This is a genomic window from Pantoea stewartii (assembly GCF_011044475.1).
Taxonomy (GTDB): domain Bacteria; phylum Pseudomonadota; class Gammaproteobacteria; order Enterobacterales; family Enterobacteriaceae; genus Pantoea; species Pantoea stewartii.
Genome location: NZ_CP049115.1, coordinates 288358 through 519043, shown reverse-complemented (window position 1 = coordinate 519043; position 230686 = coordinate 288358). Strand labels below are relative to the sequence as shown.

Sequence of the window (230686 nt, the reverse complement as noted above, 5' to 3'; positions counted from 1 at the left end):
GCATGGCGCAGCTGCGTGAGCTGCCTGCGGACGCCTTCTGGCCGCTGGACAGCTCGCTGGGCCTCGGTCCGGTGGCCATTGCCGGTGATACGGTGCTGCCCGAGCCGGTCCTGAAAACATTGATGGCGGGAAAACAGCACCGCCTGCCGCTGATGGCGGGCAGTAACAGCGATGAAGCGAGCGTACTGGTCTGGTTTGGCGTGGAGGCTGCCGCCGTGGTGGGACAGCTACGGCGTAATAACCATTTTCATTATCGGTTACTGCGCTGGATTTACCGTACCGGGGATGATGCGCTGCTGGGGCGGGCTGTCGCGCGGGATATGACGTTTAGCATTGTGCCCTGGCTGATCATGCGTGCGCAGGAGAAAGCGGGCATGCCGGGCTGGCGCTACTGGTTCGACTACGTTTCAGAACGATCGCACGATCTCTACCCGCACGGCACCTGGCATGGTAATGAAATCCCTTACGTGATGAATACGCTGGCGATGATGCCGCCTGCCGACGACGACCGCACCTTTACCGCCGCAGACCATGCTTTTTCTCAACAGGTTTGCGATTACTGGTTTCGCTTCGCACGTGATGTAACCCCGCACACGACGATGATTGAAGGCAAACAACGCTGGCCCGCCTGGCGCAAAAAGCATGACGTGACGATGTCACTGGGATGGCAGGGTCAAGCGGCTCTCAAACTGTTACCGGGTTTTATGCGCCGCCGCCTCGCTTTGTTCCGTTTGATGATGTCCCGCCTGGTGCGACTGTAAAGGGTGAACCAGCGCGGTGCGCGCCAAACGTACGCCGGCCTGCACATTTCCACCCGCACATTATCTGTGCGGGTGGATGAAAAAAAATAACAAGACCGTTACATTTTCCCGCGAGCTGCCGATAAATCTCCTGTGTCCGGTTTTACGGATTAACGTTCAAGGGATTTCTGTATGGGTATGCTTAAAAATTTCACTATTCGCACGGTTATGTTGACCATTCTGGGACTGTTTAGTCTGTTGTGGAGCGGCATTGGGCTGTTCAGCATTCATTCGCTTAACTCCCTCAGTGATGGCAATGATGTGGATCGCCATATCGTTGAGCAGATGACTGCGTTAAGTCAGGGTAACGACCAGTATTTTCGTATGATTACGCGTTTGTCGCGTGTGATGGAGAAAAAGGCCGCCGGTGTCGCCCAGGATGACACCGCCTTTGCTCCGGTACAGCAGGCGTTAGATAACATGCGTCATCAACTGGCGCTGTTTAAACAGCTGTCACCCGGACCTATGGACGCGGCCGTGACGAATGAGGTCATTGATAAATGGCAGCAACTGCTGGATCAGGGCGTCACCGTGCAGTTGCAGCGTGCCCGTCAGGATTCGCTGGATGCCTATCGTCAACAGGCGAATGACGTCACACCTGCGCTCAGCCGCGCCTTCGGTGCCAGCACCGAAGCGTTTAACAACGTGGCCAACAAGAAACTGGGACAAACCCGTGTCGAAGTGGATCGCCTGACCGCCGTGACTAAAACGATGATTTCAGCCACCGTGGTGATTGGTCTGCTGATTCTGCTGTTTACCGATCGTTATCTGGTCACAATGCTGGTCAAACCGCTGGAGAAAATTCGCGAGCATTTTGCCGTAATCGCCAAAGGGGATCTCAGTAAACCCGTTCAGGATATGGGCCGTAACTGCGTCGGTAAACTGGTTCCGCTGCTCAGTGCGATGCAGGACAGCCTGCGTGATGCGGTCAGTGCCATTCGCAGCGGCACAGAGAATATTTCGCGCGGTGCCGCCGAAATCTCTATTGGTAATAACGATCTGTCCTCCCGTACGGAAGAGCAGGCTGCCGCGCTGGAGCAAACCGCCGCCAGTATGGAACAGCTGACCGCGACCGTGAAATTTAACGCGGAAAATGCCCGTCAGGCCAGTGCACTGACCGAAGCGGCAACGCTGACGGCGAAGCAGGGCGGCAACCTGGTGGATGAAGTTGTGACCACCATGAACGGCATTTCCGACAGCTCGAAGAAAATCGCTGAGATCACCAACGTCATTAACGGTATTGCGTTTCAGACCAACATTCTGGCACTGAATGCGGCCGTAGAAGCCGCGCGTGCCGGTGAGCAAGGGCGAGGCTTTGCCGTCGTCGCCAGTGAAGTGCGCAATCTGGCACAGCGCAGCGCCGGTGCGGCGAAAGAAATCGCCGGGCTGATTGCCGATTCTGTGCAGCGCGTGGAAAAGGGCGCGGAACTGGTGGGTACCACCGGCGGCACGATGAGCGGCATTTTAAAATCCGTCCAGGATGTGGATGCAATTATGAAGCAGATCGCCGCCGCCTCGGAAGAGCAGAGCAAGGGCATTTCTCAGGTTGGTACGGCCGTAACGGAAATGGACAGTGTGACGCAGCAAAACGCGGCTCTGGTTGAAGAGGTTTCTGCCGCCGCCAGCGCGCTGGCGCTGCAGACGGAAGCGCTTCAGGCTTCTGTTGCACAGTTCCGGTTATCGAGCGATGCGCCGGTAGCGCTGACACAGGACAGAAGGCCGCCAGCGGCGTCTGCAGGCGTACTGCGTCCAAAAGCCGCCACGGCGGACAACGGCGACTGGGTCACCTTCTAATCAATATGATCACCGCCTTCATCATGAAGGCGGTGATGTTTCAACTGCCTGTCTTTGCCGTACTCCCCGATTGCGCCGCCAGATAACACAGTTTCTCCGCGACCTGATACGACTTAACGAACGACTTCACCGGCAGGAATTCGAAACGTGAATGGAAATTGTGCGCGCCTGTGAAAAAGTTAGGGGTGAAAATACCGCGGGCAGATAAGGCCGCGCCATCGGTACCGCCGCGCATGGGAATCACTTTGGGTGTAATGTCCAGATCGCGCATGGCAGCAAAAATCAGATCCAGCGCCCGGCGGTCGTCGCCCATGGCATTGCTGATATTGCTGTAAATATCGTGAATCGTTATCTCGACCTGTCCGGTGGGATAGCGTTCAGCAATCAGGCTGGCAACATGCTGCAATTGTTCTTTGCGCGCGGCAAAGCTCGCCAGATCGAAATCGCGAATTGATGCTTTCAGCGTCGCAACACTGGCATTGGCCTGCATTTCATTGAACCAGATATAGCCTTCACGGCCTTCCGTGTGTTCGGGCGTCGCCTGCCTGTCGAAGTGACTGATAAAGTCATGGGCCATCAGCAGCGGGTTGACCAGCACACCTTTACCGGACATCGGATGGGCGGGAACCCCGGTGAAACGCAGCTCTGCCGCCGCGCCATTGAAGTTTTCATAGACCACTTCACCCAGTTCACAACAGTCGATGGTCCAGGCAAAGTCCACATTAAAGCGGGTATTAAGATCCAGCGCTTTGGCACCGCGCAGGCCAATCTCTTCATCGGGGACAAACGCGACGACTACATCACCGTGCTGACCCTGCAGGTTTTCCGTTAACGTCATAACAACGCTAACCGCCGCTTTGTTATCGGCGCCCAGCACGCTGGTCCCGTCGCTGAAAATAATGTCCTGGCCCATATAAGGGGCAATTTCAGGATGCGCATCCCGGCGCAGCCAGATGTTCTGTTCGGGATTAAGGCACAGATCTTCGCCCTGCCAGGTCAGGATCTGCGGGTGAATATCAGGTGACAGACCGACGTCAACCGTATCAATGTGCGTAATAAACCCAATGCGTGGCGCGTCAGGGCAGTTGCCCGGTTTAACTGCCGTTACCGTCGCCTGTTCATCAACGACGACCTGTTCAAGCCCCAGTTCGCGCAATTCATCCGCCAGCAGCGCCGCCATCGCATGTTGATTCGGGGTGCTCGGTAAGGTGCTGGACTTTGCATCACTCTGACTGCTCACCGCCAGATAACGGAAAAAACGCGTGATCAACTGCGTCTGAAGTTTGTCGGTCATCACTAATCCTTATTAGTTGACTACATGCGGGGTTCGCTATGGTGAAGATTCATGCTATCAATCCACTGTTTGCACCGTTTATTTAGAGAGTCTGATATATAGAAGTCAACATAAAGCGAGGATAATAATGAGAAACAGGTTTACAACCCTGGGATTGCTGACGGCCGGTATCGCATTGGCAGGAAGTGTTAACGCGACGACGCTGGTCTACTGCTCAGAAGGCTCACCGGAGAACTTTAATCCGCAACTTTACACCTCGGGAACCAGCGTGGATGCCAGTGCCGTGCCGGTGTTTAACCGCCTGGTTGATTTTAAAACCGGCACCACAGAATTAATCCCAGGCCTTGCAGAACGCTGGGAGATCAGTCCCGACGGCAAAGTCTATACGTTCCATCTGCGGCATAACGTTAAATTTCAGAGCAATAAGCTGTTTACGCCCAGTCGTGATTTTAATGCGGATGACGTCATCTTCTCTTTTATGCGCCAGATGGACAGCAACCATCCCTATCACAACGTCTCGGGTGGGCACTATTCCAACTTCGACAGTCTTGAACTGGCCACGTTAATCACCCACATTGACCGCGTTGACGATCACACCGTGCGCTTTACGCTGGCGCACCCGGAAGCGCCATTTCTGGCCGATCTGGCCTGGTATTTCGCCTCCATTCACTCGGCTGAATATGCAGACAAGATGCTGAAAGCCGGCACACCGGAAAAAGTGGATAGCGATCCCATCGGAACAGGGCCTTTCCAGTTGGTTCAGTATCAAAAAGACTCACGCATTCTGTATAAGGCGTTTCCGGACTACTGGCAGGGCAAGGCCAGACTGGATAGGCTGATTTTCAGCATCACGCCAGACGCGGCCGTGCGCTACGCCAAACTGGAAAAAAATGAATGCCAGGTTATGCCGTTCCCGAATCCTGCCGATCTCGAAAAAATGAAACAAAATCCGGACATCACGCTGAAACAGGCCGCGGGACTGAATACCGGCTTCCTGGCCTTTAACACCACCAAAGCCCCGACCGATAATGTGCAGGTTCGCCAGGCGCTGGCCATGGCGATCAACAAGCCTGCTATTATCGAGGCGATTTTTAAAGGCACTGGCGTGGTGGCGAAAAACATTCTGCCCCCCGGCGTCTGGAGTGCCGACAAAGACCTGAAGGATTACGATTACGATCCGGAAAAAGCGAAAGCGTTATTGCAACAGGCAGGCGTGAAACCAGGGACGGAAATTGCGCTCTGGGCGATGCCGGTACAGCGTCCCTATAATCCCAACGCACGCAGAATGGCGGAGATGATCCAGGCAGACTGGGCAAAAGTGGGCATCAAAGCCAATATTGTCAGTTACGAATGGGGCGAATACCTGAAACGTGTGCGCAGCGGTGAACATCAGGCGGCCCTGATGGGCTGGACGACGGCAACCGGGGATCCGGATAACTTCTTTGGTCCGCTTTACAGTTGCACGTCGGCGAAAGGGGGATCGAACTCATCAAAATGGTGCTATCAGCCCTTTGAAAAGCTGATTACCGCCGCCCGTGCCGAACCCGATCAAGCCAAACGCACGGTCATGTATCTGCAGGCGCAGCAAATCATGCACGACCAGATGCCGGCCGTAATGATTGCCCATTCCACCATTTTCGAACCGATCCGCAAATCGGTGACCGGTTACGAAGTGGATCCCTTCGGCAAACATATCTTTTATCAGGTCGATATTAAGCCGTAATGTCCGTCACCGGCTTCACAGGGAGGTGAGTCGGTTTGCCTGCAAAATCCCTGATATGTTGTACAGTTAACCTGTATAGGTAATGAAGTGGAGCACAAAAATGGCAAACGGCTGGGCAGCAGAAGGGGCAGTACAGGAGCAAATCGACAGCACCGTTAATGACGGTATCGAACGTGTGCGTCAGTCACTGGGACAGGGGGAAAGTGCCACAGAATGCGAACTGTGCGGCGAGCCGATTCCCGAAGCCCGCCGTCAGGCACTCAAGGGCGTGCGTTATTGCGTTTCCTGTCAGGAAAAGATCGATAAGCAGAAAAAAGAGAGCAGTCTCTACAACCGGCGTGGGAGTAAAGACAGCCAGCTACGCTGATCTCAGGAGCCAGGCATCGCCAGGCCGCTGCCGATGAACCAGGCGAGAAAGCCAATACCTGCCACGATGATAGCGATGGGGAACAGCAGACCAATTCTCATAATTATCCTGTGAGGTTACGCCACGTCAGGCCAGCCGCAAGGCGGCACGGTTGTTCTTCAGCAAAGTAAATAATTCAAACTGCGTGGCGTCCGTGATCTGACGCTGCACTTCACCTTGCGTATACAGCAGCAGATGAATATGCCCCAGTTGACGCCAGACGATGATCGCCGAGGCAATCAAGGCGCAGGTCGTTTCTGCCTGCACGCATTCTACTGTAGCGTAGCGAACGTCGTCTAAATCATTCGTGAAAATTTTCACCGCCTCAGCAGGTAAGATGGCATGGAGATCCTGCAACATCACCCGGCTGACGCTACGCGACAGGTACAGCGTTAACCACTTTCTCGTCATGAACGTTGATCCTTTTTCGAGGTTAACAGATGTAATGGATGAGTCAGGTAGAAGGGCATCCTCTGACAATATAAGCGGTTATCCGGTGTGTTTAGCACCTCTGACGCGCTGCACCTTCGGACGCCGGAACAGGTCGTCTGGCCGTTCAGTGCCGCAGTGCATGATAGCAGACGAAGACGCATCGGCAGGCTTCTGCGAGGCGCAGAAGCCTGCTTCAGTTAACCATTAGAGCGTAACTGTGGGTAGCGCCGGAAAATATACACGCACCATAGCAGCGCGACCAGGCCGATCATCGCCCCCACGTTACCGACGTCAGACAGGCTCATATATACGCTCACCTGACTGCCCAGTAACGCGCCCGCACCGATGCCGATGTTGTAAATGCCGGACATCAGCGACATCGCCACGTCGGTGGCATCGGGGGCCAGTGACAGGACACGGATTTGCATCGCCAGGCCAATCATCATCATCGCCATTCCCCAGACGACGCAGAGGGTGATAATAGCGCCAGGACGCACGGCGGCAAAAATTAACAGCCCCATGCATAAGGTGACCAGGGCGATGGCGCTGATCAGCAACGCTGAGGGAAAGCGTTTACCCAGCGAACTGAACAGCAGACTGCCAATAATGCCGGCAGAACCAAACAGTAACAGCAGCAGGGTGGTAAAACTTTCGCTGGCATTCGCCACCAGTTGCATAAAGGGTTCAATATAGCTGTAAGCCGTATAGTGCGCGGTCACAATGAGTGTAACCAGCAGGTACATGCCTGCCAGGGCCGGGCGGCGGAACAACAGCGGTACGCTGCTCAATGAACCGGTGTGTTCACTGGGCAGACGCGGCAAGACGCGCGCCAGCATAATCATCAGGATCAACGCTGACAGCCCGATCACGCCAAAGGTGGTGCGCCAACCCAGCGCCTGCCCCACAACGCGACCAATGGGCACCCCCAGCACCATGGCCAGTGCCGTACCGGTTGCCAGCATACTGAGCGCCTGCGTTTTTTTACCGGCAGGCGCCACACGAATGGCCAGTGAGGCGGTAATGGACCAGAACACCGCATGTGACAGCGCAATGCCAATGCGGGAAACGATTAACGAACTGAAGCTCCAGGCGAATGTCGAAAGAATATGGCTGGCTACAAAGAGGCTAAACAGTACCGTAAGCAGTAACCGCCGTTCAACATTACGCGTCAGCAGCATTAACGGCAGGGACAGCAGCGCCACCACCCAGGCATAAATTGTCAGCATAATGCCCACTTCAGCGGTTTTCATCGAAAACCCGGCAGCAATATCCGACAGTAAACCCACCGGTACGAACTCAGTGGTATTGAAAACAAAAGCGGCGATGGCCAGCAGCACCACGCGTAGCCAGGCCGTTTTACGGGAAACAGTTGTTAAAGGCATGAGAAGTTAAATCTGTCTGTGCGTCAAAAGAGGATGACAACGATCATCCCACGAAAGTGACCTGCGTCACAATTTAGTGGCTATTGTGTAGGAATCAAGCGCCGGGTGGAACCACCTGGCGCAGATTATGGTGATTTTTTTAGCCCGATGTGCAGCGTCATGGAATCAGGGCTGGCGCGTCCCGCGTCCCGGCATCATACGCAGCAGCGTATTGTCCTTCAGCGCATAGTGATGGAACAGGGCTGCAGCGACATGTAAGCCGATGAGCCAGTAGCCCAGTGGCGCCAGGGTTTCATGCCAGTCGACGAGCGTATCAGAGAGATCGAAATCAGGTTCCGCAGCGACCGGCATGGGAATGCCGAATAATAACCACTCACGGCCCTTCAGGTAACGTGAGGCGATACCCAGCACCGGCAGGCTGATAAATAAGGCATAAATCAACGTGTGCGTCAGGTGTGCCAGGCCCGTTTGCCAGCGCGGTACGGGGGGCGTAATCGCGGGGCTGCGATGGCGAATTTTCAGCAGTAACCGTGACAGCATCACCACCAGAATGGTTGCGCCCGCGCTAAAGTGTGTCACGGTCATCACAAAGCGCTGCCAGGAGCCCCGTTCCACATAACCGCGCAGCTCCATCGTGGCATAGACAATAATCAGCAGCAGCACGGTCAGCCAGTGAAGGGCAATTTGAGACGCCGCATATTTATCACGCATGTTAAATCCCTGTATGAAGAGTAAGGCCTCTAAGATAACGGAAAAAAGGCAAAATGCTTAACGAATTGGCGACTTAAAGCGGGACGGCTACAGGGGCAGGTCGGCAGCAACTGAACGGCGGGCTGGCAGGGCAGATGGCGGCGATATTCCGCCATCCTCGGGAAAAACGCGGCTGAATGGGATCGCAAAGGCATGCGCTGTGATCAGAAATCGATACCGTGCTTCAGTCCAACGCTGTCATGCAGGGGTGGGGTTTGAGCAGACATAACCGGGCAACAGTCGTCGCAGCCTAATGCGCTGGCATAATATTTTCGGGCCTGCTGTATAGCCGCTGTTGCAGAGTAAAACGTGCCCAGAAACAGTCGGTCTTCCAGACCCGGAAGGTAGCGACAGCCTTTGGCGTGTACCACGTGGTTATCGTTGTAACCGGATTGTTTATTGACGTAATAGTAATGCGCCATGAGGTCTCCCCTAACAGTGAATTCAAAGATGGCATTAATCTTTGGGATTAAACCGATTATAGCGGGGAAACACCGGTAGTTAGCAATGATACTGATAATACGGACAATTCTTGTACAGCGGATTTTCCGGGCCGCATTGTGCCCGGAAAATTTGTTAAGTTTTGCTAGAGTTTGCGTTGATGCAGCCGCCACGCGACCGCCAGAGCCAGCAGCAGCAGGGTAGAGATAAACACGGTTATGCCCGGCCAGCCAAACTGATGCCAGAAAAAGCCCCCTGCCGTACCCGCCACGCTGGACCCCACATAATAACTGAACAGATACAGTGAAGACGCCTGGCCTTTTGCGCGACGCGCGCGTGGCCCAATCCAGCCGCTGGCCACGGAGTGTGCGGCGAAAAAGCCAGCACTGAACAGCATCATCCCAATAAAGATCAGAACCAAGGCATGAAAGGCGGTCAGGAGCAGGCCCGTCAGCATGATAAGCGTTGCGCCCAGCATCACCGGCCCCCGGCCATATCGACTGGTTAACGCGCCGGCTTTGGGCGAACTCCACGAACCGGTCAGGTAAACCACGGACAGCAGTCCCACCACGGCCTGGCTTAAATGCCACGGCGCACCCAGCAGCCGATAGCCGATATAGTTAAACAGGGTGACGAACGCCCCCATAAGCAGTAAGCCTTCCGCGAACAGCAAGGGCAGGCCCGCGTCGCGCCAGTGCAGGCGAAAGTTAATGGCCAGATGGCGGGGGCGCAGGGATGTCGGGTGAAAATGCCGCGAGGCGGGCAAAATTTTCCAGAACATCAGGGCGGCCGCCAGGGCAAAACAGCCAATGGCGGCAATGGCGACGCGCCAGGAGAAAAAGTCGGTTAATACGCCGCTGATCAGGCGACCGCTCATCCCGCCAATCGAATTTCCGCTGATATACAGCCCCATCGAAAAGGCGACTACGCTGGGATGGATTTCTTCACTGAGATAAGTCATCCCGACGGCCGCTACACCGCTGAGCGACAGGCCAATAAGCGCCCGCATCAGCAGAATGCCGTGCCAGCTTGTCATGGTGGCCGAAATCAGCGTGCAGACGGAAGCCAGCATCAGCGCGGTGACCATGACAGATTTGCGACCGACAGCATCGGACAAGGGGCCGGTAATCAGTAAGCCCAGCGCCAGTGTCGCGGTGGAGACTGAAAGGGAAATACTGCTGGCGGCCGGTGACACGCCAAACTGTGCAGAGAGGACCGGCAGCAGCGGCTGCACACAATACAGCAGGGCAAAGGTGGCCAGCCCGGCCGAAAACAGCGCCAGTGTCACGCGCATAAAGGGCGGAGTGCCGCGCACGATCCACGCCTGAGAAGGTGATGCAGGCTGCTGCGCCACATTTCTGTCCAGGGCGACAGCCGATGAAGAGCGATTCACAGTAATCCTTATGAGTAAAAACAACGAATAACGTAAGGCTAGGAAAAGCGGATTAGGTTGTCTAATATATTAATAATCTCAAATAATATTTTTAACCTATGAATATCGAGCTGCGTCACCTGCGTTATTTTATTGCCGTTGCAGAAGAGCTGCATTTTGGCCGCGCGGCGCAACTGCTGCATATTTCTCAGCCGCCGCTCAGTCAGCAAATCATGCACCTTGAGGCAGAAACCGGGGCGCAGCTGTTTAACCGCACCAACCGCAGCGTGCAGCTCACGCCGGCCGGGCAACAATTTTTGCAGGATGCGCGCGCCATCCTGTTGCAGGTTGAGCAGGCGACCCAGCGGGCGGCACGACTACATCGGGGAGAAGAAGGGGAACTGCGCATCGGCTTTACCTCCTCTGCCGCTTTTATTGGTGTCGTCTCGGATGCGCTCTACCTGTTTCGCCAGCGCTGGCCTGATGTTCATGTTCAGATGCAGGAAATCAATACCCGGCAGCAGCTGACACCGCTCCATGAAGGGAAACTCGATTTGGGTGTGATGCGCAACACGCCGCTGCCTGCCGATCTGCATCATCAGCTCCTGTTACAGGAGCCGCTATGCGCGGTGGTGCACAAAGCCCATCCGCTGGCGTCCGCCGGGAAGATTTCTTTACAGGCGCTGGCCAGTGAGCCTTTTGTCTTTTTCGATCCGCAGGTGGGAACGGCGCTTTACAGCGAAATACTCGATTTACTGCAACGCTATCAGATCAAACCCTATATCACTCAGGAAGTGGGCGAGGCGATGACAATTCTCGGTCTGGTCGCGACCGGTTTAGGCGTGTCTATTTTACCGGCATCGTTCAGCCATGCCCGCCTGACGAATGTCGTCTGGCTGCCGCTTGAGGAACCGGATGCACTTTCGGAAATGTGGCTGGTCTGGTCTGCGCAACGGGAAATGAGCGCGCAGATGGCCCATATGATGGCGCTGTTGCGGCGGGAAAACGAACGCTCTCGCTAAAGGCGGAAAAATTATGTGTGATAAATCACATATCTAAGCAAATATTTGCCGCAAAAGGTGAATCTGCCGCACCATAGCGGATATTTATTTAGAAGCGCGAAAATAACCGGAGCAGGGTGTGAGTTCGGACAGCCAACCTGGCCATATTGACCAAATTAAACAAATCAATGCTGGCGTCGTTTACCGATTAATTGATCAGCATGGCCCCGTCTCGCGCATTGAATTGTCCAGGCGCGCCCAGTTAGCCCCAGCCAGTATTACCAAAATTGTCCGGGAAATGCTGGATGCCCATCTGGTTCAGGAAACCGAATTCCAGGATCCGGGCGCGCGTGGTCGTCCCGCTATCGGGTTAATTCTGGACACGGAGGCCTGGCACTACCTGGCCCTTCGCCTGCACCGTGGCACATTAACCCTGACGCTTCGCGATTTGAGCAGCAGGGCGCTGGTTGAAGACCATTTGCCCCTCCCGGATGATCCCACCCAATCCTTACTGACCACACTGACCGACCATGTTGATGCGTTTTTTATCCGCCATCAAAAGCGGCTGGAAAGGCTGACCGCCATTGCTATCACGTTGCCGGGGCTGATCAACGTCGCATCAGGCGTGGTGCACCGGTTACCCGGTTATACCTGCCATGATATGCCACTGGGCAGCACCCTGGCGGCCCGAACCGGCCTGCCGGTGTTTATCCAGCATGATATCTCGGCCTGGACATTGGCAGAATCCCTGTTTGGCGCATCGCGCGGTGCGCAGGATGTCATTCAGATTGTCATTGATGAAACCGTGGGGGCGGGCGTGATCACGGACGGACAGTTACTGCACAAAAGCGGACGTGCGCTGGTCGAAGTGGGCCATACGCAGGTCGATCCCTATGGTCAGCAATGTTACTGCGGGAATCATGGCTGCCTGGAAACGGTGGCCAGTACCGGCAGTCTGCTGGCCCTTGTTGCTCAGCGTCTGCCGGGACAGCCCGACAGCCTGTTACATCATCAAACCTTAACGCTGGAGGCGGTCTGTGAGGCGGCCCGGGCGGGTGACAGGCTGGCCCGCGATGCCATCGCCACGGTAGGGCATCATGTGGGCAGGCTGCTTGGTATGATGGTAAACATCTTCAATCCTCAACATATTCTTATCGGTTCACCGCTAAATCAGGCGGCGGACATCCTGTTCCCGGCGGTACAAAACACCATTCATCAGCAGTCGTTACCGGCTTACAGCGCAGGCATTCAGCTTGCACCTACTGAGTTTACTGAGCCTGGCACACTCGGTGCGGCGGCGCTCATTAAAGATTCGCTCTATAGCGGTTACCTGTTAGTGAAGTTACTACAAGGTTAAGCAACACTAACCTTGCGCTAACGCAATCTGCCCGTGCTTTTCCTTCCTTAGAATGTCTGTTCGCACGAAAGACTCATCGCCGATGAGTCGAAACCGCTGGTGAAGGAGACGTCGAGTGAAAACGCTATTTATTGCGGGAACAGATACCGAAGTGGGAAAAACCGTTGTGTCGCGCGCCCTGTTACAGAGTTTTATTCAGGCCGGTTTCAGTGCCGCAGGCTACAAGCCTGTTGCCCGTTGTGGTGTCAAAACGGAAGAGGGCCTGAGAAATAAAGATGCGTTGTTTTTACAAAGCGCCTCGTCCATGACGTTGCCTTATCAGGCTGTGAATCCCGTTATTTTCGAAAAAGAAGAAATCGGGGGTTATCCGCCTTGTGAGGTTAACTATGCGCGAATCAGTCAGGGGTTAAAGAACCTGCATCAACTGGCCGATCGCGTCGTGGTTGAGGGCACAGGAGGCTGGCGCAGCCTGATGAATGATGCCCAGCCGTTATCGGCCTGGGTGGTGGAACAACAGTTGCCGGTGATCCTGGTCGTGGGGATTAAAACGGGCTGCATCAGCCATGCGTTGCTGACGGCTGAGGCTATTCTGGGTGATGGCTTAACGCTGGCAGGCTGGGTGGCAAACCGGATCAATCCGGGGCTGGCGCACTATGCGGAGATCATTTCAGTCCTGCGTGACAAGCTTCCTGCGCCGCTGTTGGGTGAGTTGCCCTATTTGCCGCGTGTTGAGCAGCGTGATGTGTCCCGCTACCTGGATATCTCCCTGCTCGATGCCGACAAGCTGCCGGTTGCAAAGGCGAAAATAGCCTGACGCCCTTCATCTGAAAACACACGCTAATAAGAAAGACAGTGACACAGGATGCGAAACACGAAACCCGCTCGATGGAAAAGGGCCGCAACCGGGGTGCGGCCCTGATTTTTCAGGGATTCAGACGGCGACGCGTACGGCCGGAACTGAGGTAGTCCGCGATATAATCCTGCGAAATTTCCCCGCTGTAACGGCCTTCTTCATCCACAATCGGCATCCACACCGTGTTGTGTTCATACAGCTTTGACAGCACCACGCGCAGGTTCTCCTCGGCTTTGCCGGTTACCCGGAAGGTGTGCAGGATATCCTCACAGCGACCGCTGGCGCTACGCGCCTCGCGACGTTTAACAAACCCGAGCGGTTTACCATCGTCGTCCACGACGGTAATGGAACGCATATCGTTATCGTCCATAGTGCTGAACGCATCCATCAGTGGCGTCGAACGTTTCACCGTGATGGTCGGTTGCTGATCGGTCACATCACCCGCCTGCACCAGCAGCAGACGTTTCAGAGTGCGGTCCTGACCGACAAACGACCCGACAAAATCATTCGCTGGCGTCGCCAGTAATTCGTCCGGGCTGGCGCACTGCACGATTTTGCCCTGGCCAAATACGGCGATGCGATCGCCAAGTTTCAGCGCCTCGTCAATATCGTGGCTGACCAGCATGACCGTTTTCTTTAACTGACGCTGCATATCCAGGAACTCATTCTGGATGACTGCACGGTTAATCGGGTCCACCGCACCAAAAGGTTCATCCATCAGCAAAACCGGCGGATCCGCCGCCAGCGCGCGAATAACGCCAATACGCTGCTGTTGCCCGCCCGACATTTCGCGCGGATAGCGATGCAGAAATTTCGTGGGATCCAGTGCCACCATGCTCATTAATTCGGTGGCCCGCTCGCGGCACTGTTTTTTGTCCCAGCCCAGCATGCGCGGCACGACGGTAATGTTTTCCTCAATCGTCATGTTAGGAAACAAACCAATTTGCTGAATAACGTAGCCAATATTGCGGCGCAGCGTGGTCGTGTCCTGGGTGCTGGTGTCCTCACCGTTGATGAGAATACGTCCGCTGGTGGCCGGAATCAGGCGGTTAATCATTTTCAGTGTGGTCGTTTTCCCACAGCCGGAAGGGCCCAGCAGTACGCACATTTCGCCCGCCGGCACCTCAAGACTTACATTGTCCACCGCTTTCATCAGCGTGCCATTTTTCTGGCTGAAGGTTTTCGTCAGGTTTTCAAGTTTTATCATTATCGAATTCCCTTAGGAGTCAGCGCCAGCTGCAAACGGTGCAGCAGCCAGTCAAGAACAATTGCCAGCAGGCAAATCATCAGTGCGCCGGCAATCAGCATGCGCACGTCACTTCCGCTGATGCCATCAAGCAGGAGCAGGCCAAGTCCGCCCGCACCGATCACCGCCGCGATGGCCATAACGCCGACATTCATCACGACGGCGGTGCGGATACCGCCAAAAATGACGGGCAGGGCCATAGGGATCTCAACCCAGCGCAGACGCTGCCAGAACGTCATCCCAATGCCCCGACCGGCCTCACGCAAGCCATCCGGCAGGTTTTCCAGCGCGGTATGGGTATTACGTACAATCGGCAGCAGGGAATACAGGAACACCGCCGTGATGGCAGGCACCGCACCGATTCCCTGACCGATCAGCGAAAACAGCGGGATCATCAGACCAAACAGGGCGATGGTCGGAATGGTCAACACGATGGTGGCGATGCCCAGTACCGGCGTGGCCAGCCATTTAATGCGGACAATTAAAATGCCCAGCGGCACGCCGGCCAGAATGGCGCAGCCCACAGCGACCAGCACCAGCCAGGTATGCTGCCAGGTCAGCGTGAGCAGGTTATTCCAGTTATCAATGATGTAATGAAGGGTATCCACGATGCCTCCTTACAGCATGTTTTTGGATTGAAGGAAATCGCGCGCCACCTGTTCCGGTGACTGATGATCGATATCCACGCGCTTGTTCATCTCGGTGATGGCCTCATCCGTAATCAGCGGTGAAAGCTGATTCAGCGCCGCCTCAAGGCCGGGATGGCTCTCCAGCACATCTTTGCGTACGACCGGCGTCACGTTGTAGCTGGGGAAGAAGTGCTTATCATCTTGCAGCACCTTGAGATCGAATCCTTTTACGCGCCCATCCGTGGTGTAAATCAAGCCCGCATCAACAAAACCGTCGCGGATCGCGTTGTACACCAGACCCGGGTCCATCTGACGAATTTGCGGTCTGTCCAGCGTGAGGTTGTAGGTCTTCTGCAGCGGCTTCATCCCATCCGAACGGCCATAGAACTCCAGATCCAGCCCCAGTCGCCAGTTATGTTTCGGGTCGGTTTTGCGCACCTGATCAATTTTGGCCACCAGTTGCGACAGGGTAGAAATACCTTCTTTATCCGCCCGCGCCCGCTGCATGGCAAAAGCATAGGTGTTGTTCATCGGGGCTGGATTAAGCCAGATCAGCCCCAGCCTGCCATCCAGATTTTTAACGGTCTGGTAAGCTTCCTGTGAGGACATGGGCTTGTTGATATGGTTGAAAATAATCAGTGAGGTACCGGTATATTCCCACGTCATGTCGATTTGCTTGTTAATCATGGCATTTCGACTGATTGTCGTGGCAATGTTGCGTTTTGGGATAACCTGAAACCCTTTCTTTTGCAGCCACATCACGGTCATGGCAGAAAGGATGTGTTGTTCCGTAAAACTTTTCGTCGCCAGCACCAGCGGGGCGGCAGCCTGAACGCTCTGGCTGAGCGCCAGCGTCGCCGTCAGGGCCAGCGTACAGTGCTTAATCCAACGCGTAAGCATCATCAACTCCTGTTTTATGCCGCAGCGTGCGGACTCAGATAACGGCCTAACGTCGCCAGCAACATATCCAGTATCAGGGCCACTAACGCCGTTGCCACCGCGCCCAGAATCAGGACCGGGAAGTCATTGAGGTAAATCCCCGGAAAAATCAGCTCGCCAAAGCTGCTGGCACCAATCAGGAAGGCAAGCGGGGCGGTGCCAACGTTAATGGCTGTCGCAATGCGCACCCCTGCCAGAATGACCGGCAGCGCATTCGGCAGCTCAACCTGACGCAGGCGTTGCCATTTTGTCATGCCGATACCGTTAGCGGCTTCAATCAGTGAGGGCGGAACGGCGCTCAGTCCGGCATAGGTGTTGCGGACAATGGGGAGCAGCGAGGCCAGGAACAGGGCAAACAGCGCCGGCTTATCGCCAATGCCGATCACCACCATGGCCAGCGCCAGTACGGCCAGCGGCGGCAACGTATTGCCCACGTTAAAGATTTGCATGACATATTCTGCCCAGCGACGGGCAAAGGGACGGCTTAGCAGGATCCCACTGGGAATACCGACCAGCAGGGCAAACAGCATTGACCAGAACACTAAAAACAGGTGCTGTTGGCCAAGATAGATGAGATCAACGCGGCGGGCGACCAGTGTATCCCAGCCCAGCCCCCAAACCAGTGCGCCCAACACTGCTATCACAGCAAGCAGCGCCAGACCGGCACGTTTGGCCAGCGAAGCGTTATGCATACGGATTCTCCCTGTAGACCATTCTGTTGTTATCAAACCCTGAACCGACATGACAGACGCCACAAAAAGGGCCGCCGCGTCCAAAACCATGCCGATTGTTAAACGTGTAAAACGTTTGCGAATTTCTGCGTAATTTCGTTAATCACAGTCAACGCAGTTTTAAACCTATAGCAACGTCAAGCGAAGCGCGCCAGCTTTTATCGGTAAAATCATGGAGATAGCATGGGGGCAAAATCGCCGCAGCCCTTACTACAACTGGTTTAACAGCGAAACTACCTGATTCGTCCCAATTTAGGTGACAACGTCACAAAAGCACTGAATTGATTCCTGGACGCGCAGATTTGCGCTAGCCTTAGGGAACGCAAAAAGGGAGCATCATGATCAACAGCACTTCCGCGCCGCTGCGCCGCAACTGGATTCTTTTCGCCTGCATGCTCGCCATGTTTATGGCCGCCATCGAAGTCACTATTGTGGCCACCGCGATGCCAACAATTGTCGCCGAGCTGGGGGGCTTTGCGCAGTTTGGCTGGGTATTTTCGGTTTACCTGCTGACGCAGGCCATAAGCGTACCGCTTTATGGGCGCCTAGCGGATCTGTGGGGCAGAAAGAGGATGCTGTTTCTGGGCATCACGCTTTTTTTGGCAGGGTCGGTGTTATGCGGCTTTGCGCACAGCATGTTTTGGCTCATCGTGTTCCGCGCCTTTCAGGGCCTGGGCGCGGGGGCCATCATGCCGCTGACGTCCACGATTGTGGCCGATATCTATTCCCCCCGTGAGCGGGCCAGCGTGCAGGGCTGGCTGTCCAGCGTCTGGGGCGTGGCGGCGATTGTCGGGCCGCTCTCGGGCGCGTGGCTGGTCCAGCACTTCAACTGGTCGGTGATTTTCTGGGTCAATGTCCCGATTGGCATCATCAGTATGCTGTTGCTGGCCATCCTGCTGCCAACACATCCACAGAAACAGCCGGCCCCGTCACTGAATCTGATTGGCAGTGGCTGGCTGACGCTGTGCATCAGCGCCGTACTGATTGCCCTGTTACAGGCAGAACAACTGGGCTACTGGCTCCTGTTGTTTTTACTCGTGGGCGGGCTGGCCGGCTGGCAGTTAACCCGCCATGAACAGCAGGCACAGGCGCCCCTGTTTCCGATGCGTCTCTGGCAGAGTAAGCTGATTATTGCCGGCAATATAGGCAACCTGGTGATTGGGGCGACCATGATGGGCGTCAGCGCGTTTTTACCGACATGGATACAGGGCGTCACGGGCGGTTCGCCACTTCAGGCCGGCACCGCGCTGGCGATGATGTCCATCGGCTGGCCGCTGGCCAGTACGGTCAGTGGCCGCCTGATGCTGTTCACTTCCTATCGTTTTACCGCCCAGCTGGGCGCAATATTGTTAATTGCAGGCAGCGCCTTACTGCTGCTGTTACACAGAGAAAGTTCGCTACTGCAGGCGGGCTTCACCTCATTCCTCATCGGCACCGGCATGGGGATGACCAGCACGACGTTTCTGGTGTCTGTGCAGAATCATGCCGAATATGGCATTCGCGGTATTTGCACGGCGTCGGTAATGTTCAGCCGTATGATTGGCTCCGCGCTGGGAACGGCGGTGATGGGCGCCGTGCTAAACCTCAACCTGCAGTGGCGGTTGCCACATGCAGATGATCCGGTGCAGCAAATTATGTCGCAGACAACCCGCGACCAGTTGGCCCCGGATGAGCTGCAGCACCTGTTACAGGCGATTGCTGCCTCACTGCACTGGGTGTTTATCGTGGCGTTGGTTATCGCGTTATCGGCGATGTGGGTCGCCGGAAAAATGCCGCGTCAGCAGCCGCAACAGGCCGACTGATACCGGGCCGTTTAGTCGTCAGAGTGCGATTCGGACGGCAACAGGAGAGAAAACGAAAAAAAGAGAAGGGCGACAATGCCGCCCTGAACGTTACTGCGTTGAGGTGTCCTGCGAGCTACCCGCGCTGTCAGGGACCGCCGCCCCGTCATCGCGACCCAGCTTTTTATAAACGATTTTCTGTGTGTCGTTATCGCAATGACCGACAACCTGTCCGCCCGCCTGGTCGGCCTGATCGTTGGGCACCACATCCAGACTAAAGCCTGATTCGGGCACACCGTTCTGGATAATTTTCTGGCTGATATCCGCTTTTACGGATTCACAGGAGGCCTGCGCCAGCAGCGGGAACGCCAAAAACGTCACTGTCAGTAATGCATGCTTCATCTTCATAACCTTTTCCTTTTGTCATGCGTCAGTCATTACTATAGCTGAAAATTACGGCAGTACCGGACGACCGGTGCGGCGATCCAAACAGCGCAACGTGTTGGGTTCCCAGTAGGCATTCAGGTTAGCGCTCTGCTCACACTTGTCGCGGGTATCAAACGCGCGGTCCGCTTTATCAAACTCTTTTTCCACCCGGCGGTTCACTTTATTGCGCAGCATGTGCGTGTCATTCCACTGCTCTTTACTCTGACGGGCCGCTTCATTATTCAGCGCGCTACTGCCATTTTCAATTATCAGGCGATCGGTGTTTGCACTCACGCCAAATGCCGTGACAGAAAGCAGGGCCACCATCAGAACCGGAAGCAATTTTTTCATCGTAATATCCTTCAGTTAACACGGGCTTACCTGTGGGTAAACTTTTGCAGCCTGTGCGCAATAGTATACCATTGCCGCTCAGATGCTCACCAGCAGTGTGCATGTCGTTTACCTGCCTGAGAGATTAACGTGCTGATCAAGACTGCATTACTGTTTTTTATTACCGCCCTGGCAGAGATCACAGGCTGTTTTTTGCCCTGGCTGTGGCTGAAAAAGGGCGCGTCGGCCTGGCTGTTAGTGCCTGCCGCACTGAGTCTCACGCTGTTTGTCTGGCTGCTGACGCTCCATCCTGCGGCAAGTGGGCGCGTATACGCGGCTTACGGCGGCGTTTATGTTCTCACGGCGCTGGTCTGGTTGCGCATCGTAGACGGGGTGAAGCTGAGTATCTGGGACTGGAGTGGTGCGCTGATTGCGTTCAGCGGCATGTTGATTATCGTGCTGGGCTGGGGCAAAGCGTAAAAAGCCAGCCCGAGGGCTGGCCTCTTAATCAGGGTTTATGCACTTTAAGGCCTGCCAGCGTCTGGCTGACGGGCATCATTTCCAGGGTGTTGATGTTGACGTGTTTAGGCAAGGTTGCCACCCAGTAAACCGCTTCAGTCACATCTTCCGGCGTCAGTGCCGTCGCGCCCTCATAAACCTTATCAGCCTTGTCATCGTCGCCTTTAAAGCGCACGTTAGAGAATTCGGTGCCGCCAACCAGGCCTGGCTCAATATCCGTTACGCGCAGGGCGGTGCCGTGCAAATCGGTGCGCAGGTTCAGGCTGAACTGACGGACAAAGGCTTTGGTGGCCCCATACACATTACCGCCCGCATAGGGCCAGCTTCCGGCAATCGACCCGATATTAATGATATGACCGACGTTACGCTCAACCATCGCAGGCAAGACGGCGCGCGTCATATACACCAGCCCCTTCGTGTTGGTGTCGATCATATTTTCCCAGTCATTCACATCTGCCCGGTGCGCCGGTTCAATGCCTAATGCCAGACCCGCGTTATTGACCAGTACATCAATGTCGCGCCATTCTGCAGGGAGGTGTGCAATTGCCTCTTCAATGGCGGCCCGGTTACGCACATCCAGTTGCACCGTATACAGGTTGTCGCCCAACGCGTCTTTCAGCGCTTTCAGACGTTCTGCGCGACGGCCGCTTGCGATCACTTTGTGTCCTGTTTCGATGAACCGGCGGGTAATGCTTTGACCAAACCCTGCCGTTGCCCCCGTAACAAAAATAATCATCGTGTTTCCCTTATTCCGTTTCATGGTGTTCCTTTCACCTTAACACGGCATTTTTGGCGATGTCCGCTGAATTTTACGTGCACGGTCGCCCACGGTCTGCGCTATTTTCGTGCAGTCCGCCCCGTTATTGTGCAAACGCGTCAGGCCGGCAGGGCGCATTTTGGCCATCATTATCCAGGCAACCGATTGCGAAAGAATGGCAACCGTTTGCGTCGTGTGTAAAGACGTTTTTTCGTTGCGCAACGAATAATTTTTATTAAGTTACTGATATATAAGTTTTAATTTTATAAACAAGGCTGGCATGACTCTTGCAAAATGTTTAAACAGAGACCAGGGTTAAGGCACAGGGCGACATTTACCCCGCCCGGCAGAGGAAACATTATGCTGACATATACGGACGCGGCGATTCGCGCCAGCTTCTTCGATTTTGCCGCAGTGGCACACGATCCCGAATCGATACTGGCGCAGGCACGCTATCTGGACGATGGCGTGCTGACGCTGCGTGAAGGGCGTGTTGTCGATCTGCGCCCCTGGCAGGAGAGCACAGACAGCCTGAATGCAGGCGGCATGATTGACCTGCGCGGTAAGCTGATCATCCCGGGCTTTGTCGATTGCCATATTCATTATCCGCAAACGGAAATGATCGGTGCCTTTGGCGAGCAACTGCTGGAGTGGCTGAATCAGTACACTTTTCCCGTGGAAGCGCAGTATCACTGCCCGGATCATGCCGCGCAGATGTCGGCATTTTTCCTGCAGCAGTTACTGGCGAACGGCACGACCAGCGCGTTGATTTTCGGCACGGTGCACCCGCAGTCGGTAGATGCGCTGTTCAGCGCAGCCGAGGCGCTCAATATGCGTATTATCGCAGGCAAAGTGATGATGGATCGCAATGCCCCGGACTACCTGACAGAAACGCCAGAAGAGAGCTATGCCCAGACGGAGGCGCTGATTGCGCGCTGGCACGAGCGCGGCCGCCTTAATTATGCGCTGACGCCGCGTTTCGCTCCGACCTCTTCTCCGGCGCTGCTGGAGAAAGTTCAGGCGCTTCGCCAGCGTCACCCGGATGTCTGGGTTCATACGCACCTTAGCGAAAACCCCCACGAAGTGGCCTGGGTGAAGCAGCTTTTTCCTGACCATAACGGTTATCTGGATGTGTATCATCAGTATCAGCTGACCGGGCGCCGCAGCGTATTCGCGCACTGTCTGCATCTGGAAACACAGGAGTGGCAGTGCCTGCATGATACGAACTCCGCCATAGCATTTTGCCCCACCTCAAATCTGTTTCTGGGCAGCGGCCTGTTCAATATCCAGCGGAGCTGGCAGCAGGGCGTTAACGTGGGCATCGGCACCGATGTAGGCGCCGGCACCACCTTCAATATGCTGCAAACGCTGGGAGAAGCCTACAAAGTGGGGCAACTGCAGCAGTACAAACTGAGCGCCGCAGAAGCGTTTTATCACGCCACACTGGGCGGCGCTCATGCGCTGGATCTCGATAAACACATCGGTAACTTCGCCCCGGGCAAAGAAGCGGACTTTGTGGTGCTGGATCCCGCCGTGTCCGCCTTGCAGAGGTTACGCATGGCAAACAGTAAAGATATCTGGGAAAAACTGTTTGTGCTGATGACGCTCGGCGATGACAGAAATATCGTACAAACCTGGGTTAACGGTCGCCCGGTCTGGCAATCCGCTGCAAAGGAGAACGCCGCATGATTCAGTTCCTGCTTAATGACCGTCCGGTGACAGAAGAGCAGCTCGATCCCAATCTGACGGTCCTGTCGTATTTGCGTACGCATCAGCGTCGCTGCGGCACCAAAGAGGGCTGTGCCTCCGGCGACTGCGGCGCGTGTAGCGTCACGCTGGGCAGTGTCGTAGACGGGAAGCTCACCTACCAGACCGTGAACAGCTGCCTGATGCTGGTCAGTGGGTTACAGGGTAAGCAACTCATTACGGTAGAGGATCTACGCCAGGGAAAAAGCCTGCATCCGGTACAGCAGGCAATGGTGGACTGCCATGGCTCGCAGTGTGGATTCTGTACGCCGGGTTTTGTCATGTCGCTGTTTAGTCTGCAAAAAAACCAGCCTGAGTGGAATCGTCAGCAGGCCGAACATGCGCTGGCGGGTAACCTGTGCCGCTGTACCGGTTACCGTTCCATCATGGCGGCTGCCGAGCAAAGCCTGAGCGATGTTCAGCCCGACAGCTTTGATCGTCAGGCACAGCAGGTGACTGAACAGCTGATGAACCTGACACACGAGGCTATCCAGACGCTGGAAAAGAACGGTCGCACCTGTTTTATCCCGAAAACCGTGCAGCAGCTTGCCGAATGCTGTATCGCCCATCCTGATGCCGCATTGCTGGCGGGCGGCACCGATCTCAGCCTGCTGATTACCCAGCGTGACCAGCATCTCCCCAAAATGATTGCCCTGGGGCAGGTTGACGCACTGAAAGCCTGCGGCGAGGACGATAAACACTATCAACTGGGTGCCGCTGCGTCGCTGGAGCACATTGCCGATTTTATGGCGACGCGCATTCCGGGTTTTGCCGGAATGCTGACGCGCTTTGCCTCGCTACAAATTCGTCAACTCGGCACGCTGGGCGGCAACCTTGCGAACGCTTCGCCGATTGGTGATGCCTCGCCTACGCTGCTGGCGCTTAATGCATCGCTACTGCTGCAGCACGGCGACACGCAACGCACCGTGCCGCTCGATCGCTTTTTCACGGGCTACCGACAGACAGTGCTAAGGCCGGGGGAGTTTATTCACACCATTCTGATTCCTAAAGTGACGGTGTCACCGGATTTCGTGGCCTGGAAAGTCTCAAAACGACTGGATGACGACATTTCAGCGGTGTTTGCCGCCTTTAATATTCATACCGATAACGGCATCGTCACGCGTGCGCATATTGCATTCGGCGGTATGGCGGCAACGCCGCTTCGTGCGGTCGCCTGTGAACAGGCGCTGTGTGGTGCCGCCTTATCGCCGGAAACGCTGGCGAGAGCCTGTCAGGCGCTGGAAGCGACGTTTCAGCCGCTGAGCGATTTCCGGGCCAGCGCAGATTACCGTCTGCAGGTCGCCTGTAACCTGTTGCGTCGTTATGTTTACCGTTCAAACGGACTCGCCATCACAGAGGTAAGCCGCTATGTCTCATAATCGTCCGGCATTGCCTGAATCTGCGTTACCCGTCCTGTTCGCCAGCGATATGACCACGGGCGTAGGACGCAGTCAAAAACACGAAAGCGCGGAAAAACACGTCTCCGGTGAAGCGCAATATATTGACGATAAAGCAGAACAGCCGGGCTTACTGCACCTTTGTCCGCGTCTGAGCGACCACGCGCATGCGCGTATTACACGCGTCGATCTGCAACCCTGTTACGCGGTTCCGGGCGTAGTACGCGTACTGACCTGGCAGGATGTGCCCGGCGTCAATGATATCGGGCCCCTACAGCCAGGCGATCCGCTTCTGGCACAGGATATCGTCCACTATGTGGGCCAGATTGTGATTGCCGTACTGGCCGAAACGCCCGAAGCGGCGCGTCAGGGCGCTAACGCGGCGATGATTGAGTACGCCAGTCTTCCGGCGCTGCTGGATGTCGAAGACGCGCTGAAGCAGGGCAGCTTCGTGCAGGAACCCCATATTCATCAGCGCGGTGACGTTGAGGCGGCACTGGCGCGCGCGCCGCATCGGGTTCAGGGGGCGTTCCACATTGGCGGACAAGAGCATTTCTATCTGGAAACGCAAACCGCCCTGGTGATTCCCGGCGAAGACGACGCATTGCAGGTCTTTTGTTCGACGCAGAACCCCACTGAAATTCAAAAGCTGGTGGCCGAGGTCATGGGCATCACCATGAACAAGGTCACGATTGATATGCGGCGTATGGGCGGCGGATTTGGCGGCAAGGAAACCCAGGCCGCCGGTGTTGCCTGCCTGTGTGCTGTCGCCGCCAGGCTGACCGGGCGCGCCGTGAAAATGCGCCTCGCGCGGCGTGATGACATGCGTATTACCGGCAAACGGCATCCGTTTTTTGTGCGCTACGACGTGGGGGTTGAGGATGACGGCCGCTTGTGTGGCGTGAAAATCGATCTGGCAGGTAACTGTGGTTACTCACTGGATCTCAGCGGATCGATTGTGGATCGGGCAATGTTTCATGCCGATAACGCGTACTACCTCGGCGATGCGCGGATTACCGGTTACCGCTGCCGCACCAATACCGCGTCCAATACTGCGTTTCGCGGGTTTGGCGGCCCGCAGGGCATGGTGGCGATAGAGCAGATTATGGACCATATCGCCCGCGAGCGTGGAATCGATCCGCTGACGCTGCGTAAACGGAACTACTACGGTAAACACGAGCGCAATATCACGCATTACCACCAGCAGGTGAAAGATAATCTGCTGGATGAGATCACGGAACAGCTGGAAATCAGCAGTGATTACCACGCGCGGCGGGAAGCCATCGCGGCCTTTAACGCCAGCAGTCCGCTGCTAAAACGCGGTCTTGCGCTGACGCCGGTGAAGTTTGGGATTTCTTTCACCTCAAGTTTTCTCAACCAGGCCGGTGCGCTGATTCTGATCTACACCGATGGCACAGTACAACTCAACCACGGCGGAACGGAAATGGGCCAGGGGCTCAATACCAAAGTGGCGCAGATTGTCGCGCAGGTGCTGCAAATCGATATCGATAAGATCCAGATCACCGCCACAGACACCGGCAAAGTGCCCAATACATCGCCGACCGCGGCTTCCAGTGGTACGGATCTGAACGGCAAAGCGGCGCAAAATGCGGCGGAAATCCTGCGTGAACGCATGCGCACTATGCTGTGTTCGCTGCATAACTGTCTCCCCGAGGCGGTAAGTTTCAACAACGGCGTGGTGCGCGCAGGCGATCACTATTACACGTTCGCTCAGGTCGCCCAGCTTGCCTGGCTGAATCAGGTGCCGCTCTCCGCGACGGGATATTATCGCGTGCCTGGCATCCACTACGATCGTCAGGCTGGTCGGGGCGAACCCTTTTACTATTTCGCTTACGGGGCCGCCTGTTGCGAAGTGATTGTGGATACGCTGACGGGCGAATACCGGTTATTACGGGCGGATATTCTGCATGATGTCGGGGCCTCACTGAATCCAGCCATTGACATCGGTCAGGTCGAGGGCGGCTTCGTGCAGGGGTTGGGCTGGCTGACCTGTGAGGAACTGGTCTGGAATGACAAAGGCCAGTTGATGACGAACGGTCCGGCCAGCTACAAAATTCCGGCAATCAGCGATGTGCCCGCCGATATGCGCGTCACACTGGTCGAAAACCGTAAGAATCCGCAGGATACGGTATTCCATTCCAAGGCAGTGGGCGAGCCGCCTTTCATGCTGGGGATCGCCGCCTGGTGCGCATTACAGGATGCGGTCGCCAGTCTCGCGGACTATCGCCAACATCCGGGGCTGGACGCGCCTGCTACGCCGGAGCGGGTATTCTGGGGCGCACAGCGTATGGCCGGGAGGCGTGGATGATTTTCCATGACTGGATAAGCATCCTGCACCATCTCCGTGAAACGCGCCAGCCTTGCGTACTGGTCACTGTGCTGCGCGATCGTGGCTCGGTGCCCCGGGACGGCGGCGCTAAAATGGTGGTGACGGCGAAGGAAACCTTTTTAACAATTGGCGGCGGACATCTGGAATTTCAGTGTATCGCGCAGGCCCGCGCACTGCTGGAAAGCGGGCAGGCCAGCCCGCACACAGAGGATTTCAGTCTGGGGGCACGGCTGGGCCAGTGCTGCGGCGGCATGACCACCATGTTATTCGAACCCCTGTTACAGGCACAGCCGGAAATCCTGGTATTTGGCGCGGGCCATGTGGGTCAGGCGCTGGTGAATGTGCTGGCAACGTTACCCTGTCACATTAACTGGATTGACAGCCGGGAAAATATTTTTTTATCCGTGCCGCCCGGGGTGCGCATCCAGCAGCCTGACGATCCGCTGGACGCAGTGGCTGAGGCGCCCGCTGGCAGCTATTATATCGTGATGACGCACCACCATCCGTTGGATCTGGCGCTCTGTGAAGCCATTCTTAAGCGGGGAGATTTCCACTACGCGGGCGTCATTGGCTCGCAGACAAAAAGCCAGCGCTTTCGCTATCGTCTGGCCGGCAAAGGCATCGACGACGTCCGGCTGGCGCGCCTGCGCTGCCCGGTGGGCTTACCCGATGTAAAAGGGAAACTGCCCGCCGAAATCGCCGTGGCGATTGCGGGTGAGATTATTGCGGTGTACCAGCAACAACGCGGATAGGTTGTTCTACCCGAGGCGACCTGCCACTATGAAACACTGTGTAGACTATCAGGAGCGCCTATGAACGCCCGTCAAAACCCTTTCTTTAGCGTCAGCAGTCTGCCTTATCACACGCCACCGTTTGACCAGATTCAGGAAACGGACTTTTTGCCCGCGCTGCAGGCCGGTATCGAAGAGAAACGTCAGGAAGTCCTGGCCATTGCGACATCCGCTGATGCCCCGACGTTCCAGAATACCTGTGAAGCGCTGGAGAAAAGTGGCCAGCTGCTTACCCGGGTAAGCCTGGTGTTTAATGCCATGACCTCGGCGAATACCAGCCCCTATTTACAACAGATCGATGAAGAGATTACGCCGCAACTGACCGCGCTTAATGATGAGATCATGCTGAATCGTCCGCTGTTTTCACGCATCGATCAGGTCTATGTGCAACGAAATCAGCTGGATGCCGAATCCAGACGTCTGGTAGAAATTCTCTGGCAGCGCTTTCAGCTTGCCGGTGCCAATCTGCCCGAAGCGCAGAAACAGCAACTGAAAACCCTGAATCAGGAGGCGGCGCGGCTCAGTACCCAGTTCACGAATAAGCTGCTGGCGGCCACGAAGGCCGGCGGTCTGGTCGTCGAGGATGTGCAACAGTTAGCCGGTCTGAGCGCGTCCGATCTGGCCGTCGCCAGGGCCGCCGCGAAGGCGCGCGGTCTGGAAAACGCGTGGCTGTTGGTGCTGCAAAACACGACGCAACAGCCCGCGCTGCAATCGCTGAAGGTGCGCGCAACGCGCCAGGCCCTGTTTCATGCGGCCCTGACGCGCAGTGAGAAAAACGATGATAACGATACCCGACAGTTAGTGCTTCGGCTGTCACAGGTGCGTGCCGAACAGGCGAGGCTGTTAGGATTCGCCAGTTTTGCGACCTGGCAACTGCAGGATCAGATGGCCAAAACGCCCGAGGCCGCTCTGGCGTTTATGCGTAATATTGTGCCTGCCGCCCGGGCAAGGGCCGAACGCGAAGCCGCGGCGATTCAGCAAACGATCGACCAGCAGCAGGGGGATTTTACCCTCAGCGCCTGGGACTGGAATTTCTACGCCGAGCAGGTCAGGCGAGCGCAGTACGATTTAGATGAGAATCAGATCAAGCCCTATTTTGAGCTCAACACGGTACTGGAACAGGGCGTTTTCTGGGCGGCCACGCAGCTTTATGGTATTACGTTCGCGCAACGTCACGATCTGCCGGTTTACCATCCGGATGTACAGGTGTACGAAATTTTCGATGCTGACGGGAGTGGGCTTGCGCTGTTTTACACGGACTTCTTCAAACGCGACAGTAAAGGCGGTGGCGCCTGGATGAGCAACTTTGTTAATCAGTCCACGCTCCTCGACAGCAAACCCGTGATTTACAACGTCTGCAACTACACGCAACCCGCGGAGGGGGAACCCGCGCTCCTGAGCTGGGATGAGGTGATAACCCTGTTTCATGAGTTCGGGCATACGTTGCACGGCCTGTTTGCCAGCCAGCGTTATCCCAGCCTGTCCGGCACAGCTACGCCACGTGATTTTGTTGAATTCCCTTCACAAATCAACGAGCACTGGGCCAGCGAGCCACAGGTGTTTCGTCATTATGCCCGCCATTACCAGACGGGTGAGCCGATGCCCGCCGAGCTGCATGAAAAAATCATCAGGGCGGGCAAGTTTAATAAAGGCTACGAGATGAGCGAGCTGCTGGCCGCCGCGTTGCTGGACCTACACTGGCACAGCCTGGATGGCGGTCAGCCGGTACAGTCCGTTGACGGATTCGAGCAACAGGCGCTGCGCAGTGATGATCTTGATATGGCGGCCGTCCCGCCGCGCTATCGCTCCAGCTATTTCCAGCACATCTGGGGCGGTGGCTATGCCGCGGGTTATTACGCTTATATCTGGACGCAGATGCTGGCGGATGACGGCTACCAGTGGTTCGTCGAAAACGGCGGGCTGACGCGCAAAAATGGCGATATTTTCCGCCAGCAAATCCTGTCTCGCGGCAACAGCAGTGATCTCAAAGCGTTATATGAAGCCTGGCGCGGGGGCGAACCGAAGCTTGAGCCGATGTTAAAAAATCGCGGCCTGGCCGACTGAGCAACAAAGGGCGGAGAATCCGCCCTTTGTTTTTTTACCCCAGCGGACCGCCTTCAATGGTCTCGCACAAGCCCGCCAGTACGCGCTCACCGGTTTCATTTCTTAATGACTGATACCACTCCGACGTCATCACCGGATCTTTTGCATGCGTGATATCACAACGCTTGCGCGCTTTCAGAACCAGGTCTTTGACACGGTCAACGCGGCGCGCCTGATAACGCAGCAGCGCATCTTCGATGCCAAGCGAATGCGCAGCCAGGGCTGAAGCCAGTACAATGGCATCTTCCATCGCGGCACAGCCGCCCTGACCAATATCCGGCGTGGTGCTGTGCGCGGCATCGCCAAGCAGCACCACCCGGCCTTTCACGAAGCGCTGAAACGGCTCGATATCGTGAATTTCAACCCGGTTGGTGGTGTCCACATCAATGGCCGCAATCAGTTTTTGTACCGGGGCTGCCCAGCCGCTGAAATAGCGGCGCAAATCGTCACGCGCGGTAGTGCGGTCCTGTTCCAGCCCCGCAGGCAGCGGGACATCAAAGAAAAAGTAAAAGCGGTTTCCGCTTACCGGCATTAACGATACGCGCTTGCCATCCCCCACAAAGGTTGTCCACTGGTCCGCAGGCGCGATGGATTCATCAATGTTCACCAGACCGTTCCAGTTCACATAGCCCGCGTAACGGCGGGGCAGCTTTTCCCCCAGCACATAGTCCCGCACAACAGAGTGCGTGCCGTCTGCCGCGACCAGAAAATCGCCTTCAGCCTGGCTGCTGTCTTCGAAGGTGGCGACAACGCCCGTGGCGTGCTGTTCCACCTGCACGATACGTTTACCAAAATGCACTCTGTCGCGGCCGTAGGCATCCAGTAGCATGGCCTGCAACTCGGCGCGGGCAATCGGATAGGGGAATTCACCTACCTGCTGCACCAGCGGCGATAAACTGAACCGTGTCAGGGTTTCACCCGACAATGCATCCTTATAGGCCATAAAGGCCATATTACCCCCCAGCGCGCGGACTTTGTCTTTCAGGCCCAGCGAATTCAGGCATTTCACGCCATTTGGCCAGACCGAAATCGCAGCGCCGACGGGCCGAATGGTTTTTACCGCCTCATAGACTTCCGTCTGGAAACCCTGTTGCTCCAGCGCGAGGGCCGCCGTCATGCCGCCCATTCCGCCACCGATAACGATCGCTTTCATATGTTCTCTCCTTTGCATTGCGTCATATCTTGCAATTTTTGTTCCAGGCGATGAAAAGGCGGCAACCCGCATGAACAAGGCGCAACTCGCTGATATTGAGGAATAATCTTTCCAGCCTGCACGCAAACCGTGCAAAAGGCCGCACCGCGCCAGTGCAGGAATATTCTGTAAACCACATAAACCACGCGCTTTTAAGATGTTGCCTATGAAACATGCAATTCAGAGCGTGATATAGATCACGCCCTACGACAACGACTTCGGAATCTTTCATGAAAATTGGCATCAGCAATACGCACTATCCGGAGCAGCGCAATATCCTGGTGAATCCGGACAATCACTACATCAACCTGAAAAAGCGCAATCTGTTTTATTTCCTCAATCCGCTGCGTACACGTTTACTCAAGAAGAATAAACGCTTTGTGTTTGTCCCCGTGCCCTTCGCAATAGGGGAGAAGCCCGATATCCTGCATCTGTTTAATGAAGTCGCCATCACGCCCATGAACTGGGTCGCCACCTTCGAGACTGAGCTGCCGCGCGTCCTGCCGGTAGCGGGCGTCGCCAAGCAGGATAATCCTGAACTCAAACAACTGATTCCGTATTTGCTCAAGGATAACTGTTTTGGCCTGATCGCCATTTCCGATGCCACCTTACATATTCAGATGAAGCTGTTTAAACCCGATGTCGCCGCGAAAATTCGCGCAAAAACGTTGGTGATGCATCCACCGCAAACCCTGTTTACGCAACAGAAGCGCCCACGGCAAAGCGATAAACTCCGCCTGGTGTTCGTTGGCAACGAGTTTTACCGTAAAGGCGGCGCAGAAGTCGTGCTGGCCATCAGCGAGCTAATTGAAACGGGACAGATTGATGCTGGCCAACTCGACGTTCAGTTGATTGGTGAGCTGACGAAACGTCATAATGTTGCCCATCGCGCTTTCCAGGATAACGACGCGTTTTATCGGGACATTGAAGATCGCATCACGCGCCATGCCTGCTTCACGCACCATTCCCGCAAGGATAATCGTGAACTGATGCAGTTGTTCCAGCAAAGCGATGTGGGGTTGCTGCCGACCTGGCAGGAAACCTACGGGTTTTCCGTACTGGAAATGCAGGCCAGCGGCTGTCCGGTATTGACCAGTAACGTTCGTGCGTTGCCTGAAATTAATCCGCCTACCGCCGGTTGGCTGATTGATGGCGAACTCAACGATGACCGCGAATATCAGGTCAACAGTGAAGCCGAGAAACACCTGCTACGTCGGGCATTAATAGACGGCATTAAGACAACACTGCTGGACATTCTTGCGCAGCCACAGCAGTTAACGGAAAAAGGCGAGGGCGCGATTCTGCGCATCAAGCAGCAGCACGATCCGCGTCAGTATTGCGCCAGACTGAACGATATTTATCGCCGTGGCGTGGTCCAGGCCGTGGAACATCCGCCCGCGCTCTCAATTTAGCAAGATTTACCAGACGTTATGCGTCAGAGTCATCATACTTGTCTGACGCATATCTCTGGAGATCGGTTATGAAAAACTTGTATGCTCTGCTGCTGACCTGCTTCATGGGCAGCAGCGCCCTGGCGCAGCCCGCTCACACGTTTCCCCCTCGCACACCGTTGCCGCAACTCACGCCCGTCGCGGCGAAATGTGATCTCTCCAGCTGTCAGACTCGCTGTTATGTTGAGCAATCTCATTGTAATACGCGAAACTCAAGTGACTGCAGTACTCAGGCACAGCTCTGTGTGCAATCCTGTGCGGCACAGTGTCAATAACCTGTCACCTGAATGAGTACTGATGAAATCTTTTCTCACTGCATTACTGATTGCGTTTACCGCCAGCGCCCAGGCGGCTGACTTGTCGTCTCAGACCATCGCCGAACGGGTAAAAAGCGTGATTGATCCGCTGATGGCGCAGCAGGGCATTCCCGGCATGTCGGTCGGCGTGCTGTATAAAGGTCGCCCTCAGTACATTAACTTTGGTGTGGCCGATACCGCGAGCGAACGCCGGGTGACAGAAAATACGCTGTTCGAACTGGGGTCCGTCAGTAAGACATTCACGGGCGTGCTGGCGGGCGTGCTGATTCGTAACGGTGCGCTGCGACTGAACGATCCGGTCTCCCGCTACTGGCCCGCGTTAAACGGCCCGCAGTGGCAAAGCCGACGGATGGTCCATCTTGCCACCTACAGCGCAGGCAGACTGCCGTTACATCTGCCCGATGAGGTAACCAGTCAGGATGAACTACTGGCTTACGCGCAGCAGTGGCAACCGGACGCCGCGCCGGGTACACAGCGCCACTATTCTCATGTCAGTATTGGTCTGCTGGGCTATTTGATGGTGAAGGGGGAATTTGAGGAGGCGATGCAAAAGGACGTTATCACGCCGTTGCGGCTGACACGCACCTTTTATACGGTGCCCCTGTCGATGATGTTTGATTACGCCTGGGGTTATCAGGACGGTAAACCGGTACGCGTATCGCCGGGTATGCTGTCAGCAGAGACCAGCGGCGTGAAGTCCACCGCGCGCGACATGATGGCTTTTATGCAGGCCAATGTGAATCCCAATGGATTGTCGTCCGGGAATACGGCATTGCGAAACGGCATTCTGACCGCGCAGTCTCGTTACCTGCGCGCAGGTGAACTGTATCAGGGGCTGGGGTGGGAAATTTACCCCTGGCCCATTGACAGCCAGACGATCGTTACCGCCAGTGACACTCAGGCCGCGCTGTCCACACAGCCCGCGACCATTCTGAGCCCGGCTCAACCCATGGATCGCGCCAGTTGGGTGCATAAAACCGGCTCCACAAAGGGCTTTGGTGCCTATATCGCGTTCGTCCCGCAACAAAACAGCGGGGTAATCCTGCTGGCCAATAAAAACTATCCCAATCCGGAGCGTATCAAAGCGGCGGTTGCCATCATGGCTATGCTGGCGTCGGACTGAACTAAAAATGGCCGCACAGGGCGGCCATCATATCGACGGAGATCGATGCGTTACACTGTGCCTGTACCGCCGTCTGAACACCACACCTGACCGGAGGCGAAACTGCACTCATCGGAAGCCAGAGTGACATAGAGCGGTGCGATTTCAACCGGTTGACCGGGACGGCCCAGCGGCGCATCAGCACCAAACTGTTCCACTTTTTCCTGCGGCTGGCCGCCACTGGGCTGCAGCGGTGTCCAGTACGGACCTGGCGCAACGGCATTCACGCGGATGCCTTCCGGCCCCAGCTGTTTTGCCAGCGCTTTGGTAAAGGCTACATTACAGGCTTTGGTCTGCGCATAATCCAGCAGGATATCGCTGGGTTTAAACGCCTGCACAGATGAGGTATTAATAATCGCTGCACCGCGCGGCAGGTGAGCCAGCGCCGCTTTTGTTAACCAGAAGGGCGCGTAAACATTCGTTTTAAAGGTGGCATCGAAATCTTCGGTGCTCAGCGTACGAATGGATTCATTAAACTGCTGGCGTCCGGCATTATTGACCAGAATATCCAGTCCGCCCAGTTTGTCGGCGGCTTCATTCACCAGTTTCTGGCAAAAGGCTTCTGAGCGCAGATCGCCGGGAATGGCGACGGCTTTACGGCCTTCGGCTTCAATCAGTTTAATCACTTCAGCCGCATCGGACTCTTCTTCTGGCAAATAGTTAATTGCCACATCGGCACCTTCACGTGCATAGGCGATGGCCACAGCGCGACCGATACCGGAATCTCCCCCTGTGATCAGGGCTTTACGGCCAGTCAGACGACCGTGACCACGATAGCTGGTTTCACCGTGGTCGGGTGGCGGGTCCATTTCGCTCGCCAGGCCGGGTGCCTGCTGCGGCTGCTGTCTGAACGGCGGCTTCGGGAAACGATCGGGATCGAGAATAGCCTTATTTGACGTTGTCATGCGTAAGCTCCTTAAACAGTCGTGTCAGAGAACTTAAGCCTGGCACAGATGTGATTTTTGTCACATTCAAATGCTTATTATTTGCGCTCAGGCAGTTAAAAAACGGCAAAAAGACGTTTTTAATCCCCTGAATTTACCGATAAGCGCAGCGGAAACAGTGGAATATAGGGAAATCGGGGCTGCATTCAGGGGCACAGACCAGTCTGGCAGGAAAGAAAGAGGGCGTGCACGAAAGGGGAATAGCGCCTAAGTGGCTGAGAAACTAGCAGTTATTACGGGAGAAAATAAGAGATTGTATTAACAGTCATTAAGGGGGAGAATTGCTGCAGATTGAGTAACCGTGAATGTTTGTACAAATGTTTCAAAGATGTTAATATGAGTGTCCCGGCCAGCATCACTTTATATTTTGTGACGTCTGGCCGGACGTTTTCCCTGGTGTTGGCTGTTTTAGCGACCTGGCCGTACAGGTCAGGTTTTTTTTTACCGCTAAACAACTGAAGCCATTGTAACCTCTGAATGATTCATTGTAAGTTACTCTTAAGTATCATCTTACCTGTACTATAGTGCAGGTTAAGTCCACGTTAAGTAAAAGAAGCAGCATGGAGCCTGAATGTTTTCTTTTTTCCTTGAAAATCAAACAATAACGGATACGCTTCAGACTTACATACAGAGAAAGTTATCTCCGCTGGGTAGTCCGGATTACGCTTACACTGTTGTGAGCAAAAAAAATCCTTCAAATGTTCTGATTATTTCCAGTTATCCTGACGAATGGATTAGGTTATACCGCGCTAACAACTTTCAGCTGACCGATCCGGTTATTCTCACGGCCTTTAAACGCACCTCACCGTTTGCCTGGGATGAGAATATTACGCTGATGTCCGACCTGCGGTTCACCAAAATTTTCTCTTTATCCAAGCAATACAACATCGTTAACGGCTTTACCTATGTCCTGCACGACCACATGAACAACCTTGCTCTGTTGTCCGTGATCATTAAAGGCAACGATCAGGCTGCGCTGGAGCAACGCCTTGCTGCCGAACAGGGCACGATGCAGATGCTGCTGATTGATTTTAACGAGCAGATGTACCGCCTGGCCGGTACCGAAGGCGAGCGAGCCCCGGCGTTAAATCAGAGCGCGGACAAAACGATATTTTCCTCGCGTGAAAATGAGGTGTTGTACTGGGCGAGTATGGGCAAAACCTATGCTGAGATAGCCGCTATTACGGGCATTTCTGTGAGTACCGTGAAGTTTCACATCAAGAATGTGGTTGTGAAACTGGGCGTCAGTAACGCCCGACAGGCTATCAGACTGGGTGTAGAACTGGATCTTATCAGACCGGCAGCGTCAGCGGCCAGGTAGTGACTGCGACGGGCGGACAGCCCGTACGTGACACCACATCACCACCGAGTTGCTGCTTGTCATCCTGACCTGCTGGCAGCGTCAGCAAATAGATACGTTCCTTTTCGGTCAGGAAAGCCTCTTTAATGACTTTGATTTGCCAGCCAGAGCGAGTGAGAATTTTCAACATCGCGCGGCTGACAATCGTATAGATATTGCCGTAGGCATTATTTTGCGCCCAGTTCACCATCGCTAAAAACAGGACCTGGCTGATAGGGTAGTGCTCACCTAACAGCGCACGTGCGCGGGCTTTGTCGACAAAAAAACGGCTGGATTCGGTACCATAGGCGGGCAGGGTGACATCACTGAAGCAGTGCTGAAAAGTGTGCGTGATCATGTTGGGACGATCGAGGCTGGTAAAACGTACGCTGCACACTAATTGTCCTTCGCAGATTCCCAGAATATAACGTGTACCGGGCCCATCAAATTCATCGGACTCCATTCCCTGACTGCAAATGACTTCCCATCCCAGACGATCGCTAAATGTTTTCTTGCGAAGTTTATAAAGTTCTTCTGAACGGGTGGTTTGCAGTTCTTCGTAACTGACGTCAAACAGTTCAAGCATTCCATTTCCTCTTAAAAGTTACTGCGGCCCTCGCGGTTATCCTGCACTGATTTTACAAGCTTTTCACTATGACGTTCAGTTAATTAACCATTATTCGAGCGAATGGCGTCGTTTTCTGTCTGTCAATGGGCAGGATAAAGCGTCTCAAGCGGTAAAACTGTCCCTGAAGGGATATTATTTGTCATAACGCGGCAGAACACAATACAAATAGTAACTAAACAATACTATTTCAAAAATGCATATTTTCCCAGTCGGTTTGTGCTAAAGGGGCATTTAACAGATTAATGCCAGATGCACATCGCTATTTTTCATCCCCGGTTCGCGTAAAATTTTATATTAGAGAGTAATCAATATGTCCTGTATCACAAACCACAGAAAAAACAAAAAATCATAATTTGGCTGTTAATTTCGGTAATTGTTGACCTGGCGCAGTTTACTAATACTTGAGCCGGGCCTGCCTGCGCGTGGGCCAGGGATAGCTGATTAAGACAGGTAATTACCGAATTATAAGGCGAATTATAATGACTATATCCTCTGAGCTTAAAACGAAAGAAAAACTGGGTTACGGCATCGGTGATGCCGCCAGTTCGATGGTATGGCAAACCGCCACCTTATTTCTGGCCTATTTTTACACGGATGTGTTCGGCTTACCGGCCGCGATTATGGGCACCATGTTTTTAGTGGTGCGCCTGGCCGATGCGTTTGTCGATCCCTGTATTGGGGCACTGGTCGATCGTACCCGAACCCGTCATGGCCGTTTTCGCCCGTGGCTCATGTGGTTCGCGATTCCGTTCGGCGTCAGTTGCCTGATCACCTTTTACGTGCCGGATGCAGGCCCGACCGCCAAAATTGTCTATGCCTGCGTCACCTATGCAATTCTCAGTTTTATTTATTCTGCTGTCAATGTGCCTTACTGCGCGATGCCCGGAGCCTTAACCCTGGATCCGCGCGAGCGCCATTCGCTGCAATCCTGGCGGTTTGCCTGTGCGTTTATCGGCGGACTGGTGGTCACGGTGATCGGCCTGCCGCTGGTCGAATGGCTGGGGCAGGGAGACAAGGCAAAGGGTTACCTTTACGCCATGGGCCTGATGGGATTTCTGGGCGTGGTGTTAATCTACTGCTGCTTCTTTATGACGCGTGAGCGTTATTTACCCCACAACGATACAGCGGGGTCAATGTGGTCGGATCTCAAGCTGCTCGCTAAAAACAATCAGTGGCGCATCATTATTATTTTTAACATCCTGCTCCTGACCGCCGTCGTGACGCGCGGCTCATCGACCCTGTATTACATGAATTATGTCTTACGGCGACCTGACCTGGTCTTTACTTTTATTGTGACGGGCATGATAGCCGCATTATGCGGTGCATTTTTATCAGAACGTATATTAGGAAAATTCGACCGCATTCGTGCTTATCAGGTCTGTCTTGTCAGTTTTGTTTTCTTTCTGACGGTCATTTATTTAATTCCACCGTCCCAGGTCTGGTTAATCATTGGGTTAAATATTGTTTTTGGCTTTGTTCAGAATCTGACCACGCCTGTTCAATGGAATATGTTTTCTGACGTCGTGGATTATGAAGAACATCGCAGCGGCAGACGTCTCGACGGCCTGGTTTTCTCGACCGCCTTATTTGCCATCAAATTTGGCCTGGCCATGGGCGGTGCCGTCGTGGGCTGGATCCTCGGTCTGGTGCACTACCAACCCGGCGTCGCTGCACAGTCACCCCAGGTCATTACCACCATCAACCTGATGCATAACATCATCCCCGGCGTGCTGTTTATCGCCATGCTGCTTCTGCTTTTTTTCTATCAACTTAACAGCCCGCGAGTCAATGCGATTGCCGAAGCGCTGGCGGCAAAACGCGCCGCAGAAGCCCGACACGATGCTGAAAACACAATTTGATCTCAGCGAAAGGAGAGAAACATGACCGAGATGTATAAGGATCCTCATCAGCCCATTGACGTACGCGTAGACGATCTGTTGTCGCGCATGACGGCCGAAGAGAAGTTCGCCCAGATGCACGCCTACTGGCTCATCCTGGATGAACAGGGCAATCATCAGCCGCGAAGCGATTTGAGCGATGACTTCACGGGCGTCAGCGAACACACCATCCTGAAGGCGCAGTTAACGCACGGCGTCGGTCAGATTACCCGTCCTTTGGGCACGCACATTGTTGATGCCGTCACTGGCGTGCGTGCCGCGAACCGTTTACAACGCGACCTGGTTGAAGGCTCGCGCCTTGGCATCCCGGCCCTGTTTCATGAGGAGTGCCTCGTGGGTTTACTCTGCAAAGGCGCTACGCTCTTTCCGTCCTCGCTTAACTACGGTTCTACCTGGGATGCCGGGCTGGTGAAACGGGCGGCACAGCATATCGGTGCCGAAGCGCGGTCCGTTGGCTGTAAGCAGGGGCTGGCTCCGGTACTGGATGTGTCACGGGATGTCCGCTGGGGCAGAACGGAAGAAACCTTTGGAGAAGATCCCTGGCTGGTGGGCGTGATGGCAACGGCCTATGTCGAAGGTTTACAGGGCGAGCGGCGCGATCTGCTGGCTACGCTCAAACACTATGCAGGCCATTCATTTAGCGAAGGTGCGCGCAATCATGCGCCTGTCCATCTCGGTTTTTGCGAACTGAACGACACGTTCCTGCTGCCGTTCGAAATGGCCGTAAAGCTGGCTAATGCCGGCTCGGTCATGCCCGCTTACCATGACATCGATAATCAACCCAGCCACAGCGATCGTTTTTTACTGACCGACGTGCTTCGGGAGCAGTGGGGATTCGATGGCCTTATCGTGGCGGACTATGGCGGCGTCAGTTTGCTACATCAGCATCACGGCATTTCGCAGGATGCGGCGGAGTCGGCGGCACTGGCGTTTAATGCCGGTCTGGATGTCGAACTGCCTAAGGATGACTGCGCGCGTCATCTGGCCGAGGCGGTATCCCGTCAACTGCTGTCGATGGAAACGATTGACCGTATTGTCAGCCGTATCCTGACAGAAAAATTTCGCCTGGGGTTATTCGACGATCCGTACATCCGTGAAGCGGACATTTGTCTTCAGCACGAGGAAACCCGTCAGGTTGCGCGTACGGTCGCCACACAGTCAATTACACTGCTGGAAAATAACGGGATTCTGCCGCTGAAAACCGGCGCGCGCGTGGCGGTAGTCGGGCCCTGTGCTGACGATCCGCTGGCTTTGCTGAGCGGCTACAGTTTTCCGGTTCACCTGATCATCAGCGATATGCTGGAAGAAACATCACAGGTCACCACGCCGCTGGCCGCACTGCAACACTATCTGGGTGAGCAGCAGGTCCGCTATGCCAAAGGGTGCCATATCATTGAAACCCGCACCGCCGGTGCGCCGGTTTTCCCGGGTGACAGCGGGGCGAAACCAATGCAGCAGTCGCCGGTGTCTCAGGATACCGGGTTGATTGACGAGGCGGTTGAGGTTGCCCGACAAAGCGATGTCGTGATTGCCTGCGTGGGGGATCTGGCGGGGCTGTTTCAAAGCGGCACCGTAGGCGAAGGATCGGATACCGACAGCCTGACTCTGCCCGGCGTTCAGCAGCCGCTGCTGGAGGCGCTGGCCGCCACAGGTAAGCCCCTGATTGTGGTGATGACGGGTGGGCGACCTTACAACCTGCAAGGACTGGAGGAGCGCGTCGCGGCCTTTATGCTCGCCTGGGCGCCGGGCCAGGAAGGCGGCTGGGCGATTGCCGATGTGCTGACGGGGCGGGCAGAACCGCAGGGGCGACTGGTGGTCAGTATCCCGAAAAACGTCGGCGCGATGCCGTTCTATTACAACCACAAACTGAAAAGCGGTGGAACGCCCATCGCGTTTCATTTTGGCGCACGCTATCCGTTTGGCTTCGGTCTGGGCTGGACGACGTTCGACTGGGGCGCGCCTCAGCCTGAACAGGATCAGGTCGCGATCGATGGCGAGATCCGCCTGCGGATCACCGTGACCAATCGGGGGGAACGGCAGGGCAGTGAAGTGGTCCAGCTCTATGTTCGTGACCGAATCGCCAGCCGGGTACGCCCGCTTCAGGAACTGAAAGCGTTTCAGCGCGTCACGCTGGCGCCAGGCGCGTCAGCCGAACTGTGCTTTACGCTTCCTGTCGATATGCTCAACTTTACCCGTGGCGATGGTAAACGTATTGTCGAACCGGGAGAGTTCGAGTTGCAGACAGGTTCCTCGTGCCGTGATATTCATGGCGTCAGCACCGTAACGGTAACGGGAGAAACGCGTGTGCTGCCGACACACTGGCGGATGTTAAGCACCTGCTCGGTCAACGTTGCCGACTGAGGCCTTCGCCTGCCCATTAAGCGGATGGGCAGGCGCGTTTAGGTGTGCTCTCACAACGTTTTCGTCAGGTAATGACGCTGCATACCGGCTTCGGGAAAATCCGGCAGCGACATTTTCAGGACATAGCCCTGTTTCTGGTAAAAGGGCAGGGCCTGAAAGCTAAAGGTATCCACTTGTGCGCTCTGGCAGCCTCTGGCCACAGCCGCCTGTTCCGCAGCACGAATCAGCTCACCGCCCAGGCCCGCACCACGTTGGGCTTCACTGACCCACAGGTAATCAATACACAGCCAGCGGCCTTTAATGCTGCCAGCCAGCCCGCCTTGTAACGGCCCCTGATCGTGACGACACATGACCGACAGCGGTCCCCATAACGCCGTGTCAATAAACTGATGATTCCAGGCACGCAGCCCGGTAAAGAGATCCTGCTTGTCCTGCTCACTCAGCGTGTGAGTCACGGTCAGCGAAAAAGTGGTGTTAACGGGCCTGCTCATTTTTTGTCCTTATATCCCCTGTAAGGGATAATATTGCCGTTATCAAAAGGGGCATCTACGCTATAAATATCCCCTCCAAGGGATAAATTCTGATGAATGATGGAGCGCGCAAGATGATTTACAGTCCCCGGCAGTTAGCTAATCAGCTGAAACGCCTGCGTCAGCAGCAGGGCTGGACCCAAACCGACCTGGCCAAACGCGTGGGCCTGAAACAGGCAACGCTGTCTCATTTTGAAAATTATCCTGAGTCTACCTCACTGGAAACGCTGTTTAAAATTTTGCAGGCGCTGGATATTGCTCTGGCGCTGCAGATCAAAACGCCCCCGACCACGCCAGCGGAGGATGCCTGGTAATGGCAAAACTCATCGCCTGGATGAACGGTGAGCGGGTCGGAACGTTAATGCAGCATCATGACGGGACGCTGAGCTTCCAGTACGCTGCCAGCTGGCTTCAGCATCCGCTCACCCGGCCTCTCTCACTGTCACTGCCGCTGCAACGTGCCGCCCACCACTCAGTCAGGGTGAGCTATTTCTTCGAAAACCTGCTAAGCCCTATCCCATTGACAGAAAAGGAAAAGAACCAGGCTTTCCAGACAAAATCCTGTGGGGTTTTCGCCGTATTGCAAAAAGTGGGATACCGGTTACCGGGTGCACTTATCATGCTGCCGGTAAACCAGCAGCCCGTTGAGCTGGATGACGAATCCATAATGTCCGATATGGCCAGCGCACATGCCGACAGCGACAACGCCTTTCTGTGTCTTGCGCTGGCGCGTGAACTGGGTCTGCCTGTACCGGATGCCAGGCTGCTTCGCCAGGAAGGCGGGGGCAGGCAATTGTGCATCACGCGTGACGACCGTCGCTGGAATGCGGACCGGACGCAGTGCTACCGCCTTCCCACCGAAAACCTGTGCCAGGCGCTGGGATTCCCGCCCGCGTGCAGTCATGAACAATCGGGCGGTCCTGGCCTTGAGGCACTGATGGGATTACTGATGGGATCGCGCAGCGCGCTTACCGATCGCGAAGCGATAATGCGTTGCCTGGTATTTCAGTGGTTAACAGGCATCACCAGTCTGGATGCCCGACATATCAGATTGTTCATCGAGCGCGAGGGGAGTTTTCGGCTGGCACCGTTTCGGTGTCTGGTCTCCGCCTGGCCCGCGCGCTCTCAGCGCAAAATGGACCGCGATGACATCCAGTTACCCCTTGGTGTCACAGGCCCGGCGGGCAAGCTGCATCGCATCACGCAGATCGCGCCCTCACACTTTCTGGCCAGTGCCCGCAGCGTGCGGTTCAGTGAGGAGCAGATGCACGCTATCCTGAATGGCTTTGTATCTGCTTTACCGGCTGCGATGATCAGGGTACGTGACAGCCTGCCAGAAGAGGTTTCTCTGGTGGTGGCCGATGCGATTTTCAGCCATTCATTGCTGATGCTCGAACAGGTCCGTTCGCTGACCTGAAGGGATCATGACGTTTCCGGCTGGTAAATCAGATGTCCCGCCACGCCGCCTTTGCCCCCATCTTTGGGATGGTTCATGCCATCCGTCACGGGAACGGAGGCGAAATCAAAAGGGGAAACGCCTGTCAGGCACGCCGCGTTAACCCCGAACTGTTCGGGATTAGAGCGGCTCTGGTGGAAGGTGTAAATACCACAAACCGAGCAGAAATAATGCACCGCCTGTCCGGAATTAAAGCGGTATTCACTCAGCGCCGCTTTCCCTTTGTGGATCGTCAGCCCCGAAGCAGGGGCAAACACCACCACGGCACCGCGCATCCGGCAAAATGAACAGTTACAGCGTCGGGCCGTATTCAGTCCATCCAGCAGTTCAACAGTAAACGCAACCGCACCACAGTGGCACTGTCCTGAAGTGATTTCTGACATCGCTTGCTCCTTTTTCATCCTGTCACGTTTCGCAGCGTGACAGAGGTGAGGGGTTAATGGCATAAAGACGAAAGGGAATTCAGCCAGGATATTGTGAATGCTTAACGTAAAAGACACCAGCATGACGCCGGAAGAGTGCAGACATTTTCTCACGCAGCACATGTTTGGAACGCTGGTGAGCAGCGATCTGCAAATCAGCCATATTCCGTTTTGCTTCAACGGTGAAAACGTTCTTGAAACACATCTGGCACGCAATAATCCGCAACGGGTTGCGCTGGCGCAGCAGCCGTGCCTGCTGAGCGTTCTGGGTCCGCATGCCTTTATCAGTACGGATTACTATCTGGCGTCACCTGCCGTTCCAACCTGGAACTATGCCGCCGTCAGCGTGAAAGGCATCAGCAGGCTGATGACGCAGGCGGAACTGGGCCAGTCGCTGGACAGAATGTTAGCCGCGTTTCAACCGGGCCTGAGGCAGGATAAACAACGGCTTCCCGATGATTATCAACAAAAACTGATGCAGGGCATCACCGGTGTCAGGATAGAGATTAGCCACATCAGCGGCACGCTGAAGCTTGGGCAGCATCGCCGTCCACCCGAACAGCTTAATGTTTTCCAGCAACTGGCAGCCCAGGGCGGTGCGTATGCGGATTATGCGCGCTTTGCTCAGGACTGGCTGAGCCGCTTCCGGCCAGACGTACTGACCCGTCACCACGGCGCGTAAAGGCTGAGGAGGGAATAAACCGTGCAGCGTCACATGAAGACGCTGCACGGGTACGTCAATCAAAACTCTTTTTGCCCACCCAGCTCAATGACGCGGTTTGGCGGGATCATAAACTGTTCATGGGCACGTAACGCATTGCGCTGGAAGAAATGGAAGATGGCACCACGGGCATGTGCCAGACCGCGTCGTTTCTTCATCACCAGCGTGTCGTGAGAGGTGAAAAACGACGCCTCATTTAACGTACAGCCAAATCCTTCCAGCCCGCACAGGTGCAACACATCTTTCATGGAAGGCCGTTCATGCCAGCCGTATTCGGCCGTCACCTGCCAGAAGGACGGCGAAAGCTGACGTAGCGCGATGCGCTTCTGGTTATGAACACGCGGCAGGTCAACCGTTTTGATATGCAGAAGAACCGTCCGCTCATGCAGCACCCGGTTGTGTTTCAGGTTATGCAGCAGCGCCTGCGGAATTTCATACTCTTTGCGGGTCAGAAAAATTGCCGTACCGCCAACCCGCATCGGGGGCGAAGCCTCCAGCGAGCTAATCAGGGCTTTTAACCTGACGGGATCGTCAGTCAGACGACGAATGAGCCTTGAACGCTCTCCGCTCCAAATCAGCATCAGCATCAGCATCGTCATCGCCAGCAACACGGGAACCCAGCCGCCCGACAGCAGTTTCATCAGGTTGGAAATAAACAACGGAACGTCGATCGCCAACATACAGAGCAGGAAAACCAGCGCCACGGGCAGCGGCCATTTCCAGTTTTTAAAGGCGACGATACCGGCCAGGCAGGCTGTCAGAACCATGGTGCCGGTCACCACGATGCCGTACGCCGAAGAGAGGGCCGCGGACTGACGGAAGGCCAGGATGACGACGGTCACCGCACCGAAAAGTAACCAGTTCACTACCGGAATGTAGATTTGTCCCGATTCGGTTGCCGAGGTGAAAATGACGCGCATCGGCGGCAAAAAGCCCTGACGAATTGCCTGATGTGTCAGGGTATAAACCCCACTAATGATCGCCTGAGCCGCAATAACGGTGGCCAGCGTCGACAGGATGATTAACGGAATCTGCGCCCAGACCGGGGCCAGGATATAAAACGGGTTTTGTATCGCGGCAGGACTGGCCAGCACCAGCGCCCCCTGACCGAAATAGTTCAGCACCAGAGCAGGCAGGGCAATGATCAGCCACGCCAGCCTGATGGGGGTTTTCCCCAAATGTCCCATGTCAGCATACAGGGCCTCCGCACCGGTCACCGCCAGCACCACCATGCCCAAAGCTGCGAAAGACAGGGCTTCATGATTCAGCAGAAATTTCAGCGCAAATGCCGGGTTGAGCGCATGAAGAACATGGGGATTCATCAGAATTCCGTGCACGCCCAGTATCGCCAGGGTGATAAACCACACCAGCATAATCGGCCCAAAGACGCGGCTGACCCGTTCAGTGCCGTGTTTTTGAATCACAAATAACAGAGTCAGAATCACCACAGCCAGCGGCACGATATAGCGATCCAGCGCGGGTGCAACAACCTCGATCCCCTCAACGGCAGACAGCACTGAGATGGCCGGCGTGATAATGCCGTCGCCGTAAAAAAAGGCGCCGCCCGTCAAACCGGCAAGCACAATGACGCGGCTGAGCGTGGCGCCAACATTTTGCCGGGCCAGCGACATTAAGGTCAGTATTCCCCCTTCGCCATCGTGATCGGCGCGCATGATGAACATGACATATTTTACCGTCACAATCAGCATCAGTCCCCAGAAGATCAGCGACAGAAAGCCCATGACGGCTTCTTCGGTGACCGCGCCAGAAGGAAGGATAGAAAGACACTCTTTTAAGGTATAAAGCGGGCTGGTACCGATATCACCAAATACGATCCCTGCTGCTGCCAGCATACCGGCTGGAAGGGATTGCTTTTCAGACTGGGCCATTTAATGTCCTGTTGTATTTCACGTCATCATAAGCCTCAAACCGACAGTTACACCGGTTGACGCTGAGCATGACATTACGCGTTTTGCTGTGAATTAGGGAGTAGCTGGTGATGTTATGTACTGCATTTTTACAGCTTTGCGCTTTATTTTTACGGCATTTTTATACAACTGTCGATTTATCCGGCAGTGAGGCCTGACGCTGACCCTTTACCGCTACCGTTTCCCCCTGACGCGTGATTCGCCTGCCAGGTCAACACACGCGGATAAGGTCTCATCTCAACGCTGCCTCCCTCGTAACAGCATGCGGACGCGTCCGTGCACGCTCAGAACAGTTCCTCAAAGTGTAATCAGCCCGTACAGGAAACACCACGCAGCCTCTGCCGTTTTAAAAAAAATATTTTTTAATAGTCCTTATTTATGATTAATGCGGCAGGCGATTTTTTAAGGCTAATTAATTTCAAAAAATAAAAGACAAATACGGTGTCGTGGGCAGGGAGTGAAGACGATTTTGCGCTGTCTTTAGCCAACTTTTACTGATTAATGTCGTGCGTCGTTTTAAATAAGGTTGGATAAACGATGGCTGAAAATAAATTTCGTTTATTTTTAATCATTATCACTTCTTCTTTTTAATTTTCCTTTCTGCCTTTAATAGTCAAACTCTCATTCAGCGGGCTAATCTGTTTTTATGAAAATAAACGTTTTGTCCTGATATCTTTGCGACACAGCACCATCTGACATTAATGCTAATGCCTGAAGCGTCGATATATTTATTGCTGGCGTTATTCAGCATTACTTACAGAATTACCGTCTTAATATTCGGGGTTTTAATATGACTATTACACAGCGACTTTTCCTGACGTTTTCTCTACTCTCCGCCGCCATGGTCGCGATGGTAGTGATCGTCATCATGGTGTTAGCAGGCTTTCAGTCGCGTTTTCAGTACGTGCAAGACAACACGCTACCTTCAATTGTAGACCTTGATAAAATGGTCAACGGCAGTAATCGGGTTAACGTATCGCTTTATCGCCACCAGAGTGCCAAAGATTCGGCTAAGCAGGTTGAGTTCGAAAAAGAAATCGCTGCGAAGATGGATACGCTGAAAGGCCTGACCCTGTTCTATTTAAAAAATGAAATTACCAACGATCAGGATAAGCAGTTAAGTGAACATGCGCTGGCACTGATTAAACAGATCCAGACGCGCTTACCTGCCTTCCTTGAATACTCGCGTTCGCATGATGACGCTCATTCTCTTTCCGCGTTGCAAGGCCCGGACGGTGTGGGGCAGTCTATCCGTGATCTCATTGAGAGTTATCAGAACCAACTGCAGTTTAATGTGCAGGTGGGCGCGGCTTTTCAAAAAGAGAATAACCGCGTTTATCATCAAACCTTATGGGCCTTAATCGCCGGTTCCAGCGTCATTATCCTGATATTGGGCGCGTTATCTGTTCGTACTATATTAAGCATTCGTCGCCATCTGAATGGTATGCGCACAACCATGGAGCACGCCAGCGAGCGGCTTGATTTAACGCTGCGTGCCGATGACGCACGTAAAGATGAAATCGGGTTAACGGCAAAAGCATTTAATGCTTTGGTGGAGAATGTGGCGCAGTCTTTGTCTGCCGTCGAACGGTCCGCCCACTCGGTCAGCACGGCCTCGTCGCAAATTTCAGCCGGTAACGAAGATCTCTCCTCACGAACCGAACAGCAGGCCGCGTCGCTTGAGGAAACGGCGGCCAGCATGTCTGAACTGAGCGAAACGGTTCGTCAGACGGCTGAAAATACCCGTCTTGCCAGCCAGTTGTCTAAAAACGCGCGTGAGATATCCAGTGACAGCTCTGACAAAGTGCACACCATGTTAGGCACCATGACCGATATTAAACAGAGTTCGGAGAAAATCACCGCCATCATCGCGCTGATTGAAGGTGTGGCGTTTCAGACCAATATCCTGGCACTCAATGCCGCCGTTGAGGCCGCCCGTGCCGGCGAGCAGGGGCGTGGCTTTGCCGTGGTGGCCGGTGAAGTGCGTAATCTTGCCCAACGCTCGTCGGCCTCCGCACGGGAGATTAAAGATCTGATCGAATCGTCGATGCGTTATGTGGAAACGGGCGTCAGCCAGGCAGAGCAGGTCGGGGAAAATATGGGGCGCATGAATGATGCAATTCGCCAGGTCACCGATCTGGTTGATGAGATTGCCATTGCGTCTCAGGAGCAGTCGCTGGGCATCAGTCAGGTCCATCAGGCTGTGCATCAGATGGATGACGTTACGCAACAGAACGCCGCGCTGGTGCAGGAAGCGTCATCAGCATCGCGCTCGCTGATGGATCAGGCAGGCGCCCTGAATGATCTTGTTGCCGCCTTCGTACTGACCGAGGCTCCTGCTGTACAGGCGCGCACGGTGGCGCCGCTCAAACCCGCCTTCGCGATGGCGACCGCATCGGCGGCAAATCAGGACGCAAACTGGCAACATTTCTGATATGTCGGTGACACGCAGTGACAGGACTGCCACTGCGTGTCGGGCCTATATTTTACCACTGTAGAGTACGGGCCCGGTGGGTTGCCCGGTCGGTGAGCCGCCCCGCGGCTCCCGGCTGATGGCGACCACCGCGTTTTTCAGGGAATCTTGCCGTTTCAGTGCCAGTTGGGTGGCTTGTTCAGCGTTAAGTAACCCCAGCGAAATGGGACGACTGCCTGTTGGAATCAGCCATAACTGCAGGCTGGTGTGGCTGTCAGCCGTTACCGGCTGCAATGGCGTCACCCGTAGCTGGGTTAAATCGTGGTCGGCGCTGACCACCCATTGGCTGTGTTGCTGAGCGTCACTCATGACGGTAAGCGGGGTAAACTCTGGCACGTAAAACATGCGCCAGGAAAAAAGGGCAAGGACCGCAATGGCCGCCGCTACCATCCAGCCCAGTGCGGCGCGGCGGGCAGGGCGGGCAGAGGGTTTTGCGGGCAGATTCAGGACAATTTTCTTCCAGACCCGATCCGGCGGGATTTCGGTTATCAGTTGACTGTCCAGCCCAGCGAGTAACGTTTGCCATTTGGCAACCTGTTCGGCCAGCTCTGGCTCGGTCAGCAGGCGCGTCTGAAAGCGTAACCGGGCGGGGCCACGCAGCGTACCAATGGCGTACTCGGCAGAGAGTGCATCGTCACGTTGTTGTCTGTTCATAGTCCGACACATTCCCGAAGGTGGGCCATGGCACGGCGGATCCAGCTTTTCACCGAACCTACCGGCTGCTGTAGCCAGTGAGCAATATCGCTGTGTGACATGCCCTGATAATAGGCCAGCGTAACGCTCTGCCGTTGCTCGCTGCTAAGGTTTTCCATACAGCGACGCAGGCGCGCAGCCTGGGCATCATCGGGCCTGCTGTCCGGTTCGTCGGTATCGACGACCAGCAGGGCATCATCATGCGGTTCTTCTGTACTGGCCATGCGCGCCTGTCCGCTACGTAACCAGTCAATACAACGATGACGAACGATCTGCGTCATCCAGGTCATCGGCGCGCTCAGCGCTGGATCATAGGTCTCCGCTTTGCTCCAGATGGTGAGAAAGCAGTCATGCAGCACTTCTTCCGCCCAGGGGCGATGGCGTAACATCCGTAAGGCAATGGCAAAAAGGTGCGGCGAGGTTTGCCGATACAGTTTTTCGAACGCCAGGCGATCGCCTTTCACGATCGCCTGCATCAGGGTTACCTGCTCCACTGCCCGCACCTTGTCCATAATCATCCTGAATGATGTGATTTTCCGTTTGAGTATAGAGAATTACTTCGGCATTAATACGGTATCAATCACATCTATCACGCCGTTTTTCTGGTTGACGTCATACGTACTGATATTGGCCACGTTACCCTGGGCATCTTTCAACTGAATATTGTGTGGGCCATTATTCATAATCCACAACGGCTGGCCGTTAACGGTTTTCAGTTCAGCATGACCGCCGCCTTGCTTAATCTTGTTCTCCAGCGCTTTCATGTCGTATTTGCCTGCCACAACATGGTAGGTCAGGACGCTGGTCAACTGCGCTTTGTTTTCCGGCTTAAGCAGATTATCGACGGTACCGGCGGGCAGTTTCGCGAACGCGGCATTGGTTGGGGCAAAGACGGTAAACGGCCCTTTACCCTGCAGTGTGTCAACCAGACCGGCCGCCTTCACCGCCGCCACCAGCGTGGTGTGATCTTTCGAATTCACCGCATTCTCAACGATATTTTTCTGAGGGTACATCGCAGCGCCACCGACCATCACGGAGCCCGACTCCATTGCGGCAAATGAGGCGGCAGTAAACAGGAATGCGCTTGAAACTACGGCAACAGCGAAGAACTTTTTCATCGTAAATCCTCATAAGAGAGAGTGGGTAAGTGTCTTGCAAAGAGAGATACGAGAGCAGGGTCGTCACTGGATGCAGAAAAAAATAATTTTTTTACGAAGATTTATCCGCTGGAGGCGGGCGCACGGGTACGGTCAAGCACGCCTGGCCGTTTAAGCACAATTTTCACGGGCTGTCCGGCCAGGCGATACCGTCACTAACACAAAGCGATTCAAGCACACTCAACCCGTTTCCTGTGTGCTTCAGACCTCATGCCGTTCGCAACAGCTGGCGTGAGCGGCTGATTAGCCTTATGGACCGCGAAGCACATCTGTCCCCCCAACAAGACCTGTGGCTTACTGTTCGTTCTGCATCCACGGCGGCGCGCTAAAGGTGGTTTTCAGTAACGTAATAAAGCCCTGAGTACGGGGCAGGCGTTTGATTTCTGGCATGCTGGTCAGCGCGGCAATGTCGGCGGGCGGCAGCATAAATTCAGGCAGGAGTGGGACCAGTCGCCCCTGTTTAATTTCACTGCTGATGTCCCAGATTGAGCGCACCATAATCCCTTTGCCTTGCAGCGCCCAGCGTTTAATCACCCGACCATCGTTACTTGCCAGACGGGGCGTAATTTTGACGGTGACCGGGTCATGCTGATGCGCAAACACCCAACGAGTCACGTCCTCAGCATTTTCACGGATAACCAGACAGTGGTGCTGCGTGAGTTCAGCGGGATGCGTGGGCACACCGTGGCGCTGCAGATAATCCGGCGAAGCGCACAGCACGCGGCGGTTAGGTGCAATTCGGGTGCTGTACAACGACGAGTCCCGCAGGTTGCCAATATAGATCGCCACGTCCCATTTATCGGCCTGCATCCAGTTCGGGTTATCTGACAGCATCAGATCCACGCTGAGATCGGGATGCTGGTCAACATAATCGGAGAGCAAGGGCGCGATATATTCCGAGCCAAATCCCAGCGGAGCCAGTACCCGCAACGTGCCGCTTATCCGGTTTCGGGTCTGGTCAATCACATCCTGTAGCTGGTCCAGCTCATGCAAAATCAGCCGCGCGCGTGCTAATAACGCTTCACCTTCGTCGGTCAGAATGATCCGTTTTGCCGGACGCAAAATAAGCTTGATGCCCATTTTTTGTTCAATGTGCTGCAGCCGCTGGGTCACGGACGGTGGTGTGATATCCAGATAGCGGGCGGCGGCGGCCAGGGTCGCGCTGGCGGAGATCACCTGAAAAAACCGCAGATCGTCACTGTTGATCATTAGGTTCAAACCTAATCATTAATTGGGTGTGTCTGCATTTTAAACTAAATGCATTGATGAGAGCATCCAGTAAACCCCTCAGGACAGACAATGATGCTTAACGATCCCTCACTGACAACGCCGTATCTGCTGCTGGACAAAGTGAAGTTCAGGCGGAATATCCGCAGGCTCTACGATCATATTGATAGCCTGCACTGTCAGATTCGCCCCCATTTGAAAACGCTACGCACGGTACAGTCGGCCCCCTGGCTACTGCGTGACCGGGCTTCACCGGCCACGGTGTCCACACTGGCTGAAGCCGAGGCGTTTGCTGCCGCAGGTTACCGCAATATCCTTTATGCCGTGGGGATTGCGCCGGACAAGCTGCCGCGCATCGCGGCCTGTCTGCGTCCAGGTGCCCAGGTGCATCTTCTGCTCGACAGTCTGACACAGGCGCAGGCCATATCTGCATACGGGCAGCAGCATCAGGTGGCCTTTAGCGTGTTTATCGAGATTGACTGCGACGGTCATCGGGGCGGCATAAAACCGGACGACAGCGCCCTGACCGACATTGGCGCGTATTTGCAGCAGAACGGAATGCATGTCGAAGGGGTGTTAACTCACGCAGGGGAATCGTATCACTGCCGTACGCAGGACGAGATTGCACAGGCGGCACGGGCGGAGTGCCAGGCCGCCATAAAAGCGGCTAAGCGCCTTCGCGCGGCTGGCGTGACCTGTCCGGTGGTGAGCGTGGGATCGACGCCCACGGCCCATGCCGTAAGGGATTTAGACGGGGTAACGGAAGTGCGCGCCGGGGTGTTTTCCACTTTCGATCTGTTTATGACCAACCTCGGCGTCTGCACCGCCGACGATATCGCGCTTTCTGTTGTCACCACGGTAATTGGCCACAATGCTGAGAAAGGCTGGCTGTTTGTCGATGCAGGCTGGATGGCGATGTCGCGCGACCGTGGCACCGCCTCGCAAAAAACCGACTATGCCTACGGTCTGGTATGTGACAGCGAAGGGCGATCCACCGGACTCCTGCTGTCGTCCACCAATCAGGAACACGGCATTATCGCCATTCCGCCCGACAGCGGTCACCAGGTCACGGATTTCTCGCTCGGGACCCGGCTGCGGATTTTGCCCAATCACGCCTGCGCCACTGCCGGAATGCACACCCGGTATCAGGTAATGGACAGCCAGAGCGGGGAACACGAAGTCTGGCATCGCGTCACCGGCTGGTGATGTCCCGCTCCTTTCTTTTTTCAAGAGGCACGTATGACTGATTTCAATCCCGATGACGTTCACCTGTCCAGCGGACACTTTATCGACGGACAATTTGTATCCGCCAGCGGTCAGGCTATGGGCATTAAACGGCCTTCTGACGGTCAGCATTATGCAGAGATCCATGAGGCGGATGCCCGTACCGTCGACGATGCCGTGACCGTGGCCGAAGCACGGCGCATCAGCAGCGGCTGGTCGGGTTGTTCGCCACGAGAACGGGGTGCAGCCCTCTCGCGCTGGGCAGACTTAATCGAAAAAGACAGTGAATACCTGGCGCAGCTGGAAGCCGTCGGATCGACCCGACCCGTCACCGATGCACGCAATATCGAAGTGCCCTTTACCGCGGCGGCCCTGCGTTTTTATGCCGAATGCGCGGACAAATACAGCGGTGACGTGTTTCCAACGCAGCACAGTAGCCTGGGCATGCTGGTGCCTGAGCCCTATGGGGTGATCGGCGCAATCACGCCGTGGAATTTTCCCCTGTCGATGGCTTCCTGGAAATGCGGCCCGGCTCTGGCGGCAGGCAACGCGGTGGTGCTGAAGCCGTCTGAACTGACGCCGTTTTCAACGGCCCGTCTGGCCGAACTGGCGGTGCAGGCGGGGATCCCATCCGGTGTGCTGAATGTGATCCAGGGCAGCGGCAAGGTCACCGGTAATGCGCTGGTAACGCATCCGCTGGTGCGCAAGGTCTCCTTTACCGGCTCCACTGCCACCGGTGCGGCGATTATGAGCCAGGCGGCCCTGCACGGCACTAAACCGGTCACGCTGGAGCTGGGCGGCAAAAGCCCGCAGCTGGTCTTTGATGACGCCGGCGACGCCGACGAGATTGCCGAGCGCCTCTTTCTGGGATTCACAGTGAATGCCGGTCAGGCCTGCGTGTCCGGAACACGTTTAATTATTCAGAAAGGCATTGCTGAACGTGTTACAGAAAAGCTGATTGCACGCTGTCAGAAACCCGTGCCCGGCATGACCTGGCACGCGTCAACACGGTATTGTCCGCTGATTGACGCACGCCAGGGTGAAAAAGTGGCCACGATTATTGCGCAGTCCGTCGCTCAGGGGGCGCGGGTGCTGGTGGGTGGAAAACGCTACGACAATACGAAAGAAGGCTGGTTCTGGCAGCCCACACTGCTGGAGAACGTCGGCCCGGATAACGTGGCGCTGTACGAAGAGATTTTTGGACCGGTGCTGACCATTCAGACCTTTACCGATGAGGAAGAAGCCCTGGCGCTGGCGCAGCATGCGGTCTTTGGTCTGTGCGCGGGCGTCCACACCTTGAACATGCCACGGGCGATGCGCTTAATGCGCGCGCTGGACAGCGGCACGGTGTGGGTTAACCGCTATCGCCGCACCTGGGATTTCATTATCCCTACCGGCGGTTTTCAGGGATCCGGCTTTGGTAAAGATCTGGGCCGCCAGGCCTTTGAAGCCTGTCAGCGCTATAAAAGTGTATTAATCGATTTTTAACCTTTCGCTGGAGAGCAGATATTATGCCCGCACCGCTCAGGCTGGTTCAGGACAGTACGCATTTTCCCGACTCGGTGGATGTAGTGATTATTGGGGCAGGCATTGTCGGCGCGGCAACCTGCTGGGCGCTCACCCAAAAAGGCTATCGGGTGGCGGTGATCGAAAAGGGCCTGGTCGGGGCTGAACAGTCAAGCCGTAACTGGGGCTGGTGCCGCCAGCTTAACCGGGATGAACGGGAGATCCCGCTGATCCTGCATGCGCTGCAACGCTGGCATGAACTGAGCAAGGAAATCGGCATGGACGTAGGATTCCGCGCCACCGGGCTGGTCTATGCAACGTGCACGGAAAAGGACATCCGCAACTGGGATAACTGGGGGAAAATGGCGAAGCAGTACGGCATTCGTAGCCAGATTCTCAATGCCGCAGAGGCAAAAGCCATGACGCCCGGTAGCCGCACAGCGTGGAAAGGCGGCGTGCATTCACCCGATGACGGTTATGCCGATCCCGCACTCGCCGCGCCAGGCCTGATGGAGGCGGCGGTGAAAAAGGGCGCCTTTCTGTTTCAGCGCTGTGCGGTGCGCGGGCTGGATATTTCGGCAGGTCAGGTGAGCGGGGTGATCACGGAAAGAGGTCTGATTAAAACCTCGCGCGTGGTCTGCGCCGCAGGTGCCTGGACATCGCTGTTTTGTCGCCGGCACGGCATCGATTTACCTGCGGGTAATGTCATCGGCAGTGCGTTTCGTACTTATCCCGTCGAACAGGTGATTACCCGGCCTTTCTATACGGATGCGTTTGCCTGTCGGCCACGATCGGACGGCGGTTATACCATCGCACTGTCCGGCACGGGTCGTCTTGAGCCCGGCATTCAGGGGCTGAAATATGCCCGTCAGTTCTTCCCGTTATACAAAGCACGTCGGCTCAATCTGGAAACCAAAATCCGCCTGACCTCCTTTTTACAGGGACCGGAGTCGCTGGCGCGCTGGTCAATGGAGCGCCCGTCTCCCTTTGAAAAAATCCGCATTCTGGACCCGACGGTGTCGGACGGCGTGGTGGAAAAGGGGCTGATGGCCATCGGCCGTGAGTATCCTGCGCTGGCCGGGCTGCGAGTCACGCAGGCCTGGGGCGGCGTCATCGACTGTATGCCTGACGATATACCGGTCATCTCCACCGTGCCACAGCTTCCCGGTCTGGTTCTGTCGGCGGGCTACAGTGGGCATGGCTTTGGCATCGGGCCCGGTGCCGGCCGCCTGACGGCCGATCTGGTGACCGGTGATGATCCCATCGTGGACCCCACGGCGTTCCGTTACAGTCGTTTCCGCGATGGCAGCGCCCTGAAACAACCCGGTATGATGTAAGGAGAAAATATGCTTCAGCGATTGCAGGCGCGTGATATCAATGATCAGCCGCATCCCGGTCATTACTCCCACTATTGTCTGGGGGCAGGAATGATGTTTATTTCGGGTCTGTTACCGGCCACGCCCGCAGGGGAGATGCTCAGCGCCGCGCCCTTTGCCGATCAGGTCCTGCAGGTCTTTGCCAGTCTGGATACCTGCCTGCGCCAGGAGAACCTTACCCGATCGCAACTGGTGATGGTCAGAGTCTATCTGGCTGACATCGCATTATGGGATGATTTTAATGCGCTTTACGCGCAGTGGCTGGGGAGCTGGAAACCCGCCCGCGCTGTGGTGCCGGTTTCCGGACTGCATTATGGTGTCCTGTTAGAGATTGAAGCGACGGCGGTGCAGACGCGTTGAACGGCGCGCTTTGCCCGCGGCGCGTCGCCCTAAGGGATGGTAAAATGCGCATATGCTCGTCAGGAGAAGGCCGCCAGGCATGAAGCTCACCGCTGAATTCTTCAGGATACCGGTTTCGCGATCTGGGTGGCGTCAGGCACAGGCATGCCGCTGGCCAACGCGATTATGGATTACACGAACATTTTTATTCGTCTGGGGTGCGGGCGGCGGTTCGATCATAAGCTTCCCGCCTGGTCAGACTATATTCGCGGCCTGCGGCACAACCCCGATAAAGATGCTGAGTATACGCTGGCTGTCTGGCAATCCCGGCCGCCTGTTGCCCCACCCGATGTGGTGGGTCGTTCGGGCTGTTTCTCATTCAGTCTGGAAACGGATCGGTCCGCACGCATTCATTTTGACCGCACTGACGGAACGGTTTCGCCCCTGTGTGACAGCGAGGTCGCCGCGCGTCAGCGCGAATTGTGCGGTTTACTAGCGCAGATAGTGACTCTCACGCCCGCGGTAAAAACCCTTCGTGGGCTGTCGTGGCTCTACCATCATCACCGCTATCGTCGGCTGTTTCCGCCCGCGTACCTGCGTTCGGCCATGCCGGTCACGGACCGCTACCGTAATATGCCGCTCTGGGGACAGTTTTTGCGCTGGGACGGTAGCCTCAGAGCAGAACTTGCGTCGCACTTGTATCAGCATATTCAGGGCGAGTTTCATCCTTCCCGCCTGGCGACCGGTTTTCCGCTTCAGCCGCTGGCGGTCAGCGCACCGGTGACTGTTTTTCAAGCGTTTTACGCGCGTCGGTAAAGAGGCTGAGTCAGCATGTCCGACATGACGCGTTCAGCGCTGAAGAGGGAACCGGTGACGGGCTAGTGTGACAGAAGGAGAAGACGTCGCTTTTTACGTGACAGTGTCACCTTTATAAGCGATTAGCGCCGTGCCATAAAATCCGGAAAGGCCGGAACAGGCAGCACAGATAACACTTTCAGCCGCTGCAACGTGCGAACCTGCGCGCGCTCCAGATGATCCTTCATGCAGGCGGCCGCCAGTTCCCAGTTCCGTTTCAGCAAAAATTCATAGACCAGGCAGTGTTCATCCAGCATGGCACTGTCGACAGGGATACGCAGCAGGTCATAGAAAATGCGCGTGACGATGAAGGGCGACTGGTGTTGTCGCAGTATCTGCATCATCAGCTTGTTACCGGCAGGCTCCAGGCAGCGAATGTGCAGATCTTCTTCCAGGGTTTCCAGTTCAATGGCCGTTAACTGCTTACCCTGCGATTTTTTCGCGTTATCCAGCCGCGACTTCAGCCAGTCGACGTCCAGCCGTTCGCCTGCTTTACGCAGCGCTGCGGGTTCAAGATTGGCCCGGATTTCAAAATGGTCGCCCAGCTCGCGCGCCGTTAACGGACCGGTAAGCCACTGGGAATAGGGTTCTTTTTCCACCAGGCCTTTATCACGCAGGCGCATTAAGCTCTCACGAATCACGCCCCGGCTGGTGGTGTAATAGTGTGCCGCGTCCTGCTCATCCACCTGATAGCAACCAAAGATCATCGCGGTCGACAGCACACCCTGGAGGTGCTCCAGCACTTTTTCACCCGTACTGCGGGTGTCGACCAGTTCCTCATGATGCGCCAGCCCCAACAGTTCGCGCGTCAGGGCAATGCGCACGGGTTCGACGTCTTCGTCGTCGCGGGCCACGATAAAGCCCCGGCCTTCAAAGCGGGCAATCCAGCCTTCTTCATGCAGCATACTTAATGCCCGCCTGACCGGCACGCGGCTGGTGCCGAACAGCTGTGCTAACGGACCTTCCAGCAACACCAGGCCTTTAGGAACAGCGTTTTGCTGCAGCACGTTAAGCAGCACCTGGCGGATGATTTCATAACGCGCAGAACCGGCGTCATCCATGTCTGCTCCATTCATTATGTTTCGCATTGTCTTTTTCCGCTCCCATCCTGCCCGCCAGATTATCACATCTGAGGAAATTACGACGGCTGCCCGTGCACAGCACTGCGTTAGTGCACAGTGCTCTAAAATGGATCATAAATAAATTAGTACATTTAATACGAAGGCAGGATTTTACTCCGCCTGCACAAATGTCCGTCACCACCCCCAATTTAAGCTTTTGTTATTACTGATTTAAATTATTTAATGATCGATAAGATCACAAATATGTAACTTAACAGTCCTTTTCCTGGCATTGTTATTGCTATCTTCAAATGTACATTAAATTGCAATATACATTTAAAGGTAAGCGTGTGCAGCCAGATACCGTCCGTCAGCTATACATTCAGGGTCAGATCGATGCGCTGGGAATCAGTGCGCTTTATGCACAGCACCGCCTTTCACCCCTGGCGTTTACTGAGGCCTGCCTGACCGCCGCAGAAAATGTACCTTCGGTGTTTATTTCGCTCACCCCGGCGCGCGCCCGTGAAGAGGCCGAAGCCTCTATGCAGCGCTGGCGGCAGGGCCAGCCGTTGAGTCCACTGGATGGAATTCCGGTGGCCTGGAAAGACCTGTTCGACCTTCAGGACTGCCAGACCACCGCCGGTTCGGCCACCCGGCAACACGTTTCGCCCGCCCGACAGGATGCACCCGTCGTTGCCCGGTGCGCGGCGGCGGGCATGGTCACGATCGGCAAAACCAATCTCAGCGAATTTGCGTTTTCCGGACTCGGCCTGAATCCCGCGTTTGGTACACCGGTTATCCGGTCATCAGCGGGCAGCCTGCACGCGCCGGGCGGATCGTCCAGCGGGGCAGGCAGGGCAGTCGCGGAAGGCCTGGCCTGTATCGCGTTTGGCACCGATACCGGCGGATCCATTCGTATTCCGGCCGCATTCAGCGGCATTACGGGCTACCGCGCCAGCTGTGGCCGTTATGCCATGGACGCCGTTTTTCCGCTGGCCCGCTCGCTGGATACCCTCGGCCCGTTATGCCGCAGCGTCCGGGATGCTATCGCTCTTGATGACATCCTGTGCGGTCCGGATACCACCGCCTTTCCTGAACCCCGTTTCCGGGTTGACGACGCGCTCCTCATGACATGCCAGCCCGCCGTTCGCGATAACGGCCTGAGAATGCTGGATCGCCTCGACGCGGCCGGCTTTGCCATTGACCGCCAGCCGCTTACCGCGTTTACGCAGGCGCTTGACTGGATCGCTGAAAAAGGCTGGCCGGGTGGGCGCGAAGCCTGGTTGCTGCATCGCCTCTTATTAGCCTCACCTGACGCAGAACGCATGGATGCCAGAGTGCGCGAACGTCTGCTTGCCGCCAGCGAGCAGGACCCGGCCGTGCTCGATACCTTTCTGACCCAACGTCAGCAGTGGCAACAGGCCCTGGCGGCGGAGCTGGCGGGCGCAATACTGATCACCCCCACGGTGGCCCATACCGCACCGGAACTCGGTCCGCTGATGCAGGACAGCGCGCTGTTCGCCCAGACCAACGTGGCCACGCTGCGCCTGACCATGCCGGGCAGCCTGCTGGATATGCCGGGCATCGCCCTGCCGAGCGGTACCGATGACCATGGGTTGCATACCAGTCTGCTTTTCTCTCTACCGGCTGGCGAAGATCGCCGGCTTCTTCACGCTGCCAGCCGACTGGCAGGTCTTTTTACCGCAGACGATTCGGTCTGCGCTTAACGCTCCAGAGGAAGAAAAGATGGCGAAAGAAATCTTATGTGCATTTGGTGTGGATGTGGATGCTGTTGCCGGCTGGCTCGGCTCTTACGGCGGGGAAGATTCCCCGGACGATATCTCTCGCGGGCTGTTCGCCGGAGAAGTGGGCGCACCGCGTTTGCTGAAAATGTTTGCTGAACATAATCTGCGCACCACCTGGTTTATTCCCGGCCACTCAATCGAAACCTTCCCGGCGCAGATGAAAGCGGTGGTTGACGCCGGCCACGAGATTGGCGTGCATGGCTACAGCCATGAAAACCCGATTGCCATGACGCCCGCGCAGGAAGAGGCGGTGCTGGATCGCAGTATTGAACTGGTGACGCAGCTTGCAGGTAAACGTCCAACCGGTTACGTCGCGCCCTGGTGGGAATTCAGCAATGTGACCAATGAGCTGCTGCTGAAAAAAGGCATCAAATACGATCACAGCCTGATGCACAACGACTTTCATCCTTACTACGTTCGCGTAGGCGACAGCTGGACCAAAATTGACTACAGCCAGCATCCGGACACCTGGATGAAGCCGCTGATGCGCGGCGAAGAGACCGACCTGGTAGAGATCCCCGCTAACTGGTATCTGGATGATCTGCCACCCATGATGTTTATCAAGAAGTCACCGAACAGCCACGGTTTTGTCAATCCGCGCCATCTGGAGGAGATCTGGCGCGATCAGTTCGACTGGGTATATCGCGAAAACGACTATGCCGTCTTTACCATGACGATTCATCCCGACGTATCAGGCCGTCCGCAGGTGCTGCTGATGCTGGAGCGCCTGATTAAGTACATCCAGAGTCACCAGGGCGTGCGTTTCGTCACTTTCGACGAAATTGCCGACGACTTCTTAGCGCGCCAACCGCGTTAAGCCTTTTTCTCTTGCAGAGTGATCACGACATGAGCATCTACAAAAAAAAATCCGTTAACGGCTGGCAGCCCCAGCAGTTAACCACCAGGGATGTCAAATTCGCTACATGGATCGCCTTCTTCGCCTGGATCTTCGCCGTCTATGACTTCATCCTTTTCGGCACCTTGCTGCCGGAGATCGGCGGTCATTTTGACTGGAGCGAAGTCGAACAGTCTGAAATTGCTACCTGGGTCGCGTTTGGTGGGGCAGTGATCGCTCTGGCCATTGGCCCGCTGGTGGATCGCCTGGGGCGGCGCATGGGCATCGTTATTACCGTGGGAGGCGCGGCCCTGTGTTCGCTGCTGACCGCAATAGGGGGATTATGGGGTAAGGGCGCATTGACCGCCATTCGCTCCGTTGCCGGTCTGGGTTATGCAGAGCAAACGGTTAACGCCACCTATTTATCAGAACTCTATACTGCGCTGGACGATCCCAAACTCAACAAACGGAAGGGATTTGTCTACAGCCTGGTGCAGGGCGGATGGCCGGTCGGTGCGCTGGTGGCCTCGGCGCTGACCGCGATTCTGCTGCCGATTATCGGCTGGCAGGGCAGCTTTATCTTCGCAGCCTTTCCGTCGCTGGTGATCGCGCTACTGGCGCTGAAGCTGAAAGAAACGCCTCAGTTTGAAGTGCAGAAGAAAATCAAAACGCTGCGGGAGCAGGGTAAAGAAAATTGGACGGCTTGACGCGGTCGTCGCCAATGCGGGCATTCTGCGTCGGGCAGAGATTGAGGAGATGAGCGACGCACGCTGGGATGAGATGCTCAATGTCGATCTGACCGGCGTGATGCGCCTGTTCCGTGCCGCTGCCGCCCACCTTCAGTCGGGGGCCAGCCTGGTTGCGGTGTCGTCGATTGCGGGCGGTGTATATGGCTGGCAGGCGCATGCGCACTATGCCGCCGCGAAGGCGGCGGTGCCCGGCATTTGCCGCTCCCTGGCCGTCGAACTCGCGCCGCGCGGGGTGCGATGTAATGCCATCATCCCCGGGCTGATTGAAACGCCGCAGTCACTGGATAAGGATAATTCGCTTGGCCCGGAAGGGCTGGCGAAGGCGGCGAAGGCGATTCCGCTGGGCCGCGTCGGACGCGCCGAGGAAGTGGCGAAAGTCATCGCGTTTCTCACCAGCGACGAGAGTAGTTACCTCACCGGACAGAGTCTGATTGTCGACGGTGGACTCACCGTTCGCTGGCCGGATTAAGGAGAACCCATGCAACTCAGGATGAAACGTTGTGTAATCAGCGGCGCGGCCAGCGGCATCGGGGCGGCCATCGCGATGCTGTTCGCCCGCGAAGGTGCCCATCTGATACTCACTGACCGCGACAGTACAAAGCTCAAGACTGTGGTTGATCACTGTCGCCAGTCTGGCGTGCCGTGTTTTGGCATTGTGGCCGATGTCGGCGAGGTGGAAGGTGCCACGGCGGGCGTGGATGCCTGCCTGGCGCAGTTCGACGGAATCGATATTCTGGTGAATAACGCCGGAATGCTGACCCAGGCGCGCTGTACCGATATCACGCTACCCATGTGGGAAGAGATGATGGCTGTGGATTTACGTAGTGTCTTCCTGGCGACGCAACGGGCGTTGCCGTCCATGCTGGCACAGCGCTGGGGCAGGGTGATCAACATCGCGTCGCAGCTCGGTATCAAAGGTGGTGCCGAACTCAGCCATTATGCGGCGGCCAAAGCCGGCGTATTAGGCTTTACCCGCTCGCTGGGGCTGGAGGTGTCCGCAGATAATGTGCTGGTGAACGCCATCGCGCCCGGTCCGATTGAAACGCCGCTTATCGATGGCATCAATCAGGCATGGAAAACGGCCAAGGCAGCCGAACTGCCGCTGGGACGTTTTGGCCGGGCGGAAGAGGTCGCGCCGGTAGCGTTACTGCTGGCAAGTGAGCCCGGCGGTAACCTGTTTGTTGGCCAGACGCTTGGCCCTAATTCCGGCGATGTCATGCCCTGAGGAGAAGCAGATATGTGCGGCGTTTGTGGTTTACTGGACAGCGGTCCGCAATGGAGCGATGCGCTACAAAACGATCTGCCCCAGCGCCAGTTGCGGTTAAAGCAGCTGGCGCTGCTCAACCGAACGCTTAAACCCTGGCGGCTCACGCTGACTGAGTTTCATGCCAGTTGGGTGCTCTCCAGCCCAACCGGTCAGCAGGTGATGGTGAATTCACTGGACCTGTTGTGGAAAGAGGTCGAGAAGATCACCAAACGCCCGCTTGATCCACTGGATGAAGCCTGGCTGGCGGCGCTGTAAGGCATACAAGAGGAGCGGCTATGCTGCACGATAAAAAACTGCCGCTGCATATCCTTAGCGGTTTCCTGGGAAGCGGCAAAACCACGCTGCTGAAAGGCTGGCTGGCGCAGCAAGATCTGAACGACGTTGCATTGCTGGTTAATGAATTTGGTGAGGTGGGCATCGACCATCATCTGCTGAATGAAGTCGCGCCCGATACGGTGCTGCTGCCCAGCGGCTGCGTCTGTTGCCAGATTCGCGGCGAACTGAAAACGGCGTTACTGGATCTCTATGAACGGCGCGTGCGCGGCATGCTGCCGCCGTTCAGCCAGGTCATTCTGGAAACCACCGGCCTTGCCGATCCTGCGCCCATCCTGTCAACATTGCTGCACGATCCCCAGCTTAAACATCACTTCAGTCAGGGCACGCTGGTGACGCTGGTCGATGCCGAGCATGCCCGGCAGCAGTCGATGCATCAACCGGAATGGATAGCCCAGGTCAGCGCGGCGGATAAGCTGTTGCTCAGCAAATGCGACCGTATCGGACAGACCGAACGCGTGGCGCTTGAGGCCTGGATTGCCGGGCTGAACCCTATGGCGGAACTGAGTAACACCGTGCAGGCGCTGGCCGATCCGGACCCCTTATTTGGCCTGCGCCTGGCAAAAGGCAGCGGGCAACAGCGGTTTCGCTGGCTTGGCGCAGCCGGTGCGTCCGGTTATCGTCTTGCACCCCATGACGAGAATCCGCATCCGCTTACGCAAACCTGCGTGATCACCTTAGAGAACGCCCTGAACTGGCCCGCGTTTGCTATCTGGTTGTCAATGCTGTTACATAGCCATGGTCAGTCTGTATTGAGAATGAAAGGCATCTTACGTTTCAGCGGCAGCAGCTCACCCGTGGTGATTCATGGCGTACAGCATACGTTACATCCGCCCGTTCACCTGAATGACTGGCCCGGCGATGTCGATACCTCAAAACTGGTGTTTATTCTGCGCGGACTGGATCCCGAGCGACTGAAACAGGGATTCAGCCGTTTTCAGCAGGCGGTAAAGGATAAGTAAAACAATGAACGCTGCGGCGAAAGTTAACGATCAACTGACATTGCGCGTACTGGGCACCTCGGTCACGCTGCTTGAAATGTTGCGTGTCCGTGCGGAAAGCGATCTGGGCATTCGCATCGAGTATCTGCTGCACAGCGTGGAAGATGCCCAGCGCATTGCGGTCATGCATCCGGAAAGTTATGACCTTTACGATCAGTGGTTTCACAATATCGATTTTGTCTGGCCTGCCCGGGCAATCCAGCCGCTGGAAATCAAGCGACTGACATACTGGGACGAGATTACGCCGCTGGCCAAAACCGGCAGGCTAGGTCCCGATCTGCCGTTAACCGATGGCAGTGTACCTTCGGAGCGACTGTATGTTCAGCGCGATATGCATTTAGGTAGCCACGCGAGTGACCATATCAGCATGTTGCCGCTTACCCATAACGTGGACAGTTTTGCCTATCATGCCGACCGGCTGCCTGCGGTGCTGCAACAGCAGGAAGAGAGCTGGGGCTGGCTGGTACATCCTTCGCTGACGGGGCAGGTGGCGCTACAGGAAGATGCGGCCATGGGCGGTATTGATGCGGCGCTGGCCATGCAGGGGGCCGGGCTGGCACGCTTTACGAATATCGGTAATCTGACGCTTGATGAGATCGACCTGTTAACACAGCAGCTGGCGCGTCTTCACCGTAACGGCCATTTTGCGGCCTTCTGGGCATCGCAGGATGAGGCATGCGATCTGATTGCTAATCAGCAGGTTGAAGTACAAAGTCTCTGGGCACCCATCTATTTTCGCCATCATTTCCATCAGCGCGGCTATAAAATGGCGCGACCACGTGAAGGCTACCGTGCGTGGTACGGCGGCATGTCGCTTTCACGCTGTGCGACCGGCAAAATCAAAGAGGCGGCCTACGACTACCTTAACTGGTGGCAGTCTGGCTGGCCCGGTGCGGTCATGGCGCGGCAGGGTTATTACATTTCTAACGCGGAACGCAGCCGGACGCATCTGTCGGCAGCGGAATGGGATTTCTGGTACGGTGGTCAACCCGCACGCGAAATGCTGCTGGATGCCTGGGGCGCACCGCTGATTCCCCAGGGGGAAGTGCGCGATGGCGGAAGTTACGAGCAACGGATGAGCCACATTGCCGTCTGGAACGCCGTGATGGATGAACATAACTATCTGACGCGCCGCTGGCAGGATTTTTTGCGGCCCCGTTGAGAAATCTTTATCCGTGAGCACGCCACCAATAAAAGGAAGAGAATATGCGCACGCGTCGCTCGGCCCGGTTACTGATCCTGAATGCTTCCCATGAGGTGTTGCTGTTTCGTTTTGTGCATTCGCAGGATGCGCTGGCCGGCAGCGCATACTGGGCAACGCCCGGCGGCGGCGTAGAGCAGGGCGAATCTTTTGAGCAGGCGGCGGTCAGGGAACTGTATGAAGAAACCGGCATTCACCGTGCCGATGTGGGGCCGTCTGTCGGTGAGCGATGCTTTGCCATGACGCTGCCTTCGGGCGAGATCGTGCAGGCACATGAGCGGTTCTTTATTGTTACTGCCGCAGGGAACGAAATTAACACACTGGGCTGGAGTGAAAATGAGAAATCAGTCATTGCCAGTTCGCGCTGGTGGACCGTCAAAGCACTCAGTGAAACAACCGAAACGGTTTATCCCGCAATATTATGAGCCTGTTGCCTCTGCAATATACCTGAATGCATTCTGACCGGCTCTGATTAAATCGCCCCGTAGGATTTATGTTAAATAGCAGGCTATTATGTGCGCGTGCTTTTGCATCACGGCATAATCTGTTTAATGCTGGTTCTCTTTACGCCTGACCAAAGAGGTGAAAGTGAACTTACTCAAGATCGACCACGTCCATATTTATGTGCATGACCTGAAGAAAGCAGAACACTGGTATAAACGGGTGCTGGGTTTTTCACGCGATGAATCGTTGCTGTTTTGGTTTACGCAGGGCGGTCCACTGGTGCTGAAAAATAATGCTGCCGTAATATCGCTGTTTTTAAGAGCCCATCAGCCGCCGGGTAACACCGTGGCATTTAGCCTGGATGCCACGTGTTTCTGTCAGTTATTACGCATCCTGGTCGCGCAATCCATACCTTATACAGTCAGCGATCATCAGGTGTCGATGTCCGTTTATTTTTGCGATCCTGACGGAAATCAGATTGAACTGACGTCTTATCAGTACGCGGAAGCGAAGGAAAACCTGGCGATATTTGAGGACAGCGTGCATCGGCCATAAACAGGCACTTGCCTTGTCCGGTAACGTTAATTGAGACTGACCATCACTCTCTATGCTCATTAAACGCAGAATAAAAAAGAAAAAGGCGGTCTTTTTTCGAGGCACGCCATATTTTGATAACGCGCGTTGTGATTACACCGCGGCATCGTTATTTTTTTCAAGAAACGTCTTTAGAAGCCGATATTAGTTAATTCACATCAGCTATTGCGTTAAGGAGAACCTAAAATGACGTATTTGCATATTAAACAGCCATCAGACGACGAAGGATGTGGTATCGCGGTTATGGCCCGATTACATCAAAAAAGTTATGATGAGATGTTGTCAATTGCTATGGAAAATGGCTTCTGCGACAAGAAGAAACGTGTCAATCTCGCGCAAATGAAAAGATTTCTGGGTTATAAGGGATTAGAGAACGTATCGTATAAAAGACACAACGGGGCCAGCGTACCGACGGATTGTGGTATCTTTCATGGTCGCTGGAATAACGTTAAAACCGGGACACGTCACTGGATTGCTTACCACGATGGTCTGTTTTTTGATCCGCTTTTGCCGCAACCCGTCTCGCAATTATCCGCGCAGTTTTATGTGACGCAAATTTTCAAACATCCTTAAATATTCATTGCCTAGAAGGCCAATGGAGATGTTAATAGTCAACGTGAGCACCTTGCAAACTGCTAAATTCGGGGCCAGGCCCTGGGTTGGCTTTTAATATCCTTCATCAGGCATCATAGATCTGTGGGTACCGATATCAGACAGCGTTTCGTATTAATCGATATGGGTGAATGTTGTGGGGATTTCGGTACCTCAGTACGCTAATTTTTACGTAGCCGCGTCAGTTCAGGTTGCAGACGTCAGTTCGTGGCTGATCAGCCTCAGCGATGGAACCAGGCAAAACATCACGTCGCCGCTTTTCGGTATTCACTGCCTGTAAGATGTTTTCTCAACATCAGGTGAGTTGTCATCAAGAACGGCTGATGCGCGTTTCGGGTGATAGACATGAGTTGCAGGGGTGACTCGGTTATCACTGGTAACGCGCACGGCATCAGATTTTGATGTGGCCTGAAGACGAGATATGAGAGCACATAATCAGGCGAAGCGAAGACAAAGCGAAAAAGCAGAGAAAATGGTGCAAAACCGGAAAAAACGCGGAACACCCCATATCGGAGCCTGATGTATAAAAGTACGCATAATGTATATTATGTTAAATAAGATGTCCGGTTACGCACTCAGTCAGCCCGTTTACGCCTTTCCTGCCTCACCGCTTCTTTTTGTCCGCTTCTGTACCCACAAATCACAACAACGCTACGTAAAAAACTGGCGCTTATCCCTGTGCTGGATTGGCAGATTTCACGTAGCGTTGCCTGGCATAATTCACGTTTAGCTGGCTCTGTTCAGAGTTACCTGCGCCCCGTATTCTCGCGTCAGACGACGCGCCTGGTAATAAACCGATTTCCAGTATGGGTTGTTCAGTGATGAGCGAATCACGCCCTTGCTGGCCGACGCGTGAATAAACTGATTATCCGTATCGTAGAAGCCAACGTGCATGCCGCCACCAATGCGGAAAAACACCAGATCGCCTGGTTGCAGATGTTCCGGTGTGACACGAACGCCCATATGCAGCAGATCGGCTGTGGTGACGCGGTCCATTGGCAGATTGAAACGATCGTGCAAGGTTCGCCAGACGTAGCCCGAGCAATCCACGCCAGACAGCTGTGTGCCGCCCCATTGGTACGGCGTATCATGCCAGGTGTGCATTTGGTCATGCAACGCCGCGACGATAGGAATCAAATCCGGGTTTTGCGATGCGTCAGCGGCGGTGGTGTCCTTGGGTTCATCTGAATGATGATGACTGCAACCAGAAAGCAGGAGCATAAGGCCGGAAAGAAAAAAGAATGAGGTTTTACGCTTCATCGAATAATCCGCACAGTAAAGATAACAAGGTGAGCAACGCTAAGGGCTTTTATAACCCATTCAATCGCTTATAGAAATATCTACGCTCTGCTTTACTTAACCTTACACTCAAACGGCAGGCTCTCTTTATATAGCGTAAAAAAGCGCACCTGGAAACGGATTTTCGCGAATAAATAACAACGCTACGCGAAATCTGACGCATAACTCCCCTGCTCTTTTATCAGAATTCACGTAGCGGCGCCTGTTTTTTGTGCTATCCGTTTTCGCTCGCATCCAGACCGCATACCTGCCAGCGCACCGAACTGACCCCTTTCTCCAGGCTAATGCGGCTTACCAGACTTTCCAGCTGTCCGGTCATGCTGGGTTGGCCCATCACTTCGGCATTCACTTCCATGCGATGTGGCGGATCCAAATCTTCACTGTGGAGCGATTGCAGGCGCAGGCCGCTGTTGCCCAGGCTATGCAGCATCAAACTGCGCACCTGAACTTCATCCTGCGCCAGACAAACGATCTGCACTTTGTAATGTTGTACTGCCTCGTCGGCCGACACGATGGACTGGCGATTAATGCCCAGCGCCAGTTCACGCAACAGAATGTTGGCACAGAGAATCACCATGCAACCTATCGCGGCTTCGAGTAACAACCCCATGCTGCACAGGACGCCGACGGCCGCGGTACACCACAAGGTGGCGGCGGTATTCAGGCCGCGAACGTTTAATCCGTCGCGCATAATCACACCGCCACCCAGGAAGCCGATACCGGAAACCACATAGGCGGCAACGCGAGTGGCGTCGGTGGCAATGCCGGGAACACACTGCGTCATCAGAACGAACAGACAGGCGCCGGTGCTGACCAGCGCGTTAGTACGTAAACCGGTCATGCGTTGACGCAGCTGACGTTCGCTGCCGATGAGCGCACCCAGAATCAGCGCGGCCGATACGCGCAGTAAAAAGATTTTCCAGTCCATGATAAACCTCTCTCCGCCGCGCGGCAGGCGCAGTACGGAAAAACAAAGATGAATAAAATGGATTACAGCGGGCGTTGATGCAAAGCGCATCACGTCAGGGAAGGATGTTGATACAGCCGCCGTCTTAACGTGCAGTTAAGACAGCCAAAACTATCTTACTGCAGAAGCCTGGTGTAATCGTTCGGGACTTGTGTCCAATGTAGGTTGCCTCTTGCGTAAAATTCGCGGCGATTGTATAGCCATCTGAGGGCGGATTTCCACTCAGATGGCGCTTCGTTCAGGATTGGTTTAGCTGGACGGACGTTTAACGGCGCGTTGCGGACGCCTCAACCGGCACGTCGGCGCGGGCCAGCTCCATCCTCACCGGTGTGCTTTTATAGGAGGGAATACCGCTTTTTGTGTCGTAACTGTCTAAGGGAATTAACACGTTAGCTTCAGGATAATAGGCCGCTACCGATCCTTCGGCCATATCATGCACTGCGATAGTCAGATTATCGAGACGGCGATGAGTAGGATTGCCGTCCGGGTCCAGCGCAATGATGTTAACCTGATCGCCCATGCGAACCCCCTTTTTCTCCGCCTCGTTTTCACTGATAAACAGAATGTCGCGGCGGCCTGAAACGCCGCGATAGCGGTCATCCAGCCCGTAGAGCGTGGTGTTGTACTGATCGTGACTGCGCAGTGTCGTCAGAACGAGATCATGACATTTCAACGAGCGCGGATCTTCATTGATGCCCTCCATCACCAGGAATTGTGCTTTGCCCGATGGCGTATGCCAGACACGTTCAGACGCGCCATTCGGTAAACGGAACCCGCCCGGCTGCTGAATACGTTCGTTGAAGTTGTCAAAACCCGGAATCACCGCTTCGATGGCGTCACGAATCAGGCTGTAGTCGCCTGTCAACGTGTCCCAGTCCACGACCGTGTCCGGCAACGTGGCTTTGGCCAGGCCCGCGATGAGCGCGGGTTCGGATTTCAGATGAGGCGACGCCGGATCGAGCGTGCCGCGTGAGGCGTGCACCATCGACATGGAATCTTCAACCGTCACGCTCTGTGCACCAGACTGTTGCTGGTCAATCTCGGTGCGGCCAAGCACCGGGAACAGATAGCTGTGTTTTGCCAGCAACAAATGCGAGCGGTTCAGTTTGGTGGCCATGTGCACCACCATATCCAGCTTGTGCATCGCAGCAAAGGTTTGCTGTGGATCCGACATGGCTTCGGCCAGATTACCGCCCAGGCAGAGTAGCGCGTTTATCTCACCATCGCGAATGGCCTGAACGGCCTTAACGGCACTGTGTCCGTGTTTTGTCGGTGGCGTGAAACCAAAGACCGCTTCGATGCGCTTCAGCAGGCTTTCGGAGGGAACTTCGGTGATGCCAACGGTACGATCGCCCTGCACATTCGAGTGACCGCGTAACGGACAAATGCCCGCGCCCTTCTTGCCCATATTGCCGCGTAACAGCAGCAGATTCGCAATTTGTTGCACGTTCTGCGTGCCGTACTGATGCTGAGTAATTCCCATGCCATAGCAAATGATCGTGCGTTCAGCATTAGCGTAAAGCTGGGCGATATGCTCAATCTGTTCGCGTGACATACCCGAAACGTTAAGAATATGCGCCCAGTCCGTCGCCTCAAGGTCGGCTTTTAAGGCGTCCAGGCCCTGCGTATGTTCAGCGATAAACGCGGCGTCAAACACGCCAGGATTGCCGCGGGTTTTGGCCTCTTCATCCATCGCCATCAGGCACTTCATCACGCCTTTAAGCATGGCCGCATCACCGCCGACCCGGATTTTGTAATAGGTTGACGCCAGTTCCGTTGAGCTCAGCGTCACCATCTGTACCGGATTTTGCGGGGCGGTAAAACGCTCAAGTCCCCGTTCGCGCAACGGATTGATCGCGACGATTTTCGCACCGCGTTTCGACACCTCCTGCAACGTGGCCAGCATGCGCGGATGGTTTGTACCAGGGTTATGACCGATACAGATCACCAGATCGCAATGGTCAAAATCATCCAGCTCTACCGTGCCTTTGCCGATGCCAATCGATTCAGGTAAGCCGACGCTGGTTGGCTCGTGGCACATATTGGAACAGTCGGGGAAGTTATTGGTGCCAAATTCGCGGGCAAACAGCTGCCACAGAAAGGCGGCCTCGTTGGAAGCACGTCCTGAGGTATAAAATTCCACGCTGTCGGGATTGTGATAACTGCGCAGCCGCTCACCAATTTCATTGAAGGCGGTTTGCCACTCGATGGGCTGATAGGTATCCGTTACCGGATCGTATTTCATTGGATGCGTCAGCCTGCCTTCGCCTTCAAGCTCGTAAGCGCTGCGCTGCCACAATTCGCTGACCGGATGGGCCGCGAAAAACTCAGGTGTTGTGCGTTTACTGGTGGCTTCCCATGACACCGCTTTCGCGCCGTTTTCACAGAACTCAAAGGAGGACGTGTGTTTGGGATCGGGCCAGGCACAGCCGGGACAGTCAAAGCCTTCAGGCTGGTTAACTTTAAATAAGGCAATCACATCCTGTTTCACGGCCATTTGACCACGAATCGCCCCTGCTACCGCTTTCAGGGCACCCCAGCCGCCCGCTGCGCCATCATAGGGTTTCACACCTTCCGTCCTGTTTTGCTCTTTCATTGCTGCTCCAGACTGACTGTTTTTGTTTTTATTAAGCCTGGTACAGTAATCGCAACGGCGCGTGAGAACAGTCGTGTAAAATTCAGGTTAACTTTTGCTAAATGTTTCACCGAGGCGGCAAAGCCAGGCGGCGCGCGAAAATGTTATGCTCCGTCAGCGGTATTTCGACGCTGTCGCCTGCAACGTTCAGAGCAGTACAGTACCTGATCCCAGCATTTTGCCCACTTTTTACGCCAGGTCATGGGTTTATGGCACTGCCTGCAGTAGCGCACCGGTAGCGCCTGTTTATTTCCTTTAAAAGTGTGCATCGTCTGCCCCCTGTCATCAGGTGATAAGTATAGACAGGCCGGGTTGATTGACTTTACGCCAAATAGGATCAGAATACTGTTCCAGTTAAGGACTACGCGACACGGAGTTTATCATCGCCACTTTTCGCGACGTTTATCGCGCCCGTACGGGACGCCGAGCCGGCCTGTTCGCCGCCTCGGCTTTGTTATTAGCCAGCTGTTCGTCGGAACCGCCAAAATCGCTGGTCACGCCCTTTCCGACCGTCAGTAAACCGCCGGTAACCAGCCAACCGGTGCGGGAGAATGTGCCTGTACGCGGCGTCTGGCTGACGACGGTTTCCCGTCTCGACTGGCCACCGATCGCCTCGGTGAATATCCGCGATGAGGCGCTGCGCGTCAGTCAGCAAAAGCGTGCGCTGACCGATAAACTCGACAAGCTGAAAAGCCTGGGAATCAATACGGTGTTCTTTCAGGTCAAACCGGATGGCACCGCACTGTGGGCATCGAAGATCCTGCCCTGGTCAGACATGATGACAGGCGAAACAGGTCAGAACCCAGGCTTTGATCCGCTGCAGTTTATGCTGGATGAAGCCCATAAGCGCGGTATGCGCGTGCATGCCTGGTTTAATCCCTACCGCGTTTCCGTGAATACCAAACCCTCAACGGTCGCCGAGCTGAACCGCACCCTGTCACAGCAGCCTGCCAGCGTCTTTGTTCTGCATCGTGACTGGATTCGCACGTCGGGGGATCGTTACGTGCTCGATCCCGGCATTCCGGATGTGCGTGACTGGATAACCAGCATCGTGGCTGAAGTTGTAAAACATTACGATATCGATGGCGTGCAGTTTGATGATTACTTCTACGCCGAGTCGCCCGGCTCGCCCCTGAACGACAGTCAGACGTTTATTCGATACGGTCAGGGCTTTGCCTCGAAGGCAGACTGGCGCAGGCATAATACACAGTTGTTGATCGAGCAGGTTTCTCACACGATCAAGCAGCTCAAGCCGCAGGTGGAGTTTGGCGTCAGCCCGGCGGGCGTCTGGCGTAACCGTTCGCACGATGCTGCCGGCTCGGATACGCGCGGCGCGGCGGCCTACGATGAGTCCTATGCGGATACACGCCGCTGGGTACAGGACGGCTTACTGGATTATATTGCGCCCCAGATTTACTGGCCCTTCTCACGCAGTGCCGCCCGTTACGATGTGCTGGCGAACTGGTGGGCTAACGTTGTTAAGCCGACTAAAACGCGTCTGTACATCGGTATCGCCTTATACAAAGTCGGGGTGCCCGCCAAAAACGAGCCGGAATGGACGATTCAGGGCGGCGTGCCGGAACTGAAACGGCAGCTTGACCTTAACGCTTCCCTGCCGCAGGTCAGCGGCACGATTTTGTTCCGGGAAGACTACCTGAATCAGCCACAAACGCAGCCAGCAGTGAATTACCTGCGCAGCCGCTGGGGGCAACAGCCGTGATAACCGTGGCGGTTGTCGAGGCAGCAACCCCGGCGTTACAGGTCCTGACGGCCCGGCTGTCAGCGGAACTGTCCGCCCTTACTGGCGATGCGGGGACACAGCACTTCAGCGCGCCTGAGGCGGCGACCTGGGTGCTGGCCCGTGACAGCCAGGGCAAGGCAATTGGCTGTGGGGCGCTGGTGCATGTCTCCTCTGAGACAGCCGAACTGAAGCGCATGTTTTCCACCCGCGATATCCCCGGTACGGGCGCGGCCGTGCTGGCCGCGCTTGAGCAGATTGCCCGCGCGCGTGGCTATCGCGCGCTGCGGTGCTCAACGCGCCGGGTGAATACCCGCGCAGTGGCGTTTTATCATCGTTGCCATTTTCAGGAAACCGCCCCTTACGGCGCTTATGTCGATAAGCCCGCTTCTGTGTGTCTGATCAAAGCCCTCTGACGCAAATCATTAACAAATATTTTACTATTCAGCCCAAAATAGCACTTTTGTCAGCACCGCATTCGCTGCGTGGCGTAATATACGTCAATAAACGTAAAGTCCTCCCACACGGAAATGCGCATGTCTCAATACTCAAGTGAAGTGAAAACCAGTCAGCCCGGACTGGCCGCCAACGTTGATGACAGTCAGAAAATTGTGATGTCGATACTGGGCGCAGTGGCCTTTTCCCACTGCTGTAATGACTTTATCCAGGCCATGCTGCCGTCCATTTATCCGCTGCTGAAAACCAACTTCGCGCTCAGCTACGCCCAGATTGGCTTGATCACGCTGATTTATCAGATGACCGCCTCGCTGCTGCAGCCGTGGATTGGTCTTTATACCGACAAACATCCCAAGCCCTGGCTACTGCCGTCTGGTATGGTTGCGACACTCATCGGCATCGGGCTGCTGGCCATCGCGCCGCATTTCTCAGTGGTGTTGATGGCATCGGCGCTTATCGGCGTAGGTTCAGCCACGTTTCATCCGGAAGCGTCGCGTGTGGCACGGATGGCTTCGGGCGGGCAATTTGGGACGGCACAGTCCACCTTCCAGGTCGGCGGCTATGTCGGTACCGCTTTTGCGCCGCTGGTCGCCGCGATGCTGATCATCCCGCACGGACAGCTGGCGGTGGGCTGGCTGATGCTGATCGCGCTGTTTGCGGTCATCATTCTGTCAGGTATCAGCCGCTGGACGGTGAAGCACGGTCATGCCCACATGAAAAAGCACAACCAGCGGTCACTGCGCGCCCTGTCGTCGCGCGATGTGAAGCTGGCGCTGTCCGTTGTGGGCGTGCTGTTACTGGCTAAATTCACCTATATCGCCTCGATCAGCAACTACTACATTTTTTATCTGGTCGAGCGCTTCCAGTTACCGGTGCCGGAAGCCCAGATTTACCTGTTTACCTTTCTGGCCGCGGTGGCGATTGGGACGCTGGTTGGCGGCCCGGTGGGCGATCGTATCGGACGTAAGGCGGTGGTCTGGATCTCTTTCCTGGGCGTCATTCCCTTCTCGCTCCTGATGCCGCACGCCAACCTGTTCTGGACCGCGGTGTTAACCGTTTGCATTGGCCTGGTGTTTTCATCGGCGTTTGCCGCGCTGGTCGTCTATGCCCAGGAGGTGCTGCCGGGTCGCACGGGCATGGTGGCCGGGATCATGTTTGGCACGATGTTTGGGATTGGCGGTATCGCCGCGGCCGCACTGGGGAAATTTGCGGACTGGTACGGTATTACCACGGTATATAATGCCTGTGGCTTTTTACCGCTGCTTGGCTTTGTGACCTTACTGATGCCTGACACGCGAGACAAAAAGGCGTAAAACGTCCAGGCAGCACCCGGCTGCCTGTTGCTTTTCTTACACGTACCCCATCATTTTCAGCATCGACTGCGCCTGCGTCATCGCTTCCGCCCGATGGGTGATGCCCAGTTTTTGATACAGGTTGCGGATATGGGTTTTGATGGTGGTGGCGGCCACATCCAGCTCAGCCGCGATCTGCTCGTTGCTGTAGCCGGAATAGATTAATCCCAGCACCTGCCATTCACGTTGCGTCAGTGGGCTGGTGCGGATCAGCTCCGGTACGTCCGGATGGTTCAGCAACCGGCTGACAAAGCCTTCATCAAAATGCGCAAACTTGTGGCGGTGGTATTTGTTGATCTCGTTCAGGATGCGCCGCGCCCGATGGTGATCCAGCTCATCAAGTGTATTCAGCTGTAACAGCTGACGGAGCTGCTGCGCCATGGTTTCACCCTGCACAACGAAATGGCTGATAAAGCCGGTGCTGCGTGCCAGATTGAGCGCACTGAGTAAAGCCTGCTGCGCCTTTGCGCGCTGATCCGTTTCCCAGTAGATCTGATTCAGCAACAGCAAATTGCGGTTGAGATCGCTCATTAGCTGCAACGCCCGGGCGTTGTCATTCAGCTCGTCCAGAATCACCTCAGCCTGAGTGTACTGCCCCAGCAGAATCTGCGCCCGCGCCACGTTACGCCACTGGCCCTGTAAAAAATGGTTACTGGCACTGGCCGGTTTTGGCGTCTGACGCAGCCAGTCACGCGCGCTTTGCAAATCGCCGGTCATCTGCCAGTACAGTACCCGCACTTTATCTGCATTGGCCAGCCAGTCATGATGCCAGCGGCCGTTGTTCAGCAGGTTCTCCAGGCGATTTAATAAGGTGCGCGCGTTATCAAGGTTGCCACGGGCGATGGCGCTCTGCACCAGTAAACCCAGGCACTGGATCTGCTGCTGCGGCTGAAAACCCTGTAAGACTTTCATGCCGTCGCGCGCGGCCTGCTCCGCCTCATCCAGCCGTCCCCAGGCCCATAACAGTTGGGCGCGGATGCGCAGCAGAAACTCATGCAACGGGAAGTGAGACAAATGCTGTGCCTTTACCAGCGCGAAGGCCCGCTCCTGGGTTTCATACGCGGTTTGCAGAAAGCCCTGGGCAAACAGAATCTCGCTTTGCTGAATCAGGCTCCACAGCACATAGTGCCAGGCATCTTCCCGGTATGCCATGTGCTCTGTCTGGCGCATCAGCGCCAGCGAGTTACTGAGTTCGCCTTTACAATGCAGAATCTCGCCGTGCACCGAGGTCGCGACAATCCGGCTGTAGTGGCGGCTTTCAGGCAGCGCGTCCAGCGCCAGCATCGCCAGACGCTCGGCCTCATCCGCATTACCGTCATTGATCGCCACCTGCGCCAGTAGCGCGTTAAACTCGCCGCGCAGGACCGCATCGATTTCGCAACGGCTCTCCTGCTCAAACCGGGCCAACAGGCTGTTCACCTCTGTGAAGCGGTGCTGGCTCTGCATCAGCCAGGCCTGCAATAACACCAGGTTGGGATGCGCCAGCAGCATGCTCCAGGGCAGTGCTTTCAACGACGATTCCAGTAACGGCAGCTCGCTCTGGTTAAACAGAGACCAGGCGTGCTCAATGAGCACGTCCCGCAGCATCTCAGCATCGCCTGAGGCGCGCGCATGATGAATGGCTTCACCCGGAAAGCCCTGCGCCATCCAGCTGGTTGCCGCCGCACGATGCAGGGCGGGAAGCTCTGCAGCCAGCTCCCACTGGCAGCGCTGTTGCAGGAAGCTGCCAAATAACGGGTGATAGCTGAACCACTGACCGGAATCATCCATGCGTTGCAGAAACAGCCCCTGGCGCTCGATCTCCTCCAGCCAGCGTTGGCCGTTCTCCTCACCGGTGACTTCGGCGATCAGCGCCGCATTGAGCGAACGTAGCAGCGCGCTTTTTAACAGGAAATGGCGGGTGGGCAACGTCACGTTATCCAGCACTTCCTCGACCAGATAGTCGTTTAAGTGACTGGCATTAATACCCGACAGACGTCGGGCCGAATGCTGCGCCGCGCCTGCGCCCTGCCGGGCCGACAGGGCGATCAGCTGCAGAGCCGTTGCCCAGCCTGCGACGTCATCGCACAGGCGCCCGGTTTCGTCGGACGCCAGCGGTGCGGGCAGCCGGGCAGCAAAAAACGCCTGCGCTTCCTGATGGGTAAAGGCCAGTTGCTGGCTGCTGAGTTCCAGCAGCTGTTCGCGCACGCGCAGATTGGCAATGCCTAACTGCGGCAGATTACGCGAGAGCACGACCAGAGTGACGTTTTCAGGTTGATGGCGTAGGAAGAAGCGCATGGCATCATGAATCGCCGGATTGGTGATGTGATGGTAATCATCAATGATCAGCCACAGCGGCTTATGCCATTCCTGCAAATCGTTAAAGAGTTGGGTAAAAAGTGCGTTAAGGTTGACGTACTGCCGCTTCTGCGCCAGCACTTCACTACGGCGGCAGCATCCCTGCGTGGCCTGCTGCAGGGCCGCCACCAGATAATCCGCAAAGCGCTCCGTCTGGTTGTCGCTTTCATCCAGGGAATACCAGCCCAGCTCGGCTTTATCGGCTGCCCAGTGGGAGATCAAGGTGGTTTTACCGTAGCCAGCGGGGCTGGTCACCAGCACCAGGCGATAGTTACCGGCGGCGGATAATTTTCGTATCAGTCGCTCGCGTTTCACCGTGGTTTCATGCCGGACAGGACGGCTGAGTTTTGAGGGAATTAACATAGACGCACGCTTCTCCATTTGCTTCGGCGCATCATTTTTTTACGCTTCGTAATTATTCTTCACACGTTCAGCTATCCCTTCGGATAAAGCAAGCAGACGCTTAAGTGAATCTTCACAAAAGCGAATCTAATCACACTTAAGTAAAACTTTCGGACTTCCCTCAGGCTCTCCACCCTGCGGCTCCGCCTGCGCGAAATTCTGCCGGGAGGAGGCGCGCGCCGAAACGCAAAAGCACACTGTGGGTTATTCCCTTTTCTCCTTAAAACAGGATTTTCGGCTATGACACAGCATCCCTTTGATCAATCGCTTTTTAACGCTGCGCTGGCGCGCCAGTGGCAACAGTTTGGCCTGCAAGAGGCACACGAAATGACGCCACATCAGTGGTGGCACGCACTGAGTGGTGCGCTGGCTGAAATGCTGCGCGCGCTCCCTGCCCGGCCCGCTTCCGGCGCTCAACGCCATGTCAATTATCTGTCGATGGAGTTTCTGACCGGACGACTGACCGGCAATAACCTCCTCAACCTGGGCTGGTATAACGCCGTCGCTGCCGCCTTATCGCAATGGGATGTGTCACTCAGTGACGTACTGGAAAACGAGCGCGATCCGGCGCTGGGTAATGGCGGCTTAGGGCGTCTGGCAGCCTGCTTTCTGGACGCGATGGCCACTGTCGGTCAGCCCGCTACCGGCTATGGCCTGAATTACCAGTACGGTCTGTTTCGTCAGCGTTTTGTCGACGGCGCGCAGGATGAACAACCCGACGACTGGCAGCGCGAGCGTTATCCTTGGTTTACGTACAATGCCCGGCGGGATGTCCAGGTGGGCTTAGGCGGCAGAGTCAGCAACGAAAACGGCACAATCCGCTGGCAGCCCGCGTTTTACCTCAAGGGCGAAGCCTGGGATCTGCCGGTTGTGGGCTTTGAAAACGGGGTAACGCAGCCGTTGCGGCTGTGGCAGGCCACGCATGCGCAGCCATTTGACCTGCAAACCTTCAACAACGGGGCGTTTATGCGGGCTGAAAAACAGGGCATGGATGCGGCGAAGCTGACGAAAGTCCTTTACCCTAACGACCATCATCAGGCCGGCAAAAAACTCCGCCTGATGCAGCAGTATTTTCAGTGCGCCTGTTCGCTGGCTGATATCCTTCGCCGCCACCTGCAGGCGGGCCGTTCGCTCGACAGCCTGGCCGATTTCGAAGTGATTCAGCTAAACGACACGCATCCCACGCTGGCGATCCCCGAACTGATGCGGCTGCTGATCGATGAGCACCAATTCAGCTGGGACAGCGCCTGGGCCCTCACCCAGCGCACATTTGCCTATACCAACCATACTTTGTTGCCTGAAGCGCTGGAGTGCTGGGATACCGGCATCGTCCGCGCCCTGCTGCCGCGCCATATGCTGATCATCCACCGCCTCAATGCCCAGCTAAAGGCAGAAGTGGATGCACGCTGGCCGGGCGATGACGCGGTCTGGGCCCGACTGGCGATCGTACATCATAAGCAACTCCGCATGGCTAACCTGTGTGTAATGAGTTGCTTTGCCGTAAATGGCGTCGCCGCGCTGCACTCCCGACTCGTCAAAGAAGAGCTGTTCCCGGAATACGTCGCACTATGGCCTGATAAGTTTCATAACGTCACTAACGGCATTACGCCACGCCGCTGGATCAACCAGTGCAATCCCAGCCTTGCCCGCCTGATAAGCCATACGCTGAAGCGGCCGTGGATCAACGATCTGGACGCGCTCGCCTCTCTGGAAAACTGGGTAGATGATGCCGGTTTTTGTGCCGACTATCAGCAGATCAAGCAGCAAAACAAGCAGGATTTGGCCGCGTGGATTGCTGAGCGGACCGACATTGTCGTTAATCCCGCGGCGATGTTCGATGTGCACATCAAGCGACTGCATGAATACAAACGGCAGCATCTGACGCTGCTGCATATCATTGCCCTCTGGCAGATGCTGTGTCGCGATCCACAGGCGAACCTGTGTCCGCGCGTGGTGATCTTCGGGGCCAAAGCGGCACCCGGTTATGCGCTGGCCAAAAACATCATTTACGCCATTAATCAGGTTGCTGAGGTCATAAATCACGACCCGCGCGTGGCCGATCGCCTGAAAGTGGTGTTTATTCCGGACTATAACGTTTCTGTTGCTGAACGGCTGATCCCTGCCGCGGACCTGTCAGAGCAGATATCAACGGCGGGCAAAGAAGCGTCCGGCACCGGCAATATGAAGCTGGCCCTGAACGGCGCGCTTACGATAGGTACGCTCGATGGTGCCAACGTCGAAATTGCCGAACAGGTCGGTGAAGACAATATCTTTATCTTTGGCCACACCGTGGAGCAGGTGCAGGCGCTGAAGGCCGGGCATTACGATCCTGTTCAGTGGCGCACCAACGACGTCCAACTCGACCAGGCCTTACAGGCGCTGGAAAACGGCACCTTTAGCGCGGGCGATACGCACGCGTTTGACCTGCTGTTAAACAGTCTCGGTCCTGAGAACGGCGATCCCTGGCGGGTGCTGGCTGACTTCCGTCATTATCTGAATGCTCAGCAACGTGCCGAAGCCTTATGGGCCGATAAGCAGGCGTGGACGCGCGCAGCCATCCTGAATACCGCCCGCTGCGGAATGTTCAGCGCGGACCGTGCGATTCGCCATTACCAGCAGCGCATCTGGCAGCGTAAAGGATAATTACAATGACGCCTTTTCATCCACCTCAGGAGACGGGCCGCATAGCAACGGAATATGTGGATGCGCATGGAACGGTGCAGACGGTTTCTGCCCTGACGCGTCAGCGTTTGCTGACGGCGATGGCGCGCGAGTCGGCCCCATCCACACCATTGCCCCCCGTATGGGTTATCGCGCAGGGTAAACCGATAGTGTTAACGCCTGTGCTGACCGGTCCCATGCGCTGGCAGTTAACAAGCGAATACGGGCAGCACTGGTCGGGGCAATGTGAGCCGGATAAACCGTTGTGCTTACCGGAACTGCCTGATGGCTACCATCAATTGCGCCTGACGCAAGGCATGCAACGGGTTATCTGCCAGATAATTGTGACGCCGTCACGTTGCTATGCGCCGGAGGCGTTGCTTAAGGGGCGCAGGCGCTGGGGAACCTGTGTGCAGCTCTATTCGTTGCGCTCAGCGGGCAACTGGGGCATGGGCGATTTTGCCGATCTGCGGCAACTGGTGAACGAGACCGGTCAGCGAGGCGGCGCTTTTATCGGTCTGAATCCGTTACATGCGCTGTTCCCCGCGCTGCCCGATCAGGCCAGTCCTTACAGTCCCTCTTCCCGGCGCTGGCTGAATGTGTTGTATATCAGCGTGCCCGATGTGGCTGATTTTACGCTGAGCGCCGCCGCACAGGCCTGGTGGCTCGCGGCAGAAACGCAGGACGTTCTCCAGCGCGCCCGCGCGGCACAATGGGTGGATTATCCCGCTGTCGCGTCGCTCAAGCTCACCGCACTGCGGTTTGCGTGGGCGCAGTTTTTGCAGCGTGATAAAGAGGACAGTGAGGTCGTCGCATTCGAGGCGTTTATCCTTCAGGGCGGTGAAAGCCTGCTGCATCAGGGCATTTTCGATGCCTTACAGGCCTGGTTTGTGGGTCAGGATCCAACCTGTCACGGCTGGGATACCTGGCCCGCTGCGTATCAACAGCCGGACAGCGCCGCCGTGCACGCCTTTCGCATCGAACACGGCGATGAGATCCGTTTTTATCAGTGGTTACAATGGCTTGCCGCCCGACAGTTTGCGGCGTGCTGGCAGGACAGCCAGCGGCTACAGATGACGCTGGGACTTTATCGGGATCTCGCCGTCGGCGTGGCCGCGAATGGGGCTGAAACCTGGAGCCAGCGCGCCTTGTATTGCCTGGCGGCCAGCGTGGGCGCGCCGCCGGATATTCTGGGACCGCTGGGCCAGAACTGGGGATTACCGCCGCTGCATCCCGGGGAATTGTATGACCGGGCATACGAACCCTGGATAACCCTGCTGCGTGCGAATATGCGTGACTGTGGCGCACTACGTATTGACCATGTGATGGCGTTACTGCGTCTGTGGTGGATTCCGGCGGGTGAAACGGCAGCGGAAGGTGCCTATGTAACTTATCCTGTCGACGATTTGCTGGCCATTCTGGCGCTGGAAAGCCAGCGTCACCGCTGCATGGTGATCGGAGAAGATCTGGGTACAGTACCGGACACCATCGTGGCGAAACTGCGTGATGCCGGCGTTTACTCCTACAAAGTGCTCTACTTTGAACGAACCGCTGAACGCGCCTTTCGTCCGCCTGCTGCATGGCCTGCGCAGGCCATGGCGGTAGCCACCACCCATGATATGCCAACGCTGCGCGGCTGGTGGCAACACGACGATCTGACGCTCGGCAGCCAGTTGGGACTCTATCCTGACAACGCGGTGCTGGCCGGGCTCCATCGCCAGCGCAGGACAGCCCGCGCGGCGCTGTTGCAGAGCCTGCAGCGCCAGGGTTATCTGAAGAACGGCGCACTGGTGCAGGCCAACAGCCCGCACATGAGTCTGGTGTTGAATACCGCGCTTCATTACTATCTGGCTGACTGCAACAGCGCCCTGCTGGGCTTGCAGCCCGAAGACTGGCTGGATATGGCTTCGCCGGTCAATGTACCCGGCACGGTGGAGACCTATCCGAACTGGCGACGTAAGCTCAGCCTGCCGCTGGAGGCGATGTTTGCCGATGCGCGGATTAACGGGCTGCTGGCGACCATGACGCAGAAGCGCGGATAAGAAAATAATGCGGTCCATATCAACCAAAATACAATGCCGATATGGACTGTTAAATGAATTTGGGTGTTGGCTACGCTTCGTATATGTCATTTTTGTGGCCGGGTTCAATTTACCTTTGGACCGAAACTTGCACACTGGCAAAGATATTAATCAAATTTATTAATATATTGAGAGGGTGCGATGATCGGTTGCTGTGCGTGTTGCGGTCTTGCTTTAAACAGGGGGCTTCCCAAAGTCAAAAACAACGTTGAATATAAAAGTTGCCCGAAATGCTCTGTGACACACGGAAGGCAGCATATTTACTTTCAGACGCCTAATCACTTTGGAACCACACCCGCGCGTGAAACGATAAATAATCCTCAAGGTCTTCAAAGTTATTGTGAAAGTTGCAGGCCCGCCTCAGAAAAAGACAACCCATCGAGAGTATTTCAGCATGGCTTAACATGTCATCATTTCGAATAATTTTCCGGCCGACATTCGTATTTACTTCTCTGACTGACAAAAAAAGGTGCGCCTCAGCGCACCAGGTGGAGCAAATCAGCACTGCGGAGTGATTACTCCTTGCCTTTAACACTGCTGATAAATGTTTTTCGTGCGGAAGGTGAACCGAGCCGCTCTGCTTCGTCGAGCAGTTTAAGCGCTTTATCAATATTGCCCTGGGCCACTGCCTGCCTGATGCTCTGGTTAAAATAGCTTTCGGTATCGGTGACAAGGGGCTGCGATTTTGTGTCAGGCGCAGCAGTGGGTTGCGCGGCCTGCACGGCAGGTTGTGTTTGTCCGACCGTCACGGGCGTTGAACGGGAAGCGCCAAACAGCGGCCCGACCAGTATCGAGGAGGCGGAACTGGTGCTGACGTTGATTTTTAGCCTGCCCGAGAGGCTATGGCGGGCAACGGGATCGGGAATATCCGGCACCGCGTGGCCGGTTCCCCTGGCATAGGCTTTTGCCGGATCCAACAGCGTAGTGGTTTGTGTCAGATCCTTTTCTGTGGTGAACACTAACAGATAGATTTTCTGCTGCCCCGGCACGGGCGTCAGTTTCATTACGCCTTCAAGCCGGTCAGCGGCCATTACGCCGGGTTGCTGATAGGTAAACCAGCGGCTCGGAAACCAGGCGGCCGGACGGAGATGTTCATCCAGGACAAGCACATTGGGGGCAAATACCTGGTTATTCTGCACCTCGCTGCTCAGGGTAATGGTCAGCTCTCCCAGCGTCGCAGGCAGGCTGTAAGCCGCGACCGGGCCCGTCATCCCCGGGACATTCCATCGTGAATGGCTGCCATCAAGCACTGTCACCTGAGCGCGTGAAGTATCCAGCGGCTGCCAGGTCAGGCTTTGCAGACTGGTTTGTGAAAAGTGTGGTGCGGCAGAGACATCCTGCGGCATCAGATTGATTTCGGCGCGGACAGTAGCGCTGTGCCCTGCCAGCAGCATTGCGCTCAGGCCCAGCGCTAATCCGACTTTATGCATTTTCATTGTGAACCTCGCAGAACCGGCAGCGGCACCGCCAGGCAATAGCAGCCGCTACCAGAAAAAAAGAATGCGGTTAGAGAACGTTAACCGGGGATCGCCTTACCACCAGATTTCCATCTGGGCGCCAAAGGTCCACTCGTCATTGTTGCCACGACTGTTGGTGAACAGGCCGTTGCCACTGCTGTCACGTGCGGCCAGCGTAGTGAGATCGCCCGCCGCATCTTTGCTGTAGCCCCACTTCTCGTCCCATTTGGCATAGGTCGCAAACAGACGCAGCGCCGGGCGCGACCAGATGCTGTCACCTGCCTGCCATTGCTGGGCAAGCGTGATTTTGTACTGGCCATTGCGCTCGCCGACCTCCTGAGACTTCACGTTGTCATAGCCGACTTCCAGCAGGGTGCTCATGATCGGTGTCCATTTGTACATTGGCCGCACGCCCACGGTGTACCACTCGTTGCCCCGGTTGTTATCGAGGTCGGTGTTCTGGTACATCGCGACGTACATCATGTCCCAGCGCTCTGCCAGCGAGATCGCGCCGTGATCCAGGATCCGGTACAGCCGGCCGTTGTTATTGATATTGCTGCCCTGCGCTAACCCTTTGCCCTGTGACGTCAGCGCGTCCGTGGCGTACTGGAGCACAAACTTGTTGTAGCCCTTCAGCATGCTCTGGGTATGTTCTGCGGTGAACAGCCAGCCATCTTTTGAGGCGCCCTCGTCCAGGCGATAACCGTCACGGGCATTGGCACGACCATAGTCCACGCCCAGCTCAAGCACGCCATTGGGGTTGGTTTCCAGTCCGGCCAGCCGCACGTCAAAGACATCGTCAGCTGTGCTGGTGGCGTAATTGCGGATTCGATCGCTGGAGAAGGTATACGAACCGCCCGCTTCTGAGGAACGGGTTGCCGCAAAAGAAAGCTTTCCAAATCCCAGATCGACATCTTCCAGGCCCGCCCCCGGTCCCGAAATATCCCAGTAGTAGAAGTCGATCATGTGTACATCGTGGCGTTGATAAAAACGCTTACCGGCCCAGATCGTAGAACCCGGCAGCGCATCAATCAGGTTCTTGCCTTTGACATTGGCCTCACGAAACGCCGGTGAGGTGGATTCCCAGTCATTTTGCTGAGAAACCGAGTACGCCACGTTGGTGTCAAAATAGAAGCTCTTATCGCCCTCTTTCCACACTTCCTGACCCAGCTTCAGTTCCGCGTAGGTTTCGCATTCGTTGCCGAGGCGGTATTTACTTTGTGCACCAGTTGCCTGAAAGCATTGCTGCTCGCCGCTGCTACCGGTCCAGCCGATGCCGGAGCGCGCATAACCGGAAAAATCCACCGCCATAAGCGGCGCAGACAGCGTGCCTGTCGCCACGGCCACGGCGAGGGAAAGCTTGCGCAGAGTTAACATTTTCGATCTCCTGAGGTTATTGCTTTTTGTATTTGGCGGGCTCAACACCGGGTTCCTGATGCAGCCTGCGGCACGCGCTTCCGTCCTCGCGGAACAGGTGACAACGCTCGGGCGGCAAGCCAATACCCATCGTGGTGCCCTCTTTTACCAACACCACGTCCTCCTGGCGGTACACCAGGTTTTGACGGATGGCGGGGATTTGGATGTGGATCTGCGTTTCATGTCCCAGTTGCTCGACAACCTGGACTTCACCTCCCAGCGTAACGTCGGCGATCTCGCTGGAGAGAAGGTGTTCGGGACGGATGCCCAGAGACATGTTGCTGCCGACCTGCACACCGGTGCTGTCGACCGGCAGCCATACCAGCTGGTTGTTGGGCAGGCGCACCTGCACCTGCTCAATGGCGGTCGCCGTGACCTTGACGGGCAGAAAGTTCATTTTGGGCGAGCCGATAAACCCTGCGACAAAGCGGTTGGCCGGATAGTGATACAGCTCCAGCGGTCGGCCAACCTGTGCGACGCGTCCGGCGTCCAGCACGACGATCTTGTCGGCCAGCGTCATCGCTTCGATTTGATCGTGGGTGACATAAATCATCGTGCGTCCGAGGCGCTTATGCAGACGGGCGATCTCAATGCGCATCTGCACCCGCAGCGCGGCATCCAGATTAGAGAGCGGTTCATCCAGCAAAAAGACGCGCGGCTCTGCCACCAGAGTGCGGCCAATGGCCACACGTTGACGTTGCCCGCCGGAGAGCGCTTTGGGGCGGCGGTCAAGCAGATGTACCAGTTGCAGCACTTCGGCGACCTGCGTCACGCGCTGTTCAATGTCCGCTTTCTTCACGCCCGCAAGCTTCAGGCCGAAAGACATGTTTTCAGCGACAGAGAGATGGGGATAAAGCGCATAGGACTGAAACACCATCCCGATCCCGCGTTCAGCGGGTGGGACATCATTCATTCGCCGATCGCCGATCAACAATTCTCCGCTGGTGATGGTTTCCAGCCCGGCGATCATGCGTAACAGTGTGGATTTGCCGCATCCCGACGGCCCGACAAAGACCACGAACTCCCCTTCAGCCATCTCCAGGTTAATGTTCTTCGACACCACCGTGTCGCCCCAGGCTTTGGTGACATTGCGTAATACGACGCTTGCCATAGTGCTTTCCTCTCACTCACGAATGCGGCCTGCACGGCAGCGGAAAATTCTGGCGTTTACTATGCGCAGAGCCTTACCCCGTCACATCCTCCGCAAACGCGCTTTTGCTGGGGGAGGAGCCGGGAGGAGGAGAACATGGCGACCTTGACGGACTGCGTGCCATCGCGCCGTTTTTTGTGATGGATAACGCAGTCTGGTGGGGGCCATTGTGTGAGCTGTACCGTGATAACGCGCTTATTTTGCTACGGCGATCACGGCCCGACTGGCGCAGGCGTAGACCGCAGGAGGATGAGAAGCCCGTCAGAACACCCACAATGTGGCGCAGGCAACAGATGTGTTTCCGCTAACAGGATGGAGTGTTAAAGATGAAAACCGGCGCAAAGATTTTGGCTCTGTCAGCCCTTGCGGCTGTGCTGTTCCCGGCCTCAGCCATGGCAAAAATTGAAGAAGGCAAACTGGTCATCTGGATCAACGGTGACAAAGGCTATAACGGCCTGGCCGAGGTGGGGAAAAAGTTTGAGCAGGAAACCGGTATTCACGTCACCGTCGAACATCCGGATAAGATGGAAGAAAAATTCCCCCAGGTTGCCGCAACGGGTGATGGCCCGGATATTATTTTCTGGGCGCACGATCGCTTTGGCGGCTATGCCCAGTCGGGTTTATTAGCCGAAGTCACGCCGGACGCGCCCTTTCAGCAAACGATCTTCCCCTTCACCTGGGATGCAGTTCGCTACAATGGCAAATTGATCGGCTATCCGGTTTCGGTGGAATCACTGTCGCTGATTTATAACAAAGATCTGTTGCCAACGCCGCCGAAAACATGGGAAGAGATGGCCGCGCTGGATAAGCAACTGCGCGCAAAAGGCAAAAGCGCCATCATGTTTAATCTGCAGGAACCCTATTTCACCTGGCCTCTGCTGGCCGCCGGTGGCGCTTATGCCTATCAAGGAAACGCGGGCCATTACGATGTCAGCAACACGGGCGTCGACAGTGCCGGGGCGAAAGCCGGTTTGCAGTTTCTGGTCGATCAGGTCAAGGCAAAGGTCCTGAATGCGGATACCGACTATTCCATTGCTGAAGCCGCCTTTAATAAAGGCCAGACGGCCATGACGATTAACGGTCCCTGGGCCTGGAGCAATATTGATAAAAGCGATGTTCACTACGGCGTTGCGGCATTGCCAACGTTAAACGGTAAACCGTCTAAACCTTTCGTTGGCGTGCTGAGCGCCGGCATCAATGCGGCCAGCCCGAATAAAGAGCTGGCAAAAGAATTTCTGGAAAACTACCTGCTGACGGATGCGGGTCTGGAAACCGTCAACAAAGACAAACCCCTGGGCGCGGTGGCGCTGAAGTCTTTCCAGCAAAAACTGGAAAAAGATACCCGTATCGCCGCCACCATGAACAATGCGCAAAACGGCGAGATTATGCCCAATATTCCGCAGATGGCGGCCTTCTGGTACGCCATGCGCACCGCCACGCTTAACGCCCTCAGCGGTCGGCAAACCGTCGATGCCGCGCTAAAGGATGCGCAGTCACGTCTGAATAAATAAACCTTATAAAGCGGGCCGGTAAAACGGGTCCGCCTCTTGCCGTTGAGGAAATCGGGTCATGTCAGAAAAACCGCAAACGGGACGGCATCGTGCGTTGTTGAAAGGTCTGGTGATGGGTATGTGCTGCCTGCTGGTCGGCTACCTGTTAGTGCTGATGTACGCCCAGGGGGAATACCTGTTCGCCCTGCTCACGCTGGTGATCAGCGGACTGGGGATCGGGATTTACAGCCAGCGCCGGGCTTACGCCTGGCGCTATGTTTATCCGGGGCTGGCCGGAATGACACTGTTTGTGTTGTTTCCCCTGGCCTGCACGGTGGGCATTGCTTTCACCAACTACAGCAGCACCCATCAGCTGAGTCAGGAACGGGCGGAGCAGGTCTTACTCAGCCGACACTATCAGGACGGCGCAGGTCTGAATTTTTCGCTGTTTGCGATAAACGATCGCTGGCAGCTGGTCCTGACGAACAGCGCAGATAATCAGTCCTGGGTTTCCGCGCCCTTTTCCTTTGCGGCGGTCGGAAACCTGAAGATGGTCAGTGGGCCGATTCCAGAAGGAACGCGCGCGTCGCTCCGTGTCATTACGACGCATCGCCAGGCCCTGGGGAAGATCCGCGCTGAAATGCCGGATGGTCGTGAACTGGTGATGAGTTCGCTGCGTCAGTTTTCCGGCACACGTCCGCTGTATCAGGTGGTGGATCGTGACACGCTGAAAAATCAGCAAAGCGGCCTTCGCTATCGGGCAAACCCGGAAACGGGGTTCTACCAGGCGATCACTGCGCAGGGGCAATGGGGAAATGAACAGTTAAGTCCCGGCTTCACCGTAAGCGCGGGCTGGAAAAACTTTGTGCGGGTGTTTACCGATGAGGGGATTCAAAAGCCCTTCCTGGCGATTTTCGGCTGGACGATGATCTTTTCCTTACTGACGGTGGTGTTGACGGTCGCTGTCGGCATGGTGCTGGCCTGTCTGGTGCAATGGGAGGCGCTGAAAGGCAAAGCGATTTATCGCGTCCTGCTGATTCTGCCATATGCCGTGCCCGCGTTTATCTCCATCCTGATTTTCAAAGGGCTGTTTAATCAGAGCTTCGGCGAAATCAATGTGCTGCTCAGTACGCTGTTTGGGATCAAACCGGCATGGTTTAGCGATCCCACGCTGGCCCGCACGATGTTGATCATTGTGAATACCTGGCTGGGTTACCCCTACATGATGATCCTGTGCATGGGACTGCTGAAAGCGATCCCAGAGGATTTGTATGAAGCCTCTGCGATGGACGGTGCGGGCCCGCTGCAAAATTTCTTTTTAATTACGGTGCCGCTGCTGCTGAAGCCGTTAACGCCGCTGATGATTGCCAGTTTTGCCTTTAACTTTAATAACTTTGTACTGGTTCAGTTGCTGACCAATGGCGCACCTGACCGACTCGGCACGACCACACCGGCCGGTTACACCGACCTGCTGGTGAACTACACATGGCGCATCGCGTTTGAAGGCGGCGGCGGGCAGGATTTTGGTCTGGCGGCCGCGATTGCGACGCTGATTTTCCTGTTGGTTGGCGCTCTGGCGGTGCTGAATCTGAAAGCTGTGCGAATGAAATTTGATTAAGGAGACGTTATGGCTATGGTGCAACCCAAATCGCAACGGTTGCGTCTGCTTCTGACGCATCTGCTGCTGCTGACGTTTATCGCGGCAATCGTCTTTCCGCTGCTGATGGTCGTGGCCATCTCGCTGCGCGCCGGTAACTTTGCCACCGGCAGCCTGATCCCCGATCAGATCTCATGGGAGCACTGGCGGCTGGCGCTGGGGTTCAGCGTCCAGCACGCCGACGGTTCCGTTACGCCGCCGCCCTTTCCGGTGCTGTTGTGGCTCTGGAACTCCGTGAAAATTGCCGCGATCAGCGCACTGGGCATTGTGGCGCTGTCCACCACCTGCGCCTATGCCTTTGCCCGTATGCGCTTTAAAGGCCGCGCCAGTCTGTTGAAAGGCATGCTGATTTTTCAGATGTTCCCGGCGGTACTGTCCCTGGTGGCGCTCTATGCCCTGTTTGATCGCATTGGACAATACGTGCCGTTTATCGGCCTGAATACTCACGGCGGTGTGATTTTCGCCTATCTGGGCGGTATTGCGCTGCATGTCTGGACGATTAAGGGCTATTTCGAAACGATTGACCGATCACTGGAGGAGGCCGCTGCCCTTGACGGTGCCACGCCGTGGCAGGCATTTCGTTTGGTGCTGCTGCCGCTGTCCATGCCCATTTTAGCCGTCGTGTTTATTCTGGCTTTTATTGCCGCCGTGACGGAAGTGCCGGTAGCGTCTTTACTGCTGCGCGACGTGAACAGCTATACGCTGGCCGTCGGGATGCAGCAGTACCTCAATCCGCAAAATTATCTGTGGGGGGATTTTGCTGCCGCTGCCGTGCTCTCTGCCATTCCGATTACCCTGGTGTTTTTGCTGGCGCAACGCTGGCTGGTTAATGGCCTGACCGCCGGTGGCGTTAAAGGCTGACGGCTTCATCATTTGCCACTGCTGTGCTCGTGTTGGCGGCCACTGGCCGCCTTTTTTAATTGTCGTCTGTCAGATCGTCATAAACGGCACGCAGGCGCATACGCAGATACAGCACGGCTTTGTGCTTGCGCGACAACAGAGTCTGAACGCTTACGCCGGTGGCGTGAGACAGTGCTTTGTAACTTATGCCCTGCAGCTCTGTTTTATCGAACACCTCAAACTGCGCTGGCGGCAGTTCAGACAGTGCCGCTTCCAGGGCTTCCCAAAGCAGCCCCCGGAGATAATCGTCTTCGGGCGTTTGCGGCGTGCCAAACAGGGTTTCCGCCAGTTCGACGTCTACCGCCTCCTCCTCCTCATCATCCTGCTCATAAGGAAAAAGCGGCAGTTCTCGTTTCTTACGCGCCCGGTCGGTCATTTCATTACGCGCCGCCCGAAACAACCACGCCGAGATATTCTCTACAGGTTGTTCTACCCCGATCAACTGACAGGTCACTTCCTGCAAAATATCCTCAGCCTCATCGCGAACGGCGATGCGACCCCGGATAAAAGCGTGGAGTTTTGTTTTGCAGCGTTCAAGCGCTTTTACCAGTGATGCGGTTTGCAATGCGCTGGCCTTCATCGTCATTACTCTGTCCGGGTGTCAGAGTGAGTGTCCGCAGACGGTGGCTGCTCTTCCCGGCATCTGTCCCGACGGTGGTGAGCACGATGGCCGAACCCTTCACGCCGTTGCTTCATAAATTCATCCCGTTCTTCCGGTGTCATCTGCATCCAGCGCTCATGCATGCGCCGCCGCGCCTTGCCAAACATCCCCGGTCTGATGCCCAGGCCGCCAAACAGAATCCGGCACAGCAGCAGCAGTCCGGCGGCCTGCCAGAAACCAATTGTTTTAACGCCTGTAATGGCAGGCAGTATGGCATTCCATAGTGTCATGACCAGCAGACACAGCACGACAATTAACACGCCCCCAACAATGAACGCCTTTGGCAGGCGGTGCCTGCCCATGCCACGAGAAGGGTGAAACGGGTGATTATCGACATTTCTCATAGTTGTATGACCTCAGCAGTGATTAACATGATGAGGTAGACGAATGAGCCCGCAAAATATTGCTGGCTCGTTAAAAAAAATTTGTTGAGTGTGGAAGGTGGCGGTCAGGTCTGGCATAAAACCGCGCTGCCGATCAGCACAGGCCGACCGGCAACGGGTAAAAACCACGGGACCGAAAATCCCGCTCATGGTGACAACGTCACATCATGATTTACTTACGTGGTCGGGCGTCACTTTTTCGACCGCCCTGCCTTCAAGCACCGCCTTCACAACGGTAAAAACGTCGGTGTTATCAATATAGTCGCCCTGGTTGTAGCCCACATGCTTAGCATAGCCCGCATCGTTGCCACGCACGCGCTCCGCAAAGGCATCGGCCCCAACGCCTTTTGCCCACAGCGGCACAAGCGCGTTGGAATGGTTGCCGGTTGGACGGAATGAGATGCCGGGCATCATGCCTTTCCCTTTATTAATGACGGCCTGGAAAGGGATGTTCTGCGCATCGGGTCCCATTGGCATGCCGTTGTCGTGATCGGTCGTCACGATCAATAACGTCTCGTTCCAGTTACTGTTTTTCTCTACCCATTCAATCACGGAGGCAACAGCGTTGTTGAAGTCTGCACTTTCTTCAATCAGGCGACCATATTCCACGCCGACGCAGTTGGGGTTGTAGGAATTCCCCCAGTCGCCTTTTTCGCTACAGGCATTGCTGGTATGCGCGGACCAGTCAGTCGCACCGCCTTCGACCATCATAAAAAAGCCGTCGGGGTTTTTACTCAGGTGCTGAATGGCTCCCCGGGTCATCGTATTCAGGGTCGGTACCGTGGCAATAAACGCATCCCCGGACGGATTCGCCGCATCTTTGCCAACAATGGCGGCCTGACGGCCCTGCTGCAACGTGCCGTTGGGGGCAACGTTCGGCGATCCCAGTAACGGGCCGCTATGCACCAGCGCGCCACTGGCGAGGCGGGCGAACGCCTCAGTACTGCGCACCACTTTCCACGGCTGACCACCCGCAGGGGCCAGCTTGCCAGCGTTGAGCAATGTCCAGTCTGCTTCAGAGAGGTAACGGTGCGCATCTTCTCCGCACCCCACGGTGGTTTCGTTTGAAGCCAGATGCTGACAGTCGGTGCCGTTGGCGTTAAAGCCCGGCAAACCGGTTCCCATAATCAGATCCAGTTTCCCTGACGTCAGCATTTGTTTCGCAATCGCGTGATAATCGTTACGCGACGCGTTTTGTGCGCCAAAGGCGGCGGGCGTGGCGTGAGAGAAAGGCACGCTGGTGACGACGCCTGTCGCTTTGCCCATGGCTTTCGCCGTTAGTGTGACAAAATCAACCGGCTGTCCGTTGTTATCAACGTTGATGGCATTGTTATAGGTTTTAATTCCTGACGCCAGCGCTGTGCCGGCGGCGGCGCTGTCCGTTGGATTCACCGCCAGATAGTCGTAACCCCTGAACGGCAGATCCTTATTATCTGTTCGGGTTGTATCCCAGGCTTTCTGCGGATCGTAATTAACCAGAGAGGCATTATTGTGCGTGGCTTTTTTTGAGGCATTCAGGGGATAGGTTGTCATGGCATATTTTGCCGGAAACGCGGCATACGGCGTACTTTCACGGCTGCCATACTGCCAGTAGGCTGTTGCATCCCAGGTGCCCCAGCCTGCCCCGTCATTAATCATGATAATCACATTCTTGGCTTTCACTTCTGCCGCCAGCACGGCGGAGCTGGCGGTCATACCGCCCATTGCCAGCATAAGCAGACTGAGTTTACCCAGAGAAAACGCGGCAGCGGTACGGTAAAGACGTGGTTTGCGTGACATAAAACTCTCCCTATCATTGCGGCAAGCCCCTGACAGACAAGCCAGGTTTCAGCCCATGTCAAAAAATGTCTGTTTGTAACATTGATGGCTGCGCAGTATTACGGCGACGTGTGACAGTTTTATGAAGAAAATCCCCCTCTGTTTCCCCCCTGTCTGACCATCGCTTGCGGCGTAACGGATAAAAAGCTTTTATATCAATGCATTGAGGCATCACTTTAAAAAACCTGCTGCAGAAAGCGTGCTGTGTAAAGCTCTGTAAGTGAGCACACGGATGACCCAACGTTAATGCCAGGGCGTGCCGACTTTGTTTGTTAATTTGACGTTGGGATTTTGTGTCTTAATTTCACAACCTGTAAGCAGACACAAAAATCCTGCCAAATTTCAGCTCAAGTGTGGCGGAAGCTTTCATAAGCCTCTGATTAGCAAGAAAAGCCAAATTCATTTACTTGAAAAGGTATTTGATAACTTCTGCCGACAGTATTTAACACGGCAATAAAACGTAAGCACATAGCAAACCCGTAACGATCACTGTCGCGTCGTTTGCCCGTGATAGCGATACATTCCGATATTCAGGAGCATTAAAATGAAAGCACTTGTTCAGGATCTTTTGTCTATCTTCTCTCCTCAGACAGTCAGCCCTGTGTTTATCCGTAGCGGCTTATCTCAGGAAGAAAAAAATGCCATCACCCCGATGGGCGTAACGACGGTGACCTGGGCGACCTCAATGCAGGAAGTGACTGATGCGCTGCTGCGCAAAGCCACTGAGGCCGGTGCTGTGGGTTACCACATTACCCAGGTTGATTCTCACAAACCCGGTAATGACCAGCAGCATATTCTGGAAGCGACCGCGACCCTGTATGCGCTGGATGAGAAGGCATTGCAGAGAGCACGCTAGTGACATCTCCATCTTCGCAACGCGTTTTTAGCCCTTCCGAACCCTGCTGATTATCCGGATGATAATAGCAGGGTTTTTTAATCCTTTTCCTGCTGCCAACGCCGGCATAGTCTGCATTTTTAAACATTTCTCCGGTGTCTCATCGTGCGGTGTAAATCAGAAACTTAACTGTATGATGTAACTAATATCAGTTAAGGGATAAATTGTTTTGCCGCCTGTCGCCCCTGTTTTGCATTCAGCCACTATAGTTTTTCAACGTATTGATTCTCAGACATGAGGTTTTTATGAGCACGCTGTTTTCCACTTTTTCACTCGGTGAATTAACGCTCGATAACAGAATTGTTATTGCGCCAATGTGTCAGTATTCCGCTGAAGAGGGTTGCGCAACCGCCTGGCATCGTATCCATCTGGGGCAGCTCGCCTTTTCAGGGGCTGGACTGTTAATCATTGAAGCGACCGCGGTAGAAGATATTGGTCGTATCACCTACGGCGACCTGGGGTTATGGAATGATGACACCGAAGCCGCACTGGCGGCGGTATTAGCTGACATCCGTCGCTATTCCGATATGCCGATTGGTATTCAGTTGGGTCATGCCGGGCGCAAAGCATCCTGCGACGTGCCGTGGGAAGGCGGCGAACACATCTCGCCTCAGAACGGTGGCTGGCAAACCGTGGCCCCTTCCGCCCTGCCGTTCAGTGAAGGCGATCATCCGCCCAGCGCAATGGACGCCAGCGCGCTGGCGCGTGTCAAAGAGGCGTTTGTCGCTACGGCAAAGCGGGCCGTTCGTCTTGGCCTTGAACTCATTGAGGTGCATGCCGCGCACGGCTATCTGCTGCACCAGTTTCTGTCGCCGCTTTCCAATACCCGCGATGATGAATACGGCGGCTCACTGGAGAACCGAATGCGTTTTCCGCTTGAGGTCTTTAAAGCAGTAAGTGAGGCCGTCCCGGCCGCCATTCCGGTGGGCGTGCGTATTTCTGCCAGCGACTGGGTTGAAGGCGGCTGGGATGTAAGCCAGTCCATTGCCTTTTCGCAACAGCTGGAAGCGCTGAACTGCGCCTATATCCACGTTTCCAGCGGGGGCCTGTCAGAACAGCAGCAGATCAGCGTCGGCCCGAACTATCAGGTCCCTTTCGCGCGGGATATTCGTCAGCAAATCGGTATCCCGGTGATTGCGGTAGGCTTAATTACCGAGCCACAGCAAGCCGAAGATATTTTGCAGCAGGGGGAAGCGGATCTGGTCGCGCTGGCACGCGGTATGCTCTATAACCCACGCTGGCCATGGCACGCCGCTGCCGCATTCGATGCAACGGTGAAAGCGCCGCCGCAGTATCTGCGTTCTGAACCTCACGGCGCAAAAGGAACACTGACGCCGGACGAGTAAACCGTTATGGCTGCACGGCGTGCGGCCTTACTGATAGTGTTGAAGACAACGCTGTAGCGCCAGATGCGGGCCGGTCAGGGGCTGCCGTGTTGATGCGAAATGCGCCGCCGCCGGTGCCATTGACGTCTGCGCCAGCACAACCTGCTCCGCGCCCTGCTGCCAGGCCGCTTCAACCGCTTCTGTTACACAGGCAAGATAGCCTGCCTGATCCCCCGCTTTAAACTTCTGCCAGGCCCCCGGAATAAGAACGACCTCTGCCCGCCCGTTGACACCGTTAAACAGTGCGCGCGTGGCGCCCAGCGTGGATTCAGCCGCACAAAGCACGACCGTTTGCCTGGGATTTTCGCGGACCGCCTCTGCCAGCATGCTGTCTGTGCGCCAGACCACGCACGGCGAAGATGCGTTTGTAAAGCTTTCAGCCACCGGTCCGAGCGTGGAACAGGTCATCAGAATGGCGTCAAAATGGGGTTGCAGACTCGCCAGCAACGCGCCGATCCGTGCATGAAGTTCAGGCGTCAGTCCGCCACTGGCTTCGGCCTCCGCCAGCAGGTGCGGCATCACCAGATGACTCAGTTGCAGATCTCCCGACGGCAACTGGCTCGCTGCATCGTCAAAGATGCAAATATTGCTGGCCGCAGTATGTAAACAGGCAATGGCGATCATGTGTGGGCTCGGCGTAAAAACAGGTTTTCATCATGCCATGGGCGACGCCAGATTCAAACGTCTCCTCTGTAAGAGAGAGCCGCACGCCAACCCACCAGCCCGTGTGGTAGCGCCTGCTTATTACTTATGCCGTCAGGCCTGCCATGCGGCATGCTGGATAACGATCCGATAGCCGTCCCTGTCCTGAAAGGTTGCGCCGTTTTTTGCCCAGTACGGGTTAAAAGACGTCACTTCAGTAAACCCGGCACGCGTCATTGCCTGACAACGTTGCTGCCAGCACGCCGCGTCCGGCAGATACAGCACCAGCAGATCGTCAACCGTTGTCGCGGGCTGGACAGGATGGTGCTGACAAGACGTAAACTCCAGATGCCAGGGCAAGGTCTTATCGCCCAGCATAATGCCGCTGAATCCGTCATGGTCCCTGAATTCCCCCAGTTTATGCAACCCAAGGCCTGTGCAGTACAGGTCTGCGCTCGCGGTCAGGTTACTGACCGGGCGCGCAATGCGCAGTTGTTGTATCACCATTGCTTCCCCTGATTCTGTAAAAAGGCTATTAATAGTGAGCGTGGATAACGACATAACAGTGAGGTTTATAATGTTTCTGCAGTCAGCACGTTTGTTGCTCAGAGCTATGCGCCCTTCCGACGACAAGGATCTGTTCCGTATTTATGGCGATCCTGCGACCAACACGTTTAACCCGGCGGGCCCGTATCCGAGCCTGGCGTTCGCGCAGCAGAAGCTGGCCGAGAGGCTGGCCGCTTTTGAACGGTACGGGTTTGAAAGCTGGGCGATATCGACGCGAGATGCGCCCGATACGCTGATTGGCTTTGGTGGGTTGAGCGTACGTAAGTTTGCCGGTGAGTTGACCAATAATCTCGGCTATCGCTTTGACACCCAGGCATGGGGTAAAGGTTATGCTACTGAGCTGTCACGTTTTGCCCTGGATTACGGCTTCAACGAGCTGGGGCTGGCGTCCGTGACCGCCTCGGTACGACGTCATCATCAGGCGTCAATTCACGTGCTGGAGAAAAGCGGGTTGCGCTACATCAAAGAGATTTATGACGTCGAAAATGCCCCGCCAAGCCTGTGTTATGCGATGACGCGTGAGCAGTGGCAGGCCGCACAAACCACTGCGGAACCTAAATGTTAGCAGGGTGAGCTGCTAATTAACCTGTGCGCAGACGAATGAGAACGCACCAGGATGTGTACTTATCGTAACGGTGATCGCCAGGTGAACTTGCGTAATAAATATGATGAAGCAGGTCTGGGAAGATAATGATATGAGTAAGCCAACGCTGACAGTAGTACCTGATAAATGTCTGCCACTTAATTACAATTTTAAGAAATGGCAAAGAAGCTCACGGCTGGGCGAAATATGTCAGTTTCTCAAAGCATTTATTGCTGTCTCAGAGAGCATCAATACAGATTTGACACAGGTCTGAATACGTTCAATGATGGCTTCTCGTGGGCCACGCTTCCATTCATCGCTCAGGTAAAACGCGGCCTGAGAGGCTTCCATATGCGCCATATTATCGAAAGCCCGGATGAGGTAGTAAGCATCGACATCATGTGCAGAGTTGCCAAAAGCAATGATGTCGATTCCCGCTTCACGATGTAAAGGCGCGCTTTTCTCGACCATGATTTTATGAAAGTCTCGTCCAGTGCCTGGTTTCAGGCCGTACTGTAATAATTCGACTGCACGCATGCACCTCTTCCTCCTGCTTTATATTTGTGCTTACCATACCATTCCGCACGCAAAGCGAAATCAATAAACTTCACTTCTGATGGGTTATTCATTAAGTCTCGCCATAAATATGATGTAACAGAGGCTTCAGCATTCATACCGTATACGCCCAGACGAGTTCCTTGATAACAGGGTTTGCTGACGGTCTGCGCGCATGTCAGCGATATGGCGCGCCATACGTTGTTAAAGCCAGTGGAAACAGCCCCCGCGCCGAACATAGTCGACGCCGGAGGTTTGTCCCTTCATCCCGTGCAGATCGCTGCTACACGTTGAGGGGATCATTTGCGATTCCGACGTCGACGTACGGTGAGCGCGGCACGTCGCTGTTGCTAACTGATAATCAGCCAAGCACATCCTGCACGCAGGCTTTAAACACTTTCACCCCAAGCGCCAGCGCGTCACGGTCAAAATGCATCTCCGGATGATGCAGACCTGGCGTCAGGTTGGCCCCCAGTCCCCAGAAGCCGCCTTTAATCTGTGGACGAAGACGCAGATAGTGAAAGAAGTCTTCACTGCCGGGTGTCGACTTCGGCGCAGTGAGGCCGGTTTCGCCAAATACGCTGCGAATACCGCGTGCGATCACCTCTGTGGCCTCGTCATGGATAATGGCGGCGGGCATCTCTTTCAGAATGCGGATCTCTGCGCGTGCGCCATAGGCGGCGGCGCTGCTCTCAATCGCGCGTACCACCTGTGGTTTGAGGGTAGCCATCGCTTCGTTCTCTGCCGCACGCAGATCCCAGCACACCTGCGCTTTATCAGGGATTGAGTTAGTCACGCCCGCATCACAGAGAAACCGCGTCGCTTTTGCGCTCCATGTCAGCGACGGAGCAAGATGAATGCCGTTCACCGCCTGCACCGCGTGCGCAGCGGCATCCAGTGCATTGACGCCCAAATGTGGCCGCGCGGCGTGCGCCGCTTTGCCGTGGAACATCACTTCCACGGTAGCGGACGCTGAGTAGTACATCGCCGGTACGGCCTGGCCCATTGGGCACTCCTCCAACGGGCGCAGGTGGAAGCCGAGCAACATGTCGACATCATCAAGCACGCCGCCTTCGGTCAGGGCAATCGCCCCGGTGCCCAGCTCTTCCGCAGGCTGGAAGATGAATTTTAACCGGCCCTTTTTCACCAATCCTTCAGCCATCACCTCCTGGGCGGTGGTCAGTACGACGGTGGAGTGGCCATCGTGCCCACAGGTGTGACGCGCCACATGTTGGCCGTCAATGATATGCCCCAGCGCATCCATATCGGCGCGCAGCGCTAATGTCGGGCCAGGCTTACCGCTGTCCAGAACGGCGACAATACCGGTGGTGTTATTTACCTGGCGAGTGACCCGGTAGCCCGCCGCCTCCAGTACGCCCGCGATATAGGCGGAGGTTTTAAACTCTTCGAACCCCAGTTCCGGGATTTGGTGCAGGTAATTAAAGTGCTCAAGTGTACGCGACACGTCTTACTCCTTAGTGCTCAGGCAATAACGCGCATAATCAGCATGGCGATTAAGGCATTGAGAATGCTGACCGCCATCAGTAACGGCCAGTACTTCTTCGGCACATCGGCCACGCCCAGCAGGCGCCCCATGTACTGGAGTTGCGAGCCCATCAAAAAGATGGCGGGCGCGAGAATGGTAATCTGCGCCATATCAAGCTGGCCTTTACTCAACAGGCTGACGGCAACGCCGGTGCCCGCAGAGGAAGAGAGCCAGGCGGTTAACAGTACGGTGATCGCCTCGCCCGGCAGGCCAAAAAGCCCCATCAGCGGGGCGCAAATGTGCCCAATAATCTGCATCACGCCCAGCAAATTGAGCATTTCGGCGATGACATAGGCCATTAATACATTTGGCATCAGATTATTAATGGCGATATTAAAGCCTTTGCGCGCACCAATAACGAAAATATCAAACGGATTACCGGAGACTTTTGCCTGATTATTCATTGTCGAAATCTCGCTTATAAACAGTATTTAATGCCAGGCGAACCACGGCGGCACCGACGAATTTAAGGACAAACATTAAAATCAGCGGAATAATAATGGGGAGCGTTAATGAAGCGAACATCGCCGAGCCGATAGAGAAATAGTTATTAATCAACCCGGCACCCGAGTATTGCCACGAGCCCATAATCACCACATCTTTGCGGGTGATTTTTTTGCTGTCATAGAGCTCTTTGGTTAATGCCGCGCCGGCATCGGTGCTTTGCAGATCGGTAATCAACGCAAGACCGGTATAACCCGGAATTCCGAGCAGTGGTTTTAACAGCGGAGTAAGTAATTTATGTGCCGCGCGGATCGCGCCGTAATGAGTGAAGATTTCCAGCAGGCCGAGTGCCAGCATTACCGTGGGCACCAGCGAGAGTGCAAAGAGGAAGCCGGCTTTGGCGCTCAGGCCGCCGCTGCCGATAAAGGTATTGGTTTCCGGCGTTTTCATGGTGCCGAACGCGCCACCTAACGTGGTAAAATCGAATGCACCCAGCCAGGCCATACCGTCAACTTTAAAAAAGAAGCCGGAAAAGACCAGCAGCACAATGATCAGTGAAATCCACGCGCCCGGCCCCACTTTCCACTCCTCTGTCGCTTCTTTATCTGGCTGCTTCAGTGTTTTTGATTCGCTCATATCATCTCTCTTTACATCTGTAATGGAAAAGTCCTGATACTAAGCAGGATCCATGCCTGAATAGCCCAGCCGTGAAATAAACCTCTTTTATTAAGATTTTTAGTGCAGTAAAAACCCTTCCCAAAAAAACATGAGAACGTCATATCCCTTTTCGGAAAAGTGTATTTTTCTCTGCCTGCCTAAAGGCGCAGGCAAATAACTTCTCACCGTTTTTGGGCGCACTTTTGGTGCAGTACGATGTTGTTCGCTTTTTTTCTTTTCTGACCAGCGAAAATTAACGGTTAATTTGATTATCACTATTTAAACAGCTTGATAAATAGCCGTGGAGTGATGTTATTGTTGCCTTAAGGTCAACAGTAACGAGGAAATGTGGCAGATGTTCCAGGATAAACAGGTGGGCTATCTGTATGAAGTCGGTAACCAGGGCGGCATTCGCCGCGCGGCAGATATCCTCGGGGTTAATGCGTCGGTCGTCAGCCGTCAAATCGCACAACTTGAGCGTGCGCTACAGCTTCCCTTGCTGGAACGGCGTGGGCGTAACGTGGTGTTGACCGAAGCGGGACGCCTGCTGGCAGAGGACTATTTTGTCAGCCGTATGCGGCGCGAAAAGCTGGAGAGCCAGCTTAAAGATCTGCGCCATATGCGCGGCGGAACGCTTTCGGTGCGCATTGGCGGCGGACTGATCACGGCGTTTATCGAAGGGGTTATGCGCGAATTTGCCCAGTCTTACCCGCAGGTGTTTGTCGATATTGTGGTCGGCAGCATGCAGGAGATGATGAACGATATCGTCAGCGGCGAAGCGGATATGGCGCTGGCGTTTGGTCCGATTGGCACACCGGAACTGAAGCGGCACAGTTTTAAGTGGGGGCCGATCTGTGCCGTCGTCGCGCCGCAGCATCCTGTCGCCAGTCTCGCCAGCATCACCATTGAAGCGTTGACTGCTCACCCGCTTATCGCCCTCACAGAGAACTTCGGCCTGCAGCGGCATATGAACGCGATGTTCAAAAGCCAGGGCCTGCAGTTTCATCCGGCTTACCGGTGTAACCTCTTCTCGACCGCCATGAACCTCAGTCAGGCCGGGCTCGGCGTCTCATTTATGACGGCCCACGCCGCCGCCGACCCGATTCGCCAGGGCACACTTGTCGCCGTGCCAATCGATCATCCGATTGCCAGTAGCGCTCAGTGTCACCTGTTACGGAACTCCGACAGGCGCTTTACCCCGGCAGCCCATCATATGTGGCGACTTCTGCATAATGCGTTTCGCGACAGATAAAGGCAGAGACAGCCGTAAGGACTGGATGTCATGCCAAATGCAGAAACAAATGGACAGCGAAGATGGCTAAAGCCAGCGGTGAGCAAGGAGAAGCGATAAACCGTTGAGTCAGACAGTCAGTACTGAGGCAGTAACAGTCAGAGAGGTATCGTTTAAAAGCCCGGCGTGAAGGCGGAAATACCTTCCCCATGTTGCCGGGCAGATGACTCAGCGAGACGGCGTGAGCAATTCCCGTTCTATCCGCTCCCGGGTCTCAACGGCCTGATATTTCATTTTTTCCGGGTAACCGAACAGCGAAGCGGCCACGACAGGTTCGCCACCCACTTTGAACGTCTGCTCTGCAAACTTCATATCCCGCAGGGTGCGGAACAGCGTCTCAAAATCCACCTCGCCTTCTCCGATGCCAACATGCTGATGAATGGTCGCATCGACACCGGGTGGATTGACAATGTAGCGGCAATGTTTGGTGTGATTCATCGTATCGGCAATGAGAACATGAGAGAGATCGTGCCCCGCATGACGAAGCATCCTCTCTACATCCCCTTTTCCTTTATCGTAAAAAAAGGTATGCGGGACGCTGTAAACGTATTTAACGTTATCGCTCCTGAATGACCTGACCATATTAACGGTTTCGTCGCTTTCTTCGCAGAAGTCCCATGGATGCGCCTGTATTTCTACACGGATGCCTTCACATTCGAACAGCGGAAGCAGTGTTTCCATCGAGCGGTAAAACATCTCATCGCAGATTTCAGGTTGATTAGGATCGCCCGCCAGTTCGGTATTAATGACCTGAACCCCCATTTCGACGGCGATTTCAACGAGGCGTGTCCAGTTTTTTACCGCCGCCTGTCGGCGCAGTTCATCCGGGCCAGACCATCGGTAAACACAAATGAAAGAGGAAATTTCAACGCCCGTTTCGCGCAGGGCCTTCTTATACTCCGCCATGATTTCGCGGCTTGCGCGAGGATGCTTATAGAACGGATTAATTTCCGGATGCGGAGACTGCTCGATGTACTTGTAGCCCCATTCCGACACCTGACGGACCATTTTGGTGATACCCAGATCTTTGATTACATCTACGTCGAATGCAATTTTCATTGATGCCACCTTTACGTTATCTCATGCTGCCTGAGTCGGGTTTCAGGCAGAGAAAGTCACTTCATCGCAAATCTCATCCTCAACAGAATGATGCGCTCAGACCATTTTTCACGACAGCCAATATCAGCATTCCACCCACGTCGAGCCGGATTCGGCTGAGCGGACACAGTTTTCCACCCATTTGACGCCCGCCAGCCCCGCATGCACATCGGGATACCAGAAATCTTTCAGGAAGGCGTCATCACCCCGATCGGTGGCATCCATAGCCAGCGCGAAACGTCTGTAGAGGTTTGACCAGGCCTCGAAAAGACCTTCCGGATGTCCCCCTCCGATACGGTCATCTGCACGCGCGGCCGGGTGAAGATAGTCCATGCCCCTTTCCAGGATGCGTACCGGCTCGCCCTGAATTTCAAACCGGAGCTGGTTCGGCTGTTCATCCCACCACTCAATACTGGCTTTAGCGCCGACGATGCGCACTTTTTGCCCATGCATGGAGCCGCAGTTAACGGCGGAGGCCCACAGACTGCCGACCGCGCCATTCTCATATTCCATCAGGACAAACGCGTTATCTTCGAGGGGAGCACGGCTTTTAACAAAGCTCTGCCGCGAGCACAGCAGTCGCCTGATTTTTAAGCCGGGAGCCATAGTTTCAGCGATACACAACGGATGGGTTGCCAGGTCCCCCAGCACGTAACTGGGACCGACAAAGCGCGGGTTAACGCGCCAGCTGGTACTGGCGTTATTTTGCTCAACGGATTCGTTGTGAAAACCGTGTGCAAACTGCATCGTAACAATGCGGATGTCGCCAAGAAGCCCCTCCGCAATCATTTCTCTGGCCTGGAGAATGAGCTGATGACCGGTATAACCATATGTCACGCCGATGATCTTGTTTTTCTCCCGGCTCAGTTTCGCCAGATGCTCAGCCTCTTCGACCGTGAAGCACAGCGGCTTCTCACATATCACATGAAGTCCGGCTTCAAGCGCGGCGCAGCAGACAGCAAAATGCGTGTTGTTTGGTGTGGCGATGGAGACGGCCTGAATACCGTCCTCGCGTTGTCCTTCTGTAGCAAACAGGGTTTCGTAGTCGGCATAGCACCGGTCTGGTGAAAGGCCCAGTGCTTCACCAAAGGCGCGCCCACGTGCGGCATCAATATCGAACGCGCCGGCGACTAACGTAAAGGTATGATCACGGAGTGCCGATGAGCGGTGAATGTAGCCAATCTGACTGGTTCCGCCACCGCCGACCATGCCCCACCGAAGTGATTTTTCGAGCGGTTTAATGCCGTTAATCATGATTATTCTCCTCAGAAACCGACGGAATGCAGATAATGCAGACTGGCCGTAACATCACGCAGGCTTGTATCCGCATCACGCGGATCTCTTTCCTGTTCAATGGTTATCCAGCCCTTGTAACGACGCTGGCACAGAAATGCATGAACGTCCGGATAGTGGATGGCACCGCTGCCTAGAGGACACATGACGCCCTGGGCGCAGGCGGTGAAAAAATCCAGCCCTTCTTTGACTGCCCGGCGCCAGACAGCCTCGTTAACATCCTTGAAGTGCAGGTAATCAATCCTGTCCCAGTAACGTTCCAGCGTAGCCACCGGCGCCATGCCAGCGTAATACAGATGGCCGGTATCCAGGCAAAGCCCGGCTACGGTATGGGGAATATCGTGGACCAGCTTTTCCAGTTCATCGGCAAACTCAATGCAGCCACCAGCATGGGGATGAATGACCGGCCTGACACCGTACGCTTTCCAGGCAATCTCACTCAGAATGGTGATATGTCTTATCATCGTCTGCCAGTCACTGGGATTAAGCCGCGGGGCCTTTTCTGACTGACCGGCTGTGGCGGCACGTTCAGGATCACCAAAGTCGATGATGACAAGATAAGGTGGCGATGCCCCCTCATTGACAGCGTCAGCCTGCCGGGTAACGGCGCTCAGGTTGTGGCAGATCTTATGGGTCAGATCGATCATTGCCGGGAAGTTTTCTTCACTGACTAAATCGTCGAAAAGGGTGCCGGCAATAACAGACAGCTGATGTTCCTCAAGTGCAGACGTCAGGGCTTCGGGCTCAACAGGCAAGTATCCCCATGGTCCCAGCTCCAGGCTTTTGTATCCCGCGAGCGCGGCCTCTTTTAGCACGCTCTGCCAGGGGGGAAGAAACGGGTTTTTCGGGTCGTCCACTCCCCAGCTACAGGGTGCAGTCGCGATGGAAATGGTCATGGTTTTTCTCCGGATGCGGCAACACAGGTAAGCACTGACAAGCAGGCGACAAATGCCTGACTCAGTGCGCGCAGTATTGCGCCGGTTTTTTGATACCAGCAACCCTCCGTCGTGGATTATTTGATAGAGATCATGATTTTTTTAAATCATAATATTGATAGTTTTACATCAAAACCAGACAGCGCAACCCTCTGCGTGATACGTCGTGAGACTCAGATATTTTCCCGGGTAACCAGATCGAAGGGAACGGTAACAGAGAGAGGATTGCGGTCGGTTTCCTGATATCTGCGGATAAAAACAGAGACGATCGTCTCAGCCACAACATCGATACGGTGGCGCATCATCACATCGACATGCCCCGCGATAAGCGCCATTTCATCGCCGATGAACGGGCCATGGCAGAGAATTTTTATATCATGTCGCGCGCTTTCACAGACCGCCTTGATTACGCCCTCTATGCCACCGCACGGCGCATAAATCATGGCCACACTGGGATGGTTTTTGAGCAGTTGGCTGGCAGCCAGATAGCCCCCACTGATGCTTTCCCGCGTCTGTAACGGCTCAAGCACCACCGCATCTTGTCTGTTCTCGCGCAGGTACGAACGGAAGCTTATTTCACAGCTTTCCTGGCAGTTGAAACGGTGATCGCCGAGCAGCACACCAATAACACTGTCTTTTTCCATCATGCGCTCAGCAAACCATCCCGCTGTGCGCCCTGCTTTCAGATTATCGAGACCGATATAGCCCGCCTGACCACAGGGAGAAAGATCGGAAAACAAAGTGAAAATTTGCACGCCTGAAGCGGATAGTTGCTTAATGGTGTGCCGTATAAGAGGATGATCGAGCGCAACTACTCCAATGATATCGACGCGTTTTGCCAGAGCTTCAAGAGACGACACGACTTTCTCCACATCATGTATATCAGCCCACACAAACGCCGGCTCTGTCGCCAGTTTTCCGTCTGCATACCGGCGGATTTCCTCTGACAGCACCTGGTAAAACGAATAATCACTGGGCAGCAGAATAAACCCGGTGCGCACCGCGCTCTTAACCGCCGTGGCTTCTGGCGTCATCACCTTACGCAGATCTTCCCGGTAACCGAGCGCTTCCGCTGCGCGCAGAACGCGGTCCCGGGTTTCCTGCTTCACTGACGCTCTGTTATTTAGAACACGATCAACGGTAGCCACCCCGACACCCGCCGCTCTGGCAACCGCTGACATGGATATTTTTTTCATTACACAGCCCGAGATGATAGATTTCTATCATCTTAAACACATAAAGTGTGCAGCAGCAAAATACTTCTGCTGCTTTGCGGCGTTTTTTACAGGATGACGCATTGGCAGAAAGTGACCGCCGCATGACAGCAGGCAGAGAAAATGTGGATGCAGGTTATTCAGCAGAATGCGTGATTAATTCCAGTATAGGAATGATCGCTTCTGGCGCAACGTGAGCGTTATAGTCATGGTCGGTTCAGTAAACGATGTAAAGCTTTGCCACCGATTAGCCTGATTTGGCAAACCGTACTGTTTTTAATAAAAAGCAAAGTGCCTACAGTTTTTTAGTCTGCTTAACCTTTCTCTGAAGATATGTATTCCCTCTCCAGAACAAGGGCCAGAAGAACAGACGATTTAATCTGGTTTTTCATCTAGCGACTGGCGGTATATCACACATCCCTCCATAAATTGCGGCCAGTCAGGGACCTGTATCGGTGAATTCTTTTGTTCAGGTAGAAGTGACCACAATTCAGGATGAAACCAGCAGAGGTCGTGTCCCGTAGCGTCACGATGCGCGCGTATGGCTGCCCTCAGTCGCTTTATCTCCTGTAGCAACTGTTCTTCATTCATGTGGTGCAAATCGTGGTCAGGGTCAGCCACTTCCTTTTCTTCTTTCATTAACGCCCTCCGGAATAATCGTTAATCAGTGATGCCTTAGGTTGTTAAATAGATTTTCTGTTGGCATGACTTATCGCCACTCACTCCTCTTCCTGAGGCGCAGAAGTAAAAATATACAGAAACAGCCCTTGATGAGGAGTACCTGCTACGTGCCGGTGAAGGTGTGCCAGGGAGTGACGTATACATCGACCTCACGTTAAATCAGGGGGGCCAGACTATACAGCCCCCCTTTTGGCTTGCATAAATGGCTACATTATTTAGCACCAAAGCATGCATTCATGCCATCCGTAACGGTTCCCCCGGGCACCCCCTGAACCGGCCTGGCCGCTATCAGCAGGCTGCCTGTATTTACGAACCCACTCGCTTTTTTTCCGTGCTTCGCATAGGCAACGGCCGCATCTACTCCCATGGCCGCCATCGTCAGGGGATACTGCTGGGCTGTCGCGGCTATCTCTCCGCGGCCAATACTTTTGATTGCCTCACATCCCCCGTCTATGGAAACCAGTAACACGGCTCTTTCTTTCCCCGCCTCCCTGAGTGCCTCATAGGCACCGGCCGCTGCCGGCTCGTTAATGGTGTAAACCAGGTTGATATCAGGATGATCTTTCAGGCAGGTAGCCATCACATCGTGCCCCTGCTGCTTCGCCCCACCGGTGCTGCCAGCGCAGACCACCTCCGGGGAGCCTGAAAGCATGTAAGACTCGCTGTCCGCCGCTTTAAGCCCCAGACCGTTCATAAATCCATTGTGACGTCTTGCCCCGACCAGATTACCTGGAGACAAATCCAGCATGGCAATTTTCAATGACTGCCCGGGGAATCTGACGGGCATGACGGCCCTGGCATATTTGCCGATGGCCTCTCCGGCCTGGTAATTATCCGTGCCAAAAAGCGCGTCAACCGCGCTGGCCGGATCCGTTGGCGAATCCAGAGCAATGACCTGTACCCCTCTGGCTCGTGCTTCCTCAATGGCAGGCACAACGGCTTTTGCATCACTGGGGGTAATCAGTAGTGTGGTAGCACCGGCTGCGACCATGGACTGAATAGCAGTAATCTGCGAAGCCACATCCCCGTCTGATTTACCGGATGCAGTAAGTAACCTGATGTTATGAACCGTTGCTCCCAGTTGCGCACCGGCCTTCATTTTTTCAAAGTAAGGGTTGGCGTCCGTTTTTGTGATGAGCCCCACCGTAACGGGTGTCGTCGCTGCTGCAGCGTACCCGGTAAACCCTGTCTGCAACGCCAGAACTGTGACAACTAAATAAAGGCGAAGGCTGTTCACGGGAGACTCCTTGACAGATGCGTTGTAGCAGCCACGTCCGGGACTGTATTTGAGATGTCAAAAGCAGCAATTTCCTGCAGCATTAACCGGGCCTGCTGCTCAAGATTTGCTGCAGCCGCGCTGCTTTCTTCAACCAGCGCGGCATTCTGCTGGGTGGTCTGGTCCATTTGTGTTACAGCTTTATTTATCTGCTCAATGCCGGCATGCTGTTCGCGCGAAGCAATGGTAATTTCCGCCATCAGCGTTTTGACGCTGTTTACGGCGCTCACAATTTCCGACATGGTTTCACCTGCATCACTGACCAGACCCGACCCCGTATCGACACGCTGTACAGATTCGTCGATAAGCGTTTTAATCTCTTTCGCGGCCAGGGCGCTACGCTGCGCAAGGTTACGAACTTCACCGGCCACCACCGCAAATCCACGCCCCTGCTCCCCTGCCCGCGCCGCTTCAACCGCCGCGTTCAGCGCAAGAATGTTGGTCTGAAAAGCGATACCTTCAATGACACTGATAATCTGCGAGATATGCCCTGAGCTACTGGAGATATCCTGCATAGTAGAGACGACGCGTGCCACCACATCGCCGCCGCGTTGTGCTGTGTTAGCGGCCCCTGAAACCTTTTCATTGCCTTCCTGTGCGCTCGCAGCGTTATTTTTTACCGTGGCCGTCAGTTGTTCCATGCTGGCCGAGGTTTGCTCCAGTGCGGATGCCTGCGCTTCAGTACGGCGACTGAGGTCCTCATTGCCCTGATGAATTTCTTCCGCTGCCTTGAGAATATTGTCGGCAGAATGGGCTACCTGACTGATCAGTTGCGCCAGGTTTTTCTGCATCAGCCCCAGCGCGGCCAGAACACTGCCCTGCGGTGCCTGCGAGGCATTAGGTACAGGGTTAAGATCGCCTTCCGCAATCCGCTGAACAAGATGTTTCAATGTCCCCGGCTCTTCACCCAGGGCGCGCAAAAGTGTCCGGATGATTATTCCACCCAACAGTACTGACAGAACCAGCGAAACAAGAGTGACAGAGATGAAGACGAGCCGGGTAGACAGATAAGTTTTCTGCGCAACTTCCACCCGGTTTTCTGACTGTTGTTTGCTGTAGTCCAGATAGTCATTCGCAGCGCTGATGAGTCGCTGTAGACCTGGCCTGAGTTCACGGTTAAGCCGGTCTATGGCTTCAGCTTTCTTTTCCTCAAGCGCCAGTGAAACAATATGGTCAGCCACGGGACGATAAGTTTTCTCAGCATCAACGATAGCCTGGACAAAATGTCTGTCGCGCTCCGTTATATCCGCCTGTGAATTAACAGCACGGGCCAGTTTTTCCGTCGCCGCCGTCATGCTGGCTTCCGCCCGACTGACCTGTTCCCTGCCCGCTAAAATGTCAGCGGGCTCACTGACAAGAACAAGACCGTAAATATCAAGAGAATTGGTTTTAATATCCCCGAGTATGGTGTTCACCAGGCTTTCTCTGGCCGAAACCTGCTCAACGTGGTTTCGGAATGTGTCATTTGCGTTCATCAAAGCCCTGACAGAAAGGCAGGCGATAAGAAGAACCATAATGACGAGTGATGCAAAACCCAGCGTAAGCTGCATACGTACCGACGCCCGACTGAATTTCATGAGTATGTTTCCCGTGCTTTAAGTAATTAAATGAAGAGGATGTTCAACGGAAGGCGGAACGTATCTGTCGTCTGAAACGCGCCTGGTCCCTGTCAAGAACGCGCTCAGACCTACTCACAGATATCGGCTGTTTATCAGGGAGCCTTTACAAGGCACACCGGCTAAAGCTTTCAAATGTTGCATGGATCACAAAACAACAGTGTGTGGCTAAAGAAATGATGAGACGTGGCAAATACCGTAAAAATGTAATAAAAACCTGACGTGAGATAACTTGATGTAAACAAAGGGATTTAAACAATTACTGGTAGGTATAAAATTAATTAATGCGATCTTTATTACTTTTTTATGGCAGCTTTGAGAACTCAGAGATTTCCATGCTGAGTGTGGACACGGAAAATGGATGGCGTTTTAAATCTTTTAATCAGGCAGTGAGTGAGTCGGCATACTGAGGATAAATCTCACATTGACATAACGTGTGTGACGCATTTCTATGGCAATTAAAAGACGATTGCATCCGTAACCAGCTTACTTCGGTAATAGGAAAACTATCAGATCAGCCTGCTTGACAGGGTTGAATTTATTATTGTCGATGACGGTTCTCCACTCCGTTACGATATTCCTGAACTCTGTCTGGATTTTCGCTGTGGTGGCGCTGGCTGAATCCCAGATCAGCCCGCCGCCCGTCATCTTTTTCCCGGACATCTTAAATAAGCTCCCTGCCATCACTTTACGATGAATAGTTTAGAATATGACAAAAACAGTATTTTTATTCTGAGCTGACGGAATCCGGTCGCGGCGTTAAAATAAACACTAAAATTTCATTACACTCCCCTGTTTACTCATCATTACCACTTTAAGGGAAAACACCTCTAAAAATAAGCATCAAATGAAATAATGAATTTGCTTGCTTATTATTGCATTGTAATTCTTTTGTTATGTAACAATGGTTTTGCAGAAAACAAAACCGTAAGGACATAATCTTGCTCAACTGAGCAGTAAGTAGGCATTACTTTCTTTTTCATGAAAAATAAGCAACATCAAAAATCAAAGTGAAAATTAATTTACGTTTAAAATCATAAAGATAATCAAGAAAACAAGATTCCCCCTCATGATTTACACGCTAATGTTACCGGTAAAGCTGCCGATAACCCTTTTAGTGTATAAGAGGAGATAAAAATGTCCGTTATCAGAAAAGCCAGGCTTTCTAATTTATTACTTATCAGCGCAGTGTTTATCGTCATCATTCAATTGATGGTTGGGTTGATATTTCTCCATTACTTACGCTCTGACAGGGATAACTTCAGAAATGCTGAAGTTGTGAGTAAAAAAGTCCATCTTATCGCTGACGTATGGACGCAGTTAAACGAGGTGCGGGCGGACACTAACCGGATTGCCCTGTGGTTAATCAAAGAGGGAGCGGAAAGCGAAAAAGTAAACTTCTTTATTAATCACGGAGAAAAAACGCTCAGTAAAGCCAGGGATGACTTCAACAGCTATCAGCAACTTGCCGATATTAAGGGTATGCCTGAAGACATACAGAAAGCGTTAAAGGAAAGCTATCAGGCCTACTCATCCCTTTTGCAGCAGTCGCTGAAAAATGGCTATAAGAAGGACGTAAACCTTATGTTCTCATTAAATGCCGGCCCTTATAAGGAGAAAATGCAAAACGATTATGACAAATGGCGAAACAAGCTGGCAGATATCAGTGCTGATATTTCCTCAAAAAGTAGCGAAACTTATAATAATGTAACCGTGTTTTTCTACGGCACGATAATTTTTAATATCATTTTCATCCTCGGACTCATCGGTGTTTTTAAAAATGTGCTCATTAAGCCTCTTTCACAGGTTTATGCGCAACTGGAACGCATTGAGTCAGGCGACCTCACCAGCGCGGTGATGACAGGATTCCATCGTAAAACTGAAATAGGGGCATTGTTCGCTAAACTCAGCGAGATGCAGTCGGGACTGATCAGGGTGATTTCCGAGATTAAAGAGGGAGCACAGAATATTGTTAAAGGTATCAGTGAGGTCAGTGCCGGCAACAGCGAACTTTCAGCCCGCACTGAGCAGCAGGCAGCATCAATCGTTCAGACAGCGTCCAGTATGGAAGAAATTACTGTGGCTGTAAAAAACAATGCGCAAAACTCCGCTGCGGTATCTGAACTGATTGACCATACCAGAGACAAGTCTGAACAGGGTAAATCTGTAGTCTTATCCCTTTCAGACCTGTTAAAAAACATGCAGGAAAAATCATCACAAATCAGCGATATCACAGGCATCATTGAGAGTATTGCCTTTCAGACCAATATCCTGGCACTGAATGCTGCCGTTGAAGCTGCCAGGGCGGGCGAACACGGAAAAGGCTTCGCAGTCGTTGCGGCAGAAGTCAGGAACCTTGCCCAAAAAAGCTCATCATCGGCGAAGGAGATCAGTAATCTTATTTCTGATTCAGTAACGGAAATTCAGGATGGTGCCAGACTGTCTGATGTCGCTCATGATTCGATTACAGGGATATATGAATCTGTACTTGAAATACATGATGTCATGAACAGCATCAGAACGGCTTCGGACGAGCAAAGTAAGGGGCTTGAGCAGATTAATATTGCTGTTTCTGAACTCGACACTGTCACACAGAAAAACTCCGCCCTGGCTGAAGAGACCTCATCGGTGGTTGCTGTCGTTGAGGATGAGACTATAAACCTTAATCGTGTAGTGGATTCGTTTAAGGTAGCCGAAAAAGAACTTTCGGTCACATCATAGGGCCAGTGCTGACTATGGTTACCGCCGAATAATACCGCCCTGTCTCGGATTAAAGCGGTGCAGCCAGTTCTGAGTCAATTCTCAGACCTGAAGCGACACCGCCGCCGTATCGCTGTTGTTAAAACCATGAAACGCGCCCGGCCAGAGGTGCAGCTTAGCGGTCACTCCGACGCGGATACACAGACTGGTCGGGATTATCATCCAGAAACGGGTCAAGGCGGGCCAGTGCCAGTTCAGACGGACGTAAAGCGGGTCAGATCTTTTTCGCAAGCAGGAGCGGACAAGGCGAAATGGTCTTGCCGCCGTGCGATTCTAAAAGCAACGCCTCAGTCTGGAACGGTTTAAAAATGTGGATGCCCTACTTCAGGTTAAGTTGAAACTTTGCTGACTTAAGCGATCAAAATGGTAACCAGGCGTAGTCCGCTATGAGCGAGGAGCGGAAGTTCATGCCCGTAGTGAGCCTGAGGTTATCTGTGTAGTCGTGATATATCAGACAGACCAGCCGCGCTGTCTGATACCACCTGGCTAGATCCAGATATCGTTTTCAGCGGTTCGTTCCCCCCCTTCGTGTCCAGTATTCAGGACACCACAAGGTTCTATCATCATCATTTTTACTGTCGTTTGAGCTGACGTTTTATGTTCTACACCTTTTGGAACAACGAAGATTTCTCCCGGATGAACGAGAACGTGGCTATCGCGAAAATCAATACGCAATTCCCCCTCTACTACAATGAAGGCCTCATCAGTTTCAGGATGCGAGTGCCAGATAAAGTCGCCCGCTATTTTCACGATTTTGAACTGGTAATCGTTCATCTGCGCAATGACTCTTGGCTGCCAGTGGTCATCGAAAAGAGAGAATTTGTGTTCCAGATTTACCGGTAAAGACATGATGACATTCCTTAATGTTAAGAAACGTCAAAAATAAATAAAGTCGCTGTGACCGTCTTGAACGATCGTGCAACTCAGGCACGGTTGGTGTGAATGAAACTTTGCAAACGGCCCGGAGAAATACCGTATGCCTTTATAAACTGCCGTGTCATATGGCTTTGATCTGAGAACCCTGCCTCAAAAGCAGATTCTGCAAGTGACAGACCTGTCTGAATCAGATGTCTGCAGTATGCGAGACGACGCATTGTTACATAGCGATAAGGACTCGTGCCGAAAAGTGCCCGAAAATCCCGGCTCAGGCTCCAGCGATCTTTACCGCAGACGGTAGATAAGGTTTCCAGCGTAATGTTCTGGCTGAATTCAGATTGTATATATTCTCGCGCGCGCTCCGCAGACTGATAATCCAAAAGGCCGCGACGTAAGCGTTGCCCTCCCACGACGGCCAAAGTCTGGGCAAGGTCATAAAGGGCGTCCTCCTCTTCAAGGACATCAATAGCATCTTCTGACGCTTTTAACAGCGGTCCAGTGGCGGCAAAAAGCCGGGGATCCGTTGATATTCCATCTGGAATAAAGGGTAATGGTTTTCCGCCCAAAATTTTCTGAATTAACGCAGGTTCGATATAGACCATCCGGTACTGAAACCCTTCTGTCGTTCCTGCCTCTCCATCATGAATTTCATCCGGATGCAGGACTATTGTCTCGCCTGGTAAGCTATGTTTTTTACTATCTCGATAACGAAAGCTTTGTACTCCAGACAGTGTCCTGCCGATCGCATAGGTATCATGACGATGGGGTTCATAACCATATCCACTGAAGAAGGCCTCCAGACGTTCAATTTTTCCCGGCGTGTGTGCAACTCTGACCCAGTCTTTATTTGAGTGTACTGCTGACATGTGCAACACCTGTTTCCAGTTAAGTTGAATTCTCACCATAACCTTACCGGGCCAGATTTCAAAAGAAGTAGATGAAAGAGCGTGAGTCTAACATTCGGGTTCGTTATGCCCGGTGCCGCAAAAACTGCCAGCAACCTTTTCCAGTTCAGTGCTACCGTTAGTAAAAATGTCACTCCTGCTCCCGTGTCCGCTTCTGGCACAAAGCGGACAGGCTGACTTAAATGGAGGTACACTATGAGAAAAGAGCAGATGAATGGAGACACAGCTTCCGGTAAGGAAACATTATCAGGCTGACAAAGCTATGACAGTAAAACTTAGTGCAGCGCAGGCGGGTACGGGATCTCTCTTTAATCCTGCATCTTATGAAGTTATTCTTCTCAGAACGCAGGAGTAAACTTCATGAAGGCATGACTGCTATGGCATTTTTCTGCGGCTCTACCTGGCGACTCTTTCTGATAAATATAACGGTTGCCGTTTCCTATACGTTTATCCTGCCAGTGATGAGCATATTTTTAATAAACGGATTACACGCCTCGCCGGTTTTTCTTACCTTTTACAGCCTCGGAACTTCACTGTCTGGATTGTTTTTTTGCCAGTTAATGGGTTCCCTTTCGGATAAAGGTTATCCGGATAAGCGTCTTTTCATTCTTTCCGTTTTGGCCCTTTCCCTGACCGGTATCGCTTTCGCTTACTGCCGTTATCCTGTCCAGGCACTGCTCATTGGCATTTTCCTTTTGGGGCCGGGTAATGCTTGCGTTACGCTGTTTCTTTCGATAATTCGTAAGCATTCGCTGGAGGCAGGAATCAACCCAACGCGGCTGAATACCCAGATGCGTACATGTGTGTCTGTTGTATGGATAGCAGGCCCGACGCTGGCATTTATCTTCGCTGACAGATTTGGATTCGCCTTTGATTTCCTGATATCAGCCCTGCTTTCAGGAATGACAATATTACTGTGTCACTTAATGCTTCCCGTAGGGGAAAAAACAAGTGGCCCCGGGATTGCCAAATCAGATGAGGTCAGGAAACCCCGTATCAGTAGTGATATCTGGGCGTTAGGTGCAGTAATTATACTGGCAAACTTATCAAATAAAATTTACATGACTGTTATGCCACTTTATCTGGTGAAGGATCTTAATTTACCTGTTTCTTTCCCCGGTTTTTTGCTGGGTTCTGCAGCAATCATAGAAATTCCCGTTATGCTTGCTGCCTCACGATTAGCAGACAAGACAGGTAAAGAGCTGCTTTTTATGGCCGGCTTTCTTTTTGCCTCCGCCTACTACTGCCTGCTTCTACTGGCCAGTAACAGGGCTGAACTCATTGCATTACAGATTTTAAACGCAGTGTCCTTTGGTATTTTTACCGCTCTGGGCATATCAGTTATTCAGGATGCGTTGCCTGAACGCAGCGGTTTTGCATCAGCGTTCTACTTCAATGCCATGCGGACAGGAATGATTGCCGGAAACGGGATTACCGGACTGATGGCTCAACTGACGGGTTTCAGAATGACTCTGATTATTCCTTTTTTGTCAGTCAGTTGCGCAGCTTTGATAATGCTTTGTATCAACAATAGCCGCTTTATGAAAAAGCGTCAGTAACCGTGGCCAGCGCCGTTTGATTACCTTACTGTTGCGTTTATAACGTCCACTTTTGCACAAATCAGAATCATGAAAAGACCAATGTCCGCTATGAGCGACGAGCGGACATTGATATGTGGTCTGTGCTATGTGGATTGTTCTTGCTTCACTGGCGGGAGAGATATCCTCGCCTCCGAAATCATTTTTTCCACTGCTTCAAGAGGGATATTCTCTTCGTAGCAGGTCAAAAAGAATTCGTGTGTAACATCAGAATAGAAAACTTCAGCAATTTGCCGTAAAGGAGATGTCTCGCTGACAGATAATTCCAGAAACATGCCATCACGTAATATGTCGCCTCCACGACTCAGTTCAAATTTAATTTGAGACATATTATATGAATTCCTTCTTTTCAACTACGCAAAACATTTTGCGTGAGTGATATCAAAAACAATTTTGTCAGGATACAGCGAGATAATATTCCGATCACGTTAATCTCAACTACAAAGCCATTCTAAGGGTAATCCTGAAATCGTCATAACACGCCAACAACCGCTCTTGGCACAATGCGGACTATATGCAGGCCAATTTCTGCTGTGAGCGAAAAGCGGACGTTTAGGTGGCTGAGTATTATAAACTCTTTCAGCCTGAGAGAGAAAAATTGTCTTCTTTATCGTACTTTATATCACTTGTACTAAAGATTACGCCGATCCAGAATTGGCGACTCTTAATGAGCCGTTTTATTATCGAGTTCGAAGGCAGCCTGAGCAACCACCTGTGATCTATTAGAAGTTACAAAGAGTTACTGAATGGCTCTCGTCATTTTTTCTATTCTTGGTTGCCTATACCAATCTGATTTCTCATACGCCTGAAGCCAATCCATATTCCCTTCAAGCATAGAGGAAAAGTGATTTTTTAGAGCATTAGAGAAATAGTGAAATAGTGAAGACTTTTCACATTTCTTCTATAGACAGACGTCCCGTTAACGGAAGAAATACTATCAGAAATAACCCTATCCTCATCAGTCATATGCGTAATGATAAAATCCCTTACATCATATTTTAACATTTCTGTATCTGAGCAAGCCTGACAGAAGCTGACTTCAACAGCCTCTCTCCACATTATAAATTCTATTTGATAATTTTCTTTTATTAAAAAATCTTGCTATCATCAACTGGTTTAGCTTCGAAACCATAATGCTCAACAATAAATTTAAAGATCTCGTTAAATGAATGAAAATACTCGTTCATTTCACTTTCCTTTGTGATTTTCCAATAAACTTTACACCGAATTTACTATCATCTCTATAGTTTTATCATTAAACAGTTTCGTTTCAACAGCTGTTTCTATCGAAAGAGTACCGCCCGCTTCTGGCACAAAGCGGATCGGTCACAGAGGTGATGCAGGATGGTACCGGGACTGAGCCTCAATCATTGACTCGCTGAATGCTCCGTTACCGTTAATGACACGCCCTCTTCCAACTGTCAGATTTCGGGCGGTCCCATAGCCTTTCAATAACCCTGCACGCTCGTCAGCCACCGGTTCCTGCCAACTCCTGCCATTTTTCAGACAACAGTTGTCCACGTTTATCGGCCCAAGAATTTGACTGCCGTCTTCAATCTGTGTCTGTCCTGAAACTGAAACGCCGCCGAGATATCGTCCTTTGTTACCGACTTCTATTCGTGCGCCTTTGCGATTAGCTTTGAGCGTACATCCACCTTCGCCAAACTGATTTTCGGAACCGATATGTACAGACCCGGCTGTCGCTTCAATGAAAGTATTGCTGTGAAAAAAATTATGATTCCCCACAGTCAGGCCATACCCCAGGCCTGTGATTAGCGTGACTCCTGAGTAAAAAACATTGCCCGTACCAATTTCAGCATGAACGGAAATCAAAACGGAGAGCGGGTCAAATATCACATTTCCCTTTTCGCACAGTAACGCAATCTGGCTGATTGTAAGGAAACCATGATCGGAACGCATTTTATCGAAAATATGATGAAGCATCATGTCACTACTCTCCTGAGTGATGAATGCACCAATTGTCAACATAATAATGTGTTGTGCATGGCATACATATTGAACAACCTTTAACCAGATAACAAAATCAAATGAAGCCCTTTACAAAGGAAATAATAATGATTTTCAGTGAATTCCCTGTTACAGGATGCTGGGACAAAGAATCTGTCAAAAGTGCATTTCAGCCAGTTGAAACATTACCCGGCAGCCTCATCGAAGCTTCATCTCGCTTGTTTGGAGAATATAGCGCCGGACGTCCTGAAAAGCGCTTAAGGTAAGCCTAATCTCCGTATGAAAATATAGCGTTTTCATATTTTAGTTACAGGATCGCTATGAACGTTTCTTACAGGCACTGGCTCCCTCATCATGATGCACCTTTTTTTCGTCGGCTCCATCTGCTCGTCGCCGTCCTTATCCTTTCCCAGATCATCAACTCCAATTTTATTGAAAGTGAGGCGCTGGGCGGGCACAGTCTGGAAACGGTAATCACCTGGTTTCATATCCTTTCTGGCCTGTTACTGATTGTCGCCGGATTCGCTATGCTGTTCTGGATGAAAGTGCAGCGTGGATTACACTGGTACTTTTCGTGGCTGACACTGGACTTTCGGGGCATTCGGGATGATCTTGCCTGCCTGGCGCGCATGAAACTACCCGACGCACACAGTGGCGGCATCGCTGCCACCATACAGGGGCTGGGCGTTATCTCACTGCTTTTGGTTGCATGCTCAGGCGCGCTATGGTTTTTACTTAACAGCACATCCTTCGCATCGCCCGACCTGACGGACACGGTGTTATCCTGGCATACGTTCCTGACCACTTTTGTCGAAATCTACTTCTACTTCCACGGTGCAATGGGCGTGCTGCATATTCTGCTCTCGCGCTTTGAAAAATAAGTGTGCCCTTACCGGAAGCAGAAAAGTGTGGCGTGTGATAAAACATCGCCCCGGGCTGCGTACACCATTACCGGCCTGTACTTTTCTGAATCACGCTGGCAGCCACCTGGTCCCGAATATGGCCCGCCCGCACAGGAAAAATTTTTTTTCCATATACGTCATTAAACTGACACAGACGCTCCCTTATTTCCAGGTACGCCGGGAACAGGCACCGGCGTAACGAATGAGGACGAAGGCTGGACGCATTTCTGTTCGGAGTACCGCGCTGCTGACTGGCGTGGTACGACGTGAAAATCCTGCAGTAAGTCTCGTCAGCGTTGGTTAATGAAACAAGTTTCTGGTCTTCATCAGACATTATCCGCTTTGAGCGAAAAGCGGAAGTTCGCATTTGTCATAACCGCAGGGATGTAGGACTAACATTTGCGTGTGTTGATTAACGGGGAGCTGGTCATTCATGTTGGATCTCCTTCAGCTAACCCGTTTTCGCGCTACGTTTGACTGAGATAATTGAAATGGCGATAATTTATACGCTGCTGCAAAACCATAGCATGACATTTTTCATGCAGGCGCAAGGTGATTTTCTGGGGTTGCCTGGCTGCGATAACAACAGGCACAAACATCAGCTATAAAACTCGTTCGTAAATATTTAAAAGAGGTCTGTATGTTAAAAGAATTTTCAATTTTCACTGATACTGCAACTCTTTCAATATTTGACATTGATGCGATTAAGCACAGAGTTGCAGATTTATGTGACTGGTGGAGCGAGGAGGAGAATGAGATCCTTGAAGTAAACAAGGGCAACATCGCTTTTCTTGGGTTAGGAGTTGATGGTGACTATACCATTAAGGTGTCGGAAACTATTGAAGGAGAAGCAGGTACACTAAATCTGCACTTCCCGTCAGGCAACGTTTTTATTGGAGCGGGAGAGTTCACGTCTGGAGGGGATCTGGAACCACTTGACCTTGATGTAAACGATGGAGAAGGAGAAACCTTAAACTTTGCTCCTGGCTACTACCGCATGAAGTTTTCTCGCTCAGAAAATATAATTGAACTCTGCTTTGAACCGACCACGGAAAAATATAATTCTATAGAAGAGTCTGTCCGGATATAAAAAGATAAAAACATTGAGCCTTATGCCCATTGTTAGTTTAATGAGATATAAAAAACGGGCTGACGCAGGGAGCAGTTGCGGGACATGATTGTGACCAGCTCCCCGTTAATCATAACAGAGTGGTTCTAGCTACTTCCGCTTCTGGCACAAAGGGGACATTAGCACCATCAGGCGGACTTATACTCCGGTTAAAAGACGTCTGACGCAGAACGTCAGGCGTCTGGCAGTATTTACCTTTCAGTGTATGACTGGAGTTGCGTTATCAGAACTGTTCCCAGTTCTGATCCTGTCCGCCAGCCACAGCAGTTTGTGTTTTTTTCACGACAGGCGCAGAAATCACTTCGGGGCGACGGTTCTCCCGCTTATTAACAGATGATATTCCTGACACGCTGACAGTGAAGGCGCTCACCAGCCTGCCCAGTATTGAGGCCTGCTCCGTCAGAGAGCGAGTTGCTGCTGAGGCTTCTTCAACCAGGGCGGCGTTCTGCTGGGTGGCATCATCCATCTGATTCACAGCCTGATGAACCTGACTGATACCCTGCGACTGCTCACTGGCAGCGACTGAAATTTCATCCACAAGGTCGGTAACCTGTTTCACCGCATCATTCATGCGGGACATATTGGCACCCACGCCCTCAGCCTGCTCCGAACCAGCCTGCACAAAGCTCATTGACGACTCTATCAGCTCCTTGATTTCGCGGGCGGAAGAAGATGAACGCTGTGCCAGGTTGCGGACTTCGCCGGCTACAACCGCAAAGCCGCGCCCCTGCTCACCCGCACGGGCCGCTTCGACGGCGGCGTTGAGCGCAAGGATATTGGTCTGGAAGGCGATGCCCTCAATCAGCGCTATGATGTCCGTAATTTTGGCAGAGCTTCCACGGATGTCGCTCATTGTGCTCATCAGGGTGCGCACGCGACCAGCGCTGTCTTCTGAAATATCCCGGGCGTTTCTGGCCAGCTGGCTGGCCAGGCGCGTGTTTTCTGCCGTCTGGCGGACGGTTTCACTGAGCTCAGACATGCTGGCTGCCGTTTGTTCCAGTGAGGCAGCCTGCTCCTCGGTACGCGAGGACAGATCCTGGTTACCGGCTGATATCTGTGCCGAAGCGGAACTGACCGACTGGGCAGACGCTTCGACTTTTGACAGTGAGTCTGAAACATTCTCAATCAGATGGTTGAAAGCACTTGCCGTGAGGCCGATTTCATCACGACGCGACGCATCAACCCTGAGGGTCAGGTCCAGGTTCTCGCTGGCCTGCTCCATGGTCTGCCGCATGCCGTTCAGCTGTTTGCGTATAGACAAGATGGTTTTGACCGTAAAGAAGCCTAGGATAAAGATGACAACGGCAGAGCCTGCGCTCAGTCCCCAGAGCGTCATGAAGTAAATACGGGTATTGGTTTCATCCAGCTGTGTACCAATGTCGATATTTATCTGCAGTTGCTTGCGGTAGCTGGTGGTCAGGGTACGGATTGCGTCATTAAGGCTCTGACTGGTTTCAGCGGCATCCGCACTCAGTGAAGACGCCGGAAGCCTGTAGGCCTGCAGAAAAGCAGGCAATTTATCATGAATGTTTTTTATCATGACAAATGCATCTTTGGTCAGTTGCAGGTCTTCATCACTGGAGATGTCGTTTTCCAGATAATGCTGGTTTAGCTTATTAAGGCGTTCGACCGCTTTATCCATATACACCGCAATTTCAGCCTGTTTGTCAGCCTCTTTTGCGCTCTGATAGTTGTACAACTTAATAATAAGTTCATTGTTTTCGTCAATAAGCACGTTCAAATCGATGATTGAGGGAATGGCGTTAATCTGTACGTAGTGAAAGCGGTACTGAAAGCCGCTGACGACCACGATGGCAATGATAACCATGGAAACCAGTGATGCCGAGAGAAGAGAAAATGTAAGAAAAAGTCGCTGTGTAATGGTCATAGTTCACCCTGTGTGTGGTAAAAAAACAAAAAGGCATAGCTATATTTAAATCGTCGAATAAAGGGAAAACTTGATTTTTATGTTGCGAGTACAGCTCGTCACGAAGAGCGGAAGCAAAACGGATGAGATAAATCAGTGACAGCTTTAATACGTGAATATATTTAAACTTTCCCCTGGCAGTATGGGCTGGGACCATGGGCTCTAAAATAAGCCCGACACGGCTGGATGAACGCCATGGGCGGGCTTGACGGTTATTCAGATTTCTGAGAGGTTAACCTTATTCTGGCATCATAATTGTAAGAATATAATCAGCAGACCCGTTCTCAATGAATTATAAGGGTAATAATCAAAATGGATCTTTCAGCAATATATGAATGGCGTAAAACGATTATCTGATAAGTACAGACAGCATGAAACTGGATTTGCACGCCGCGCATCATTATTTAACAGAGTCGACGTGGGCGAAAGGAATCGATTTTGACACAGTTAAAATGTCGACGGCGAACAGCCTTAATTTTGGTGTTTATCTCGACAAATCACAGACAGGCTTTGCCCGTCTGATAACCGACTACACTACGTTTGCGTATCTCTGTGATGTTTAGGTACTCAATGAATACCAGGGTAAAGGTCTGGGGAGATGGCTAATCCAATGTATTCACAACCATCCGGTTTGTGAAAAATTGAGAAGTATTATTTTATTCACATCGACAGCCCCATGGCTTTATCAAAAATTTGGTTACGTGCCCATAAATAAAGAAAATTACACCTGGGCTTTTACCCAAAAACGCTCGGGTATGTAACGAACGTCGGATTTTATTATGGCGCTTTGAAAAAAAGCGCCCTGTTCAATATCGCGTGCATCACTTCCCTTTAACCCGATAAAGCCCTTCCTGTACGATGTCCGCTTCTGCCACAGAACGGACAATTCCTCTTTTCACCTGATAAGTGAGCCATGTCAAAACAGGTTAAAAGACATAAGGGATGTTAAGGAAAATCATCATTCGTCAGGAAGGATAATCTTATCCGGGCTCTGTCTGTTCCCTGAGTCCTGTAACCAGCGAGTGCCTGAGCGCCCTGTTGTCTCCTGCTAAGCTGTTCCTGAGCGTTTCCACCAGCCTGATGAGCCTTGATGCTTACCATCATCACTGGCACTGTGAATGACCTGCGTATTTTTGCAACTGCACCGCTTTCTTTATCAGACCCGTCGGTGTTTATTCAGGTATATTTCAGTGCCCTGCTAATGTCATAAAGCAGGGAGCGAATACGGATATACCTGCCTGCAGAATAGTCAGCGTCAACCATTGCCTCAGGGGCGTCCTGTCATACCTGTTACTGAAAATTGTTTCCTGACCCAGTCCGCAAATAATCGTATACGGGGAGCCAGTTGGCGGTTCTCCGGCCAGGCAATATGAACCGGGAGTTCATCAACCTGCCAGTCATCAAACAGCCTGATAAGGTCCCCCTCTCTCAGCGCGTCTGCCACCAGAAACTCATAGGTCGTTACGATGCCCAGGCCCGCGCGCGCCGCACTGAATGCCGCGTAAGCGTCGTTGACGGATATCTGAAACGGACCGCTAAGCGGAAACGATTCGCTGGCTTTCATCAGTTGATGCTCAAAACGTCTGCCGCTCTGTGGGGAACGCACCTGAATATGATGAAAGTGCACTAACTGCGTGGGATGGGAGGGTTTACCCTGTCTTTTAAGGTATGCGGGCGCGGCGCATACCACCATGGGCAGTGCTCCCAGAGAGCGGGCAACAAGCGAGTCATCGTGAAGTCGTCCTATGCGTATCACGCAGTCAAACTGATTTTCAATGAGATCGCTGGTTCGGTTGCCCACGCTTGTGATGATCTGTAAATCCGGATAGCGGTCCATGAAATCCCCCAACCTCGGAATAATCAGGCAGTATGCCAGCGCGCCCGGCATGTCTACCCTGAGCTGGCCACGCCACGTTCCAGCCGCTCCCGAAACGCTGCTGTCCAGTTTTTCCGCCTGGATAAGTAATGCCTGCGCGCCCTTGTGGTAAACCTCACCCTGTTCCGTGAGGCTTAGCCGTCGTGAAGAACGATGTAAGAGTTTTACACCCAGCTCATTTTCGAGGGCCTGAATCTGCCGTGTCACCGTTGACTTGGGTAACCCGAGACTTTCCGCAGCACGGGTGAAGGCTCCGGTTTCAACGACCTGTAGAAAGCTGCGTATCGCAGAAAATTTATCCATGCCCCGCCTTATTGTTGCTGTATATGCAATTTAAGTTTGCCTGGCGCCCGATTGTTCATTACGCCCACAACCCTGAATATAAGGCCATCCAGTCCATTCCCCCAACGGAAAAGCACATGAGCAAGCTGTTAAGCTGGCACGTCGCCGGCGCAAAAATCACAAAGATTCCAGAGCAACAGAGCAACGGCATTCCCGTGTTGTCTCTGTTTCCACAGTGGGATCGTCAGTCAGCCTTGCGTTTTGCTGAACACATTCAACGTCATGATCTGGATTTTACAGACGAGACCGTGTCGCTCAGCACACACAGCTGGCTGATTGAAAAAGACGGTAAGGTCATCATCCTCGACACCGCATCGGGTAACGGCAAAAAACGCCCTGGCAATGCAAAGTTTCATGAAATGAACAGCCACTGGCTGCATGCGCTGCGAGCGGCAGGCGTTGAGCCTGAGCAGGTGGATGCGGTCGTTTTAACGCACCTTCATGTCGATCACGTCGGCTGGAATACTGTCTTGAAGAAAGGTCAGTGGCGCCCCACTTTTCCGGACGCCCGCTACTACTTCTCCGCAGATGAATACCATTTTTATCAGAACCCACTTAATGTCATGCCGGAAAGCACAGGTGCAATGGATGACAGTGTGTATCCGGTCGTCGCTTCAGGGCAGGCCGTGTTTCTGGACAGCGCCGAGACAGAGGTCGTTGCCGGGCTGCAGATTCACAGAACACCGGGGCACAGCGTTGATCACCTGGCATTCAGTTTCTCAGACGGCGGTGAGACGGCCCTGTTCTGGGGTGACGTCGTGCACAGCCCACTTCAGATATGCCTCCCCGAGTGGAACAGCCGCTACTGCGAATTTCCTGATACGGCAAAAAAATCCCGGACAGTGATGATGAATTTTGCTGCTCAGACCCGAGCGCTGGTTTTTACCTCTCACTTTCCGGACAGCTCGGCAGGACGGGTTCTCAATACAAACGGCCAGTTAACCTGGCAGCACGCCTGACAGGAGAATATCATGACAAACATACCACCGCTGTTCAGCGAAGCTTTCGCCATCCCCTCCGATACCAGAGACATTTCATTGTGGCTGCGTCACAGGCGGCGCGCTGATACCACCAACTTTGATGCGGCACAGACGGTTCTGCTGATGCACGGCGCCACTTTCTCATCGGGAAGTCTGTTTGATACACCGCTTGAGGGGGAATCTTTCCTTGATTACCTTGCCGCAGCCGGTCTGGATGTCTGGGCAGTGGATGTGCGTGGATACGGCCGCGCATCAAGACTACCTTCTTTCTCTTTGCCTGCGCGGGAAAATCCGCCGTCAGCGCGTGCTGAAACCGCAGTAAGGGACTTAGGAAGTGCGGTTGATTACGTTCTTGCACATCATGGACTGACGCAGTTGAACCTCATCGGGATGTCATGGGGAGGAACGGTGGCGTCGCTTTACACCACACGGAATACCGCTAACGTGCGGCGTCTGACGCTTATTGCGCCACAGTGGATTCAGGACGGTAAATATGCGCTGGATCCCGGCGGCGAAATAGGCGCATGGCGCGATATTGACATTGATGCAGTGGAATCACGCTGGCTTCAGGCCGCGCCAGACAATAAAAAGAACAGCCTTATTTGTCCCGGCGGATTTATGCACTGGGCCCGGCAAACAGTGGATGAGGAACCCGATCCGGTTTTGAGAGCCCAGCGCAAAATCCGGGTTAGCACCGGTCCGATTCAGGATACACGGTGTTACTGGGCAAAAAATAAAGGCGTCTACGATCCCGCCGACATCCGCGTCCCCGTATTGCTCTTACATGGTGAATGGGATCGTGATGTACCTGTGAATGCAATCCAGGACTGGTTCCTGCGAGCGACAGGCACCCCCTGGAAGCGCTGGACAGAAATTGGTGAAGCCACACACATGATGGTGCTGGAGAAAAACCGACATCAGGTGTTTGAGCTTACCCGCTATTTTATCAGTCAGGTTCTGGATATGTAATGAGGCCTGTATCACTCAAGCCTCTTGTTCAGAAAAGTATCGTGCCAGACAACATCCGCTTCAGGCACAAAGCAACCTCTGAAACAGATTAAGGTCCGTCAGGTGCGAAAAGGGGAATTTCGCCCTGCCCGCTGTTGAACGTCACGCTTAAAATTTTTAGCAAACCGGGACTGGCGCGCGCCCTCAGTGCATTGAGCAGATGCGCAAAGTCGGCGCGCTATGTCTTCCCCTTATAGCGCCCATCACTGAGCGCGCCCCCGGGCCTGCGTTTTGCACAGCACCCGCTTTCTCACCTGATCACGACGCGGTTACAAACCCTGACAGAAGCCTGCCGCTGACCAGCCCAGTGAATGTTGGTAAAACACAGAACCAAAGGTTTCATCACGGTGACAACCGGATTCCGTTTGTCATTCAATGCAGTACTGTTGCGCTGCATGTTGCCGATCCAGTGTGAAAACCTGCAATGTCGTTTTCTCGCTTTCCAGCGTGAAAATGGCTGTCGCAAGCGTGTTTTCTTCATCCGGGTCATGCGGCGACAGGCGATAAACAGGCAACACAGGATCATGCTGATCCGAGAGGATAGCTTTAGCCGACGCGCCATCAAGTTGCGTCTGTGTGTCCAGCCAGTCGTTCAGGCGCTGCTGACGTGAAGCGGAGCTCTCGGTAATCACTTGCTCAGTGGTATCAAGTTTCGCATGAATCAGGTGGTTGGCATGGGCGAAGACATGACGCAATGGCGTGACAGAACAACCGGAACCGGTTGCTTCCACGCTAAACAGGCGGCTGTCGCCCCGCTGCCCTAATGTATGGTGGAATGCCCCCGCACGCGGTCCTGTTGTCAGAATCGCGATAGCCTCATCCAGAGTTGTCGCATCCAGCGCTGCACGGGCCAGAACCTGACGAGGAACCCCCGCCGGGCGATCCACTGCGCGGATGTTATTCACCGTGTTGACAATCCCTTTTTCATTCACAGCGAATGTATGGCCGCAAATCGACCCTGGATAGGCGAAGCTGATAAATTTCAGGCCCTGTTCCGGCACCACAGAGACGATCGCACAGTCATCCCGTAACTGCGGAAAACCGTCTTCGTTATGCGCAATAATCCGCTCACCGTTCGCATTGCTTCCCGCCACGGTGGTACAACCATCCGACGTAGACCGCACCAGATCGCCACGGCAGTTCCATGCGAAGACCTCATCAAGCGGTGCCTGTAATCCTTCAGCAAGCCCTTCCAGCTCCTGCCAGATAAGCGGGAACTGCTGCTGAACACGCTGACGCATAGCCTGGGTGGGTTCAGCCTCTTTCATTGCCGTTACGGTTTGCCATAGCGCCGTTACGGTGAGCTTTTTGTGCCAGGCCTCACGGCCAAATTCACCAAGCTGCTGACCGATTGCAAAAGCGGAACCCGTGATTGTAAGTGCTTTCATTGTGTATTTATTCACTTCTGTTCAGGAGACATGCTGCAAAAATTCTTTAAGACGCGGGTTGCTGCTGGCGTTAAGCAACCTGTCAGGTGAACCATCTTCGGCAATCGTGCCACCATCAATAAAGATCAGGCGCGAGGCCACATCGCGGGCAAAGCCAATCTCATGCGTCACAATGATCATTGTCATCCCTTCTTCAGCCAGCGAGCGCATGACTTTTAATACTTCATGGCGCAGTTCAGGATCCAGTGCCGATGTCGGTTCGTCAAACAGCATCATTTTAGGCTTAACGGCCAGCGCCCGGGCAATGGCTACGCGCTGCTGTTGACCACCTGAGAGTTCAGAAGGATAGTGATCGGCACGTTCGCGTAACCCGACACGCTCCAGTAACGCCATTGCCTGTTCACGGGCGGCCGCTTTGCTCTGCTTGCGTACGCGAATCGGACCGAACATCACATTTTCCAGCGCGGTCAGATGCGGGAACAGATGAAACTGCTGAAACACCATGCCGGCTTCGCGGCGGATGTCACACTCGTTGGAATGCGGATCCGTAATGTGTTTTCCCGCAACCAGCAACGTTCCGCCAGATATCTCTTCAAGTTTATTGATACAGCGCAAAAGTGTGGATTTGCCGGAACCTGACGGGCCAATAATCACCACCACTTCACCGGTTTCAATCTTTAAGTTGATATCGTGAAGGACCTGCGTTGTGCCAAAGTTTTTGGATACCGCGTTAAATTCAACGATGCTCATAGAATATGCATCCTTTTCTCCAGTTGCTTAAGCAGGAAACTCAGGCACAACGTGACGGCCAGATAAATCATCGCCACGGCGGTCCATACCTCAAGTGCCCGAAAATTACCGGCAATAATTTCCTGGCCCTGACGCGTTAATTCGGCCACGCCAATGACAATAAACAGTGAGGTATCTTTGATACTGATAATCCATTGATTGCCTAAGGCAGGGATCATACGGCGCAGCGCTAACGGCATGATGACATGCCACAATGTACTTCGCTGCGATAGTCCCATTGCCAGACTGGCTTCTTTGAAGCCTTTATTAATAGAGAGAATCGCTCCGCGCGTGATTTCCGCGATATAGGCACCCGAGTTAATCACAATCGTTACGATGGCTGCCGTGACCGGCTCAATGCGAATGGGCAGCACCATCGGCAGCGCGAAATAAATAAACATCACCTGTACCATAATCGGTGTGCCACGAATCACTTCGACAAAAATCAGCGAAAGTGTTTTGGCTGTTTTGCCACCTAAGGCACGGCAGGTGCCGGCCAGTAATCCAATAATAAAACCGCCTAACAATCCTGACAGTGAAATAATCAGCGTCAGTTGCAATCCCTGTAAAAGAATCGGCAACGATTCCCAAATATATTTACTTTCAAAATTCATAATTCGACCCATGGAGCGAAACGAGGCCAGCTCACGCCGGCCTGGCGGGATTATTTCGGTTCTTTAGCAAACCATTTCACATAGATTTTGTTGTACGTACCGTCAGCACGCAGTGCCTTAAGGGCGGCATTGACTTTGGGTGTCAGAGGGCTGTTTTTCTGCATCGCAAAGCCGTACTGCTGAGGCAGAATGCTGTCGTTTTCACCGACGGCTTTAATCTTGCCATCGCCGGCAGTTTTTACGTAGTAGAGGACGTTCGGCGAGTCGTGCACAACCGCATCCAGGTTTCCGGCCTGTAAATCGAGATAAGCATTATCGATATTGGGAAATTCAACGTAGTCGGCTTTGTATTTGCCTTTCATAAACGTGGCGGCAGCCGTACCCTGTTTCAGGCCGACTTTTTTGCCCACTAAATCGCTGAACTTCGTGATTGACGTGTTGTTGCTTTTGACGGCGATTAATAAATCGGCGTTGTAGTAGCCATCACTGAAATCGACGACCTGCTTGCGAGGTTCAGTGATTGTAATGCCCGCCATGGCAACGTCCAGGTTGCGCGACTGCAGGCCAGGAATTAATCCGCCAAAATCCATCGGCCGTAATTCATAGCTGACATTCATTTTTTTCGCGATGGCATTCCATAAATCAATATCGAAGCCAACATATTTATCGCCTTGTTTAAATTCAAAAGGCACAAAAGCCGTATCAACGCCGACCACTAATTTATCCTGCGCTGCCACAGCAAAGGTGGCGGAACAGGCGACCAGCGCGAATGCAATTTTTAACTTAGTAAATAATCCAGACATAATAACCCTCAGCGTCAGTGAAATAGCGTGCAGTGCATGTCACCCGATGGCGTCCATCGGGATATAAAAAAGAGAATATTGATTATTCAGGACAGGTCAGGACGTGCCCTGATTAAACCCAAAGTTTACGCAGGAATAATGTGATCCTGCGTGTCGGGCACCGGCGTCTGTGCGCCGTTCATTACCATCGAAAGAAAACTGTAATAGCCATTAATACCTATCAGATCGACCACGCCTTTTTCGCCCCATAACTCGATGGCCTGCTGCCAGGTGATATCACTGACGTTTTGCTGCTGATGTAACTGCTGGCAGAAAGCGTAAATGATCGCTTCATCCGGCTTTAAATCCGTGGGCGGGCGTTTTTCATTGATGGCCTGCACAGCCGCCGCTGAAATCCCCTTTTCACGCGCTATGGGTGCGTGAATAGCCCACTCAACAGGCTGCGACCAGTGCCGTGCCGTGATCAAAATCGCCAGCTCAGATAAGCGCTGACCCAGCGCACTACGATAGCGAAGATATTCCCCCATGCGTTGTGCATGCGCCATCAGCTCGGGGCTGCGTAACAGCGGCTCAAAAGGCGGGAGCAGTGCGCCGCGCGGACCGTTGATAATCTCTTGCGCCAGTACGCGCTGCTCATCGTCCCACTCATCCGCTTTTAGCGGGGGTAAACGGTTCATCATAATTTTGCCGTCTCTTCACGGATGACGGTATTCAGTGTGTCCACAACAAAATCCAGCTGGCTGGTCGTCACGATAAACGGCGGCGCAATTAATATATGGTCGCCATACTGACCGTCCAGGGTGCCGCCCATGGGATAGACCATCAGTCCGCGCGCCATACAGTTTGCTTTGACAGCTGCATGGAGCTTCAGGCCCGGATCGAACGGCGTTTTACCTGCTTTATCAGAGACCAGCTCAACGCCGGCAAACAGACCACGTCCGCGTGTATCGCCCACGTGCGGTAATTCGCCCAGCACGTCACGCAGGGCATTGTGCAGATAAGCCCCTTGCTGTTTCACCGCGTCCAGCAGGTTATCGCGCTCAATCACGTGCTGAACCGCCAGTGCGGCCGACGCCGCGGTCGCATGACAGATATAGGTATGGCCGTGCTGGAACAGCCCGCTACCGGCCTGAAGTGCTGACACAATTTTCTCACTCGCCAGCACAGCACCAATGGGTTGATAACCGCCGCCCAGGCCTTTGGCGATGGTCACCAAGTCGGGAACCACGTCATCCTGTTCAACGGCATACAGCGTGCCGGTGCGACCCATTCCACACATCACTTCATCAGCGATATAGAGAATGCCGTATTTATCACACAGGCGACGCACGCCTTTCAGATAGCCGGGCGTGGGCGGTGTGGCGCCGGTGGTGGCACCGACAACCGTTTCCGCACAAAAACCGATAATAGTTTCCGGGCCAGCCTCAATGATCGCCTGCTCAAGCTCGTTAAGCAGGCGATCGGTGTATTGCTGCTGGGTTTCATGTTCAAGGCGATCGCGATACTCATTACAGGCAGAAACCCGGATCACGTCGATGAGCAGCGGCGCGAACTGGCGGCGACGCCATTCATTGCCGCCGACAGCCAGCGCCCCCAGCGTGTTGCCATGATAGCTTTGTTTACGGGCAATAAACTTGGTGCGTGACGTCTGGCCGATTTCAACAAAATACTGACGGGCCAGCTTGAGGGCGGTTTCCACCGCTTCCGAACCCCCGGAGACAAAATAGGCATAGTTAAGATCCCCCGGCGCGTTACGCGTCAGGTGGTCGGCGAGCTTTTCGACCGTATCGCTGGTGAAAAAACTGGTGTGCGCATAAGCCAGCTGATCGATCTGGCGATGCATCGCGGCCAGAACATCCGGATGGGCGTGTCCTAAACAGGAAACGGCCGCACCCCCGCAGGCGTCGAGATACTGTTTCCCCTTCGTATCATAAATGTACGCGCCTTGCGCGCGCGCCGCCACGATGGGTGTGCTACGCAAGCTACGGTGGATGATATGACTCATGCTGGATCCTGCTCCTGAATACGCTGTATAGACTCAGCGCATCTTGCAGGATTCATTTGAATCACGTCAATGGAATTATGATTCAAATGCATTCTGTTTTCTTATGACCGATCCATTTGCCTCATGCTGTCAGGGTTTACCCTGTACCACATAAGCGCCCGACTCCATCAAATAGCGCTCAGCATTTTCGATTTTACTCACCGCATCGCGGCCATGACGGGCAACCAGCATGGCGAGCAGGCACTCTGCCAGCCCCATGCCAGAAACGACGGAAGGGAAAAAGGACGGACTGTCGATGGAAAACAACATCTTACAATCGGCGGCCTGGGCTAACGGTGACACCAGCGAATCGGTAATCGCAATGATCTTCGCGCCCGCCCGTTGTGCGGCCTGCAATACCGCCAGAGACTCGCGAGAATACGGAGCAAAGCTGATAAGTAAGACACAATCGTCTGAACTGAATTCTCGTGTAAAGACTTCGATATTACTCGCCAGGCCATCGATCAAGGATACGTTGCGGTGAAACAAGCGATAAATGTAGAACAGCGACCAGGCAATAGGGAAACTGGCACGGAAACCGCAGATATAGACATTCTCAGCCGCATCCAGCAGGGACAAGGACTGCTCCATCATCGGACGGTTTTCATTATGTGTGAATTCGAGATTACTTTGATGCGCCTGGAACATCTCACTGTAAAGTTGAGACTGCGGACCCGACGCAACGAGCTTTTCAGCCCTGGATACATAGGTATCATTACGCAGCCCAATATCATCGATGAACGCGTCTTTTAGCTCACCCCAACCGCTGTACCCCAGCCGTTTTGCCAGACGGAGCAGAGTGGCAGGTTTAACTCCAGCCTGAAAGGCAAAGGTGCGCATCGATTGCACGACCAGTTGGTTGGTATTCTGCAGGGAGTATTCCGCAGCGCGTTGCAGTTCCGCAGACAACGTACTGAACTCACTGAGAATGTTTTCTCTTGGATTCATAGCCACTCTTCACAGGCGTTAAGGTTCAGGTATCTAAACACATTTGCTTAAGAGACTCTATAAACGGCAAACATCCCCTGGTGTTACGGCTTCATTATACTTTTCACAGCAGGGTCAACGTTTGTTTGTCGCTCATCGCTGTCTTGCAAAGCACTTTCTGAATTTTGCTGATTTCCCTTTTCTTATAATAATTTGAAACTCCAGGGAATACTGGCTGCCTCGTACCGATGACCTGCCGTTCACTCATCTTTTCGTTAAGCCGTAGTTGGTCCTGAACAGACAGGGGAAAGGTAGTGTCTGCTGTGAGTGAGGAGCGGCCGTTTGGGGTGTTCACAGCAGGTGGAAATTTTACTTACACAGCCGTGTTGGGGTTAACGGGAACCGATCGAGACATAAAATCGCCCGTTCGTTCCTTACACTACCTGAAAAGGTAATCGGTAAGCAGGCCGGCAGCGGTGTCGATTTTAGAGAGAAAAGGCATTGGCTAATTTTTCAGCAAGCAGATATCAGAAGCTGACCGGCATTTTTCCAGCTGATTCTGAATACCGGGGCATGATCTGATGAAGGCATATCGGATAATGTTCTCTCCACAATGGTGCCCCCGAGGCGCTGATAAAAAGCTGTTGCCTGGGTGTTATCTTCAAACACCCACAAATAGAGCGGTGACTCATCATCCCTGCTCTTGACCCATTCGGCTGCGCGCCAGAGAAGTTGTTTTCCTACACCGAGACCACGTAGTGAAGAGCTTACATGCAGGCTGTCTATATAACAGCCCCACTGCGCGTCATAGTGGAGCTTAATACATATGAAGCCTTCAACCTTTCCATCATATTCAGCTACAAACACTGTTTCGCTTTCATTGCTCTGATTCAGTGCTGAGCGCCAGTGTGAAAGACGATCTTCCTGCGCCTGATTTTCAAGGAAATCCGCAGACGTCACTTTCGTGTAGGTATCTCTCCATCCTGCGGTGTGCAGATGTGCTATTGCATCGGCATCACTGCGCTGAGCCTGTCTTAAGTGAATCACTGTTACCTCTCACAAACGCAATGGCGTTTCATGTTAGCAAAATCACATTCAGTCGAAAATCAGCTTACCTGGTTCAAACCATACATCACATCTTACGCAAGGATGAAAATGAATCTGGAAAACTCATGGTGACAGAGTGCTTACCTCATACGTAAATGTCCGCTTCTGGTGCAAAGCGGACATCCACATAAAGCATTGTCAGGAAACGTCGGGCTTCAGTAATCAACATTTTTCGATGCTGGCCTGTAAAACTGAGCGCGCATCGCAACAGGATTCAACATTACGACTCTTCAGCAAATCTCTTCCGCCTGTCTGGTATCGTACATCAACTGAGCCCGTTCCATTTCCGCTCCATGTTTTAGCGCCCATCCATACAGCGCACTGAATGGCTCCTGAAGCGTCTGTGCCAGTGGTGTAAGGCTGTACTCCACGCTCACTGGTGAAGTAGGCAGCACCTTTCGCAGCACCAATCCATTGCGCTCAAGCCGCTTCAGCGCATCAGACAATGCTTTGTGCGTAATACCCTCCAGCCGGCGACGGAGTTCGTTGAAGCGCACAGGTTCATTACAAAGCACAGTGAGAATTAAAATTGACCATTTATTGGTTATGTTCTCCAGAACCGGCCGCGTTTTCCCTATTTCTTTCAGGTCATTACAATCAGTTTGAGACATGGCGATATATTCCCCGATACCTGATATAAATAAAGTGCGTAATTGTTATTAAGTTTACAAATTATATCATCTGTTTTCCACCCTGACAGGAGAGAGCAGATGAGTAGATTAGAGAATAAAGTTGCCCTGATACTCGGCGGTGCAAAAGGCATTGGTCTGGCTATCAGCCAGCGATTTGCCAGTGAAGGTGCCACAACCTGGCTGACCTCACGCCGTAATGAGGAGTTAGAAGCAGCCAGTCAGACCATAAAGGGCACTGCCAGGCCAGTCCGAGCTGACGTCAGCCAGATAAGTGAACTGACGCGAATAGTCGATTTAATCAAGACAGAATCCCGCCAGATAGATGTGCTGGTCATCAACGCCGGCATGGCCGAATACTCGACGATTGATGACGTCACGCCGACACATTTTGATGCTGTTTTTGGCCTGAATGTGCGCTCACCGCTTTTTGCTCTGCAGGCAGCCCTTCCTCTGATGAAGGAGGGAGCGAGCGTCGTTTTGATAGGTTCGGTTGCCGATGTGATTGGCACGCCGGGATATGGCGTATATGGTGCCAGTAAAGCAGCACTTCGTTCTTTTGCCCGCACATGGACACGTGAACTCTCCGCCCGTGGCATCCGCGTTAATGTTGTCGCCCCCGGCCCTGTCGATACGGAGATGATGCGTGCAGCCTCTGAAGAGCTACGAAATGAGATAATCAGCACCATTCCCTTATCAAGAATGGGCAAACCTGAAGAAATTGCCAGTGCCGTCCTGTTCCTTGCAAGTGATGAAAGCAGCTATATAGCCGGAGCAGAAATCTGTGTGGATGGTGGCATGACACAGGTATGAGGCATGTCGTTCAGTTTCACTAAGATCAGAGAAAAGCTGTACGAGAAACGAACCGGGCGACGACCCGGTTTTTCTTTAGCCAGAATGGCTGAGCTCAAATTCCCGTTTATTTGTATCGGTGTCCGGCAGGCGGTATGCTGCGGCTTATTGCGGCATTGGCGCGCTCGCCGTTAATGAATCCGACATCATTTCAGCAAGGCCCGCTTCTGGCACAAAGCGGACAGGCTGACTGAGCTGAAGATCCGCTATGCGCGAAAAGTGGTCTTTTGCTAATTTCTCAGAAATAGAATAGGTATGCTTTGACTTTGTTCTGTATGAAAGCCTTAACAGCAGGATTGAAAATATGAAACAGGTCAGAATTTATACACTCAAAGACAAACAGTCAGCAGAAATTTATTTTCACCGACACTGGCCCAGACATATGGCCTCTCTCCCAGCCTTTGGTATATATGTAAATCATGTTTATCTGGGGAAAGAATGTCAGGTCATTGCAACCGTTACCTATCAGGAGGATGCCGAAATACAAGCTATAAATCAGAAATATATGGCCAGCAAGGCGTTCATGTCAGACATGGAAGGTTTCGATATGTCTTCAATCCTCCGGGTGGATGAAATCATTATTAAGGAAACACTTTTCTGACTTTGCGACTTTCTCAGCCAGCAGGAACATTCCTGTCGCAGTCACTTAAATTGATACACAGCAATTAACCGGCCGTTAAGGCGGGGTCATACAAAGCGCATTTGGCCTGTCCGCTTCTGGCACAAAGCGGACGCTAAAATCTCTTCCTTTGTCCGCTATAAGCGAGAAGCGGACATTTAAACCCCTGTTACCTGGTGCTACCCAGGTCCCGGTCACTTTCCAGACCTTTAAGCATAAGTGTGGCTTCTTCAATACGAACAAATAGCCCTGAATCATCTGTTTCAGCAAACATATAAACTTCCATCTCAACCTCTTCCCCATTGCGCTTAGTACACAATACACGATGTCTGGTAGCATAGAGATTGCCTTCACGAAGTTCGTCATGCACATCAATTTTGCCGAAAGAAATTATTTCGCGAAGTTTACGAGCATGATGAGCAAAGCTATCTAAACTTCCCCACTCATTATCAGTGCGCTGCCGATAACCGGGACTAAAGTGGCGATTAAGTATCTCTTCCAGGGGGATTTCCTGTTGGTTAATAATCTCATCCAATACGTTAGCAATAGAAATCATTTTCATGGTCAGTCCTCATCATAAGTTATCAGTACTCTACAATCGACCTGATGGCTTCGGTACGGTATAAAAGACAATAAATACCTCAAATAAGCCAATATGACCGACCCGTTAATTCCATTCTCCCGGGCTTTTTCTTCTGATGGACCCACTTTGATTGTCGCGGCCCGCCAGTCGGATGCAATAAGGGAAACACCACGTCACCATCACATTCGCGGACAGTTACTCGGCGCTGAGCATGGGCTGCTTACGATCGATGCGGAAGAGTGTCGCTGGGTCGTACCGGCAACGCATGCCGTGTGGATACCTCCAAATATTCCGCATGGTCTGCGCTCGCACGGCCCATATTCAGGATGGAGTGTTTATATATCTGCTGCGGCCTGTGGCGCATTATCTGATAAGCCTGCTGTGCTCTCAGTTACAAATCTGCTACGCGAAGCGATAACACGAGCAGCCTCCTGGAAGGTTGCAGAGCTTAATGCGCCTCAAAAACGTTTATCTGACGTTATCCTTGATGAAATCGGTTCGCTTCCCAGCGTTAATCTTGGGTTGCCAATGCCGCAGGATATACGGCTCTTAAAAGTTGCTCAGGTGCTGTCTGAGAGTCCAGATGACGGTCGCACACTTGAAGAATGGGCATTCTGGGCGGGAGTATCGTCACGCACACTGACACGGCGTTTCAGATCAGAAACCGGTTTTAGCTTTAATGAATGGCGACAGCGCATACGGTTACTCAAAGCTCTTGAGCTTCTTGCCGCAGGCAAGCAAGTGACGACAGTTGCACTGGAACTTGGATATGACAACGTGAGTGCCTTTATCGCCATGTTTCGCAGGGTATTTGGCACCACTCCTGCACGATTCAGAATTTAAATATGCAGGCCCGCATTAAGCATCGGCTTCTGGCTCAAAGCAGACGGTGCTTCTGATAAAACGCACTAATAAGCAGATTCAGGCTTTTATGCTGAAAAAGTTTCCTGCATAAAAAAGTAAAAGGGCCGGTGTCAGCCCTTAATTAAATGAAACGCTGTTAACGTAAAGATCAGAAACTCTGCCAGTTGTTTTCATCTGCTGCTGCAACGGCAGGACCTGAACGAAAAGACGATGGCGCGTGTGAAGAAGTTACCACCTTGCTGCGGACCACCGCAGGGACGTGTGAAACCGGTTTAAGGGTAAAGTTATTGACCAACTGGTTCAGTGATGCGGCCTGCTCCATCAGCGAATTTGAGGCGGCCGAGGCTTGTTCAACCAGCGCGGCGTTCTGCTGAGTGACATCATCCATCTGGTTAACGGCCTGATGCACCTGGCTGATCCCCTGTGACTGCTCACTGGCGGCCACAGAGATTTCATCCACAAGATCGGTAACCTGCCTGACGGCATCATTCATGCGTGACATATTACTGCCAACGCCCTCAGCCTGTTCGGAGCCTGCCTGGACAAAACTCATAGACGATTCGATCAGCTCTTTAATTTCACGGGCTGAAGAGGATGACCGCTGTGCAAGGTTACGGACTTCACCTGCCACCACGGCAAATCCGCGCCCCTGCTCCCCTGCCCGAGCCGCTTCAACAGCGGCGTTGAGGGCAAGAATATTGGTCTGGAAGGCAATACCTTCAATCAGCGCAATGATGTCAGTAATTTTTGCGGAACTGTCTTTGATATCGCCCATCGTCAACAGCAGTGTGCGGACACGGCCTGCGCTGTCTTCTGAAATGTCCTGTGCATTTTTGGCCAGCTGGCTGGCAAGCCGTGTGTTTTCTGCGGTCTGACGGACGGTTTCACTGAGTTCAGACATGCTTGCTGCTGTCTGCTCAAGCGATGCGGCCTGCTCCTCCGTGCGCGAAGACAGATCTTCGTTGCCGGCCGAAATCTGCGCCGATGCTGAACTGACAGACTGAGCCGACGCTTCAACCTTAGAAAGTGAGTCTGACAAATTCTCAATCAGATGGTTAAAGGTGCTGGCGGTCAGGCCAATTTCATCCCGGCGACTCACATCTGCACGCAGCGTCAGGTCAAGGCGTTCACTGGCGGTTTCCATTACATGACGCATGCCGTTCAACTGACGTTTGATGCCAAAAATGGTTCTGAGGGCGAAGAATGCGAGAATGATAATGGCTATGGCAGAACCGCCGATGAGGCTCCACACTGTTACGTTATAAGTGTGATCATTTTGTTTGCGCAGCGCATTACCAATGTCTACGTTGAGTTTCAGCTGTTTCTGAAAACCGGCATTGAGCTGACGCGCAGCGGCACCAATGCCGTCGTTACCCTGAAGGGAGCCGAGTGAAGCCGCATCATTTTGTGCACGAGAGGCGACCAGAAAAGCCGGTAAAGTGTCCTCAACTTTTTTGATAGCGGCAAACGAATTTTCCGTTAACTGACGGTCCTCATCGCTTGAAATATCATTCTTCAGATAATACTGGTTGAGCGACTTAATCTGGCTAATCGCCCCCTCGATTTCCTTTTCCAGCACAGCCTGACGGCGCGGGTCTGTTGCACTCTGGTGGCGGTAAAGTGAGATGACAAGCGCATTACTGCTGTCGACCATTTTGCCGATGTCCAGAATGGACGGAACCGTATTTTCCTGAACATAGTTAAAGCGGGACTGAAAGCCGCCCGCCACCAGCACTGCAACGATAACCATTGTCACCAGGGCAGCAGAAAGGAGTGAAAAGGTAAAGAGTAAACGCTGTGTAATGGTCATGTTATTTCCTGCCATAAAGGGATTCTGATGACTGATGAATATCAGTACTAACTCAAACATTCAGACGATTTATCGGCGGGAGAAAAATATCATTTAATAAAAATGATCAGAGAATGACCTATTACTGTGACAGGTGATGAAAACAAAGTTGGGCCGGGGACATAAACAGCACGTTCAACATGGTTCAGATTCGGTGAGTAAAAGCCTGAGGCAGACATGACAAATGGCACTTTTCACACTACGCGAAGTATAAATTATATGACGCATATGTCTTTATGTTCGCTCCAGTTGTTGCGACAGGTTTAACCTTACATCGGTAGGATGGCGTCCTTATTTACAGTAGAAACTGTTGTATTTGCATCCACTTCTGGCAGGCAGCGGAACAGCGCGGTAACGGCGCAGTTTTCGGCTGACGCGATCAGCCCTGAGCGCGAGGTCTGATGCGCAGGGACATGTTTACGTTGCCTGTATGCCCATGATCGTCCTGTGACGCACCTGCGGGTCACGGCTGTACGTTCATTTCGACTTTCCTGTACGATGCGAGTGGCCTGGTGGGTTCGACAGGCTCTTCCCCCGCTCGACATCGATGCGGGCCCGGTATGTCAGCGCAACACGGCGTCGTTGAGAGGACAGGAATGAAAAGCCCGCACTGTCGCTTCAGGTTTTCAGTTCACACGCTCTGTAGACAGGCTGTTTTCCGCCCTTTTTACGGATTGTTCACGATGTTCCTCCTTGCGGTTCTTTGCCTGACGTCCGCGTTATCGCGCGCTGCCGATCTGCCGGACGGCTTTGCCAAAGGCGTGACGGGCGGTAGCGGTGGCGCGGTTGTTCATCCCATCCGCACTGATGATCTGGTGAAGGCGTTGTGCGCCACCTATGACCGACACGGAAACTGTACGGATGATCGTCCCCGGATCATCGCTCTGGATCATACCGTCGATTTTCGTGGAACGGTCATGGTCAACGGCAAAGCCACGACCACGGAAAGGGGTTGCATGGCAAATGCCTGCCCAGGAGGCGGTGGCCAATGGGCGCGCAACGGTGCCAACCAGTTTTGTCAGGGCAAAGCGCCGGTTTCGGTGACCTATGATAATGCCGGTTTAGACCGTCTTAAGGTGGGATCAAATAAGACGCTGATTGGTGTAGGGGCACATGCGGGGATTCAGGGCATCGGGCTTTACGTCGGTGGCGGCGTTCACAACGTGATTATCCGCAATCTGACACTGTCAGATATCAATCCGCAGCTGGTCTGGGGAGGGGATGCCCTTACCGTTGATAATGCGGAGGGTGTGTGGATTGATCACAATACTTTCGCCCGCATTGGCCGACAGATGATTGTCACGGGCTGGGGCTCCGCGTCCCATGTCACGCTTTCCGATAACGAATTTGACGGCAGAACACCCTATTCCGCGACCTGCGACGGCCACCATTACTGGGTCTGGCTGTTTCTGGGACACCATGACACATTAACGGTCGCGCGCAATTATGTTCATGATACCTCCGGGCGTGCCCCGCATGCCGGTGGGATGGGCAATGCTAGTGTCCTGGCGCAGCTGGTTAACAATGTCTTTGTCAATCTGACGTATCAGGGCGCGATAATGTCCAGAACACCCTCTTCGCGTCTGCTGGTGGAAGGTAACGCCTTTGAAAATGTGGCTCATCCGCTGTTTAACGACATCAGGCAGCCCGGTAATGCCTTCGCGCTTTTTGATACGAACGCCGCCGCTGGGGAAAACGCCTGTCTGAAAAATCTGGGCAGGCGCTGTGTCAGTAATCTGCAAACCCAGAGCGGCACCGACTATCGCCCACAAGATATCACGGTCCTGGAGGCTTTCAGATACGATCGTGCCTGGCTCGTCTCGCCTGTTTCCGCAGAGGTGGCCAGCGTCCAGGTGCCCCGTGAAGCTGGCGTGGGCCATATTCACAGTCCGGTGCGGTAAGTTTTTAATGTGAGGGTTTCCCCGATGGCACGTTTATTGTTGCGCATTTTTGTCTTCTGTCTGTTCAGCAGGCTGGGCGTTGCCAGTGCCTTCGGCGTGACACACTCCGGCAACACTCTGGTGGTGGATACCGGTGCCGATCTGGTGTTTAGCATCGATGACCGCAACGGTAATCTGACATCAATGCGGTTTCATGGCAGTGAACTGGCATCATCAGAGCACAAGGCCTCACAAGTCGCCTCCGGACTGGGGCACGCGCAGGTTGCAGTGAAAACGGCAGGCGATGTCATTGTCATCAGTGCGCAGGCAGGGGAACTTATCCACTACTACCTCGCCAAAAAAGGCCGTAATGCCCTGTATATGGCGACCTACGCGCCCGCGCTTCTGCCGGTCGGGGAACTGCGTTTCGTGACGCGTCTGGATGTCAAAAAATTCCCAAAGGCCGACTGGGGCAACGATTCAAACGTCGGAAAAGCGATTGAAGGCAACGACGTCTTTTTGTTGCCTGACGGACGGACCAGTTCCAAGTTTTACTCCGCCCGTCCCATGATTGATGACGATCTGCACGGCGTCCACGGCCCGGGCGTAGCGGTCTTTATGCTGACGGGCAACCATGAGCTCAGTTCGGGTGGCCCGTTCTTTAAAGACATCGCGACGCAAAAAACGCAGATGACACACGAGCTGTACAACTATATGTATTCCAGTCATACCCAGACAGAACCGTTTCGACCGGGGTTGCATGGTATCTATGGGCTGTTGTTTACGACCGGAGAGAAGCCCCCCGCCACGTTAACCGATGTGGGATTTATTCATGCCTCACTGGGGCTGAAAGGGTTTGTCGATCAGGCTGAACGCGGCACGCTGTCAGGTGTGGTGACAGGAATGAGCGATCGTCCTGCCGCCGTTGTCGGCCTGCGAAACGCCAGCGCCGAATACTGGACGCGCGTGGACAGCCAGGGGCGTTTTACACTGACGGGCGTGCGTCAGGGGCACTATCAGATAACGCTGTACGATAAGGAACGGGAAGTCGCGCAACGTTCAGCAGACATCCAGGTCGGCAGACAAACTCAGATTGCGTTAGCCGCCCAGACCTTACCGGGTCAGGTTATTTGGCAGACGGGTTCACCGGATGGCACTCCGTCGGGGTTTCGTAACGCCCGTTTGCTGATGTCCGCTCACCCGTCCGATCGGCGTATGTCGCCCTGGACAGCCGCTGATTACCTTGTGGGAACCGCATCAGAAAGCGACTTTCCTGCCGCGCAGTGGCGGGATATTAACTCGCCAACCCGCATCCGTTTCATGCTGTCTCGTCACGATGTGCATGATTTAACTTTACGAATTTTTATTACTCTGGCGCAGTCTGGAGGACGCCCTCAGGTCAGCGTCAATCAGCGCTGGACCGCGCCGATTCCGCCGGCTTCTGGCCAGCCTGCGAGTCGGGGGATCACCCGCGGCACTTTCCGGGGCAATAATGCGCTTTTTACTTTTGTCCTGCCGGCTTCCGCCCTGCAGGCAGGAATTAACACACTGGATATTAATGTGGCCTCGGGGCAAAAAGGCACAGGATTTCTGAGCCCAGGCTTCGTCTATGACAGTATTCAGTTAGTACGATGAGCGGCGCGTTATCAGTCCTGAAAAGGCGGAGAAAACGCTGTCTTCATCACGTGTCAGGTTCCCCAGTGACGGCGCACAACAGCCTTGATGACAGGATGCGTTTCTGCCTCTTCCAGCGAAGCACAGAAAGCGGGTCTGGTGCGGCTGAGATGCGCACGCGCATTGCTCCAGCGGCTCACCACACAGGCCAGCATTTCAAGCGCGCCGGGGTTAGCAGGCTGCCATGCGCGCGTGTCAAAAAAGAGATCGCTGAACATGTCCCACTGCTCATAGAGTTTGTTGACCGCCCCCTCGGCCAGCTGCTTACGCTGATCCGGCGAGCCTGTGTCCAGCCATCTTTCCGGGTAATCAATGATGCCGATGGCGGCATAACAGTTTGCACTTATATACACTAGCCCCCGTAATTGCTGAGCACGAACGTCAGCGTCAGTTGAAAGGATGCCGGCATCAGGACAGGCCATACCAAGATAAATCATGATGGCTGCGCTTTCAGTCAGCACGGCCCCGTCAGGCAGGATGAGCGTGGGGATCTGGACCAGCGGATTCAACCGCTTTAAGGTTTCAAACCCACTGTCTTTGTGCCATGAACTCGCCTCAACCGTTGTGTATTCCGCCCCGGCCAAACTGAGCGCCATCTCAATCGCGGCGGCGCCCGAACGTGCGCTTCCATAGAGTGTGTACATATAAGATACCCTGTATGCGTTAATCCCGCGCCCTGAGGCGAGCCTGCATACATATTACCAGCAGTGATGACGTTCATCAGGGTGGCACCAGAAGTAGCATGACTCCCTGCTACAGATGAGAATAAAGGCGGTATTGAGTAATCGCGTAATAAGCATCGGACAAAATCAGGCACGTTATCGACGCGAAAAGAATTACATCATGTCTTAAACAGGTTTCTTTTTTGAAATAACAGCGCGTGTTTTGATGTTGCTCAGCGTCTTCATATACGCCATTGATGACGAAACACGGTCATATTTATCACTCTTCTCGTGGCGTTATCAGTCACTTCCTTAATAAAAAGAAAGTGACAGCGAATTCCCCGCTCCTCGTTACAGACAGGATCAGGGACTTCCGTAACAGAATTCCCCTTCTGCTTGCGCCAGGACGTTGTATGCAGGAGTCAGCATTAATGGGCATAATGTCCAAAAAACTGAATCAGTGCCCTGGCAGTCGCTTCAGGTTGCTCCTCCGGCTGAAAATGGCCGCAATCCGCCAGCCGCTGGCTGTGAATATCGTCCCCATACGCTTTCAGGGTGGCGGCCATATCCGCAATAGAGCCCTGATCGGCTGACAGCCCCAGTACCGGCATCGTCAGGCGTGTTTGCTGTGCAAGCGCAGCATTCTGTGCCGCTGACTGTGACAGGGCGCGGTAAAACGCCAGTCCTGCGCGCAATCCACCAGGGGCTTTGAGCAGGCGTTCATATTCGTTAATTTCCGTCTCGCCGTAACAACGTTGGTCGACCGCTTTCTCCCGAAAGAACCACTCCAGATAAATGCGCTCACGCCCCGTCAGTAAGGCTTCGGGAAGATCCGCAACGGCATTGAAGGCGAAGTGCCAGGTCTTCCAGGATTGACGGGAATCTGTGGGCAACGTATCCGGCAGCGATATGCCGGGTATACCGGCGTCCATCAGGGTCAGCGCCCGGATCTCCTCGCCGTAAAGCATCGCATAAGTAAAGGCGACCCAGGCACCGACGTCGTGTCCAGCCAGAAAATACCGGCCTAATGCTAACGATGCGACGAAGGCGTGCAGTCGGCTGGCAACCGTTTGAGTATCGTAGCCCGCAAGCGGTTTATCGGTATCGCCCTGGCCGGGTAAGTCGACGGCCACAATGCGAAAGTGCGCCATCAGACCGGGCATAACCTTTCGCCAGGCAAACCAGCTTTCAGGGAAACCGGCCAGCAATACCAGCGGAAAGCCATCCGGTCGGCCACCGGTGACATAATGAAAACGCAACCCTTCCACACGTGCAAAGCAGTGACGAAAACCGTCGGGCGCATCAGGGATCACAGAAGCAGACATAACCTGTTCCTCTTGTCATACGATCACTCGTCGGCAACCGACAGGTGCGTGAATGAAAACAAACCCGACGGACGGACTTGTGCCATTTTCTGGTGAACCAACCCGACCGGCAGTCGCCCGCACAATCGTGATAACCGCCCCGTTTTCGCACACAGCTTCCTGAGCGGCCTGTTCATTTCGTGTGACCTGAACACGTTCATTAACCCGGTCAGCAACGGACTCAACGTCGGGAAACGGCTCGGCAGTACGCTGTCAGGTCCGCAGAGTACGGGATCGAAGCCGGCTTCCAGTCGGAAGAACACCTCGTCGCGAGCGTTGGATGTACGCCAGTATTTTCAGCGTCCGGCCGATAGATCGGTATCGTGCGTAAGAATCGATGCTTTACCTACTCCTCGCATTCCCTGGTGAAGCGCCAGAAAGCTCTCTGCCGCAGCGGTTTCATTCGCCGTTGCCGCCACAGAGCCGTCCTGTTCGCCCGCTTCTGTCAGGGTCTGAAGTTTGGAAATGATCATTTCCTATATAAATCTGCAGCGGTTATCATGTCAAGCTCAATGCTTCACTTCATAACACGCTAGCTGAGATACCTGGCGACAACGCGAGGCGGGCTGAATACGAGCCGTAACAGGGATGTCAGGATGGCGCATTCCGCCGTTCCAAGGCCATCCCGTTATTCTGCCCCCTTATCTGAGGTCTGTTTAGGAACGGTATAACCAGGAAACATACGAAATTGTCAAGGCGAATTATAATTTAATCGCTTTGACAGGCATCATTAAATGTTGCCGGGGAAAGATACACAGCAAAATTCACTTTTATAACGAGAACAAAATGAAAATTTCAACCCGTCTGACTGCAGGTTTCGGTCTGCTTATCCTTCTGTTTATTATCTGCACAGGCACGGCGCTCAATGCCCTTCATAAAGCCCGGGCAAGCATGGATATCGTCGTGAATATCAAGATGAAAAAATATCAGCTTGCGCAGGATATGCTGGGGGAATTAAGGGAGATGGCTATTGATGTCAGAACGCTTGGCCTGCTTAGCGATCCGGTTGCTATGAAACCCGTCGCTGCGCAGATGGAAAAAAATAAAGCTGACTTCATTGCCAATCGTCAGGCGCTGGGCGATCTGTTGCAGATCGACTCGCTTCCGCCGGGTCGCGCGGCCTTTAAACGACTGACCGACACCGAGAGCGAGTTCTTCAGCATCTTCGCCAAAGCCAGTCAGCTTGGGCTGGCCAACCGTGATAAAGAATTTTTCGAGTGCCTGACAAAAGAGGTACAACCTGTCCAGGATAAGATGCTGAAAGATCTGCTGGTCGTCACTAACATTCAGCAGAAAACCAGTCTGGCCGAGGTGCAGCAAAACAGCGCGGCTACCGCCCGTGATACCCTTTTTCTTTTGCTGCTCGCCGGGGCTTCGGTGCTGGTGGGCGTGGGTGCCTGCGTCGTGGTGATCCGCATCCTCATGCGTCAACTGGGCGGTGAGCCCGCACAGGCCCAGGCACTGGCTGCGACCATTGCGGCTGGCGATCTGACCTCGCCTGTCGTGCTTCGTCGTAATGATACCACCAGCCTGCTGGCCTCGCTCGACAGTATGCAGGCGAACCTGCGCGGGCTGGTCTCGCAGATCAAGGATGCCTCGGCTTCCGTTTCTCTGGCGGCTGATGAGATTGACCAGGGTAATACCGAACTCTCATCCCGCACCGAGCAACAGGCAGCCGCCCTGCAGGAAACCGCCGCCAGCATGGAGCAACTCACCGCAACGGTGAAGAGCAACTCGGCGGGTGCGCAGCAGACAGCCGACGCGGCACGGGGGACGGCGCAACTGGCGCGCGAGGGGGAATCTGATATGCAACGCATGACACATACCATGCATGACATTTCGGTCAGCGCCACCAAAGTGCGTGATATTACCTCGGTGATCGAGAGCATCGCCTTTCAAACTAATATCCTGGCCCTCAATGCCGCAGTAGAAGCGGCTCGCGCGGGTGAGGAAGGGCGCGGTTTCGCGGTAGTTGCAGGCGAAGTACGCACGCTGGCACAGCGCAGCGCCACGGCCGCGCGGGATATTAAAATCCTGATTGAACAGGCCGTAACACAGGTAGAAAGCGGCGTGAACGTAGCCTCTTCCACCGGACAAAGCATTTTGAAAATTGTGGGAATGGTCGGCGAACTCGCGGAGGCGATGGATAACATCTCTCTGGCCTCTTCAGAGCAGATGCAGGGTATTTCGCAGATCAGCGTGGCGGTGAGCCAGATGGACGGTGTGACGCAGAGCAACGCCGCGCTGGTTGAAGAGTCTTCTACGGCCTCGCGTTCGCTTTCTGAACAGGCGCATGCCCTGCGCGGCATGGTGGAGGCGTTCCGTGTCTGAGCCCCATCCGCAGCCTGATGCGCCAGAGAACGATCCGCTTAACATCGCGAAGATAAGTGCGCTGAAGGCCGATATTGATGTCATTTTTATTCAGCTCAGGCACGGTGGCTACGCCAGTATGGACACCTTTGCCAATAACTGGGCGCATCTGATACGTCGGGTTCAGGACATAAAGCCCCTGCTGAGTCGGCCCGGCGTCACCGAAACGTTGCTGCGCACGGATGTGCGGCTGACGGCAGATCTGATGGCGATCAGTTATGCCGTAGAAATCATTGAAAATTTCATGGCCTGCGCCGCACAGCAGGCGAAAGACGGGAAAGACCGACAGGGATAAACGATGGCGCGGACGCTCAGGGGGGCCGCGCGATTGCCTTCAGCCTGCATGCAACAGAGCATGGCCCGCCGCGTTTTTCAGGCGGGATTTTTTTTACCTGAATCAGGTGCTGATTTCGGCTGTGAATCCCCTTTTCAACGGCACTTTCGTGTTGGTCGGGCGAAGAGCCTGTCAACTGAATATTCCTTCACGCCTTATGCTGACCCTACTCCGCCAGGCAGGCATTGTGATGCAGACGAGCCAGCCAGGCTTTTGGGGCTACGCAGCCCTGTTATTTAAGTTTCCCGACTGAGTTTATTAAGCTCAGACATCGCCTGACGAACCAGCCAGAAGCCAGGGGAATAAAACGCCCGACCGAGTTTTTCAGCCACGGCTGGCGTAACGGTCAGCGTGCCGCGCAGGAGGAACCGGGCCTCATGCATCTGCAGCCCGGAACGGCGGCAGAGCTGCTCTACGCTCATATTGTATTCGGCTAACAAAGACGCCAGAAAGCGTCCGACTGAATGCTCGTCCATAAAGCCTCACTTCTTCCATGGTTTCCCCCGAGCATAAAACACTCATCAGCCCTGTTCAATACGCATGCAATATCTTATTGGGATAAGCGAAACGCTAAACGAGGGCGCGTAAACGGGCAGATTCCCCTGCTCCGCAGGCTTCACACCGCCTGATAAAAAGCGGCAGGATTTAGCCGGATAAAGGCGTTTGCTTTATAAAGACGGGCTCATTGTGGCCCCGCCCCCTCAGCGGCAGAACACAGACCAATACATATGTCGGCGTTATGCTAAATAAAGACGCTGAACGCATCGGCTTTTGTATAGGCCAGCTGCGAAGCCCGACGTTCCGGCCTGGCAGCAAGATAGCTGGCCACCAGATTAAAACCCAGGGTATAGCCCAGCCAGCGCGGCATATCGCCGGCGCCATAAAACCATTTGCTGTGATCGTAATCGGTGCACAGCCAGTCCTGATGCAGTTGTGGAAGATAAGCGTGAATCAGTTCGGCGTTGATGCATTCCCACAGTTCAGGTTCTCCGCCAAAAAGCTCAAGCACGAAATGCCCGGCCAGCCCTTCAGAAACACACGCTTCGCCCAAGATGGTGCCATAGCCGGGACCTGCCCACCGCGCGGCATGATGAAGTTCATGCGCGAACATCCGTTCAAGCGATTGTGCCGCATTTTGGCATAATGCAGGATTGTCAGGATCAACCGTCACATACACGATCCCGGGTTCGGGGCAAAATCCGCTATGCCCTTTTTCCGGAACAACTCTGTTTCCCGTTTTAACCACCACATCCAGCGCCGGGAGAGACATAAGGCTATCCGCACGTCTGTGCGTCGCCGTCAGGCAGTTCTTAATCCAGTCACTGTGTGCGGTGAGTGTCTTTTGCGCATCCAGAAAGTGCAGCATCATGGGCGTATGAGTAGAGAAGTCCTCATCAAATGACTCATTGATTTACTCGTTTAAGTCTTTCAAGTGCTCAGGTTACCCCAAGTGAAACCGCTTTAAAGTCATATAAATCGATAAATTGTTAGGTCACTTGTGGCTCAGGACGGGATAGATTTTTTTACCTCCTTCCTGGGCTAAAAATTTCTTTAAGTGTTTAAACTTTCATATACAATCCCTATTTTATAATAAAAACACTATTTATTACCGCTCATAAAGCCATTTTCCAGCTCTTGTTGATTCTGAAAAAAATTTTGATGATTAAAAGCTTACAAGTTATTTCTATACCCTCCCGCTTTGCTTTAAACCACCGTGTTAGTAATGGAGTGTACTCGCATTGAAAATGACACAAAAATTTAACACTGGAAAAATCAACCTTTAAATTTTTTAAATTCACCTAAGGCTTCATACCGGTTGTCGCCGGGAATTTAGAATAGACAGGAATCAGGATCTCATGGAATTTCTTTCCAATGGTTGTCTTGATTTCCGGGAATTTCTTTTAGGAGGATTTCAGAACAATATATTCAACAGTGGCCATTAAAATAATCCCATTATTCCTGACATCCACTTTTTATTTCGCTAGAAAGCACCTCAGGGCTTTGTTTATGCTGTTGGTCGTTCGCTCCAGGCATCAGTATATTGAATATTGCCATCAACAATTCGCCAGGTGATTTTTTCATACTGTAAGCTGACACTTTCGACGTGGTTCATTTTATCGTTGCCAGCCAATTTAACATTTGGCACACCACAGTTAACACCAGTGATTTTCACATTTTCCATTAAAACTGTGTAGTAGCAAACTTCTTGTCCGGCGTTACTGATGTGGTAAAAACGGATTTCGGCACTTTTTAAAGTCTGTCCAGTAGCTGCTGCTTTATAAAGATAAGGTGTAGAGCTATCAACTTCCTTTTCAATCATCATAGATGAATGTTGACGAGTGCCAGTGATTTTACCGTTAGCATTGTCTACTGGAAGGTTGATTCCGTGGCTTAAGCCGATAATCTCTATACTACCGTCACGATCCTGAACATCAACAGAACCTTTAATGTCTGTACCACCATCATCTTTAAGCCACATATATGGAGGGATTGGCATATTATTTTCTCCTTATTTTTTTAATTAACTTCATTGTAACTAAATATATTAAGGTTGTCATAGAAAAAACTGTTATTACGGACACATAGAAATAAAGGTCATAGTAATTGTCTGCACCTATTTCTCCTGGTCCATAAATAAGATGACCAAGCCATGAATAGAACTTGTCACTAATCCAGTTTTCAGGCGCACCTAAGATGCGAGCGATAACCAGAGACAAAAGAATATAAAATATAACTTTCGCAATTCTACGGGCACGTGTTGTTATAGCCACCAGCTATTACCTCTACCCAGCCACGAGCCATAAGTGACCTCATACAGGGAACGTGTATTGGCGCGGTTCTTATAAGTGCATTTCTGATGAGTGAATAGTCTGAATTATGTGCAATTGTTATACAACCCTCAGAAATTTGACCTGGATGAAGCCTAAACAATCCACGATGAACACCATTAATCCAGGTTCCGTCATCAATGCCCCAGTCATCCTTGTAAAGGGCAAACCACTCATCACGACCAAACTCAGCACCATAGTAAAATTTGTTGTATAGATCTTGTGCCTTAGCTTTAACCCATGAGCCTGGCCCACCTGCTCCTCGCTCTACTATCCAGTATTTTCCCGGTGGCAATGGTCCATCATTCGGAATAGCGCCACATGCTCCTTTATTCCGGTAGACTCCTTTACCCGAGAAAGCCATAAAAACACCCACACCATACAGATTGAAAGGTGCATAATCTGCCCCGTTCAATATTAATTTTCCATGTAAGGCCATACTCCTTTCCTTAGGGTATTGTAAATCCTTACAAATAGTGTACCTATTGAGTAGTGGTGAGTAAATAACCAATATGTGTTTTTTTTGCTCTTTTAAGATTGAGTTACCTGCTTCTGTCAAACTGCTCTCATATTCCCCAAAATGTCTCCCACCAGTAAACCAGAACATACCTGTAAATTATTTTCTCCTTTATACAAAGGGTTAATTTCGTAGAAAAAATTACTGCTGGATCAGATAACACATTGTCTTACCCCCCAGCCCGTCAGGAAATGACACTATTCTGTCAGATCTTATTGTGCTGAAAAAACTGTCGCCCCGCGCCTGCATCGCGCACAGGGTGGATTTTCATTTGTGTGCCTGCCGCTGGCTTAATGGGCCTCGCTCACACCGGGTTTACGGTCACAACCAGAGGCGGAATTTGAATCTATTCTCCCTGTGCGGAAACGTGTTTTTGACGTTGATAAGCTGCCAGCCGGCTTTACATGCATCCTGAGTCTGGAGGACAGCAGCCTGTGTCTTTACTGTGGAAAGGTGCTGACTTTATCGCCTCTTTCCTTTACGACGTCAACGCGTAAGGAAAACAGGCTGACTCCTGGGAGTTTTATCGTTTCCCGTTAAGAACGGGCAGCACACAATCAGCATCACGTCCCGCTTACCGCGCTGCCGCGTTTAACGCTTTATGGCAAAAATGCAGCCGGCGAGAAAACATCACCGGGGCGTTTCTCAGCCAAAAAACTTTAATTAAATTTATATTAACCACTTCACCTTCCAGGCCGCCAGGATGTCACCATGCTGTACAAAGGGGGCTTAATCCAACGTCTCGCTTGGCTTAAATACACAACAAAAAGAAAAAAGATATCAGCTCCGCTTCTCTGCAACCGTCTAAAACATAAAAAAAATTGCTGGATAAATCCGAAACTCCACTATACTGACCAGTGCACTTGTTATCTCCCTACATGGCTGCATACAGAAAATTCCCTGTCGTCAGCCTCCCTGTAAGCTTCAGGAGAACGAAATGAAAAAGAGTAAGATGTTAACTGGCCTGCTGGCCGTTTCAGCTGCCGTCGCGATGTTCAGCAGCGTGAGCGTGCAGGCGCAGACGCCAACGAGCGCGGCGCAGAGCACCACAGCTGGACAAACAGGGACAAAGCTTAGTTCCGGTGACGAAAAAGCAATCAAAGACATGGCGCAGGCAAATATCAATGAAATCGCTGCCGCTAAAATCGCGCTGAGTAAGGCTGAAAGCAGCGAAACCAAAGCCTTCGCGCAGAAGATGATCGATGATCACACCAGTGCCTTGACCAAAGTGCAGACCGTCGCTCAGCAAAAAGGGGTTACGCTGCCGACCGCGCCTGATGCTAAACATAAAGCCATGGCCACTAAACTGGAAAAACAGAGCGGCAAGGCTTTTGACAAGATGTATATGGAAAATGCCGGCGTCAAAGACCACAAGATGGTGTTGTCGACGCTGGAAAGTGACGCGAAAAAGATAAAAGATCCCGATGTGAAGGCGCTGGCAGACGCCCATACTCCGGTTGTTGAGCAGCACCTGAAGTCCGCCCAGGACGCGTCAATGTAAGGCTCTGTGCCAGCAATTAACTAAACAGGTTGTCCGGTGAACCTTTGTCATGCCGCCCGGGCAACATCTTATTCAGCTTTTCAGGACGGTAATGCGTTTACGTCTGGATCCAGTACGGTCCCGGCCTGCCAAAAAGATACCCTTGCATTAGAGGACATTCATATGTCCTGAGCCAGGCCGCCTGTGCCAACGTTTCCACGCCCTCTGCAGTGACTTCCACGTTCAGTTGACGGCACAGTGAAAGAACAGCACTGACGATGGCTGCCACCCCGGCATCCTGGTGCAGATCGCTGATGAATGACCTGTCTATCTTTATTCTGCTGAAAAGCCCGGAACTGAGGTGGCTCAGTGAAGAAAACCCCGTGCCAAAATCATCCAGAACGACATTAATGCCTGTCTCCCGAAACTTCCGTATCACTTCGTAACTGAAATCCGGGTTGTCGAACAAGGCCGATTCGGTAATTTCCAGTTCGAGCCTGTTGGGATGTAGCCCGCTATGGATGAGAACGTTTTTCACTCTGTCAGACAGTTGCGGGTCCCTGAACTGTCGGGGGGAAATGTTTACGGCTATCCGCTCCTGTCCTGACCAGCCCGCCATATCCGTACAGGCGCGCGCAAGCGCGAAGGCACCGATATCATGGATAAGTCCGGTTTTTTCAGCAAGAGGAATGAAAATATCTGGCGGCACACTTCCTCTCACAGGATGATGCCAGCGCAGCAGGGCTTCATAAGCCACAATCTCTTCACTGACGCTGCAGACAACAGGCTGATAAAAAAGCTGTAGCTCACCGTTTTCCAGTGCCCCACGCAGGTCGTTTTCCAGGCTGAAGCGCTCTGCTGCAGAGCGGGCAAGCTCATCGGTAAAGATGACCCAGCCGTTACGTCCGGCTGACTTGGCCGCATACAGGGCAATATCCGCCGCCGATAACATACTTTCAGCATCCCGCGCATAGCCGGGAAAGAGGCAGACGCCGAAGCTGCAACCCGACGTGACTTTCCGGCCCTTCAGCATGAACGGCTCCTGCAATACGGCCGTAAGGCGTGATGCCGTTTCGCTGGCTTCAGAGGCTGAGCTGATGCCTGGCAGGACGGCAACAAACTCGTCGCCGCCTGTACGGGCCAGTATATCTTCAGGGCGCAGGACGGATTGCAGCCGGGCGGAAACCTCAATAAGCAGTGCATCTCCGGTAGGATGTCCCAGCACGTCATTGATACTTTTGAAACGATCGATGTCGGACACCATGACGGCAAAGGGGCTGTCACCGCTAAGAAGCGTCTCCAGTTCGGGCATCAGGCCCCGCCGGTTGAGGAGCCCTGTCAGTGGGTCATGAAGGGCGAGGTGATTCGCCCTTGCCGCAGCCTGAAACTCCGCGGTGACGTCCAGGATGGTATACAGGAGATAGTCTTCTCCCCCGCCCGAATTAAGCCTTTCAGCCGTGATGCGGAGTGAAAAGGCCGGCTCTGTCGCCGTTGACGAGACCGTTTCGCTGAAACCTTCATCGGGAAGAAGCGTAAAGGCTTGCCTGAACACACCCGCCAGATCGTCTGGCAGATCCGCGTGAAGCGAGGTTTGCGTATTACCGCTCAGCACCAGTTCCTGCAAACAGGGCAAATTTCTGGCAGTCGGGTTGGCGCGTATAATGTCGCCGGATTTTGCGTCACACAGGATAAGCGCACAGGGCGTGTGACAGAAAACCGCGTCAAGCACCTTATTGGTGTCTGACAACTCCGTTTCTCTTTTCAGGATAACCTGTTGAGCGATGCGTAATGCCGCCCTTTCCTGATAATCATGCGTGACGTCGCGCACGATTTTAATAAATGCCGCATGTTCCTGATCGGAGGGATTAAGGAATTCAATTTCTACGGATGCACGAAATGCGCTGCCGTTTTTCCGCAGGCGCCAGCCTTCGCCTGTAAACTTGCCATGCTCGCGGGCCTCTCTCAGGTTTGCCTCAGGTATGTTCCTGGCCTGTTCATCTTCATCATAAAAAACCGAAATATGTTGCCCTCTGATATCACGGCTGTCCCAGCCCTTAATCTCGCGGCACCCCAGATTCCAGCTCATGACTTCTCCGGTTGAAGACAGCAGGTATATTGCGCAAAGAGACGTTCTGGCCACGGCGGCCCCCAGTTGGTCATTGGTTACGGATTTCATGCGGCTGTCCTTGAAAAGTTCACCGACCTGTTCGGAGATGATCCTGCTTTACAGATGAGTATCGGCGCCGGTGGCCTAAAACAGTGACACAATTTTGTAAAAATTTAGTCAGAGAAAAAAGAGCGACAGGTATTTCTACCTGTCACAAAATAATGCATGCAAGACGGTCGCAACGTTATCCGCTTCTGGCTCAAATCAGCCCCCTCAAATCCGGGGGGCGGTTTCAGAATGTTGTCCAGTTTTCTTCCGCATCTTTCCCGGCTGGTCGGCTGGAGTGAGGCGTTGTCGTTGAGGCGGAAACCGTGACCGGCGCTTCAACCAGTGCGGTTTGAGCGACGGGCGATAACGGCTCTGACAGCGTAAAAACAGAGACGGACTGCAGCAATATATCGGCCTGTTCGCGCAGACTTGCTGCCGCTGAAGCGGACTCTTCCACCAGGGAAGCATTCTGCTGCGTCACATCATCAATTTCCGTCACGGCAATGCTGACCTGTTCAATTCCGCGAGCCTGTTCTGCGGTGGCGGCGGTGATTTCCTCCACCCTGTCAGTCAGTTGACCGACCGACGAAACCACGGCAGACATGGTGTCAGCAGAACGCGCCACCAGTGAAGTCCCTTCGCTGACGCGCTGTGCGTTGGCTTCGATGAGCTGACGAATCTCCCCTGCCGCTGTTGCACTGCGTTGCGCCAGCGAACGGACCTCACCAGCCACCACGGCAAAGCCACGCCCCTGCTCGCCTGCCCGCGCGGCTTCGACAGCGGCATTAAGCGCCAGAATATTGGTCTGGAAAGCAATGCTGTCAATCACTGACGTGATATCCGCAATGCGTCCTGAGCTCTCACCAATTCCCTTCATGGTACCGGTGATATCTGTGGTGATGTCATTACCCTGGCGGGCAACGTCACGCACCGTTACCGCCAGCATCGCGGCCTGGCTGGCATTGTCTGCGTTATTCCTGACCGTGACGCCCAGTTCACCCATTGTGGCGGCGGTCTGTTCCAGCGCGCTGGCCTGTTCTTCAGTGCGCTGTGACAGATCGGTGTTTCCCTGAGCTATCTGCAGGCTCGCGGCGGCAACACTCTCCGCGTTCGCCCGGACAGCGCTGACGGTTTGTACCAGTGAATGCTGCATCCCACGAATCGCTATAAGGAGTTTTCCGGTTTCGTCACGTCCTTTGACCGGCACTTCTGCAGTCAGGTCGCCGTCAGCAATGCGCTCTGCGGCCTGCAGCGCGATGTTTACGGGCCTGACAATGCTGCGGGTAATAAACCAGGCCAGGGTTGCTGCCAGCACAATAGCCGCCACGCTGAGGGAGACAAGAACAACCTGAGCGCTGCGCTGCTCTGCCGCTGCTTTGGCACCGGCGGTCTTCATCTGCTGGCCCTGAAAGGTCGCAAGGTCTGTGATAGCCTTTGTGTATTCGTCCTGCGCCTCATAAGCGGGTCCGGTGAGCAGCCGCGTTACCTCATCCCGCTTACCTTCCATGCCCAGTTTTACCGCCTGTTCAGAGTAGGCAAGATACTGCGTACCGGCCCGTTTCATCACGGCGATGAGCTCACGGCTTCTGGGCGCATGAAGTATCTGATCGACTTTATTAAAAGCCGTTTCAAGCCGGGCGCGGGACTGCTCATAGTTTTGTTTCAGTCTTTCTTTTTGAGCCGGGTCATCGACCAGTGCGATACTGCGGACCATACGACTCATATCCGTAACGTAAAAGCGCAGGTTACTGGCAGCGGTCGCTTTATCAAAACGATCGCCAGCCAGTTTATCCACGGTGTCGCCCAGGGAGTCGATACGAATTAAACCGGCCAGCGCAATACCGATAAGAAGAAGCAGAATAAAGCCAAAAGCGGCACCCAGTCGAATGCCGATGCGTATGTTGTTCATTACCTTTCCTCGGTTAAAATATGAAAATTAAAATTATTCAGAACCAGGATTCAGACCTGACGAGCCTAATCCCGTGCGCGCGTTTTACCCCTCTCTTTCAGCAAACAGCGATCAGGATGATTAAGCTGTTCGGGAACAAGCTGCGCACAATTTATAATCAGGTGCCGTTTTAACACCCTGTTTAACGGGACTGGCCGCACAGAGAAATACGTGTTTGTGGCCTCCTCATGACGTAAGCACGTGAGGAACGGCATCAGACGGCATCGCAGGCTGTCCCTCCGCATTGATTAACGCAGTCGTGGCAGCATGGCCTGCGCCAGCACAGAAGACAGGCGCGCAATCGCCCTGCGCAGTGAAGACGGTGAAAGCGTGAGGTTAGTCTGGGTAACCCATGACAGCCTGGTTATGTGGCTAACGGTCATGTTAAATCCTTCTGGTAAAAGCGCGTTTATCCCGTTTTAAAGTTATCGTCACTGTAGTTACTTTCTTTAACTGTGACATACATCAATTATTTTAAAGCGTTATTACACGCATCTTAATTCGCTCTTAATGTACGGCGAGGGAGAGAAACACAGCCAGGCCGAGCGCGTAACGGTTCCGCTACGCGCAAAAAGCGGCCGTTCGCGCCAGCCTCCGTCAGGCGCAGAGTTCTGACCATGACGTAAAGCCGGACCATTCGGACGCTGACGGATAACAAAAGCGTGATGACCGGGGGCGGGATGGAATATCAATGCGGAAGTTTTTTGCCGTTTACGCTTGCAGGGAAGTGCCTGTAGGACCAGGCTGATTGAGGCTATCCCTCTAAGGAAAGATCTTGTTGCATGGAAGATGACTTAACCGCCTACGGGCGGTTTTTTTTATCCCGATAAAACAGAGAAGAATCAACATTATCAGGGGTGATGAGCCGTTCAGGCGCTTTTCGCGTATCCTCACTGAAAATCATGAGCCCGCCCTGAAGAACAGGGCCAACAGCGTATAAAACTTGTTAACGAGACGGCCCGGCAGGCTTACCGGGCCACTGATTTACAGCCCTTTCGTCTTGTTAATCCAGTACTGCTAAGGTCCTCTTTAAAACAGGCGGGGAAAGCCGCAAGCCCGCAAGTCGCAAAGGCGGCCCCTTAACCAGGCCGGGAAGCGGTTTCCTGTGCGCTGCCCCGGCGGCTTGCCTTACCCCCTTTTCGTCCGGCCTCAACCGCTCTTTCCGGGTTATTTTTAAAATTACCGCTACTGGCGGCTCCGCCTTTCCTTCCGGCTTCCGCCGCGCGCTGGGGATTTTCCGCGAAATTTCCCGCGCCACCACGTCTGTTGCTCATATCTGTTACCTTTTGATTGTGTAAAATGTTGATGAGGATATAAGCATGGCTGTAATTTTGAATAAAAACATGAATAAACATAGATTTACGTCGGAAGAATAAAGGGTTTTAGATTCACCGCTTCGCTTTCTACAGTTTTTTTATCTATTTAAAACAGCGTTAACAAAATAAAATTTGTACACCATGATTGGGTCGTGTACAGTTTCCACACCCGGTCTTTTAAGAAGATTCTTACCACCATCCCGAACAGGTTTGCTGCTTGTCTTCTTCTTTACGAGACAGCGCTTGCAGGAGTCAGCCTGCGGGACCTGACGCAGCGTATGCTTATTAACGATGCTGGCTCCCGGGCGGACAAGGCATGTTCTGATTTTACAGTTTCGGGTGGCCGGGACTACACTCGAAAAACATACAAAAATGATGCTTTAGCGCAATACCGCTTGTCCGCCGCAACGGACTTTTACTGCCAGCAACAAGAAGGTTGATATGTTCAGGAGTGAAGAAGAAAAGGTAAACATTGTTATCGGCGAAGCCCTGCTGACGCTGCTTGAAGATGATGCAGACATAAGTTCTGAGGCGCTGCGCGTGCAGCTGAACAGGATGCTCGAAACGGAAACTGATGATGCCCGGCGTCAGCTTATCGATCACGCTTTGCGCCAGACCCGCAGACTTTTAAGCGGCGCAGCCAGTGAAGACAGCAATTTTTTCGGAGAAAGACATCTCCAGTTATGGGCGGGAAACGGCCACTAACTTCCTGACAGCATCGGCTGATACACGTGGCAGAGCGTGTCGCAGAGGTCAGTGAACTCTGCGTTTCATCATCAGCACGGCCTTCTCACAGCCTGCCCGCACCCGCCAGTCTCCGGTTTCCTGCCCCAGGCGGTGTAGCGCGCAGATAATCTCTTCTTTCTTTACACTGGCTTTTTCGCTAAGCAACTGCGAGATAACTTTACCCGCCAGTTCAAGCGCTTTTTCTTCGGTATCTTCTCTGGACCCCATGAAGCCTTCGTAAAGCAAACGTTCTTACAGTATAGCATCCTGACCGAAGCGGCCCGGCCGCGCCTGCTGGACCGCTTCCTGCAGGACGCAAAAAACTGCCCCGTTAACAGGATGATTTCCGTTTTCGATGGCCGTCCGGCCCCTTCCCGCCGGCAACGTATTCATCACCGCAACCGAACCCAGCGGCAAGCAAAACGTCCCCATGGAGAAGGCGATCTGTCGCGCCTGAACAGGCTCTGAGGCGGGGTTCAGATGAAGCAGATAATAAGAAACGTTGAAGTCGTGATTGACGGGAAGCTGCCCAATCACGTTATGGCCTGTCATACAGCATAAAATATTGTTCACCCTCGCAGTCGCACATCCTGACCGCAGGCAGCCCCTCTGCCCGGCGCCGCTCGTTAACACAGCACTGGGATGGGCCGGGCTTAACGCCCGGCCCATATGACGCAGTTTGCTGGCGAAAGCGGAAGTGAATGGGTTATTCCCCACCTCCGCTGATTCTCCCTGACCTCCCACGCCGTCATTCAGAGGGATACATCTGAGCCGTTACGCGGCGTCTGATTTACCGGGTGTCATACCTTAAAGGTTTCTACCATCGTGCGCAGGGCATGCGCCTGCTCAGAAAGCGACTGTGAGGCGGAGGAGGATTCCTCCACCAGCGCCGCGTTGTTTTGCGTCACACCGTCCATCTGGCTGACGGCGATACTTACCTGCGAGATGCCCTGCATCTGTTCAGATGATGCCAGGGAAAGCTCGTCCATGGATTCAGCCAGTTCGCCGACCATGCCGACGATTTTCAGGATGCTTTGACCGGTTGAGGAGGCCACCGTGACGCCGCTCTCCACCTGCGTAACGGCCTGCTCGATCAGCGTTTTAATGTCTTTTGCGGCCGTGGCGCTGCGCTGTGCGAGCGTTCTGACTTCACCCGCCACCACGGCGAACCCGCGTCCGTCCTCGCCTGCCCGCGCCGCTTCGACAGCGGCGTTCAGGGCAAGGATGTTGGTCTGGAACGCGATGCTCTCAATGACGGAGGTGATGTCACGCACTTTGGTGGCGCTGACGGAGATGTCGTGCATCGTGTCTGACATACGCTTCACATCCGTTTCGCCGCTGCGGGCCAGCTGCGCGGTCTCACGGGCGGACTCGGCTGTCTGCCGGGCACCCGCCGCGTTACTTTTCACAGTGGCGGAAAGCTGCTCCATGCTGGCCGCGGTTTCCTGCAGCGCCGCGGCCTGTTGCTCGGTGCGGGATGACAGTTCCGTATTGCCTTGTGATATCTCATCGGCGGCCAGCGCAACGGAGGCGGACGAATCCTTAATTTTTGACACCAGACCACGCAGGTTCGCCTGCATCCCATCCAGTGAGGCCAGCAGGCTGGTTGTGTCGTTGCGGCGCAGCACGACCGGTCCCGTCAGGTCTCCGGCGGCGATGGCGGCGGCGAGCGCCTGAGCCTGAGCTGGTTCGCCACCCAGCTGGCGCATCAGGCTGCGGCTGACAATCATGCAGCCCGCTACGGCAGTCAGCACTGACAGCAGGGTCAGCACGATCAGCATTGCTCTTGTACGGGAAACGGTCTCGCTGGTCTCGCCAACCGTAAGAACGGTCTGCGCCTTCTGAATCTCTGTCAGTTGGTTGAGCAGTTTCAGAAGCTTTTGCTGAGCCGGTCGCGCAGTCTTCATCAGGTAGACAGTCGCGTCCTGCTGACGGTTTTCCAGCCCCATTTTGGCCGCCGTCATCAGGGTTTGCATAGCGTCATCTTCAGCTGCCAGTATTTCATCCAGCACGGTTTTACCCTGTGCACTGACGCTGTGTGTCATGCTTTCAACCAGTTGCTCCCGCTCGTGGATATATTTTTCCCGCTGTGTCGTCATACGGTCCCATTCGGGCCTGGATTCCTTCTCATCCGTCAGCAACGCCAGATTGCGTGCGGCGATGGCCATATCACGGATATCACCACGCATATCCAGAACGATCGCAAACCGTTTCATTTTGTTGTTTATCGCGTCATTCATGCCGCGCTGTGCATCGGTCAGCGCATGTAACGCAGTGCCCGTACAGATAATTAAAAGCAGAACAAGTAAACCAAAGCCTGTAGCAAGACGCGTCGAAACCTTCATTATATTTTCCCGAATGTTATGTCACTGTCAGGTTCTATCGGCCGCAGACGCGTCAACTGCACAGACTTTACAAAATAAATTGAACACAACTTAATTGACGTCGATATGATTGCCGTCACGTTCAGTTTGGCCGCGGTTTAAAGCATCCATGATGTGTCCGTGATATCTTGTGTTTCCGGCTTCCTGACGTCTGTCGCATCGCACGATTCACCGAACGCTTGCCGGCTTCCCCCTTATCTGGAGCCCCGGCATGAAAGAGATTAATGACGCCAGCGCGAGTAAAGACACCCAACCTCAGTGTCTGGAGGAGTTTCTCTGCTTTGCGCTTTACTCGGCCTCGCTGGCTATGACAAAGCTTTATCAGCCTCACCTGAAACCGCTGGGGCTGACCTATCCACAGTATCTGGCGCTGCTGGTCTTGTGGGAAAAGGATGGCATCACGGTCTCTGAGGTAGGTCAGCGCGTGCAACTGGACTCCGGCACGCTCAGCCATCTCCTCAAGCGACTTGAGCAGGCAGGCTTTATCAGTCGCCTGCGCGATACCGGTCATGATGAACGCAGAGTGATTATTCGCCTGACTGAAGCAGGCCGTGAACTTGAAAGGCGGGCCACAGGCGTACCTGCAGCGATGATTTGTGAAATGGGCATCCCGTTTGAAACCCTGGCCAGCCTGCGCGACGGGATAAGACAGGTTCAGGAAAAAATTATCCAGGCATTGCCGGAACAGCGGAACCCTGACGCCTGATGTTTTGTCATTATCTCAGACGGGATGACAGGCTGGGGCTGGCGGCAGAGTACCCCATCTTATTCACTGAAGCACAATGGCACTGATTATGGCCAACCGGACAGACCGGTTTTAATTTGAGAGCAACTTGCTGACCGATTTCTTTTGAAAGTTTAAGAGGGACGATAATGAAAAACGTTGTACTTAGCATGCTGGCTAAAATATCGCATATCGACGCAGGGATGAAGCAGTTAACAGCCCGTGTTGAGGCGCAGTCTCTGCTCATCAGCGCACTTGTGCTGGCGGTGAGTAAAGAAGGCGGTGTGACTGAAATGATTGAAAGTGCTAACAAAGCCATTAACACCGTCATCGACTCTGCTGAATGCGATGATCTGCTGAAGTCTGACGCCGCGCTCCTGCTCAGTGAATTTCAGAGCCTGCTCACCATTTCGAGGGCTGTCGATGGCGCGGATGACGAAATTAATCATGAAGGAATGACTAAACTTAAAGGATTATCCCCCTCTGTGGAATAAGCCGGCTTGGTTAAGCGCCAGGCCACACCTTACCGCCCGTCATCCTTTACCCAACGGGCCAGCAACCGGACGTTATTTACGTTGCGTGGCCCAGCTGAACGTATTTAAAGGTGGAGAGCCAGCTTTTTAGTGCCTGCGGAAGCAAGGGATGAGAAATGTAAAAACCCTGTGCCTGATCGCATCCCCATGAAGCGAGCATATCCAGAGCCTCTGGTATTTCAACGCCTTCAGCCACAACAACATAGTTCAGAGATTTCAGCATACCTATCACGCTCGATGCGATAATGCGGCTTGCTTCATTCGAGGTCAAATCGGCTATCAGCGCCCTGTCAAGCTTGATAACGTCCACCGGCATCCTGCGCAGATAACCAATATTACTGTAACCGGCACCAAAATCGTCCAGCGAAAGACGATATCCTCGTTGTCTTAACTGCGCCATCATTGCCAGGGCGGCAGGATTTTCCGTGGCCAGCTCCGTTTCAAGACATTCGAACTCCAGCAGAGCGGGTGGCAGTTGGGCCTGCGCCATCTTCGCGTCAAGGTGGTCAATAAAGCCACTTCGTGCAAGGTCGCTGACACTGACGTTAACGGATACCGGCAGACTGATGCCCTCGGATAACCAGACGCGCAGCTGATGGATCACCTCCGTGATCACCCAGTCAGTGATATCGCTCATCAGACTGGTTAACTGCGCTGCGGGCAGAAATTCGGCGGGCGAAAGCTCGCCCCGCTCGGGATGACACCAGCGTATCAGCGCCTCAAACCCCGTCGGTTGTACATCAGATAAGGAAAGCCGGGGCTGATAAACCAGATACAGCCCGCCTGTACCGGTTTTAAGGGCTGCCGACAGATCGTTCATCAACATGAAATCGCCATTGCGCCTGCTGTCACTCACCTCACTAAACGAACGAGCGCCACCATTGATGCTGATGGCTTCGTGAAGTGCGCTGACCGCGCGCCGCAGGGCTTCCTGGGCCGGTAGCGCCGCTGGCGTAAAGCAGACATCGCCCGCGTACAATGTCAGGTCCATAGCAAGACCTTCGGGCGCGAGAGGCCGCACGTCGCGCATTGCTTCAAGAACAGCATCGGCCGAAAACGGCTCATCTGAGCGGGACAGGAAGGCAAAGCGCCCAGTGGCTACCGTGTAAAAAATTTTTTCAGGCCCCAGCGCCAGCTTGTTTTGCAACAGACGCCCGCTGTCCCGCAGGAGCGCTTCCACTGGCGGCATGCCCAGTGCCCGGGCCAGTTCATAGGCTCGGGGCATATCAATGCAGTCGATAACGGTGAGCCTGAGGACGTCGGAATGCCCCGCATCAGACAGTTGATCCAGATGGCGGATGAGTTGCTGACGGTTAGGCAAGCCTGTTACCGCATCCGTTAATCCCGCGACCTGCCAGGCCTTCAGAAAGACCGTCACCATCGCGGCAAGTCGGCTGAGCAACCTGACCTTTTCAGCCGGAAAGGCGTGTGGCTGACTGTCTGTGACGCATAGCGTCCCCATAACCTTTCCTTGTGCGTTGATCAACGGCACGCCCGCGTAGAAGCGGAGGTAAGGCTCCCCCGTGACAAGCGGATTCGTGGCGAAACGTGCGTCCAGTAAGGTATCTGGCACAATGACCGGAATCGCGCTCTCCACGACGAAGCGGCAGAATGCATCCTTGCGATCAGTCTGACACAGCGTCGTGTTGTACTTTGCGCGAAACGTCTGATGCTGCTCATCAAGAACGGATATAAAGCTGGTCGGTATGCCCAGCAACGTGCTGGTCAGGGCGGCGAAGTGGTTGAGTACCTCATCACGCTCCTGATCGGGCAATCGCAGAATGTCTGCGGAGCGTGGCGAAGACTGCGCTCCGTGACGAATGTTTATCAACATGGCGTATCCTTTCCCTGAAAGGCAAAAGTTAAAAAAGCAAGGCGCTGCACTGAAGGACATCCCTGTGCTCAGAAAGCAGGATAATGCTGAATGATAAAACGGCTAAAGCGGATTCGTTACTCAGTTTCAACCGTATGCGTAAACTCCCTGACCGCCCCTTCCACGCGTTCCGAGTTTTTCTTAATGATGGCGATGACCTCGCCGGCCTCGCGCATCAGTATGACGCCCTGCTCCGTATTTTTCTGGTTGAGTTCCATACCTTTCAGCACTTCCCGGGCCAGCTGATTATTATTTGATACCACCTGTTCTATTTCTTCTGTGGCCCCGCTGACGCTTGCCGCCAGCGCGCGCACTTCGGCGGCCACAACCGCAAAGCTCCTGCCGGACGCCCCTGCTCTGGCAGCTTCAATCGCGGCGTTAAGGGCAATAAGCCGTGTTTGTGTCGCAAACCGTCTGATGGTCTCTACCATGCCGTCAATGCTTCCTGACTGGCTGTTGAGGCGCGCGATGTCAGCGGAGATCGCGTTCATGTCCTGCGCGATCCGGTCCACAACTTCAATACTACTCTCAATTACATTCGCCCCATTCTGCGCATTTCCCAGCGTCTGTACAGCCATTTCCCAGGCCTGTACGGCGGCATCGTGCTCTTTTTGGTTATTCAAAACCTGTTCGGTCACATCCGTGGCAAACTTGACGATTTTATATAATTCGCCATTGCTGTTAAAAACAGGATTATACGTCGCGCGCAGCCAGAGTGGCTTCCCGTGATGATTGAGTCTGGGAAACTGCCCCGAAAAAAATTCGCCCTGATTAAGCCTTTTCCAGAACTGCCGGTATTCGTCGCTTGCAGAAAGCTGTTCTGAACAGAACATCCGATGGTGTTGACCCACAACCTGCTCACGTTTGTAACCGGTCGTTTTCAGGAAATTGTCATTAGCATCCAGGACACGACCGTCAGGACTGAACTCAATCACAGCCATTGACCGGTTGATGGCGTTGATCACAGATTCCTGTTCCAGCCCTGCCTCTATGCGTTCTGAGATGTCCGCCGCTATCTTAATGATTTTGCACACCCTGCCGCGGCGGTTCCTGACCGGGATATAACTGGCTTCCAGCCAGACAGGACGGTTTCCTTTAGCCAGCCGCAGATGTTTACCACTGCGAACGTCACCGGCGGCAAGGCGCTGCCAGAAATGGCGGTATTCAGGTGAATCCGTCAGGGAAGACGGGCAGAACATGCTGTGATGTTGCCCAATTATTTCGTGCGCCTCGTAGCCCATTGCGGTCAGGAAAAGCGGGCTGGCTTTCTGAATCGTTCCGTCAGGGCTGAATTCAATAACCGGCATCGCGCTGTTCAGCGCCCTGAACGGCGCCGATCTACGCCCGCTGCGAAGATCGTTAAGAAAGGAAAACACATTTTTTAATACATTAAAGCGCATAACCACGACCGTAATCTGAGTTGACTAATCTGGTTATCGGCTGTTAAGACCCTGGCATTATGTATTGTTGTGATAGTTTCCGTTGATTATTACCGGGCGAAATTAACTCACTAATGAAAAATAAACTTTTTGTATGACCTTCAACGGGACGCGCAAACGACTCCGCTGCAAAAGGCATGCTGCTGCGCAAACTGCGTCATGCAGGCAACCTCGGCAGCCTGACTGACCGCTCGGGCCTGCTCGTCTGAGGATAATGACGGGACACGGCAGTAAGACCGCTGTAAGAACAATCCCCTATTTGCTCAGCGCCCAGGCGGCTGGAACCGGCTTTCCTCCTGCCCGCACTGGCCCGACCGATCCCCGCACCACCATCCAGCTGTCGAATGCCGGTAACGCGCCGGCGGGCTGCTGCCGGATATGGCAGATTAACCGGCGTGCGGCTTCGCGGCCCATCTCATAAACCGGCTGGGCCACGACCGTAAGCGCGGGCGTCATCAGTTCGGTCCAGGGAAAATCATCGTACATAACAAACGAAATATCCTCGGGCACACGCAACCCACGTCTGGCCAGTCCACGTAGAATTCCCATTGCAATCAAATTGTCGGACGCAATCAGCGCACTGGGCGGTTCGGGAAGCGAGAGAAGCTCCGTCAGAATCTGTTCGATGCACGCTTCGTTAAGGGCATTCAGGCGCACCAGATTCGGGTCGAGTGCCATACCGGCATCGTGGTGGGCGTCGATCATCCCTTTCACCCGCTGCGCCACCGGCGTGGGTCCTAAGCTCATCGCGTGAGTGTAAGGCGCGGCAATGCGCATACTGGAAAGGTATGCGATACGGTGATGACCGGCGTTAAGCAACAGCTGCGTCGCATCCCTCGCCACGTTAAGAAAGTCAGCCTGAATGGTTTCCACGTCCAGCCCTTCGACGGAACGGTCAAAGGTCATCAGCGCCCGGCCTTCCGTCAGCACCTGTTTAAGATGGTCGTTATCACACGCCAGCGAGCTGCAGGGGGCCACGATGATGCCATCAACGCGCTTGTCCAGCATGACGCGCACGGCTTCCCGTTCCTCTTCCACGGTTTCATCGCTGTTGCTGAGCAGCAAATGAAACCCCGCCTGGCGCGCCACATCCGCCATGCCACGCAGCGCAAGGCCGAAATGCGGGTTTTCAATATCGCCCACGATCACGCCAATCGTGTTCGAACGCCCGGTATTCATGCTGCGCGCCAGCTCATTGGGCCGGTAACCCAGGGCTTCTGCCGCCTGGGTTACGCGGATTTGTACCTCTTCACTTACGGCGCCATAGCCGCCCAATGCTCTGGCCGCCTGGGCTTTTGACACGCCCGCCTGACGTGCCACATCGGCTACTGTGGGTCCGCGTACTTGCTGTTTTTTGCTGGTCATAATTATTTTGAATCACAAGTTGATAACATCGTAATTGACGCTGCTGAAAGCGTGTGCTTAATATCATTGTATCCACTTGAGACCGGTCTCACAACAACTACCGGTTTCATTTTGACCCGCATTGAGACCGGTCTCAATCAGACAGTACTGGCTCAGTGACCTTCGACGTTTCACCTGCAAAATGGAAGAGCTTTATGACATCGCATAAACGTTTAACCAAAATAACCGCCGTTGTCTTCGGCCTCGCGGTAATGCTCTCAACCAGCGTCAGTGCACGGGCAGCCAGCGACAACAATCCCTATGGGCTGATTGAACCGGGCCATCTGCGTGTCGCCAGCCTGGGTGACGCGAAACCCTATACCTTTACGGACAAAGACGGAAATTTCACCGGCTTTGACGTCGAATTTTTCAAAAATGTCGCCCATCGCATGGGCATTGATAAGGTGGATTTTGTCGGACAGGATTTTTCCGCCATCCTGCCCGCCGTCGCCAACGGACAATATGATGCAGGCGTGGCCGCGATCGGAATCACACCGGCCCGTGAAAAAACCGTTGATTTCTCCACGGGCTATCTGGCGGGTTACCTGACGGTGCTCACTCGCAGCGATTCCGGCGTGAAAAACGTGGCAACGCTGGCGCACAAGCGACTGGGCGTCATTCAGGGCACGCTGCAGGAAAGCTATGCGCTGGCCAACTTCAAACAGACCGATCTGGTGCGCTTTCCCGATAACAACGCGGCCGTTTCCGCGCTGAACAACGGCACTATTGATGCCATGTTCCTCGATTACGAAGCCGCCAAAGATTATGCCACCCGCTTCAAACTGGTGACGGCAGCCAACATCCCCTCTTTCGACGCCCCGGCGGGCGTGGCGATAGCGAAAAACAAACCGGCCTTTAAAGCGGCGCTGGACAAAGCCATCAAAGCGGCGATGCAGGATGGGACGTGGAAACAGCTTTATGAGAAGTGGTTTCCGGGCTCGCCTATGCCTGAACAGTATCTGCCTCAGCACAATTAGTCCCCGCGCAACCGGTGTGCGCGTGAATACATTCGGTGACGGGCGTTGTCCGTCACCCGCAACAGAGAATCGGCTATGGATCTGATCACTATTCTTTCCCGTACCTTCTTTGATTTTTCTGCAATGAAGGACGTCCTGCCGCAGCTGCTGGCAACGGGCCTGGTCAACACGTTGATCATCTCGTTGGCCGCCACGCTGCTGGGCACCTTTTTCGGCCTGATTCTGGCGCTGATGGGGATTTCGCCTTCGCGCTGGCTGCGTGTACCGGCCCGGCTGTATACCGATCTGTTTCGCGGCCTGCCCTCTATCCTGACCATTTTGCTGATTGGTCAGGGGCTGGCGCGCTTCAGCTATCAGCTGTTTGGCCCCTCACCTTATCCGCTGGGCATTTTTGCCCTGAGTCTGATTGCCAGCGCCTATATGGGCGAAATCTTTCGCTCAGGGATCCAGAGCATTGAGCAAGGCCAGATGGAAGCCTGTCGGGCGCTGGGCATGAGCTATGGTCGGGCGATGCGGCTGGTGATCATTCCTCAGGGCATCCGCCGCGTCTTGCCTGCCATCGTGAATCAGTTCATCGCGATTATTAAAGACTCTTCGCTGGTTTATCTGCTGGGGCTGATGTCCAGCCAGCGCGAACTGTTCCGGGTTGGCCAGGATGCCGCGGTGCTGAGCGGCAATCTGTCACCGCTGATGCTGGCGGGGCTGTTCTACCTGATGATTACCGTGCCTTTAACCCATGCGGTGAACCATATTGACGTCCGTTACCGCACCGGACGCCGCCGGGCAACGGCGCCGCAGAGCGGACTGAAAGAAATTGATGAGGTGGCGGTAAAACGCGCCGTCACGCCCACGGCCTCCCTGACCAGCGAACGAGGACACTGAGATGGCAACGTCCACTGCATTTCACGGCGCAAGCCTGGAGCTGCGTAATCTGACCCTGGCGTACGGCCCGATTGAGGTGCTGCGCAATGTGTCACTGACCATCGCGCCCGGCACCACCACCTGCATCATCGGCCCTTCCGGATCGGGAAAATCGACCCTGCTGCGCGGTATCAATCGCCTGCATGAACCCAAAAGCGGCGACGTCTTGCTGGCCGGGCGTTCGGTACTGAAGGACAAACCCGATGCGCTGCGGTTGCGCATTGGCATGGTCTTTCAGCACTTCAATCTGTTCCCCGATCACAGTGCGCTGGAAAACGTCGCGCTGGCCCCCTGGAAAGTCAAAGGCCGCTCGAAAACGGAGGCAGAGACAATTGCCCGGCAACGTCTGGCTGAGGTCGGCTTAGCACAGCGCGCCGACCATCGTCCGCGCGATCTCTCCGGCGGGCAGCAACAACGTGTCGCGATCGCCCGGGCGCTGGCGATGGAGCCCGAGGTGATGCTGTTTGACGAGGCCACGTCGGCGCTCGATCCCGAACTGGTGAAAGGCGTGCTGACGCTGATGGCCGAACTCTGTGAGCGCGGCATGACGATGGTGGTGGTCACGCATGAGATGGGATTTGCCCGCCGCGTGGCCGACCAGGTGGTGTTTATGGATGAAGGCGAGATTGTCGAAGCAGGGCCACCCGATCAGTTATTTGAACGTCCACAATCTGCCCGTTTACAACGTTTTTTATCGGAGGTGCTCTAATGGCACAGCATAAGGTGACAGGTCCCATCCGCACGGCGCTGGTGGGATTTGGCATTGCCGGCAAGGTCTTTCATGCCCCACTGATTTCACACGATGCCACTTACCGTCTTGAGGTGATCGTGACCGGTAATGCGCAACGCGTCGCCGCGGCAAAAACGCATTATCCCCAGGCGCGAATTGTGCCGGACTGGCCGTCACTGCTGCAGTTGATCGACAACGGCGACATCGCGGTGGATCTTATTGTGCTGGCGACGCCGCCCGCTCAGCACCGTGAGCAGGCTGTCCAGGCCAGCCTGCGCGGTATCCATCTGGTGGTGGATAAACCTTTTGCGCCTGACGTCAGCGCGGCGGAAGCGATGATTGACGCCGCCCGAGAGGCTGGCACCCTGTTAACGGTCTTTCACAATCGCCGCTGGGACGGCGACTTTCTGACGCTGCAACGCCTGGTGCAGGACGAGGCATTTGGCACCGTCAGAAGCTTTGAGTCGCGCTTTGAGTGGTGGCGACCTGACGGATTTGGTAACTGGCGCGACAGCGTTTCGCTTGCGCAAGGGGGCGGCCTGCTGCTGGATCTGGGCAGCCACCTGATCGATCAGGCGATACAGCTGTTTGGTCCGGTGCAGGAGGCCAGCGCCGAGCTGGCACGCTATTCCGGCAATCAGTCCGACAGCGATGAGGATTGCTTCGTTTCTTTACTGCATACCTGTGGCGTGCGTTCGCGGCTGTGGATGAATGGCCAGGCCGCGCTTAATGCTCCCCGCTTCCATCTGCTGGGCAGCCAGCGAGCTTTTACGCACTGGGGCCTGGATAACCAGGAGCCGCAGCTGGCCGCGGGCATGTCCCCGACTGACAGCGCCTACGGCGTAACGCCGCCTGAACGCGCAGCCCGGCTGGGCACCGTGGAGCAAACTGAGGCGGTGGCGCTGCAGCGCGGCAATTACCCTGAATTTTATCACCGTCTTGCCCGTGCCCTGGTACACGGCGGCCCGCCGCCAGTGGACGCCAGCGAGGCGCTGGGCGTGCTGAAACTTATTGAGCAACTCCATCGGCAAAGTCGCGTACGCCTTGCCTGAATGGGGTATTTTCTGACAGAAGGAATCCATGATGACTGACAACTCTGTGGCCAAAACCGTTGTTGTACTGGGTGGCGGCATTTTAGGCGTTTCCACGGCATGCCAGCTGGCACAGGCTGGCGCGAAAGTGACGCTGGTCACCGAAGCCGAACTCTGCTCTGGCGCATCAGGACGTTCACTTTCCTGGCTTAACTCTGCCGGAGAGCGTTCCGCGCCTTACCATGCGCTGAGAATGGCGGGCATTGACCGCTACCGCACCCTGTTTGCCCGCCATCCCGATCTCAGCTGGCTGCGCTTTGACGGCGCGCTGTTCTGGGCGGCGGATGACGAGGCGGGCACCAAAGCGCGTCATGATTATGAAAACGCCCTTGGCTATGCTTCCCGGCTGGTTAATCCGCGCACGGTGCATGAGGTGGATCCGCAGGTTAACCCCAGCGCGCTGGCCAGCGTCGCTATTGCCAACCCTGGTGAGGGCTGGGTAAGCCTGCCGCATCTGGCCGCAAAACTGGTTGAGGATTTCAAAGCCGCAGGCGGCGAAGTGATTGAACAGGCAGGCAAAGCCAGTGTGCTGACCGCAGGTGGGCGGGCCACAGGCATTCGCAGCGCGAAACGGGGCGACATCATGGCCGATCGGGTGCTTGTCGCCTGTGGTCCCTGGACGCCCGATGTCGTTGCGCCGCTTGGTGTACGCATTCCCAACGGGTCGCCGGTGTCCATGCTGGTTACCACTACCGCACAGGAACGCGATCTTAACGTGGTATTAAATACGCCCCGCGCGGCGATACGTCCCAACCCTGGCCGTACGCTGGCGGTCGATCATGACTGGTATGAAGAGGATATCGTTGCGCATGCTGATGGTCAGTACAGCATCGATCATGCCGTTATTCGCCAGTTAATGGCGGATGCGGGTCACCTGCTTGGCGACGGCGCACCACTGGAAGCAGACAGCTGGAAAATTGGCCTGAAACCCGTGCCGGGGGATGGTGAACCGGTTGTCGGGGAGCTGAAAAAAGTCCCCGGTTGCTTTGTGGCCTTTACCCATTCGGGCGCGACGCTGGCACTGATTCTGGGCGAATTGCTGACGGAGGAGATCCTCAACGATGTCCGGCATCCCATGCTCGCGACCTTCCGGCCGGAACGATTTAACTAAGCCCGCCCCCGCGCCGTCGCCCGACGGCGCGGGAACCGTCTGCGACATGGTTATGCGCTGGGGCATCTTTGCCCCCTTTCTCCCGCCACCTGACGCGGCTTTCAGCGTCACCGCCCCCTTCAGACTCCGTGACGACCGGTATAACGTTGTTCCCCGTGTGACACCGTCACGACGCGCTGGATTCGGAGCAATCTGAACGGGTCACGTGGCGCGCGCTGTGCGTAGCGGTACGCCGGGCGAGTCCTGTTTGCCCTGCCCGTTGACCGCCAGCACGGTTAAGCATGCTTTGTTCTGTCATCTACACTTAGCCATTCATTCCCGGCAACCCTGAGCGGTTTGCCCATGCAAAGGACGACTTTATGACTGAACAATCGACAACAAATCACGCCTGGCTTTTGGCTTCACGCCCCAAGGGTGAACCAACGGAAGACAACTTCCGTTATGTTGCGCAGCCGACACCTGAAATCAAAGATGGCGAGATCTTACTGCGTACGATTTATCTGTCACTCGACCCTTATATGCGCGGACGTATGGATGAAGGGAAATCTTACGCGCCACCGGCAGAGCTGGATAAGCCGATGGTTGGCGGCACGGTTTGTCAGGTCGCCGAATCCAAAAACAGTGAATTTAAAGCGGGTGACTGGGTGCTTTGCCAGAGCGGCTGGCAGGAATATGCCGTGTCTGATGGTAAAGACGTTGCCCGTCTGAATAGCGACCTGCCGCATCCCTCCTGGGCGCTGGGAATTCTCGGCATGCCCGGATTTACGGCCTATATGGGATTAATGGATATCGGTCAGCCGAAAGAAGGCGAAACACTGGTTGTCGCGGCGGCAACCGGCCCGGTGGGCGCGACCGTGGGCCAGTTAGGAAAAATGAAAGGCTGCCGCGTGGTAGGTGTCGCGGGTGGTGAAGAAAAATGCCGTCATGCGGTGGAAAATCTGGGCTTTGATGCCTGTATCGATCACCACAGCCAGGACTTTGAAGAGCAGCTCAAAAATGCCTGCCCGGATGGCATTGATATCTATTTTGAAAACGTGGGCGGTAAGGTGTTCGATGCGGTCTTCCCGCTGCTGAACCCGGCGGCGCGGGTGCCGGTTTGCGGACTGGTTTCTGCCTACAGCCAAAAAGAGCTCCCGCCAGGCCCTGACTGTACCTCCCGCATCATGGCCGGTATTCTGACCCGGCGCATTCGCATGCAGGGCTTTATCATTTTCCAGGATTACGGCCACCGCTATCCTGAGTTTTTGAAAGCCATGACGCCGCTGGTAGAGAGTAAGAAGATCCACTATCGCGAGCACATGATTGACGGTCTGGAGAACGCACCCAAAGCGTTTATCGATATGCTGAACGGTAAAAACTTCGGTAAAACCGTCGTGAAAGTGGCCTCGTAACCCCACCTGTCACTTAAAAATGCAACGTCACTGACGTTGCATTTTTTTATCTGCCGGACGGTAAAACAGTTATTGCCGCCTTCAATGCCTGCGGCAGAGCACGACCGACAACGAGCGTCTGCCCCAGTACCGGCCAAAACGTCCCCCTACGTACCCACCAGCCTCACCTTACGGGCAACACGCCGCCCACGCCTCGCCCGGAAAGGGAGAGATCTCCTGCATCGCGGCCCGATGAGCTTGCGACAACACCTGAAGGTGGAATGATTCAAAAACACTCACCATCCCGGTGGGTTTGTCAGGTCTGGGGCGTGAAAAGCCCTGCGTGCCTGGGTCAGAGGCGAACAGGAAGATAAACAGATCGTCATATAAAGAGTGAACGATTCACCGTTGCGCTTCTCAGTTTTACGCTACGCTTACTCCATGCAATACCCGTATAAACATGGAGACTAATTGAATGAGTCACGATGCGCGTAAACCCACCACCACCGACGCAGGCATTCCGGTTGCCAGCGATGAGCACTCGTTGTCGGTAGGACCGGACGGCCCGCTGGTACTGCACGATCACTATCTGATTGAGCAGATGGCGAACTTTAACCGTGAACGTATTCCTGAACGGCAGCCACATGCAAAAGGGAGCGGTGCCTTTGGCTTTTTTGAGGTGACTGAAGATGTCAGTCGCTACACCAAAGCCAACGTTTTTCAGCCCGGCACGAAAACGGATGTGCTGATGCGCTTCTCAACCGTAGCCGGTGAGCGCGGCAGCCCGGATACCTGGCGCGATCCACGCGGTTTTTCCATCAAGTTTTATACCCGCGAAGGCAATTACGACCTGGTGGGTAACAATACGCCGGTGTTTTTTATTCGCGACCCGATGAAGTTTCAGCATTTTATTCGCTCGCAAAAACGCCGTGCGGACAACAATCTGCGTGACAACGATATGCAGTGGGATTTCTGGACGCTGTCACCGGAATCGTCGCACCAGGTCACGTGGCTGATGGGCGATCGCGGTATTCCCAAAAGCTGGCGTCATATGAACGGCTACTCCAGTCACACCTATATGTGGGTAAACGCCCAGGGCGAGAAGTTCTGGGTGAAATACCACTTCCATACCGATCAGGGCATTGAAAACCTGACGCAGCAGGAAGCCGATAAGCTGGCAGGTGAGGACGGCGATTACCATACGCGCGATCTGTTCATGTCCATTAAAAACGGCCACTTTCCGAGCTGGACGCTCTATATGCAGATCATGCCCTTTGCGGAGGCAGATGAATACCGCTACAACCCGTTCGATCTCACCAAGGTCTGGCCGCACAGCGATTACCCGTTGATCAAGGTTGGAAAACTTACGCTGAACCGCAATCCTACCGACAACCATGCGCAGATTGAACAGGCTGCCTTTGAGCCTAACAATCTGGTGCCCGGTATTGGTCTGAGCCCGGATAAGATGCTGCTCGGGCGCGTGTTTGCCTATGCGGATGCCCACCGCGCCCGACTCGGGGTAAATTACAAGCAGATTCCGGTTAACGCCCCGCAGTCGCCGGTCAACAGCTACAGCAAAGACGGTGCGATGCGCATTAACCCGGTATCCGACCCGGTTTATGCGCCCAACAGCAAAGGCGGCCCGGTTGCCGATGGTGAACGTTATCCAACCGACTCGGTCTGGTCTGCCAGCGGCGATATGGTACGGGCACCCTATTCTCTGCGCCGTGACGACGACGACGTAGGCCAGGCGAATACGTTGATCAATAAGGTGATGGATGACGCCGCGCGTGACCGGCTGGTCAACAACGTTACGGGTCATCTGTTAAACGGCGTGGAAGAGCCGGTGCTGTCGCGGGCTTTTGCGTACTGGCGCAATATCGACAAAACCATTGGCGACCGCATCGCCACAGCCGTACTGGACGCGCGGGCTAAACGCTAAACCGCCCTGCCAAACGGTGGCATCCGCCACCGTTTTATCCCCGTCGCATTCAGCCATGCTTTGCACAAAACTGCTCAATATCCTCTGACTGAAAATCGGCAAGGTTTGCCATGATCTTTTCCCGTGGCCAGTTCCACCAGGCGATGTGTTGTAAGCGCGTGGCAATCGCCGGATGGAAGCGAACCCGAATCGGTTTAGCGGGCACGCCACCGACCACGGTATAGGCTGCAACGTCTTTCGTCACCACCGCGCCCGCCGCCAGCACCGCCCCGTCGCCCACCGTGACGCCGGGCAATACGATCACGCCATGACCGATCCAGACGTCATTGCCAATGATCACTCTGTCTTCTCGCCGGGCGGTGAAAAAACCGTGGTCGCGCGTGGCGGTCGCGTCGTAATACTCCGGACAATAGGTAAAGCGGTGTTGTGACGCGCGATTCATCGGGTGATTCGGCGCGCCAATCCGGACCTGATTAGCGATCGCGGTGAAACGGCCAATCTCACTGTCGGCAATGCAACAATGTTCACCTACATAGGAGAAATCGCCCAGGGTGCTGTATTCCAGATAGCTGTGAGCCAGAATTTCACACTGCGCGCCAACCTGCGTTTCACGCATGCGTACGCTGGCATCGATTTCGGTTTGCTGAAGTTTGGCGGGTTTTACCGCGGCAAGTGACATGGAAACGCTCCCGGCTCTGGTCTGAGGTCTGGATAAGTGATGCCCGTAAGGCGCCTGACTGCCGCGCCACTGTAGCCGGATAACATGACAGACAATTGACAACGAAAAAGGCGGAGTGGTTAGCTCCGCCTTGGTCAAAGTTCCGGTTATTTTGCATGACCGGTCAGTTGCAAAAGGGCAACGATGATCTGCAAGATGACCCGGATAATCTCCAGAATCAGCTTAGTCAGTTCCATCACTTTCCTTCTCCTGCTTAGGGAGCGCGCTGTTCAGCAGCCAGGACTCTGACATTACCCGCCGACTGCCTGAGCACAACGTTGTGGAGAGGGCTGAGCGGCACTCATGGTTTAAGCCACAGGCCAGCACCACCTGGGACCTGCCGGGATTTACATAACCGTGCTCCCCTGGAAGCAATCAGTTAACCACGGTGCGATGCCCGACGCTCAACACATGTATAAATATACAGTATTTTGGCCAAACTTGAAGTCTTCGCTGTCACTCTTTACACTCAACCTGTGGAGAGTGCTGAGCACCTCGTTTGTCCTCCGGTTACCCGCCGCAGGACGAACAAAAGAAAAAAGGATTTGGCGTTATGCCAAATCCTTTTTTTATGCCTGCGCAGTCGCAATTACTTCGCTGAACTGACGCGCCAGATCGTATCACCTGCATCATCGGCGATAATTAACCCGCCCTGCTTATCGCTGGCCAGGCCCACCGGTAAGCCGTGCACTTCTTTTTCATCCTCAGTCAAAAAGCCGGACACCACGGTTTGCGGTTGCCCCACCGGTTTCCCGTTTTCGAATTTCACCCAGATGACCTTGTAGCCGTTCAGTGGCTTACGGTTCCAGCTCCCGTGTTCGCTGATAAAGGCACCGCCCCGGTACTGCGGCATATTCTCTGCACCATAAAACAACAGGCCCAGTGGGGCGACATGCGAGCTCAGAGCGTAATCAGGCTTGATGGCTGTTTTGACCAGATCCGGTCGCTGCGGCTGAGCGCGTACATCAACGTGTTGACCAAAATAGCTGTAGGGCCAGCCATAGAAGCCCTTCTCTTTAACAGACGTCAGGTAGTCGGGCACCAGATCCGAGCCAATTTCGTCACGCTCGTTGACAACCGCCCACAGCTGCTTCGTCTGCGGCTCCCAGTCGAGCCCCGTCGGGTTACGCAAGCCGCTGGCATAAATACGGCTGGCACCGCTGGCGGCATCGACCTCCAGCACGGCGGCACGGCGGTATTCCGCACCAATACCGTTTTCGGTGATGTTGCTGTTCGACCCGACGCCGACGTACAGTTTGCTGCCATCAGGACTGGCTAACAGCGCTTTTGTCCAGTGGTGGTTAATGGGCCCGCCGGGTAATTCGGTCACCTCTTCCGGCGCGGTGCGAATCTCGGTTTGTCCTTCGCTGTAGGGAAATTTCACCAGACTGTCTGCATTTGCCACATACAGGGTATTCCCGACCAGTTGCATGCCAAACGGCGCGGTCAGATTTTCGATAAAGCGGTGTTGCTCCCACTTGCCATTCACATTACGCAACAGGGTGATGCGGTTACCGCCTTTGCCCCCTTTACCTGAGGCATTTTTTACCAGACCCGTAATCAGCTCTTTCGGCTTGGTCGTGGGTTTGGGTGTGCCGTTGGATTCCGCGACCAAAATATCGTTGTTCGGCAGCACGTAGACCTGACGCGGATGCTGAAGCTTATCGGCAATCTTCTCTATCTTCAGCCCCTCGGCGACCTTAGGCATTTCGCCGTTCTTCCACGGAACACCTTTGGGCACCTGCATCGGCGGTACCATAAAATTTTTGGCTTCCGGCAGCTCAGGATTCGCACCAATCTGTTTTTCAGGCGCGACCGACGCACCGTTATCACACCCGGCTAACAGGGCCGTCAGCGCCAACGCTATCAGGGAATATTGTGGTATTTTCATTGGGGCTTCTCCTTAAGCGATGCGTTGACGAAGGGCAAGTTGCACATTCGCCAGCAGTAGCAGTATCACCACCAGCGTTGAGAGAATCACCGCCGTGGGCACCACTGCGTACGCATCACGGCTGTGAATAAAGGCGTTGGCGATAGCCAGCAGGATAGCCACCAGCGAGATCCAGAAATGGGTTTTCTCTGGCGCGCTGCTGCCGCGGAACAGATAAATAAGACTAATTACTCGTGGCAGAACAGCGATGACCAGACCTATTGCGATTAACCAACTGGCACTGACAGACCAGAAGATGACAGTCGTCTTCATATAGATGATATCGAACAGCCAGGCCGCTACAAAAAAGCCCACCGGAAGAGGTTCGAGGAGAGCGTAAAGCGTCACGGCGATGGCCGATCGTCCAGAGGTGTTGCGCATGATTTTCTCCATTTTCAATAGTTATACAGCCCAGGCACAACGTATTACCTTCCCATTACGTTGTTAACCTGCCTGTAAAATATTAGTAAACCTGAAGAAAAATGATGGTTTTAATTCACCTTTGCAGGCGATGACGGGTAAAGCGGTGTCGTCAGGCCTGATGCGACAGGAACCGGCCTGGATAATCGGCGCGAATGGGCTGTTGCGTCGCATAGCGGCCAAACAGCCTGTAGCGGTTCAGCGCAATGGCGTCGTAAAAAAGGTTACTGAGGCGTTTCGGCAACCAGCGCAGCACGCTCATGATGCGCCACGGCAGCGGCAACTGCTCAAAAACGCGAAAAATAGCCTGCGCCCGAAGCCAGTGCTGTTCATCCCGAATGTAGACGATCGTGCTGATATTGTCGTCAGGCAGGCCGGCCCATCTCAGTAGTGCTTTGCCCTCCTCACTCTGGACGGAAGCAAAACGGACCTGCCGCGCCAGCCGGTGGCGCAACAGGAAACGCACCCATCCTGTACAAAGTTTGCATACACCATCATAAAGCACGACGCTCTCGCCCGTTTGCAGATAAGGGGGCTGTGGCATGGGGCGGCTCCTCTGTTTCATCCTCAACAGACGCAGTATAGTCCTTCTTTCCCGTATGCTGAGCCAGCCACTGACAAACCGCCGCTTCATCGATGGCCCTGGCATTAACCCGCAGCAGCGGCCCCAGTGCCATGGGTTGTGCTTCTTCCGCCAGACGACGCAGTTCCGGAAGATACTCCGCGCCGGGGTGACCCGGCATGCGTTGCGCCAGGCGAGCCTGGTAACGCGCCACCGCCTCATCGGGTGAGATCTGCATCCAGATCTCCAGCACCTCATCCACGCCCGCTCGCTGCAAACCCTGCTCCAGCACGCTTTTCGACTGAAACCCAAACCAGGCATCAATCAGAAAAACCGTGTTCACCGGTGACTGGCCCACAATATTCCAGATCGCCTGGTAAGCCGCACAGCCGAGCTGTCGGTTACGCTGACGATCGACCGGGGCGAAGCTGGACATGAAGGGCTCCTTAATGCTGTCCAGCGTTAATACCGGTAAGGTGAAACGCCCGGACAGCATCCGGGTCAGCGTACTTTTGCCCGAGGCGGGAATTCCGTTAACCAGTACTACTCGCTTACTTTCCGCCTGTCTGGTCATAAGATCTCCATGACGTCCGCCACGCTACTGGCCTGGCGTAGTTTGACCAGCGTCGCGTCATCGTCAAGCAGCGAGACAATCGCGCGAATGCCCTCTTCAATGTGGGCATTACTGTCACGGGCACCGAACATGATGACGATATCGGCCTTTTCACTGCCCTCAAACGAGATCGGTTCTGCCAGCACAATCAGACTAAAACAGTCGCGAATAACGCCCGTTTCCGGGCGGGCATGAGGAATGGCGATACCTTCTTCAAACACATAATAGGCACCGTGCGTGAGCGTGTTATCAATGACAGCCTGAGGATACGAGGCCCGAATATAGCCGCCCGCCACCAGCGGTTTGGCCGCCATGGCGATCACCTGTTGCCAGTCGCTGGCCGCAACCCCGACCTGAATGGCATTGGCTTCCTGTAATAACTGTTTAATGGTCATTACTGCTCCTTAAACTGATTTTCGCACCAGATTGCGTAATTCATCAATTTTCACAAACAGAGGATCGATGTGATCCCGGTAACGACGGCTTTTTGCATAGAGTGATAATGCCCGGTTATATTCCAGCATTAATTGTTTTTGCGTGTCGGTATCGGCGGTATTACTGGCCAGCTTCGCTTCCAGCTGCCTTATTTTCTCGCTGACGGATTCTGCCAGGCGATCCTGTTCGGCCGCATCCTGCGGTTGATTTTCCACTTTCTTTTTCATGAATCCAAACATAGCGACTCCTGCCCCGAAAAGCGCGCGGGCACTTCAGGTTTATTTACGTCGGGATAAATGGGGTTAGCGGAATAACTGCATTTTTTCCACTAATACATTGGTTACCGCATTATTAGCGGGCACCAGGAAATTACGCACGCTGTCGTTTACTTTGCCTTTTTCGAACGTGGTTTTGCACTGCGCCACCCACTGGACATTCATCTCGGTGCCCACGTTCACTTTGTCGATACCGCTGCTGACAGCCAGGCGCATATCTTCATCACTCACGCCCGTTCCGCCGTGCAGGACCAGCGGCGTCGCGGTGGCGTCGGTGATTGCGGCCAGGCGCTGGTGCTGAATATGGGCTTTCCCGGTATACAGGCCGTGCACGGTGCCGATGGAAATCGCCAGCATGTCGACGCCCGTTTCGTGCACAAAGCGCCTGGCATCCTCTACAGGGGTAAACGCAATTTCATCCATCTCCACGCATTTACCATCTTCCGATCCGCCGATTGCGCCCAGCTCAGCTTCCACGGAGACATTTAGCGGGCGCGCCATATCAATAACCCGTCGGGTATTAGCAATATTTTCCTCAAGCGGTAAATGTGAGCCATCGTACATGACCGAACTGAATCCGGCGTTAATCGCTGTCTGAATCGCCTCTAAATCAGAACAGTGATCCAGATGCAGACAGGTTGGAATATTTTTACTTTTCGCTAAAGATTTAACGGCATCGACCAGTAATTCGTGTCCGAGATATTTTGCCGTACCGGTAGATATCTGAATCATTAACGGGCTGTGGGTTTGTTCTGCCGCCTTAAAAAAGGCGGGCAGCATTTCCAGACAATGTAGATTAAACGATCCCACCGCTTTAAAATCACGTTCTTTGGCAATCTTGAGCAGGTCAGTGAAATTATAAAGTTTCATGCACGTTTTCCTCACGGGATGAAGTGGATTTTCCGTTAACAAACCAGGCGATAGCGGTAACAAAGGCGACGAATACGGCGACGAACAACCAGTTATTCTGGAAAGCATGTCCCAAAACCAGGCCGGTACTGATGACGTCGGAATCGCTGAAGGTCACGCCGGTAAAGCCATAACTTTCCAGCATCGGCACCAGAATGGCCGGCAGGAAGGTAATGAATAAGCCGTGCACGAAGCCCCCGATCATCGCTCCGCGCCGGCCCCCCAACGCATTACCAAACACGCCTGCCGTGCCGCCTGCAAAGAAGTTGGTGAGCAGACCCGGCAGAATCATTGCCAGACCAAACATCGGGAACACCAGCATGCCGACCACGGAGCCGAGCGTGGTCGCCAGGAAACCGACAATGACTGCGTTAGGCGCATAAGGAAACATGACCGGGCAGTCGAGTGCAGGCTTCGCATCCGGCACCAGCCGCATGGCAATGCCACGGAATGCCGGAACCAGTTCATTCAGCAGCAGTCGCACACCGCTGTAGAGGACAAACACGCCCGCGACAAACTGAATGGACTGCATAAAGGCATACATCAGGTAGTTGGTGCCGCTGCTGTACTGCGCAATAAAGGCGGGACCGGCTGCCAGCGCAGGGATCAGGTACATTGGCACCATCACCACCGCCATTGACAGGTAGGTGTCCTGTAAAAATTTGAAGTTGTCCGGTAACTTCAGATCCTCCGTCGAACGTGACCCTTTACCGACCACCTTCGCCACGGCCGCCGTCAGCAGATAGCCGATGGTACAGAAGTGGCCCAGGGCAACATCGTCCGAATCGGTAATACGCCGTACCACCGGCTGGGCCAGCGCGGGCATCACGACAGCCATAATGCCACCAAAAATCCCGCCGGTCAGAATCAGCGGTAAGCCGGTTAAGCCTGCTTTATAGCCGATGACCGCACCAATCGTGGCCATCCATAACAACGCCTGTCCGGTCAGGAAGATGTATTTAAACGGCGTCAGGCGGGCAATGATGATATTGACGATAAAGATCACCAGCAGCGTCATGGCCACTTCGGAGCCCAGTTCACGGTTGGCCAGCCCGGCGATGGCAGCCACATCAGTGATGTAGCCCTGCATGCCAAAGCCGTGGGTGAAGATACTGTTCAGGAAGGTCAGTGCGCCGACAATAATATTGATGCCCGCCATCATAATTAAGAAGCCGAGCAGGGTTTTAAATGTCCCTTCCATCACTTTTCCCGCAGATTTCTTTTGCAGCACCAGCCCAATCAGCGCAATAAAAGCGATAAGAATGGATGCCTGTCCCAGTAAATCTTTAACCAGAAAATTGATTACACTATTCATGATTAGCAACCTTCATATTACGTTCTTTTAAGAAAGCCACGATCTTTTGCTCAATTTCGGCTTTATCGGTAAGTTTATTTAATATAATGACCCGTTTAATCTGTTCTGGTGTGGCGTCAGCATTTAAAACATCCGCAAACGCTTTTTGCGTCAGAATCATGTCGGATTTAAATGCATTAGCTTCTGAAATTGTGGTGTGATCGATATCGGCTTCAATTTCCAGTTTTTTTAAAACGGCTTTCGCACTCATTTCGATGGCGAAACTTGAACCCAGACCACAACCACAAACACATAAAATTTTCAGCATGTTTTCTCCTCACACTATTTGCAGTTGTTTAGCGAGTTTATAATGGTGCCCTTCTGTATCGACCAGGCGTTTTTTCATGCTTATTAAGTCAATCGGAATAGGCTTATTGCTGCCGTTAATAATGACGGCTTTATTGCGCATTCCGGATTGAATACAACGAACCACTTCACTTGCCATAATGGTGCCCTGATAAATTTCCTCACAGGTGGGATCGCCATTACGCAGTCCATAACCGACAATCGTTTTGCGAATGCGCACACCGATCAACGGTTCAAGTTGCTTAATTAAGGTATCGATTGCGCCCTGAAAGCCCGGTGAATATTCACGTGTATAACCCTCAGAGCACAGGATAATGACGCTGTTCTGTTCACTGAGGCGCTGAGTGATGCGCCCGGCCAGCGTCGCCGTCGGAATCTGACACTCGGGGATTAACGCAAAATCCGCATTCGATTTTATTGCCGATTGCAGCGTCAGTTCACCGCAGTAACCGCCGAGCAACTCGACCATAAATACCCGGCCGGTTAATGCGCGCCCCGTATTCCGCAGTTTTGCCACCTCTTTAAGTACCTGCTCACAGGCAGTGGAAAAGCCCACGGTGTAATCACTGCCGAAGACATCGTTATCAATCGTCATACCGATGCCAAAACAGTTCACACCGAATTCGCTCAGCGTATGTAAAAATTGCAATGAGCCATCTCCGCCGGCCATAATTAATACATCAATACGCAATGCCTTAAGCTGTCGGGTAATGGTTTCGTATTCACTGCGAATTAATTTTCGCGTGGTCCTTCCCGACTGCATAACCGGAATCGAGGTAACAGAGAAATCCACTAAATCGCGTTGTGCAATTTCCTGACAGACATTATCGAGAAGTCCCGGAATACCGCCGTTAAATAACACCATTTCCGCCTGCGTCATTCTCGCAATCTGAAAAATAAAATTATTTATGCCGGTAACATCGCCGCCGCTGATTACCATCCCGATTCTCATTCTCCATTCCTCTCTGGCTCAATGCGTCTGCGGGCTATTGTTTCGGGATACAAGCCTTATATTTGCAAGTGAGATCACAAAAACGAGAGTATTTTGCCGGGTGGATAGATTGACAGCGGGGTTAAAACAGGTGTTTATGTGAATTAAATCACAATTAATAAGCGCGCCCGGTCTGTGAGCTTCGGTTGATAAAACAACGGGTTAAATATCATCAGGCGAAGAGAAACCGTTATTTCTGGCGCGTGTCCGGATAACAAAAAAACCGCGATGCAGATTTGTGATTTTCGCCTCACTTTTCACTGTGATGCTGACGGGTTATTTTGGCGGTCAGCACAGATACCGGTTATTTCGGCAGCGAAAAAGGATTCATCTTGTCCGGTTAAGCGTTCACCGGGTTTTCTTACACGCGCGGCACGATGATGAACGTTTGCGCAAAGCGAGCTGTGTTGTACCGGTGACGTTGGGTGAAGCGGGCATAAAAAAACCCGGCAACGGATGTGCCGGGCGGGAAAACATGCTGAAAGCGTTATTTTGCGTACGCTTCAGTGGAGATGGTCAGTTTGACATCGTCGCTGACCGCAGGCACGTATTTATCCAGTTTGAAGTCAGAACGCTTGATGGTGCCGGTCGCATCAAAACCAATCGCCTGCTTTTTCACCATCGGATGCTCACCCTGCTTGTTCAGCGTGGCGTGCAGCGTAACCGGTTTGGTGATGCCTTTCAGCGTCAGATTACCTTCTACGTCAAATTTGTTATCGCCTTTAGCAATGACTTTGGTGCTGCGGAAGGTCGCGCTCGGGTATTTGGCGACGTCAAAATAGTCGGCGCCTTTAAATTCTTTCGTCAGTGCAGGCACATGGCTGTCAATTTTGGTGACAGGCAAGGTCACGTCAACACGCGACTGCTCGGGTTTGCTGCTGTCGAACACCAGTGACCCCGTGGCATCCGGAATATCGGCGGTAGGATGCGAGAAGCCGAAGTGTTCCCAGCTCATAACGACCGACGTATGCTGTGGGTCCAGCTGGTAGTGCATTGTCTCAGCCTGAGAAACCGGGATATACAGCGCGGCAACTGCGATCAGTGGCAGTGTAAAACGTTTAACATCTTTCACTTTTCATTCCTTTTTTTATGGCGTCACATTGAGTCTGGTGCAAAGCGGCAGGAATAAAAAGTGAAGAGATTTGGCGTAAACAATCAAAATCATTCAACAATATCGACGAGTAATTATTCTACTGCTTATCGTCTGTTCGTAAGATGCGCCACGCTGATTTCTGGCTGCATAACTGGTGATGCAGCTGCGTTAACTGCTGAGTGCTGAGGGCAGCAATATCCTGTGACGTCAGTGTGGGCAGTCCGTTAGCCTGACGCAGCGCCTCGACGGTGGGTTCTTCCTGCGCTGCAGCTAACTGTGTTTTCACCCCGTCGAGATCGGCCGCGTCTGTCACGGACGTCATCTGCTGCAGGAAATCGTCGCAATACTGAATCAGCGTTGTGGCAGACAGGGTCGGTGACTGAAGCGCAAAAAGAATACCGTCGATATCCACACAACGCTGGTAACGGCAGCTGACGACATAACCGATGGGGTGTTCAACACGGTAGCGCTGATAAAATCGCGGCGCGTAAAGCAGCGCCAGCGCGCGCAGTGCGGCCAGCTGTTGAGGATCGGCCAGTGGTATGAACAGCAGAATGGCGCTGTCGTCCGAGGGGTGCGGTATCCTGCTTTCGCCGCTCACCCATGCCCGCGCGGGTAATGTAGGAGAATTGACCTTCAGCACGCTGAGCTGGTGCGCAAGTTGTTGATGTCGAGGGGCATTACCGCCCAGAAGGATGGCCCGCCAGCGCTGCGGCTGCACGGACGACGCCAGGCAGTAAGGCAATTGCCGTAGCAGTTCGCGTATTGCAATACCGGGAATGGCAGAGGTGGCCTCTTCCGTTGTCGGCATCAGGCAGGATAACAGTTGCGCCAGCGCCGCGCTGAGCAACGCCTCGTCGGCGGGTAAGTCCAGCGTCAGTTGCCAGACGCCCTGCCTTTCACACCACTCCCCACCGCCGCCAAAGTGACGCAGTACTGCAAACACCGGGCGCAAGGCGCTTTCGCAGGCCTGACCTGCCGCCAGCGTGCTGTACAGTTCGGGACGAAGTATCAGCGTGCCGGAGGTTTCATCCGGGTGAATGTGTGGCAACGTCACCGCGGTGGTGGGCAGCCTGGCGGGCGGGAAAGGATTAGGGCCGGGATAAAAAAACCACTCAACAGGGGGAACACTGACGTCGGGCACCTGCCAGCGCGCCAGGGTGAGCGCATAACCCTGTACGCTGCGTGAGTCGCCAGCCACGTCAGCGGCACAAACCAGGGTGGTTGCTGGCACGCCGGCCAGCGTCTGTAATAAGGGCGAGAGTTCGGGGCAGTCGCCCGTGGCGGCAAACCCTAAAGCCCGCGCCTGAAGCTGCATTAAGGGCGATAATGCAGCCAGCCGCCGCTGCGCAAGGTGCCAGTAGTGTTGCCGCTGCGTCGCTGTGGTATGACTCAAGGCGGCGAAAAATGACTTCAGTAATGCCTCTACCACGGCGGGTTGCTCACTCGTCACTGTCATCATCAGCCACTGCGTTTTTGCGGACTGATACAGCCATTTTAGCTGTAACTGACTGGCGAGCCCGCGCGAGTACAAGGCGGCCAGCAAGCCGCCGGGGGCTTCATCCAGCAAAAACTCGCGCAACAGCGTGACACTGTCACTTAGCGCCGTTGGTAACAGCCAGCTCAGCGTCACTTCGGACGGGCCGTCCTGCTGCAACATCAGCCTCCTGTCGGCCGATAATTCAACGTCTGGTGCCGGAAGACTGCCCTCATCGCGAAGGGCAAAAGGAGCAGCAAAAATCTCAGCCAGCGTTGCCAGTTCGTCCAGCGGCTGCGGCCCCTGAAGCCACAGCGTCATCGTGCCGGCGTGATAAAAACGCTGATGAAACGCCCGCAGCGCGGCCTGCAACTCAGTGACGTTGTCACCAAAAACCGCCCTGTTGCCGGTCTGAAAGCGCTGGAAACTGGCCGGTGCGATGACCGTTGAGAATATAGCCGCCTCTGCTCTGGCCGCAGCGTGATGCTGCAGCAGCCGATGCTCGGCATCAATCACAGCAATTTCCTGAGTAATGGCCTCTGGCGTTAACCGCGGTGCGCTCAGCATATCCTGCAGGCGCAGCAGGCCATCAGTCAGACTGTCCGGGGCGACTTCAAAAAAAAAGGCGCTCTGGCGCGCCAGGGTGGTGGCATTCACCTGCCCGCCCTGCGCCTGCACCCAGCTCATCAGCCGCCCTTCGTCGGGCCAGCGCTGGCCACCGCTGAACAGCATATGCTCAAGCAGATGCGCCAGGCCGGGCCAGTTATCAGGTTCATCGTGACTGCCCGCCGCCACCTTCACCAGCGCCGCCGCCTGCGTTGCGTCCGGCTGGTGGACGAGCGTCACGCGGAGTCCGTTCAGGGTCAGGCTGCGTGTGTGCATTACAGATTCCGCGTTTTATAGATCAACTGAGAATTGGTGCGGTTGCGGAACTGTAGCTGACCGATTTTGATATCATTGCAGTCTGCCTGACGGCGCGCCTCAAGGATTGTGCCGTGATGCGGTGACTTACTGCAGACCGGATCGGTATTATCGGCATCGCCGGTCAGCATAAAGGCCTGGCAGCGGCAGCCACCAAAGTCTTTCTCTTTTTCATCACAGGAGCGGCAGGGTTCCGGCATCCAGTCGAACCCCCGGTAGCGGTTAAAACCAAACGAGTGATACCAGATGTCTTCCAGCGACTGCTCCAGGACCGAGGGAAAGGCCACCGGCAACTGTCGCGCGCTGTGGCACGGCAGCGCCGTGCCTTCTGGCGTGACGCTCAGGAAAATCGCGCCCCAACCGCCCATGCACGGCTTTGGTCGTTCTTCATAGTAATCTGGCGTAACGAACAACAGATTGGTGAGGCTGCCCCGCTCGTTCATCTGCGTGCGGTAGCGGTTAACGACCGCCTCCGCCCGGGCAATCTGCTCGCGCGTCGGCAATAACCCTTCGCGGTTCAGCTGTGCCCAACCGTAAAACTGGCAGGTCGCCAGTTCAACATCATCCGCCTCCAGCTCAATGCACAGATCGATAATCTTATCGATCTGGTCGATGTTATGGCGATGCAGTACGAAATTCAGCACCATCGGATAGCCGTGAGCTTTCACTGCGCGCGCCATCTCCAGCTTCTGCTGAAAGGCTTTTTTCGAGCCGGCCAGCGCCGCGTTGAGGGTTTCATCACTGGCCTGAAAACTGATCTGAATATGATCCAGACCGGCCTCGCTGAATGCGTCGAGTTTTTTCTCCGTCAGACCAATGCCGGAGGTGATCAGGTTGGTATAAAACCCTAGATCACGCGCCGCTTTGATGAGTTCGGGCAGATCCTTACGCGTCAGCGGTTCACCGCCCGAAAAGCCCAGCTGCACGCTGCCCATGGCACGGGCCTGGCGAAAGACCTCGATCCACTGTGCGGTGGTAAGCTCGCGCGCCTGCTGGGCAAAATCCAGGGGGTTCGAACAGTACGGACACTGCAGCGGACAGCGATAGGTTAACTCTGCCAGCAGCCAGAGCGGTGGGTTGACGCCGGGTTTAAGCTGGGTCACGGAACTGTATCCACTTCTGTTCATAAGCTGACTGCAGGAATTCTTTCACATCTTCGCCCACGCCGCCCGCGTCCGGGAACTGAGCATCCAGCGTGGCAATAATGGAAGCGATATCCTGTTTGCCGTCCACCAGCGCCAGAATGGCCGCAGCGGTTTCATTTAACTTCGCCATGCCTTCGGGATAAAGCACCACATGGCTGTCCTGTGCCGCTTCCCATTGCATACGGTAGCCACGGCGAAAGGCGACAATTGTGTGTTCGTTCATCATTATACCAGTCGGGTTGTGTGCCAGACGGCCTTATCGGTCACGCTGTGATAAGGCGGGCGGTGAAGTTCGTAAGCCATGGTCATGGCATCCAGCAGCGTCCAGAGAATGTCCAGCTTGAACTGCAGAATCTCCAGCATCCTGTTCTGTTTTTCCGCTGTATTACAGAACTCAAGCGCCAGGGCAAGACCGTGTTCCACGTCGCGGTTAGCCTGACTCAGACGGCTGCGGAAGTAAAAATAGCCTTCTTCTTTAATCCACGGATAGTGCTGAGGCCAGCTGTCGAGCCGTGACTGATGAATCTGTGGCGCAAACAACTCCGTCAGCGAACTGCAGGCCGCCTCCTGCCAGTTAGCGCGGCGGGCAAAGTTGACATAGGCATCTACCGCAAAACGCACGCCCGGCAGGACATGCTGTTCAGAAAGCAATGCCTCACGCGTCAGCCCGACCGCCTCGCCCAGCCGCAGCCAGGCCTCAATGCCGCCATCAGCGCCCTGACTGCCATCGTGATCCAGAATACGTTGTACCCATTTACGCCGGGTGGCCGGGTCCGGGCAGTTGGCCATGATGGCCGCATCCTTCAACGGGATACTGGTTTGATAATAGAAGCGGTTCGCCACCCAGCCCTGAATCTGCTCGCGTGTGGCCTGGCCATTGTGCATCGCGATGTGATAAGGGTGATGGATATGGTAGTACGCGCCTTTATCACGCAGCGCCTGTTCGAAGGCCTGAGGCGACAGGGTTTCCGTAATCAGCATCTTTCGTCCTGCAACTGTATCGCCATTCCGTCCTGACTCACCTCAATGCCCTGTTCAGTCAGGTACTGACGCTGAGGCGACTGTTCGTCAAGGATGGGATTGGTGTTGTTAATATGAATAAGGATTTTGCGTTTTGCGGGCAGACGGGCGAGTAACGCCATCAGCCCCTGCTCTTCGGCCAGCGCCAGATGGCCCATGGCCTTGCCGGTATTTTTGCCCACGCCCGCGGAGAGTAATTCATCGTCCTGCCAGACCGTGCCGTCAATCAGCAGGCAGTCCGCCTGTTCGAGCCACGGCAGAATCACCGCATCCGGCTCGCCCAGTCCGGGCGCATACAGCAGTTTCTGGCCGTTTGCGCGGTTTTCAATAAACAGCGCCACGTTATGGCCCGGTAACGGCCGATCGCGATAAGGCGAGTACGGTGGTGCGTTACTGAGGATTGGAATCGCAGTGAACTGGAGATCCGGACAGACGTCCACGCTAAACGGCGCTAACGGGCGAATGGGCCGATGCTGTAAGCCGCCGTTCCAGTGTTTCAGCATGGTGAACACCGGGAAGCCCGTGGTGAGATCGTCATAGACTTCCGGCGTGCACCATACCTGATGCGGACAACCTTCACGCAGACTGAGCAGACCGGTAGTATGGTCTATCTGGCTGTCAGTCAGGATAATGCCGCCGATCGCCGTACCGCGCAGCACACCTTTTTTGATGAGTTCTGGCGTGTGCAAAATCTGCTGACTGATATCGGGGGAGGCATTGCACAGCACCCAGTCCTCACCATTATCGCTGACAATAATAGAGGACTGCGTACGCGGCGTCGCCTGAACGGTGCCGTTACGGACACCCTGACAGTTGGGACAGTTGCAGTTCCATTGCGGGAATCCGCCGCCTGCCGCCGAACCAAGGACTTTAATAAACATGAAAGGGACCAGGTGTTGAAACAAAATGCCCGCACAAGCGGCGGGCAAAGGATTAACGGTTGGAAATGTACAGTGTTACTTCCAGACCGAGGCGCAGATCAACAAATGTTGGTTTTTTCCACATAATTTTCTTCCTTATAAATAAACAGACAAAGAACGTACTGCAAGACAGCATCGTAACAGGGATTAAAATGCGAACCTTGTCACGCTATTTTCTCGCAGACCCTGGGGTGAAATCAACGAAAAGCCCGTAAGAAAACGTGTTAACGGATGCCGGTAAGATGTAAAACCCGCAGCCAGTTTCCCCACGTCAATTTCTCCAGCACGCTTTCATCATAGCCTTTGTCGCGAAAAACAGCGAGCAACCGGGGCAACCCACTGACATCGCCGAGCGCATCGGGCACCGAAATGCCGTCAAAGTCTGACCCGAAGGCCACATGATCGCTGCCCATTATGTTAATAAGGTGATCGCAATGTTTGACGATTTCTGTCAAATCGGTGTCGCTGTCACGTTTTCCGTCAGCACGCAGAAAAGCGTTGCCAAAGTTAATCCCGACCACACCGCCGCTGTCGCGAATCGCCCGAAGCTGATCATCCGTCAGGTTACGGGGTTGCGGACAGAGAGCATGCGCATTGGAATGACTGGCGACCAGTGGGGAAAGGCCGAGCCGCGCGGTATCCCAGAATGCCTTCTCGTTCATATGGGACACATCAATCATCATATTCAGCGCGGCCGCCTGCCTGATAAGCGCTTCCCCTTCTGCCGTCAGGCCGGGACCGGTGTCGGGTGATCCCGGAAAGCTGCCGCTAACCCCTTCGCCGAAGCGGTTTTTCAGATTCCAGAAAGGCCCAATCGAGCGCACCCCGGCATGATAAAACGCCGTCAACGCCTCGCCGTCGGGATCCAGCGCATCCGCGCCTTCGATATGGGCGACTAACGCCAAAACGCCCTCTGCGCGACAGGCGTCGATTTCTGCCGCGCTGCGACACAGTTTTACCCGCCCCTCCGCGTGCGCCACGATACGCTGCAGCAGGTCAAGCTGCTGCCACATTATCGTCAGGGGATCATAAGGTTCTTCTGCAGCACGCGTGGACGCGACCTGCGCCAGGTAATCCTTCGGCAGAACAAAAATCGCGCACAGCCCACCTGCGAATCCGCCCTGCTGGATGCGAGGGTAATCCAGATGGCCCTCAGGCACGCCGGCAAAGAACGCCTCAGCAGGCGCATCACGATGGTGCAGCCACAAATTCAGTAACAGATCGTTGTGCCCGTCGAAAACCTGCATAGAAAACCCCCTCAAGAACATCGGGTTATGCTAACGCTGTCGCCCCGCTTCGGCAAATGGCAGCGCACGCCGTGCCACAGCCCATGAATCACGGTTGTCACTTTTGCGTATCAGGTTGTCAGTTTTGCGCGCGCCGCATGGCTGCGCTTTCGCCACACTGAGCTGACACCGAAAAGGAGAACGCAATGTTAACGAATCCCGCCGAGAAATACCGCCCTTTCCCCCTGGTTGACCTGCCTGACCGTCAGTGGCCTTCGCGGTCAATCAGCCGTGCGCCGCGCTGGCTGTCTACCGACCTGCGGGATGGCAATCAGGCGCTGGCTGAACCGATGAGTCGCGCGCAAAAGCTGCAGTTCTGGCAATTATTGCTGGACTGCGGGGCCAAAGAAATCGAAGTCGCCTTCCCGTCAGCCTCACAAACCGACTTTGACTTCGTACGGGATTTGATTGAACAGCAGCGCATTCCTGAAGACGTGACGGTGCAGGTTTTAGCCCCCGCGCGCCACGATCTGATTGAGACGACCTTCTGCGCCCTGAAAGGCGCACCGCGCGCCATTATCCATTTGTACAATGCCACCGCACCGCTGTTCCGGGAACGTGTATTTAACCAGAGTAAAGCGCAGATTGTGGCGCTGGCTACCGACAGCGCGCGGCAAATCCGGGCCGCCTGCGAGGCCGCACCCGAGACACTGTGGACCTTTGAATACTCGCCGGAAACCTTCTGCTTTACCGAGCCAGCGTTTGCCCTCGACATTTGTGAAGCGGTGGCCGCCGTCTGGGAACCCGGGCCTGAGCGCCCCATGATCATCAACTTACCCGCCACGGTTGAAGTTAACACGCCCAATGTGTATGCCGATCAGATTGAATTTTTCTGCCGTCACTTTAGTCGTCGACAGGCAGTGTGCATTAGCGTTCATCCGCATAACGATCGCGGCACGGGCGTTGCCTGCGCGGAACTGGCGCTGTTAGCCGGTGCGGACCGCATTGAAGGCTGCCTGTTGGGTAACGGAGAGCGCACGGGGAATGTGGATCTGGTGACGCTGGCGTTAAACCTTTATACCCAGGGCGTTGCTCCCGGACTGGATTTCAGTGACATGGCCCGTGTGATTGAGGTCGTCACCGCCTGCAATAAACTGCCCGTCCATCCGCGTCATCCCTATGCCGGCGAACTGGTGTTCACCGCGTTTTCCGGTTCGCATCAGGATGCAATCAAAAAGGGGTTTACCTGGCGCGCACAGCAGCAGGAAACCGTGTGGCAGATGCCCTATTTGCCCCTCGACCCGGCGGATATCGGCAGCAGTTATGAAGCGGTGATTCGGGTTAACAGCCAGTCGGGGAAAAGTGGTGCGGCCTGGCTGCTGGAGCAGAACCACGGTCTGCAACTGCCGCGCGCCCTTCAGCAGGATTTCAGTCGGTGTGTACAACAGGAAACCGATGCCCACGGAAAAGAAATGACGCAGCACGCGGTCTGGCAACTGTTCTGTCGTCACTACCAGATTGATCGGCCCACGCTGCGTCTGATGGATGCCCAGAGTGAAAGCGAACAAGGCGAGCAAACGCGCCTGCGCGCCCACGTCCGCCATCACGACCACCTTCTCCCGTTGACAGGCTGCGGTAACGGGCTGTTGTCCGCCGCCGTCAACGCGCTGCGTCACGCCTGCGATCTGACGTTAACGATCGAACATTACCACGAACACACGCTGGGAAAACGCAGCGACAGCCGATCGGTTGCCTATGTCAGTTGTATCAATCTTCAGGGAGAGCGCGCATGGGGCGTCAGCATCGACAGCGATACGTCACGTGCCGCCCTGCAGGCCCTCCTCAACGCGGCAGGTCACTTTCTGCCGCCGGAAAGTAGTCCGTCGGTGCCACACCGAGCACACGACGAAACATCGCACTAAACGCACCGGGGCTCTCATAGCCCAGATCGAGGGCGACCTGTAGAACCGGGTCGCCCTGTGCCAGCCGGGTCAGGGCGATGGCCACGCGCGCACGGCGTACCCACTCGCTGAAATAAAGCCCGGTTTCACGTTCGAAGTGACGGGCCAGCGTCCGGCCAGACACATTAAGCCATTCGCTGGCGCGGGCCAGCGTCCAGTCACCGGCGGGCTCCGCCTGAATCTGCATGCACAATGCCTGTAAACGCGGGCTGTCGGGCACGGGCAAGGCAAAGGGCAGCACATCCATGCCGCGAATTTCATCCAGGATCAGCTCGTAAATCCGTTCCGCCCGGCTGGCGGGCGCATAGGAAACCGGTAAATCCATGGCGCTGACGATCAGCGCCCGCAGCAGGGCCGAAATTTGTACGACCTGGCAACTGGCAGGCAGATCGGCCCTGGCCAGCGGGTCCACAAACAGCACCCGGGCCGCGACCGCGCCGGTAATCTGTAAGCTATGGCGCGTCATGGCTGGCAGCCAGACGCCGCGGCTGGGCGGTACCACCCAACTGCCCTGTTCGGTTTCAACCCGCACCACGCCGCTTAAGGTATGAATCAACTGCGCACAACGATGAAAATGCCAGGGCTCCGTTGCCCCATGCGGATAATCGTGCGCCAGCGGCACCAGCGGACGCGTGCTGAAATCGAAACTGATCGTTGCACTCATTGCGACTTAAGGTACTTATAGATCACCGCTAAATCCTCTTCGCCGTGCCCGGCCTCCACGGCCTGCTGCCAGACGCGGGCGATATTTTCCAGCGCGGGCAGTGTGCTGTCCGACGCCTCAAGCGCCAGCCGGGCATCTTTAAGCGCCCACTGCAGATGCATCTGCGGCGTGTAATCTTCGCTTTCCATCATGGCGAGCTTCATTTTGGCATACGGCGCGGCCAGCGGACCGCCGTCCAGCACCTGCCACAGATCGTGGGTTGAAAAACCAAACTGTTCAGCGAGTCGGTTGCTCTCCGCCAGACTTTGCATCAGGCCGATTAACCAGCTGTTGATCACCAGTTTCATACGCGAACTTTTGCCCGCCTCGCCCAGCCACTGCGTGCCTTTACCTATCGCGGCAAACACCGCTTCAGCAGCCTGGGCACGCGAGCGGTCGCCGCTGGCCAGCACCAGAATCTGGGCGTTTTCCGCAGGCGCTTTGGTGCCGGAAACCGGTGCATCGATAAACACCACATCCGGGCGCGTTTGAGCAAAGAAGGCGATCAGCGCATCGGTATTTTCAACGCCAATGGTCCCCATCTGACACAGCGTGGCGCCCTGCTTCAGAGCCGCGTTCACCTCATGCAGCACCTGCGCTGTCGTTTCGCCATCGGATAACATCGCAATCACGACATCAGCCTCGCTTACCGCTTCAGATGCCGAATCCGCAAGGTTCAGCCCGGCGTCAACCAGGTCTTCGCCCCGTGCGCGCGTGCGGTTCCAGCCGTGAACCTCAAACCCTTTTTTCAGTAAATTCGCTGCAAAGGCGTGCCCCATGGCACCCAATCCTAAAACCGCTACGTTCATGCTGATTTCCTTGTAGTGAATAGTCAGGCCCGTGTTGCTCATACGGGTTGGCGTAAGATAAAAGGTAGCATCGGTTACCTCGTCCTTCCGTTAACGTCCGCTGTGGCTTCCCAAACCAGTTACTGACAACGCCGCCTGTCGTTCGGCCCGCAACCGGGCCAAACGCGGGAGAGATCTACCCAGGATGCCCGTCTCACGGTTACATCCATCGGCTGAACATTTACGTTTTTCCAGACAACAGACAAAACCATTAACATAAGGGCGATTGTGCCCGTGGGTTCGTTTATCTCCCTATACTGCGACCTGCCGCCAGTCGTCATGGCGTTCGACCCGCATCGGGCTGGCGACATCCCCTGGATAGCCGCTTTCAGGCCAAATACAGAGGGATATTAAGCGATTACGCCGGTAAAGCCTGCCGTTTTTTGTGCTGCCTGCCATCTTTTCTCTGCCGCTGACTGCGACGGCAAGCGGATGCCCGGTATCGTGCGCAACCGGGTCGATACCGGCTTAGAATCAGCCCCTGAACAGGGCTTTTATGCGGTCGCGGAATGGCGTTATATGAGCAATATTGCCGCAGATGACAGCAACACAGTGCGTGCACCTTCGTATGCCGTAACGGTGGTAAACAGCGGCTAAAAATGGCTGGTTGATGCATAAACACAGGATCTGGTTGGCCGGGTCGATAATCTGGTTGACTATATGGGCTCAGTCATCGTCAACGAAAGCAATGGCCGTTATTACGAATCTGCTCCGGGACGCAACTACAGCGTTGGCCTGACAGTTCCAGTAAACGCAGGCGGCTGCGCAGGTGCTTCGTGGCCGCTGACTCGCTCTTTCCCTTATTTTTCAGGCATGACGTTGTTACATGCCGGGATAATTTTGCGGGACGCCGCGAATGGATCCCTGCGTTCTCGTGTGGGCCGAGGGTGCTGAGGCTGACAGGACCTTTATTTCGGCCCTGACATGGCTGGAAACCAGACGCGGTGTCGCGCGCCTGGCAATGCGGGACAGTGAACAGGCGCAGCGCTTACGCCACGCGTACCAGACCCAGGTGCTGGCGGTGTATCATGAGCGGACGCTGGCAGGATTGCACGCAACTGCGCACGGCTGTATGTGCCCGTTCGACGTGCTGACACCCATGCGTTGATTGCAGCGACGGCGATGCAGCCTGATCTGATTCTGGTGACACATCAGCCGAAAGACGTCCAGGGAATGAGCATGATGCTGCTCATCCCCTGGCAAGTCGCTTAACCCTTACAGGGCGTTAAGTTTTGCACGCACATCGTCACAACTGCCGGTTTCCCCCAGGCGAGGAAAAATGCGTTCAATGCTGTTTTCGTGCGTATCGCTATTTAAATCCGTCATCGCATCGACCGCTAACGTGACGTTGTAACCTAATTCGTAAGCCTGACGTGCCGTCGACTCTACGCCGATACTGGTGGCAATACCGCAGATCACCACCTGCGTAATACCGCGTTTTTGTAGCTGATCATGAAGCGTGGTTTGATTAAACGCGCCCCAGGTGTGCTTAGTGACGGTGATATCGTTGTGTTGCGGTGTCATCGCCGGTACCAGTGTGGCCCAGTTTGCCGGTAATTCGCCCTGATGCCGGGGGGATTCGGTTCGGCCCGGTGCGCCGCCCGCGACATTCACAATCACGACAGGCAGGTCTTTTTCACGAAAGGCGGCCGCCAGGGCTGCGCAGCGTTCAATAACCGGCTGTGGCTCATGCACAACCGGCAGCGCAACAATCCCCTCTTGCAGATCGATAACAATCAGAGCGGTTTTCGCATCAAGTGTGGTTAAAGCCATGGTGAGTCCTCTGGAAACAGTATAAGAAGTATGGCGCAGGCTGATGCCGCTACGCACCGCCGGTTCGCCGCCAGTGCCCGAACAGGCGCGCCATACAGGGGGAGGCAATTATAGCGTGCCGGGCAGCGCTGAACAGGCGCGGGTCGTTTCAATTTGTAAGTCAGGCTGATTAATGGGCAAACCCGATCCGGTGCTCAGCGTCGCTCGACATAGTGAATCAGGCTGTGAAAGCGCAGGCGCGTATCCAGCGGATTGCGATAACTGTGGGCCACGTCCGCGCGGAACTGAAAGGCCTCGTCCCGCTTCAGCCGCCGCCAGGTATCAGCAATGCCCAGCAACAGCTCGCCTTCCAGCACCACCACCTGCTCGATCACGCCTTTTTCATGCGCGGCAGAATCACTCTGCGCGCCTGGTGCCAGCTCAACGGCAAGCAAATCAAAGCGTAGCCGATCGTCATAAGGTAACAACGGCGTCACCGCCATCTGCGCATTGTGCTGGCGATAACGGGCCACTTCCCCTTCGGCGATGGGCAACTGATGAACAAAAAACGAGAACGGGACATTAAAGCCGGTGGCGATTTTCCACAGGGTGGCAATCGTCGGGCTGGACTCGCCGCGTTCAATTTGCCCCAGCATCGCCTTACTGACGCCTGTTTTCTCGGCGGTTAACGTAAGGCTCCAGCCATTGGCTTGCCTCAGTTGTTTCAGCGCCTCGCCAAGATAGTGATGCAAATTTTCCATATTGTCTCCTGCATAAGCGCATCAGTGTAGCACTTGTGCGTTATAGCGCACTATGCGACGATGTGCGCTATAACGCACAAGAGGAAGAGACTATGTCACTGCGCCATCCGCCGTTTCCCGTTACCCTGCCTATGGTGGTGTCAGGCTTTGTCGCCGTGCTGGTCGGCTACAGCAGCACAGGTGCGATTGTTTATCAGGCCGCCCAGGCGGCTGGTGCGCCGCCTGCGCTGATCGCAGGCTGGTTCTCCGTCATTGGCATCGCAATGGGAATCGCCTCAACGGGGCTTTCCCTGGCTTACCGCATGCCGGTGCTGGCCGCCTGGTCCACGCCGGGGGCGGCCTTGCTGGCCACCAGCCTGCCGGGCACGTCTCTCAATGAGGCCGTGGGCGTATTTGTTTTTGCCAATGTCCTGATTGTGTTATGCGGGGTCACGGGCCTGTTTGCCCGCCTGATGAATCACATCCCGGCGTCGCTGGCGGCTGCCATGCTGGCGGGCATTTTACTGCGCTTTGGCTTGCAGACGTTTAGCGACTTCGCCGTGAACTTTCCCCTCGCCGCCACGATGTGTATGAGCTGGTTACTGGCGCGCCGCTGGTTTGCCCGTTATGCCATTCTGATCACGCTTCTGGTCGGTGTTACCCTGGCGGTAACCCAGAACAGTCTTCATTTTCCGGCGCAGGCTGCCCGTTTCAGCCTTCCTGCGCCTGTCTGGCCGTCGTTTTCACTGCACACGCTTATCGGTATTGGTCTACCCTATTTTTTAGTCACCATGGCGTCACAAAATGCGCCCGGCGTCGCCACCCTACAGGCACACGGCTATCGTCCGTCGGTGTCCGGGCTCATGAGCTGGACCGGATTACTGGCGTTGGTTCTGTCGCCGTTCGGCGGATTTTCGGTGTGTGTGGCGGCCATTACGGCAGCGATTTGTATGGGCGAAGAGGTCGATCCCGATCCCCGTCGTCGCTGGATTGCCGCGGCAGTGGCCGGCGGATGTTATCTGTTGGCTGGCGTGTCCGGTGCGCTGATTGCGGTGCTGTTCAGCGCACTGCCGGCTGTAATGGTGCACGTAGTGGCGGGCCTGGCGCTGGTGACGACCCTGGGCGGCAGTCTGCAACGGGCACTGGCAGAGCCTGCTGACCGCGACAGCGCGCTGTTGGCTTTTTTAATCACGGCGTCGGGCGTGACGCTTTTAGGGATCGGGTCGGCGTTTTGGGGATTAGTGGGTGGCGTTATCGCGCATCTGTTATTAAAACGTAAAACAGCGTAACATCATCTGGGCATTGGTTATTTTCCCGGCAGCGGGCGAAAAAACCACGCATTTGACCTCTTTTTCTGCGGTTTGATTTGCCATTGCCCCACGTAAAATCACCGTAATTGACGATAACACGCGATCTTCTGCCTCAGACAACGACCGATAAGGGCCTAACAGGTGGCAAAAACTTTTCTGCGCAGCGGCAATCTGGATGCGGTTCTGGCTTTAGGTGAGAACGGCCAGCCGGTATTTACGTCCGCCCTGCAAATCCGTGAGACCCTGCGTTTGCGCCGCCAAAGCGCACTGGCAGACTGCCTGGCGATTCCGCAAACCAATGAACGTGGCGACCGGCTTGACTGGTACGCCCCTTTTTCCGGCAAAGTCAAATCCTGGATGGCCGCGAGCGATTATGAACGCCGTCAGGCGTTGCAACATCTCACCGCCTGCCAGCAGGATCTGCAAGCCATTAGCGCCCGCGCCCGCGAGGCTGCCAATCCGGCGATGCGCCTGTTTGGCGCGCTACTCGGCAAGAGCCTGCAATTCCCTAATCAGCAATATGTTTATCTGGTGAACGGTAAACCTGTCATCACCTTTTGGGGATTTGTGGATGCGCAGGAGCGCAACCGTGATGATGCACTCGCCTGCCTGCGTGAAAGCCTGGAGGAGTCGCTGCCTGCTTCGCTGGTCGAACTGCCACCCGAGCCTGTTGTGCCGCCTGCGCCCGAACCGGTGGTGGTGCCCGAAACCGCCGCGGTGGTACCGCCGGTCGCAGAGGTGCCCGCGCCTGAGCCGGAACCTGTACCAGAGCCTGTGCCCGCTCAGGCCGCGCGTCGTCCGGCTTTCCGTCTGTGGTATCTGATTCCGACGCTGGCCGTTGCCGCAGCGGCCGCGACGGCGGTTATCCTGCATATGCCGCAATCGGAGCCCGTCACGCCGTCCGCCCGGGTCGCCCAAAATACCGCCCCTGTTGCCGCTATCAGGCCGGCAGCCATGGTGCCGGCTGAAAAACTGGCTGACACTTTGCCGCAGAAACCGGCCGCCGTGGTAGCGGGTGCGCAAACCGCCGCCAGCGCTGCGCCTGTGCCTGCAGCGGCACCGTCTGCGACGCTTTCCAACGTGGTTGCGCCTGCGGTGCCCGCGAAACCCGACGATCTGGTGGTGACACCGGATGCCGTCCGTGATGGTCAGGTTCAGGTGATTGACGGACGCTGGCGCGTGGAGATCGAAAACATCAAAACGCCAACCGGTAAACCCCCTGTCATGCACTTCCAGTTTAACAATGGCAAGGGCAGCGTACAGATCAACCAGGGGAACACCACCTGTAAGGCCGATGTCACGGCGGCGATGACCAGCGCGGGTAACATGGTGATAGAAAGCCGCTTTACCGCCCGGTGCGCGGACAAATCGCGTTACCGTATGCCGATGTTAGTGTGTCATTCCAGCATTGGCGCCGCCGCCTGCGAAGCGCAATACACCGGGGATCGTGTGTATCCCATTACGATTAAGCGTGAGAGTAAGTAACTATGTTGGCTCCCCTGATCGATGATAAGCAAAAAATTTCTCTGATTGAGAACAGCGGCGTGCAGTTCCTGGATTTTGGTCTGCAACTCTCCGCAACCCAGGCGCGCCGTCAGTTTGTGCGCCAGACCGCAAATGGCCCGTTACTGCGTCTGAATATGGACGGTAACAGCGGTAAATTTTTACTTTACCCGCAGGACGGTGGCGCACCGGAAGTCGTGCGTCCCGAAACCGATATCGCGCTGTCCGACTCCCTGACCTTACTGGAAGCCTGCTGGCTGCCGCTGCCAATGCTGCGTTGCGCCTCAGGTCGTCGCTTTATCGGCGGCCCGGAAAACTGGGCGCGCATGCGGTTAGTGGCGCTGGAGAAACCTGACAGCGCAGGCAACACGCACCGCGTTACGCTGGCGTTTGATACGCGCTGCGTGGCGGAAGAAGATGGCGGCGAACAGTTGGGACTGACGCCATCCGACGCACAGAACGGCGTTACCTTTGCCCTGGCCTGGCACAACTACGAGCTGGGGGAATTTCTTGATCACACCTGGGTAGATGGCTGGCTGCGCGAATCCTTCACCGACCGCGTGTCCGATCGCCGTGAACAGGCCATCAGCCAGGCGCTACGTGAGTTTGAATATCAGGCGCACTACCTCAACCTGCTGGAATTGCTGGGCGAGCAGCTTAACCTCACGGAGATTCACATCCAGGCCGCAACGCTGCAAACGCCAGCCGTCAACGTGGATATCATTCTTGACGTCGGCAACTCGCACACCTGCGGTATTCTGGTGGAAGACCATCCGGAAGAGAGCAACGGCCTGAAGCAGACCTACGAGCTGCAGATGCGCGATCTGTCTCAACCACATCGTGTGTATAACGAGCTGTTCGACAGTCGGCTGGAATTTGCCGAAGCGCGTTTTGGTAAAGCCAACTTTTCGCTGGAAAGCGGCCGTGAGCAGGCCTTTATGTGGCCTTCACTGACCCGCGTCGGACGCGAAGCCAGCCGCCTGGCCTTGCAGCGTGCCGGCCTGGAAGGCAGCACCGGGCTGTCCAGCCCGCGGCGTTACCTGTGGGACGAAGCGCGCTATCAGCCGGGCTGGCGCTTCAATCAGCAGAGCCCGCAAGGTGAACCGCAGGCCTGCGCCGCCCCTTTCACCTCACTGATGAATGACGAAGGTCAGCCGCTGTATGCGCTGCCGCTGGATGAACGCCTGCCGGTGTTCTCCGCTCACTACAGCCGCAGTTCACTCATGACGTTTATGCTGTGTGAGCTGCTGGCCCAGGCACTGATGCAAATGAACAGCGCGGCACAGCGTCAGCGCATGCCGCAAAGTCATGCACCGCGCCAGCTGCGTCATGTGATTCTGACGCTTCCGTCCGCCATGCCAAAACCTGAACGTGAAATCTTTCGTCGTCGCATGCAGGAAGCGATTGCGCTGGTGTGGAAAGCCGAAGGCTGGCATCCGGCCGACGAGGAATTTACGGCGGAGACGCAGGCGCAAAGCAGTAAACCCGTGCCGGACGTACAGATGGAGTGGGATGAAGCCACCTGCGGTCAGATGGTGTGGCTGTTTAACGAAACCCAGGTGAACTTTGCCGGCCGCGCAGAAGACTTCTTCAGCAGCATGGCGCGTCCGGATCGTCCGCGTGAAGCCGATGAGCAGCCCGGCAAGAGCCTGCGCATTGCCTCTATCGACATTGGCGGCGGCACCACCGACCTGGCGATTACCCAGTACCGTCTCGATGACGGCCAGGGCAATAACGTCAAAATTACGCCGCGTCTGCTGTTCCGTGAAGGCTTTAAGGTGGCAGGCGACGATATATTACTGGATGTGATTCAGCTGTGGGTTTTGCCGGCCCTGCAACAGAGCCTGCAGAAAGCCGGCCTGACGCTGGCCGAACCGCTGATCAACAAACTGTTTGGCCACGACAGCCGGATGGACGGTCAGGCGACGCTGCGGCAGCAAGCCACGTTGCAGGTGTTTATTCCCCTGGCGCAGGCGGTGCTTGAACGTTACGAGAACTGGGATCCCCTGGAAAGCCATGCCGAAATCAATGCGCTGTTTGGTGAGCTGGTCGATCAGCGTCCGGCAGACGCGGTGCTGGCGTTTGTTAATGGCGAAATCCAGCGTGAATTAGGCGGCAACAGCCGCTTTGACCTGCTTGAGGTGCCGCTGGTGGTCAGCATGGCGCAGCTTCACGGCGAGTTTATGCAGCACCGCATGGCGATCATTCCGGCACTGCGATCTATGTGTGAAGTGGTCTCACTGTATCAGTGTGACGTCCTGCTGCTGACCGGACGGCCCTCACGCTTCCCCGGCATTCAGGCGCTGGTGCGTCATCTGCAACCGCTGCCGGGCAGCCGAATTTTGTCGTTGGAAGGCTATCACACCAGTGACTGGTATCCGTTTAACAAACATGGTCGTATCGATAACCCGAAATCCACGGCCGCCGTGGGCGCGATGTTATGCCTGCTGGCCCTGGATTTGCGCCTGAGCAGCTTCTGGTTCCGCGCGGGGGATTTCGAGCCCTATTCCACGATCCGTTATCTCGGCATGCTGGACGAAAACCAGGCCCTGACCGATGAGAACCTGTGCTACAGCGACATCGACCTGGACGATCCCGCTTTCTCGCTGGATCGCAAAAGCAGCTTCCGGATTCGTGGCAACGTCTGTCTGGGCTTCCGCCAACTGGATAATGAACGCTGGCCCGCGTCGCCGTTGTACAGCCTGACGCTCAATGATGCCGCGCTGGCGCGCAAGGTTGCAGGTGAAAGCGTGCTGCGCGTGAAGCTGGCGGTGAAAGCCGGTCCGGATGCGCCTGGCCCCGAGACGTTGGTGTTAAGCGAAGCCCGACTGGACGATGGTACGCGCGTTCCGCTTGAACATCTGAGCCTCAAACTGAATACTCTCTCCGCCACTGGCAATGCCAATGCGCAATACTGGATTGACAGCGGGAGTGTATGTAAACGATGAGATCGGTTAAACCCCGCCAGCCGCAAACGCTGGCAAAACGCCTGAGTTTATTGCAGGACGCCCTGAATGGCAGCCTGGCATGGATTGAAAACACCCGCGAACAGTCGCCCCGTCTGGCACTGGAAGCCGAAACCCTGACCCTGCAGTTACGTCAGGCCCGTGTGCAAACGCAGGCGCTGGCGCAGCAGGTGGCCCGCCCCGTCACCTTAGCCCTGTTTGGGCAGTCTCAGGCAGGCAAAGCCTGGTTGTTAACGGAGATGGTCGCCGATGCCCAGGGACAGTTAATCACCGCGCTAAGCGACAAGCCGGTTAACTATTTTCAGCATATCAACCCGGGTAATCTTGATTTCGCCACGGCGACGCGGTTTACCCATCAGCGCGAGCCGCTGTCGTCGGAGTGGCCGGTAGAGCTGGCCCTGATGAGCGAAGCCGAGGTGCTACGCCTGGCGATTTCGTGTGGCGAAGGCGTCAGCCAGCCCGATACCGCAAACATCGACAGCGTGATACAACGTCTGCAGCGTCACCGCTTAACGACGCCACTGCCTGGCCTGGAGAGCGATGCGCTGGTCACGCTCTGGTCATGGTGCCGCCGCCATCATTTGTATGATGCACAACTGGATCGGCACTTCTGGCCTCAGGCGGTTGAACTGGCCCCGTGGCTGAGCGTTGACGATCGGGTCCAGTTGTTCTCTCTGCTCTGGCCCGCCGAACCGGCCCTGAATGAGCTGGTGCGGAGCTTGCTGCATCTGCGCCACCAACTGCGCAACAGTACACGCGTGCTGGGGCCGCTTAGCCTGTTAACCGATTCGTCTCTGCTGCCTGCCGAACAGCTTATCGTCCCGGCCAGCGAACAGGATCTCTCGCTGCACATTGAGATCTGCCCGTTAAACGGAAACCGCCTGGCCAAGCCGCAACATGTGGCGCTGGGATTACTGGCGCTGCTGACGCTGGAGGTGACGATTCCGCTCAGTTCCACGCCGCGCACCGCGATCTATGACGAAGCGGACATGCTGGAGCTGCCTGCACCCGGTACGCCGAGTGATGCGGCGCTGCGGGAAGAACGCCAGCGCCTGCAGCAGCAGGATGCGCTGCGCGCACGGCTGCTGGAGCACAAACGTACACTGCTCCCCGGCATCTATGCCGCCCGCCAGGGCATCGATTTGCTGCTGATCTGCACCGCCGCCAGCCAGCGTCAGGATGTGGATATCGCCAGCCGCGCCCTGCGCGAATGGCAACGCCTTCAGCCGAAAAACGACGCGGGTGAAAAACCGCGTCTGATTTGGGCGATCACGCCTTATGATGCGCGCCATCAGCAGGTGAATGTGGATGAGGCGGTACAGCGTCAGGTCGGCCAGCCGGGTCAGCAATGGGGTTCCATGCTGGCACTGGATCGCGCCGGTGTGGATCGCATGTCCGAATGGTTACAGGATGAGATGCAGCCAGAGGCCCGCCGCGATCAGCTTATCGCGCAACTGGCGCAAATTCAGCACATGGTCGTTGAACGTCGGCTACAGCCCTGGACCGAAGCCGGTGCGTCACCCGATCAGGCGGCGCGCAAGCAGAACATCGCGGATACCTTGTTGAAATGCCTGCAACATCGCACCGGTTTGCATGGAGAACTGCTGGAGCGGTTGCAGCCTTCCCGTGAAGCCCTGCGTCAGCTGTGGCTGAATCAGTCGGGCTCATCCGTTCCTGCCGCCACCACCAGTATTCAGGCACCGGAGAACCAGTTTGGTATCGGTTTTGAGTTCGACCTGTTCAGCGATGCTGAAATTGAACAGCCCGCGCCTCAGCAGTCCAGCTTTGGCCAGGGCCTGACTCAGTTCCCGCGCCAGGTCTTCAGCCTGTGGCTGAACCATCTGCGCCAGTTGCCGGAAAATCAGAGCCTGCTCACGCTGCTGAATATCGACAAAGCCACGATGGAATGGTTAATAGAAGAACTGATCACCGCCAGTTTCCGCACCGGTATCCTGCAGTCGCTGCAAACCGCCCTGCATGAACCGGACGCGCAGAGCATGTCGCATGAGTCGCGCGCCGATCGTCAGGTGACGCGTGCCATGACGGTATTGGGGGATTTCGTCGCGTGGCTGGGCTTCCTGCAGCGTCCGGAAGCGGAACGTCCGGCCAGCCGGGTTAACCGTGGCCAGTCGATCTTCTCACGTCCGCCTGCGCCGAGTGTGAATTTCAGCGCCGGTCAGCGACTGACAAAACTGTCGGCTACGCCAGCAAACCACACGGCGTACTACATATATGACTGGCTGGTGGGCCTGAACACGGTCATTATCGAAAACAACGGCTATACCGGTGGAGGCGATCTGCCGGTCAGCGCGCGCGAAGCGCTAGCCGACCTGCTCAAACCGCTGCGTAACTAAGCGTATATCAGGTGCAGTTCGCCACTCAGCGACTGCGCCGCCTCTTCCAGCAACGCCAGAACCGGGGCCAGATCCGCGTCGTGTCGATCGGCATTCAGCAGATAAATCTCCGCCGGCAGGGCCATGCCACCTGTCAGCCAGTCCCAGAGCGCGTCCAGGTTATTGCCGAAGTCGCCGGAACAGTCGCTTTGCGCGGCAAACTGCCGGTAAAAGGCATCGCGATCCGCCAGCTCACCGAGATCAAACCGTAGGCGCAACATCGTTACTGCACCGGCTTAAAACTGCGATAGTGGTCAGTGGAAAGAAACACCAGCCCGTCTGACGAATATACCAGGCGATCCGCCTCACGATGGCCACAGCGGTAGTTCACATCCGCCTCATACCACTGCCGATCGGAACGTTCAGGTAGCTTTCTTTCGCGGTTGGAAAAGCGATCGCCGCCAATCGCCCGACCCGGGAGCACGTCACACAGATTGCCCTTCGCAGGATTCCAGCCCAGACGGCGAGCCTGCTTCTTTGTGATGTAGTAATCGGGCAATTGCTGATGCTGTAGCACCCAGCGGGCGACGGTTCGCACATCCGTTAAGGCGGCGATGTCTGCGGCAGAGGTTTTGGCAGGTGCAGACGTCAGATAGGGTCGCAGACCTATCCAGGAGAGGATAAGGATGAGGACTAATCCTAACCACAGTTTTTTTGACATGATGACATCCCTGGAAAACAGGATGCAGATAATAGCAGTTTTCTCAGCGGATAAAACAGCGCGGGCCAGATGACCTGGCCCTGGCGGGGTTTACTGCATTGCAGCCTGCGACGGCACACTGTGACGACGCCACGCACCCGGAGCAACACCATACTGACGCTTGAAGCTGCGGTTGAACGACTGCTGCGAGTCAAAGCCTAGCGAAATGGCTACGTTCAGAATAGGTTCATTGGTGCTGGTCAGGCGATCCGCTGATTTTTTTAATTTTTTCATACGGATATATTCACCCAGTGGATAGCCTGTGTGCTCTTTAAACATCCGTTGCAGGTGCCATTTTGAGTAGCCCGCGCGCTCAGAAACCGTATCGAGATCGAGGCGTGCTTCAATATTGTTGTCAATCCAGTTAATCAGATCGTGAATAAAAGCGTTACTCATCATTTGTCTTCTCCGGTCGCGACAGCGAACAGTATTAGTATCAGTTGCAGTTACACTTAAAGCGTGACTGACAATGCCATTTAATGCAAGTTTAATTAATACATTAAATGCCGCACATTTTATGGGGACTTACCTCATGCCCTGTCAGGCTGGATGCTGGCCGATAAATCATCGCTCATCAGACCGCACATAAAGTGTATCAGTTATTCTTGCAGTTCTCAGACACACAAGCCTACACTCCTCGCGATAAATTGCAACCATAGAAGTTGCAAATATTGGCCTGCGGGCTTTACTTCACTGTTCATCGCGGAATCACAACAATGATAAGCAACTGGGTTCGTCAGGGAGTTACCCTGCTGGGGATGGGACTGGTCATCAGTCAGTTAAGTGGATGTGACACGGGTCAGGCGAACAGCGCCCCGCCGCCGCCGCCCGAGGTGAGTGCGGCTGTGGTGGTGACAAAACCGGTCAGTCAGTGGGACAGCTTTAATGGCCGCATAGAAACGGTTGAAAGCGTCCAACTGCGTCCACGGGTTTCAGGCTACATCACCACGGTTAATTACCATGAAGGGGATGAGGTGAAAAAGGGTCAGGTCCTGTTCACCATTGACGACCGTAGCTACCGCACCGCACTGGATCAGGCGAGAGCCTCGCTGGCGCGTGCGCGGAGTCAGGCCAGCCTGACCCGCAGTGAATCGGCGCGCACAGAAAAACTGCTCGGTACTCAGGCGGTATCACGTGAGATGTGGGAGCAGCGACGCGCCAGCGCCAGCCAGGCGCAGGCCGATGTGCAGGCCGCCGAGTCGGCTGTCGCCATGGCCCAGCTGAATCTGGATTTTACCCGCGTCACGGCACCCATTGACGGCCGCGCTAGCCGGGCCATGATCACCGCAGGAAACCTGGTAACCGCCGGGGACAGCGCCAGCGTTCTGACGACGCTGGTTTCACAAGACAAGATGGTGGTCTATTTCGACGTCGATGAAACTACCTTCCTGCACTACCAGGCCATGGCGCGTCAGGGCCAGCAACGTCATGCCCTGCCCGTCGAGATTGCGCTGGCAGGCGAACAGGGTTACCCGCACCGGGGTAACGTCGACTTCCTGGATAACCAACTCAACGCCAGCACCGGCACCATTCGCATGCGTGCGCAGCTGGATAACCATCAGCGTATCTTTACGCCTGGCCTCTTTGCGCGCGTTCGCCTGCCGGGTCGTGCAACCTTCAACGCCCTGTTAATTGACGATAAAGCCGTGCTGACCGACCAGGATCGCAAATATGTTTATATCGTTGATGCTCAGGGGAAAGCGCAGCGCCGCGACATTAAGCCTGGTGCCATGGCTGACGGACTGCGTATCGTCGAGGCCGGTTTGCAGGCGGGCGACCGGGTCATCGTTGCCGGACTGCAAAAAGTGTTTATGCCCGGAATGCCGGTGACGGCCAAAACTGTCGATATGGCCGCTACCGCCGCTCAATAACCCGAGGTTGATATGGATTTTTCCCGCTTTTTTATTGATCGGCCAATCTTTGCCGCCGTGCTGTCGGTATTGATTTTCATGACCGGCCTGATCGCCATACCGTTATTGCCCATCAGTGAGTATCCCGACGTGGTGCCGCCGAGCGTGCAGGTGCGCGCCGAATACCCCGGCGCGAACCCAAAGGTCATTGCCGATTCCGTGGCGACCCCGCTGGAAGAAGCGATTAACGGCGTCGAAAACATGATGTACATGAAGTCCGTCGCCGGTTCGGATGGCGTGCTGGTGACCACCGTCACGTTTCGTCCCGGCACCGATCCGGACCAGGCGCAGGTTCAGGTACAAAACCGTGTCGCTCAGGCGGAAGCGCGACTGCCTGAAGACGTGCGCCGGCTGGGCATTACGACGCAAAAAATGTCGCCTACGCTGACCTTAGTGGTGCATCTGTTTTCGCCGGGCAGTACCTATGATTCTCTTTACCTGCGTAATTACGCCACGCTGAAAGTGAAAGACGAACTGGCCCGCCTGCCAGGCGTCGGGCAGATCCAGATCTTTGGTGCAGGCGAATATGCCATGCGCGTCTGGCTGGATCCCAATAAGGTGGCCGCACGCGGCCTGACCGCCGCCGACGTCGTCAGCGCAATGCAGGAGCAGAACGTGCAGGTTTCTGCCGGGCAGCTTGGTGCGGAACCGCTGAAAAAGCAGAGCGATTTTCTGCTGTCGATCAACATGCAGGGCCGGCTCGAAAATGAGCAGCAGTTCGGCGATATCATTTTAAAAACCGCTGAGGACGGCTCGCTGGTGCGGCTGCGCGATGTGGCACGCATCGAAATGGGTGCGGGCAGCTATGCGTTGCGTTCGCAGCTGAACAATAAAGATGCCGTCGGCATTGGTATTTTTCAGGCCCCCGGGGCCAACGCGATCGATCTTTCCAACGCGGTGCGAGCCAAAATGGATGAGCTGGCCACCCGCTTTCCTGACGATGTGAAATGGGCAGCGCCCTACGATCCCACTGTGTTTGTGCGCGACTCCATCAAGGCCGTGGTCCAGACTCTGCTGGAGGCAGTCTTTCTGGTCGTGCTGGTGGTGATTCTGTTCCTGCAAACCTGGCGGGCCTCGATCATTCCCCTGCTGGCGGTCCCTGTTTCCGTGGTGGGCACGTTCAGCGTGCTTTACCTGCTCGGATTCTCGCTTAACACCCTGAGCCTGTTCGGTCTGGTGCTGGCCATCGGCATCGTGGTGGATGATGCCATCGTGGTGGTGGAAAACGTTGAGCGCAATATTGAAATGGGTCTGTCACCCAAAGCGGCGGCGCATCAGGCCATGCGCGAAGTATCGGGGCCGATTATCGCTATCGCGCTCGTGCTCTGTGCCGTGTTTGTGCCGATGGCGTTTCTGTCGGGCGTCACCGGTCAGTTTTACAAGCAGTTTGCCACCACCATTGCCATTTCGACCGTCATCTCTGCCATCAACTCGCTGACCTTATCGCCTGCGCTGGCAGCAATGTTGCTTAAGGATCACCAGGCCGCCAAAGACAGGCCCACGCGCCTGATCGACTGGCTGTTTGGCTGGATTTTCCGCCCGTTTAACCGTTTCTTTCACCGCACGGCCCATGGCTACGAGTCGATGGTAGCGAAAACCCTGCGGCGGCGCGGCGCGGTGTTTGGCGTGTATCTGGTGTTACTGGCGGGTGCCGGCTGGATGTTCCATGCCGTACCGGGCGGATTTATCCCCACGCAGGATAAGCTTTACCTGATTGGCGGCGTGAAAATGCCGGAAGGATCGTCGCTGGCGCGCACGGATGAGGTCATCCGGCAGATGAGTGAAATCGGTCTGCAAACGGAAGGCGTGGCCTATGCGGTTGCCTTCCCGGGCCTGAATGCGCTGCAGTTTACTAATACGCCGAACAGCGGCACGGTGTTTTTCGGCCTGAAACCTTTCAGTGAACGTAAGCGCACGGCGGCGGAGATTAACGCGGACATCAATGCAAAAATCGCCCGTATCCAGCAGGGGTTTGGCTTCTCCATTATGCCGCCACCGATTCTGGGTCTGGGCCAAGGTTCGGGCTATTCGATTTATGTACAGGATCGGGCCGGATTGGGCTATGGCGCACTGCAAACCGCGATTAATACACTCTCCGGCGCGGTAATGCAGACGCCGGGCATGCACTTCCCAATCTCGTCTTATCAGGCCAACGTACCGCAACTGGATGTGCAGGTTGACCGTGATAAGGCCAAGGCACAGGGCGTGGCGCTGACGGATTTGTTCAGTACGCTGCAAACTTATCTGGGGTCATCCTATGTTAATGACTTTAACCGCTTTGGCCGGACCTGGCGGGTGATGGCACAGGCAGATGGCGAATTTCGTGACAGCGTGGAGGACATTGCCAACCTGCGTACCCGCAACGATCGTGGCGAGATGGTGCCCATCGGCAGCATGGTGCATATCACCACCACTTACGGGCCCGATCCGGTTATTCGTTACAACGGCTATCCGGCGGCGGACCTGATCGGTGATGCGGACCCTCGGGTACTGTCCTCCGCCCAGGCGATGCGCCAGCTTGAGGCGATGTCCGGCCAGCTGTTGCCGAACGGCATGAACATCGAATGGACCGACCTCAGCTACCAGCAGGCGACGCAGGGCAATACCGCGCTGATTGTTTTCCCGGTGGCGGTGTTACTGGCCTTCCTGGTGCTGGCCGCGCTGTATGAGAGCTGGACGTTACCGCTGGCGGTGATCCTGATTGTGCCGGTTACCATGCTGTCGGCCCTGCTGGGCGTGTGGTTAACAGGCGGAGACAACAACGTCTTTGTGCAGGTCGGTCTGGTGGTGCTGATGGGCCTGGCCTGTAAGAACGCCATTCTGATTGTGGAGTTTGCGCGCGAACTGGAGATGCAGGGTAAAGGGATTGTCGACGCCGCGCTTGAGGCCTGTCGGTTACGTCTGCGCCCTATCGTGATGACCTCTATCGCCTTTATCGCCGGAACTATTCCGTTGATTCTGGGGGAAGGCGCAGGCGCGGAAGTCCGCGGCGTGACGGGCGTCACGGTGTTCTCCGGTATGTTAGGCGTGACGCTGTTTGGCCTGTTTTTAACGCCGGTGTTTTATGTGGCGCTGCGTAAGCTGGTGACGCGTAACGCCGCGCGCTCGGTTACGGAACACGCGCAGTAATGCGTGTGCCCCGACGATCCTGCGGACGTCGGGGCACTGCCTCTCAACGTCAGTATATACAACGCCCGACCCGTGCCCTGGCAGAGCCGGTTAGCGTTTATTTTATTTAAAAGGCGTTGTGTGCGCGCGGACGGGATTACTGAGTACGGGCGTTCGTCAGAGACATACGGAGAGGACGTGACGGTGAAAGCTGCCGATGATGAATGCAACACCCTTGCACGTGATGGTCGTCAGTTTACATAAGACGTAAAAAAAGCCGCATCAGCGGCTTTTTTTGCAGTCGGTATCCGGTTCCGTCACCTCAGGCTCAGGCACGGCGGTGCAGTTGCTGGTGTCGTGGGTTTTCAGCTCATTTAACGCGTCGGCGACGGTGCGCTTCGCGAGTACCGCCAGTGACGCCTGCTCGGCTTCCTCGGCAATCGATTTAAAATACCAGCACAGGTTGGCGCTGACCAGGCAACGCGGTGCCACATCCGGGCGAGCCGCCCAGAGTTTTTTATCATCTGTCACAGAGACATAAATATCACGCAGCGTGATTTCGGCTGCGGGTCTGCCCAAATGAATGGAACCCGTACGACCCAGCGTGGACACGATAATGCCATCACGGGTTAATGGCACCATTAACTTACGTATAAAGCTCGGGTTTGCTTCAAGCCCGTAAGCGAGAATCGCGCTGGTAGAGCGTTTTCCCATTTGCTCCGCCACCGCCACACTCAGAACCATTTGCAAAGCTGTCGGGAAGCGATAATCAAGCATCTTTGTATCCTGAATTGCGGTGCATTCTTGTTGTTATATAGCCGCCTAAGTGAACCAACAAACAGGGATGAATATAACAAACACTGTCACTTTTTAGAAGCAACCCACCCGCCACAAGGCACATATTCCCCACCCGGAAGCCCGCGACCGCACAAGGTGCTTATTTGCCCAGCGGTAGCGGACAGCATTAGCGCACAGATGGCGCTGGCGCTGGAAGCCGCTTTTTCAGTGCCACCACCAGCAGCAGATTTATCACTGCCAGTGTGCACAGTAACCACAGCGTGGCTTTGGGCCCCAACGTCGCAAACACATAGCCCACGCCTAACGGCGTTACCGCCTGCCCCATTAACGCCGGACGCGCCATCCGGCCTGCCAGTACCGCGTACGCTTCAGGTTTTACCATCATCAGCGGCAAAGTGCCGCGCACAATGGCACGTAAGCCGTTTCCCGCACCGTAAAAGATCATACTTAACAGGGCCAGTTGCGGAAACAGCGCCAGCAACAACAACCCCAGCGCCACCAGCCCCACCGAAAAAAAAGTGGTCCAGATGGGATGGCCCCCTTTAAAGGCCATATCAATGAGACGGGATGCCACCTGGCACGGCCCCAGCAGCGTACTGATTGCCAGCGCCGCCGCCATGCTGTAACCACTGGCCTGCAACAGGGTGATAAGCTGCACCGAAATGGCCGTCATAATCACCGAGGCCAGCGTGAAAATGGCGCACAACAGGTAAAACAAGACTGCGGGCAAATCCGGCGCTGTGCCGGGTGCGCTTTTACGTTTGACGGGTGAGATAAGATGGCCTTTGGGCAAAGCATAAAAATAGGCCGGTAAGACGCTGACCAGCAACAGCGCGGCGATGGCGAAACACGCGCCCCGCCAGTTCAGCCAGTGAATAAGCAGCGCGGTGGCAGGCCAGACCACGCTGGTACAAAAACCGGAAATCAGGGTTATGCCGGTAATGGCGCTGCGTGCCTGCCCACCATAACGGGTGCCCAGCGTCGCAAACAGCGCATCATACAGCCCCATCGCCATGCCGATACCGATGATGACCCAGGCCAGTAAAAACACCGGTAAGTGATGGCTGCATCCCATAAGGGTAAGCCCTGCCGCCATCACGATGCCATTGAGTGCCAGCATCAGGCGACCGCCCGTGCGTACAATAAGGTAGCCACAGCGCGGAGCGAGCAACCCAGACACTAAAATGCCCAGCGATAACGCGCCGTAAACCCACTGTTGCGACCATCCGGTTTCTGCTACAACAGGCGCGGCCATGACCGCCATCAGATAAAACGAACCGCCCCAGGAGAGGATCTGAACCAGGCCCAGCGTGACAATTTGCGTGACACCCGGCTTTTTAATCACGTCCATGTTGAGGATCCGTTAGCAAACAAAGTGTTTTTATAACATGTTCAGCTAAAAGGAAAAATGCCGCCGTTGGCTTTACCGCTTTTTTACGCGCCCCAACGGTCCGGTTACCAACGCGCCCCAGCGAAATTTCTTCTCCCTGTGGTGGTAGAGCACACGCAGCTAAGGCGATAAGGACATCCAAAATGTGCTGTTGCCCTGCCGCACAGTTAATCGCCCGGCAGGGTGTGAAAAAATCAGCAACCAAAATGAAAAGGCGCGTTACGCTCAGGTCTGAGGCTAAGCGGGACGCGCGGCGTGATGTCGTTGCTCATCTGAACCGGCTTGTGCGTTCCGTTAGCACCGGTGGTGAATTCGGCTATTCTGACTCATGGCTGACAGGACACGGCATAAAGAGGAAGATGCCAGGCCGGGCTGGAAAGCCACGCAAGGAGTAAAAGGCTGAATGCACCGCCTTTCAGATATCGACGAACCGGACTTATTAACCCCTATCCAGGAAGCAACGATGGCCCCTTCTCTGCCCCTGCTCGATGCGCAGGATGTCACCTTTTCACACGGCGGCAGACAGCTATTGCAGCCGGTCTCTTTACAGCTGTCGCCGGGCGACGTTGTCGTGCTCACCGGTGCCTCCGGCAGTGGCAAAAGTACCTTCCTGAAGATTCTTGCCTCTCTGTTAACGCCAACGACCGGAGAGATCCGCTTTCAGGGCCGCGATATCGCCACGCTCAGGGCCGAGGAATACCGTCAGCAGGTATCGTACTGTTTTCAGACGCCACAGCTTTTCGGTCAGACGGTTTATGACAACCTTGCCCTGCCCTGGCAACTTCGCCGCCAGACGCCGCCACAGGCGAAACTCAAGGCGTCGCTGGAGAGCGTTAATCTCTCGCCGGATATGCTGAATGCTGCGATTGAGCCCCTCTCTGGCGGCGAAAAGCAGCGCATTGGGCTGCTGCGCCATCTGCAGTTTGTGCCAGCCGTGCTGTTACTTGACGAAGTGACCAGCGCGCTTGATGAAGAAAACAGCCTGACGGTACAGTCGCTGATCAGGCGGCTTGTCGCAGAACACCCGATGGCCGTCGTCTGGATAAGTCACGATGTTAACGACATACAGCAGGCGGAGCATGTGCTTCGCCTCACGTCACCTGACAGGGAGAAGATGAATGCATCAGACAACAATAAGTGACAACTCGCTACTGCTGTCGCTGGTTCTGGTCCTGATGGCGTTGCTTATCAGCCAGAAAGAGAAGCTTGGCATGAGCAAAGATATTCTGTGGAGCGTCAGCCGCGCGATCGTTCAACTGGCCATCGTAGGCTATGTCCTCAAGTCGGTCTTTGATGTGAATAACGGCGGGCTGACCGTGCTGATGGTGCTGTTTATCTGCGTCAATGCGGCGCTTAATGCCCGTAAGCGCAGCCGTAACATCGATAATGCCTTTGTGATTTCGTTCGTTGCGATCGCGAGTGGCACCGCCATTACGCTGACCATTCTGGTCATGAGCGGTGCAATCGCCTTTCTGCCTATGCAGGTCATTCCGGTTTCCGGCATGATTGCCGGCAATGCCATGGTTGCTGTGGGGCTGTGTTACAGCAACCTGAACCAGCGCTTCACCGACAATGCCCAAAAAATTCAGGAGATGCTGAGCCTTGGCGCGCCAGTCAAACTGGCCTCGCAGCGAATCCTTGCCGGCAGCATTCGCGCCGCGATGATCCCCACCGTTGATGCCGCCAAAACTGTTGGTCTGGTGAGTTTACCCGGCATGATGTCCGGGCTGATCTTTGCGGGTGTTGACCCACTTAAGGCGATTAAGTACCAGATTATGGTTACGTTTATGCTGCTTGGCACAGCCAGTTTATCGACCATCATCGCCGTCTATTTGTCGTATCGTCGTTTTTTCACGGCCCGATCGCAGTTGAAAGTCTTAGCGAAGTGATGTTTCAGGCACCACGTCACGTTACCGATGCGGTGTGTTCTTCATTCATGGGTGGGGTTAACGGTCAGGCACTGACTGAACGAGATCCCCTGTTTGTCAGGGAGAAAATGCGCGTTGCCGCTGACATATCATGCCCGCCTGAGGATACCCTGCGCTTACCGCTGTGGTGTTTATGGCAGCCGCAAGGCGGGCCTCTTTCTTGAGAACGTGTTTCCACTCATTCAGCGGGCTGAACAGATGAACGCGGCGAATGACGATTAAGGTTTTATTAATCTTGCGCGGGGAAAATGGCCCTTGTCCTCTCTTACCACAGAGCCCACGCGCTGATGAATACTTTGCTGGAAACCTATAATCAGGATCTGTTCCTTACCATTAATGCCCTTCCCGGCACGCCCGGCTGGCTCATCGATTTTGCGACATTCAGCGCAGAGTATCTGATCTTTCTGCTGCCGCTTATGCTGCTGATTTACTGGTTTACAGGTGGGCGCGCAGAACGCGAAACCGCCCTGTTTGCCATCGTAACGGCCATCACAGGGCTGACACTGAATTTTCTCTGTTCAGCATTCTATTTTCATCCGCGCCCTTTTATGATTCGGCTGGGTCATCTGTGGATCGATCACGCTGCGGATACGTCATTTCCCAGCGACCACGGCACGCTGTTTTTCAGTATCACGCTGGCATTATGGGCCAGGGGTAACTGGGGCTCCGGTGGCATTCTCACGCTCGTCTCACTGCTGGTTGCCTGGTCACGCATCTTTCTCGGGGTTCACTTCCCACTGGATATGGCAGGCGCGCTCGGTGTAGCGGCCGTAGCCGTGATCATCGTAACCCTGTTCTGGCGCAAAAAAGGCGAAACGCTGCTGTCATGTTGCGAAGCCGTATCAATATGTTTATTCAGCCTGCTCCCGGAACGGATTTATCAGTTGTTCAGCCGACATTCGTAATCCTGCGCCGCTTAACCCCGGTGCCTGAAGGCGGCGAGAGCGCCCGCCAGGCACCGAATAACCTTTTTTGGTTTTGTCACCGTCGGTGACCAGCCGCTTCCCGCCGGTTCTGTCTACGCTGGTGACGATGGTAATGCACCCTGTCCCGCGTGGAGCTGTCACTCGCTTTTTTCTGATGGGCCTCATCGCACCCTGTATCACCTTCGTCTGCTCATGCCACAGGCCGCACCATGTCAAAAAACTTATAGTATGTTGTAACTATAAAGACGTTTGCAGCAGCGCGATCTTTCTGCCACATTGAGCATGTTGTAACTACAGGAGAGACTGCGGTGCGTTATGATTTAGTCACAGATATGCAGCAGTGCGTCAAGGATCTCGAAGAAGCCCTGGGAGCATTACGGCAGCAGATTGAGGCGCAGCCGCTGTTAATCGCCCGGGTCTTCAGTCTGCCCCCGATTGAAAAAGGGCATGAACACGATGCGATTACTCAGATTGCCGTGGAGCAGCACCTGGGCACAGAGGCGCGGGAGCGGGCGCTCAACCACTATTGCCGTCTGTTCATGCAGCACCAGTCAGAAAAGCTCAGCACTAAAGCCGCCGTGCGCCTGCCGGGTGCGCTCTGCATCGAATGCAACGAGCAGGACGCGCAGCAGCTTACCGCGTTTATCAACAGCATCAACCAGCTGAAAGCCCTTCTTGAGCACATGATCACCGTGGAGTCCGGTCTGCCTTCCGAAGCCCGGTTCGAATTTGTGCATCAGCATTTGCGTGGCTTAATTACCCTGAATGCTTACCGGACCATCACCGCCCTTCCCGCGCCAGAGAGTGTGCGCTTTGGCTGGGCAAACAAGCAGGTCATTAAGAACGTTAAACGGGACGAGATCATCGCCCAACTGGAAAAGAGTCTGAAGGCTGGCCGTGCCCAGGCTCCCTGGACACGCGAGCAGTGGGCGGAAAAAGTGCAGCAGGAACTGGCGGATGTACGCGCCCTGCCCGCATCCGCGCGCCTGAAGATTAAACGTCCGGTGAAAGTGCAGCCGGTTGCGCGCATCTGGCGTGCGGAAGAGAAAAAGCAAACGCAGCTTGCCTGCCCGTCACCGATTCTTGTGCTGTGCCGGGATCGCACCCAGGTGCCAAAGTTAGGTGAGCTGCTGAATTACGATGCGGAGGCGATTACGCATCGCTATAAACCCGCCGCAGAACCCCTGCATTTGCTGATCCCACGGCTGCATCTCTGGGTGGACTGCCCGGTGTGATATCAGGGCCTGTGCAGGCCCTGACAGACCTGACTTACGACTTCATGCTGCCTACCATGTCTTCCGGACGCACCCAGGCATCAAACTCCGCTTCCGTCAGATAGCCCAGCTTCAGCGCCGAAGCTTTCAGCGTTAAGCCTTGTTTATGGGCCTGTTTGGCAATTTCAGCGGCCTTGTCATAACCGATGTGCGTATTCAGCGCGGTGACCAGCATCAGCGACTCGTTGAGCAACTGATCAATACGCTCACGCACCGGTTCGATACCGACAGCGCAGTGGTGATTGAAACTGTCCATCCCATCCGCCAGTAAACGAACGGACTGCAGGAAGTTATGGATAATCATCGGACGATAAACGTTCAGTTCGAAGTTGCCTGATGCGCCCCCCATGTTAATCGCCACGTCATTACCCATGACCTGACAGCACAACATTGTCATCGCTTCACACTGGGTGGGGTTAACCTTGCCCGGCATGATGGAGCTGCCGGGTTCGTTTTCCGGGATAGCAATTTCGCCGATACCACAGCGCGGACCGGATGACAGCCAGCGGACATCATTAGCAATCTTCATCAGTGAAGCCGCCAGGCCTTTCAGCGCACCGTGTGCATGCACCAGCGCGTCGCAGGTGGCCAGGGCTTCAAACTTATTAGGGGCGGTCACAAACGGCTGCTCTGTCAGTTCCGCCAGGGCTTTCGCCACACGCACGGCATATTCAGGATGGGTATTCAGGCCGGTTCCCACCGCGGTGCCGCCCAGCGCCAGCTCGGCCAGATGCGGAATGCTCTGCTCAATATGTTTAAGGTTGTGCTCCAGCATGGCGACCCAGCCGGAGATCTCCTGACCGAGCGTGAGCGGCGTGGCGTCCTGCAGATGGGTACGGCCAATTTTAACGATATCTTTAAAGGCGTCAGATTTGGCACGCAGGGTTTGCTTCAGGACGTTCAGTTGGGGAATCAGGTGCTCTCGTACCGCAATGACCGCCGCAACGTGCATCGCCGTCGGGAAGACATCGTTTGAACTCTGGCTTTTATTAACGTCATCGTTGGGATGCACCAGGCGGGACATGCCGCGCTCACCGCCCAGCAGCTCACTCGCACGGTTGGCCAACACTTCATTCATGTTCATGTTGGTCTGGGTGCCGGAGCCGGTCTGCCAGATCGCCAGCGGGAATTCATCGCTGTGTTTATCCGCCAGCACTTCATCAGCGGCCTGAATAATCGCCTCCGCCCGCTCCGCAGGCAGTAAGCCTAAATCCCGGTTAACGCTGGCGGCCGCGCGTTTGGTCATCGCCAGCGCGTGCACCAGCGCCACCGGCATCTTCTCTGTTGAGATACGGAAATGCTCCAGGGAGCGCTGTGTCTGTGCGCCCCAAAGTTTATCAGCCGGTACATCAATTGGCCCCATTGAATCTTTTTCAACGCGATTGGCTGCCATGACTTTCTCCTTTCACCGTTTTAAATAAACCCTTCGTTCACGCGCGGGTGTTCGCTACGCATGAAGCAGATAAACTCATACAAATTTTTAACATCATCCGAGCTTAGCATCCTTCTTGCGCTGGATATGTATTTTCCATGCCAGTTTCTGCTTTAATAAGCGCAATATTCCCATGCCAGAAAGGCAGTGAAATGAAAAAGATGAGTAATGCGGTGCAATATTATGCCTGGGGGAGTAAGACGGCATTAACCTCCCTGTATGGCATCGCCAATCCTGAAGACTTACCGATGGCGGAACTGTGGATGGGGGCACATCCCAAAAGCCCGTCCGCCGTTGACGTTGAGGGGCAATCCCGCTCGTTACGCGATGTCATCGCGGCCCATCCGTCGCAGATGTTGGGCGACGCCGTGGCGAAACGCTTTGGCGAACTGCCCTTTTTATTTAAAGTGCTGTGTGCCGATCAGCCGCTCTCAATTCAGGTGCACCCCAGCAAATCCGCCGCCGAAGAGGGGTTTGCGCGTGAAAATGCCGCCTCTGTACCGCTCAGTTCGCCTGAGCGTAACTATAAAGATGCCAACCATAAACCGGAGCTGGTGTACGCCTTAACGCCGTTTAAAGCCATCAATGGGTTTCGCGAGCGCAACGAGATGGTGACACTGCTCACCCCAGTGGCGGACGCGCATCCAGAGATCGCGCATTTCCTGCGCCAGCCCAGCCCCGACAACCTGGCGCAACTGTTTTCAACCCTGCTGTCGCTTCAACAGGACGAAAAAGCGCAGGCGTTAACCGTACTGAAAAACGTCGTCAGTCAGCAGACAGGCGAACCCTGGCAAACCATTCATGAGATTGCGGAATACTATCCGGATGACAGCGGGTTATTCTCGCCGCTGCTGCTCAATGTGATTACTCTGCAGCCCGGACAGGCGATGTTCCTGTTTGCGGAAACGCCGCATGCTTATCTGCATGGCGTGGCGCTGGAGGTCATGGCCAACTCCGATAACGTTTTGCGCGCTGGCCTGACGCCAAAATATATTGATATTCCGGAACTGATGGCCAACCTCAAATTTGACGAAAAGCCGGCCAGCCAGCTTCTTACACAACCGGAGATACAGCAGGATGGCGAGTATTTTCCCATTCCGGTAGACGACTTTGCTTTCTCCATTCATACGGTGAATGCGCAGCCGCTTACCCTGCATCAGGAAAGCGCGGCACTGCTGTTTTGTATTGAAGGTGAGGCCACCGTCACCAATCGCCAGCAGCAACTGGTGCTAAAACCCGGCGAGTCCTGTTTCGTGGCCGCCACCGATGCGCCAGTGTCACTCACCGGCCAGGGTCGGGTGGCGCGCGTGTATAACACGTTTAACTGAGACGGCTGACGCCATTGCGCTTAACTGCTATTATTTCAAACTATTAGCTAAAATGCCTGCGGGCGCTTCTTCACCCGCTGTCTGTGACACGGGTGAAATCAAGGATAAGGACGATTCAGCAATGAAAAAGACTCAAGTTGCCGTTGGTGTGGTAGTCGCTCTGGGCGTAGTCTGGACAGGCGCGGCGTGGTTTACCGGCAAAAAGCTGGAAAGCAATATGGATCAAATGATTCAAAATGCTAACGCTCAGTTAACCACCCTGGCGCCCAACAGTCGTCTGAAAGTCAGCTATCAGGATTATCAACGCGGCATTTTCAGCAGCAAAATGAATGTGGTTATCCAGGCCAGCTCTCAGACCGAAGATAATCCTCTGCTCAAGCCCGGCCAGAGCATCATCCTGAACGAGCAGATCGACCACGGCCCGTTCCCCTTCGCACAGCTGAAAAAAGCCAACCTGATCCCCAGCATGGCGTCCGTGCGTACCACGCTGACCAATACCGATGCGGTCAAAAAGCTGTTTGAACTGACCAACAACCAGTCGTTTATCAACGCCGAAACGCGTGTGGGTTACAGCGGCAGCACCGACACCGCAATAAAAATTCTGCCCATCGATTATCAAAATGCGCAAACAGCGCAACGCTTAGCCACCAGCGGCGGCACGCTGAATATCAGCGCAGACAACAAAGGCGATAAAGTGGGCCTGGACAGTGACATCGACAGCATTGCCATCACCACCAAAAATCAGGTCGATCAGCCGGTGATGTTTACGCTGAACGGCCTGAAGCTGAAAGCGGATACGCATCTCACCAACGAAGGCGTACGCATTGGCGATCAGTCCATCAGCGTAGATAAAGTGGCCGCCGCAGTCAGCGGTCAGGACGCGGTTATTCTTAACAAGATGGTCGGTGATTCCTCTTTTGATAATCAGTCCGGCAAAATCAATGGCGACATTAATTACAAAATTGACGGCGTTGAGGTGCAGAAGCAGAACCTGGGTCAGTTCGCATTAAAAATGAAGCTGTCACAGTTTGATGCGCAAAGCGTTAAAGCGTTCTCGGATAACTACAACGCTCAGCTGACCACCCTGATGAACCAGCCTGGCGTGGAAGACGATCCGGTGCGTTTCCAGAACGGTGTGCGCGCGATCCTGCTGAACAATTTGCCGACCCTGCTGAAAGGGGCCCCGTCCATCAGCATCGCACCACTGAGCTGGAAGAACGATAAAGGCGAGAGTACTTTCAACCTGAATGCCCACTTTAACGATCCGTCCACGGTGACAGGCGAACCGCAGACGCTGGCGGCATCCGTTGATCGCGTACTGAAAACGCTGGATCTGAAGCTGTCTGTCAACATGCCGATGGCGACGGAAACCATGCGCCATATTGGCCTGGCTGAAGGTTATCAGGCTGAAGACGCGCAGAAACTGGCCGATCAGCAGGTTAAAGGGCTGGCAGCGATGGGCCAGATGTTCCGTCTGACACAAACGCAGGACAACAACATCGTTACCAGCCTGCAGTATGCCAACGGTCAGGTGAACATGAACGGCGATAAGATGTCGCTGGAGCAGTTCATGTCACGCTATATGCTTGGCGTCCCGACAAACGAAGGCATGCCGCAATAAGGTCAACCTTTTCGATCAAGGCGGCCCTGGCCGCCTTTTTTACGTCACTGCACCGCCCGCTTTTCTCTCCCGATTCGCTCTTATCAGGCGGCCTGCGCGGCGTTCCCGTTTATAAAGTGAACAGTTAACCCCTGCCTTTCACACTTGTTGCGCAAATCACTGGCGTTGTTGCGCAAGATATTTTTATAATGCTCTGCACTTTACAGATATCCAGACGAGTGCACTCCATGATTGATTCAACGCTTCCCCTTACCGACATTCACCGCCACCTTGATGGCAACATCCGTGCACAAACCATCCTTGATTTAGGCCGCCAGTTTAACCTGACCTTACCGGCGGATACGCTGGACACCCTGCGTCCGCATGTTCAGGTCACCGAAACGCAACCGGATCTGGTCAGCTTTCTGCAAAAGCTGGACTGGGGCGTGAAAGTGCTGGGCGATCTTGACGCCTGTCAGCGTATCGCGCGTGAGAACGTCGAGGATGCCGCCCGCGCCGGGATTCACTATGCCGAGCTGCGCTTTTCACCCGGCTATATGGCGATGACCCACCATCTGCCGATTGCCGGTGTGGTTGAGGCGGTAATTGATGGCGTAAAGGCCGGCTGCCAGCAGCATGATATCACCGTGCGCTTAACGGGCATCATGAGCCGGACTTTTGGCGAACAGGCCTGTCTGGATGAACTGAACGGCTTCCTCGACCATCGCGACCATATTACCGCCGTGGATTTGGCCGGGGATGAACTCGGTGCGCCGGGTCACCGTTTTCTGAGCCACTTCCGTCGCGCCCGGGATGCCGGTTTTCATATTACCGTGCATGCCGGTGAAGCCGCAGGCCCGGAAAGTATCTGGCAGGCGATTCGTGATCTGGGCGCTGAACGCATCGGTCATGGTGTGAAGGCTATTGAAGATCGCGCGCTGATGGACTATCTGGCGGAAAACGGTATTGGTATCGAATCCTGCCTGACCTCCAATATCCAGACCAGCACCGTCGCCTCGCTGGCGCAGCATCCGCTGAAAACGTTCCTGGAGCATGGCGTGCTGGCGACCATCAACACCGACGATCCCGCCGTACAGGGCATTGAGCTGGCCCATGAGTACCTGCATGCCGCCCCGGCTGCGGGACTGAGCCAGGCGCAAATGCGTCAGGCACAGGACAACGGCCTGACTATCGCGTTCTTGAGCGCGGCAGAAAAAGCCGCCATCCGGGCGAAAGTGCAGTAAGCATAAAAAAGGCCGCGTTATTCGCGGCCTTTTTAGCGCTGAAAGCGCTTATTTCAGCGACATCGTCTGGCGTTTTTCCGCCGACTGGAGCCCCAGCTCAATCAGTTCCATGACCTGAATGGCTTCTTCCGCCGTCACCGGATTCGCCCCGCGCCCGGAAATGGCATCACGAATCGCAGCGTAATAGGCGGGATAGTTGCCCGGCTGTGTCAGGACGGTTTTTTCATTCAGCGCGTCGCCCTCCACCTGGGTCAGCGTACCGTCACGCATGTCGTAACCCCAGTTCTCGCCCGGCGGGAAATCCCCCGCTTTCAGCCGATCTTCCTGCGGGTCCAGACCGTATTTGACGTAACTGCCCCGCGTACCGTGCACGGTATAGCGTGCGGATTCGGCCGCCACCAGCATGCTGGCGTGCAGCACCACCCGGCGCTGTGGATAGGTCAGCGTCGCATGAAAATAGTCGGTGGTCTGGGCACCCGGCCGCATTTCCGCCAGATCAACGTTAATCGCCACCGGCGGGCCAAACAGCTGTAGCGCCTGATCCAGCAGGTGCGGTCCCAGATCGTACCAGATGCCGCTGCCCGCCCCTTTCATCTCGCGCCAGCGCTGCCGTACTTCCAGACGGAAACGGTCAAAGTGCGATTCAAAATAACGCACCTCACCCAGCTCACCCGCTGCCAGTAAGCCTTTCAGCGTCAGGAAATCACTGTCCCAATGGCGGTTATGGAATACGGATAACAGCAGCCCTTTGGCTTTAGCTAAGGCATCCAGCTCGCGCGCCTGTGACAACGTCACGGTGAACGGTTTGTCCACCACGACGTGCTTGCCTGCGTTGAGTGCGGCTTTAGCCAGAGGGAAGTGCGTATCATTCGGTGTAGGGATAACAATCAGATCTAACGTAGGATCGTCGAACAGGGCCTGGGGCCCGGCGACGACCTGCACGGCGGGCCAGTCGGCATGGACTTTGCTGGCATCGCTGCTGGAGATGGCAGCCAGTTCAACCTCCGGCGTGCCCGCGATCAGGGGCGCGTGGAAGGTTTTGCTGGCAAAGCCATAGCCGATGAGTCCTACTCGCAGTTTCTCGCTCATTCCTTTTCCTCATTAATCGCTAAACAGACTGATTTAAGACTAATAGTCGGGTCAGGACAAGGAGGATTCCCCTTAAAATCAGGAGACTGAGCGCCGTGCACCGTTCCAGGCGCTCTGACTGGCCAGGTTATCGTGTACGTCCTGATTGCGGCGGCGGAAATCACTCGGGCTGACGCCGACGCGCTTACGGAAGACGCGCGAAAAATAAAGCTGATCGTCGTAGCCCACTTCACGCCCAATGCTGGCGATGGGTTCCTGCGTGGTTTGCAGTAACAACTTAGCGCGAATGACGCGCTGATCTTCCCGCCAGCGAAGCAGGTTCACGCCCATTTGCTCGCGGAACAGGTGCGCCAGCCGCGAAGGTGACAGACACACATGGCGCGCCACTTCCTCGATTTTGACCTCGCTGGCCAGATGATTATTCACATACTGGCAGGCTTCGATGATACGGGGATCGCGGATTTGCTGATGGTTACGTGGATCTTCTTCCACCGCCCGTAACAACAGCCGTTCCAGCAAATTCATTGCCAGTTCTTCGGCAAAACGACGCGATGAGTTGTGGGTTTGTTCAATGGTGGCAAACAGGCGATCAAATTCGCCCCGCAGTGACTCCGGTAAGCGCAGCCGACCAACGCCTTCCTGTTCATCCTGCCAGCGCAGCCAGTCATGCCAGTACGCGCGCGGACGAAAATAGACCCAGCGGTGAAACCACTGCGGACTGTCGGGCGCCCGACCATAATAGTGAGCCGTTTTTGGCTGGAACAGCAGCATTTCACCCGGTTCACAGTCAAAGGCCTTTTCGCCGTCGAACACCCGCCCTTTACCTTTAATGGTCAGGTTGAGAATATAGCCCTTCATGCCGTGTGGGCGATCAATAAAGAAATCCAGCGGACCATCCGCGGTGATCGGGGTTAATCCCGCCACCAGCCAGGCATTAAACGCGTATCCGGGCAGCAAAGGGTTCTGCTGCTCTGCCGGTAATTCACGGTGATACATACTGTCCTCACTTCGTCGTTGATTGATCACGCGCGGACGCCTTTCGCGTCCGCGGGAAGGTTTCACGCCAAATCAGACTTTATTCTTTTGTTTGTAGCGGTCGAATATCACCGCTGCCAACAGTATCAAACCCCGCACAACATACTGTGAGAATGGCGAGATATTTAATAAATTCATCGCATTCTCAACGGTGCCCAGAATCAGTACCCCGGCGATCACATAGGAGATTTTGCCGATGCCGCCCTTCAGTGACACGCCGCCCAGTACGCAGGCCGAGATGACCACCAGTTCATAACCAATTGAGGTCATGGGCTGACCGCTGGTCATACGTGACGCCAGGATGATGCCCGCCGCCGCAGAGACGAGGCCAGAGAGAATAAAGATAATGATGCGGGTACGCACAACCGGCACGCCCGCCAGCCGTGCAGCCTCTTCATTCCCGCCAATCGCCAGCGTGTTGCGGCCAAAGGTGGTTTTGTTCAACAGGAAGGCGAAGATCACCATGGTACCCAGCGTGATCCAGATGGGCGCAGGCACGCCCAGCCAGTTGGCGAAGCCCAGTACGAAGAAGCGCTCGTCTTCGATGCCCACCGCTTTACCGTCCGAGAAGATATAGGCCAGACCGCGCACAATCTGCATGGTCGCCAGCGTGGTAATCAGGGCGTTGATTTTCAGTCGGGCGATAACAAACCCATTGATAAATCCGGTGATGACACCGAGTAACAGCCCGGCCGCCACCCCCAGCCAGAGGCTCTCGCTCATATTGATCACCACGGCGGTGACCACGCCCGCGCAGGCAATCACCGAGGCCACCGACAGGTCAAAATCGCCGGAGGCCAGGCAGAACAGCATACCGCAGGCCACCATGCCGGACATCGACATGGCCAGCCCCAGGCCTTTCATGTTGATAAAGGAGCCAAAGTTAGGGACAAAAACCGCACAGGCGATGAACAGCAGGGCAAACACCACCAGCATGCCAAAGTTGTCCCAGACGCGCCCAAAATGCACACCCCGGCGAGGGGCGGCTGGCGGCGTATTTGATGTCGTGGAAGAAGTCACGGTACTCTCCTGTCAGGCCACGGCGGCCGCATGTGTCGTTTTAGGCATGGCCAGGCTCAGCGTCAGCTGCTCTGTGGCCTCGTCATGCAGTAATTCCCCGGCGACCGCCCCTTCGCGCATCACGATAATGCGGTCGGCCAGGCCCATCACTTCCGGGAGATCGCTGGAGGCAAACAGCACCGCAATGCCGTTGTTCGCCAGCTGGTAAATCAGGTTATAAATTTCGTGTTTAGCCCCGACATCAATGCCGCGGGTAGGCTCGTCCAGCAAAATCACCTTGATCTCCTCGGACAACCAGCGGCCAAGAATGGCTTTTTGCTGGTTACCGCCGGACAGGTTCATGATCAACTGGTCAGCGCTGGGCGTTTTGATTTTGAGGGAACGGATATGGCTGTCGGCATTCTTCACCTCCCAGCCGTTTTTGATCAGGCAACCGGCGGTGAGGTTATGACGGCGGGCGCTGATGTTGATGTTGTCGCGCACCGAATGCACCGGAATAATGCCTTCGGCTTTGCGATCTTCAGGGCACAGCATCACGCCCGCCCGAATCGCATCAATTGGCGCCGTCACGTTAAGGGGTTCCCCGTCCAGCAGAATGCGGCCACCGCGCAGGCGCGTGGCGCCAAACAGCCCTTTCAGCAGTTCGGTGCGTCCCGCGCCCACCAGACCAAACAGGCCGACAATTTCCCCGGCATGCACATTCAGCGAGATTGGCGCTCTGACGCCCTTCGCCTCTACGTCCTGTAGCGCCAGCCGTATCGGGCCTTTTTCCCGCGGCGCGTAGCCGTAGATATCACCCAGATTACGTCCGACCATCGCCTGCACCAGATCGTCGTGATGCGTATTGGCCATGTCCGTAAAGGTGCGCACATAGCGCCCGTCTTTAAACACGGTGATGGCGTCACTGAGGGCAAAAATCTCTTCCATACGGTGCGAGACATACAGCACCACGCGCCCTTCCGCGCGCAACTGGCGGATCACCCGAAACAGATTGTCGATTTCGCGTGCGGACAGCGAGCTGGTTGGCTCATCAAAGGCAATGATGCGCGCGTTACGGGCCAGCGCTTTGGCAATCTCAACCATCTGCCACTGGCCCAGCGACAGGTATTTCAGCGGCATGTCCGGATCGATATCCATACCTAAATTTTTCAGTTGCAGCCCGGCTTCGTAACGCAGCAGCTTGCGGTTTACCAGGCCATGCTTATGCGGCAACTGGCCCAGATAGATATTCTCCGCCACGCTCATTTCGGGCACTAAATGCAGTTCCTGGTAGATAATGGCGACACCCGCATCCAGCGCATCCGTGGTGTGCTGGAAATTCATCGGCTTGCCTTTGATGCGAATCTCGCCGCCACTGGGCAGATAGCTGCCGCTGAGGATTTTAAGCAGTGTCGATTTACCGGCACCGTTTTCCCCCATCAGCGCGTGCACCTGACCGCCATGGCATTCAAATGAAATATCCTGCAGCGCTTTCACGCCGGGAAAAGTTTTACTGATGCCATGAAACGACAGAAAGGCTGAATCAGTGTTCATGGTGTCTCCAATAGATTGCTGTGAGGAATCGGGGCACCTGACGCTCAGGCTGAATACCGTCGCGGTGTTCAGCCCTGCTTTCCTGATGACCCGATGGTGTTATCCGTACTGCCTGTTATTACATCAACCCTTTCTTCGCCAGCTCGGTTTTGAAGTTGTCACGTGTAATCAACACGACGTCTGTCACTTCGGTGAATTTCGGTGGCTCCTGTCCTTTGCTTACCCAGTTGTAGAGCATCTGGCTGCTCTTATAGCCATGGATATCCGGACTTGGCAGCAGTGAGCCATAGAAGCCGGTCGCGTTGGCTTTTGACAGTTCGCTGACGGCGTCGACGCCGTTGATACCGATACCGATCACGTCAGCGGCTTTAAAGCCCTGACCTTCGGTTGCACGCACGCCGCCCAGCACGGTGTTGTCGTTCATGCCGACAATCAGCCAGTGCTTCACTTCAGGGTGCTGAACCAGCAGGGAGTTACCGGCATCAAATGCGCCGGGGATGTCATTCGATTTGGTCGGGACCTGATAGATCTGTTTTTCCGGGAAGCCAGCCGCTTTCAGGGCATCCATCGAACCACCGGTACGACGACGCGCGGTATCCAGTTCGTTAGCGGTGATCGCCATCACGGCGGTGTCTTTGACATCCCAGCCGCGTTTCTGCATTTCTTTATACAGTTCCTGTCCCTGACGTTCGCCAATTTTGGTCGCGGCCATCATGACCAGCGGTACGCTGTCCATCGGCTTGCCTTTGGCGTTCACAAACTGATCGTCCACGGCGATCACCTTCAGGCCATAACCGCGCGCCTTTGCCATGATGGCGGAGCCGAGTTTGGGATCCGGTGTGCAGATCACGAAGCCTTTTGCGCCATTCGCGGCCAGGCTGTCGATAGCATTAAGGGTTTTTTCGCCGTCCGGAACGGCAATTTTGATCACCTCAAAGCCCAGGTCTTTACCGGCTTTATCCGCAAATTTCCATTCGGTCTGGAACCAGGGTTCTTCCGGCTGCTTCACCAGAAAACCCAGCTTCATGGTCTCGGCGATAGCTGATTGTGACATAACCGCTGCCAGCCCGATGGCTGCCAGCGCTTTAGTGAATTTATGCATGATGCTCTCCGGCGCTAGTGGTTTTATCGCTGTTAAATACGAATCGGTGTAAACGCTACCAGTTCACTCTCTTTTGTAGGTACAGATGTAAATCAGCACGTTAGCGGGAGCCATGAGGGTAGCCTGCTTAAACGCTGGCCTAGTTTTAGCGGGAATGAAGAAGAAAAATGTAGAGCGGTATCACATCTTAAAATCACGACAGAATGATCCATATATTCAGCAAATTTAACCGTCTGTTAACTTTTGCAATGGATCACAAATTCACTGCTTGTGGCAGAAAAGTGCATATTCTCAGCCAGCCGTGACTAACCCTTCTTTTTTACACATCTCAGGATAAGGAGGTTTATTCACAACAGGAGAGTCAAATGCGTACTGAAGCCATCACCCTGGGGCTGGACTTTGGTAGTGATTCGGTGCGTGCGGTGGCGGTGGATTGTCACACTGGTCAGGAGCTGCACAGTGCCGTGGTCAACTATGCACGCTGGCAGCAGGGACTTTACAGCGATCCTCACAGCAACCGCTTTCGTCACCATCCTCAGGACTATATTGATGCTATGGAGCAGGCCATGCTGGGTGTGCTCGCGGCGCTGAGCGACACGCAACGGGCCGCCGTCGTCGGCATCGGTGTCGACAGCACCGGCTCCACCCCCGCTCCGATCGATCGTGACGGCAAGGTACTTGCCCTGCGACCGGAGTTTGCGGAAAACCCCAATGCGATGTTTGTGCTGTGGAAAGACCATACGGCCATTGAAGAAGCGGAAGAGATTAACCGCCTGTGTCGCAGCGGCCGCTTTACCGATTACAGCCGCTATATCGGCGGGATCTACTCGTCGGAATGGTTCTGGGCCAAGATTCTTCATATTACCCGCCAGGATGCTGCCGTGCGCGATGCGGCCGTATCCTGGGTTGAACTCTGTGACTGGGTGCCCGCCTTACTCAGCGATACCGTCGCCCCGGACAAACTCCGTCGTGGGCGTTGTGCCGCTGGCCACAAAGCGCTGTTTCATGCTGACTGGAACGGCTTACCCAACGCCGACTTCCTTAACGCGCTGGACCCGGCGCTGACTCAACAGCTGGATTCTCCCCTGTTCAGCGAGACCTGGACCGCGGATATCCCGGTGGGCACGCTGAGCCCGGAATGGTCGCAACGCCTGGGTTTATCGCAGCAGGTTACGATTTCGGGCGGCGCATTTGACTGCCATATGGGCGCGGTCGGCGCCGGTGCGCGACCCTATACCTTAGTGAAAGTGATTGGCACGTCGACCTGCGACATCCTGATTGCTGACACCGGGAAAGTCGGCGACCGCGCCATCAAAGGCATCTGTGGTCAGGTTGATGGCAGCGTCGTGCCGGGCGCGATTGGTCTGGAAGCAGGCCAGTCGGCGTTTGGCGATATTTATGCCTGGTACAGCCGCCTGCTGGGCTGGCCGCTGCAGCTGGCAGCGCAGCACCATCCCGAACTTAAACCGCAGTTGGCTGAGATGCAAACGTCACTGATCACCCGTCTGACCGAGGCCTGGGTCGCCAGTCCGCAGTTGGATCACCTGCCCGTAGTGCTGGACTGGTTCAACGGCCGCCGTACGCCCAATGCCAACCAGCGCCTGAAAGGGGTTATTACCGACCTGAATCTCGGCACGGATGCTCCGGCCCTGTTTGGCGGCCTGATTGCGGCCACCGCCTTTGGTGCCCGCGCCATC

207 protein-coding genes and 4 pseudogenes (2 of these 211 running past the window's edge) are annotated in these 230686 nt (G+C 54.6%); 93 read left to right on the top strand and 118 right to left on the bottom strand.

The genetic code is table 11. The features are described from left to right. On the top strand, positions 1 to 761 hold the 3' portion of the coding sequence (locus G5574_RS02360; protein WP_164481981.1) for a carboxylesterase/lipase family protein. 757 nt of this gene lie to the left of the window's left edge; the window shows 761 of its 1518 coding nt (coding positions 758–1518); the start codon falls outside the window, past its left edge; its stop codon occupies positions 759 to 761. 171 nt (positions 762 to 932) lie between these two features. Beyond that, positions 933 to 2594, top strand: a complete 1662-nt coding sequence (locus G5574_RS02355; protein WP_164481980.1) for a methyl-accepting chemotaxis protein — start codon at positions 933 to 935, stop codon at positions 2592 to 2594. 40 nt (positions 2595 to 2634) lie between these two features. On the opposite strand, the gene pepT is transcribed toward G5574_RS02355, so the two are convergent. Beyond that, complete coding sequence (gene pepT / locus G5574_RS02350; protein ID WP_164481979.1) at positions 2635 to 3888, bottom strand: peptidase T; 1254 nt, start codon at positions 3886 to 3888, stop codon at positions 2635 to 2637. Between the two features lie 127 nt (positions 3889 to 4015). On the opposite strand from pepT, the gene G5574_RS02345 reads away from it, so the two are divergent. Both G5574_RS02345 and G5574_RS02340 read left to right on the top strand, forming a co-directional pair. Beyond that, a complete protein-coding gene (locus tag G5574_RS02345) occupies positions 4016 to 5611 on the top strand; it encodes an ABC transporter substrate-binding protein (protein ID WP_039340267.1) in 1596 nt (531 codons plus the stop codon). A 100-nt stretch (positions 5612 to 5711) separates the two neighbouring features. Further along, entirely contained in the window at positions 5712 to 5978 is a 267-nt protein-coding gene (locus tag G5574_RS02340) for a DksA/TraR family C4-type zinc finger protein (protein WP_006119238.1), read from the top strand. Positions 5979 to 5980: 2 nt separating this feature from the next. Here the strand turns inward: G5574_RS02340 and G5574_RS02335 are convergent, their stop codons facing one another. From G5574_RS02335 to G5574_RS02310, 6 genes are all read right to left on the bottom strand, one after another. Further along, entirely contained in the window at positions 5981 to 6079 is a 99-nt protein-coding gene (locus tag G5574_RS02335) for a YoaK family small membrane protein (RefSeq protein WP_015700245.1), read from the bottom strand. Between the two features lie 25 nt (positions 6080 to 6104). Further along, entirely contained in the window at positions 6105 to 6428 is a 324-nt protein-coding gene (locus G5574_RS02330; RefSeq protein ID WP_164481978.1) for a hypothetical protein, read from the bottom strand. A 218-nt stretch (positions 6429 to 6646) separates the two neighbouring features. Then, positions 6647 to 7831 (bottom strand): sugar transporter, encoded by a 1185-nt coding sequence (locus tag G5574_RS02325; RefSeq protein ID WP_164481977.1) that lies wholly within the window; start codon positions 7829 to 7831, stop codon positions 6647 to 6649. Positions 7832 to 7996: 165 nt separating this feature from the next. Further along, positions 7997 to 8542, bottom strand: a complete 546-nt coding sequence (cybB, locus tag G5574_RS02320; protein ID WP_006119234.1) for a cytochrome b561 — start codon at positions 8540 to 8542, stop codon at positions 7997 to 7999. A 203-nt stretch (positions 8543 to 8745) separates the two neighbouring features. Then, positions 8746 to 9003 carry a hypothetical protein gene (locus G5574_RS02315; RefSeq protein ID WP_033741742.1) on the bottom strand — a complete coding sequence of 86 codons (258 nt, stop codon included), beginning with the start codon at positions 9001 to 9003 and terminating at the stop codon, positions 8746 to 8748. 164 nt (positions 9004 to 9167) lie between these two features. Then, on the bottom strand, positions 9168 to 10415 hold the full coding sequence (locus G5574_RS02310; protein WP_006119230.1) for an MFS transporter: 1248 nt from the start codon (positions 10413 to 10415) through the stop codon (positions 9168 to 9170). 98 nt (positions 10416 to 10513) lie between these two features. Here G5574_RS02310 and G5574_RS02305 point away from each other — a divergent pair, with 98 nt between their 5' ends. From G5574_RS02305 to bioD, 3 genes are all read left to right on the top strand, one after another. Then, a complete protein-coding gene (locus G5574_RS02305; RefSeq protein ID WP_164481976.1) occupies positions 10514 to 11416 on the top strand; it encodes a LysR family transcriptional regulator in 903 nt (300 codons plus the stop codon). A gap of 118 nt (positions 11417 to 11534) precedes the next feature. Then, positions 11535 to 12752, top strand: coding sequence for a sugar metabolism global transcriptional regulator Mlc (gene mlc / locus G5574_RS02300; protein WP_110267473.1), 1218 nt, complete (start codon positions 11535 to 11537; stop codon positions 12750 to 12752). 115 nt (positions 12753 to 12867) lie between these two features. Then, positions 12868 to 13566, top strand: coding sequence for a dethiobiotin synthase (bioD, locus tag G5574_RS02295; protein WP_164481975.1), 699 nt, complete (start codon positions 12868 to 12870; stop codon positions 13564 to 13566). A gap of 109 nt (positions 13567 to 13675) precedes the next feature. Here the strand turns inward: bioD and osmV are convergent, their stop codons facing one another. Genes osmV through G5574_RS02275 form a run of 4 tightly spaced genes read right to left on the bottom strand, consistent with a single transcriptional unit; the run spans position 13676 to position 17111 of the window. Next, positions 13676 to 14812, bottom strand: coding sequence for an osmoprotectant ABC transporter ATP-binding protein OsmV (gene osmV / locus G5574_RS02290; protein ID WP_164481974.1), 1137 nt, complete (start codon positions 14810 to 14812; stop codon positions 13676 to 13678). After that, a complete protein-coding gene (gene osmW, locus G5574_RS02285) occupies positions 14812 to 15459 on the bottom strand; it encodes an osmoprotectant ABC transporter permease OsmW (RefSeq protein ID WP_006119224.1) in 648 nt (215 codons plus the stop codon). The genes osmV and osmW overlap by 1 nt, the downstream gene beginning before the upstream one ends. Before the next feature lie 9 nt (positions 15460 to 15468). After that, positions 15469 to 16380 carry a glycine betaine ABC transporter substrate-binding protein gene (locus tag G5574_RS02280; protein ID WP_058701868.1) on the bottom strand — a complete coding sequence of 304 codons (912 nt, stop codon included), beginning with the start codon at positions 16378 to 16380 and terminating at the stop codon, positions 15469 to 15471. Between the two features lie 14 nt (positions 16381 to 16394). Beyond that, positions 16395 to 17111 carry an ABC transporter permease gene (locus G5574_RS02275; RefSeq protein WP_006119222.1) on the bottom strand — a complete coding sequence of 239 codons (717 nt, stop codon included), beginning with the start codon at positions 17109 to 17111 and terminating at the stop codon, positions 16395 to 16397. A gap of 377 nt (positions 17112 to 17488) precedes the next feature. Here G5574_RS02275 and G5574_RS02270 point away from each other — a divergent pair, with 377 nt between their 5' ends. Then, positions 17489 to 18952: an MDR family MFS transporter gene (locus tag G5574_RS02270; protein WP_164481973.1), complete on the top strand. Its 1464-nt coding sequence runs from the start codon at positions 17489 to 17491 to the stop codon at positions 18950 to 18952. Between the two features lie 90 nt (positions 18953 to 19042). Here the strand turns inward: G5574_RS02270 and G5574_RS02265 are convergent, their stop codons facing one another. Then, entirely contained in the window at positions 19043 to 19339 is a 297-nt protein-coding gene (locus G5574_RS02265) for a DUF1161 domain-containing protein (RefSeq protein ID WP_033741733.1), read from the bottom strand. Positions 19340 to 19384: 45 nt separating this feature from the next. Next, a complete protein-coding gene (locus G5574_RS02260; RefSeq protein WP_006119218.1) occupies positions 19385 to 19708 on the bottom strand; it encodes a DUF1283 family protein in 324 nt (107 codons plus the stop codon). 132 nt (positions 19709 to 19840) lie between these two features. Here G5574_RS02260 and G5574_RS02255 point away from each other — a divergent pair, with 132 nt between their 5' ends. Next, positions 19841 to 20167: a YnfA family protein gene (locus G5574_RS02255; protein WP_044242046.1), complete on the top strand. Its 327-nt coding sequence runs from the start codon at positions 19841 to 19843 to the stop codon at positions 20165 to 20167. A 28-nt stretch (positions 20168 to 20195) separates the two neighbouring features. Here G5574_RS02255 and ydfG read toward each other — a convergent pair whose 3' ends face one another. Continuing rightward, a complete protein-coding gene (ydfG, locus tag G5574_RS02250; RefSeq protein ID WP_033742210.1) occupies positions 20196 to 20942 on the bottom strand; it encodes a bifunctional NADP-dependent 3-hydroxy acid dehydrogenase/3-hydroxypropionate dehydrogenase YdfG in 747 nt (248 codons plus the stop codon). Between the two features lie 381 nt (positions 20943 to 21323). Between ydfG and guaD the strand changes: the two genes are divergently transcribed. The 5 genes from guaD to dcp are packed head-to-tail and all read left to right on the top strand — an operon-like array spanning position 21324 to position 29311. Then, positions 21324 to 22652 carry a guanine deaminase gene (guaD, locus tag G5574_RS02245; protein ID WP_110267476.1) on the top strand — a complete coding sequence of 443 codons (1329 nt, stop codon included), beginning with the start codon at positions 21324 to 21326 and terminating at the stop codon, positions 22650 to 22652. Continuing rightward, on the top strand, positions 22649 to 24088 hold the full coding sequence (gene xdhA / locus G5574_RS02240) for a xanthine dehydrogenase small subunit (protein WP_164481972.1): 1440 nt from the start codon (positions 22649 to 22651) through the stop codon (positions 24086 to 24088). The genes guaD and xdhA overlap by 4 nt, the downstream gene beginning before the upstream one ends. Next, positions 24078 to 26435 (top strand): xanthine dehydrogenase molybdopterin binding subunit, encoded by a 2358-nt coding sequence (gene xdhB, locus G5574_RS02235; RefSeq protein WP_033741728.1) that lies wholly within the window; start codon positions 24078 to 24080, stop codon positions 26433 to 26435. Before xdhA ends, xdhB begins: the two co-directional genes overlap by 11 nt. Beyond that, complete coding sequence (gene xdhC, locus G5574_RS02230) at positions 26432 to 27208, top strand: xanthine dehydrogenase accessory protein XdhC (protein WP_006119212.1); 777 nt, start codon at positions 26432 to 26434, stop codon at positions 27206 to 27208. Before xdhB ends, xdhC begins: the two co-directional genes overlap by 4 nt. Before the next feature lie 60 nt (positions 27209 to 27268). Further along, the gene (dcp, locus tag G5574_RS02225) at positions 27269 to 29311 is read left to right on the top strand and encodes a peptidyl-dipeptidase Dcp (protein ID WP_164481971.1); all 2043 of its coding nucleotides are present in this window, start codon (positions 27269 to 27271) and stop codon (positions 29309 to 29311) included. Between the two features lie 34 nt (positions 29312 to 29345). On the opposite strand, the gene hpxO is transcribed toward dcp, so the two are convergent. After that, entirely contained in the window at positions 29346 to 30503 is a 1158-nt protein-coding gene (hpxO, locus tag G5574_RS02220; protein WP_054633736.1) for an FAD-dependent urate hydroxylase HpxO, read from the bottom strand. A gap of 269 nt (positions 30504 to 30772) precedes the next feature. On the opposite strand from hpxO, the gene G5574_RS02215 reads away from it, so the two are divergent. Further along, a complete protein-coding gene (locus G5574_RS02215; protein WP_164481970.1) occupies positions 30773 to 31954 on the top strand; it encodes a glycosyltransferase family 4 protein in 1182 nt (393 codons plus the stop codon). Positions 31955 to 32290: 336 nt separating this feature from the next. After that, positions 32291 to 33433 carry a class C beta-lactamase gene (gene ampC / locus G5574_RS02210; protein ID WP_164481969.1) on the top strand — a complete coding sequence of 381 codons (1143 nt, stop codon included), beginning with the start codon at positions 32291 to 32293 and terminating at the stop codon, positions 33431 to 33433. A gap of 50 nt (positions 33434 to 33483) precedes the next feature. Here ampC and G5574_RS02205 read toward each other — a convergent pair whose 3' ends face one another. After that, positions 33484 to 34377, bottom strand: coding sequence for an SDR family oxidoreductase (locus G5574_RS02205; protein WP_033741719.1), 894 nt, complete (start codon positions 34375 to 34377; stop codon positions 33484 to 33486). 610 nt (positions 34378 to 34987) lie between these two features. Here G5574_RS02205 and G5574_RS02200 point away from each other — a divergent pair. Beyond that, positions 34988 to 35737 carry a helix-turn-helix transcriptional regulator gene (locus tag G5574_RS02200; protein WP_039340302.1) on the top strand — a complete coding sequence of 250 codons (750 nt, stop codon included), beginning with the start codon at positions 34988 to 34990 and terminating at the stop codon, positions 35735 to 35737. On the opposite strand, the gene G5574_RS02195 is transcribed toward G5574_RS02200, so the two are convergent. Continuing rightward, on the bottom strand, positions 35709 to 36341 hold the full coding sequence (locus G5574_RS02195) for an acyl-homoserine-lactone synthase (protein WP_006119202.1): 633 nt from the start codon (positions 36339 to 36341) through the stop codon (positions 35709 to 35711). The two genes, G5574_RS02200 and G5574_RS02195, sit on opposite strands and share 29 nt — an antisense overlap. A gap of 521 nt (positions 36342 to 36862) precedes the next feature. On the opposite strand from G5574_RS02195, the gene G5574_RS02190 reads away from it, so the two are divergent. Together G5574_RS02190 and G5574_RS02185 are read left to right on the top strand one after the other, a co-directional pair. Then, complete coding sequence (locus tag G5574_RS02190; protein WP_164481968.1) at positions 36863 to 38242, top strand: MFS transporter; 1380 nt, start codon at positions 36863 to 36865, stop codon at positions 38240 to 38242. A 21-nt stretch (positions 38243 to 38263) separates the two neighbouring features. Further along, entirely contained in the window at positions 38264 to 40642 is a 2379-nt protein-coding gene (locus G5574_RS02185) for a glycoside hydrolase family 3 N-terminal domain-containing protein (protein WP_164481967.1), read from the top strand. Between the two features lie 50 nt (positions 40643 to 40692). On the opposite strand, the gene G5574_RS02180 is transcribed toward G5574_RS02185, so the two are convergent. Continuing rightward, the gene (locus G5574_RS02180; protein WP_164481966.1) at positions 40693 to 41133 is read right to left on the bottom strand and encodes a GNAT family N-acetyltransferase; all 441 of its coding nucleotides are present in this window, start codon (positions 41131 to 41133) and stop codon (positions 40693 to 40695) included. 113 nt (positions 41134 to 41246) lie between these two features. On the opposite strand from G5574_RS02180, the gene hipB reads away from it, so the two are divergent. After that, positions 41247 to 41486, top strand: a complete 240-nt coding sequence (hipB, locus tag G5574_RS02175; RefSeq protein WP_033741710.1) for a type II toxin-antitoxin system antitoxin HipB — start codon at positions 41247 to 41249, stop codon at positions 41484 to 41486. Continuing rightward, positions 41486 to 42589 carry a HipA domain-containing protein gene (locus G5574_RS02170; RefSeq protein ID WP_164481965.1) on the top strand — a complete coding sequence of 368 codons (1104 nt, stop codon included), beginning with the start codon at positions 41486 to 41488 and terminating at the stop codon, positions 42587 to 42589. Before hipB ends, G5574_RS02170 begins: the two co-directional genes overlap by 1 nt. Positions 42590 to 42594: 5 nt before the next feature. Here G5574_RS02170 and G5574_RS02165 read toward each other — a convergent pair whose 3' ends face one another. Then, positions 42595 to 43011 carry a GFA family protein gene (locus tag G5574_RS02165; protein WP_054633743.1) on the bottom strand — a complete coding sequence of 139 codons (417 nt, stop codon included), beginning with the start codon at positions 43009 to 43011 and terminating at the stop codon, positions 42595 to 42597. A gap of 97 nt (positions 43012 to 43108) precedes the next feature. On the opposite strand from G5574_RS02165, the gene G5574_RS02160 reads away from it, so the two are divergent. Further along, positions 43109 to 43732, top strand: a complete 624-nt coding sequence (locus G5574_RS02160) for an FMN-binding negative transcriptional regulator (RefSeq protein ID WP_054633744.1) — start codon at positions 43109 to 43111, stop codon at positions 43730 to 43732. 59 nt (positions 43733 to 43791) lie between these two features. Here G5574_RS02160 and kup read toward each other — a convergent pair whose 3' ends face one another. Then, the gene (kup, locus tag G5574_RS02155) at positions 43792 to 45660 is read right to left on the bottom strand and encodes a low affinity potassium transporter Kup (protein ID WP_164481964.1); all 1869 of its coding nucleotides are present in this window, start codon (positions 45658 to 45660) and stop codon (positions 43792 to 43794) included. A gap of 829 nt (positions 45661 to 46489) precedes the next feature. Here kup and G5574_RS02150 point away from each other — a divergent pair. Further along, entirely contained in the window at positions 46490 to 48133 is a 1644-nt protein-coding gene (locus G5574_RS02150; protein WP_133745243.1) for a methyl-accepting chemotaxis protein, read from the top strand. 45 nt (positions 48134 to 48178) lie between these two features. On the opposite strand, the gene G5574_RS02145 is transcribed toward G5574_RS02150, so the two are convergent. From G5574_RS02145 to G5574_RS02130, 4 genes are all read right to left on the bottom strand, one after another. Then, on the bottom strand, positions 48179 to 48826 hold the full coding sequence (locus G5574_RS02145) for an anti-sigma factor (protein WP_162285741.1): 648 nt from the start codon (positions 48824 to 48826) through the stop codon (positions 48179 to 48181). Then, positions 48823 to 49377: an RNA polymerase sigma factor gene (locus G5574_RS02140; protein WP_033741702.1), complete on the bottom strand. Its 555-nt coding sequence runs from the start codon at positions 49375 to 49377 to the stop codon at positions 48823 to 48825. The genes G5574_RS02145 and G5574_RS02140 overlap by 4 nt, the downstream gene beginning before the upstream one ends. A 42-nt stretch (positions 49378 to 49419) precedes the next feature. Continuing rightward, positions 49420 to 49983, bottom strand: coding sequence for a fasciclin domain-containing protein (locus G5574_RS02135; RefSeq protein ID WP_006119170.1), 564 nt, complete (start codon positions 49981 to 49983; stop codon positions 49420 to 49422). Positions 49984 to 50316: 333 nt separating this feature from the next. Then, a complete protein-coding gene (locus tag G5574_RS02130; protein WP_006119169.1) occupies positions 50317 to 51231 on the bottom strand; it encodes a LysR substrate-binding domain-containing protein in 915 nt (304 codons plus the stop codon). A gap of 93 nt (positions 51232 to 51324) precedes the next feature. Between G5574_RS02130 and G5574_RS02125 the strand changes: the two genes are divergently transcribed. The 5 genes from G5574_RS02125 (at position 51325) to G5574_RS02105 (ending at position 56510) form a co-directional block, all read left to right on the top strand. Continuing rightward, the gene (locus tag G5574_RS02125; RefSeq protein ID WP_164483181.1) at positions 51325 to 52455 is read left to right on the top strand and encodes an alanine racemase; all 1131 of its coding nucleotides are present in this window, start codon (positions 51325 to 51327) and stop codon (positions 52453 to 52455) included. 33 nt (positions 52456 to 52488) lie between these two features. Continuing rightward, positions 52489 to 53961, top strand: coding sequence for an aldehyde dehydrogenase family protein (locus tag G5574_RS02120; RefSeq protein WP_164481963.1), 1473 nt, complete (start codon positions 52489 to 52491; stop codon positions 53959 to 53961). Between the two features lie 23 nt (positions 53962 to 53984). Beyond that, positions 53985 to 55316, top strand: coding sequence for an NAD(P)/FAD-dependent oxidoreductase (locus G5574_RS02115; protein WP_054633748.1), 1332 nt, complete (start codon positions 53985 to 53987; stop codon positions 55314 to 55316). A gap of 9 nt (positions 55317 to 55325) precedes the next feature. Continuing rightward, positions 55326 to 55715, top strand: coding sequence for a RidA family protein (locus G5574_RS02110; protein WP_006119165.1), 390 nt, complete (start codon positions 55326 to 55328; stop codon positions 55713 to 55715). Positions 55716 to 55859: 144 nt separating this feature from the next. Further along, complete coding sequence (locus G5574_RS02105; protein ID WP_164481962.1) at positions 55860 to 56510, top strand: hypothetical protein; 651 nt, start codon at positions 55860 to 55862, stop codon at positions 56508 to 56510. 122 nt (positions 56511 to 56632) lie between these two features. On the opposite strand, the gene G5574_RS02100 is transcribed toward G5574_RS02105, so the two are convergent. Further along, on the bottom strand, positions 56633 to 57676 hold the full coding sequence (locus G5574_RS02100) for a GntR family transcriptional regulator (protein ID WP_039340319.1): 1044 nt from the start codon (positions 57674 to 57676) through the stop codon (positions 56633 to 56635). 284 nt (positions 57677 to 57960) lie between these two features. Here G5574_RS02100 and G5574_RS02095 point away from each other — a divergent pair, with 284 nt between their 5' ends. The 11 genes and pseudogenes from G5574_RS02095 to G5574_RS02045 all read left to right on the top strand — a co-directional run bounded on the left by G5574_RS02095 (position 57961) and on the right by G5574_RS02045 (position 66412). Continuing rightward, positions 57961 to 59337: an amidase family protein gene (locus G5574_RS02095; protein WP_164481961.1), complete on the top strand. Its 1377-nt coding sequence runs from the start codon at positions 57961 to 57963 to the stop codon at positions 59335 to 59337. 19 nt (positions 59338 to 59356) lie between these two features. Then, positions 59357 to 60232, top strand: coding sequence for a polysaccharide deacetylase family protein (locus tag G5574_RS02090; protein WP_033741691.1), 876 nt, complete (start codon positions 59357 to 59359; stop codon positions 60230 to 60232). Positions 60233 to 60261: 29 nt separating this feature from the next. Next, a pseudogene (locus G5574_RS02085) lies at positions 60262 to 60939 on the top strand (MFS transporter); the annotation flags it as partial. Further along, a pseudogene (locus G5574_RS02080) lies at positions 60935 to 61468 on the top strand (SDR family oxidoreductase); the annotation flags it as partial. The pseudogenes G5574_RS02085 and G5574_RS02080, both read left to right, overlap by 5 nt. 9 nt (positions 61469 to 61477) lie before the next feature. Further along, a complete protein-coding gene (locus G5574_RS02075) occupies positions 61478 to 62224 on the top strand; it encodes an SDR family NAD(P)-dependent oxidoreductase (RefSeq protein ID WP_033741687.1) in 747 nt (248 codons plus the stop codon). Between the two features lie 12 nt (positions 62225 to 62236). After that, the gene (locus tag G5574_RS02070; RefSeq protein WP_006119159.1) at positions 62237 to 62521 is read left to right on the top strand and encodes a hypothetical protein; all 285 of its coding nucleotides are present in this window, start codon (positions 62237 to 62239) and stop codon (positions 62519 to 62521) included. A gap of 20 nt (positions 62522 to 62541) precedes the next feature. Next, entirely contained in the window at positions 62542 to 63561 is a 1020-nt protein-coding gene (locus G5574_RS02065; RefSeq protein ID WP_164481960.1) for a CobW family GTP-binding protein, read from the top strand. A 4-nt stretch (positions 63562 to 63565) separates the two neighbouring features. After that, positions 63566 to 64762: an ABC transporter substrate-binding protein gene (locus tag G5574_RS02060; protein ID WP_164481959.1), complete on the top strand. Its 1197-nt coding sequence runs from the start codon at positions 63566 to 63568 to the stop codon at positions 64760 to 64762. 44 nt (positions 64763 to 64806) lie between these two features. Further along, positions 64807 to 65226, top strand: coding sequence for an NUDIX hydrolase (locus G5574_RS02055; protein WP_164481958.1), 420 nt, complete (start codon positions 64807 to 64809; stop codon positions 65224 to 65226). Positions 65227 to 65389: 163 nt separating this feature from the next. Continuing rightward, a complete protein-coding gene (locus G5574_RS02050; protein WP_164481957.1) occupies positions 65390 to 65800 on the top strand; it encodes a VOC family protein in 411 nt (136 codons plus the stop codon). A gap of 225 nt (positions 65801 to 66025) precedes the next feature. Then, positions 66026 to 66412, top strand: coding sequence for a hypothetical protein (locus G5574_RS02045; RefSeq protein ID WP_058701894.1), 387 nt, complete (start codon positions 66026 to 66028; stop codon positions 66410 to 66412). A gap of 765 nt (positions 66413 to 67177) precedes the next feature. On the opposite strand, the gene G5574_RS02040 is transcribed toward G5574_RS02045, so the two are convergent. From G5574_RS02040 to G5574_RS02025, 4 genes are all read right to left on the bottom strand, one after another. Beyond that, entirely contained in the window at positions 67178 to 67711 is a 534-nt protein-coding gene (locus G5574_RS02040) for a C40 family peptidase (RefSeq protein ID WP_058708142.1), read from the bottom strand. Positions 67712 to 67964: 253 nt separating this feature from the next. Further along, positions 67965 to 68678: an MgtC/SapB family protein gene (locus G5574_RS02035; protein WP_033741675.1), complete on the bottom strand. Its 714-nt coding sequence runs from the start codon at positions 68676 to 68678 to the stop codon at positions 67965 to 67967. A 304-nt stretch (positions 68679 to 68982) separates the two neighbouring features. After that, on the bottom strand, positions 68983 to 71313 hold the full coding sequence (locus tag G5574_RS02030) for an FdhF/YdeP family oxidoreductase (RefSeq protein WP_164481956.1): 2331 nt from the start codon (positions 71311 to 71313) through the stop codon (positions 68983 to 68985). A 143-nt stretch (positions 71314 to 71456) separates the two neighbouring features. After that, a complete protein-coding gene (locus tag G5574_RS02025) occupies positions 71457 to 71621 on the bottom strand; it encodes a DUF2256 domain-containing protein (protein WP_072021698.1) in 165 nt (54 codons plus the stop codon). A gap of 113 nt (positions 71622 to 71734) precedes the next feature. Here G5574_RS02025 and G5574_RS02020 point away from each other — a divergent pair, with 113 nt between their 5' ends. The 3 genes from G5574_RS02020 to G5574_RS02010 all read left to right on the top strand — a co-directional run bounded on the left by G5574_RS02020 (position 71735) and on the right by G5574_RS02010 (position 74859). Then, positions 71735 to 73072, top strand: coding sequence for a glycoside hydrolase family 10-like protein (locus G5574_RS02020; RefSeq protein ID WP_110267494.1), 1338 nt, complete (start codon positions 71735 to 71737; stop codon positions 73070 to 73072). Then, positions 73069 to 73506: a GNAT family N-acetyltransferase gene (locus tag G5574_RS02015; protein ID WP_054687733.1), complete on the top strand. Its 438-nt coding sequence runs from the start codon at positions 73069 to 73071 to the stop codon at positions 73504 to 73506. The genes G5574_RS02020 and G5574_RS02015 overlap by 4 nt, the downstream gene beginning before the upstream one ends. Before the next feature lie 120 nt (positions 73507 to 73626). Continuing rightward, positions 73627 to 74859, top strand: coding sequence for an MFS transporter (locus tag G5574_RS02010; RefSeq protein ID WP_033741670.1), 1233 nt, complete (start codon positions 73627 to 73629; stop codon positions 74857 to 74859). A gap of 36 nt (positions 74860 to 74895) precedes the next feature. On the opposite strand, the gene malT is transcribed toward G5574_RS02010, so the two are convergent. Continuing rightward, positions 74896 to 77598: an HTH-type transcriptional regulator MalT gene (gene malT, locus G5574_RS02005; protein WP_164481955.1), complete on the bottom strand. Its 2703-nt coding sequence runs from the start codon at positions 77596 to 77598 to the stop codon at positions 74896 to 74898. A 279-nt stretch (positions 77599 to 77877) separates the two neighbouring features. Between malT and malP the strand changes: the two genes are divergently transcribed. After that, a complete protein-coding gene (gene malP, locus G5574_RS02000) occupies positions 77878 to 80280 on the top strand; it encodes a maltodextrin phosphorylase (RefSeq protein ID WP_164481954.1) in 2403 nt (800 codons plus the stop codon). A 5-nt stretch (positions 80281 to 80285) separates the two neighbouring features. Further along, positions 80286 to 82340, top strand: coding sequence for a 4-alpha-glucanotransferase (gene malQ, locus G5574_RS01995; RefSeq protein WP_164481953.1), 2055 nt, complete (start codon positions 80286 to 80288; stop codon positions 82338 to 82340). Between the two features lie 554 nt (positions 82341 to 82894). On the opposite strand, the gene malM is transcribed toward malQ, so the two are convergent. The 3 genes from malM to malK form a co-directional block, all read right to left on the bottom strand. Beyond that, positions 82895 to 83815, bottom strand: coding sequence for a maltose operon protein MalM (malM, locus tag G5574_RS01990; protein ID WP_164481952.1), 921 nt, complete (start codon positions 83813 to 83815; stop codon positions 82895 to 82897). 96 nt (positions 83816 to 83911) lie between these two features. Further along, a complete protein-coding gene (locus G5574_RS01985; protein ID WP_164481951.1) occupies positions 83912 to 85213 on the bottom strand; it encodes a maltoporin in 1302 nt (433 codons plus the stop codon). 16 nt (positions 85214 to 85229) lie between these two features. Beyond that, positions 85230 to 86363 (bottom strand): maltose/maltodextrin ABC transporter ATP-binding protein MalK, encoded by a 1134-nt coding sequence (malK, locus tag G5574_RS01980; protein ID WP_164481950.1) that lies wholly within the window; start codon positions 86361 to 86363, stop codon positions 85230 to 85232. Between the two features lie 365 nt (positions 86364 to 86728). On the opposite strand from malK, the gene malE reads away from it, so the two are divergent. The 3 genes from malE to malG are packed head-to-tail and all read left to right on the top strand — an operon-like array spanning position 86729 to position 90410. Continuing rightward, positions 86729 to 87913, top strand: coding sequence for a maltose/maltodextrin ABC transporter substrate-binding protein MalE (gene malE / locus G5574_RS01975; protein ID WP_164481949.1), 1185 nt, complete (start codon positions 86729 to 86731; stop codon positions 87911 to 87913). Between the two features lie 58 nt (positions 87914 to 87971). Next, positions 87972 to 89510 carry a maltose ABC transporter permease MalF gene (gene malF / locus G5574_RS01970; protein WP_164481948.1) on the top strand — a complete coding sequence of 513 codons (1539 nt, stop codon included), beginning with the start codon at positions 87972 to 87974 and terminating at the stop codon, positions 89508 to 89510. A gap of 9 nt (positions 89511 to 89519) precedes the next feature. Continuing rightward, on the top strand, positions 89520 to 90410 hold the full coding sequence (gene malG, locus G5574_RS01965) for a maltose ABC transporter permease MalG (protein ID WP_164481947.1): 891 nt from the start codon (positions 89520 to 89522) through the stop codon (positions 90408 to 90410). Between the two features lie 55 nt (positions 90411 to 90465). Here malG and G5574_RS01960 read toward each other — a convergent pair whose 3' ends face one another. From G5574_RS01960 to G5574_RS01950, 3 genes are all read right to left on the bottom strand, one after another. Continuing rightward, entirely contained in the window at positions 90466 to 91029 is a 564-nt protein-coding gene (locus G5574_RS01960; RefSeq protein ID WP_058702019.1) for an RNA polymerase sigma factor, read from the bottom strand. Positions 91030 to 91034: 5 nt separating this feature from the next. Next, positions 91035 to 91454, bottom strand: coding sequence for a hypothetical protein (locus tag G5574_RS01955; protein WP_033741652.1), 420 nt, complete (start codon positions 91452 to 91454; stop codon positions 91035 to 91037). Between the two features lie 204 nt (positions 91455 to 91658). Continuing rightward, entirely contained in the window at positions 91659 to 93272 is a 1614-nt protein-coding gene (locus tag G5574_RS01950) for an alkaline phosphatase (RefSeq protein WP_054687737.1), read from the bottom strand. 583 nt (positions 93273 to 93855) lie between these two features. Between G5574_RS01950 and G5574_RS01945 the strand changes: the two genes are divergently transcribed. Then, on the top strand, positions 93856 to 94167 hold the full coding sequence (locus G5574_RS01945) for a YdgH/BhsA/McbA family protein (protein WP_164481946.1): 312 nt from the start codon (positions 93856 to 93858) through the stop codon (positions 94165 to 94167). Between the two features lie 284 nt (positions 94168 to 94451). Continuing rightward, complete coding sequence (locus G5574_RS01940; protein ID WP_164481945.1) at positions 94452 to 95552, top strand: NADH:flavin oxidoreductase/NADH oxidase; 1101 nt, start codon at positions 94452 to 94454, stop codon at positions 95550 to 95552. A gap of 27 nt (positions 95553 to 95579) precedes the next feature. Here G5574_RS01940 and G5574_RS01935 read toward each other — a convergent pair whose 3' ends face one another. Both G5574_RS01935 and G5574_RS01930 read right to left on the bottom strand, forming a co-directional pair. Continuing rightward, positions 95580 to 96215, bottom strand: a complete 636-nt coding sequence (locus tag G5574_RS01935; protein WP_164481944.1) for an aspartate/glutamate racemase family protein — start codon at positions 96213 to 96215, stop codon at positions 95580 to 95582. A 132-nt stretch (positions 96216 to 96347) separates the two neighbouring features. After that, complete coding sequence (locus tag G5574_RS01930) at positions 96348 to 96740, bottom strand: VOC family protein (RefSeq protein ID WP_054687739.1); 393 nt, start codon at positions 96738 to 96740, stop codon at positions 96348 to 96350. A gap of 70 nt (positions 96741 to 96810) precedes the next feature. Between G5574_RS01930 and G5574_RS01925 the strand changes: the two genes are divergently transcribed. Further along, positions 96811 to 97365 carry a GNAT family N-acetyltransferase gene (locus G5574_RS01925; RefSeq protein WP_164481943.1) on the top strand — a complete coding sequence of 185 codons (555 nt, stop codon included), beginning with the start codon at positions 96811 to 96813 and terminating at the stop codon, positions 97363 to 97365. A 228-nt stretch (positions 97366 to 97593) separates the two neighbouring features. On the opposite strand, the gene G5574_RS01920 is transcribed toward G5574_RS01925, so the two are convergent. The 4 genes from G5574_RS01920 to G5574_RS01905 form a co-directional block, all read right to left on the bottom strand. After that, positions 97594 to 97920 (bottom strand): NIPSNAP family protein, encoded by a 327-nt coding sequence (locus G5574_RS01920; RefSeq protein WP_033741642.1) that lies wholly within the window; start codon positions 97918 to 97920, stop codon positions 97594 to 97596. Between the two features lie 379 nt (positions 97921 to 98299). Then, complete coding sequence (locus tag G5574_RS01915) at positions 98300 to 99403, bottom strand: M20 peptidase aminoacylase family protein (RefSeq protein WP_054633774.1); 1104 nt, start codon at positions 99401 to 99403, stop codon at positions 98300 to 98302. A 17-nt stretch (positions 99404 to 99420) separates the two neighbouring features. Next, positions 99421 to 99888, bottom strand: a complete 468-nt coding sequence (locus G5574_RS01910; protein ID WP_164481942.1) for a YjiG family protein — start codon at positions 99886 to 99888, stop codon at positions 99421 to 99423. Then, positions 99881 to 100564 (bottom strand): nucleoside recognition domain-containing protein, encoded by a 684-nt coding sequence (locus tag G5574_RS01905; RefSeq protein ID WP_033741636.1) that lies wholly within the window; start codon positions 100562 to 100564, stop codon positions 99881 to 99883. Before G5574_RS01905 ends, G5574_RS01910 begins: the two co-directional genes overlap by 8 nt. A 376-nt stretch (positions 100565 to 100940) precedes the next feature. On the opposite strand from G5574_RS01905, the gene G5574_RS01900 reads away from it, so the two are divergent. Next, positions 100941 to 101837, top strand: coding sequence for a LysR family transcriptional regulator (locus G5574_RS01900; RefSeq protein WP_033742190.1), 897 nt, complete (start codon positions 100941 to 100943; stop codon positions 101835 to 101837). A 207-nt stretch (positions 101838 to 102044) separates the two neighbouring features. Here G5574_RS01900 and G5574_RS01895 read toward each other — a convergent pair whose 3' ends face one another. The 7 genes from G5574_RS01895 to G5574_RS01865 form a co-directional block, all read right to left on the bottom strand. Next, positions 102045 to 102935: a sugar phosphate isomerase/epimerase family protein gene (locus G5574_RS01895; RefSeq protein ID WP_164481941.1), complete on the bottom strand. Its 891-nt coding sequence runs from the start codon at positions 102933 to 102935 to the stop codon at positions 102045 to 102047. Positions 102936 to 103058: 123 nt separating this feature from the next. Further along, on the bottom strand, positions 103059 to 104228 hold the full coding sequence (locus tag G5574_RS01890; protein WP_164481940.1) for a Gfo/Idh/MocA family protein: 1170 nt from the start codon (positions 104226 to 104228) through the stop codon (positions 103059 to 103061). 11 nt (positions 104229 to 104239) lie between these two features. Further along, complete coding sequence (locus tag G5574_RS01885) at positions 104240 to 105163, bottom strand: TIM barrel protein (protein WP_164481939.1); 924 nt, start codon at positions 105161 to 105163, stop codon at positions 104240 to 104242. Positions 105164 to 105375: 212 nt separating this feature from the next. Then, positions 105376 to 106398 carry a LacI family DNA-binding transcriptional regulator gene (locus G5574_RS01880; protein ID WP_039340367.1) on the bottom strand — a complete coding sequence of 341 codons (1023 nt, stop codon included), beginning with the start codon at positions 106396 to 106398 and terminating at the stop codon, positions 105376 to 105378. 393 nt (positions 106399 to 106791) lie between these two features. Then, complete coding sequence (locus G5574_RS01875) at positions 106792 to 107055, bottom strand: hypothetical protein (RefSeq protein WP_164481938.1); 264 nt, start codon at positions 107053 to 107055, stop codon at positions 106792 to 106794. A gap of 253 nt (positions 107056 to 107308) precedes the next feature. Continuing rightward, entirely contained in the window at positions 107309 to 108334 is a 1026-nt protein-coding gene (locus tag G5574_RS01870) for a substrate-binding domain-containing protein (protein ID WP_239001144.1), read from the bottom strand. Then, on the bottom strand, positions 108331 to 109950 hold the full coding sequence (locus tag G5574_RS01865; RefSeq protein WP_164481937.1) for a methyl-accepting chemotaxis protein: 1620 nt from the start codon (positions 109948 to 109950) through the stop codon (positions 108331 to 108333). The genes G5574_RS01870 and G5574_RS01865 overlap by 4 nt, the downstream gene beginning before the upstream one ends. Positions 109951 to 111126: 1176 nt before the next feature. Here G5574_RS01865 and G5574_RS01860 point away from each other — a divergent pair. After that, positions 111127 to 112710 (top strand): methyl-accepting chemotaxis protein, encoded by a 1584-nt coding sequence (locus G5574_RS01860; protein ID WP_164481936.1) that lies wholly within the window; start codon positions 111127 to 111129, stop codon positions 112708 to 112710. Positions 112711 to 113235: 525 nt separating this feature from the next. Here the strand turns inward: G5574_RS01860 and G5574_RS01855 are convergent. Then, complete coding sequence (locus tag G5574_RS01855) at positions 113236 to 113598, bottom strand: cupin domain-containing protein (RefSeq protein WP_164481935.1); 363 nt, start codon at positions 113596 to 113598, stop codon at positions 113236 to 113238. Between the two features lie 74 nt (positions 113599 to 113672). Next, complete coding sequence (locus G5574_RS01850; protein ID WP_164481934.1) at positions 113673 to 114491, bottom strand: AraC family transcriptional regulator; 819 nt, start codon at positions 114489 to 114491, stop codon at positions 113673 to 113675. 407 nt (positions 114492 to 114898) lie between these two features. Here G5574_RS01850 and G5574_RS01845 point away from each other — a divergent pair, with 407 nt between their 5' ends. Then, complete coding sequence (locus G5574_RS01845) at positions 114899 to 116089, top strand: sugar efflux transporter (RefSeq protein ID WP_164481933.1); 1191 nt, start codon at positions 114899 to 114901, stop codon at positions 116087 to 116089. Positions 116090 to 116214: 125 nt separating this feature from the next. On the opposite strand, the gene G5574_RS01840 is transcribed toward G5574_RS01845, so the two are convergent. Both G5574_RS01840 and G5574_RS01835 read right to left on the bottom strand, forming a co-directional pair. Next, positions 116215 to 116457, bottom strand: a complete 243-nt coding sequence (locus G5574_RS01840; protein WP_164481932.1) for a hypothetical protein — start codon at positions 116455 to 116457, stop codon at positions 116215 to 116217. Positions 116458 to 117454: 997 nt separating this feature from the next. After that, entirely contained in the window at positions 117455 to 118075 is a 621-nt protein-coding gene (locus tag G5574_RS01835; RefSeq protein ID WP_164481931.1) for a hypothetical protein, read from the bottom strand. 128 nt (positions 118076 to 118203) lie between these two features. Between G5574_RS01835 and G5574_RS01830 the strand changes: the two genes are divergently transcribed. The 3 genes from G5574_RS01830 to G5574_RS01820 all read left to right on the top strand — a co-directional run bounded on the left by G5574_RS01830 (position 118204) and on the right by G5574_RS01820 (position 120088). After that, positions 118204 to 118362 (top strand): hypothetical protein, encoded by a 159-nt coding sequence (locus tag G5574_RS01830; RefSeq protein ID WP_164481930.1) that lies wholly within the window; start codon positions 118204 to 118206, stop codon positions 118360 to 118362. A gap of 54 nt (positions 118363 to 118416) precedes the next feature. Next, complete coding sequence (locus G5574_RS01825; protein ID WP_162286936.1) at positions 118417 to 118977, top strand: cytochrome b/b6 domain-containing protein; 561 nt, start codon at positions 118417 to 118419, stop codon at positions 118975 to 118977. A 661-nt stretch (positions 118978 to 119638) separates the two neighbouring features. Then, positions 119639 to 120088: a DUF6386 family protein gene (locus G5574_RS01820; RefSeq protein WP_164481929.1), complete on the top strand. Its 450-nt coding sequence runs from the start codon at positions 119639 to 119641 to the stop codon at positions 120086 to 120088. 262 nt (positions 120089 to 120350) lie between these two features. Here G5574_RS01820 and G5574_RS01815 read toward each other — a convergent pair whose 3' ends face one another. Further along, on the bottom strand, positions 120351 to 122015 hold the full coding sequence (locus tag G5574_RS01815) for a methyl-accepting chemotaxis protein (RefSeq protein WP_164481928.1): 1665 nt from the start codon (positions 122013 to 122015) through the stop codon (positions 120351 to 120353). A 351-nt stretch (positions 122016 to 122366) separates the two neighbouring features. On the opposite strand from G5574_RS01815, the pseudogene G5574_RS01810 reads away from it, so the two are divergent. After that, positions 122367 to 122815, top strand: a pseudogene (locus G5574_RS01810) (GNAT family N-acetyltransferase). Positions 122816 to 123321: 506 nt separating this feature from the next. Here G5574_RS01810 and G5574_RS01805 read toward each other — a convergent pair. Continuing rightward, the gene (locus G5574_RS01805) at positions 123322 to 124233 is read right to left on the bottom strand and encodes a LysR family transcriptional regulator (RefSeq protein WP_164481927.1); all 912 of its coding nucleotides are present in this window, start codon (positions 124231 to 124233) and stop codon (positions 123322 to 123324) included. A gap of 116 nt (positions 124234 to 124349) precedes the next feature. Between G5574_RS01805 and G5574_RS01800 the strand changes: the two genes are divergently transcribed. Both G5574_RS01800 and G5574_RS01795 read left to right on the top strand, forming a co-directional pair. Continuing rightward, positions 124350 to 125231 carry an MBL fold metallo-hydrolase gene (locus G5574_RS01800; RefSeq protein ID WP_164481926.1) on the top strand — a complete coding sequence of 294 codons (882 nt, stop codon included), beginning with the start codon at positions 124350 to 124352 and terminating at the stop codon, positions 125229 to 125231. Positions 125232 to 125243: 12 nt separating this feature from the next. After that, a complete protein-coding gene (locus G5574_RS01795) occupies positions 125244 to 126221 on the top strand; it encodes an alpha/beta hydrolase (protein ID WP_164481925.1) in 978 nt (325 codons plus the stop codon). Between the two features lie 407 nt (positions 126222 to 126628). Here the strand turns inward: G5574_RS01795 and G5574_RS01790 are convergent, their stop codons facing one another. From G5574_RS01790 to G5574_RS01750, 9 genes are all read right to left on the bottom strand, one after another. Beyond that, positions 126629 to 127648 carry an acyl-CoA--6-aminopenicillanic acid acyl-transferase gene (locus G5574_RS01790; RefSeq protein WP_039340373.1) on the bottom strand — a complete coding sequence of 340 codons (1020 nt, stop codon included), beginning with the start codon at positions 127646 to 127648 and terminating at the stop codon, positions 126629 to 126631. A 21-nt stretch (positions 127649 to 127669) separates the two neighbouring features. Continuing rightward, positions 127670 to 128392 carry a glutamine ABC transporter ATP-binding protein GlnQ gene (glnQ, locus tag G5574_RS01785; RefSeq protein ID WP_164483180.1) on the bottom strand — a complete coding sequence of 241 codons (723 nt, stop codon included), beginning with the start codon at positions 128390 to 128392 and terminating at the stop codon, positions 127670 to 127672. A gap of 2 nt (positions 128393 to 128394) precedes the next feature. Then, the gene (gene glnP / locus G5574_RS01780) at positions 128395 to 129051 is read right to left on the bottom strand and encodes a glutamine ABC transporter permease GlnP (protein WP_164481924.1); all 657 of its coding nucleotides are present in this window, start codon (positions 129049 to 129051) and stop codon (positions 128395 to 128397) included. A 50-nt stretch (positions 129052 to 129101) separates the two neighbouring features. Next, positions 129102 to 129854 carry a glutamine ABC transporter substrate-binding protein GlnH gene (gene glnH / locus G5574_RS01775; RefSeq protein WP_050504836.1) on the bottom strand — a complete coding sequence of 251 codons (753 nt, stop codon included), beginning with the start codon at positions 129852 to 129854 and terminating at the stop codon, positions 129102 to 129104. A gap of 125 nt (positions 129855 to 129979) precedes the next feature. Next, a complete protein-coding gene (locus tag G5574_RS01770; RefSeq protein ID WP_033739463.1) occupies positions 129980 to 130531 on the bottom strand; it encodes a carboxymuconolactone decarboxylase family protein in 552 nt (183 codons plus the stop codon). Then, complete coding sequence (locus tag G5574_RS01765) at positions 130531 to 131859, bottom strand: aspartate aminotransferase family protein (protein WP_164481923.1); 1329 nt, start codon at positions 131857 to 131859, stop codon at positions 130531 to 130533. Before G5574_RS01765 ends, G5574_RS01770 begins: the two co-directional genes overlap by 1 nt. Positions 131860 to 131988: 129 nt before the next feature. After that, complete coding sequence (locus G5574_RS01760) at positions 131989 to 132846, bottom strand: MurR/RpiR family transcriptional regulator (RefSeq protein WP_164481922.1); 858 nt, start codon at positions 132844 to 132846, stop codon at positions 131989 to 131991. A 492-nt stretch (positions 132847 to 133338) separates the two neighbouring features. Then, positions 133339 to 133872 carry a GNAT family N-acetyltransferase gene (locus G5574_RS01755; RefSeq protein WP_164481921.1) on the bottom strand — a complete coding sequence of 178 codons (534 nt, stop codon included), beginning with the start codon at positions 133870 to 133872 and terminating at the stop codon, positions 133339 to 133341. Between the two features lie 290 nt (positions 133873 to 134162). Continuing rightward, positions 134163 to 134543 (bottom strand): winged helix-turn-helix transcriptional regulator, encoded by a 381-nt coding sequence (locus G5574_RS01750; protein ID WP_033741436.1) that lies wholly within the window; start codon positions 134541 to 134543, stop codon positions 134163 to 134165. 99 nt (positions 134544 to 134642) lie between these two features. Between G5574_RS01750 and G5574_RS01745 the strand changes: the two genes are divergently transcribed. Together G5574_RS01745 and G5574_RS01740 are read left to right on the top strand one after the other, a co-directional pair. Beyond that, positions 134643 to 135374: an SDR family NAD(P)-dependent oxidoreductase gene (locus tag G5574_RS01745; RefSeq protein WP_054633784.1), complete on the top strand. Its 732-nt coding sequence runs from the start codon at positions 134643 to 134645 to the stop codon at positions 135372 to 135374. Positions 135375 to 135717: 343 nt separating this feature from the next. Beyond that, positions 135718 to 136014, top strand: a complete 297-nt coding sequence (locus G5574_RS01740) for an NIPSNAP family protein (protein ID WP_162285832.1) — start codon at positions 135718 to 135720, stop codon at positions 136012 to 136014. 187 nt (positions 136015 to 136201) lie between these two features. Here G5574_RS01740 and G5574_RS01735 read toward each other — a convergent pair whose 3' ends face one another. Beyond that, on the bottom strand, positions 136202 to 136588 hold the full coding sequence (locus G5574_RS01735; protein ID WP_033741484.1) for a hypothetical protein: 387 nt from the start codon (positions 136586 to 136588) through the stop codon (positions 136202 to 136204). Between the two features lie 99 nt (positions 136589 to 136687). Here G5574_RS01735 and G5574_RS23955 point away from each other — a divergent pair, with 99 nt between their 5' ends. Beyond that, positions 136688 to 137458, top strand: a complete 771-nt coding sequence (locus tag G5574_RS23955; protein WP_072193598.1) for an AraC family transcriptional regulator — start codon at positions 136688 to 136690, stop codon at positions 137456 to 137458. A 169-nt stretch (positions 137459 to 137627) separates the two neighbouring features. Here G5574_RS23955 and G5574_RS01725 read toward each other — a convergent pair whose 3' ends face one another. Continuing rightward, positions 137628 to 139289 carry a methyl-accepting chemotaxis protein gene (locus tag G5574_RS01725; protein ID WP_164481920.1) on the bottom strand — a complete coding sequence of 554 codons (1662 nt, stop codon included), beginning with the start codon at positions 139287 to 139289 and terminating at the stop codon, positions 137628 to 137630. Between the two features lie 722 nt (positions 139290 to 140011). On the opposite strand from G5574_RS01725, the gene G5574_RS01720 reads away from it, so the two are divergent. After that, complete coding sequence (locus G5574_RS01720) at positions 140012 to 141229, top strand: pectate lyase family protein (protein WP_058708157.1); 1218 nt, start codon at positions 140012 to 140014, stop codon at positions 141227 to 141229. A gap of 24 nt (positions 141230 to 141253) precedes the next feature. After that, positions 141254 to 142843 carry a rhamnogalacturonan lyase B N-terminal domain-containing protein gene (locus tag G5574_RS01715; RefSeq protein WP_164481919.1) on the top strand — a complete coding sequence of 530 codons (1590 nt, stop codon included), beginning with the start codon at positions 141254 to 141256 and terminating at the stop codon, positions 142841 to 142843. 53 nt (positions 142844 to 142896) lie between these two features. Here G5574_RS01715 and G5574_RS01710 read toward each other — a convergent pair whose 3' ends face one another. From G5574_RS01710 to G5574_RS01700, 3 genes are all read right to left on the bottom strand, one after another. After that, positions 142897 to 143526: a glutathione S-transferase family protein gene (locus tag G5574_RS01710; RefSeq protein ID WP_058708159.1), complete on the bottom strand. Its 630-nt coding sequence runs from the start codon at positions 143524 to 143526 to the stop codon at positions 142897 to 142899. A 446-nt stretch (positions 143527 to 143972) separates the two neighbouring features. Further along, complete coding sequence (locus G5574_RS01705) at positions 143973 to 144869, bottom strand: alpha/beta fold hydrolase (protein WP_164481918.1); 897 nt, start codon at positions 144867 to 144869, stop codon at positions 143973 to 143975. A gap of 335 nt (positions 144870 to 145204) precedes the next feature. Beyond that, positions 145205 to 145381 carry a hypothetical protein gene (locus G5574_RS01700; RefSeq protein WP_160289418.1) on the bottom strand — a complete coding sequence of 59 codons (177 nt, stop codon included), beginning with the start codon at positions 145379 to 145381 and terminating at the stop codon, positions 145205 to 145207. A 313-nt stretch (positions 145382 to 145694) separates the two neighbouring features. Here G5574_RS01700 and G5574_RS01695 point away from each other — a divergent pair, with 313 nt between their 5' ends. Together G5574_RS01695 and G5574_RS01690 are read left to right on the top strand one after the other, a co-directional pair. Continuing rightward, a complete protein-coding gene (locus G5574_RS01695) occupies positions 145695 to 147239 on the top strand; it encodes a methyl-accepting chemotaxis protein (RefSeq protein WP_058701927.1) in 1545 nt (514 codons plus the stop codon). Continuing rightward, positions 147232 to 147573 carry a hypothetical protein gene (locus tag G5574_RS01690; protein ID WP_235318765.1) on the top strand — a complete coding sequence of 114 codons (342 nt, stop codon included), beginning with the start codon at positions 147232 to 147234 and terminating at the stop codon, positions 147571 to 147573. Before G5574_RS01695 ends, G5574_RS01690 begins: the two co-directional genes overlap by 8 nt. Positions 147574 to 147848: 275 nt before the next feature. Here G5574_RS01690 and G5574_RS01685 read toward each other — a convergent pair whose 3' ends face one another. The 4 genes from G5574_RS01685 to G5574_RS01670 all read right to left on the bottom strand — a co-directional run bounded on the left by G5574_RS01685 (position 147849) and on the right by G5574_RS01670 (position 150879). After that, the gene (locus G5574_RS01685; RefSeq protein ID WP_033741417.1) at positions 147849 to 148088 is read right to left on the bottom strand and encodes an XRE family transcriptional regulator; all 240 of its coding nucleotides are present in this window, start codon (positions 148086 to 148088) and stop codon (positions 147849 to 147851) included. Positions 148089 to 148354: 266 nt separating this feature from the next. Next, the gene (locus tag G5574_RS01680; RefSeq protein ID WP_280530489.1) at positions 148355 to 148978 is read right to left on the bottom strand and encodes a DUF2268 domain-containing putative Zn-dependent protease; all 624 of its coding nucleotides are present in this window, start codon (positions 148976 to 148978) and stop codon (positions 148355 to 148357) included. 639 nt (positions 148979 to 149617) lie between these two features. Next, positions 149618 to 150109 carry an Hcp family type VI secretion system effector gene (locus G5574_RS01675; RefSeq protein ID WP_164481916.1) on the bottom strand — a complete coding sequence of 164 codons (492 nt, stop codon included), beginning with the start codon at positions 150107 to 150109 and terminating at the stop codon, positions 149618 to 149620. A gap of 248 nt (positions 150110 to 150357) precedes the next feature. Continuing rightward, a complete protein-coding gene (locus tag G5574_RS01670) occupies positions 150358 to 150879 on the bottom strand; it encodes a DUF2778 domain-containing protein (RefSeq protein ID WP_162285695.1) in 522 nt (173 codons plus the stop codon). A 1015-nt stretch (positions 150880 to 151894) separates the two neighbouring features. On the opposite strand from G5574_RS01670, the gene G5574_RS01665 reads away from it, so the two are divergent. Continuing rightward, complete coding sequence (locus tag G5574_RS01665; protein WP_033741414.1) at positions 151895 to 152458, top strand: DUF4142 domain-containing protein; 564 nt, start codon at positions 151895 to 151897, stop codon at positions 152456 to 152458. Positions 152459 to 152555: 97 nt separating this feature from the next. Here G5574_RS01665 and G5574_RS01660 read toward each other — a convergent pair whose 3' ends face one another. From G5574_RS01660 to G5574_RS01630, 8 genes are all read right to left on the bottom strand, one after another. Then, entirely contained in the window at positions 152556 to 154613 is a 2058-nt protein-coding gene (locus G5574_RS01660) for a putative bifunctional diguanylate cyclase/phosphodiesterase (protein ID WP_164481915.1), read from the bottom strand. A gap of 223 nt (positions 154614 to 154836) precedes the next feature. Then, positions 154837 to 156501: a methyl-accepting chemotaxis protein gene (locus G5574_RS01655; RefSeq protein WP_033741411.1), complete on the bottom strand. Its 1665-nt coding sequence runs from the start codon at positions 156499 to 156501 to the stop codon at positions 154837 to 154839. Positions 156502 to 156788: 287 nt separating this feature from the next. After that, positions 156789 to 156923, bottom strand: a complete 135-nt coding sequence (locus tag G5574_RS23850) for a hypothetical protein (protein ID WP_280530483.1) — start codon at positions 156921 to 156923, stop codon at positions 156789 to 156791. A gap of 696 nt (positions 156924 to 157619) precedes the next feature. Next, positions 157620 to 157814, bottom strand: a complete 195-nt coding sequence (locus tag G5574_RS01650; protein WP_033741481.1) for a con-10 family general stress protein — start codon at positions 157812 to 157814, stop codon at positions 157620 to 157622. Between the two features lie 369 nt (positions 157815 to 158183). Then, the gene (locus tag G5574_RS01645) at positions 158184 to 158459 is read right to left on the bottom strand and encodes a hypothetical protein (protein WP_133745223.1); all 276 of its coding nucleotides are present in this window, start codon (positions 158457 to 158459) and stop codon (positions 158184 to 158186) included. Between the two features lie 150 nt (positions 158460 to 158609). After that, positions 158610 to 158810: a hypothetical protein gene (locus tag G5574_RS01640; RefSeq protein WP_033741409.1), complete on the bottom strand. Its 201-nt coding sequence runs from the start codon at positions 158808 to 158810 to the stop codon at positions 158610 to 158612. Positions 158811 to 158834: 24 nt separating this feature from the next. Further along, a complete protein-coding gene (locus tag G5574_RS01635) occupies positions 158835 to 159155 on the bottom strand; it encodes a hypothetical protein (protein WP_164481914.1) in 321 nt (106 codons plus the stop codon). A 227-nt stretch (positions 159156 to 159382) separates the two neighbouring features. Beyond that, a complete protein-coding gene (locus G5574_RS01630; RefSeq protein WP_033741404.1) occupies positions 159383 to 160927 on the bottom strand; it encodes a methyl-accepting chemotaxis protein in 1545 nt (514 codons plus the stop codon). 250 nt (positions 160928 to 161177) lie between these two features. Between G5574_RS01630 and G5574_RS01625 the strand changes: the two genes are divergently transcribed. Both G5574_RS01625 and iraP read left to right on the top strand, forming a co-directional pair. Further along, positions 161178 to 161672, top strand: coding sequence for a MarR family winged helix-turn-helix transcriptional regulator (locus G5574_RS01625; RefSeq protein ID WP_033741402.1), 495 nt, complete (start codon positions 161178 to 161180; stop codon positions 161670 to 161672). Between the two features lie 167 nt (positions 161673 to 161839). After that, positions 161840 to 162184 (top strand): anti-adapter protein IraP, encoded by a 345-nt coding sequence (gene iraP, locus G5574_RS01620; RefSeq protein WP_033741400.1) that lies wholly within the window; start codon positions 161840 to 161842, stop codon positions 162182 to 162184. Positions 162185 to 162260: 76 nt separating this feature from the next. Here the strand turns inward: iraP and G5574_RS01615 are convergent, their stop codons facing one another. The 3 genes from G5574_RS01615 to G5574_RS01605 all read right to left on the bottom strand — a co-directional run bounded on the left by G5574_RS01615 (position 162261) and on the right by G5574_RS01605 (position 166900). Next, entirely contained in the window at positions 162261 to 164057 is a 1797-nt protein-coding gene (locus G5574_RS01615; protein WP_164481913.1) for a sensor domain-containing diguanylate cyclase, read from the bottom strand. A gap of 116 nt (positions 164058 to 164173) precedes the next feature. After that, the gene (locus tag G5574_RS01610; protein ID WP_133745222.1) at positions 164174 to 165403 is read right to left on the bottom strand and encodes a methyl-accepting chemotaxis protein; all 1230 of its coding nucleotides are present in this window, start codon (positions 165401 to 165403) and stop codon (positions 164174 to 164176) included. A 387-nt stretch (positions 165404 to 165790) separates the two neighbouring features. After that, positions 165791 to 166900 carry a LacI family DNA-binding transcriptional regulator gene (locus tag G5574_RS01605; protein ID WP_164481912.1) on the bottom strand — a complete coding sequence of 370 codons (1110 nt, stop codon included), beginning with the start codon at positions 166898 to 166900 and terminating at the stop codon, positions 165791 to 165793. 194 nt (positions 166901 to 167094) lie between these two features. On the opposite strand from G5574_RS01605, the gene G5574_RS01600 reads away from it, so the two are divergent. The 7 genes from G5574_RS01600 to G5574_RS01570 all read left to right on the top strand — a co-directional run bounded on the left by G5574_RS01600 (position 167095) and on the right by G5574_RS01570 (position 175081). Then, complete coding sequence (locus G5574_RS01600; protein WP_039340405.1) at positions 167095 to 167916, top strand: ABC transporter substrate-binding protein; 822 nt, start codon at positions 167095 to 167097, stop codon at positions 167914 to 167916. 75 nt (positions 167917 to 167991) lie between these two features. Next, complete coding sequence (locus G5574_RS01595) at positions 167992 to 168798, top strand: amino acid ABC transporter permease (protein ID WP_033741390.1); 807 nt, start codon at positions 167992 to 167994, stop codon at positions 168796 to 168798. A gap of 1 nt (position 168799) precedes the next feature. Further along, positions 168800 to 169546 carry an amino acid ABC transporter ATP-binding protein gene (locus G5574_RS01590; protein ID WP_039340407.1) on the top strand — a complete coding sequence of 249 codons (747 nt, stop codon included), beginning with the start codon at positions 168800 to 168802 and terminating at the stop codon, positions 169544 to 169546. Beyond that, the gene (locus G5574_RS01585) at positions 169546 to 170619 is read left to right on the top strand and encodes a Gfo/Idh/MocA family protein (protein WP_164481911.1); all 1074 of its coding nucleotides are present in this window, start codon (positions 169546 to 169548) and stop codon (positions 170617 to 170619) included. The genes G5574_RS01590 and G5574_RS01585 overlap by 1 nt, the downstream gene beginning before the upstream one ends. A 28-nt stretch (positions 170620 to 170647) precedes the next feature. Next, positions 170648 to 171769: an NAD(P)/FAD-dependent oxidoreductase gene (locus G5574_RS01580; RefSeq protein ID WP_375124032.1), complete on the top strand. Its 1122-nt coding sequence runs from the start codon at positions 170648 to 170650 to the stop codon at positions 171767 to 171769. Between the two features lie 359 nt (positions 171770 to 172128). Continuing rightward, positions 172129 to 173160, top strand: a complete 1032-nt coding sequence (locus G5574_RS01575; protein ID WP_164481910.1) for an NADP-dependent oxidoreductase — start codon at positions 172129 to 172131, stop codon at positions 173158 to 173160. 454 nt (positions 173161 to 173614) lie between these two features. Continuing rightward, positions 173615 to 175081, top strand: a complete 1467-nt coding sequence (locus G5574_RS01570; RefSeq protein WP_033741382.1) for a catalase — start codon at positions 173615 to 173617, stop codon at positions 175079 to 175081. A gap of 49 nt (positions 175082 to 175130) precedes the next feature. Here G5574_RS01570 and G5574_RS01565 read toward each other — a convergent pair whose 3' ends face one another. The 19 genes from G5574_RS01565 to G5574_RS01475 form a co-directional block, all read right to left on the bottom strand. Next, positions 175131 to 175760, bottom strand: a complete 630-nt coding sequence (locus tag G5574_RS01565) for a DapH/DapD/GlmU-related protein (protein WP_164481909.1) — start codon at positions 175758 to 175760, stop codon at positions 175131 to 175133. Positions 175761 to 176388: 628 nt separating this feature from the next. Continuing rightward, complete coding sequence (locus G5574_RS01560; RefSeq protein WP_054633811.1) at positions 176389 to 177690, bottom strand: PQQ-dependent sugar dehydrogenase; 1302 nt, start codon at positions 177688 to 177690, stop codon at positions 176389 to 176391. Between the two features lie 12 nt (positions 177691 to 177702). Beyond that, positions 177703 to 178110 carry a DUF2231 domain-containing protein gene (locus G5574_RS01555; RefSeq protein ID WP_058701939.1) on the bottom strand — a complete coding sequence of 136 codons (408 nt, stop codon included), beginning with the start codon at positions 178108 to 178110 and terminating at the stop codon, positions 177703 to 177705. 151 nt (positions 178111 to 178261) lie between these two features. Next, a complete protein-coding gene (locus tag G5574_RS01550; protein ID WP_164481908.1) occupies positions 178262 to 178693 on the bottom strand; it encodes a thiol-disulfide oxidoreductase DCC family protein in 432 nt (143 codons plus the stop codon). Then, the gene (locus G5574_RS01545; protein WP_039340414.1) at positions 178644 to 179285 is read right to left on the bottom strand and encodes a P-loop nucleotide/nucleoside kinase family protein; all 642 of its coding nucleotides are present in this window, start codon (positions 179283 to 179285) and stop codon (positions 178644 to 178646) included. The genes G5574_RS01550 and G5574_RS01545 overlap by 50 nt, the downstream gene beginning before the upstream one ends. Then, complete coding sequence (locus tag G5574_RS01540; RefSeq protein WP_033741369.1) at positions 179282 to 179719, bottom strand: PTS sugar transporter subunit IIA; 438 nt, start codon at positions 179717 to 179719, stop codon at positions 179282 to 179284. Before G5574_RS01540 ends, G5574_RS01545 begins: the two co-directional genes overlap by 4 nt. Positions 179720 to 179728: 9 nt before the next feature. Then, complete coding sequence (locus tag G5574_RS01535; protein WP_039340416.1) at positions 179729 to 179998, bottom strand: hypothetical protein; 270 nt, start codon at positions 179996 to 179998, stop codon at positions 179729 to 179731. A 63-nt stretch (positions 179999 to 180061) separates the two neighbouring features. Then, positions 180062 to 180904, bottom strand: a complete 843-nt coding sequence (locus G5574_RS01530; RefSeq protein ID WP_058701942.1) for a class II fructose-bisphosphate aldolase — start codon at positions 180902 to 180904, stop codon at positions 180062 to 180064. After that, entirely contained in the window at positions 180891 to 182258 is a 1368-nt protein-coding gene (locus G5574_RS01525; protein ID WP_164481907.1) for a PTS sugar transporter subunit IIC, read from the bottom strand. The genes G5574_RS01530 and G5574_RS01525 overlap by 14 nt, the downstream gene beginning before the upstream one ends. After that, the gene (locus G5574_RS01520; protein WP_033741363.1) at positions 182251 to 182565 is read right to left on the bottom strand and encodes a PTS sugar transporter subunit IIB; all 315 of its coding nucleotides are present in this window, start codon (positions 182563 to 182565) and stop codon (positions 182251 to 182253) included. The genes G5574_RS01525 and G5574_RS01520 overlap by 8 nt, the downstream gene beginning before the upstream one ends. Before the next feature lie 9 nt (positions 182566 to 182574). Beyond that, entirely contained in the window at positions 182575 to 183555 is a 981-nt protein-coding gene (locus G5574_RS01515) for a 6-phosphofructokinase (RefSeq protein ID WP_058709155.1), read from the bottom strand. 526 nt (positions 183556 to 184081) lie between these two features. Next, positions 184082 to 184666, bottom strand: coding sequence for a YceI family protein (locus tag G5574_RS01510; protein WP_039340419.1), 585 nt, complete (start codon positions 184664 to 184666; stop codon positions 184082 to 184084). A gap of 118 nt (positions 184667 to 184784) precedes the next feature. Beyond that, positions 184785 to 187046, bottom strand: coding sequence for a pyrroloquinoline quinone biosynthesis protein PqqF (gene pqqF / locus G5574_RS01505; RefSeq protein WP_164481906.1), 2262 nt, complete (start codon positions 187044 to 187046; stop codon positions 184785 to 184787). Further along, positions 187046 to 188188 (bottom strand): pyrroloquinoline quinone biosynthesis protein PqqE, encoded by a 1143-nt coding sequence (gene pqqE, locus G5574_RS01500; protein ID WP_174250592.1) that lies wholly within the window; start codon positions 188186 to 188188, stop codon positions 187046 to 187048. Before pqqE ends, pqqF begins: the two co-directional genes overlap by 1 nt. Continuing rightward, positions 188175 to 188453 carry a pyrroloquinoline quinone biosynthesis peptide chaperone PqqD gene (pqqD, locus tag G5574_RS01495; RefSeq protein ID WP_033741351.1) on the bottom strand — a complete coding sequence of 93 codons (279 nt, stop codon included), beginning with the start codon at positions 188451 to 188453 and terminating at the stop codon, positions 188175 to 188177. Before pqqD ends, pqqE begins: the two co-directional genes overlap by 14 nt. Positions 188454 to 188455: 2 nt before the next feature. Next, complete coding sequence (pqqC, locus tag G5574_RS01490; RefSeq protein ID WP_033741349.1) at positions 188456 to 189211, bottom strand: pyrroloquinoline-quinone synthase PqqC; 756 nt, start codon at positions 189209 to 189211, stop codon at positions 188456 to 188458. Next, on the bottom strand, positions 189205 to 190131 hold the full coding sequence (gene pqqB, locus G5574_RS01485; RefSeq protein WP_033741347.1) for a pyrroloquinoline quinone biosynthesis protein PqqB: 927 nt from the start codon (positions 190129 to 190131) through the stop codon (positions 189205 to 189207). The genes pqqC and pqqB overlap by 7 nt, the downstream gene beginning before the upstream one ends. Positions 190132 to 190183: 52 nt before the next feature. Continuing rightward, positions 190184 to 190255, bottom strand: coding sequence for a pyrroloquinoline quinone precursor peptide PqqA (pqqA, locus tag G5574_RS01480; protein WP_009090272.1), 72 nt, complete (start codon positions 190253 to 190255; stop codon positions 190184 to 190186). Positions 190256 to 190394: 139 nt separating this feature from the next. Further along, positions 190395 to 191417: a dipeptidase gene (locus G5574_RS01475; protein ID WP_039340425.1), complete on the bottom strand. Its 1023-nt coding sequence runs from the start codon at positions 191415 to 191417 to the stop codon at positions 190395 to 190397. 185 nt (positions 191418 to 191602) lie between these two features. On the opposite strand from G5574_RS01475, the gene leuA reads away from it, so the two are divergent. Beyond that, positions 191603 to 193318 carry a 2-isopropylmalate synthase gene (gene leuA / locus G5574_RS01470; RefSeq protein ID WP_164481904.1) on the top strand — a complete coding sequence of 572 codons (1716 nt, stop codon included), beginning with the start codon at positions 191603 to 191605 and terminating at the stop codon, positions 193316 to 193318. Here the strand turns inward: leuA and G5574_RS01465 are convergent. Further along, positions 193239 to 194021, bottom strand: coding sequence for an AraC family transcriptional regulator (locus G5574_RS01465; RefSeq protein ID WP_110267533.1), 783 nt, complete (start codon positions 194019 to 194021; stop codon positions 193239 to 193241). The two genes, leuA and G5574_RS01465, sit on opposite strands and share 80 nt — an antisense overlap. Continuing rightward, a complete protein-coding gene (locus G5574_RS01460; RefSeq protein ID WP_039340431.1) occupies positions 194018 to 194869 on the bottom strand; it encodes an NAD(P)-dependent oxidoreductase in 852 nt (283 codons plus the stop codon). Before G5574_RS01460 ends, G5574_RS01465 begins: the two co-directional genes overlap by 4 nt. 456 nt (positions 194870 to 195325) lie before the next feature. Here G5574_RS01460 and G5574_RS01455 point away from each other — a divergent pair. Together G5574_RS01455 and G5574_RS01450 are read left to right on the top strand one after the other, a co-directional pair. Next, positions 195326 to 195652: pseudogene (locus G5574_RS01455) on the top strand (TonB-dependent siderophore receptor); the annotation flags it as partial. Positions 195653 to 195764: 112 nt separating this feature from the next. Then, positions 195765 to 196016 (top strand): PIN domain-containing protein, encoded by a 252-nt coding sequence (locus G5574_RS01450; protein ID WP_164481903.1) that lies wholly within the window; start codon positions 195765 to 195767, stop codon positions 196014 to 196016. A gap of 107 nt (positions 196017 to 196123) precedes the next feature. Here the strand turns inward: G5574_RS01450 and G5574_RS01445 are convergent, their stop codons facing one another. Together G5574_RS01445 and G5574_RS01440 are read right to left on the bottom strand one after the other, a co-directional pair. After that, a complete protein-coding gene (locus G5574_RS01445; RefSeq protein ID WP_164481902.1) occupies positions 196124 to 196681 on the bottom strand; it encodes an isochorismatase family protein in 558 nt (185 codons plus the stop codon). A gap of 194 nt (positions 196682 to 196875) precedes the next feature. Beyond that, a complete protein-coding gene (locus tag G5574_RS01440; RefSeq protein ID WP_033741332.1) occupies positions 196876 to 197421 on the bottom strand; it encodes a helix-turn-helix domain-containing protein in 546 nt (181 codons plus the stop codon). 92 nt (positions 197422 to 197513) lie between these two features. Between G5574_RS01440 and G5574_RS01435 the strand changes: the two genes are divergently transcribed. From G5574_RS01435 to G5574_RS01420, 4 genes are all read left to right on the top strand, one after another. Further along, positions 197514 to 198689, top strand: coding sequence for a benzoate/H(+) symporter BenE family transporter (locus G5574_RS01435; RefSeq protein WP_164481901.1), 1176 nt, complete (start codon positions 197514 to 197516; stop codon positions 198687 to 198689). A gap of 162 nt (positions 198690 to 198851) precedes the next feature. Next, positions 198852 to 200195: an SrfA family protein gene (locus G5574_RS01430; protein WP_164481900.1), complete on the top strand. Its 1344-nt coding sequence runs from the start codon at positions 198852 to 198854 to the stop codon at positions 200193 to 200195. 2 nt (positions 200196 to 200197) lie between these two features. Then, entirely contained in the window at positions 200198 to 203161 is a 2964-nt protein-coding gene (locus G5574_RS01425; protein ID WP_039340438.1) for a virulence factor SrfB, read from the top strand. Beyond that, a complete protein-coding gene (locus G5574_RS01420) occupies positions 203158 to 205533 on the top strand; it encodes a virulence factor SrfC family protein (RefSeq protein ID WP_058701953.1) in 2376 nt (791 codons plus the stop codon). Before G5574_RS01425 ends, G5574_RS01420 begins: the two co-directional genes overlap by 4 nt. Here G5574_RS01420 and G5574_RS01415 read toward each other — a convergent pair. From G5574_RS01415 to G5574_RS01405, 3 genes are all read right to left on the bottom strand, one after another. Next, positions 205530 to 205793, bottom strand: a complete 264-nt coding sequence (locus tag G5574_RS01415; RefSeq protein WP_164481899.1) for a barstar family protein — start codon at positions 205791 to 205793, stop codon at positions 205530 to 205532. The two genes, G5574_RS01420 and G5574_RS01415, sit on opposite strands and share 4 nt — an antisense overlap. 2 nt (positions 205794 to 205795) lie before the next feature. After that, positions 205796 to 206233 (bottom strand): ribonuclease domain-containing protein, encoded by a 438-nt coding sequence (locus G5574_RS01410; protein ID WP_006119088.1) that lies wholly within the window; start codon positions 206231 to 206233, stop codon positions 205796 to 205798. Positions 206234 to 206323: 90 nt separating this feature from the next. Next, positions 206324 to 206671 carry a helix-turn-helix domain-containing protein gene (locus tag G5574_RS01405; RefSeq protein WP_006119087.1) on the bottom strand — a complete coding sequence of 116 codons (348 nt, stop codon included), beginning with the start codon at positions 206669 to 206671 and terminating at the stop codon, positions 206324 to 206326. 359 nt (positions 206672 to 207030) lie between these two features. Between G5574_RS01405 and G5574_RS01400 the strand changes: the two genes are divergently transcribed. Further along, complete coding sequence (locus G5574_RS01400; RefSeq protein WP_369974374.1) at positions 207031 to 208143, top strand: efflux RND transporter periplasmic adaptor subunit; 1113 nt, start codon at positions 207031 to 207033, stop codon at positions 208141 to 208143. A 12-nt stretch (positions 208144 to 208155) separates the two neighbouring features. After that, a complete protein-coding gene (oqxB, locus tag G5574_RS01395) occupies positions 208156 to 211311 on the top strand; it encodes a multidrug efflux RND transporter permease subunit OqxB (RefSeq protein WP_164481898.1) in 3156 nt (1051 codons plus the stop codon). Positions 211312 to 211572: 261 nt separating this feature from the next. Here the strand turns inward: oqxB and G5574_RS01390 are convergent, their stop codons facing one another. Both G5574_RS01390 and G5574_RS01385 read right to left on the bottom strand, forming a co-directional pair. Continuing rightward, on the bottom strand, positions 211573 to 212067 hold the full coding sequence (locus G5574_RS01390; protein WP_006119082.1) for an RrF2 family transcriptional regulator: 495 nt from the start codon (positions 212065 to 212067) through the stop codon (positions 211573 to 211575). A 187-nt stretch (positions 212068 to 212254) separates the two neighbouring features. After that, entirely contained in the window at positions 212255 to 213439 is a 1185-nt protein-coding gene (locus G5574_RS01385; RefSeq protein ID WP_164481897.1) for an MFS transporter, read from the bottom strand. Between the two features lie 502 nt (positions 213440 to 213941). Here G5574_RS01385 and fetA point away from each other — a divergent pair. The 4 genes from fetA (at position 213942) to tus (ending at position 217567) form a co-directional block, all read left to right on the top strand. Then, positions 213942 to 214619 carry an iron efflux ABC transporter ATP-binding subunit FetA gene (fetA, locus tag G5574_RS01380; RefSeq protein WP_164483179.1) on the top strand — a complete coding sequence of 226 codons (678 nt, stop codon included), beginning with the start codon at positions 213942 to 213944 and terminating at the stop codon, positions 214617 to 214619. After that, positions 214597 to 215367 (top strand): iron efflux ABC transporter permease subunit FetB, encoded by a 771-nt coding sequence (fetB, locus tag G5574_RS01375; RefSeq protein ID WP_164481896.1) that lies wholly within the window; start codon positions 214597 to 214599, stop codon positions 215365 to 215367. The genes fetA and fetB overlap by 23 nt, the downstream gene beginning before the upstream one ends. A gap of 326 nt (positions 215368 to 215693) precedes the next feature. Further along, a complete protein-coding gene (locus G5574_RS01370; RefSeq protein WP_162285673.1) occupies positions 215694 to 216311 on the top strand; it encodes an undecaprenyl-diphosphatase in 618 nt (205 codons plus the stop codon). Between the two features lie 353 nt (positions 216312 to 216664). After that, positions 216665 to 217567 (top strand): DNA replication terminus site-binding protein, encoded by a 903-nt coding sequence (gene tus / locus G5574_RS01365; RefSeq protein WP_216850767.1) that lies wholly within the window; start codon positions 216665 to 216667, stop codon positions 217565 to 217567. A gap of 34 nt (positions 217568 to 217601) precedes the next feature. Here the strand turns inward: tus and fumC are convergent, their stop codons facing one another. After that, positions 217602 to 218999, bottom strand: coding sequence for a class II fumarate hydratase (gene fumC / locus G5574_RS01360; protein WP_006119076.1), 1398 nt, complete (start codon positions 218997 to 218999; stop codon positions 217602 to 217604). Positions 219000 to 219190: 191 nt separating this feature from the next. Between fumC and manA the strand changes: the two genes are divergently transcribed. From manA to add, 3 genes are all read left to right on the top strand, one after another. Beyond that, positions 219191 to 220366, top strand: a complete 1176-nt coding sequence (gene manA, locus G5574_RS01355; protein WP_054633837.1) for a mannose-6-phosphate isomerase — start codon at positions 219191 to 219193, stop codon at positions 220364 to 220366. 121 nt (positions 220367 to 220487) lie between these two features. Then, on the top strand, positions 220488 to 221987 hold the full coding sequence (locus G5574_RS01350) for a YdgA family protein (RefSeq protein ID WP_164481894.1): 1500 nt from the start codon (positions 220488 to 220490) through the stop codon (positions 221985 to 221987). A gap of 227 nt (positions 221988 to 222214) precedes the next feature. Then, positions 222215 to 223210 (top strand): adenosine deaminase, encoded by a 996-nt coding sequence (add, locus tag G5574_RS01345; protein WP_164481893.1) that lies wholly within the window; start codon positions 222215 to 222217, stop codon positions 223208 to 223210. A 48-nt stretch (positions 223211 to 223258) separates the two neighbouring features. Here the strand turns inward: add and G5574_RS01340 are convergent, their stop codons facing one another. The 5 genes from G5574_RS01340 to G5574_RS01320 form a co-directional block, all read right to left on the bottom strand. Beyond that, positions 223259 to 224299, bottom strand: coding sequence for an oxidoreductase (locus G5574_RS01340; protein WP_164481892.1), 1041 nt, complete (start codon positions 224297 to 224299; stop codon positions 223259 to 223261). Between the two features lie 78 nt (positions 224300 to 224377). Further along, positions 224378 to 225295 carry an arabinose operon transcriptional regulator AraC gene (gene araC, locus G5574_RS01335; protein WP_006119067.1) on the bottom strand — a complete coding sequence of 306 codons (918 nt, stop codon included), beginning with the start codon at positions 225293 to 225295 and terminating at the stop codon, positions 224378 to 224380. A gap of 72 nt (positions 225296 to 225367) precedes the next feature. Beyond that, positions 225368 to 226354, bottom strand: a complete 987-nt coding sequence (gene araH, locus G5574_RS01330) for an L-arabinose ABC transporter permease AraH (RefSeq protein WP_033741305.1) — start codon at positions 226352 to 226354, stop codon at positions 225368 to 225370. 12 nt (positions 226355 to 226366) lie between these two features. Next, positions 226367 to 227887: an L-arabinose ABC transporter ATP-binding protein AraG gene (gene araG, locus G5574_RS01325; RefSeq protein ID WP_164481891.1), complete on the bottom strand. Its 1521-nt coding sequence runs from the start codon at positions 227885 to 227887 to the stop codon at positions 226367 to 226369. A gap of 118 nt (positions 227888 to 228005) precedes the next feature. Then, positions 228006 to 228989: an arabinose ABC transporter substrate-binding protein gene (locus G5574_RS01320; RefSeq protein ID WP_006119064.1), complete on the bottom strand. Its 984-nt coding sequence runs from the start codon at positions 228987 to 228989 to the stop codon at positions 228006 to 228008. Between the two features lie 365 nt (positions 228990 to 229354). On the opposite strand from G5574_RS01320, the gene G5574_RS01315 reads away from it, so the two are divergent. Continuing rightward, positions 229355 to 230686, top strand: the 5' portion of a protein-coding gene (locus G5574_RS01315; RefSeq protein WP_164481890.1) for a ribulokinase. Its footprint extends 354 nt past the window's final position; only the first 1332 of its 1686 coding nucleotides appear in the window; it begins with the start codon at positions 229355 to 229357; its stop codon lies off the right edge, out of view.

What these genes read in the sequence shown, in the direction of transcription:
- G5574_RS02160 (WP_054633744.1), top strand. Translation starts at nt 43,109, where the DNA reads ATGCTTAACGTAAAAGACACCAGCATGACGCCGGAAGAGTGCAGACAT.
- G5574_RS01740 (WP_162285832.1), top strand. Translation starts at nt 135,718, where the DNA reads ATGAAACAGGTCAGAATTTATACACTCAAAGACAAACAGTCAGCAGAA.
- G5574_RS01680 (WP_280530489.1), bottom strand. Translation starts at nt 148,978, where the DNA reads ATGCTGCACTTTCTGGATGCGCAAAAGACACTCACCGCACACAGTGAC.
- guaD (WP_110267476.1), top strand. Translation starts at nt 21,324, where the DNA reads ATGCTGACATATACGGACGCGGCGATTCGCGCCAGCTTCTTCGATTTT.
- G5574_RS01835 (WP_164481931.1), bottom strand. Translation starts at nt 118,075, where the DNA reads ATGATGCTTCATCATATTTTCGATAAAATGCGTTCCGATCATGGTTTC.
- G5574_RS02130 (WP_006119169.1), bottom strand. Translation starts at nt 51,231, where the DNA reads ATGATCAACAGTGACGATCTGCGGTTTTTTCAGGTGATCTCCGCCAGC.
- G5574_RS01720 (WP_058708157.1), top strand. Translation starts at nt 140,012, where the DNA reads ATGTTCCTCCTTGCGGTTCTTTGCCTGACGTCCGCGTTATCGCGCGCT.
- G5574_RS01350 (WP_164481894.1), top strand. Translation starts at nt 220,488, where the DNA reads ATGAAAAAGACTCAAGTTGCCGTTGGTGTGGTAGTCGCTCTGGGCGTA.
- G5574_RS01715 (WP_164481919.1), top strand. Translation starts at nt 141,254, where the DNA reads ATGGCACGTTTATTGTTGCGCATTTTTGTCTTCTGTCTGTTCAGCAGG.
- xdhC (WP_006119212.1), top strand. Translation starts at nt 26,432, where the DNA reads ATGATTTTCCATGACTGGATAAGCATCCTGCACCATCTCCGTGAAACG.
- G5574_RS02045 (WP_058701894.1), top strand. Translation starts at nt 66,026, where the DNA reads ATGACGTATTTGCATATTAAACAGCCATCAGACGACGAAGGATGTGGT.
- G5574_RS01695 (WP_058701927.1), top strand. Translation starts at nt 145,695, where the DNA reads ATGAAAATTTCAACCCGTCTGACTGCAGGTTTCGGTCTGCTTATCCTT.
- G5574_RS23850 (WP_280530483.1), bottom strand. Translation starts at nt 156,923, where the DNA reads ATGACCGTTAGCCACATAACCAGGCTGTCATGGGTTACCCAGACTAAC.
- G5574_RS01630 (WP_033741404.1), bottom strand. Translation starts at nt 160,927, where the DNA reads ATGAAGGTTTCGACGCGTCTTGCTACAGGCTTTGGTTTACTTGTTCTG.
- G5574_RS01765 (WP_164481923.1), bottom strand. Translation starts at nt 131,859, where the DNA reads ATGAGTCATATCATCCACCGTAGCTTGCGTAGCACACCCATCGTGGCG.
- G5574_RS23955 (WP_072193598.1), top strand. Translation starts at nt 136,688, where the DNA reads ATGACCGACCCGTTAATTCCATTCTCCCGGGCTTTTTCTTCTGATGGA.
- tus (WP_216850767.1), top strand. Translation starts at nt 216,665, where the DNA reads ATGCAGCAGTGCGTCAAGGATCTCGAAGAAGCCCTGGGAGCATTACGG.
- malQ (WP_164481953.1), top strand. Translation starts at nt 80,286, where the DNA reads ATGACGCCTTTTCATCCACCTCAGGAGACGGGCCGCATAGCAACGGAA.
- glnP (WP_164481924.1), bottom strand. Translation starts at nt 129,051, where the DNA reads ATGAATTTTGAAAGTAAATATATTTGGGAATCGTTGCCGATTCTTTTA.
- G5574_RS02325 (WP_164481977.1), bottom strand. Translation starts at nt 7,831, where the DNA reads ATGCCTTTAACAACTGTTTCCCGTAAAACGGCCTGGCTACGCGTGGTG.
- G5574_RS02065 (WP_164481960.1), top strand. Translation starts at nt 62,542, where the DNA reads ATGCTGCACGATAAAAAACTGCCGCTGCATATCCTTAGCGGTTTCCTG.
- G5574_RS01475 (WP_039340425.1), bottom strand. Translation starts at nt 191,417, where the DNA reads ATGCAGGTTTTCGACGGGCACAACGATCTGTTACTGAATTTGTGGCTG.
- G5574_RS01390 (WP_006119082.1), bottom strand. Translation starts at nt 212,067, where the DNA reads ATGCTTGATTATCGCTTCCCGACAGCTTTGCAAATGGTTCTGAGTGTG.
- manA (WP_054633837.1), top strand. Translation starts at nt 219,191, where the DNA reads ATGAAAAAGATGAGTAATGCGGTGCAATATTATGCCTGGGGGAGTAAG.
- G5574_RS01545 (WP_039340414.1), bottom strand. Translation starts at nt 179,285, where the DNA reads ATGACCAGACAGGCGGAAAGTAAGCGAGTAGTACTGGTTAACGGAATT.
- G5574_RS02185 (WP_164481967.1), top strand. Translation starts at nt 38,264, where the DNA reads ATGACCGAGATGTATAAGGATCCTCATCAGCCCATTGACGTACGCGTA.
- G5574_RS01410 (WP_006119088.1), bottom strand. Translation starts at nt 206,233, where the DNA reads ATGTCAAAAAAACTGTGGTTAGGATTAGTCCTCATCCTTATCCTCTCC.
- G5574_RS01665 (WP_033741414.1), top strand. Translation starts at nt 151,895, where the DNA reads ATGAAAAAGAGTAAGATGTTAACTGGCCTGCTGGCCGTTTCAGCTGCC.
- fumC (WP_006119076.1), bottom strand. Translation starts at nt 218,999, where the DNA reads ATGGCAGCCAATCGCGTTGAAAAAGATTCAATGGGGCCAATTGATGTA.
- G5574_RS02115 (WP_054633748.1), top strand. Translation starts at nt 53,985, where the DNA reads ATGCCCGCACCGCTCAGGCTGGTTCAGGACAGTACGCATTTTCCCGAC.
- G5574_RS01830 (WP_164481930.1), top strand. Translation starts at nt 118,204, where the DNA reads ATGATTTTCAGTGAATTCCCTGTTACAGGATGCTGGGACAAAGAATCT.
- pqqF (WP_164481906.1), bottom strand. Translation starts at nt 187,046, where the DNA reads ATGCACACACGCAGCCTGACCCTGAACGGACTCCGCGTGACGCTCGTC.
- fetB (WP_164481896.1), top strand. Translation starts at nt 214,597, where the DNA reads ATGCATCAGACAACAATAAGTGACAACTCGCTACTGCTGTCGCTGGTT.
- G5574_RS02010 (WP_033741670.1), top strand. Translation starts at nt 73,627, where the DNA reads ATGTCTCAATACTCAAGTGAAGTGAAAACCAGTCAGCCCGGACTGGCC.
- G5574_RS01540 (WP_033741369.1), bottom strand. Translation starts at nt 179,719, where the DNA reads ATGACCATTAAACAGTTATTACAGGAAGCCAATGCCATTCAGGTCGGG.
- hipB (WP_033741710.1), top strand. Translation starts at nt 41,247, where the DNA reads ATGATTTACAGTCCCCGGCAGTTAGCTAATCAGCTGAAACGCCTGCGT.
- G5574_RS02060 (WP_164481959.1), top strand. Translation starts at nt 63,566, where the DNA reads ATGAACGCTGCGGCGAAAGTTAACGATCAACTGACATTGCGCGTACTG.
- G5574_RS01595 (WP_033741390.1), top strand. Translation starts at nt 167,992, where the DNA reads ATGGATCTGATCACTATTCTTTCCCGTACCTTCTTTGATTTTTCTGCA.
- G5574_RS01435 (WP_164481901.1), top strand. Translation starts at nt 197,514, where the DNA reads ATGTCACTGCGCCATCCGCCGTTTCCCGTTACCCTGCCTATGGTGGTG.
- hpxO (WP_054633736.1), bottom strand. Translation starts at nt 30,503, where the DNA reads ATGAAAGCGATCGTTATCGGTGGCGGAATGGGCGGCATGACGGCGGCC.
- G5574_RS01585 (WP_164481911.1), top strand. Translation starts at nt 169,546, where the DNA reads ATGGCACAGCATAAGGTGACAGGTCCCATCCGCACGGCGCTGGTGGGA.
- G5574_RS01805 (WP_164481927.1), bottom strand. Translation starts at nt 124,233, where the DNA reads ATGGATAAATTTTCTGCGATACGCAGCTTTCTACAGGTCGTTGAAACC.
- G5574_RS01530 (WP_058701942.1), bottom strand. Translation starts at nt 180,904, where the DNA reads ATGAAACTTTATAATTTCACTGACCTGCTCAAGATTGCCAAAGAACGT.
- G5574_RS01930 (WP_054687739.1), bottom strand. Translation starts at nt 96,740, where the DNA reads ATGGTGATACAACAACTGCGCATTGCGCGCCCGGTCAGTAACCTGACC.
- G5574_RS01650 (WP_033741481.1), bottom strand. Translation starts at nt 157,814, where the DNA reads ATGAGCAACAGACGTGGTGGCGCGGGAAATTTCGCGGAAAATCCCCAG.
- G5574_RS02215 (WP_164481970.1), top strand. Translation starts at nt 30,773, where the DNA reads ATGAAAATTGGCATCAGCAATACGCACTATCCGGAGCAGCGCAATATC.
- malF (WP_164481948.1), top strand. Translation starts at nt 87,972, where the DNA reads ATGTCAGAAAAACCGCAAACGGGACGGCATCGTGCGTTGTTGAAAGGT.
- malT (WP_164481955.1), bottom strand. Translation starts at nt 77,598, where the DNA reads ATGTTAATTCCCTCAAAACTCAGCCGTCCTGTCCGGCATGAAACCACG.
- G5574_RS01415 (WP_164481899.1), bottom strand. Translation starts at nt 205,793, where the DNA reads ATGTTGCGCCTACGGTTTGATCTCGGTGAGCTGGCGGATCGCGATGCC.
- G5574_RS01320 (WP_006119064.1), bottom strand. Translation starts at nt 228,989, where the DNA reads ATGCATAAATTCACTAAAGCGCTGGCAGCCATCGGGCTGGCAGCGGTT.
- araC (WP_006119067.1), bottom strand. Translation starts at nt 225,295, where the DNA reads ATGTATCACCGTGAATTACCGGCAGAGCAGCAGAACCCTTTGCTGCCC.
- G5574_RS01865 (WP_164481937.1), bottom strand. Translation starts at nt 109,950, where the DNA reads ATGAAATTCAGTCGGGCGTCGGTACGTATGCAGCTTACGCTGGGTTTT.
- fetA (WP_164483179.1), top strand. Translation starts at nt 213,942, where the DNA reads ATGGCCCCTTCTCTGCCCCTGCTCGATGCGCAGGATGTCACCTTTTCA.
- G5574_RS01985 (WP_164481951.1), bottom strand. Translation starts at nt 85,213, where the DNA reads ATGTTAACTCTGCGCAAGCTTTCCCTCGCCGTGGCCGTGGCGACAGGC.
- G5574_RS02145 (WP_162285741.1), bottom strand. Translation starts at nt 48,826, where the DNA reads ATGAACAGACAACAACGTGACGATGCACTCTCTGCCGAGTACGCCATT.
- G5574_RS02190 (WP_164481968.1), top strand. Translation starts at nt 36,863, where the DNA reads ATGACTATATCCTCTGAGCTTAAAACGAAAGAAAAACTGGGTTACGGC.
- glnH (WP_050504836.1), bottom strand. Translation starts at nt 129,854, where the DNA reads ATGTCTGGATTATTTACTAAGTTAAAAATTGCATTCGCGCTGGTCGCC.
- G5574_RS01560 (WP_054633811.1), bottom strand. Translation starts at nt 177,690, where the DNA reads ATGAAAATACCACAATATTCCCTGATAGCGTTGGCGCTGACGGCCCTG.
- G5574_RS01605 (WP_164481912.1), bottom strand. Translation starts at nt 166,900, where the DNA reads ATGACCAGCAAAAAACAGCAAGTACGCGGACCCACAGTAGCCGATGTG.
- G5574_RS02105 (WP_164481962.1), top strand. Translation starts at nt 55,860, where the DNA reads ATGCCGCTGGCCAACGCGATTATGGATTACACGAACATTTTTATTCGT.
- G5574_RS01700 (WP_160289418.1), bottom strand. Translation starts at nt 145,381, where the DNA reads ATGATCATTTCCAAACTTCAGACCCTGACAGAAGCGGGCGAACAGGAC.
- G5574_RS02315 (WP_033741742.1), bottom strand. Translation starts at nt 9,003, where the DNA reads ATGGCGCATTACTATTACGTCAATAAACAATCCGGTTACAACGATAAC.
- G5574_RS02035 (WP_033741675.1), bottom strand. Translation starts at nt 68,678, where the DNA reads ATGGACTGGAAAATCTTTTTACTGCGCGTATCGGCCGCGCTGATTCTG.
- G5574_RS01640 (WP_033741409.1), bottom strand. Translation starts at nt 158,810, where the DNA reads ATGGGGTCCAGAGAAGATACCGAAGAAAAAGCGCTTGAACTGGCGGGT.
- G5574_RS01875 (WP_164481938.1), bottom strand. Translation starts at nt 107,055, where the DNA reads ATGAAAGAAGAAAAGGAAGTGGCTGACCCTGACCACGATTTGCACCAC.
- xdhA (WP_164481972.1), top strand. Translation starts at nt 22,649, where the DNA reads ATGATTCAGTTCCTGCTTAATGACCGTCCGGTGACAGAAGAGCAGCTC.
- G5574_RS02270 (WP_164481973.1), top strand. Translation starts at nt 17,489, where the DNA reads ATGATCAACAGCACTTCCGCGCCGCTGCGCCGCAACTGGATTCTTTTC.
- iraP (WP_033741400.1), top strand. Translation starts at nt 161,840, where the DNA reads ATGAAAAACGTTGTACTTAGCATGCTGGCTAAAATATCGCATATCGAC.
- G5574_RS01955 (WP_033741652.1), bottom strand. Translation starts at nt 91,454, where the DNA reads ATGAGAAATGTCGATAATCACCCGTTTCACCCTTCTCGTGGCATGGGC.
- malK (WP_164481950.1), bottom strand. Translation starts at nt 86,363, where the DNA reads ATGGCAAGCGTCGTATTACGCAATGTCACCAAAGCCTGGGGCGACACG.
- G5574_RS02055 (WP_164481958.1), top strand. Translation starts at nt 64,807, where the DNA reads ATGCGCACGCGTCGCTCGGCCCGGTTACTGATCCTGAATGCTTCCCAT.
- G5574_RS01705 (WP_164481918.1), bottom strand. Translation starts at nt 144,869, where the DNA reads ATGTCTGCTTCTGTGATCCCTGATGCGCCCGACGGTTTTCGTCACTGC.
- G5574_RS01610 (WP_133745222.1), bottom strand. Translation starts at nt 165,403, where the DNA reads ATGCCGGTTATTGAATTCAGCCCTGACGGAACGATTCAGAAAGCCAGC.
- G5574_RS02110 (WP_006119165.1), top strand. Translation starts at nt 55,326, where the DNA reads ATGCTTCAGCGATTGCAGGCGCGTGATATCAATGATCAGCCGCATCCC.
- G5574_RS01625 (WP_033741402.1), top strand. Translation starts at nt 161,178, where the DNA reads ATGAAAGAGATTAATGACGCCAGCGCGAGTAAAGACACCCAACCTCAG.
- G5574_RS01725 (WP_164481920.1), bottom strand. Translation starts at nt 139,289, where the DNA reads ATGACCATTACACAGCGTTTACTCTTTACCTTTTCACTCCTTTCTGCT.
- G5574_RS02180 (WP_164481966.1), bottom strand. Translation starts at nt 41,133, where the DNA reads ATGAGCAGGCCCGTTAACACCACTTTTTCGCTGACCGTGACTCACACG.
- pqqD (WP_033741351.1), bottom strand. Translation starts at nt 188,453, where the DNA reads ATGAACGAACACACAATTGTCGCCTTTCGCCGTGGCTACCGTATGCAA.
- G5574_RS01900 (WP_033742190.1), top strand. Translation starts at nt 100,941, where the DNA reads ATGTTCCAGGATAAACAGGTGGGCTATCTGTATGAAGTCGGTAACCAG.
- G5574_RS02140 (WP_033741702.1), bottom strand. Translation starts at nt 49,377, where the DNA reads ATGGACAAGGTGCGGGCAGTGGAGCAGGTAACCCTGATGCAGGCGATC.
- kup (WP_164481964.1), bottom strand. Translation starts at nt 45,660, where the DNA reads ATGGCCCAGTCTGAAAAGCAATCCCTTCCAGCCGGTATGCTGGCAGCA.
- add (WP_164481893.1), top strand. Translation starts at nt 222,215, where the DNA reads ATGATTGATTCAACGCTTCCCCTTACCGACATTCACCGCCACCTTGAT.
- G5574_RS01535 (WP_039340416.1), bottom strand. Translation starts at nt 179,998, where the DNA reads ATGTTTGGATTCATGAAAAAGAAAGTGGAAAATCAACCGCAGGATGCG.
- araG (WP_164481891.1), bottom strand. Translation starts at nt 227,887, where the DNA reads ATGAACACTGATTCAGCCTTTCTGTCGTTTCATGGCATCAGTAAAACT.
- G5574_RS01840 (WP_164481932.1), bottom strand. Translation starts at nt 116,457, where the DNA reads ATGTCTCAAATTAAATTTGAACTGAGTCGTGGAGGCGACATATTACGT.
- ydfG (WP_033742210.1), bottom strand. Translation starts at nt 20,942, where the DNA reads ATGATTATTTTTGTTACGGGGGCAACGGCAGGGTTTGGTCAAAGCATT.
- pqqC (WP_033741349.1), bottom strand. Translation starts at nt 189,211, where the DNA reads ATGCTGATTACGGAAACCCTGTCGCCTCAGGCCTTCGAACAGGCGCTG.
- pqqB (WP_033741347.1), bottom strand. Translation starts at nt 190,131, where the DNA reads ATGTTTATTAAAGTCCTTGGTTCGGCGGCAGGCGGCGGATTCCCGCAA.
- G5574_RS01525 (WP_164481907.1), bottom strand. Translation starts at nt 182,258, where the DNA reads ATGAATAGTGTAATCAATTTTCTGGTTAAAGATTTACTGGGACAGGCA.
- G5574_RS01565 (WP_164481909.1), bottom strand. Translation starts at nt 175,760, where the DNA reads ATGTCACTTGCCGCGGTAAAACCCGCCAAACTTCAGCAAACCGAAATC.
- G5574_RS01590 (WP_039340407.1), top strand. Translation starts at nt 168,800, where the DNA reads ATGGCAACGTCCACTGCATTTCACGGCGCAAGCCTGGAGCTGCGTAAT.
- G5574_RS01760 (WP_164481922.1), bottom strand. Translation starts at nt 132,846, where the DNA reads ATGAATCCAAGAGAAAACATTCTCAGTGAGTTCAGTACGTTGTCTGCG.
- G5574_RS02125 (WP_164483181.1), top strand. Translation starts at nt 51,325, where the DNA reads ATGCTTAACGATCCCTCACTGACAACGCCGTATCTGCTGCTGGACAAA.
- G5574_RS01795 (WP_164481925.1), top strand. Translation starts at nt 125,244, where the DNA reads ATGACAAACATACCACCGCTGTTCAGCGAAGCTTTCGCCATCCCCTCC.
- G5574_RS01800 (WP_164481926.1), top strand. Translation starts at nt 124,350, where the DNA reads ATGAGCAAGCTGTTAAGCTGGCACGTCGCCGGCGCAAAAATCACAAAG.
- G5574_RS01660 (WP_164481915.1), bottom strand. Translation starts at nt 154,613, where the DNA reads ATGAAATCCGTAACCAATGACCAACTGGGGGCCGCCGTGGCCAGAACG.
- G5574_RS02280 (WP_058701868.1), bottom strand. Translation starts at nt 16,380, where the DNA reads ATGCTTACGCGTTGGATTAAGCACTGTACGCTGGCCCTGACGGCGACG.
- G5574_RS01685 (WP_033741417.1), bottom strand. Translation starts at nt 148,088, where the DNA reads ATGGACGAGCATTCAGTCGGACGCTTTCTGGCGTCTTTGTTAGCCGAA.
- G5574_RS02150 (WP_133745243.1), top strand. Translation starts at nt 46,490, where the DNA reads ATGACTATTACACAGCGACTTTTCCTGACGTTTTCTCTACTCTCCGCC.
- xdhB (WP_033741728.1), top strand. Translation starts at nt 24,078, where the DNA reads ATGTCTCATAATCGTCCGGCATTGCCTGAATCTGCGTTACCCGTCCTG.
- G5574_RS01820 (WP_164481929.1), top strand. Translation starts at nt 119,639, where the DNA reads ATGTTAAAAGAATTTTCAATTTTCACTGATACTGCAACTCTTTCAATA.
- G5574_RS01885 (WP_164481939.1), bottom strand. Translation starts at nt 105,163, where the DNA reads ATGACCATTTCCATCGCGACTGCACCCTGTAGCTGGGGAGTGGACGAC.
- G5574_RS01935 (WP_164481944.1), bottom strand. Translation starts at nt 96,215, where the DNA reads ATGATCGCCATTGCCTGTTTACATACTGCGGCCAGCAATATTTGCATC.
- G5574_RS02025 (WP_072021698.1), bottom strand. Translation starts at nt 71,621, where the DNA reads ATGCACACTTTTAAAGGAAATAAACAGGCGCTACCGGTGCGCTACTGC.
- G5574_RS01790 (WP_039340373.1), bottom strand. Translation starts at nt 127,648, where the DNA reads ATGAAAGCACTTACAATCACGGGTTCCGCTTTTGCAATCGGTCAGCAG.
- G5574_RS01340 (WP_164481892.1), bottom strand. Translation starts at nt 224,299, where the DNA reads ATGAGCGAGAAACTGCGAGTAGGACTCATCGGCTATGGCTTTGCCAGC.
- G5574_RS01515 (WP_058709155.1), bottom strand. Translation starts at nt 183,555, where the DNA reads ATGAGAATCGGGATGGTAATCAGCGGCGGCGATGTTACCGGCATAAAT.
- G5574_RS01960 (WP_058702019.1), bottom strand. Translation starts at nt 91,029, where the DNA reads ATGAAGGCCAGCGCATTGCAAACCGCATCACTGGTAAAAGCGCTTGAA.
- G5574_RS01400 (WP_369974374.1), top strand. Translation starts at nt 207,031, where the DNA reads ATGGGACTGGTCATCAGTCAGTTAAGTGGATGTGACACGGGTCAGGCG.
- G5574_RS01600 (WP_039340405.1), top strand. Translation starts at nt 167,095, where the DNA reads ATGACATCGCATAAACGTTTAACCAAAATAACCGCCGTTGTCTTCGGC.
- G5574_RS02265 (WP_033741733.1), bottom strand. Translation starts at nt 19,339, where the DNA reads ATGAAGATGAAGCATGCATTACTGACAGTGACGTTTTTGGCGTTCCCG.
- G5574_RS02075 (WP_033741687.1), top strand. Translation starts at nt 61,478, where the DNA reads ATGCAACTCAGGATGAAACGTTGTGTAATCAGCGGCGCGGCCAGCGGC.
- G5574_RS02030 (WP_164481956.1), bottom strand. Translation starts at nt 71,313, where the DNA reads ATGAAAGAGCAAAACAGGACGGAAGGTGTGAAACCCTATGATGGCGCA.
- G5574_RS01655 (WP_033741411.1), bottom strand. Translation starts at nt 156,501, where the DNA reads ATGAACAACATACGCATCGGCATTCGACTGGGTGCCGCTTTTGGCTTT.
- G5574_RS01370 (WP_162285673.1), top strand. Translation starts at nt 215,694, where the DNA reads ATGAATACTTTGCTGGAAACCTATAATCAGGATCTGTTCCTTACCATT.
- G5574_RS02135 (WP_006119170.1), bottom strand. Translation starts at nt 49,983, where the DNA reads ATGAAAAAGTTCTTCGCTGTTGCCGTAGTTTCAAGCGCATTCCTGTTT.
- G5574_RS02070 (WP_006119159.1), top strand. Translation starts at nt 62,237, where the DNA reads ATGTGCGGCGTTTGTGGTTTACTGGACAGCGGTCCGCAATGGAGCGAT.
- G5574_RS01940 (WP_164481945.1), top strand. Translation starts at nt 94,452, where the DNA reads ATGAGCACGCTGTTTTCCACTTTTTCACTCGGTGAATTAACGCTCGAT.
- G5574_RS02200 (WP_039340302.1), top strand. Translation starts at nt 34,988, where the DNA reads ATGTTTTCTTTTTTCCTTGAAAATCAAACAATAACGGATACGCTTCAG.
- G5574_RS01895 (WP_164481941.1), bottom strand. Translation starts at nt 102,935, where the DNA reads ATGAAAATTGCATTCGACGTAGATGTAATCAAAGATCTGGGTATCACC.
- G5574_RS01580 (WP_375124032.1), top strand. Translation starts at nt 170,648, where the DNA reads ATGATGACTGACAACTCTGTGGCCAAAACCGTTGTTGTACTGGGTGGC.
- G5574_RS02335 (WP_015700245.1), bottom strand. Translation starts at nt 6,079, where the DNA reads ATGAGAATTGGTCTGCTGTTCCCCATCGCTATCATCGTGGCAGGTATT.
- dcp (WP_164481971.1), top strand. Translation starts at nt 27,269, where the DNA reads ATGAACGCCCGTCAAAACCCTTTCTTTAGCGTCAGCAGTCTGCCTTAT.
- G5574_RS01615 (WP_164481913.1), bottom strand. Translation starts at nt 164,057, where the DNA reads ATGTTGATAAACATTCGTCACGGAGCGCAGTCTTCGCCACGCTCCGCA.
- G5574_RS01550 (WP_164481908.1), bottom strand. Translation starts at nt 178,693, where the DNA reads ATGCCACAGCCCCCTTATCTGCAAACGGGCGAGAGCGTCGTGCTTTAT.
- G5574_RS01440 (WP_033741332.1), bottom strand. Translation starts at nt 197,421, where the DNA reads ATGGAAAATTTGCATCACTATCTTGGCGAGGCGCTGAAACAACTGAGG.
- G5574_RS02355 (WP_164481980.1), top strand. Translation starts at nt 933, where the DNA reads ATGGGTATGCTTAAAAATTTCACTATTCGCACGGTTATGTTGACCATT.
- G5574_RS01890 (WP_164481940.1), bottom strand. Translation starts at nt 104,228, where the DNA reads ATGATTAACGGCATTAAACCGCTCGAAAAATCACTTCGGTGGGGCATG.
- G5574_RS02330 (WP_164481978.1), bottom strand. Translation starts at nt 6,428, where the DNA reads ATGACGAGAAAGTGGTTAACGCTGTACCTGTCGCGTAGCGTCAGCCGG.
- G5574_RS01575 (WP_164481910.1), top strand. Translation starts at nt 172,129, where the DNA reads ATGACTGAACAATCGACAACAAATCACGCCTGGCTTTTGGCTTCACGC.
- G5574_RS02205 (WP_033741719.1), bottom strand. Translation starts at nt 34,377, where the DNA reads ATGACAACGTCAAATAAGGCTATTCTCGATCCCGATCGTTTCCCGAAG.
- G5574_RS01925 (WP_164481943.1), top strand. Translation starts at nt 96,811, where the DNA reads ATGTTTCTGCAGTCAGCACGTTTGTTGCTCAGAGCTATGCGCCCTTCC.
- G5574_RS01880 (WP_039340367.1), bottom strand. Translation starts at nt 106,398, where the DNA reads ATGAAAAAAATATCCATGTCAGCGGTTGCCAGAGCGGCGGGTGTCGGG.
- pepT (WP_164481979.1), bottom strand. Translation starts at nt 3,888, where the DNA reads ATGACCGACAAACTTCAGACGCAGTTGATCACGCGTTTTTTCCGTTAT.
- oqxB (WP_164481898.1), top strand. Translation starts at nt 208,156, where the DNA reads ATGGATTTTTCCCGCTTTTTTATTGATCGGCCAATCTTTGCCGCCGTG.
- G5574_RS01570 (WP_033741382.1), top strand. Translation starts at nt 173,615, where the DNA reads ATGAGTCACGATGCGCGTAAACCCACCACCACCGACGCAGGCATTCCG.
- G5574_RS01950 (WP_054687737.1), bottom strand. Translation starts at nt 93,272, where the DNA reads ATGTCACGCAAACCACGTCTTTACCGTACCGCTGCCGCGTTTTCTCTG.
- G5574_RS01945 (WP_164481946.1), top strand. Translation starts at nt 93,856, where the DNA reads ATGAAAGCACTTGTTCAGGATCTTTTGTCTATCTTCTCTCCTCAGACA.
- G5574_RS02275 (WP_006119222.1), bottom strand. Translation starts at nt 17,111, where the DNA reads ATGCATAACGCTTCGCTGGCCAAACGTGCCGGTCTGGCGCTGCTTGCT.
- G5574_RS01425 (WP_039340438.1), top strand. Translation starts at nt 200,198, where the DNA reads ATGTTGGCTCCCCTGATCGATGATAAGCAAAAAATTTCTCTGATTGAG.
- G5574_RS02345 (WP_039340267.1), top strand. Translation starts at nt 4,016, where the DNA reads ATGAGAAACAGGTTTACAACCCTGGGATTGCTGACGGCCGGTATCGCA.
- malG (WP_164481947.1), top strand. Translation starts at nt 89,520, where the DNA reads ATGGCTATGGTGCAACCCAAATCGCAACGGTTGCGTCTGCTTCTGACG.
- G5574_RS01420 (WP_058701953.1), top strand. Translation starts at nt 203,158, where the DNA reads ATGAGATCGGTTAAACCCCGCCAGCCGCAAACGCTGGCAAAACGCCTG.
- G5574_RS01860 (WP_164481936.1), top strand. Translation starts at nt 111,127, where the DNA reads ATGTCCGTTATCAGAAAAGCCAGGCTTTCTAATTTATTACTTATCAGC.
- G5574_RS01385 (WP_164481897.1), bottom strand. Translation starts at nt 213,439, where the DNA reads ATGGACGTGATTAAAAAGCCGGGTGTCACGCAAATTGTCACGCTGGGC.
- G5574_RS01750 (WP_033741436.1), bottom strand. Translation starts at nt 134,543, where the DNA reads ATGTCTCAAACTGATTGTAATGACCTGAAAGAAATAGGGAAAACGCGG.
- G5574_RS01910 (WP_164481942.1), bottom strand. Translation starts at nt 99,888, where the DNA reads ATGAATAATCAGGCAAAAGTCTCCGGTAATCCGTTTGATATTTTCGTT.
- G5574_RS02165 (WP_054633743.1), bottom strand. Translation starts at nt 43,011, where the DNA reads ATGTCAGAAATCACTTCAGGACAGTGCCACTGTGGTGCGGTTGCGTTT.
- G5574_RS01815 (WP_164481928.1), bottom strand. Translation starts at nt 122,015, where the DNA reads ATGACCATTACACAGCGACTTTTTCTTACATTTTCTCTTCTCTCGGCA.
- G5574_RS02090 (WP_033741691.1), top strand. Translation starts at nt 59,357, where the DNA reads ATGGCGAAAGAAATCTTATGTGCATTTGGTGTGGATGTGGATGCTGTT.
- G5574_RS02340 (WP_006119238.1), top strand. Translation starts at nt 5,712, where the DNA reads ATGGCAAACGGCTGGGCAGCAGAAGGGGCAGTACAGGAGCAAATCGAC.
- G5574_RS01450 (WP_164481903.1), top strand. Translation starts at nt 195,765, where the DNA reads ATGGATCCCTGCGTTCTCGTGTGGGCCGAGGGTGCTGAGGCTGACAGG.
- G5574_RS01855 (WP_164481935.1), bottom strand. Translation starts at nt 113,598, where the DNA reads ATGTCTTTACCGGTAAATCTGGAACACAAATTCTCTCTTTTCGATGAC.
- G5574_RS01825 (WP_162286936.1), top strand. Translation starts at nt 118,417, where the DNA reads ATGAACGTTTCTTACAGGCACTGGCTCCCTCATCATGATGCACCTTTT.
- G5574_RS01735 (WP_033741484.1), bottom strand. Translation starts at nt 136,588, where the DNA reads ATGATTTCTATTGCTAACGTATTGGATGAGATTATTAACCAACAGGAA.
- G5574_RS02195 (WP_006119202.1), bottom strand. Translation starts at nt 36,341, where the DNA reads ATGCTTGAACTGTTTGACGTCAGTTACGAAGAACTGCAAACCACCCGT.
- G5574_RS01520 (WP_033741363.1), bottom strand. Translation starts at nt 182,565, where the DNA reads ATGCTGAAAATTTTATGTGTTTGTGGTTGTGGTCTGGGTTCAAGTTTC.
- G5574_RS01905 (WP_033741636.1), bottom strand. Translation starts at nt 100,564, where the DNA reads ATGAGCGAATCAAAAACACTGAAGCAGCCAGATAAAGAAGCGACAGAG.
- G5574_RS01460 (WP_039340431.1), bottom strand. Translation starts at nt 194,869, where the DNA reads ATGAACGTAGCGGTTTTAGGATTGGGTGCCATGGGGCACGCCTTTGCA.
- G5574_RS01445 (WP_164481902.1), bottom strand. Translation starts at nt 196,681, where the DNA reads ATGGCTTTAACCACACTTGATGCGAAAACCGCTCTGATTGTTATCGAT.
- G5574_RS02305 (WP_164481976.1), top strand. Translation starts at nt 10,514, where the DNA reads ATGAATATCGAGCTGCGTCACCTGCGTTATTTTATTGCCGTTGCAGAA.
- G5574_RS01920 (WP_033741642.1), bottom strand. Translation starts at nt 97,920, where the DNA reads ATGCGTGCAGTCGAATTATTACAGTACGGCCTGAAACCAGGCACTGGA.
- G5574_RS02260 (WP_006119218.1), bottom strand. Translation starts at nt 19,708, where the DNA reads ATGAAAAAATTGCTTCCGGTTCTGATGGTGGCCCTGCTTTCTGTCACG.
- malM (WP_164481952.1), bottom strand. Translation starts at nt 83,815, where the DNA reads ATGAAAATGCATAAAGTCGGATTAGCGCTGGGCCTGAGCGCAATGCTG.
- osmV (WP_164481974.1), bottom strand. Translation starts at nt 14,812, where the DNA reads ATGATAAAACTTGAAAACCTGACGAAAACCTTCAGCCAGAAAAATGGC.
- malP (WP_164481954.1), top strand. Translation starts at nt 77,878, where the DNA reads ATGACACAGCATCCCTTTGATCAATCGCTTTTTAACGCTGCGCTGGCG.
- G5574_RS02040 (WP_058708142.1), bottom strand. Translation starts at nt 67,711, where the DNA reads ATGAAGCGTAAAACCTCATTCTTTTTTCTTTCCGGCCTTATGCTCCTG.
- G5574_RS01710 (WP_058708159.1), bottom strand. Translation starts at nt 143,526, where the DNA reads ATGTACACACTCTATGGAAGCGCACGTTCGGGCGCCGCCGCGATTGAG.
- ampC (WP_164481969.1), top strand. Translation starts at nt 32,291, where the DNA reads ATGAAATCTTTTCTCACTGCATTACTGATTGCGTTTACCGCCAGCGCC.
- G5574_RS01465 (WP_110267533.1), bottom strand. Translation starts at nt 194,021, where the DNA reads ATGAGTGCAACGATCAGTTTCGATTTCAGCACGCGTCCGCTGGTGCCG.
- G5574_RS01845 (WP_164481933.1), top strand. Translation starts at nt 114,899, where the DNA reads ATGACTGCTATGGCATTTTTCTGCGGCTCTACCTGGCGACTCTTTCTG.
- G5574_RS01675 (WP_164481916.1), bottom strand. Translation starts at nt 150,109, where the DNA reads ATGCCAATCCCTCCATATATGTGGCTTAAAGATGATGGTGGTACAGAC.
- G5574_RS01405 (WP_006119087.1), bottom strand. Translation starts at nt 206,671, where the DNA reads ATGATGAGTAACGCTTTTATTCACGATCTGATTAACTGGATTGACAAC.
- G5574_RS02120 (WP_164481963.1), top strand. Translation starts at nt 52,489, where the DNA reads ATGACTGATTTCAATCCCGATGACGTTCACCTGTCCAGCGGACACTTT.
- G5574_RS01555 (WP_058701939.1), bottom strand. Translation starts at nt 178,110, where the DNA reads ATGCGCAACACCTCTGGACGATCGGCCATCGCCGTGACGCTTTACGCT.
- malE (WP_164481949.1), top strand. Translation starts at nt 86,729, where the DNA reads ATGAAAACCGGCGCAAAGATTTTGGCTCTGTCAGCCCTTGCGGCTGTG.
- G5574_RS01770 (WP_033739463.1), bottom strand. Translation starts at nt 130,531, where the DNA reads ATGAACCGTTTACCCCCGCTAAAAGCGGATGAGTGGGACGATGAGCAG.
- cybB (WP_006119234.1), bottom strand. Translation starts at nt 8,542, where the DNA reads ATGCGTGATAAATATGCGGCGTCTCAAATTGCCCTTCACTGGCTGACC.
- G5574_RS01850 (WP_164481934.1), bottom strand. Translation starts at nt 114,491, where the DNA reads ATGTCAGCAGTACACTCAAATAAAGACTGGGTCAGAGTTGCACACACG.
- G5574_RS01670 (WP_162285695.1), bottom strand. Translation starts at nt 150,879, where the DNA reads ATGGCCTTACATGGAAAATTAATATTGAACGGGGCAGATTATGCACCT.
- leuA (WP_164481904.1), top strand. Translation starts at nt 191,603, where the DNA reads ATGTTAACGAATCCCGCCGAGAAATACCGCCCTTTCCCCCTGGTTGAC.
- G5574_RS01745 (WP_054633784.1), top strand. Translation starts at nt 134,643, where the DNA reads ATGAGTAGATTAGAGAATAAAGTTGCCCTGATACTCGGCGGTGCAAAA.
- G5574_RS02170 (WP_164481965.1), top strand. Translation starts at nt 41,486, where the DNA reads ATGGCAAAACTCATCGCCTGGATGAACGGTGAGCGGGTCGGAACGTTA.